219 protein-coding genes, 15 pseudogenes, 4 riboswitches and 2 other annotated features (1 of these 240 cut by a window edge) are annotated in these 230,686 nt (G+C 40.0%); of the genes and pseudogenes, 68 read left to right on the forward strand and 166 right to left on the reverse strand.

The genetic code is table 11. From position 1 onward, the window contains the following. The 5 genes from E0E32_RS06685 to E0E32_RS06705 form a co-directional block, all read right to left on the reverse strand. On the reverse strand, positions 1-737 hold the 5' portion of the coding sequence (locus E0E32_RS06685) for an ABC transporter substrate-binding protein (RefSeq protein ID WP_066188313.1). Its footprint begins 589 nt before the window's first position; 737 of the gene's 1,326 nt are visible here — the first part of the coding sequence; its start codon is at positions 735-737; its stop codon lies off the left edge, out of view. A 718-nt stretch (positions 738-1,455) separates the two neighbouring features. Continuing rightward, positions 1,456-1,725: a type II toxin-antitoxin system RelE family toxin gene (locus E0E32_RS06690; protein WP_066188314.1), complete on the reverse strand. Its 270-nt coding sequence runs from the start codon at positions 1,723-1,725 to the stop codon at positions 1,456-1,458. Next, positions 1,726-2,067: an AbrB/MazE/SpoVT family DNA-binding domain-containing protein gene (locus tag E0E32_RS06695; RefSeq protein ID WP_066188315.1), complete on the reverse strand. Its 342-nt coding sequence runs from the start codon at positions 2,065-2,067 to the stop codon at positions 1,726-1,728. 166 nt (positions 2,068-2,233) lie between these two features. Further along, on the reverse strand, positions 2,234-3,532 hold the full coding sequence (locus E0E32_RS06700) for an alpha-glucosidase/alpha-galactosidase (protein ID WP_066188317.1): 1,299 nt from the start codon (positions 3,530-3,532) through the stop codon (positions 2,234-2,236). A gap of 117 nt (positions 3,533-3,649) precedes the next feature. Further along, positions 3,650-4,534, reverse strand: coding sequence for an AraC family transcriptional regulator (locus E0E32_RS06705; protein ID WP_078059942.1), 885 nt, complete (start codon positions 4,532-4,534; stop codon positions 3,650-3,652). Between the two features lie 205 nt (positions 4,535-4,739). On the opposite strand from E0E32_RS06705, the gene E0E32_RS06710 reads away from it, so the two are divergent. Beyond that, complete coding sequence (locus E0E32_RS06710) at positions 4,740-6,359, forward strand: ABC-F family ATP-binding cassette domain-containing protein (protein WP_066188319.1); 1,620 nt, start codon at positions 4,740-4,742, stop codon at positions 6,357-6,359. A 118-nt stretch (positions 6,360-6,477) separates the two neighbouring features. Continuing rightward, positions 6,478-6,846: a DoxX family protein gene (locus E0E32_RS06715; RefSeq protein WP_066188321.1), complete on the forward strand. Its 369-nt coding sequence runs from the start codon at positions 6,478-6,480 to the stop codon at positions 6,844-6,846. A gap of 209 nt (positions 6,847-7,055) precedes the next feature. On the opposite strand, the gene E0E32_RS06720 is transcribed toward E0E32_RS06715, so the two are convergent. Next, positions 7,056-7,898, reverse strand: coding sequence for an ATP-binding protein (locus E0E32_RS06720; RefSeq protein ID WP_130859339.1), 843 nt, complete (start codon positions 7,896-7,898; stop codon positions 7,056-7,058). Between the two features lie 50 nt (positions 7,899-7,948). Then, a complete protein-coding gene (locus E0E32_RS06725; protein WP_130859340.1) occupies positions 7,949-8,695 on the reverse strand; it encodes an AlbA family DNA-binding domain-containing protein in 747 nt (248 codons plus the stop codon). A 521-nt stretch (positions 8,696-9,216) separates the two neighbouring features. On the opposite strand from E0E32_RS06725, the gene E0E32_RS06730 reads away from it, so the two are divergent. Then, on the forward strand, positions 9,217-9,675 hold the full coding sequence (locus E0E32_RS06730; RefSeq protein WP_235817459.1) for a DinB family protein: 459 nt from the start codon (positions 9,217-9,219) through the stop codon (positions 9,673-9,675). A 109-nt stretch (positions 9,676-9,784) separates the two neighbouring features. Here E0E32_RS06730 and trpA read toward each other — a convergent pair whose 3' ends face one another. From trpA to trpE, 7 genes are read right to left on the reverse strand one after another with little or no spacing between them, the layout of a single operon-like run. Then, complete coding sequence (gene trpA, locus E0E32_RS06735; protein ID WP_130859341.1) at positions 9,785-10,576, reverse strand: tryptophan synthase subunit alpha; 792 nt, start codon at positions 10,574-10,576, stop codon at positions 9,785-9,787. After that, on the reverse strand, positions 10,569-11,780 hold the full coding sequence (trpB, locus tag E0E32_RS06740) for a tryptophan synthase subunit beta (protein WP_078059943.1): 1,212 nt from the start codon (positions 11,778-11,780) through the stop codon (positions 10,569-10,571). Before trpB ends, trpA begins: the two co-directional genes overlap by 8 nt. Continuing rightward, positions 11,761-12,387: a phosphoribosylanthranilate isomerase gene (locus tag E0E32_RS22600; RefSeq protein ID WP_286171770.1), complete on the reverse strand. Its 627-nt coding sequence runs from the start codon at positions 12,385-12,387 to the stop codon at positions 11,761-11,763. The genes trpB and E0E32_RS22600 overlap by 20 nt, the downstream gene beginning before the upstream one ends. Before the next feature lie 3 nt (positions 12,388-12,390). Next, positions 12,391-13,170, reverse strand: coding sequence for an indole-3-glycerol phosphate synthase TrpC (gene trpC, locus E0E32_RS22605; RefSeq protein ID WP_066188331.1), 780 nt, complete (start codon positions 13,168-13,170; stop codon positions 12,391-12,393). Between the two features lies 1 nt (position 13,171). Further along, positions 13,172-14,197 (reverse strand): anthranilate phosphoribosyltransferase, encoded by a 1,026-nt coding sequence (gene trpD, locus E0E32_RS06750; RefSeq protein WP_066188334.1) that lies wholly within the window; start codon positions 14,195-14,197, stop codon positions 13,172-13,174. Next, a complete protein-coding gene (locus tag E0E32_RS06755) occupies positions 14,194-14,781 on the reverse strand; it encodes an anthranilate synthase component II (RefSeq protein WP_066188336.1) in 588 nt (195 codons plus the stop codon). Before E0E32_RS06755 ends, trpD begins: the two co-directional genes overlap by 4 nt. Beyond that, positions 14,778-16,157 (reverse strand): anthranilate synthase component I, encoded by a 1,380-nt coding sequence (trpE, locus tag E0E32_RS06760; protein ID WP_207302273.1) that lies wholly within the window; start codon positions 16,155-16,157, stop codon positions 14,778-14,780. The genes E0E32_RS06755 and trpE overlap by 4 nt, the downstream gene beginning before the upstream one ends. A gap of 65 nt (positions 16,158-16,222) precedes the next feature. Then, positions 16,223-16,440: a binding site (T-box leader), on the reverse strand. A gap of 187 nt (positions 16,441-16,627) precedes the next feature. Next, positions 16,628-16,867 (reverse strand) — a binding site (T-box leader). A 494-nt stretch (positions 16,868-17,361) separates the two neighbouring features. Here trpE and E0E32_RS06765 point away from each other — a divergent pair. Then, complete coding sequence (locus E0E32_RS06765) at positions 17,362-18,486, forward strand: IS4 family transposase (protein WP_130859342.1); 1,125 nt, start codon at positions 17,362-17,364, stop codon at positions 18,484-18,486. A 375-nt stretch (positions 18,487-18,861) separates the two neighbouring features. On the opposite strand, the gene E0E32_RS06770 is transcribed toward E0E32_RS06765, so the two are convergent. After that, the gene (locus tag E0E32_RS06770) at positions 18,862-19,827 is read right to left on the reverse strand and encodes a DUF3800 domain-containing protein (protein ID WP_130859343.1); all 966 of its coding nucleotides are present in this window, start codon (positions 19,825-19,827) and stop codon (positions 18,862-18,864) included. 585 nt (positions 19,828-20,412) lie between these two features. Between E0E32_RS06770 and E0E32_RS06775 the strand changes: the two genes are divergently transcribed. After that, complete coding sequence (locus tag E0E32_RS06775) at positions 20,413-20,784, forward strand: hypothetical protein (RefSeq protein WP_130859344.1); 372 nt, start codon at positions 20,413-20,415, stop codon at positions 20,782-20,784. 278 nt (positions 20,785-21,062) lie between these two features. Here E0E32_RS06775 and E0E32_RS06780 read toward each other — a convergent pair whose 3' ends face one another. The 7 genes from E0E32_RS06780 to E0E32_RS06810 form a co-directional block, all read right to left on the reverse strand. Beyond that, on the reverse strand, positions 21,063-21,611 hold the full coding sequence (locus tag E0E32_RS06780) for a 3-dehydroquinate synthase II domain-containing protein (RefSeq protein WP_066188344.1): 549 nt from the start codon (positions 21,609-21,611) through the stop codon (positions 21,063-21,065). 322 nt (positions 21,612-21,933) lie between these two features. Continuing rightward, positions 21,934-23,223: a Gfo/Idh/MocA family oxidoreductase gene (locus E0E32_RS06785; protein WP_130859345.1), complete on the reverse strand. Its 1,290-nt coding sequence runs from the start codon at positions 23,221-23,223 to the stop codon at positions 21,934-21,936. A 373-nt stretch (positions 23,224-23,596) separates the two neighbouring features. Continuing rightward, positions 23,597-24,448 (reverse strand): LysM peptidoglycan-binding domain-containing protein, encoded by an 852-nt coding sequence (locus tag E0E32_RS06790; protein ID WP_130859346.1) that lies wholly within the window; start codon positions 24,446-24,448, stop codon positions 23,597-23,599. A gap of 431 nt (positions 24,449-24,879) precedes the next feature. Continuing rightward, positions 24,880-25,059, reverse strand: coding sequence for a DUF6440 family protein (locus E0E32_RS06795; RefSeq protein ID WP_130859347.1), 180 nt, complete (start codon positions 25,057-25,059; stop codon positions 24,880-24,882). A gap of 246 nt (positions 25,060-25,305) precedes the next feature. Next, positions 25,306-25,890, reverse strand: a complete 585-nt coding sequence (locus tag E0E32_RS06800) for a hypothetical protein (protein ID WP_130859348.1) — start codon at positions 25,888-25,890, stop codon at positions 25,306-25,308. A 67-nt stretch (positions 25,891-25,957) separates the two neighbouring features. Continuing rightward, positions 25,958-26,305 (reverse strand): hypothetical protein, encoded by a 348-nt coding sequence (locus E0E32_RS06805; RefSeq protein ID WP_130859349.1) that lies wholly within the window; start codon positions 26,303-26,305, stop codon positions 25,958-25,960. Between the two features lie 691 nt (positions 26,306-26,996). Next, a complete protein-coding gene (locus E0E32_RS06810; protein ID WP_130859350.1) occupies positions 26,997-27,563 on the reverse strand; it encodes a nitroreductase family protein in 567 nt (188 codons plus the stop codon). 207 nt (positions 27,564-27,770) lie between these two features. Continuing rightward, a riboswitch (SAM riboswitch) is annotated at positions 27,771-27,876 on the forward strand. A gap of 78 nt (positions 27,877-27,954) precedes the next feature. Between E0E32_RS06810 and E0E32_RS06815 the strand changes: the two genes are divergently transcribed. Further along, positions 27,955-29,802, forward strand: coding sequence for a bifunctional homocysteine S-methyltransferase/methylenetetrahydrofolate reductase (locus E0E32_RS06815; RefSeq protein WP_066188355.1), 1,848 nt, complete (start codon positions 27,955-27,957; stop codon positions 29,800-29,802). Positions 29,803-29,832: 30 nt separating this feature from the next. After that, positions 29,833-32,106, forward strand: coding sequence for a 5-methyltetrahydropteroyltriglutamate--homocysteine S-methyltransferase (gene metE / locus E0E32_RS06820; protein WP_066188357.1), 2,274 nt, complete (start codon positions 29,833-29,835; stop codon positions 32,104-32,106). 426 nt (positions 32,107-32,532) lie between these two features. Here metE and E0E32_RS06825 read toward each other — a convergent pair whose 3' ends face one another. Beyond that, positions 32,533-33,330, reverse strand: a complete 798-nt coding sequence (locus tag E0E32_RS06825) for an RpnC/YadD family protein (RefSeq protein WP_286171771.1) — start codon at positions 33,328-33,330, stop codon at positions 32,533-32,535. A 902-nt stretch (positions 33,331-34,232) separates the two neighbouring features. Between E0E32_RS06825 and E0E32_RS06830 the strand changes: the two genes are divergently transcribed. Genes E0E32_RS06830 through E0E32_RS06845 form a run of 4 tightly spaced genes read left to right on the forward strand, consistent with a single transcriptional unit; the run spans position 34,233 to position 38,973 of the window. After that, on the forward strand, positions 34,233-35,405 hold the full coding sequence (locus tag E0E32_RS06830) for a galactokinase (RefSeq protein WP_066188364.1): 1,173 nt from the start codon (positions 34,233-34,235) through the stop codon (positions 35,403-35,405). Positions 35,406-35,417: 12 nt separating this feature from the next. Next, positions 35,418-36,413 carry a UDP-glucose 4-epimerase GalE gene (gene galE / locus E0E32_RS06835; RefSeq protein WP_066188366.1) on the forward strand — a complete coding sequence of 332 codons (996 nt, stop codon included), beginning with the start codon at positions 35,418-35,420 and terminating at the stop codon, positions 36,411-36,413. Continuing rightward, complete coding sequence (gene galT / locus E0E32_RS06840) at positions 36,414-37,904, forward strand: UDP-glucose--hexose-1-phosphate uridylyltransferase (protein WP_130859351.1); 1,491 nt, start codon at positions 36,414-36,416, stop codon at positions 37,902-37,904. A 28-nt stretch (positions 37,905-37,932) separates the two neighbouring features. Further along, on the forward strand, positions 37,933-38,973 hold the full coding sequence (locus tag E0E32_RS06845; RefSeq protein ID WP_130859352.1) for an aldose epimerase family protein: 1,041 nt from the start codon (positions 37,933-37,935) through the stop codon (positions 38,971-38,973). A gap of 60 nt (positions 38,974-39,033) precedes the next feature. Here E0E32_RS06845 and E0E32_RS06850 read toward each other — a convergent pair whose 3' ends face one another. Further along, entirely contained in the window at positions 39,034-39,261 is a 228-nt protein-coding gene (locus E0E32_RS06850) for a hypothetical protein (protein ID WP_130859353.1), read from the reverse strand. 96 nt (positions 39,262-39,357) lie between these two features. After that, a complete protein-coding gene (locus E0E32_RS06855) occupies positions 39,358-39,774 on the reverse strand; it encodes a small multi-drug export protein (protein ID WP_130859354.1) in 417 nt (138 codons plus the stop codon). Between the two features lie 400 nt (positions 39,775-40,174). Between E0E32_RS06855 and E0E32_RS06860 the strand changes: the two are divergent. Both E0E32_RS06860 and E0E32_RS06865 read left to right on the forward strand, forming a co-directional pair. After that, positions 40,175-40,969 (forward strand): annotated as a pseudogene (locus tag E0E32_RS06860) (ribonucleotide reductase barrel domain-containing protein); the annotation flags it as partial. 649 nt (positions 40,970-41,618) lie between these two features. Next, positions 41,619-43,382 (forward strand): annotated as a pseudogene (locus E0E32_RS06865) (vitamin B12-dependent ribonucleotide reductase); the annotation flags it as partial. 117 nt (positions 43,383-43,499) lie between these two features. Here E0E32_RS06865 and E0E32_RS06870 read toward each other — a convergent pair. The 6 genes from E0E32_RS06870 to E0E32_RS06895 form a co-directional block, all read right to left on the reverse strand. Beyond that, positions 43,500-44,132 (reverse strand): bifunctional 4-hydroxy-2-oxoglutarate aldolase/2-dehydro-3-deoxy-phosphogluconate aldolase, encoded by a 633-nt coding sequence (locus tag E0E32_RS06870; protein ID WP_130859356.1) that lies wholly within the window; start codon positions 44,130-44,132, stop codon positions 43,500-43,502. A 1-nt stretch (position 44,133) separates the two neighbouring features. Next, positions 44,134-45,087 (reverse strand): sugar kinase, encoded by a 954-nt coding sequence (locus E0E32_RS06875; RefSeq protein WP_130859510.1) that lies wholly within the window; start codon positions 45,085-45,087, stop codon positions 44,134-44,136. 5 nt (positions 45,088-45,092) lie between these two features. Continuing rightward, on the reverse strand, positions 45,093-46,241 hold the full coding sequence (gene dgoD / locus E0E32_RS06880) for a galactonate dehydratase (protein ID WP_130859357.1): 1,149 nt from the start codon (positions 46,239-46,241) through the stop codon (positions 45,093-45,095). Continuing rightward, positions 46,238-47,011 carry an IclR family transcriptional regulator gene (locus E0E32_RS06885; RefSeq protein ID WP_130859358.1) on the reverse strand — a complete coding sequence of 258 codons (774 nt, stop codon included), beginning with the start codon at positions 47,009-47,011 and terminating at the stop codon, positions 46,238-46,240. Before E0E32_RS06885 ends, dgoD begins: the two co-directional genes overlap by 4 nt. Before the next feature lie 138 nt (positions 47,012-47,149). Beyond that, positions 47,150-48,343 carry an ROK family transcriptional regulator gene (locus E0E32_RS06890; protein WP_130859359.1) on the reverse strand — a complete coding sequence of 398 codons (1,194 nt, stop codon included), beginning with the start codon at positions 48,341-48,343 and terminating at the stop codon, positions 47,150-47,152. A 105-nt stretch (positions 48,344-48,448) separates the two neighbouring features. Then, a complete protein-coding gene (locus E0E32_RS06895; RefSeq protein WP_130859360.1) occupies positions 48,449-49,432 on the reverse strand; it encodes an aldo/keto reductase in 984 nt (327 codons plus the stop codon). 162 nt (positions 49,433-49,594) lie between these two features. Here E0E32_RS06895 and E0E32_RS06900 point away from each other — a divergent pair, with 162 nt between their 5' ends. The 6 genes from E0E32_RS06900 (at position 49,595) to E0E32_RS06925 (ending at position 57,741) form a co-directional block, all read left to right on the forward strand. Continuing rightward, positions 49,595-51,127: a response regulator transcription factor gene (locus E0E32_RS06900; RefSeq protein ID WP_066188391.1), complete on the forward strand. Its 1,533-nt coding sequence runs from the start codon at positions 49,595-49,597 to the stop codon at positions 51,125-51,127. Between the two features lies 1 nt (position 51,128). Then, a complete protein-coding gene (locus tag E0E32_RS06905; protein WP_066188393.1) occupies positions 51,129-52,904 on the forward strand; it encodes a cache domain-containing sensor histidine kinase in 1,776 nt (591 codons plus the stop codon). A 172-nt stretch (positions 52,905-53,076) separates the two neighbouring features. Beyond that, positions 53,077-54,363, forward strand: coding sequence for an ABC transporter substrate-binding protein (locus tag E0E32_RS06910; RefSeq protein ID WP_130859361.1), 1,287 nt, complete (start codon positions 53,077-53,079; stop codon positions 54,361-54,363). Between the two features lie 65 nt (positions 54,364-54,428). Next, positions 54,429-55,331 (forward strand): carbohydrate ABC transporter permease, encoded by a 903-nt coding sequence (locus E0E32_RS06915; protein WP_066188399.1) that lies wholly within the window; start codon positions 54,429-54,431, stop codon positions 55,329-55,331. A gap of 38 nt (positions 55,332-55,369) precedes the next feature. After that, the gene (locus E0E32_RS06920) at positions 55,370-56,155 is read left to right on the forward strand and encodes a carbohydrate ABC transporter permease (RefSeq protein ID WP_078059972.1); all 786 of its coding nucleotides are present in this window, start codon (positions 55,370-55,372) and stop codon (positions 56,153-56,155) included. A gap of 941 nt (positions 56,156-57,096) precedes the next feature. Then, on the forward strand, positions 57,097-57,741 hold the full coding sequence (locus E0E32_RS06925) for a YesL family protein (protein WP_130859362.1): 645 nt from the start codon (positions 57,097-57,099) through the stop codon (positions 57,739-57,741). Between the two features lie 3 nt (positions 57,742-57,744). On the opposite strand, the gene E0E32_RS06930 is transcribed toward E0E32_RS06925, so the two are convergent. The 6 genes from E0E32_RS06930 to E0E32_RS06955 all read right to left on the reverse strand — a co-directional run bounded on the left by E0E32_RS06930 (position 57,745) and on the right by E0E32_RS06955 (position 64,156). Next, positions 57,745-59,550 carry an ABC transporter ATP-binding protein gene (locus E0E32_RS06930; RefSeq protein ID WP_165444978.1) on the reverse strand — a complete coding sequence of 602 codons (1,806 nt, stop codon included), beginning with the start codon at positions 59,548-59,550 and terminating at the stop codon, positions 57,745-57,747. 5 nt (positions 59,551-59,555) lie between these two features. After that, complete coding sequence (locus tag E0E32_RS06935; protein WP_130859364.1) at positions 59,556-60,893, reverse strand: ABC transporter ATP-binding protein; 1,338 nt, start codon at positions 60,891-60,893, stop codon at positions 59,556-59,558. Positions 60,894-61,014: 121 nt separating this feature from the next. Further along, entirely contained in the window at positions 61,015-61,380 is a 366-nt protein-coding gene (locus E0E32_RS06940; protein ID WP_165444979.1) for an ABC transporter ATP-binding protein, read from the reverse strand. A gap of 515 nt (positions 61,381-61,895) precedes the next feature. Next, positions 61,896-62,597 carry a tetratricopeptide repeat protein gene (locus E0E32_RS06945; protein WP_066188409.1) on the reverse strand — a complete coding sequence of 234 codons (702 nt, stop codon included), beginning with the start codon at positions 62,595-62,597 and terminating at the stop codon, positions 61,896-61,898. 162 nt (positions 62,598-62,759) lie between these two features. Next, positions 62,760-63,530 (reverse strand): DeoR/GlpR family DNA-binding transcription regulator, encoded by a 771-nt coding sequence (locus E0E32_RS06950; protein WP_130859366.1) that lies wholly within the window; start codon positions 63,528-63,530, stop codon positions 62,760-62,762. An 83-nt stretch (positions 63,531-63,613) separates the two neighbouring features. Next, positions 63,614-64,156, reverse strand: a complete 543-nt coding sequence (locus E0E32_RS06955; protein WP_130859367.1) for a recombinase family protein — start codon at positions 64,154-64,156, stop codon at positions 63,614-63,616. Positions 64,157-64,326: 170 nt separating this feature from the next. Here E0E32_RS06955 and E0E32_RS06960 point away from each other — a divergent pair, with 170 nt between their 5' ends. Next, positions 64,327-65,763 (forward strand): SulP family inorganic anion transporter, encoded by a 1,437-nt coding sequence (locus E0E32_RS06960; RefSeq protein ID WP_066189035.1) that lies wholly within the window; start codon positions 64,327-64,329, stop codon positions 65,761-65,763. A gap of 42 nt (positions 65,764-65,805) precedes the next feature. Further along, complete coding sequence (locus E0E32_RS06965; protein ID WP_066188415.1) at positions 65,806-66,225, forward strand: universal stress protein; 420 nt, start codon at positions 65,806-65,808, stop codon at positions 66,223-66,225. A gap of 256 nt (positions 66,226-66,481) precedes the next feature. Here E0E32_RS06965 and E0E32_RS06970 read toward each other — a convergent pair whose 3' ends face one another. The 11 genes from E0E32_RS06970 to E0E32_RS07020 all read right to left on the reverse strand — a co-directional run bounded on the left by E0E32_RS06970 (position 66,482) and on the right by E0E32_RS07020 (position 76,035). After that, positions 66,482-67,372 carry a Cof-type HAD-IIB family hydrolase gene (locus E0E32_RS06970; protein WP_130859368.1) on the reverse strand — a complete coding sequence of 297 codons (891 nt, stop codon included), beginning with the start codon at positions 67,370-67,372 and terminating at the stop codon, positions 66,482-66,484. A 104-nt stretch (positions 67,373-67,476) separates the two neighbouring features. Then, on the reverse strand, positions 67,477-68,424 hold the full coding sequence (locus E0E32_RS06975) for a ring-cleaving dioxygenase (RefSeq protein ID WP_130859369.1): 948 nt from the start codon (positions 68,422-68,424) through the stop codon (positions 67,477-67,479). Positions 68,425-68,665: 241 nt separating this feature from the next. Beyond that, positions 68,666-69,283 carry a 3-hexulose-6-phosphate synthase gene (gene hxlA / locus E0E32_RS06980; protein WP_130859370.1) on the reverse strand — a complete coding sequence of 206 codons (618 nt, stop codon included), beginning with the start codon at positions 69,281-69,283 and terminating at the stop codon, positions 68,666-68,668. Positions 69,284-69,295: 12 nt separating this feature from the next. Further along, entirely contained in the window at positions 69,296-70,246 is a 951-nt protein-coding gene (locus tag E0E32_RS06985) for a sugar kinase (protein WP_130859371.1), read from the reverse strand. Positions 70,247-70,261: 15 nt separating this feature from the next. Beyond that, on the reverse strand, positions 70,262-70,945 hold the full coding sequence (gene rpiA, locus E0E32_RS06990; RefSeq protein ID WP_130859372.1) for a ribose-5-phosphate isomerase RpiA: 684 nt from the start codon (positions 70,943-70,945) through the stop codon (positions 70,262-70,264). A 6-nt stretch (positions 70,946-70,951) separates the two neighbouring features. Beyond that, complete coding sequence (locus E0E32_RS06995) at positions 70,952-72,241, reverse strand: TRAP transporter large permease (RefSeq protein WP_130859373.1); 1,290 nt, start codon at positions 72,239-72,241, stop codon at positions 70,952-70,954. Continuing rightward, complete coding sequence (locus E0E32_RS07000; RefSeq protein WP_130859374.1) at positions 72,241-72,726, reverse strand: TRAP transporter small permease; 486 nt, start codon at positions 72,724-72,726, stop codon at positions 72,241-72,243. The genes E0E32_RS06995 and E0E32_RS07000 overlap by 1 nt, the downstream gene beginning before the upstream one ends. Positions 72,727-72,741: 15 nt before the next feature. Beyond that, positions 72,742-73,770, reverse strand: coding sequence for a TRAP transporter substrate-binding protein (locus E0E32_RS07005; protein ID WP_066188431.1), 1,029 nt, complete (start codon positions 73,768-73,770; stop codon positions 72,742-72,744). A 48-nt stretch (positions 73,771-73,818) separates the two neighbouring features. Beyond that, a complete protein-coding gene (locus E0E32_RS07010) occupies positions 73,819-74,448 on the reverse strand; it encodes a bifunctional 4-hydroxy-2-oxoglutarate aldolase/2-dehydro-3-deoxy-phosphogluconate aldolase (protein ID WP_130859375.1) in 630 nt (209 codons plus the stop codon). Positions 74,449-74,461: 13 nt separating this feature from the next. After that, positions 74,462-75,019 (reverse strand): 6-phospho-3-hexuloisomerase, encoded by a 558-nt coding sequence (gene hxlB, locus E0E32_RS07015; RefSeq protein ID WP_066188435.1) that lies wholly within the window; start codon positions 75,017-75,019, stop codon positions 74,462-74,464. 14 nt (positions 75,020-75,033) lie between these two features. Then, entirely contained in the window at positions 75,034-76,035 is a 1,002-nt protein-coding gene (locus E0E32_RS07020; protein ID WP_066188437.1) for a LacI family DNA-binding transcriptional regulator, read from the reverse strand. A 213-nt stretch (positions 76,036-76,248) separates the two neighbouring features. Beyond that, positions 76,249-76,364: riboswitch (TPP riboswitch) on the forward strand. Positions 76,365-76,433: 69 nt separating this feature from the next. On the opposite strand from E0E32_RS07020, the gene thiW reads away from it, so the two are divergent. Beyond that, positions 76,434-76,934 carry an energy coupling factor transporter S component ThiW gene (gene thiW, locus E0E32_RS07025; protein WP_130859376.1) on the forward strand — a complete coding sequence of 167 codons (501 nt, stop codon included), beginning with the start codon at positions 76,434-76,436 and terminating at the stop codon, positions 76,932-76,934. A 216-nt stretch (positions 76,935-77,150) separates the two neighbouring features. Here the strand turns inward: thiW and E0E32_RS07030 are convergent, their stop codons facing one another. The 4 genes from E0E32_RS07030 to E0E32_RS07045 all read right to left on the reverse strand — a co-directional run bounded on the left by E0E32_RS07030 (position 77,151) and on the right by E0E32_RS07045 (position 81,565). Further along, entirely contained in the window at positions 77,151-77,333 is a 183-nt protein-coding gene (locus E0E32_RS07030; RefSeq protein WP_130859377.1) for a PspC domain-containing protein, read from the reverse strand. A gap of 35 nt (positions 77,334-77,368) precedes the next feature. Then, a complete protein-coding gene (locus tag E0E32_RS07035) occupies positions 77,369-78,208 on the reverse strand; it encodes an aldo/keto reductase (RefSeq protein WP_130859378.1) in 840 nt (279 codons plus the stop codon). 113 nt (positions 78,209-78,321) lie between these two features. Beyond that, on the reverse strand, positions 78,322-80,691 hold the full coding sequence (helD, locus tag E0E32_RS07040) for an RNA polymerase recycling motor HelD (RefSeq protein ID WP_130859379.1): 2,370 nt from the start codon (positions 80,689-80,691) through the stop codon (positions 78,322-78,324). 184 nt (positions 80,692-80,875) lie between these two features. After that, complete coding sequence (locus E0E32_RS07045; RefSeq protein WP_066188450.1) at positions 80,876-81,565, reverse strand: adenine nucleotide alpha hydrolase family protein; 690 nt, start codon at positions 81,563-81,565, stop codon at positions 80,876-80,878. A 639-nt stretch (positions 81,566-82,204) separates the two neighbouring features. Here E0E32_RS07045 and E0E32_RS07050 point away from each other — a divergent pair. The 7 genes from E0E32_RS07050 to E0E32_RS07080 are packed head-to-tail and all read left to right on the forward strand — an operon-like array spanning position 82,205 to position 88,047. Further along, positions 82,205-84,613 (forward strand): Na+/H+ antiporter subunit A, encoded by a 2,409-nt coding sequence (locus E0E32_RS07050; protein WP_066188452.1) that lies wholly within the window; start codon positions 82,205-82,207, stop codon positions 84,611-84,613. After that, positions 84,606-85,052, forward strand: a complete 447-nt coding sequence (locus tag E0E32_RS07055) for a Na(+)/H(+) antiporter subunit B (RefSeq protein ID WP_066188453.1) — start codon at positions 84,606-84,608, stop codon at positions 85,050-85,052. The genes E0E32_RS07050 and E0E32_RS07055 overlap by 8 nt, the downstream gene beginning before the upstream one ends. Beyond that, positions 85,040-85,378 (forward strand): Na(+)/H(+) antiporter subunit C, encoded by a 339-nt coding sequence (locus tag E0E32_RS07060; protein WP_066188457.1) that lies wholly within the window; start codon positions 85,040-85,042, stop codon positions 85,376-85,378. The genes E0E32_RS07055 and E0E32_RS07060 overlap by 13 nt, the downstream gene beginning before the upstream one ends. Continuing rightward, positions 85,371-86,852, forward strand: coding sequence for a Na+/H+ antiporter subunit D (locus tag E0E32_RS07065; protein ID WP_130859380.1), 1,482 nt, complete (start codon positions 85,371-85,373; stop codon positions 86,850-86,852). The genes E0E32_RS07060 and E0E32_RS07065 overlap by 8 nt, the downstream gene beginning before the upstream one ends. A 16-nt stretch (positions 86,853-86,868) precedes the next feature. Beyond that, a complete protein-coding gene (locus tag E0E32_RS07070; RefSeq protein WP_066188460.1) occupies positions 86,869-87,351 on the forward strand; it encodes a Na+/H+ antiporter subunit E in 483 nt (160 codons plus the stop codon). Next, a complete protein-coding gene (locus tag E0E32_RS07075; protein ID WP_066188462.1) occupies positions 87,351-87,635 on the forward strand; it encodes a Na(+)/H(+) antiporter subunit F1 in 285 nt (94 codons plus the stop codon). Before E0E32_RS07070 ends, E0E32_RS07075 begins: the two co-directional genes overlap by 1 nt. 37 nt (positions 87,636-87,672) lie before the next feature. Next, on the forward strand, positions 87,673-88,047 hold the full coding sequence (locus E0E32_RS07080; protein ID WP_066189045.1) for a Na+/H+ antiporter subunit G: 375 nt from the start codon (positions 87,673-87,675) through the stop codon (positions 88,045-88,047). A 44-nt stretch (positions 88,048-88,091) separates the two neighbouring features. Here E0E32_RS07080 and E0E32_RS07085 read toward each other — a convergent pair whose 3' ends face one another. Next, positions 88,092-89,000 (reverse strand): DUF1002 domain-containing protein, encoded by a 909-nt coding sequence (locus tag E0E32_RS07085; protein WP_066188464.1) that lies wholly within the window; start codon positions 88,998-89,000, stop codon positions 88,092-88,094. Between the two features lie 251 nt (positions 89,001-89,251). Here E0E32_RS07085 and E0E32_RS07090 point away from each other — a divergent pair, with 251 nt between their 5' ends. After that, entirely contained in the window at positions 89,252-89,461 is a 210-nt protein-coding gene (locus E0E32_RS07090) for a hypothetical protein (protein WP_130859382.1), read from the forward strand. Between the two features lie 11 nt (positions 89,462-89,472). Next, positions 89,473-90,465, forward strand: a complete 993-nt coding sequence (locus E0E32_RS07095) for an Rpn family recombination-promoting nuclease/putative transposase (protein WP_286171784.1) — start codon at positions 89,473-89,475, stop codon at positions 90,463-90,465. A 50-nt stretch (positions 90,466-90,515) separates the two neighbouring features. On the opposite strand, the gene E0E32_RS07100 is transcribed toward E0E32_RS07095, so the two are convergent. Further along, the gene (locus tag E0E32_RS07100; RefSeq protein WP_066188466.1) at positions 90,516-90,893 is read right to left on the reverse strand and encodes a RidA family protein; all 378 of its coding nucleotides are present in this window, start codon (positions 90,891-90,893) and stop codon (positions 90,516-90,518) included. Positions 90,894-90,995: 102 nt separating this feature from the next. On the opposite strand from E0E32_RS07100, the gene E0E32_RS07105 reads away from it, so the two are divergent. Then, positions 90,996-91,397 carry a secondary thiamine-phosphate synthase enzyme YjbQ gene (locus tag E0E32_RS07105; protein WP_130859384.1) on the forward strand — a complete coding sequence of 134 codons (402 nt, stop codon included), beginning with the start codon at positions 90,996-90,998 and terminating at the stop codon, positions 91,395-91,397. A 53-nt stretch (positions 91,398-91,450) separates the two neighbouring features. On the opposite strand, the gene uxaC is transcribed toward E0E32_RS07105, so the two are convergent. Together uxaC and E0E32_RS07115 are read right to left on the reverse strand one after the other, a co-directional pair. Continuing rightward, positions 91,451-92,851, reverse strand: coding sequence for a glucuronate isomerase (gene uxaC / locus E0E32_RS07110; RefSeq protein ID WP_130859385.1), 1,401 nt, complete (start codon positions 92,849-92,851; stop codon positions 91,451-91,453). A 23-nt stretch (positions 92,852-92,874) separates the two neighbouring features. Further along, on the reverse strand, positions 92,875-94,365 hold the full coding sequence (locus E0E32_RS07115; protein ID WP_130859386.1) for a tagaturonate epimerase family protein: 1,491 nt from the start codon (positions 94,363-94,365) through the stop codon (positions 92,875-92,877). Between the two features lie 139 nt (positions 94,366-94,504). On the opposite strand from E0E32_RS07115, the gene E0E32_RS07120 reads away from it, so the two are divergent. Then, positions 94,505-95,476 (forward strand): LacI family DNA-binding transcriptional regulator, encoded by a 972-nt coding sequence (locus tag E0E32_RS07120; RefSeq protein ID WP_130859512.1) that lies wholly within the window; start codon positions 94,505-94,507, stop codon positions 95,474-95,476. Positions 95,477-95,578: 102 nt separating this feature from the next. Here E0E32_RS07120 and larC2 read toward each other — a convergent pair whose 3' ends face one another. The 3 genes from larC2 to E0E32_RS07135 form a co-directional block, all read right to left on the reverse strand. Further along, positions 95,579-96,037, reverse strand: coding sequence for a nickel pincer cofactor biosynthesis protein LarC2 (larC2, locus tag E0E32_RS07125; protein ID WP_130859387.1), 459 nt, complete (start codon positions 96,035-96,037; stop codon positions 95,579-95,581). Positions 96,038-96,214: 177 nt separating this feature from the next. After that, the gene (gene larC / locus E0E32_RS07130; RefSeq protein WP_130859388.1) at positions 96,215-97,051 is read right to left on the reverse strand and encodes a nickel pincer cofactor biosynthesis protein LarC; all 837 of its coding nucleotides are present in this window, start codon (positions 97,049-97,051) and stop codon (positions 96,215-96,217) included. Positions 97,052-97,076: 25 nt separating this feature from the next. Then, positions 97,077-97,946 (reverse strand): sugar phosphate isomerase/epimerase family protein, encoded by an 870-nt coding sequence (locus E0E32_RS07135; protein WP_066188482.1) that lies wholly within the window; start codon positions 97,944-97,946, stop codon positions 97,077-97,079. A 474-nt stretch (positions 97,947-98,420) separates the two neighbouring features. On the opposite strand from E0E32_RS07135, the gene E0E32_RS07140 reads away from it, so the two are divergent. Continuing rightward, on the forward strand, positions 98,421-98,699 hold the full coding sequence (locus E0E32_RS07140; RefSeq protein ID WP_130859389.1) for a hypothetical protein: 279 nt from the start codon (positions 98,421-98,423) through the stop codon (positions 98,697-98,699). A 63-nt stretch (positions 98,700-98,762) separates the two neighbouring features. On the opposite strand, the gene E0E32_RS07145 is transcribed toward E0E32_RS07140, so the two are convergent. From E0E32_RS07145 to E0E32_RS07215, 16 genes and pseudogenes are all read right to left on the reverse strand, one after another. Further along, complete coding sequence (locus tag E0E32_RS07145) at positions 98,763-100,241, reverse strand: alpha-N-arabinofuranosidase (protein WP_130859390.1); 1,479 nt, start codon at positions 100,239-100,241, stop codon at positions 98,763-98,765. A 20-nt stretch (positions 100,242-100,261) separates the two neighbouring features. Next, positions 100,262-101,224 (reverse strand): D-arabinono-1,4-lactone oxidase, encoded by a 963-nt coding sequence (locus tag E0E32_RS07150; protein ID WP_286171787.1) that lies wholly within the window; start codon positions 101,222-101,224, stop codon positions 100,262-100,264. Further along, complete coding sequence (locus E0E32_RS22610) at positions 101,197-101,520, reverse strand: FAD-binding oxidoreductase (RefSeq protein ID WP_286171789.1); 324 nt, start codon at positions 101,518-101,520, stop codon at positions 101,197-101,199. Before E0E32_RS22610 ends, E0E32_RS07150 begins: the two co-directional genes overlap by 28 nt. Positions 101,521-101,653: 133 nt before the next feature. Then, positions 101,654-103,168, reverse strand: a complete 1,515-nt coding sequence (gene arfA / locus E0E32_RS07155; protein ID WP_130859391.1) for an arabinosylfuranosidase ArfA — start codon at positions 103,166-103,168, stop codon at positions 101,654-101,656. Positions 103,169-103,578: 410 nt separating this feature from the next. Then, positions 103,579-103,998 carry a DUF4064 domain-containing protein gene (locus tag E0E32_RS07160; protein WP_066188491.1) on the reverse strand — a complete coding sequence of 140 codons (420 nt, stop codon included), beginning with the start codon at positions 103,996-103,998 and terminating at the stop codon, positions 103,579-103,581. Positions 103,999-104,018: 20 nt separating this feature from the next. Then, entirely contained in the window at positions 104,019-104,864 is an 846-nt protein-coding gene (locus tag E0E32_RS07165) for a carbohydrate ABC transporter permease (protein WP_066188494.1), read from the reverse strand. 38 nt (positions 104,865-104,902) lie between these two features. Continuing rightward, positions 104,903-105,784: a carbohydrate ABC transporter permease gene (locus tag E0E32_RS07170; protein ID WP_130859392.1), complete on the reverse strand. Its 882-nt coding sequence runs from the start codon at positions 105,782-105,784 to the stop codon at positions 104,903-104,905. Positions 105,785-105,852: 68 nt separating this feature from the next. Continuing rightward, positions 105,853-107,001 (reverse strand): annotated as a pseudogene (locus E0E32_RS07175) (extracellular solute-binding protein); the annotation flags it as partial. Positions 107,002-107,003: 2 nt separating this feature from the next. After that, a pseudogene (locus E0E32_RS07180) lies at positions 107,004-108,185 on the reverse strand (family 43 glycosylhydrolase); the annotation flags it as partial. A gap of 391 nt (positions 108,186-108,576) precedes the next feature. Further along, positions 108,577-109,935, reverse strand: a complete 1,359-nt coding sequence (locus tag E0E32_RS07185; RefSeq protein ID WP_130859394.1) for an MFS transporter — start codon at positions 109,933-109,935, stop codon at positions 108,577-108,579. Between the two features lie 1,054 nt (positions 109,936-110,989). Continuing rightward, complete coding sequence (locus E0E32_RS07190; RefSeq protein ID WP_130859395.1) at positions 110,990-112,066, reverse strand: alcohol dehydrogenase catalytic domain-containing protein; 1,077 nt, start codon at positions 112,064-112,066, stop codon at positions 110,990-110,992. Positions 112,067-112,129: 63 nt separating this feature from the next. Next, on the reverse strand, positions 112,130-113,242 hold the full coding sequence (locus E0E32_RS07195; protein WP_066188513.1) for a GntR family transcriptional regulator: 1,113 nt from the start codon (positions 113,240-113,242) through the stop codon (positions 112,130-112,132). Positions 113,243-113,398: 156 nt separating this feature from the next. Then, a complete protein-coding gene (araA, locus tag E0E32_RS07200; protein WP_130859396.1) occupies positions 113,399-114,889 on the reverse strand; it encodes an L-arabinose isomerase in 1,491 nt (496 codons plus the stop codon). Positions 114,890-114,904: 15 nt separating this feature from the next. Further along, complete coding sequence (gene araD, locus E0E32_RS07205) at positions 114,905-115,597, reverse strand: L-ribulose-5-phosphate 4-epimerase (protein WP_130859397.1); 693 nt, start codon at positions 115,595-115,597, stop codon at positions 114,905-114,907. Positions 115,598-115,857: 260 nt separating this feature from the next. After that, positions 115,858-117,471, reverse strand: coding sequence for an ABC transporter permease (locus E0E32_RS07210; RefSeq protein ID WP_066188526.1), 1,614 nt, complete (start codon positions 117,469-117,471; stop codon positions 115,858-115,860). Positions 117,472-117,495: 24 nt separating this feature from the next. Further along, positions 117,496-118,377, reverse strand: coding sequence for an ABC transporter ATP-binding protein (locus tag E0E32_RS07215; protein WP_066188529.1), 882 nt, complete (start codon positions 118,375-118,377; stop codon positions 117,496-117,498). Between the two features lie 266 nt (positions 118,378-118,643). Between E0E32_RS07215 and E0E32_RS07220 the strand changes: the two genes are divergently transcribed. Beyond that, the gene (locus E0E32_RS07220) at positions 118,644-119,240 is read left to right on the forward strand and encodes a TetR/AcrR family transcriptional regulator (RefSeq protein WP_066188532.1); all 597 of its coding nucleotides are present in this window, start codon (positions 118,644-118,646) and stop codon (positions 119,238-119,240) included. A gap of 62 nt (positions 119,241-119,302) precedes the next feature. Here E0E32_RS07220 and E0E32_RS07225 read toward each other — a convergent pair. From E0E32_RS07225 to E0E32_RS07250, 7 genes and pseudogenes are all read right to left on the reverse strand, one after another. Continuing rightward, positions 119,303-119,614: pseudogene (locus tag E0E32_RS07225) on the reverse strand (retropepsin-like aspartic protease); the annotation flags it as partial. A 50-nt stretch (positions 119,615-119,664) separates the two neighbouring features. Continuing rightward, positions 119,665-119,910, reverse strand: a complete 246-nt coding sequence (locus E0E32_RS07230; RefSeq protein ID WP_286171794.1) for a reverse transcriptase domain-containing protein — start codon at positions 119,908-119,910, stop codon at positions 119,665-119,667. Positions 119,911-119,972: 62 nt separating this feature from the next. After that, the gene (locus E0E32_RS07235; protein WP_165444981.1) at positions 119,973-120,272 is read right to left on the reverse strand and encodes a hypothetical protein; all 300 of its coding nucleotides are present in this window, start codon (positions 120,270-120,272) and stop codon (positions 119,973-119,975) included. Continuing rightward, the gene (locus E0E32_RS07240) at positions 120,247-120,462 is read right to left on the reverse strand and encodes a hypothetical protein (protein ID WP_066188543.1); all 216 of its coding nucleotides are present in this window, start codon (positions 120,460-120,462) and stop codon (positions 120,247-120,249) included. The genes E0E32_RS07235 and E0E32_RS07240 overlap by 26 nt, the downstream gene beginning before the upstream one ends. Positions 120,463-120,628: 166 nt before the next feature. Then, positions 120,629-121,099, reverse strand: coding sequence for an IS200/IS605 family transposase (gene tnpA / locus E0E32_RS07245; protein ID WP_066188382.1), 471 nt, complete (start codon positions 121,097-121,099; stop codon positions 120,629-120,631). Between the two features lie 240 nt (positions 121,100-121,339). Continuing rightward, positions 121,340-121,543 (reverse strand): hypothetical protein, encoded by a 204-nt coding sequence (locus tag E0E32_RS22120; RefSeq protein WP_165444982.1) that lies wholly within the window; start codon positions 121,541-121,543, stop codon positions 121,340-121,342. A gap of 205 nt (positions 121,544-121,748) precedes the next feature. Next, positions 121,749-121,997, reverse strand: coding sequence for a metallophosphoesterase (locus E0E32_RS07250; RefSeq protein ID WP_130859399.1), 249 nt, complete (start codon positions 121,995-121,997; stop codon positions 121,749-121,751). Between the two features lie 401 nt (positions 121,998-122,398). On the opposite strand from E0E32_RS07250, the gene E0E32_RS07255 reads away from it, so the two are divergent. Beyond that, positions 122,399-122,851: a hypothetical protein gene (locus E0E32_RS07255; RefSeq protein ID WP_130859400.1), complete on the forward strand. Its 453-nt coding sequence runs from the start codon at positions 122,399-122,401 to the stop codon at positions 122,849-122,851. Between the two features lie 542 nt (positions 122,852-123,393). Here E0E32_RS07255 and E0E32_RS07260 read toward each other — a convergent pair. The 7 genes and pseudogenes from E0E32_RS07260 to E0E32_RS07290 all read right to left on the reverse strand — a co-directional run. After that, positions 123,394-123,624: pseudogene (locus E0E32_RS07260) on the reverse strand (IS91 family transposase); the annotation flags it as partial. 117 nt (positions 123,625-123,741) lie between these two features. Next, positions 123,742-124,641 carry a formyltetrahydrofolate deformylase gene (gene purU / locus E0E32_RS07265; protein WP_130859401.1) on the reverse strand — a complete coding sequence of 300 codons (900 nt, stop codon included), beginning with the start codon at positions 124,639-124,641 and terminating at the stop codon, positions 123,742-123,744. A 70-nt stretch (positions 124,642-124,711) separates the two neighbouring features. Continuing rightward, positions 124,712-125,881, reverse strand: coding sequence for an acetylornithine transaminase (argD, locus tag E0E32_RS07270; protein WP_066188558.1), 1,170 nt, complete (start codon positions 125,879-125,881; stop codon positions 124,712-124,714). Further along, entirely contained in the window at positions 125,862-126,677 is an 816-nt protein-coding gene (argB, locus tag E0E32_RS07275; protein ID WP_130859402.1) for an acetylglutamate kinase, read from the reverse strand. The genes argD and argB overlap by 20 nt, the downstream gene beginning before the upstream one ends. Positions 126,678-126,689: 12 nt before the next feature. Further along, positions 126,690-127,913, reverse strand: a complete 1,224-nt coding sequence (argJ, locus tag E0E32_RS07280) for a bifunctional ornithine acetyltransferase/N-acetylglutamate synthase (protein ID WP_130859403.1) — start codon at positions 127,911-127,913, stop codon at positions 126,690-126,692. A gap of 16 nt (positions 127,914-127,929) precedes the next feature. Continuing rightward, complete coding sequence (gene argC / locus E0E32_RS07285; protein ID WP_130859404.1) at positions 127,930-128,967, reverse strand: N-acetyl-gamma-glutamyl-phosphate reductase; 1,038 nt, start codon at positions 128,965-128,967, stop codon at positions 127,930-127,932. 410 nt (positions 128,968-129,377) lie between these two features. Continuing rightward, positions 129,378-130,334: an ABC transporter substrate-binding protein gene (locus E0E32_RS07290; RefSeq protein WP_130859405.1), complete on the reverse strand. Its 957-nt coding sequence runs from the start codon at positions 130,332-130,334 to the stop codon at positions 129,378-129,380. 171 nt (positions 130,335-130,505) lie between these two features. On the opposite strand from E0E32_RS07290, the gene E0E32_RS07295 reads away from it, so the two are divergent. Both E0E32_RS07295 and E0E32_RS07300 read left to right on the forward strand, forming a co-directional pair. Next, complete coding sequence (locus tag E0E32_RS07295) at positions 130,506-131,525, forward strand: FecCD family ABC transporter permease (protein WP_066188577.1); 1,020 nt, start codon at positions 130,506-130,508, stop codon at positions 131,523-131,525. Continuing rightward, entirely contained in the window at positions 131,522-132,523 is a 1,002-nt protein-coding gene (locus tag E0E32_RS07300) for a FecCD family ABC transporter permease (RefSeq protein WP_066188580.1), read from the forward strand. Before E0E32_RS07295 ends, E0E32_RS07300 begins: the two co-directional genes overlap by 4 nt. 37 nt (positions 132,524-132,560) lie before the next feature. On the opposite strand, the gene E0E32_RS07305 is transcribed toward E0E32_RS07300, so the two are convergent. From E0E32_RS07305 to E0E32_RS07315, 3 genes are all read right to left on the reverse strand, one after another. Next, entirely contained in the window at positions 132,561-134,246 is a 1,686-nt protein-coding gene (locus tag E0E32_RS07305; RefSeq protein ID WP_165444983.1) for a methyl-accepting chemotaxis protein, read from the reverse strand. 218 nt (positions 134,247-134,464) lie between these two features. Then, entirely contained in the window at positions 134,465-135,385 is a 921-nt protein-coding gene (locus E0E32_RS07310; RefSeq protein WP_066188586.1) for a fumarylacetoacetate hydrolase family protein, read from the reverse strand. A 94-nt stretch (positions 135,386-135,479) separates the two neighbouring features. Then, entirely contained in the window at positions 135,480-136,598 is a 1,119-nt protein-coding gene (locus tag E0E32_RS07315) for an MFS transporter (RefSeq protein WP_286171838.1), read from the reverse strand. Between the two features lie 231 nt (positions 136,599-136,829). Between E0E32_RS07315 and E0E32_RS07320 the strand changes: the two genes are divergently transcribed. Continuing rightward, positions 136,830-137,675, forward strand: coding sequence for an AraC family transcriptional regulator (locus tag E0E32_RS07320; protein ID WP_286171798.1), 846 nt, complete (start codon positions 136,830-136,832; stop codon positions 137,673-137,675). Between the two features lie 88 nt (positions 137,676-137,763). Here the strand turns inward: E0E32_RS07320 and E0E32_RS07325 are convergent, their stop codons facing one another. From E0E32_RS07325 to E0E32_RS07340, 4 genes are all read right to left on the reverse strand, one after another. Continuing rightward, the gene (locus E0E32_RS07325; protein ID WP_066188595.1) at positions 137,764-139,446 is read right to left on the reverse strand and encodes a glycoside hydrolase family 2 protein; all 1,683 of its coding nucleotides are present in this window, start codon (positions 139,444-139,446) and stop codon (positions 137,764-137,766) included. Between the two features lie 330 nt (positions 139,447-139,776). Further along, positions 139,777-140,385, reverse strand: coding sequence for a CAP domain-containing protein (locus E0E32_RS07330; RefSeq protein ID WP_165444984.1), 609 nt, complete (start codon positions 140,383-140,385; stop codon positions 139,777-139,779). A gap of 55 nt (positions 140,386-140,440) precedes the next feature. Then, positions 140,441-141,424: a Gfo/Idh/MocA family protein gene (locus E0E32_RS07335; protein ID WP_066188607.1), complete on the reverse strand. Its 984-nt coding sequence runs from the start codon at positions 141,422-141,424 to the stop codon at positions 140,441-140,443. Between the two features lie 88 nt (positions 141,425-141,512). Next, positions 141,513-142,871: an MATE family efflux transporter gene (locus E0E32_RS07340; RefSeq protein ID WP_130859408.1), complete on the reverse strand. Its 1,359-nt coding sequence runs from the start codon at positions 142,869-142,871 to the stop codon at positions 141,513-141,515. Between the two features lie 473 nt (positions 142,872-143,344). Between E0E32_RS07340 and E0E32_RS07345 the strand changes: the two genes are divergently transcribed. Further along, the gene (locus E0E32_RS07345; protein ID WP_066188610.1) at positions 143,345-143,569 is read left to right on the forward strand and encodes a Fur-regulated basic protein FbpA; all 225 of its coding nucleotides are present in this window, start codon (positions 143,345-143,347) and stop codon (positions 143,567-143,569) included. A 734-nt stretch (positions 143,570-144,303) separates the two neighbouring features. Here E0E32_RS07345 and E0E32_RS07350 read toward each other — a convergent pair. Further along, entirely contained in the window at positions 144,304-144,621 is a 318-nt protein-coding gene (locus E0E32_RS07350) for a MerR family transcriptional regulator (protein ID WP_066188619.1), read from the reverse strand. A 166-nt stretch (positions 144,622-144,787) separates the two neighbouring features. Here E0E32_RS07350 and E0E32_RS07355 point away from each other — a divergent pair, with 166 nt between their 5' ends. Beyond that, positions 144,788-145,075 carry a HesB/YadR/YfhF family protein gene (locus E0E32_RS07355; protein ID WP_130859409.1) on the forward strand — a complete coding sequence of 96 codons (288 nt, stop codon included), beginning with the start codon at positions 144,788-144,790 and terminating at the stop codon, positions 145,073-145,075. A gap of 318 nt (positions 145,076-145,393) precedes the next feature. On the opposite strand, the gene E0E32_RS07360 is transcribed toward E0E32_RS07355, so the two are convergent. Both E0E32_RS07360 and E0E32_RS07365 read right to left on the reverse strand, forming a co-directional pair. Beyond that, the gene (locus E0E32_RS07360; protein WP_130859410.1) at positions 145,394-146,560 is read right to left on the reverse strand and encodes an aminotransferase; all 1,167 of its coding nucleotides are present in this window, start codon (positions 146,558-146,560) and stop codon (positions 145,394-145,396) included. Next, complete coding sequence (locus E0E32_RS07365; RefSeq protein WP_187374473.1) at positions 146,557-147,054, reverse strand: Lrp/AsnC family transcriptional regulator; 498 nt, start codon at positions 147,052-147,054, stop codon at positions 146,557-146,559. Before E0E32_RS07365 ends, E0E32_RS07360 begins: the two co-directional genes overlap by 4 nt. A gap of 142 nt (positions 147,055-147,196) precedes the next feature. On the opposite strand from E0E32_RS07365, the gene E0E32_RS07370 reads away from it, so the two are divergent. Both E0E32_RS07370 and E0E32_RS07375 read left to right on the forward strand, forming a co-directional pair. Beyond that, positions 147,197-148,012 (forward strand): DUF2268 domain-containing putative Zn-dependent protease, encoded by an 816-nt coding sequence (locus tag E0E32_RS07370; protein ID WP_130859411.1) that lies wholly within the window; start codon positions 147,197-147,199, stop codon positions 148,010-148,012. 111 nt (positions 148,013-148,123) lie between these two features. Further along, positions 148,124-148,387 carry a hypothetical protein gene (locus tag E0E32_RS07375; protein WP_066188631.1) on the forward strand — a complete coding sequence of 88 codons (264 nt, stop codon included), beginning with the start codon at positions 148,124-148,126 and terminating at the stop codon, positions 148,385-148,387. A 79-nt stretch (positions 148,388-148,466) separates the two neighbouring features. Here the strand turns inward: E0E32_RS07375 and E0E32_RS07380 are convergent, their stop codons facing one another. Further along, complete coding sequence (locus E0E32_RS07380) at positions 148,467-148,832, reverse strand: hypothetical protein (protein WP_066188635.1); 366 nt, start codon at positions 148,830-148,832, stop codon at positions 148,467-148,469. A 129-nt stretch (positions 148,833-148,961) separates the two neighbouring features. Here E0E32_RS07380 and E0E32_RS07385 point away from each other — a divergent pair, with 129 nt between their 5' ends. Further along, entirely contained in the window at positions 148,962-150,224 is a 1,263-nt protein-coding gene (locus E0E32_RS07385) for an MFS transporter (protein WP_130859413.1), read from the forward strand. Between the two features lie 161 nt (positions 150,225-150,385). Beyond that, the gene (gene gdhA / locus E0E32_RS07390; RefSeq protein ID WP_066188642.1) at positions 150,386-151,741 is read left to right on the forward strand and encodes an NADP-specific glutamate dehydrogenase; all 1,356 of its coding nucleotides are present in this window, start codon (positions 150,386-150,388) and stop codon (positions 151,739-151,741) included. Between the two features lie 229 nt (positions 151,742-151,970). Here the strand turns inward: gdhA and E0E32_RS07395 are convergent, their stop codons facing one another. From E0E32_RS07395 to E0E32_RS07415, 5 genes are all read right to left on the reverse strand, one after another. Next, the gene (locus E0E32_RS07395) at positions 151,971-153,056 is read right to left on the reverse strand and encodes an ABC transporter permease (protein ID WP_165444985.1); all 1,086 of its coding nucleotides are present in this window, start codon (positions 153,054-153,056) and stop codon (positions 151,971-151,973) included. Next, positions 153,053-154,300: an ABC transporter permease gene (locus E0E32_RS07400; RefSeq protein WP_130859415.1), complete on the reverse strand. Its 1,248-nt coding sequence runs from the start codon at positions 154,298-154,300 to the stop codon at positions 153,053-153,055. The genes E0E32_RS07395 and E0E32_RS07400 overlap by 4 nt, the downstream gene beginning before the upstream one ends. Positions 154,301-154,311: 11 nt before the next feature. Next, a complete protein-coding gene (locus E0E32_RS07405) occupies positions 154,312-155,244 on the reverse strand; it encodes an ABC transporter ATP-binding protein (RefSeq protein ID WP_130859416.1) in 933 nt (310 codons plus the stop codon). A 158-nt stretch (positions 155,245-155,402) separates the two neighbouring features. Continuing rightward, a complete protein-coding gene (locus E0E32_RS07410; RefSeq protein WP_066188653.1) occupies positions 155,403-156,041 on the reverse strand; it encodes a response regulator transcription factor in 639 nt (212 codons plus the stop codon). After that, positions 156,038-157,144, reverse strand: a complete 1,107-nt coding sequence (locus tag E0E32_RS07415) for a sensor histidine kinase (RefSeq protein ID WP_066188659.1) — start codon at positions 157,142-157,144, stop codon at positions 156,038-156,040. The genes E0E32_RS07410 and E0E32_RS07415 overlap by 4 nt, the downstream gene beginning before the upstream one ends. A 153-nt stretch (positions 157,145-157,297) precedes the next feature. Here E0E32_RS07415 and E0E32_RS07420 point away from each other — a divergent pair, with 153 nt between their 5' ends. Next, entirely contained in the window at positions 157,298-158,251 is a 954-nt protein-coding gene (locus E0E32_RS07420; protein WP_066188663.1) for an aldo/keto reductase family protein, read from the forward strand. A 300-nt stretch (positions 158,252-158,551) separates the two neighbouring features. Here the strand turns inward: E0E32_RS07420 and E0E32_RS22125 are convergent, their stop codons facing one another. Beyond that, positions 158,552-158,698 (reverse strand): hypothetical protein, encoded by a 147-nt coding sequence (locus tag E0E32_RS22125; protein ID WP_165444986.1) that lies wholly within the window; start codon positions 158,696-158,698, stop codon positions 158,552-158,554. Positions 158,699-159,110: 412 nt separating this feature from the next. Beyond that, positions 159,111-159,232, forward strand: a riboswitch (SAM riboswitch). 76 nt (positions 159,233-159,308) lie between these two features. On the opposite strand from E0E32_RS22125, the gene E0E32_RS07425 reads away from it, so the two are divergent. From E0E32_RS07425 to cysC, 5 genes are read left to right on the forward strand one after another with little or no spacing between them, the layout of a single operon-like run. Continuing rightward, positions 159,309-160,031 carry a phosphoadenylyl-sulfate reductase gene (locus E0E32_RS07425; RefSeq protein ID WP_130859417.1) on the forward strand — a complete coding sequence of 241 codons (723 nt, stop codon included), beginning with the start codon at positions 159,309-159,311 and terminating at the stop codon, positions 160,029-160,031. Positions 160,032-160,087: 56 nt separating this feature from the next. Further along, on the forward strand, positions 160,088-161,893 hold the full coding sequence (locus E0E32_RS07430) for an assimilatory sulfite reductase (NADPH) flavoprotein subunit (RefSeq protein ID WP_130859418.1): 1,806 nt from the start codon (positions 160,088-160,090) through the stop codon (positions 161,891-161,893). Between the two features lie 14 nt (positions 161,894-161,907). After that, positions 161,908-163,599, forward strand: coding sequence for an assimilatory sulfite reductase (NADPH) hemoprotein subunit (gene cysI / locus E0E32_RS07435; protein ID WP_130859419.1), 1,692 nt, complete (start codon positions 161,908-161,910; stop codon positions 163,597-163,599). 14 nt (positions 163,600-163,613) lie between these two features. Beyond that, entirely contained in the window at positions 163,614-164,798 is a 1,185-nt protein-coding gene (sat, locus tag E0E32_RS07440; RefSeq protein ID WP_392388585.1) for a sulfate adenylyltransferase, read from the forward strand. 1 nt (position 164,799) lies between these two features. Next, positions 164,800-165,414 (forward strand): adenylyl-sulfate kinase, encoded by a 615-nt coding sequence (cysC, locus tag E0E32_RS07445; protein ID WP_130859420.1) that lies wholly within the window; start codon positions 164,800-164,802, stop codon positions 165,412-165,414. 239 nt (positions 165,415-165,653) lie between these two features. Here the strand turns inward: cysC and E0E32_RS07450 are convergent, their stop codons facing one another. The 4 genes from E0E32_RS07450 to E0E32_RS07465 form a co-directional block, all read right to left on the reverse strand. Further along, positions 165,654-165,995: a HepT-like ribonuclease domain-containing protein gene (locus tag E0E32_RS07450; protein WP_066188684.1), complete on the reverse strand. Its 342-nt coding sequence runs from the start codon at positions 165,993-165,995 to the stop codon at positions 165,654-165,656. Then, positions 165,979-166,284: a nucleotidyltransferase family protein gene (locus tag E0E32_RS07455; protein ID WP_130859421.1), complete on the reverse strand. Its 306-nt coding sequence runs from the start codon at positions 166,282-166,284 to the stop codon at positions 165,979-165,981. The genes E0E32_RS07450 and E0E32_RS07455 overlap by 17 nt, the downstream gene beginning before the upstream one ends. Before the next feature lie 88 nt (positions 166,285-166,372). Next, complete coding sequence (locus E0E32_RS07460) at positions 166,373-168,148, reverse strand: sensor histidine kinase (RefSeq protein ID WP_130859422.1); 1,776 nt, start codon at positions 168,146-168,148, stop codon at positions 166,373-166,375. Beyond that, a complete protein-coding gene (locus E0E32_RS07465) occupies positions 168,145-168,861 on the reverse strand; it encodes a response regulator transcription factor (RefSeq protein ID WP_434059205.1) in 717 nt (238 codons plus the stop codon). Before E0E32_RS07465 ends, E0E32_RS07460 begins: the two co-directional genes overlap by 4 nt. A gap of 154 nt (positions 168,862-169,015) precedes the next feature. Here E0E32_RS07465 and E0E32_RS07470 point away from each other — a divergent pair, with 154 nt between their 5' ends. The 5 genes from E0E32_RS07470 to E0E32_RS07490 all read left to right on the forward strand — a co-directional run bounded on the left by E0E32_RS07470 (position 169,016) and on the right by E0E32_RS07490 (position 172,985). Continuing rightward, positions 169,016-169,408, forward strand: coding sequence for a DUF4064 domain-containing protein (locus E0E32_RS07470; protein ID WP_130859424.1), 393 nt, complete (start codon positions 169,016-169,018; stop codon positions 169,406-169,408). A gap of 5 nt (positions 169,409-169,413) precedes the next feature. Continuing rightward, positions 169,414-170,103 carry an ABC transporter permease gene (locus E0E32_RS07475; protein WP_130859425.1) on the forward strand — a complete coding sequence of 230 codons (690 nt, stop codon included), beginning with the start codon at positions 169,414-169,416 and terminating at the stop codon, positions 170,101-170,103. Next, on the forward strand, positions 170,103-171,014 hold the full coding sequence (locus E0E32_RS07480; RefSeq protein ID WP_130859426.1) for an ABC transporter ATP-binding protein: 912 nt from the start codon (positions 170,103-170,105) through the stop codon (positions 171,012-171,014). Before E0E32_RS07475 ends, E0E32_RS07480 begins: the two co-directional genes overlap by 1 nt. 158 nt (positions 171,015-171,172) lie before the next feature. After that, positions 171,173-172,354 (forward strand): sensor histidine kinase, encoded by a 1,182-nt coding sequence (locus tag E0E32_RS07485; RefSeq protein ID WP_165444987.1) that lies wholly within the window; start codon positions 171,173-171,175, stop codon positions 172,352-172,354. After that, complete coding sequence (locus E0E32_RS07490) at positions 172,320-172,985, forward strand: response regulator (protein WP_130859428.1); 666 nt, start codon at positions 172,320-172,322, stop codon at positions 172,983-172,985. The genes E0E32_RS07485 and E0E32_RS07490 overlap by 35 nt, the downstream gene beginning before the upstream one ends. Positions 172,986-173,103: 118 nt before the next feature. On the opposite strand, the gene E0E32_RS07495 is transcribed toward E0E32_RS07490, so the two are convergent. The 3 genes from E0E32_RS07495 to E0E32_RS07505 all read right to left on the reverse strand — a co-directional run bounded on the left by E0E32_RS07495 (position 173,104) and on the right by E0E32_RS07505 (position 175,220). Further along, positions 173,104-173,292, reverse strand: coding sequence for an anti-repressor SinI family protein (locus tag E0E32_RS07495; protein ID WP_066188708.1), 189 nt, complete (start codon positions 173,290-173,292; stop codon positions 173,104-173,106). Between the two features lie 293 nt (positions 173,293-173,585). Then, positions 173,586-174,152, reverse strand: a complete 567-nt coding sequence (locus tag E0E32_RS07500; protein ID WP_130859429.1) for an NADPH-dependent FMN reductase — start codon at positions 174,150-174,152, stop codon at positions 173,586-173,588. Positions 174,153-174,164: 12 nt separating this feature from the next. Continuing rightward, a complete protein-coding gene (locus E0E32_RS07505) occupies positions 174,165-175,220 on the reverse strand; it encodes an LLM class flavin-dependent oxidoreductase (protein ID WP_066188713.1) in 1,056 nt (351 codons plus the stop codon). A 336-nt stretch (positions 175,221-175,556) separates the two neighbouring features. Here E0E32_RS07505 and E0E32_RS07510 point away from each other — a divergent pair, with 336 nt between their 5' ends. After that, positions 175,557-176,423, forward strand: a complete 867-nt coding sequence (locus tag E0E32_RS07510) for a DMT family transporter (protein WP_130859430.1) — start codon at positions 175,557-175,559, stop codon at positions 176,421-176,423. A 47-nt stretch (positions 176,424-176,470) separates the two neighbouring features. On the opposite strand, the gene E0E32_RS07515 is transcribed toward E0E32_RS07510, so the two are convergent. The 17 genes from E0E32_RS07515 to E0E32_RS07595 form a co-directional block, all read right to left on the reverse strand. Next, the gene (locus tag E0E32_RS07515; protein ID WP_207302280.1) at positions 176,471-177,163 is read right to left on the reverse strand and encodes an OmpA family protein; all 693 of its coding nucleotides are present in this window, start codon (positions 177,161-177,163) and stop codon (positions 176,471-176,473) included. A gap of 37 nt (positions 177,164-177,200) precedes the next feature. Then, positions 177,201-177,935, reverse strand: coding sequence for a hypothetical protein (locus tag E0E32_RS07520; protein ID WP_130859432.1), 735 nt, complete (start codon positions 177,933-177,935; stop codon positions 177,201-177,203). Between the two features lie 138 nt (positions 177,936-178,073). Then, positions 178,074-178,610, reverse strand: coding sequence for a tubby C-terminal domain-like protein (locus E0E32_RS07525; RefSeq protein WP_130859433.1), 537 nt, complete (start codon positions 178,608-178,610; stop codon positions 178,074-178,076). A gap of 12 nt (positions 178,611-178,622) precedes the next feature. After that, complete coding sequence (locus E0E32_RS07530; protein ID WP_130859434.1) at positions 178,623-179,333, reverse strand: HAD family hydrolase; 711 nt, start codon at positions 179,331-179,333, stop codon at positions 178,623-178,625. Between the two features lie 231 nt (positions 179,334-179,564). Next, complete coding sequence (gene alsE / locus E0E32_RS07535) at positions 179,565-180,254, reverse strand: D-allulose 6-phosphate 3-epimerase (protein ID WP_130859435.1); 690 nt, start codon at positions 180,252-180,254, stop codon at positions 179,565-179,567. A gap of 89 nt (positions 180,255-180,343) precedes the next feature. After that, positions 180,344-181,444, reverse strand: a complete 1,101-nt coding sequence (locus E0E32_RS07540) for a PTS fructose transporter subunit IIC (protein ID WP_066188723.1) — start codon at positions 181,442-181,444, stop codon at positions 180,344-180,346. Positions 181,445-181,495: 51 nt separating this feature from the next. After that, the gene (locus E0E32_RS07545) at positions 181,496-181,948 is read right to left on the reverse strand and encodes a PTS sugar transporter subunit IIA (protein WP_130859436.1); all 453 of its coding nucleotides are present in this window, start codon (positions 181,946-181,948) and stop codon (positions 181,496-181,498) included. Positions 181,949-181,975: 27 nt separating this feature from the next. Beyond that, positions 181,976-182,293, reverse strand: a complete 318-nt coding sequence (locus E0E32_RS07550; protein ID WP_066188729.1) for a PTS fructose transporter subunit IIB — start codon at positions 182,291-182,293, stop codon at positions 181,976-181,978. A gap of 12 nt (positions 182,294-182,305) precedes the next feature. Continuing rightward, positions 182,306-182,743 carry a PTS sugar transporter subunit IIA gene (locus E0E32_RS07555; RefSeq protein WP_130859437.1) on the reverse strand — a complete coding sequence of 146 codons (438 nt, stop codon included), beginning with the start codon at positions 182,741-182,743 and terminating at the stop codon, positions 182,306-182,308. Continuing rightward, on the reverse strand, positions 182,733-184,223 hold the full coding sequence (locus E0E32_RS07560) for a BglG family transcription antiterminator (protein ID WP_207302274.1): 1,491 nt from the start codon (positions 184,221-184,223) through the stop codon (positions 182,733-182,735). Before E0E32_RS07560 ends, E0E32_RS07555 begins: the two co-directional genes overlap by 11 nt. Before the next feature lie 966 nt (positions 184,224-185,189). Then, the gene (locus E0E32_RS07565; protein ID WP_130859439.1) at positions 185,190-185,612 is read right to left on the reverse strand and encodes a hypothetical protein; all 423 of its coding nucleotides are present in this window, start codon (positions 185,610-185,612) and stop codon (positions 185,190-185,192) included. 219 nt (positions 185,613-185,831) lie between these two features. Continuing rightward, complete coding sequence (locus E0E32_RS07570) at positions 185,832-186,245, reverse strand: VOC family protein (protein WP_130859440.1); 414 nt, start codon at positions 186,243-186,245, stop codon at positions 185,832-185,834. Positions 186,246-186,309: 64 nt separating this feature from the next. Further along, entirely contained in the window at positions 186,310-186,930 is a 621-nt protein-coding gene (locus E0E32_RS07575) for a class I SAM-dependent methyltransferase (protein WP_130859441.1), read from the reverse strand. A gap of 1 nt (position 186,931) precedes the next feature. Then, positions 186,932-187,978 carry an alpha/beta fold hydrolase gene (locus E0E32_RS07580; RefSeq protein WP_130859442.1) on the reverse strand — a complete coding sequence of 349 codons (1,047 nt, stop codon included), beginning with the start codon at positions 187,976-187,978 and terminating at the stop codon, positions 186,932-186,934. A 140-nt stretch (positions 187,979-188,118) separates the two neighbouring features. Further along, positions 188,119-188,742 (reverse strand): TetR/AcrR family transcriptional regulator, encoded by a 624-nt coding sequence (locus tag E0E32_RS07585; protein ID WP_130859443.1) that lies wholly within the window; start codon positions 188,740-188,742, stop codon positions 188,119-188,121. Between the two features lie 482 nt (positions 188,743-189,224). Beyond that, positions 189,225-190,073 carry an intracellular short-chain-length polyhydroxyalkanoate depolymerase gene (gene phaZ, locus E0E32_RS07590; RefSeq protein ID WP_130859444.1) on the reverse strand — a complete coding sequence of 283 codons (849 nt, stop codon included), beginning with the start codon at positions 190,071-190,073 and terminating at the stop codon, positions 189,225-189,227. A 263-nt stretch (positions 190,074-190,336) separates the two neighbouring features. Continuing rightward, positions 190,337-190,930, reverse strand: coding sequence for a TetR/AcrR family transcriptional regulator (locus E0E32_RS07595; RefSeq protein WP_066188753.1), 594 nt, complete (start codon positions 190,928-190,930; stop codon positions 190,337-190,339). 163 nt (positions 190,931-191,093) lie between these two features. Here E0E32_RS07595 and E0E32_RS07600 point away from each other — a divergent pair, with 163 nt between their 5' ends. Next, positions 191,094-192,236 carry a DUF418 domain-containing protein gene (locus E0E32_RS07600; protein WP_130859445.1) on the forward strand — a complete coding sequence of 381 codons (1,143 nt, stop codon included), beginning with the start codon at positions 191,094-191,096 and terminating at the stop codon, positions 192,234-192,236. Between the two features lie 189 nt (positions 192,237-192,425). Here E0E32_RS07600 and E0E32_RS07605 read toward each other — a convergent pair whose 3' ends face one another. Continuing rightward, the gene (locus E0E32_RS07605) at positions 192,426-193,391 is read right to left on the reverse strand and encodes a helix-turn-helix transcriptional regulator (RefSeq protein ID WP_130859446.1); all 966 of its coding nucleotides are present in this window, start codon (positions 193,389-193,391) and stop codon (positions 192,426-192,428) included. A gap of 160 nt (positions 193,392-193,551) precedes the next feature. Between E0E32_RS07605 and E0E32_RS07610 the strand changes: the two genes are divergently transcribed. Next, positions 193,552-194,031, forward strand: a complete 480-nt coding sequence (locus tag E0E32_RS07610; RefSeq protein WP_130859447.1) for a GyrI-like domain-containing protein — start codon at positions 193,552-193,554, stop codon at positions 194,029-194,031. Between the two features lie 68 nt (positions 194,032-194,099). Here the strand turns inward: E0E32_RS07610 and E0E32_RS07615 are convergent, their stop codons facing one another. Then, a complete protein-coding gene (locus tag E0E32_RS07615) occupies positions 194,100-194,996 on the reverse strand; it encodes an SDR family oxidoreductase (protein ID WP_130859448.1) in 897 nt (298 codons plus the stop codon). 147 nt (positions 194,997-195,143) lie between these two features. On the opposite strand from E0E32_RS07615, the gene E0E32_RS07620 reads away from it, so the two are divergent. Then, complete coding sequence (locus tag E0E32_RS07620) at positions 195,144-195,920, forward strand: class I SAM-dependent methyltransferase (RefSeq protein WP_130859449.1); 777 nt, start codon at positions 195,144-195,146, stop codon at positions 195,918-195,920. 18 nt (positions 195,921-195,938) lie between these two features. Here E0E32_RS07620 and E0E32_RS07625 read toward each other — a convergent pair whose 3' ends face one another. Both E0E32_RS07625 and E0E32_RS22615 read right to left on the reverse strand, forming a co-directional pair. Next, entirely contained in the window at positions 195,939-196,478 is a 540-nt protein-coding gene (locus E0E32_RS07625) for a GrpB family protein (protein WP_130859450.1), read from the reverse strand. 114 nt (positions 196,479-196,592) lie between these two features. Then, positions 196,593-196,742 (reverse strand): annotated as a pseudogene (locus tag E0E32_RS22615) (5-methyltetrahydropteroyltriglutamate--homocysteine S-methyltransferase); the annotation flags it as partial. A gap of 260 nt (positions 196,743-197,002) precedes the next feature. On the opposite strand from E0E32_RS22615, the gene E0E32_RS07635 reads away from it, so the two are divergent. Together E0E32_RS07635 and E0E32_RS07640 are read left to right on the forward strand one after the other, a co-directional pair. Beyond that, positions 197,003-197,470, forward strand: coding sequence for an ASCH domain-containing protein (locus E0E32_RS07635; protein ID WP_130859451.1), 468 nt, complete (start codon positions 197,003-197,005; stop codon positions 197,468-197,470). 21 nt (positions 197,471-197,491) lie between these two features. Beyond that, positions 197,492-198,133: pseudogene (locus tag E0E32_RS07640) on the forward strand (SDR family oxidoreductase). A 140-nt stretch (positions 198,134-198,273) separates the two neighbouring features. On the opposite strand, the gene E0E32_RS07645 reads toward E0E32_RS07640, so the two are convergent. The 13 genes and pseudogenes from E0E32_RS07645 to E0E32_RS07700 all read right to left on the reverse strand — a co-directional run. After that, a complete protein-coding gene (locus E0E32_RS07645) occupies positions 198,274-198,996 on the reverse strand; it encodes a dihydrofolate reductase family protein (protein WP_130859452.1) in 723 nt (240 codons plus the stop codon). 266 nt (positions 198,997-199,262) lie between these two features. Then, positions 199,263-199,574 (reverse strand): TetR/AcrR family transcriptional regulator C-terminal domain-containing protein, encoded by a 312-nt coding sequence (locus E0E32_RS07650; RefSeq protein WP_130859453.1) that lies wholly within the window; start codon positions 199,572-199,574, stop codon positions 199,263-199,265. Further along, a complete protein-coding gene (locus tag E0E32_RS07655; RefSeq protein WP_130859454.1) occupies positions 199,562-199,858 on the reverse strand; it encodes a hypothetical protein in 297 nt (98 codons plus the stop codon). The genes E0E32_RS07650 and E0E32_RS07655 overlap by 13 nt, the downstream gene beginning before the upstream one ends. 62 nt (positions 199,859-199,920) lie before the next feature. After that, a complete protein-coding gene (locus E0E32_RS07660) occupies positions 199,921-200,430 on the reverse strand; it encodes a hypothetical protein (protein ID WP_130859455.1) in 510 nt (169 codons plus the stop codon). A 261-nt stretch (positions 200,431-200,691) separates the two neighbouring features. Further along, positions 200,692-200,856 (reverse strand): hypothetical protein, encoded by a 165-nt coding sequence (locus E0E32_RS22130; RefSeq protein WP_162840589.1) that lies wholly within the window; start codon positions 200,854-200,856, stop codon positions 200,692-200,694. 63 nt (positions 200,857-200,919) lie between these two features. Continuing rightward, a pseudogene (locus E0E32_RS07665) lies at positions 200,920-201,480 on the reverse strand (CPBP family intramembrane glutamic endopeptidase); the annotation flags it as partial. After that, positions 201,465-201,649 (reverse strand): annotated as a pseudogene (locus tag E0E32_RS07670) (MerR family transcriptional regulator); the annotation flags it as partial. The pseudogenes E0E32_RS07665 and E0E32_RS07670, both read right to left, overlap by 16 nt. Positions 201,650-201,697: 48 nt before the next feature. Then, complete coding sequence (locus E0E32_RS07675) at positions 201,698-202,228, reverse strand: DUF2812 domain-containing protein (protein ID WP_130859457.1); 531 nt, start codon at positions 202,226-202,228, stop codon at positions 201,698-201,700. 50 nt (positions 202,229-202,278) lie between these two features. Then, positions 202,279-202,677, reverse strand: a complete 399-nt coding sequence (locus E0E32_RS07680) for a PadR family transcriptional regulator (RefSeq protein WP_066188783.1) — start codon at positions 202,675-202,677, stop codon at positions 202,279-202,281. Positions 202,678-202,990: 313 nt separating this feature from the next. Beyond that, positions 202,991-203,338: a type II toxin-antitoxin system RelE/ParE family toxin gene (locus E0E32_RS07685; protein WP_207302275.1), complete on the reverse strand. Its 348-nt coding sequence runs from the start codon at positions 203,336-203,338 to the stop codon at positions 202,991-202,993. Next, positions 203,292-203,576, reverse strand: a complete 285-nt coding sequence (locus tag E0E32_RS07690; protein ID WP_066188790.1) for a prevent-host-death protein — start codon at positions 203,574-203,576, stop codon at positions 203,292-203,294. The genes E0E32_RS07685 and E0E32_RS07690 overlap by 47 nt, the downstream gene beginning before the upstream one ends. Positions 203,577-203,650: 74 nt before the next feature. Next, positions 203,651-203,902: a hypothetical protein gene (locus E0E32_RS07695; protein WP_130859458.1), complete on the reverse strand. Its 252-nt coding sequence runs from the start codon at positions 203,900-203,902 to the stop codon at positions 203,651-203,653. Between the two features lie 92 nt (positions 203,903-203,994). Next, positions 203,995-204,270, reverse strand: a pseudogene (locus E0E32_RS07700) (NUDIX hydrolase); the annotation flags it as partial. A gap of 171 nt (positions 204,271-204,441) precedes the next feature. Between E0E32_RS07700 and E0E32_RS07705 the strand changes: the two are divergent. Together E0E32_RS07705 and E0E32_RS07710 are read left to right on the forward strand one after the other, a co-directional pair. Then, positions 204,442-205,140 (forward strand): type IV toxin-antitoxin system AbiEi family antitoxin domain-containing protein, encoded by a 699-nt coding sequence (locus E0E32_RS07705; protein ID WP_165444988.1) that lies wholly within the window; start codon positions 204,442-204,444, stop codon positions 205,138-205,140. After that, positions 205,094-205,996, forward strand: coding sequence for a nucleotidyl transferase AbiEii/AbiGii toxin family protein (locus E0E32_RS07710; protein WP_066188797.1), 903 nt, complete (start codon positions 205,094-205,096; stop codon positions 205,994-205,996). Before E0E32_RS07705 ends, E0E32_RS07710 begins: the two co-directional genes overlap by 47 nt. A 201-nt stretch (positions 205,997-206,197) precedes the next feature. Here E0E32_RS07710 and E0E32_RS07715 read toward each other — a convergent pair whose 3' ends face one another. The 10 genes from E0E32_RS07715 to E0E32_RS07765 all read right to left on the reverse strand — a co-directional run bounded on the left by E0E32_RS07715 (position 206,198) and on the right by E0E32_RS07765 (position 215,555). After that, complete coding sequence (locus E0E32_RS07715) at positions 206,198-206,602, reverse strand: NUDIX hydrolase (RefSeq protein WP_130859461.1); 405 nt, start codon at positions 206,600-206,602, stop codon at positions 206,198-206,200. A gap of 60 nt (positions 206,603-206,662) precedes the next feature. Continuing rightward, positions 206,663-206,977 (reverse strand): DMT family transporter, encoded by a 315-nt coding sequence (locus tag E0E32_RS07720; RefSeq protein WP_130859462.1) that lies wholly within the window; start codon positions 206,975-206,977, stop codon positions 206,663-206,665. Continuing rightward, positions 206,977-207,321 (reverse strand): DMT family transporter, encoded by a 345-nt coding sequence (locus E0E32_RS07725; protein WP_066188810.1) that lies wholly within the window; start codon positions 207,319-207,321, stop codon positions 206,977-206,979. The genes E0E32_RS07720 and E0E32_RS07725 overlap by 1 nt, the downstream gene beginning before the upstream one ends. Positions 207,322-207,408: 87 nt before the next feature. After that, positions 207,409-207,508: riboswitch (guanidine-I (ykkC/yxkD leader) on the reverse strand. A gap of 521 nt (positions 207,509-208,029) precedes the next feature. Next, entirely contained in the window at positions 208,030-208,791 is a 762-nt protein-coding gene (locus tag E0E32_RS07735) for a hypothetical protein (RefSeq protein ID WP_130859464.1), read from the reverse strand. A gap of 17 nt (positions 208,792-208,808) precedes the next feature. Beyond that, positions 208,809-209,336, reverse strand: coding sequence for a DNA topology modulation protein (locus E0E32_RS07740; protein ID WP_130859465.1), 528 nt, complete (start codon positions 209,334-209,336; stop codon positions 208,809-208,811). A gap of 58 nt (positions 209,337-209,394) precedes the next feature. Continuing rightward, a complete protein-coding gene (locus tag E0E32_RS07745) occupies positions 209,395-209,964 on the reverse strand; it encodes a histidine phosphatase family protein (RefSeq protein WP_286171819.1) in 570 nt (189 codons plus the stop codon). Between the two features lie 41 nt (positions 209,965-210,005). Continuing rightward, positions 210,006-210,470: an NUDIX domain-containing protein gene (locus E0E32_RS07750; RefSeq protein WP_130859466.1), complete on the reverse strand. Its 465-nt coding sequence runs from the start codon at positions 210,468-210,470 to the stop codon at positions 210,006-210,008. A gap of 169 nt (positions 210,471-210,639) precedes the next feature. After that, entirely contained in the window at positions 210,640-211,140 is a 501-nt protein-coding gene (locus E0E32_RS07755; protein WP_130859467.1) for a hypothetical protein, read from the reverse strand. Positions 211,141-211,502: 362 nt separating this feature from the next. Beyond that, a complete protein-coding gene (locus tag E0E32_RS07760) occupies positions 211,503-214,184 on the reverse strand; it encodes an alpha-mannosidase (protein ID WP_130859468.1) in 2,682 nt (893 codons plus the stop codon). A gap of 78 nt (positions 214,185-214,262) precedes the next feature. Continuing rightward, the gene (locus E0E32_RS07765; RefSeq protein ID WP_130859469.1) at positions 214,263-215,555 is read right to left on the reverse strand and encodes a glycoside hydrolase family 125 protein; all 1,293 of its coding nucleotides are present in this window, start codon (positions 215,553-215,555) and stop codon (positions 214,263-214,265) included. A 153-nt stretch (positions 215,556-215,708) separates the two neighbouring features. Here E0E32_RS07765 and E0E32_RS07770 point away from each other — a divergent pair, with 153 nt between their 5' ends. Together E0E32_RS07770 and E0E32_RS07775 are read left to right on the forward strand one after the other, a co-directional pair. Further along, on the forward strand, positions 215,709-216,761 hold the full coding sequence (locus tag E0E32_RS07770) for a GntR family transcriptional regulator (RefSeq protein WP_130859470.1): 1,053 nt from the start codon (positions 215,709-215,711) through the stop codon (positions 216,759-216,761). A gap of 11 nt (positions 216,762-216,772) precedes the next feature. Then, positions 216,773-218,914, forward strand: coding sequence for a GH92 family glycosyl hydrolase (locus E0E32_RS07775; protein WP_130859471.1), 2,142 nt, complete (start codon positions 216,773-216,775; stop codon positions 218,912-218,914). Positions 218,915-219,001: 87 nt separating this feature from the next. Here the strand turns inward: E0E32_RS07775 and E0E32_RS07780 are convergent, their stop codons facing one another. Further along, positions 219,002-219,664 carry an HAD family hydrolase gene (locus tag E0E32_RS07780; RefSeq protein ID WP_130859472.1) on the reverse strand — a complete coding sequence of 221 codons (663 nt, stop codon included), beginning with the start codon at positions 219,662-219,664 and terminating at the stop codon, positions 219,002-219,004. 369 nt (positions 219,665-220,033) lie between these two features. Between E0E32_RS07780 and E0E32_RS07785 the strand changes: the two genes are divergently transcribed. Beyond that, positions 220,034-221,158, forward strand: a complete 1,125-nt coding sequence (locus tag E0E32_RS07785; protein ID WP_130859342.1) for an IS4 family transposase — start codon at positions 220,034-220,036, stop codon at positions 221,156-221,158. A gap of 284 nt (positions 221,159-221,442) precedes the next feature. On the opposite strand, the gene E0E32_RS22815 is transcribed toward E0E32_RS07785, so the two are convergent. The 4 genes and pseudogenes from E0E32_RS22815 to E0E32_RS07800 form a co-directional block, all read right to left on the reverse strand. Further along, a complete protein-coding gene (locus E0E32_RS22815; RefSeq protein WP_350308621.1) occupies positions 221,443-221,610 on the reverse strand; it encodes a hypothetical protein in 168 nt (55 codons plus the stop codon). A 38-nt stretch (positions 221,611-221,648) separates the two neighbouring features. After that, positions 221,649-221,984 (reverse strand): annotated as a pseudogene (locus E0E32_RS07790) (response regulator); the annotation flags it as partial. Positions 221,985-222,422: 438 nt separating this feature from the next. Further along, complete coding sequence (locus E0E32_RS07795; RefSeq protein WP_130859473.1) at positions 222,423-223,355, reverse strand: SDR family oxidoreductase; 933 nt, start codon at positions 223,353-223,355, stop codon at positions 222,423-222,425. A gap of 395 nt (positions 223,356-223,750) precedes the next feature. Beyond that, the gene (locus E0E32_RS07800) at positions 223,751-224,272 is read right to left on the reverse strand and encodes a TetR/AcrR family transcriptional regulator (protein ID WP_066188878.1); all 522 of its coding nucleotides are present in this window, start codon (positions 224,270-224,272) and stop codon (positions 223,751-223,753) included. A gap of 347 nt (positions 224,273-224,619) precedes the next feature. Between E0E32_RS07800 and E0E32_RS07810 the strand changes: the two are divergent. Next, a pseudogene (locus E0E32_RS07810) lies at positions 224,620-224,991 on the forward strand (glutathione-dependent formaldehyde dehydrogenase); the annotation flags it as partial. Positions 224,992-225,274: 283 nt separating this feature from the next. Here E0E32_RS07810 and E0E32_RS07815 read toward each other — a convergent pair. The 4 genes and pseudogenes from E0E32_RS07815 to glmS form a co-directional block, all read right to left on the reverse strand. Next, positions 225,275-226,255: pseudogene (locus E0E32_RS07815) on the reverse strand (SDR family oxidoreductase). Between the two features lie 419 nt (positions 226,256-226,674). Beyond that, positions 226,675-226,965: a DUF4158 domain-containing protein gene (locus tag E0E32_RS07820; RefSeq protein ID WP_130859474.1), complete on the reverse strand. Its 291-nt coding sequence runs from the start codon at positions 226,963-226,965 to the stop codon at positions 226,675-226,677. Positions 226,966-227,048: 83 nt separating this feature from the next. Next, positions 227,049-228,183, reverse strand: a pseudogene (locus tag E0E32_RS07825) (zinc-dependent alcohol dehydrogenase). A gap of 524 nt (positions 228,184-228,707) precedes the next feature. After that, positions 228,708-230,510 (reverse strand): glutamine--fructose-6-phosphate transaminase (isomerizing), encoded by a 1,803-nt coding sequence (gene glmS, locus E0E32_RS07830; RefSeq protein ID WP_130859475.1) that lies wholly within the window; start codon positions 230,508-230,510, stop codon positions 228,708-228,710. Between the last annotated feature and the right edge of the window lie 176 nt (positions 230,511-230,686).

A 230,686-nucleotide genomic window follows, 5' to 3' on the forward strand; every position in this document is an offset into this window, starting at 1 on the left:
GCCTCTTGCGCCTCTGGATTATCTGCTAAAATCATATTCGTGTCTTCATCATACATATTACCGCCATTTGTCCAAATCCAGCTAAAATTGTGCATCGCACTATTTTCAGCGACAAAACCATACTTTCCGCTCTGTGCTACCTGCTCACTCAGCTGTGAAAAATGCTCCCAATCCCAGTCTCCGGCTTCGAATAGCTTTTGCGGTTCTTCTGGATCGATACCGGCTTCCTCTAGCACGTTCTTATTATAGTAGATCAGCATTGGATTGGAATCGACGGCCGTACCATAAATACCATCATCGTTCCTCGCAGGTCCCCAAAGTCCTTCTGCAAATTCATCTGGTGCTACATAGCTGTCATCTGATTCTAGAAATTCTGTCAATTCTACAATTCTTCCTGTTTTGATTAATTGCGCCATATATTCTGCCCCTACATAGAACAAATCGGTTGCCTGACTTCCTTGTAGTTGAGTAAATAACTGCTGGCGATAGGTATCACCTGGAGCAGGGATTAGTTCGACTGACACATCTGGATTCTCCTCCATATAGGCATCCAATGCCCTTTGGTATACCTTTTGTTCTGCAGGATTTCCCCACGCTGTCATGGTCAGTTTTACATCAGCATCTGGATTCCCACCACCTGAACCACCATCCCCACTACCTGAGTCATTGGAGCATGCAGAAAGGAAGATAAACACGAAACCAAGTAACATGATCGTAACGAATCTTACTCTTTTCATTTTTTGTTTCCCCCTCTTGTTTTAGTAAACAAACCTTGTCAAACTCCTGAAGCCTAAACACAATAAACGGATAAACGTAAGCCACTAATAGGGACAATCCCTCTCGATGAATGCGTTTACAATATACATATTTTTAAAAAACTAAAACATGCACATAAATTAAGTAAATGTATTAGTTAGAATGAATGTTTGATACGCTGCCGCCTTCCTCGTGATAGGCATTATATGCACAAAACTAGGAGTCGTGATGATTTTGCATTCAGAAAACGATAAGATCATACCACATAAATTCTTAGTCTGATTACAGCTATGATGGCAAATAATCCTTGCAGCACCTCATCACTTAGCCATTCATATAAATCCTACACCTCCTAATTTACTCAAAATGTCATCCGGTTATCATTCTGATTATTCTTTTACCTATGAACAAAATATTTAGTAAATTTATGTAATATGATACTTATTAGTTTATATAATATGCTAATAAATACTAAAAGTCAATGAAAAAATTACTAATAGTTCTATTAATGTTATATAATATACCGAGAATGTAGAAGATAGAATGGTAAGATTTTTATAAAAAGAGCCGTTACGAGCCTATAAAAAAACAGCCGACAGATCCAATCATCTGCCGGCTGTTTTTATCATAGACCGATTCATTTATTATTTATACTCTGGCAACCAATTGACAAGTTTCTCTTTCAAAATCATGCACGTTTCAAGGGTTATTCAGCGTTGAATCGTGTTGGCCGCAATTACGTAATATTATTTTTTCAGGTTTTCTAATTTCAAATGTAATTCGTAGATCCATATTAACGCTTGCTTCCCAAATATCAGGATTTTGATAACCTTTCATCTTTTTAATCCTGAGTGAAGGGTGGGAGAAATTATCTGCCATTAATTCTAACGTATCTTGGATTTTTATTTGAGCTTTTGTATCCATCTTTTTGTATTTTCTAACAAAAGACTTTGTGAAATAGAGCTCCATCTATTTATCCTCGTTCACCCATGAATCCGCCTCGTCACTATCTAACCATTTTATAGCTTCTTCTGGGTTTTTAAAAGATTTCACACGTTTTGCTTTAATATCTTCATCGGCTTCACGCTCACCTTTTTGCCATTCTTCCGTCCAAAACCATGCCTGATCTCTTTCAATGGTTATGACTGGAATTAATACAATACGACCATTTTCAATCGCTACTTCAAGTTGTTCTCCTTCTTTTAATTGTAGCTGTTCGATTACATCAGTGGGGATTGTTACTTGATTCTTTCCACGTAAACGTACACTTTTTCCAGGCATAGTATCCCTGCTTTCCGTTATACTTACCATGATTATATCCAACCTCCCATTAATATATTCATAAATTCTTACTTTGTTACTTTTATTTTAGCACTTTATTTGCCCTCTGTCATCAAGTAAAACTATGCTAAACTAATATACAAAAAACAGCTGGCAGATCCAATTATCCACCAGCTGTCTTTCATATATTCGCTCATTATTTGTACGTTGGCAACCAATCCCCATGTTCCTCAATCAAATCATCACATAAGGCAACAATATCGTCTAATGATAGCTCGGCTGCTGTGTGCGGATCGAGCATAGCTGCTTGATAAATCTTTTCTTTCTTTTGCGTCAAGGCCGCTTCAATCGTTAACAATTGGGTATTAATATTGGTTCGATTTAAGGCAGCAAGCTGTTCTGGCAAATCACCTACATACGTAGGTGTTACCCCGCTTGCATCAACCAGACACGGTACTTCTACGACAGCATTTTCTGGCAGGTTACTAATCAATCTGCCCGTATTTAAGACATTTCCGCCAATCTTAAACGGTTTATTGGTCTCCATTGCTTCAATAATGTAGGAGCCGTATTCGTGCGAACGCTCATGAGTCAAATTCTGATCATTAACTAAATCATCGCGCATTTGCTTCCAGCGCTCAATCTGATTGACACAACGTCTTGGATATTCATCTAGTGGAATATTATAACGATCGATTAATTCTGGATATTGACTTTTAATAAAGTATGGATGGTATTCTGCATTATGTTCGGATGATTCTGTGACATAGTAACCGAATTTATCCATCAATTCAAAGCGCACCATATCATCATGCTTTTCTTTTTGTTTTTCTTTGGCGCGTTTTTTGATTTCTGGGTATAGATCTTCTCCATCACGAGTGATCTCTAACAGCCAAGCCATATGATTAATACCGGCAATCTTCCATTGCACGTTATCTTTCGGCATTTCTAGTGATTCAAGTAAATGACTGGCACATACCTGTACACTGTGGCATAGTCCTACAGTTTTGATCCCTTCTTGCAACATAACATTGGTCAAAACTGCCATCGGATTGGTATAGTTCAAGAACCAGGCATCTGGGCAGACCTCTTTCATATCACGAGCAAATTCTCGCATCACCGGGATGGTACGAAGATTACGGAAAATTCCTCCTATCCCCAATGTATCCGCAATCGTTTGGCGTAAACCATATTTCTTTGGCACTTCAAAATCGGTAATCGTACAAGGATCATACCCGCCAACCTGAATGGCATTAATGACATATTTTGCTCCGCGCAAAGCCTCTTTACGATCTGTGTACGCCTTCACGGTTACCGTAGCATTCATGCTTTCTTTCAAATTATTCAGCATCATTTCAGAATCATTCAAGCGCTCATGGTCAATATCAAATAAGGCAAACTCAAAATCTTGCAAGGCGTCGACCGTCATACAGTCCCCTAGCACATTTTTGGCAAACACCGTACTTCCTGCTCCTAAAAAAGTGATCTTAGACATAAAATATCCTCCTTTGAATCGTATTAAATTGCTATTGCTTATTCCCATCATAATCCGTTAATGAATTGGTTTCAATCGTAAATATTTTTGAAAAGGGTAATATATTGCTCTTTAGCCTTAGTCAATAAACAAACGATCAACAGGCATCACCGATTTATCACGGCGATAATGACTCGGTGTACTGCCAATTAATTGCTTGAACACTTTACTAAAATAATTTCCTGTTGTATAACCAACTTCTTGGGCAATTTGTTCCACTGTTTTATGGTCATCCATTAATAAATCAAGGGCATGCTGAATGCGGATTTTCGTCAAATATTGAACTGGTGTTTCCTTGACTGAATTAACAAACAGGCGGGTAAAGTGGTACTTCGACAGACCAGACACGGAAACCATATCGTCTAAGGTCAAATCCTCGGGGTAATGCCGTTCGATATATTGCTTTGCTTGTTGAATAGCAATCGGGATATCTCTGACTTGCTGTTCTCCATATTCCAAATACTCTAAGCATTCCATCAGAAAGGAATAGGCATACGATGAGGCCTCATAGCCATGGTTGATCCCCGTTGTTTCAATTTTTTCCAATGTCCGCCATATATGCCTGATCGGTCGAGCTTGCGTTGACATATGAAACAGATGCCCATGTTTTTCTGTCATTTGTTGAAACAGAGTGAGCGCCTCTCTCCCATACATCGTAAAATAAATAAACTCCCAATTTTCTGAAGTATCCGGAAGGTAATAACAATGATCACTTGGTATGTAGACAAAAAATGCCTTTCCCTTGGACAGCTTATGGACAGTATCACCAATACGGATGGCACCTTCCCCGTTTAAGGTATATTGAAAGACAATTCGTCCGTCTTCGCCCCTTTGCAAACCATTCCATTGATAACTGGAATCTGCACGATTTTCACGACCAATCGCATGTAGACCAGCTACCCGTTCTTGATACGCTCCCTTAAAGCGAAACCCATATGTATTATGTCTTGAATACGATGGCAAAACGACCCTCCTCCTTTTCTTAGTACATTTTTTCTTCATTATAACATTGATCGTCCTATAACTGGCTGGAAGACATCCACTATTTTAACGAGCCAATGACCTCTTTCAACACCGTATTGATAAAATTATCGGCCCCCTTGATTGACTTCCTATCGCAAATCCCTTAAGCTTGCTTTATATACGAAAGATGGAGGAATTGTGATATATGTTACAAGCTACCAATGTTAGTCTACGCTTTGGAGATAAAAAACTGTTTGAAGATGTGAATATTAAATTCACAGCGGGTAATTGCTATGGGTTAATCGGAGCTAATGGGGCAGGTAAATCAACCTTCCTAAAAGTGTTATCCGGTGAAGTAGAGCCTCAATCCGGGCATGTGTCCCTTGGTAAAGATGAGCGCCTGGCTGTGCTAAAGCAGGATCACTTTGCTTACGAGGAATATGAGGTATTGACTACCGTGATTATGGGTCATACGCGTTTGTATGAGGTCATGCAAGAGAAAGACGCCATCTATGCCAAAGGCGAATTCACTGAAGAAGATGGCATGCGTGCCGCTGAATTAGAGGGTGAATTTGCCGAGATGAATGGCTGGGAGGCAGAGTCAGATGCTGCCATTTTGTTAAAAGGACTAGGAATCGAAGAAGCGCTGCACACTCAGAAAATGGCCGAATTATCTGGTTCTGACAAGGTAAAAGTATTACTGGCACAAGCGTTATTTGGCAACCCGGATATCTTGCTTTTAGATGAGCCAACCAACCACTTGGATATTCAGGCAATCCAATGGCTGGAAGAATTCCTGATTAATTTTGAGAATACGGTGATTGTTGTCTCTCACGACCGTCATTTCTTAAACAAAGTATGTACCCACATTGCCGATGTCGATTACGGCAAGATTGAATTATATGTGGGGAACTATGATTTCTGGTATGAATCCAGTCAGCTTGCCCTGCAGATGGCCAAAGATCAAAATAAGAAAAAAGAAGAAAAAATGAAGGAACTGCAGAATTTCATTGCACGCTTTAGCGCGAATGCTTCCAAATCGAAACAAGCCACTTCTCGTAAGAAGATGTTGGATAATATTACACTGGATGATATCAAACCTTCTTCCCGTCGTTATCCATATGTCGCCTTTCAGCCGGGACGTGAGATTGGTAATGACTTACTTCGTGTCGAAGGGTTATCCAAAACAATCGATGGCAAAAAGGTGTTAGACAACGTAAGCTTCACCTTAAAGCCTTATGACAAGGTCGCTTTTATCGGACCAAATGAAATAGCAAAGACCGTGTTATTCGATATTTTAATGGGTGAAACCGAACCAGATGAAGGCAGTTTTACATGGGGAGTTACGACATCGCAGTCTTATTTTCCAAAGGATAACGCGAAGTTTTTTGATGGAAATGAATTGACATTAGTGGAATGGCTGCGACAATATTCACCAGATGACCAAACCGAAACCTTTTTACGTGGGTTCTTAGGACGCATGCTCTTCTCCGGTGAGCAAGCCTTGAAAAAAGCAAGTGTACTTTCCGGTGGAGAAAAGGTTAGGTGTATGTTATCGAAAATGATGTTAGCCAATGCCAACGTGTTAGTAATGGATGAACCTACGAACCACTTAGACTTGGAGTCGATTACTTCTGTCAATAACGGGTTGATCAATTTCAAAGGATCGATCTTATTTACGTCACATGATCACCAATTTATCAATAGTATCGCCAATCGTTTGATTGAAATCACGCCAAGCGGCATTATCGATAAAGAAATCAGTTATGATGAATATGTAGCCGATCAGAAATTACAAAAAGAAGTAGAAGCAATGTATGCCTAAACAGAAACCTGCACCCAACTTTCGGGTGCAGTTTTTTTATTTGAAATAATTGTTGGCATAGCTTGTCCCCTATCTAGCATATGTATAGGATAACAAGTAGTAGAAAGGAGACTATTCTATGCCAAAACCAAGGCAGCTTTCCTCTCATCAACTAATTCGCTATGTCGTCGGCTACGTATTTATTGCTTCCGCTATTATGAAGCTCGTCATCGCAGACTTTGTCGGTACATTCGCCAATATGGGGGTGCCCTATCCAGAAATGACCGTATGGCTGGTAGGAATTACGGAATTATTATGCGGCGGATTAATCATTGCCAATTATTATGTAAAAAAAGCCACTATTCCGTTGTTCGTCATTATTATTGCTGCGATTATACTTACCAAGATACCAACTCTTTCGTCAGGCTTATTTCATTTTTTATTTGAAGCAAGGTTAGATATCGTAATGTTTATCCTGCTCTATATTTTATGGAAGCAAGAGCATTAGCATCTCGCGAAAACGTTGACTGCATGAGAAGGGGCATGGTTTCTCTTGCCCCTTGTTTATCATCTTGTACACGTCTGTCGTCTGTTGGGTAATGAATCTTATCTTTTTTACTTCCGGTTGAATGTTGTCAAGCCGTATATTCACATAAATGAATTAGTTTTGCGGTCCATTTGCGGTCCATTTGCGGCCCATTGTGATAATCATTGTTGTTATTTACTAACATAATGACTACTTCTTGAATGACCTTTTAATTCAATCAATTCTTCATCTCTCAATCGTTGTAACACTCGTTTACTGGTAGTCCGAGAGAAACCACATAACCTCTCTACATCCCCCCTAGTAATTTTCTTGTTTTTTGCTAAATAATCCAAAATCATCTGTTTTGCTTGGATTTCATCAAATTCTTTATCCTTGGTATATTGAATAGTCTCACCAATATTTTCATATACTCTATGAGTAAACATGTATCTATTTCTTGCTGAACGTTGAAGTACATTTTTCTCCTGAACAAGTTTATTCAATACGTTTGATACGGACGACACCGGAATTTGGGCTACCTCTGCAGCTTTTTTTACTGTGATAGTCTTTTCTAATTTAATTTGTTTTAATATACAAATTTCTGATACTGAAAATTCACCATTAGACTCTTGTTCATTTTTTATAAAACGCAAAAAATCAGCATCTTCCAAGTTGCTTCTGAGAGTAAGACTAACTGCATCACTATGAAGATTATATTCAGGTGCGGACTTCCCTGATGACAGCATATCCTTAAATATAATATCTACCCCTTGACCAGAACGTTGCACATATTTTAATTTTTGCAAAGTCTCCGCAATCAACTTATTTCTTGGAGAAGAAGGATGAGTGATTATATTTGTGTTATCCACTCCTGCGGGGAAAGAGCCAGGATTTTCTATTATAATTTCTGTTGGATAAAACTTCATAAAAATGGATGAACTGTTTTCATAATCTCGATGCGAAATAGCATTCAGTAATGCTTCTTGAACAACATTGATAGGGTATTCTTGCACTTCTAATTTAAATAAACCCATTTGAATATTTTGAATACCATTTCTATCTTCAAAAAACTGTTGAATTCTTTCTACGCTTGAACAATGGGTATCTTCAACTCTAAACGTTTATTATATTCAATTTCGCCATCTTTATATGTCAGAAGAATTATTTCAGATTGGGGCATATATTTAGCGATAGCCTCTTTTTTTCCTACAAACAGTAGCCCAGCAACAGTTAATTTTATTTCATTGTCAACATATTCTAACAGTTGTAGATCTTTTAAAAAGCTGATATTATCTGCTTGATATAAAGTCGATTCACTATCCCTAGATTGAATCATTCGTTTTAAACGCCCTACCTCTATAAAATCAATATCATTTTCTGTAGTTGTTACAATTATTTTCGCTGAGTAATCTCCATCAAATCCTTTTATTTTATTTGAGGCATATTCGGATGGATAAAGTGGTTTAGTGTTCTTACCCAACCTTTTATAAACCACTCCTTTTGATGTCGCTACTATATCTGAAGATTTTTCAATAGTTAATTGTAAAATACACTTCCCATTTATATTCTTTATTTCGATGTCAGTAAATAAGTTCGGTATAGTTTTATCATATATATTTTCAATTATTTTCTGATCATCAAAATTTGCACAACCAGTAATTTCGCCATTATCTTCAACACCAATAAATATTTTTCCTCCATCGGTATTTGCGAAGCCTACAGCTTCATTTACTAATATATTAATCAATTCTTTTTTATTTGAAGCTTTTATCCAACTCTTAAACTCAACATATTTTGTTTCACCTTGACGAATAATCTGCTCTATATTCACTGTTACACCCCCTAAAAAGTGTGATGTTAATAACTTTAATTATTATTTTTATCATAGCATATTTCCAATAAAAAAATATATTATCCCGATTTTTCATGAACCGTAATAGAATTCCTACTCAAATCCACCATTTCCTACATAAAAAACATGAGTCAATAATTCTTCATAAGCTTATTATTGCACAAAATCTCATCTATGATATATCCCATTATTCACAAGCATGAATAGGATTATTCCTTATATTAGGTCATTTGATACAGATTTTGTCCAATGACAGCGTTTGCGGATGAACATTTCATATATTTTAGTTTTTTATCTCTATTTATAATAAAGATTGTAGTGTAGCGAAAGGAAAACCCTCTATCTTGCCTAGAAACAAGAGTAAGAAAAAAACAAGGGGCAACCTGTTAAGTGTTATTATTATAGCTACTTTTATTCTTCTCTGTTATACAACTGCTGAGATAGATTTTGACGTGCATTTCCATCATATTAAACCTGTTATAATAAAAATAAAAGGAGGGATGATACACTTGAAAACAATAATAAACATGTACGACCACCTACATTGGGCTAACCAAATCATGCTCGAAACATTGCAGAACACGGAAACAGAAAATTCCCGAGCCATCCGATTATTTTCTCATATTCTTTTTGCAGAAACCGTATGGCTGACCAGGATGCAGGAACAAGATAGTTCATCATTGCCTATCTGGCAGGAAACGACCATCGCAGACTGCAAAAAAATGGCAAGCAGAAATCAAGCAGGCTTTACCGCGTTTCTCGATAGATTAAATGAAACCGATTTAGATCGAATAATAACCTATAAAAATAGTAAAGAGGCAGCATTTCAAAACTCGATTCGAGATATTCTAACACATGTAGCACTCCACGGCCATTATCATCGAGGACAAATAAATGCAGACCTCCGTACCAATCATCACGAACCTGTTAGTATTGATTTTATTACCTTTGTCCGATAATTATTTCATAATAAAACACCTTTTCTACCTGAACAATAGGTTAAAAAGGTGTTTTGTTTTATTTTCATTTAGAGTCAGCGCTTCTCACTCATTTCCAACTACTGCATGATTATTGCTCCTTGACCGTTTTTTTCGCTGCGGCAATCAACGCACGAATCTCCTCACGCTCTCCCTTATGCAGAGCGTCTACGATTTTACTGCCGACGACCACGCCATCGCAATGCTCGGTAAGTGAGGTTACATGCTTTGGCGTAGACACACCAAATCCAGCTAATACAGGGGCATTGCTCTGTTTACGTAATCTCGCCAAATGCTCGCCTAAGTTTTCTTGAAAAGCACTGCGCACTCCCGTTGTGCCCGTTACGGTGACTGCATATAAGAAGCCTTCGGTGCGTTGAGCGATTTCCACAAGGCGCTCCTCGGTACTGGTTAAGGCAGCCAAACGAATCAAGGCAATCGCATTCTTCTGTAAGGCAGGGACGATCATGCCTTCCTCTTCCAATGGTAAATCAGGAATAATCAAGCCATCCACGCCAGCGTCTGCACAAGTCGCAGCGAATGCTTCCACCCCATAGGCATGAATCGGATTGATATAGGTCATCAACACAATTGGTAGTTGCCGCGTTTCTTTTGTTTCCTGTAATTTCTCTAACACGGCGCTTAACGAAACACCTTGCTTCAACGCCCGTAAACCTGCTTCCTGAATCGTTGGACCATCCGCAACGGGATCAGAGAAGGCAATTCCTAATTCAACGGCCGTCGCTCCCGCTTCCTCAAGAAAAGCCAATTGCTCATTCAGCTGATCTAAACCGCCATCACCCGCCATTATATATGGCACAAAGGCCTTGTCGCCTCGCTCCAATACTTCCGTAAATGCCTGATCTAGTTTTTGTTTACCCATTTGCTTCACCACCTAACGCCTCACGGACGGTTTCTACATCTTTATCACCACGACCCGATAGACAAATCACCATCACTTCATCTTCTTTCATCTCTTTTGCCAGCTTCGTTGCATAGGCAATCGCATGGGCGCTCTCTAATGCCGGGATAATACCTTCTGTTTTCGATAGTTCCTGTAATCCTTCCAATGCCTCCGCATCGGTTATATCAACATAGTTCACCCGACCCTGGTCACGCAAATAGCTATGTTCTGGCCCAACTCCTGGATAGTCCAAACCAGCTGAAATCGAATGTGCCTCTTGAATCTGGCCATTATCATCCTGCAGCAAATAGGTCATCGTACCGTGCAGGACACCTTTGCTTCCATAGTTTAATGTGACGGCATGCTTATCCGTATCCACACCCTCACCGCCAGCTTCTACACCATAGAGCTTTACCGTTTCATCTTCTACAAATGGATAAAACATCCCCATCGAATTACTGCCACCGCCGATACAAGCAACCACAGCATCCGGCAAGCAACCTTCTTTTTCCTGCAATTGTTGTTTTGTCTCTGACCCAATCATGCTTTGGAAGTCGCGAACAATCTGTGGAAATGGATGCGGACCTACGACCGAACCAATAATATAGTGAGTATCCTCGACATGGCTTACCCAGTAACGTAACGCCTCATTCACCGCGTCTTTTAACGTGCCGCTTCCTTGTTCAACACTCTCTACCTTGGCCCCTAGAAGCTCCATTCGGAAAACATTCAATTTTTGCCGGCGTACATCCTCTTTACCCATAAAAATCACACACTCTAAACCAAGCAAGGCACAGACCGTTGCCGTCGCTACACCATGCTGTCCAGCACCCGTCTCAGCTACAACCTTCTTTTTTCCCATTCGTAATGTTAACAAGGCTTGGCCCAGCGCATTATTAATCTTATGTGCGCCAGTATGGTTTAAATCTTCCCGCTTCAAATAGATCTTCGGGCCACCCAGTTTTTTCGAAAATCGTTCGGCATAGTAAAGCGGTGTCTCCCTGCCGACGTATTCCTCTAGGTAATGTTGAAATTCCTCGTTAAATGCTGGATCATCTTTTGCCTCATGATAAGCCTTCTCCAGTTCTAATACTGCGGGCATTAATGTTTCTGGTACAAACCTGCCCCCGTATTCTCCATAATGACCGGTTTGATTTGGTACGTTATATGCCACGATTGTCATCTCCTTTCCTTACCGCCTGTATAAATGCCTTGATCTTTGTAAGATCCTTTGTTCCATCTGTCTCCACACCACTGGATACGTCCACTCCAGCCGGCTGCACTTCCTTAATCGCCTCGGATACATTATCTGCACGCAAACCGCCAGCTAATAAAATCTTTTTCTCCAAAAAATCATACGACGTTGTTAAAGACCAGTCAAAGACTTGACCACTTCCGCCACGATAACGGCCAGCTGGGCTATCTAATAAATAATAGGCACAATCATAATCGGCTAGCCGCTCTAAATCTTGCTGGTTATGCACTTCAAATGCCTTGATCACAGGATAGTTCAATCTTTCGCAAAAGGCAGGAGTTTCGTCGCCGTGTAGCTGAATATAATCTAAACCTACTGTCTCAGCAATGTCATGTATTGTTGCGATGTCCTCATTAACAAAGACACCAACCTTTTTGACATGATCCGGGATGGCTGTTGCCAGTTCTGCCGCTTCCGATTTAGTCACGCGCCGCTTACTATCGGCAAACACAAATCCAATAAAATCAGCGCCTGCTTCTACTGCTGTCTGCACAGCTGCTTGACTTCGCAGTCCACATATTTTGACTTGAGTCATCACTCATTCTCCTAACGGTATTCTTAATGATTGAAAGGTTTCCTTTAAATCGCCAGAACGCATCATCGTTTCGCCGACCAGGATCGCCTTAGCACCTGCCTTTTTCACTCTTTCGACATCTGCGGTCGTTCTCATTCCGCTTTCGCTGATCAAAAGCACTTTTTCCGTGTCAATCTCGGCGGCCAATTGCTCCGTAACAGCAAGATCAACCTCAAATGTCTTTAGATTACGATTATTCACGCCGATAATTCGAGCTCCCAGCCGCTTGGCTACTTGTAATTCTTCCTGATTATGCACTTCAAATAAAATCTCTAAACCTTTATTCGCTGCATAAGCATACAATTCCGCCAGCCGTTCTTCTGATAAGGCCGCTGCAATCAACAAAATCAAGTTAGCTCCACCATCATACGCACGGTCTATTTGAATCTCATCGATAATAAAGTCCTTATTTAATACGGGTACATGAACCACTTCTCGCACATCCTGCATATCGCGAATGGACCCTTGAAAAAAAGGCGTATCGGTTAATACGGAAATGGCTCCTGCTCCGCAATCCTCATATAGACGTCCTTGCTCGGCTGGATCCACGCCATCATTAATTAGGCCTTTAGATGGCGAAGCCCGCTTCATCTCAGCAATAATACTCATTCGATCCGACTGCATAAAAGTATCGAATAAGGAAACATTCACTCGTTTGCCTTGAATAGTACCTGGCTTATAATCCTGCTTTAATACATCCACTTCTTTTCTCTTTTCCGTTAAAATCTTATCTAAGATCGTCATACTATACCCCTTGCTTTAGTTTATTGCTGATCGTAATAAGGTTTTCCAGTTTGGCCAATGCGGCTCCTGAATCAATCGACTCCCGTGCTAATTCTATCCCTTGTTTCACCGTTTCTGCTGTTCCATTGGCAAAAATACCCAATCCTGCATTTAATAAAACCGTATCACGATGCGGACCTTTCTTTCCTTCTAATACCTGACGTAATATCACGGCATTATCTTTCGCATCGCCACCTTTGATCAAGTCATTATCAATCACTGGCAATCCAGTCTCTTCGGGATGAAGGGTGAATTTTTCAATCTGACCATGGTTTAATAATACCAAATGATTTTCTCCAGCTAAAGATGCTTCATCCATATGTCCGGCACCATTCACGACTAAGGCACGCCTGCGTCCTAATTTCCCTAACACTCTTGCCATCGTCTCTAATGATTCACGATGATAAGTACCCATCAATTGAGAGGTTAACTTAACGGGATTAGTCAATGGCCCTATCACGTTAAAAATGGTTGGAACACCTAACTCTCTTCTCACTGTCATCGCCCGCTTCATAGCTGGATGTACATTAGGAGCAAATAAAAAGGCGATACCATTCTCTTTTAAGATCTCATAGGTTTCTGGTCGTGTAAACTCTAACGGCACTCCGAGGTATTCTAAGACATCGGCACTGCCTGTTTTACTGGAAATACTGCGATTTCCATGCTTGGCAACGGTAATTCCTGCACCTGCGATCACAAAGGCGGAGGTCGTACTGACATTAAAGCTTTGTGAACCGTCCCCTCCGGTACCGCAGTTATCCATCGCCTCGTCCAATTCATCCGGAAGTGCCAGAGGTGATATTTCTAACAAAACATTGACAAGACCAGTAATTTCATCAGCGGTTTCCCCTTTGGCCTTTAATGCCGTTAAAAACGCTCCGATCGTTATATCATTTGTATCCTCAGCAAAAATAAATCTCGCTGCTTCTTCCATTTCTTTCAGTGACAAATCTTCTTTTTCCAACACCTTTTTCAAATATGCCTTCATGCCTTTTGCTCCTTTCTAATCGCCTCAAAGAAATTGTTCAATATTTTCTTGCCTTTGCCTGTACCGATAGATTCAGGGTGGAATTGCAACCCATAAACGGGTAAATAGGTATGTTTGATGGCCATAATCTCCCTGTCATCCATGGCCGTTGCCGTTATGACTAATTCATTAGGCAGCGTCGCTTGATCGATTACTAGTGAATGGTAGCGCATGACCTCTAACGGCTGTTCCAGGTAATTAAAGATTTCATCATTCTGGTGCCGGATCATCGATGTCTTACCATGCTTAATCTGTCCTGCATGGATAATGTCCGCTCCGTAAGCCGCCCCAATAGCTTGGTGTCCTAAGCAAATACCTAAGATCGGGAACCTGTTGGCAAGCTGCCTTACCACCTCGATACAAATACCGGCCTGTTCCGGTGTTCCTGGTCCCGGCGAAAGAATAATAGCTTCCGGGTTCATTGTCACCATATCGTCGATCGTGATTTTATCGTTACGCACTACTTCAACCTGTTTTCCCAGTTCCGTAATATATTGATACAAGTTATAGGTAAAGGAATCATAATTATCGATTAATAATATCATTTCTGGGTCACCTCCAATAAGGATTTGGCTTTGTTAAGTGTTTCCTGGTATTCTAGTGCGGGATCGGAATCATATACAATCCCTGCTCCTGCTTGCACATATGCTAGTTGTCCTTTAATCATCATCGTGCGGATGGCCAATGCCAAGTCCAAATCCCCATTCATATTGATGTAACCAACGGCTCCAGCATAAGTGCCGCGCTTCTTATTCTCTAAATCATTGATAATCTGCATTGCCCTAATCTTCGGTGCGCCAGAGACAGTTCCAGCGGGCAACGCCGATATTAAGGCGTCTAACCCTGTATAAGCTGGGGTTAGCTGCCCATGGACCTCTGAAACGATGTGCATGACATGCTGAAAACGTTCGACTTCCATATACTTAGGAATCGTAATCGATCCCGTTTCACACACACGCCCCAAGTCATTCCGGCTTAGATCAACTAACATTTTATGTTCGGCCAATTCCTTATCGTCCGCCAATAAATCAAGGGCTAATTGCTGATCTTCTTCCACCGTTTGCCCCCGCGGTCTTGTTCCAGCAATAGGGTTGGTCACTACTTGAGTACCCGTTGTCTTGATCAAGCTCTCTGGAGAAGCTCCCAACACAATATAATCATCAAAATCAATAAAATACATATAAGGAGATGGATTAGCTACCCTTAATTTGCGATAGAAAACAAATGGATCTGCCGTAAAACTTGCCTTCATTCGTTGAGACAACACCACCTGAAAAATATCTCCATCTTTAATATGCTGTTTCGCTTCTTCCACCATCCCCATAAATTTTTCTTTAGAGATGGAAGTATTGAAGCTAATGGCTAAATCTTCATCAGGCATATAACTCTCTGGTGTTAAAATATCTTCCTGAAGCTTTTCTAATTGCTGCTCTAGCTGTTGATTCTCCCTAGTTCCATCTAGGTTCACGGTCATTAATGTCAACTGTTGTTTCATATGATCGAAGACAATCACATCTTGATAAAACATCATGTGTACATCCGGCATATGGATCTCGTCGTCCAACAGCTCGCCAATGTCTTCATATTGTCGAATGGTGTCATAGCCAATATAGCCAATCGCTCCGCTGTAAAAGGCATATGGTAAGGGCAGTTCCTCTTTCGGGATATGCGCCTTGACAACCTCCAGTGGTTTCTCCTGCACCTTCTCCTCTGTGCCAGTCGTATGATTCTTCACAACGGTTTCAGCTGCTGCACCAATAATTTCTTTGTATGGATTCAAGCCAAGAAACGAATACCGTCCTTTATCACTATGACTACCAGAAGACTCTAATAAAAATTTTTTCTTCCCTTTCAGTCGATGAAAAATGGTGATTGGTGTGATCGTATCACCATTTAATGTAACACTCTTATATGAGATCATTGCTGTCACTCCTCTATCATTTTTTCATTAAAAAAACCGTCCTTATACATACCGATTGCAGTATGCATAAGGACGGTTTCTCACCGTGGTGCCACCTATATTGAAGGCAAAAAAGCTACCTTCCACTCATGATCCGTTAACGAGGATGAATCGTTGCCTTGTACTCTGATTTCTAAGGCACTCTCAAAGGTCCATTCCAACATTCATGTATGCCAGGTTCCCAGCCACCCCGGCTCTCTTTGATACAGTGGATTGCTGTACTCTTCCTTCTCACTGATTTTATTTATAATGCTAGTTCAAAAAGTTCGATAAAAAGGACCAAGAAGTTCAAGGCGGCGCAGCTCAGAGGAACGGATCGTATGCCTTTCATACGTGAGTACCGGAAGAGCAAGCTAACGCAGAAATTCGATGCGTCATTTTTATTGGACTTTTTGAACAACCTCTTGTATACAAAAAGGGTCTCCCCATCCGCAAAGGACGAGGAAACCCGTGGTACCACCTTTATTAGCTGCCAAAAAGCAACTCACTTATCATGTCTATGCAACATGTTCCCTTTATAACGAGTGGGATTCTCGCCAAAGCCTACTAGAAAATCGTTCGGTTTGGTAGCTCAAAAGTCCATTCACTTATCCCATACGCTGATTCACACCAACCATCAGCTCTCTTATTGTATGAGGAATCAAGCTACTACTCTTCGTCTGCGCCATTGATTTAGAATGTTGTTACTATCATAGTACGGTCGTCAGCATTTGTCAATCATTTTTGATCAAAATGGTCAGAAAATTTGGATAGTTTGATGTTGATTATGGGATGGGAATATTCGGGTAGTTGAGCAAACACTTGATTCAGTAACCGCTTTAAAAAGACTTTCATGCACCCCTCCTAAAACTTCTATTTGTAACAAACCAACATAACTATTCTTCTGTTGCTACTACTTGCTTACTTTAAAGGATTGCCTCACTGATATTCTCTTCTCCTTTGATAAATTATAACTATGTTACTTTAAACAAAGGAGCCTACACGCTCTAGCTTGGTTACCATTGTATATTATTATATTCATCCAATTTCACTAGTGTCGCATTAAAATAATTCAGTCCAGCATTAAAATCAGAATATTCTGAAAAATATGTTCAACCGTAAAAAAATCCTTTATAATGGTTGGGTGGTAGTAAACCGATCCAAATCCAAAATAAAGGACTAACACATGGATAAGTTTACTCGAAAAACATCATTTGAACAATGGTTTTCTCTTCTTTCATCAGATTTTTTGCAGGAACAAGTGGAAAACTATCATTTAGATTACTATACCAAAAAGCTTTATATGACATCTTTCATGAAATTATTACTGTATGCGCAACTCCATGAGACAGAAAGTTTGCGTGCTGTTAGCGATAGTGTTTTTTCAGAAGAATTACAACAGGCAACCAATCTTGATTCTATTAGCTTTTCCCAATTAGGGAGACGTTTGAATCACATTCCTACAGAATTCTTTCAGGCCATTTTTCTGCATTTAGTGACGCAAATTCATGAAAAATCGGATTATCAAACGAGACGAAAAACGACAACGCCATTAAAAATCATTGATTCCAGTACCCTGCCACTATGCTTGAATAACCACAATTGGGCAAAGTTCCGCAAAACAAAAGCTGGCGTCAAGCTTCATCTACGTTTGGTTTATATGGAGAAGGGTTGTTCCTATCCAGATCAAGCAGTGCTTACTAACGCGAAAGTACACGATCGAGGCCAACTCGAAGTCTTAGTCGATGATAAAGCCTGCATGTACGTGTTTGATCGAGGATATTTAGACTACGAACGATTTGATCGCATGACAGACGAAGGGTATTTCTTCGTCTCACGCGTACGTAAAAATGCCGTCACTCGTACATTGGAAACGTTCAGCTTACCAGAAAATTCAGATGTTTTATCTGATGAAATGGTCGTGATTGGAACTACGCAAAATCGATCAGAGAACGTATTTCGACTTTTGAAAGTCATCGATTCAAAAGGTAATGAGCTGAAAATTCTGACAAATCGCTTTGATTTAGATGCGGATGAAATCGCTGAGTTGTATAAATCACGCTGGGCCATTGAATTATTTTTCAAATGGATGAAACAGCACTTAAACATTAAAAAGTTTTATGGTCAGAGCGAACAAGCCGTCCATAATCAAGTGTACATCGCCATGATCGTCTACTGTTTAAACGTGTTGATCCAACTCGAAACCAAAAGTAAGCGTACCTATTTACAAATCAGTCGATATTTAAAAGCTGCCTTGTGGAAATCGGCTCATATCTGGATTCGCAAAATTCAAGGGAAAAGTGTTCCCTAAAGCATTTCTTGTCGTTGTTGCTTAGGTCAATAGCTATAGTAAAAAAATGGATGTTTACTACCTTTGCTTGGTTGTCTTTCTTTTTCATCAAAAAAGCAGAAAATAATAGTCAGAAAATTCAGAATATATTTATGCGACGCTAGTGATCCAATTTCTATCAATTAGGTAATTTTATCAATTTTTATATTTTTTTGTTATATTGTTAATTTATTTACAAACATTTATTTGATAAAGTAAAGCTTTATTAAGTGGAAATTGATAGGGTGTAAGAAAGAGAAGAGAAGCTGTATAGTAGGTAATGATCTAATCAACGAGCGCGATGTTTTAAATCATTTAGGAGAGCTAGAATTATTAAATCAGTCAAATCAAGTTTCCTTAGTTCAAAAGAAAAGAGTTCCTTCCAATACCTTCAATATGGTTTTTATATCCTAATAATTGGTTCCTTCTCGTATTAGGATATCCCATTATATTACGTAAATCTTTAGTCTTAATTGAAGGATTAGTCAGCAAAATATCTTTCATTTTTGTTATTTCTTCTATATCATAGTTTGATTTATAAACGATAAAAGAGGAGAGGTAGTCACCTATATTTATTTCTTTTAATTCTTCACTACCCGTCCATTCAAATAATTTAATTTGCTTTTGGAAGCGATAAATATTGGCTTTTTCTATAAGAACTCTATAAATTAAATCGCTTTTTATAATAGTTGAATTCGTATTATCCATATAACTTTTTTCGATGAGAAATACTACTATCCCCATAAAGGTATCAATTATTTGTAATGGAATTGATTTTTTTGAATCAAGTGTAATTGATTTCATTACACGATAGTTTTTATTTCTATAGGCAGCATGTGCATTCATTTGCTCAACTAATTTTTCATTTAGATTAAGTTTTTCATACTCTTCATTATTGTCGATTTTTAATTTTACAGAAACTAGTTTGTCGTCTTTTGTTAAATCAGATAAATCTCTTGTTAAGCCATAAAATAGTCGTTCAGGTATTTTAATATAGAACAAATTTCTCAATTCTTCTGTGTTTAAACCCAATCTAGCTGCTGAAGATAACGCATCTTCATTATTTACGATTAGAATATTTATTCTAAGCTCACTTGTTATAACGGCATTTAAAGTTTTAAAATACTTTTTTATGTTTGTATCTTTTGTATATTTTGTAAAATGAAGCTCACTTTTTGAATGATTGTCTATATATATTTTTCTTATTATTTTCACTATCTCTGCTAAAGATTTATCTGAAGCACCATAAGCGCCGTAATATGAAAACCTTTCATTAAATTGGTCTATTTTGTTTGACTCGTCGAAATAAATTAGATAGTTCATTTTAACCTCCTTGTTTGCTAAATTATAATATTGACTTTCAATGAATAATAGTGTAATCTAAAGGTAATCTAGTGTTATTCCTTTGCTACCATTTCAGGCAGAGTTGTAACACAAGTGCACGTTGAATAGCTTTACCCCGCTACCGATTATTGCAGGGTTGAGCTATTTTTATTTTAATAGGACATTTTTATCAAGAACCGGAACTTGCTTCTAGTTCTTTTTAATTATATCAAACTACTGAATCTTTCACAAAACTTTGTTCATTTAATGGTCTTTTAAGGTTGGCACAAATTCACTGATTTTCACGGCTGGTAGATTTGATTTATGAGTATAACTTGTGGATAGATGTCATATGTACTGACCGTAGAGGACTGGATTGCTAACTAGTTGTAAAATTCTTCACAAAAGGAGTTTTAGCTTGTTGGTATAACATGCAAGAAAAACCGGCCTCCATGCCACAACCCGGTCCTCGTTTTGCACGTCTCGGTTCATATAGGGTCTGTTTGCTGTCCATACAACGATAGGATCACCAACAACTGACGATATGGGCTTGCACAAAGATGACAGTTCACCGAGTGGAGTTACATGCTGAAGATCCATTTAATGAAGTTCAGCAGATTTCCAATCGCCTTGCAAAGGGTCTTGCGTCTGGGATTCTGTTACTTTACATTTACAAATGAAACAAGCGAGGTGAAACTCATTAAGAAGTGGAGTATCTACCAAATCATTAGTATCTTCGTCTTGGCCTTATTTTTTATTTTTATAGAAATCAAAGGTCATGATCTTTTTTCTGCCTTTATATCATCCAGCCAAAGCGGCGCTATACAATTAAGTATCTCGCTGTTTATTTTGGTGATTTTAGGATTTAATTATCTCATCGTTTATTTCCAAATCCAGAAGCATGAAGATTTCTTTCAACATCGTTTTTGGAAAAAAGTCCCGGTTATTTTACGATAACTGAAGTATTACTTATATGCCTGTTTATCTTTTTAGGCATTACCGGAGAGCTTCAGATCGGCGCTGAACAGAATGGATGGTTGATTTTTCTTTTTGCATCCTTGTTGATATCAGGTTTATATTGGATACTCGTATCATTCCTGTCGAAATCGAATAGCTCCGCAAAATCGGTTGTAACGCTGAGCTTTTTAGCTACGTTTGCGCTTATCTTTCTTTCCATTTTTTTAATTTAATAAGATAGGTGAAATCTCTTGCAGTGGAGATTTCACCATGGCACTTCAAAACTCAACAATCTCCTCGTCTATTTTCTCTCCTAAATGTCTTCCGGGCTGGTCAACACAGATCATGATTTGATCGCCCACTTCTAAAGATAGGATCTGCTTCTCCTCCTGATTAGGTCCTAATACATGGACACTATCTGCTTCCTGTAATGTAGCGGATATCTCCGTTTCTCCTATCTTAGTAACCACCCTTAGTAATGGACGTTTTTCGATCTTGATTCTTCCAATGGCTAGAGAGCGCGTCTCTCCTTTCTCGTTAATCAGTGAAAGTCGATTTCCTGGCTGCAATTCCGCCAGATAAGCCGACTGCTCTCCTTCTTTGATCAAATAATGATGAATAGCTCCAACATTAATACGAAAAGGTCTTGCCGGGTAGGTATCCGTTGTGCGATTCTCTGCTAACACGACCAAGTAACCATGACCTGTGTTGCCGACTAACAGCCCTTCTGTTGGTGCTAACTGATCGACAAAATCCAGACAGACGCGTGCCCCTTCGCCAATGCTTTCTATTTGCACCACTTCCGCTTCTTGTAATGAATGACCCATGAAGTCTCCCCCTCTTTTTTTTTGAAATATTTCCACAAAATTTCTATAGTTTTTATGCTCTCTATGATATACAATATAGTTTGGATTGACAAATGGAGGGATGGCTCATGAGAAAATTATTGATTGTGTTATTTCTTCTATTAATCACTGGCTTCAGCGTGTTGGGTTTCTCGATGGAAAGCCAGACCATCAATAATGACTCGGTCGAATTGGAGCAAGAGGAATAGAGGATATAGCAGAAAAAAGGTGATAGATCTTGACCTTTGTTAAAAATAAAGAAGCTGGCTCTCTCATGGAACCAGCTTCTTCGTTTCTATCTTTATTAACGCTTTAAATCAACCAAACTATCTACCTTTACAGCCTGCCCTGTTGCCAATGACTGATTCCCTGCAATTCCCGTCAAGATAGAGATAGCACCATCCACATGAGAAGCAGCACGATGGAAGGCATCTTCTTTTGGATCGCCAAATAGATCATGTAATAATTCTGGATCACCGCCGCCGTGACCTCCTGCTTTTTCTTCAATTTCTACTTCATAAGGCTCACCAAACATCGGAATAACACGGAGTGACTTTTGTTTTAATTTACCCTCGTCACTTTTTTCACCGCCTGAGTTAATATAAGACTGTTCTCCAACAGATAGTTCAATGCGCCCTTTTGTTCCGTTAAAGGCAATTTGGAATCCTTCCCATGGCAGATAAGCATTTAAGGAATAGGTTAGAATTGCTTTGTTTTTATAGGTCACGTTGACACCAAGGGTATCTTCTATATTAATACCATCACCAAAGACACTTTGATCGCGATGGTAACCATCTTCATGCTCTGCATCCAGATACATCCCTCTTAAATGCGGATTGCTTTCCATATCAATCGCAAATGGATCTTCTTTCGCCACCTCACTGCCATAAGCACGTTCATAAAACTTGGTCACACCACGCTCTTCAGCATTTTCCTTTCCATAGAAACGCAGACCGCCTGTCGCATAGACTATATCAGGCTCGGTATCCAGCCAAAAATTAACCAGATCAAAATGATGGGTTGATTTATGCACAAGCAGGCCGCCGCTATTACGTTTATCACGATGCCACCTGCGGAAATAATCCGCGCCATGTTGCGTATCCAGCGCCCATTCAAAATGGACAGAATTTACCCTGCCGATCACCTGATCACGTATTAATTCACGTACTTTTGTGTTATGTGGAGCATAACGATAGTTAAAGGTAACTCGCACCTGCTGACCAGTACGCTCTACCGCATCAATAATTGCTTGTGTTTTCTCCACATCGACGGTCATTGGTTTTTCGGTAATGACATCACACCCTAGCTCCAATGCCTTGATAATATAACGATGATGCGTACGGTCCATGGAGGTAACAATCACAATATCCGGCTGCTCCTCCTTGATCATCTCCTCAAATCGCGAAGCTAAATAAGTACGGACTTTCGCTGCTCCATAAGATGCTTCCAACAAATGGTTGGCATAGTCCATCCGCGTCTGATTCACATCACAAAAAGCCATTAGCTCACAAGTTTGCTGAAAATCTCGAACCATCGACCCATAAAAAAATTCCGCACGTCCACCTGTCCCTACCAGTACATACTTTTTCTTCACTTTTTGCACCTCTCATTTTTTGTAATCGCTTAAATAACAACGTTGTTATTTTAGTTTAAAGGACATCACAAAAAATAGCAAGTGCTTTTTTATCTTTAAAAATTCAAGAAATAGTTATCGATACTTTAGCTGGAGGGATTGTTTTAATCTCTCTCAATTAATTATCAAACATCTATTATCGTGCTTAACCTGTACTTTTCGCCCATAAAATAACTGCTTATTATTCTAAAATAAGTTTATATTATCTTAATTTTGGGAATTTACATAATACATAAACAGTGAATCATTGATTATTTACAGCTGTGGGATTTGCGTCAAAAATAAAAACTCCCCCACATGGCGGTGTGAGAGAGTTAAGTAATAAATGTGGTTATTAATCTAAAATAGTAACTTCTACAGAGCGAACGCCCCAGCTGTATGCCTCATCTTTTGTTGGCACATGCACATCAATTTTGTTTCCATTGATCGCACCGCCAGTATCGCCTGCAATTGCTTCACCGTAACCTTCTACATGTACTCTAGAACCTAATGGAATCACGTTCGGATCTACTGCAATCACCTTTTCGTTTGGATTGGCATTCAAGTCAATACCTGTTGCAGTAATTCCAGAACATCCATCACATTGTCCAGTATAGGCAGTAGCCGTTACGTTGATAGTTTCTCCACTTTGCTGAGAAGAATCGGATTCTGTTGATTGTGTTTCGGCCGTTTGTTCTTCAGCAGGAGCACTAGTTGGTTCCGCTGTAACTTCTTCTTCCTTAGGTTGTTCTTGCTCAACTGGTTCTTGCTGAGGTTCTTCTTGTTGAGGTTCCTCTGCAGTTTCTTGTTGAGGTTGTTCTTGCTTCGGTTCAGTGGAAGGAGCTGCTTCCTTGTTAGACTCTTCAATCGTTAATTCTTGTCCAATTTGGATAATATGTGAGTCAAGGTTGTTCCAATCTTTGAGGTCTTTTACTTTCACCCCATGTTCTTTAGCAATCTCACCTAGGGTTTCTCCTTTTTCTACCACATGTATTTCTTCTTTATCTATCTGTAAGATTTGGTTTGGATGAATGATGGTTGAATCTAGTTGATTAAGATCCTTCAATTCCGCAACTGATGTGTTATTTTCATCAGCAATGGACCACAAGTTATCACCTTGTTCCACCTCATATTCTGCTGCAGAGATTGGTAAAGCAATACAAAAACTAGTTGCTACAACGCCCATTGACATTAAAACTTTTTTCATCAATGTTGCCTCCTTTCATGTTGACAAGCCCCAATATAACACACAAAAATAGCTCTGTGGTTACACTGAGATTAAGAGTTTGTAACAAAGATTACGATGTTACAAAAGCTTGTCACACTCGTCATTATTGGGCAACATTGCTAGATTTTATACATGGTTTCGCAATATTTTTTTCATTTTATGTTATTTTTGCAAGCTGACTGGCTTTTTATTTGGCTGCAAAGGACATATCCTAAATTTACAAAAACTTAACCTGTGCTTAACTACTGCTTTGCAATCCTTTGCTATACTATAGTTGTTCCAAGTTATCATGCTTTACATTTTCCTCGCAAAACAGTGTCCCTTTTTGACCAACAGTTTTAGAAGGCTGTGGGTCTTTTTTTGTTCAAGTTAATCGTTTTTCACATTTCTTTATAATTGGCGGGTCCTCTTTACTTTTTAAAATGATTATCCACTAGAGGCTTACCGTCTTGATCAACCATAACAGTCAATCCAGCCCCATAGCCTTCTTGATGCAGCATATACAAAACACCTGTCTCATTATCACGAATAACCTTAGTAACCTTCCATTTTCCTTGAGTATAAACTTCTTCAAAACGATTATCTGACATTATTACACTCCTCATTTGTTTTTTTGATTCAAGTTTCACACAACTAGTTGCACTCACTTATCTGCCACTTTTTCACATTGTTTCATTGTCTAAAAACTCCAGCTAATTGATAGAATGATAAACCATGCAATCATAGATAGCAGAATATACAATCCATCATCATTTGGAAATAAATAAGGCAACACCATTGCAACGATTAATATCATACAATGGTTTCTCTTAGCAACGAATAACAACCTCCCCATTTCAAGGATTAGAACGATCGATATGGCTATCATAAAACGTATTAAAATGCTCTAAGCTTGTGTCAAAATGTATATGCAGTTCATCTAACACTTGATCCCATTCTTCTCTCGAATAGGTATCGGAAGTAAGTGCTATTTTTTGCAATCTGCTTTCCATATAGATCAGGTGGCTCAACAACACCCATAAATAGTTTTTGGTAGTTTCGTCATACTCCTCACTAGTAGCCAGATCCAGCATCCATTTTCTCGTTTCCACCACTTCTTGTTGGATAGAAAGAAGGGTATCCTTGTTAAACACAACCGACTCCTCACTGGTTAATAAATCTTGAAAATAAACATCCCCTAAACCTTGTTGAACTCTAATAACCGTTAAATCATTTGTTTTCATTTCACTGCGATTCCCTTTTAGGTGGTCTAATGATTGTTCGTATTGATCCGTTATCACGGGTTCAGGTGTGAACTCATATTGTTGATTGATACTAAGAAATGACAATGGATAGTAGTATGATAGTAATAAAAACAAACACAGCAGGGTGATAATCGGAATAAGTATCCACCACCAGTATTTTTTTCTAAAAAGACGCATGATGTGTCCTCCCTCACTAGAGCAACCTGATTCTCCAATGAAACGGCCGCACCTTAATCAACTTGATCTATTGCGGACGGCTCCGCAGTTTCTTTCTGAAAAGATAACCTACTAAAAGGCCAACACCAGCGACGATCCCATAAAGAACAAAGTAAACAAGGGCCGATTCATTCCAAATGGTATAACAAGACAATAAGTATAGAAGCGCTATGATAAGCAAATTCACCCAATCAAAACCATACTTGTAAGTGATGTAACAAACACCCAAAAAGACAGCAATGGAATTAAGTAGAAATAAATCAATGATAGCAAGTGCTAATCCATCCTCTACTTGCTCCATCATAAAGTAAGGGACAATGAGAAAAGTCAGCAGGTAAATCAATACAGGTAGCCAATATTTACGTAAGACATCCATATTCATGCTCCTTCCTAATGTTAACTAAGAATGATTTTATGAACGCCATTTAACCTCTTACGTTCACACCTGACTAATTATCTTGTCTATATATTCATTGTAATACGAGGAATACAGTAAAACAATGCACAAAATGAATGCCTTTTCTATTCATTACAATCGTTATTGCACCTAGAAGTTTACATAGAGAACGCTTGTTAATCATGGTATAATACTATTTTTTAATTAGGAGGTACCATACCTGAGACAAGTCAAATACTACATGTCCATTGCCCTATTTTTATTTATTTTAACTGGACGTACAAGTCAAACTTCTGAAACGTCTGAAGCAGACATAAAAACGCTGCTGAATTAATATCTCGAAGCTCTGGAGGAGAATGACACGGAAGTATTACTTCAATCTAGCAGAGATGTCAGATTTCCCAATAAAGAAGATCAAAAAGAGGTCTATCATACTATTAGTCAAGACATAACAGACACAAACATAGTAAACATACAGCAAGTAAATGATCAGGAATATGAAGCAACGGTAGAAATCGAAGAAGATGGAAAATCAATAGAGACAACATTCCCTATTCGCCGTGCATATAACGAATGGAACATCATTGCGGGACAAGATTATTAGGAAAAAGGCTCACCTTATACCAAAATCCCCCTTCTATATAAAAAAAAGGGGGACCAAGCATCTTACTTATTCCACTACCGTAATCCTATCTTTTGCCGCAAATCTAGGAGTTGGGGTTGGGGACTTGGCTGGATAGCCAACTTGAATCTGGCCTACGACTCTCTCGTTCTCTGTCAAACCAATCAATTCCGCCGTTTCTGCACAGGTCGCCAATTTACCCGTTTTCCAAAAAGTACTTAACCCTTCCTCCCATGCCAACAGACTGAAATTTTGAATCAGACAGCTGCTAGCAGCGTAGTCTTCTTCTCTTAATTTCGCATCGGTGTGCAGGGTGTTAATCACAAAAAAGAGGAACGGTACGCGGTTTATTTTGTCAAAGGCATTATCGCTGATCACTTGTAAATCTTCTTTGTTATCGGTGTTACTTTTGGCCATTGCCACTTCCCGGTTGATCTCCGCCAGGTTTCGTTTGGCTTCTCCTTGCACAAATACGAATCGCCACGGTTCGGTCAATTTATGATTGGGTACCCAAATCGCCGTTTCCAATAATTCTTCTACTAATGCTGCCGATACTTCCTTATCTTGATAAGCCGATATGGAGCGGCGTTCTCTGATGGTTTGTTTTAACGTCATAGCAACCACTCTCCCTTAATTGATAATCATTTTCAACTATTATTATCTTATGTTATTTCCTCTCTGCAAGTCAAGTATGGAACTAGAAAAAGCCTCACTCTATCTCCAAACACTTTGACCACTTCTTAATTTTTTTCAAAAAAAGGGTTGCGCTCTGTTAAAAAATGCTGTAACATACTTACAAATGTTACTGAAAATTAAATATCTTTCTTATCCAGAGAGGTGGAGGGACTGGCCCTTTGATACCTCAGCAACCGTCTATTACAGACAAGGTGCTACTTCCAGCAAGCAATGAATGCTTGAAAGATGAGATGCTATGGCAGAATCAAATCCCCGTCTTTTAAGCAGACGGGGATTTTTTTATATTTTTTGAAAAGAGGTGAAGCAAAATATGACAACCATTTTGGAAAAACTGAAAAATCAACTAGTAGTAGCGGATGGAGCAATGGGAACCTTACTGTATGCGCATGGAGGCAACCGCTGTTTTGAGTCATACAATACTACGCACCCTGAACAAATCTTAAGTGTACACCGATCCTATATCGAGGCCGGCGCAGAGCTTATTCAAACCAATACATATGGCGCTAACTATATTAAACTATCGCGTTATGGCTTGGAGAATGATGTGCATGAATTGAACACCAAGGCAGTACAGCTTGCCAAACAAGCGGCAGGGAATCAGGCAAATGTGGTTGGCACGATTGGTGGAATCAGAGGAGTACAGAAATTGGACACCTCCGAGTCGGATATTATTCGTGGTTTTAAAGAGCAGCTCTTTTCCCTTCTTTTAGAGGGTGTCGATGGCATACTGCTGGAAACCTATTACGACTTTGAGGAAATAAAACAGGTGTTACAGATTGCCAGAAAAGAAACCGATCTACCGATTATCGCCAATGTATCCATGCATGAGCCAGGAGTAATGGAAAATGGTATGGCTCTGTCAACGGCATTACAAACATTAGAAGATATCGGTGCCGATGTCGTCGGTGTGAATTGCCATTTGGGACCACACTTTATGATCAAGGCATTAGAATCGGTACCGCTTCTGGAGAAAGCCTATTTGGCTGCTTATCCGAACGCTAGTCTGCCATCCTATCAAAATGGCAAACTAGTTTACAATCAGTTTAGTAACTACTTTGAACAGTGCGCTAAAGATTTCCGTGACCAAGGAGTGCATTTGATCGGGGGCTGCTGTGGTACTACTCCTGAACATATTCGCGCCTTAAAGAATGGCGTCACTGGACTGAAACCGATAGAAAGCAAGGAGGTCATTCCGCTCCATTTCCCAGCTGAAAAGCAAACAGAATCTCCACCACCAGAAGAAACACTAGCAGGGAAAGCAGCTAAACAGACAACCGTGATTGTGGAGCTCGATGCACCAAAACATTTGGATACGGAAGATTTTATCAAAGGAGCATTTGCCTTAGAAAAAGCGGGAGTAGACGCAATTACACTGGCAGACAATTCTCTCGCCACACCACGCATCAGTAATGTAGCTATGGCAATCAAGATGAAGCAAGCAGGCTGCAAGGTTACACCGCTTATTCACTTGACTTGTCGAGATCGCAATCTGATTGGTTTACAATCTCACTTAATGGGTTTACACACACTCGGATTACATGAAATCCTAGCGATTACAGGCGATCCTACTCGCATTGGCGGGTTCCCTGGGGCTTCTTCGGTGTTTGATGTCACATCCTTTGAGCTGACCCGCTTAATCAAACAAAGCAATGAAGGATTATCCTTCTCCGGCAGTTCTTTAAAAACAAAAAGCCATTTCCAAGTGGCAGCTGCCTTTAATCCGAATGTTGCTAATCTGGATAAGGCCGTTAAACGAATGGAGCGAAAAATAAAGCATGGTGCCGATTATTTTCTTACCCAGCCCATCTTTAATCATGAACAAATCATCGCTCTCCACCGGGCAACCAAACATATTGACAAACCGATTTTTGTCGGGGTTATGCCACTTACCTCTCATCGCAATGCCGAATTTCTGCATTATGAGGTACCAGGGATGAAACTTTCTGATGAGGTAAGAGCTAGAATGCAGCAGCACGATAACCGCACCGACAGTCTGCAAGAAGGTGTTGAAATTGCCAAAGAATTGATCGACACCGTACTAAGCTATTTTCATGGCGTCTATATCATTACCCCGTTTATGCACTATCCATTAACCGTTGAGTTAACTAAGTATGTGCATAAGCAAGTCAATCAAAAACAAGAAGAGAGCATCCGTTAAAAAAACTAATCAAATAAAGGAGTTTTTTAAATGACAACTATCTTAAGTAATAACCTAGGCTACCCTCGTATTGGCGAAAAAAGAGAATGGAAAAGAGCAATCGAGGCATTTTGGCAAGGAAATCTCAACGAAGAAGAGCTAAAGTCAAAAACGAAACAATTACGCCTGCACAGCCTTAAAAAGCAACAGGAACAAGGGATTGATCTGATTCCAGTAGGAGATTTCTCCTTTTATGACCATATCTTGGATACAGCGATTGCCTTTAATCTGATCCCTAAGCGTTTTCAGCATCATGATCCAACCGAGTTATCTACTTATTTTGCGATTGCTCGCGGCGAGACCAATGCCGTGGCAGCAGAAATGACGAAATGGTTCAACACCAACTATCATTATATTGTACCGGAATTAGAGGGAACGACACCAAAACTAAATGAGAACCGGGCGCTTACTTATTATCAAGAGGCTAAAGAAGAACTAGGGATTCATGGTAAACCTGTTCTTGTCGGTCCGGTCACATTAATTAAATTAGCTAAAAAATATCAAACGAAGGACTTTGATCATTGGATTGACCAGTTACTTCCGCTTTATCAACAGGTGTTACAAGAACTAGCGGAAGCCGGCGCAGAATGGGTACAGATTGATGAACCGATCTTAGGCACAAATTTATCAGAAAAAGAAATCAGCACCGTAGAACGGGTATATCAGGCTTTTGCCACAGAAATACCGAACATTAACATTTTACTGCAGACTTATTTCGAAACCGTACAGCACTATGAGCGAGTGATCGCTTTACCAGTGGCTGGAATTGGGCTTGATTTTGTGCATGGAGATAGTCTTACACTTATTCAGAAATTCGGTTTTCCACAAGACAAGGTATTAGGGGCCGGCGTGATCAATGGTCGAAATGTCTGGCGCGCCAATCTGGAAACAAAATATCAATTATTACAAGACATTCTAGAAGCTACTTCAGTAGATACCCTTTTGGTACAGCCGTCTTCTTCCCTATTACATGTACCGGTGACAAAAACATTAGAGGAAAAGCTGGATGATATCGTAAAAGAAGGACTTAGTTTTGCTGATGAGAAGTTAACGGAAATTTCCGTATTAACAAAGGCATTAACAGAAGGAAAAGAAACCGTACAAACAGCAATCAGTGCAAGTCAAACGGCAATTCAACAGCTCGATCAATCGGATTATCGTAACCAAACACCTGAAGCAGCGGATCAACAAGCTGTGCGCAGTTTGCCTTTTAGTGAGAGAAAGAAACTACAGCATGCAGAACTGAACCTGCCGCTTTTGCCAACAACTACGATCGGCAGTCTTCCCCAGACGCCAGAGGTGAAACGCACCCGTACCAAGTGGCGTCGAGGAGAGATTACCAATGCACAATATGAAGAATTCGTGCAATCAGAAACACAAAGATGGATCAAAATACAAGAGGATCTGGATTTGGATGTGCTCGTGCATGGTGAATTCGAGCGTAACGATATGGTCGAATACTTTGGAGAACAATTAAAAGGCTTTGCCGTTACCGAGTTTGGCTGGGTACAATCCTATGGTTCCCGCTGCGTCAAGCCACCATTATTAGCTGGTAATGTGGAATGGGATCGTCCGATTACCGTTAAAGAGATCGCCTATGCCCAGTCACTGACTAAACGTCCAGTAAAAGGGATGCTTACAGGACCGGTCACCATTTTTAACTGGTCTTTTGTCCATGAAGAATTACCTCGCTTTACTGTACAAGATCAAATCGGGTTGGCATTGGAGAAAGAAGTGTTGGCATTGGAAGAAGCAGGCATTCAAATCATCCAAGTCGACGAACCGGCATTACGTGAAGGACTTCCGCTGGATAAATTAAAATGGCCTGCCTATTTCGACGCTGCTGTTCATGCCTTTAGTTTAGCTACTACATCGGTGAAAGCTGAAACGCAAATTCACACTCATATGTGCTATTCAGATTTCGGTTCCATTTACGAAGCGATCGACGGATTAGACGTCGACGTGATTTCTATCGAGACCTCACGTAGTCACGGGCAAATGGTCGAAACCTTTGAAAAAAATGATTATCAAAAGGAAATTGGGCTCGGCGTTTATGATATCCACAGTCCACGTATTCCATCTGTGGAAGAATTGCTAACCAATATTGATCGGGCCTTAGAAACCATTGATGTGGAACAATTCTGGATCAACCCAGACTGCGGCCTCAAGACAAGGAAAGAAACAGAAACGGTCGCCGCTTTGGAGAAGATGGTCGAAGCAGCTAAGATCGCACGTAAGCAGTATACGACTGCTAAGCAACAGTAGATTATAACGGGTTAGCAAGGGATAACATAGGTTTTTACCGCTATGTTATCCCTTTTTTATACTATGCAATGATAGGTGGGATTCATGAAATACATATGAAACATCATAATTTGTTTGTTCGTTATTATGAACAATTAGCACCGCTTTACTTTACAAAAAAAATTAAAGCTATCATGAAAAGGGCATTTCCACGTTTATATGAATACGCAAAGGATTCCATAAAAATATACACACTTTGGATTTATCTTTTTATAATCATTTAACGAGTCTTTGTGTCCTCATACCTTCACAACTGTTACAATGTCTAATGCTTTCGGTTGATCAGTAGTGAAAAAGGGTTCAGAATAAGAACAAGAGAAAAGAACAACGGCAAATATTGTTAGACCTATCCCAAGACCAATATGGACTTCGAGATCGGAATATGATTTAGAGGTCCTCTTTTAACGCCTCGATTACGTCTTTTTCCAAACCGGTAATTCTTGAAATTAGATCTAAAGAAAATCCTTCCTCCAACATTTCTATGGCGACTTCTTTTTTCCCTATTTCCTTTCCTTTCTCCTCATACGAAATAGGAAGCTCCAAAATCTTTTCGGCATCGTCCGATCGTTTGATTTCCTCCATTAGTTCTTCCTCCTTTTCTTCATTTAGGGTTAAATAGCTTTCAAAAAAGCCATAAATCAAGCGTTCTTTGGCTGGATCCAGTTTCATGCGTACCAGCATACGCAGAAATTCTTTCTTCACCTCTATCTTCTCTTCTTCAGAATAGCCCATTTTACTCAGAAGGGCAGCCGCTGCTGGGTTGTCCGACTGAATGTAGTCGCGCCAATCTTTTTTGCGCAAATGAAGGATCATATAATTAAACGTTAACACATGATGAAAAGGGAAAGCCATCGTATATTGATCATATTCCCAATCCTCTTCGTAACTAAAAACGGCAATCGGCACAATTGGTTTTCTATACCTATTATACAGCATGCTAAAATAAAGAAACATGCGTTCATGGAAATTCGATTGCTGGTAACTTTGTGGTTCGACATGGATAATCAGAACGGCATCGCTTTCCTTCAACTTGGCTTCTACGACAATATCCAGGCGACGGGCGTCTCCATCATGCAAGTCGGAAAATACTTCTTCCGAGAGGGGCTTGATGGTTGCAAAATCTAAATAAGCATAGACATCAGGGAAAAAGACCTCCAGAAATTCTTCAAAAAAGTGGTGGATCAATTATTTGAATAGTTGGTCATGTTTGGTGTAGGTCTGAGGTGCTTCGCGAACAAGTGATAGTACGGTCATTATAGCACGTCCTTTGCGAGGTTATAGGAGAATGGATCGTGGTGAAGTTCTAAAACTAGTATAGCATCTATCACCAAAAAGAACAAGTGTTTGTATTTATTTTTTATTTCATCAAACTATAGTCTTGTTAAAATCGTAGTAAGCACGTCTTCCAAATCCTAAAAACATCTTGTACGTTCTGATGAAGATTTGACTTTTAAAATGCCACTCGTTGTTCCAAATTACAGACTAAAATCGATCTAAACCTTTTAACTTATTTTAGCCAAGAAGTCTCCATCCTCAAGAAATGTCAACCTTCTTTTTTGGCTTATAGAGCAACATTATTAGTAGAATTATTGTAATAATTGTTCCTGTAACGCCAGTATATAAAGAATCTAGTTGTTCTCCAAAGTAAATATATATAACCGAAAATCAAAGCTAATGCTACTGCCATGATATTAATAGGATGGAAGCCATCTGATGTGTAAATTGCGAGTATACAAAGAACGGTCAGAATGAGCATTGTTGCTAAATCAGATAATAACTCTGGGTATATCGCTCTTATAACGAATAGTAAGGCTATACATAGAGCTACCATAATATTTATCATTCTACTATTTTTCATACAAAATCATCCCTAAATTTATTTTCCATTTCACCTTCCTCACATAAATCTTACAGCCTCAACGTAACACACATTTTGTTTTAAGTGAATTCTTCCAAAGTAATTTTTGGCTGTAAAAAACCACAATAAATTAATTTACTTCATACACCTTGTATCTCCATCGATAATCGCTTACAATATAGTTAATAAATTAAATTAATTAAGTTAAAAATGAAAGGAGAAGAACGACATGAATATTTCTGAATTAACCACTAAGTTTCAAGAGACATTCGCTACGTCCGCACAACCACGCACCTTTTTTGCGCCAGGCCGTATTAATCTGATCGGAGAGCATACCGACTATAATGGTGGGCACGTCTTCCCTGCTGCGATCTCGTTTGGCACGTATGCACTTGCTATTCCTAGAGAGGATAGAACATTACGCTTCTATTCTGATAATTTCCCGGAAAAAGGGATCATCGAGGTTTCTCTGAATGAGCTAGCCTATCAAAAGGCAGATGATTGGACCAATTTCCCTAAAGGGATGGTGCTTTATTTAAAGAAAGCAGGCTATTCGATTGAAACCGGTTTTGATGTGTTATTCTATGGTAATATTCCGAATGCAGCCGGTTTATCCTCTTCTGCTTCGCTAGAGCTTGTTACCGGTGTGTTACTGGAAAACCTCTATTCTTTTACCATTGATCGTCTGCAATTGGTTCAGCTCGGTCAAAAGGTAGAAAATCATTACATCGGTGTAAACAGTGGAATCATGGATCAATTTGCGGTAGGAATGGGCAAGAAAGATCATGCCATGCTCTTAAATTGTGATACATTAGATTATCAATATGCCCCCATTCAATTAGAAAATCATGATATCATTATTATTAACACGAATAAGCGACGTGAGCTTGCGGAATCAAAATACAATGAACGTCGCAGTCAGTGTGAAACAGCCCTAGCCGATTTACAAAGCGAATTATCAATCAACAGCCTCGGTGAGCTAACACCAGAACAATTTGAACAAAATCGTCAACTAATTAAAGACAGCACTAACCAACAACGTGCCAAGCATGCCGTCTATGAAAATGCCAGAACCATTGAAGCCTTACAACAATTAAAGGCCGGCGAGCTGGACACCTTTGGTCAGCTGATAAACCAGTCCCATGTTTCCTTACGTGATGACTATGAAGTTACTGGACTTGAGCTGGATACCATTGCCGAAACCGCCTGGCAGCAAAAGGGTGTCTTAGGAGCGCGAATGACAGGAGCAGGATTTGGCGGATGTGCTATTGCTATCGTTGAAAAAAACCAAGTAGACACGGTACAGCAGGCTATTACTGAAGCCTATCAAGCAAAGGTAGGTTACGCCCCAACGTTTTATATTGCGGCAATCGGCGATGGTGCCAAAGAAATCGAACTTTAGGAGGAATATTAGATGCGTACACTCGTATTAGGAGGAGCCGGCTATATCGGCTCCCATGCAGTCTATCAATTAATCGAACAAGGGCATGATGTGGTGGTTATCGATAATCTACTGACCGGACATCAGGATGCTGTTCATCCAAAAGCTACATTCTATCAAGGAGATATGCGTGATTTGGATTTTTTACGAGATGTCTTCTCTCGAGAATCCATTGATGGCGTTCTCCATTTTGCTGCCCATTCTCTGGTCGGGGAATCGATGGAAAAACCATTGATGTATTTCGATAACAATGTCTATGGCACACAAACCTTATTACAGGCCATGACGGAATTTGATATGAAACATATCGTCTTCTCTTCCACAGCAGCCACCTATGGAGAGCCAGAACAAGTACCGATCACGGAAGAAATGCCGACCCAGCCGACAAATACGTACGGAGAAACAAAATTAACGATGGAGAAAATGATGCACTGGACTGAGCAGGCCCATGACATCCATTTTGTCTCGTTACGTTATTTTAATGTAGCCGGTTCGCGCAGCACTGGTGAAATCGGTGAAGATCATAATCCTGAGACACATCTGATTCCAATTGTATTGCAAGTAGCACTAGGACAACGCGAGCATATCTCTATTTTTGGAGATGATTATGATACACCAGATGGCACCTGTATCCGCGACTATATTCATATCGAGGATTTAATCGAGGCACATCTACTTGCCCTTACTTATTTACAAAAAGGCGGAGAAAGTACCGTCTTTAATCTCGGAAGCAGCCAAGGGTTTTCGGTTAAAGAAATCATCGATGCCGCCAGGAATGTAACGCAGCACCCGATCCCTGCACAAGTTGCGCCAAGAAGAGCAGGGGATCCGAGTACCTTAATCGCCGCTTCTGATAAAGCACGATCAATCTTGGGCTGGAATCCATCGCGCACCGATATTAAACGGATTATTACAGATGCTTGGAACTGGCATCAGGCTAATCCACAAGGCTATAAGGAGGATCAATAAATGGCATCCCTTTCTGCCCTTATTCACACCCTAGTAACCAAAGCAACGGAAAAAGACTTGATCACCAACCGCGACCGGTTCTATGCCCGTAATCAAATCTTAGGCCTACTGCAAGAAGCAAGTTATCAAGAAACAGATGAACTGCTTTCTATGGATATACCTGATGTATTAGAAGAATTGGCGGATGTTGCACAAGAAAAAGGGATGATAGAAGGATTACTAGATGAACGGGAACAACTAACCGCTAAAATCATGGATGTCTTCCTTTCTAAACCATCTGCCATTAATGATACCTTTTATCAAAAATATGAAATCGCGCCAGAACAGGCGACAGCTTACTTTTATCAGTTAAGCAAAGACAGTAACTATATTCAAACCAAGCGAATTGCTAATAATATTCATTTTAAATCCGCTTCTGACTATGGGGATCTGGATATTACGATCAACCTGTCCAAACCAGAAAAGGATCCTGAACAGATCAGACGGGAGAAAGAAATGGTTCAGAATGTAGCTTATCCGCAATGTCTATTATGTGCCGAAAATGAAGGTTATGTTGGGCGGATTGGACACCCCGCCCGATCTAACCACCGGATTATTGAGGTGCCATTAGAGGGAGAAGAATGGTTCATACAGTATTCGCCGTATGTATATTACAATGAGCACAGTATTGTTTTTGCCAGGGAGCACCGGCCGATGAAGATTAACCGTGATTCTTTCGCACGGTTAACGGCCTTTATCGAGAAATTCCCTCACTATTTTATTGGTTCGAATGCTGATTTACCAATTGTAGGCGGCAGCATCCTCTCCCATGACCATTATCAAGGGGGAAACTATACCTTTGCCATGACCAATGCGGAAGATGAATTCTCTTTTCAGGTAGATGCTTATCCGGAGATCGAGGCAGCAGTGGTTAAATGGCCATTATCCGTGATTCGTTTGCGTCATGCCGATCGTCAACAGTTGATCAACGCTTCTGATGATATTCTGCAGAAATGGCGTGAATACAGTGATCTGGAGGCGAATATCTATGCCTTTAGCGATAATACACCACATAATACGATCACGCCGATTGCCCGCAAACGAGATGGCATGTTTGAAATAGATTTGGTCTTGCGTAATAATCGTACATCAGAGGAGCATCCAATGGGCATTTTTCATCCACACGCAGATGTCCATCACATTAAAAAGGAAAATATCGGTTTAATTGAAGTCATGGGCTTGGCGGTTTTGCCTCCACGATTGAAACAAGAACTAGCCGCGATTAAGCGGTACTTATTAGGGGAAGAAGTAAATGTTGCCGATTATCACCAGAATTGGGTACAATCGATACAAGAGGAGCATAAAGCGATCACGACAGCAAATGTCGATCAAATCGTTGAAGACGCATTAGGCGCGAAATTTGCCCGTGTGCTAGAAGATGCCGGTGTTTACAAAACCGATCAAGCTGGACGAGAGGCATTCCGTCGTTTTCTTGCCTTCTTAAATCAATAATAGAATCCTATTAGGAGGAATCCGTTGAATGGACATTCAAACACATGCAATTGATGTAAAAGATCAACAATGGAAAGAATTTACCTTAGTCAATGACAACGATATGAGCGTGTCTATCCTAGACTTTGGGGGAATTATCACCCAAATCCTCACACCGGATCAAGACGGAAATATAGAAAATATCGTGCTTGGTTTTGAACATTATGAGGATTACTTAGACAATCCCGGTAATTTTGGTGCCTTGATTGGCCGTGTGGCTGGCAGGATCGAGAAGGCACAGTTTGAGATAGATGGTAAAACCTATCAGCTGCCAGCCAATGAAGGAGAAAACCATCTGCATGGTGGTGAGCCTGGTTTTCACAAAACAACTTGGAAGGTTACTCCTTTTCAAAATAATGAAGAAGTCGGCCTCACCCTCACCCATTCCAGCCCAGATGGAGAAAATGGTTATCCGGGCAACCTGGAAATGACAGTGGTCTATACACTAGATAATGATAATGCTTTAACGATTACGTATGAAGGATTTGTCGATCACAAGTCCGTACTAACGAGCACCAATCATACCTATTTCAACTTGAGCGGTGATCTAAAAACAGACATTCAAGATCATGAAATCACCTTGGACAGCAGTCAGTTTGTTGAATTAGACGAGGCACTAATCCCGACTGGACAGATCCTCGACACAGCCAATACGATGTTTGATTTCCGTCAAGGTCGACCGATGAAAGACGGTGTCTCTTCTGATTTCAAACAAAATCTCGTGGCTAATCATGGCTATGATCATTACTTTATCTTTGATCATTCGCAAGAGGCAAGCGCCATCGTACGTGATCCCAAAAGCGGGCGGCAACTGAAGGTTATCACTGATCAACCGGGTGTTGTCATGTATACCTCGAACAACCTCGACAAAGGTATGGCATTACGCGAACGAGAATCGGATCAATATTTAGGTTTATGCTTAGAAACCCAGGCCTCCCCTGCTTCCATCCATCATGAGGGATTCCCATCTGTTTGGATTGATAAAGGCGAGCGCTATTTTGGGAAGACGCAATTTATTTTTTCTTCTTAATAAGTACGGTTCGCACAAATAGACGCTCGTTTGGAGCGTCTATTTGTTATATGATGCTTCTCACTTTTCAACGTCCCTCTTATCCTTCATCGCTAATGCTAGCATAAAAATCAACACGATACAGACAAATCCGACTGGAATAAACCAGTCTGGAGCTTCAAAATGAGGTAATTCCGGCAAATTAGCGGCCACTCCTTCATAAATGGTTAAGGCCGGAATAACTGCTAACAATATCATGAACGGCGGAATGATTTGCTTTGGAATAATTTTACGTATTAATCCTATCATTTGGAACAACCTCCTTTCTTATGAGAATGGATTAAGGTTTGGCAAATATTCTAAAAGGTTCACACCATAATGAAAGGCAACACCTAAGGCAAGCGACTATGCTCCAATACCAATAGCTTGCCAAATACTCACATAAGCCTTTTTAGCTCCCGATGCAATGGAAATGGCGGCACATACATGGAAACAAATAATCGGTCCTGCAAACGATATTCCGGCAACACCATATTTATTGAATATCTTTTGCGCTCGATTTTTTCTCTTATTATCTTTATTTTTCACCACTTTCTTGCGCAGGCCAGATAACAGCCAAATAAAGACCATCACGGACAGCCAATTCCCTACAGCAGCAATAGCAACAACTTGAATGCTCGGAAAGCCGAAGACAATCCCAATTGGTATGGCTACATACGATTCAAAAAACGGGATAACCGAAATGAGGAATGTACCCAAATACTGCACCCACGTCTCTGACTGTGCTAATGTAACGACAAAATCTTGGAACCATTCGATCATAAAAATTCCTCCTTTTTATTTGCTGGCTCTATCATAAGGAAGAAAAATACCTATTGCATTAGATTGTAGATGAAAAGGGGGAATCAAAATGTGAGTGGTCACTTTATCAAGATGAATGAGATGGTTTTTGAAAGAAGACTACTATAACAGCAATGGAACAGTGTTCAAGCGGATGAATGGGGTAAAAATAAGAATGAGCGGGTTCTGTTGCAGAGGGAATGAAGATAATAGAGTGAACTTTGTAAGAAATGATGACACTTATAAAGTTCATAATAGGGCATCATTTTCACTTTTCATTCAATATATAGTACTTATTTTGACACAAACACTCAATATATTGAATGATGATGTTATTTCTGATAAGCTTGAATTGATTTTGTTATAAAGAGGAGGCTCTGAGATGTCAGCAACAAAAAACGATACGATGGAAATAAATGTAGAACAATTAAACCAAGATATTGCCCAATTTCCGCAAGTTCACTCGATTACCTCAGACATGCATACCACCCATAAGGGGGTATCGCGACTGGTCATGTTGGATCGATATGCCTTCAAGGATACGCAAAAAGAGACCTTGAAACCAGGTGACTTTGTCGTATTAACCATCAAGGAAGATCCGAAGTTTCCTGCTAGAGGAACGGGATTTATACTAGAGATTAATCCCAACTCAGCGAAGGCCAAAATACAAATAGAATCCGATTATCTTCATGTATTGGAAAAACCAGAAGAACAAGAAACAGGCATTATTGAACGGCCATTAACGATTATTGACAAACCTTTAGAGGTTTACTATGAACAGATAGCCAAACGAAATGCAACTGGGCTGGCAGCAGTTGAAACAACAAAGGTTAAACAAGGGGAATGGTTTGACCATTTTTATCAAGAATTAGTTGACCTCAACTTTGTACCAGCTGGACGTGTGCTTTACGGGGCTGGCTCTGATACCGATGTCACTTACTTTAATTGTTATGTGATGCCCTTTGTTGAGGATTCGCGGGAAGGCATCAGCGATCATCGCAAACAGGTGATGGAGATTATGTCCCGTGGCGGTGGTGTCGGAACAAATGGTTCCACCTTACGACCGCGAAATGCACTAGCCAGAGGGGTAAATGGCAAATCATCAGGCTCTGTCTCATGGCTGGATGACATCGCTAAGTTAACGCATTTAGTCGAACAAGGCGGATCAAGACGTGGTAAAATCGAGTGCCTCGTCTCTAAATAAACCTCGTGAATTGCTGGAAACTCTTTTTGAATACATGATTATCTCCTAAAAATTAAATAATTTTGGAGTGAAAAATCAGGTCTTTCTATAATGCTAAAGAATCCCAATTATGTAAGTTATGTAATTTTGAAATCAATCATAATAAACAAGGAAGATTTACTTCTCACTTAAAGATACAACATGGATTATCCTTAAATGATTATCTAATTCGATATTTTTATGCAGAAAATGACTTAAAATGTTCATACAGTCTATGTGAAAATACAAATATAGCTAACCGAAATGGATATATTATTTTAAGATTTTGGGAATTTGATATCATTCATCATTTTGAAGATATCAAAAGCATTATAAATAATTTGTTAGCTACAACAGAATCGGAAACGATAGATGTGAATGCTGAAAAATAACAAATGGTTAAAGACAACCAGCAGCCAAGCTCCTTTTAAATGGAGAAGGTTCAACGACCATCGAAATCACACTTTTTAGTGGAAGAGAGTAGAGTAGGGAGCAAGTGCTCCCGAAGCGCGAGGATATCTGTTTTACTCAGATGGATATAAGATATGGTCTGACCTCTAAGGTGACTTAGAGAGTTGATGTAACGAATCAACGCAACAAACTGGCTCAAATGATTATGTTAAGCGACTGGCATCCAGATGTCATCGAATTTATTATTTCTAAGATGCAAAATCCGCGTATTTTACGTTATTTAATTGAAAGTAGTCAAGATGAGACTATTGTTCAACTGGCAGAGGAAAAGCTAGCATTTACACCGCTTCCAGCTGATGACGTTCAGTTATACCAAGGTATTGTTAATTATAAAGATATGCCGGGACAAGGCGGATTTACCGACGCCAATATAGAAAAGGCAGAAGCAGAATTACGCGATGGCGGTTCTTACTCTGTTCACAATACAGATTTCCTAACAGGGGCCAATATCTCTGTCTGTATTACCGATGAGTTTATGCAAGCTGTAGAAAATGACAGTGAGTATAGCTTACGTTTTCCTGATGTAGAAAATTATACAGCGGAAGAAATGGCCTATTATAATGAACACTGGCATCAGGTTGGTGATGTTCGGGAATGGGCAGAACGCGGGCTTGGTATAAAAGTATATCGAACTATAAAGGCGAAAGACTTATGGAATCTCATCAATATTTGTGCAACTTATTCAGCAGAACCTGGCATTTTCTTCATTGACAATGCCAATAATAAAACAAACGCAACAGCTTATGGTCAAAAGGTCGTTGCGACTAACCCATGTGGGGAACAGCCCCTCGCTCCTTATAGTGTCTGCAACTTGGCGGCAGTCAATCTCGCTAATATGGCAGATAAAAAACAGAAGAAACCTGATTTTGACCAGCTGAAACAAACGGTCGAAATTGGTGTTAGAATGCAGGATAATGTGATTGATTCCACCCCTTATTTCTTGGAGAAAAACCGGCAGCAAGCATTAGGCGAACGCCGAATTGGCTTAGGGGTAATGGGACTGCATGATTTGTTGATCTATTGTGAGTCAGCCTATGGATCAAAAGAAGGTAACCAACTAGTGGATCAGATTTTTGAAACGATCGCTACCACGGCCTATCGCACGTCGATAGAGCTGGCTAAGGAAAAAGGAAGCTTTCCATTTTTAATCGGAGAAACAGAGGAAGAAACACAACAACTGCGACAAAACTTTATCAACACAGGCTATATGAAAGATATGCCTGAGGATGTTCGAGAAGGCGTGCTGCAGCATGGCATTCGCAATTCTCACTTGTTGACGGTTGCTCCAACTGGTTCTACTGGTACGATGGTTGGCGTCTCCACTGGGCTGGAGCCTTACTTCTCCTTCACCTATTATCGCAGTGGACGATTAGGCAAGTTTATCGAGGTCAAGGCCGATATTGTTCAGGAATATCTAGATGCCCATCCAGAGCAAGACGAAAATGATTTACCGGAATGGTTTGTGACTGCGATGAGCTTATCACCAGAGGCTCATGCCGACACCCAATGCGTAATTCAGCGCTGGGTAGACAGCTCGATTTCGAAAACCGTCAACGCACCGAGAGGCTACAAGGTCGAGCAAGTCGAACAGGTTTACCAGCGATTATATCGAGGCGGCGCCAAAGGTGGTACCGTCTATGTCGATGGCAGCCGTGACAGCCAAGTCCTCACACTCAAGGCAGAAGAGAATGATTTATCGGAGCAGACAGAACTCTTTGCCGATGAAGAGAAAAAAGTGGTACTGATGGATACGATCAATGAATTAGATAAAACCAATATGTCGGTCGGCTCCGAAGTTGGCGACACCTGCCCCGTCTGCCGTCAAGGAAGTATAGAAGATATCGGCGGTTGTAATACCTGTACCAATTGCGGCGCACAGTTGAAGTGTGGACTATAGCAGGTGTGCTTTTCCGGACGGTTTTGGCTGTTTGCCGGACGGTTCTGGGATCTTTCCGGACGATTCGAGACTTTTTCCGGACAATCTCGCATTATGTCAACAAACAACTCCGTAACCTTATACGGAGTTGTTTGTTTGCGAAAAGGCCTTGGCACGATCGGTTAATGCCTGCAAATCTTGTGTGGAATAACTTGATTGCTTCTTTACTAGCGAGCTGCCGATTCCTGCTGCTACTGCCCCAACTGCAAAATAGTCGGCTATATTATCTAGATTGACCCCTCCCGTTGGCATAAGAGGAATCTGCGGTAATGGACTTTGAATGTCTTTGAGATAACTCGGTCCTAACACGGTAGCAGGAAAAACCTTGATGATATCCGCGCCGCTCTCGTAAGCCGTCAATATCTCGGTTGGTGTCATCGCCCCCGGAATACTTACTATGCCATAACGTTTGGCCATTACAATCGTTTCCTTATCAACCGTTGGGGAAAAAATAAACTGTGCACCTGCCATGATCGCCGACCGAGCCGTTTCTGCATCTAAGACAGTGCCCGCTCCTGCAATCACCTCTCCTTGATATCTTTCTCGTACCTTTTCAATCCAATGAAAGGCGTTGGGCGTATCTACCGTAATTTCCAGTATTCGAATACCACCTGCATACAACGATTCTACGACATTCATCACTTCAGAGCTTGGTACACCACGTATGATCGCAACCAGTCTATGTTTGTATATTTCCTGTAAGATGTTCATCTTATCGATCCACATCTCCTTTCTTTACTTGGGTAAAGCGCGCTAATTCGTCCGCATCCGGCAAACCTTCTACATCGCCATTCACGGTGGTCACGATCGCACCAATCGCATTTCCCTTAGCGACCCGCTCTTCCAATGGTAACCCTTCCAATAGCCCAGCGATCAAGCCTGCCGCAAAGCCATCTCCTGCACCAATAGGGTCAACAACCCGTTCCACCGGATAACTTGGCACAAACCCATGCGAATCTTTCGTAAAAAAATGGGCGCCCTTACTCCCTTCTTTTAAGATTACCGTACTGGCTCCCTTTTCCATGAAACGCTGGGCATATTGTTCCAAGGAAGCATCGCCAAATAAATAACGGGCTTCGCTGACACCTGGCAAGATGATGTCGGCTTGTTTGGCAATCTGCCCTAAACGTTCTCTTGCCTGCTGCTTAGAGTCCCATAGCTTCTCGCGAATATTAGGATCAAACACGACCGGTACACGATATTTTTCAGCAAATCGCAAGGCCTGCATAACGGCTTGAAAACAGCTTTCACTTAATGCGGGTGTTATACCAGTAATATGCAAATATTTGGTCTGCGCAATATATGTTTCTTGGATATCATCTGCACTCATTCTGCTTGCGGCAGATCCGGCGCGATAGTAGTAAACATACACATCCTGCTCATGACGAATCTCTTTAAAATATAATCCTGTCGGCGCCCTACTGTCTGCTTGAACCTGAGAAACATCCACTCCTTCTCCTCGAACAAAATGGATTAATCCTTTGCCAAACTCATCATCACCAACTCTGCTGATCCAGCCCGTCTGAAAACCCAAACGCTGTAAACCAATCGCCACATTTGTCTCTGCTCCGGCAAATTTACGGGAATACTGGGAAGCATAGCGCATCTTCCCCATGGTATCAGGGCTGAACATCGCCATTGTCTCTCCCAGCGTGATAACATCCATTTTCTTTACCATTCTGCCACCGTGCCATCCTGATGACGCCAAACCGGATTTCGCCAGCTATGCCCCGTTTTTGCCAGTTCTCTTACCTTTTCTTCATTCATTTCAATACCCAAACCAGGACCTTGTGGCAGTTTGACATGACCCTCTTGATAATCAAACACCGAAGTATCTGTCAGATAGTCCAATAAATCATTGCCTTGGTTATAATGAATACCGAGGCTCTGTTCTTGAATAAACGCATTATGAGCCGTGGCGTCCACTTGGAGACAGGCTGCCAAGGCAATCGGACCTAACGGACAATGTGGAGCAACTGCGATATCATAGGCTTCTGCCATCGAAGCAATTTTCTTCACTTCCGTGATGCCGCCTGCATGAGATAAATCGGGTTGAATAATATCGGCATAACCGGCTTCAAACAATGGTTTAAAATCCCATCTAGAATACATACGTTCACCGGTCGCAATCGGAATCGGAGTATATTTGCTGATCTCAGCCAGCGCTTCGTTATTCTCCGGCAGTACCGGCTCCTCTATAAACATCGGGCGAAACGCTTCCAATTCTTTCGCTAATACTTTGGCCATCGGTTTATGAACCCTGCCGTGAAAATCAATGCCGATGCCAATATAGTCACCAACTGCTTCACGGACAGAGGCAATTCGTTCGACGACACGGTCGATCTTTTCATAACTGTCGATATATTGCAGTTCTTCCGTAGCATTCATCTTCACCGCCGTAAAACCAGCGTCGACAACTGCCTGAGCTGCTTCTCCCACATCACTGGGGCGATCTCCGCCAATCCAGGAATACACCCGAATAGACTCGCGGCAAGCGCCACCCAATAATTGATAAATAGGGGCATTAAAAAATTTTCCTTTAATATCCCATAGTGCCTGATCAAGCCCTGCAATCGCGCTCATCAGAATCGGACCCCCGCGATAAAAGCCAGAGCGATACATCACATTCCAATGATCCTCGATGTTTAATGGGTCTTTCCCCATTAAGTATTCCGCTAATTCCTGTACAGCGGTTTCAACCGTAGCTGCCCTGCCTTCAACGACAGGTTCTCCCCAGCCAGTGATCCCTTCGTCTGTCTCCACTTTCACGAAGCACCATCTTGGCGGCACAACAAATGTTTCGATAGAAGTAATCTTCATTTTTCCACACCTTTCCGATATCCTAATTTTTGCGAGATAAGTTGACTTTGCTTGCGGATAACAGGAACCAAATCTGTTTGAACACGACTTTTGGTCATGCGTTCGATCGGTCCTGCAATACTGATGGCCGCTACTACCTTGCCTTCAGCATCTAGAATGGGGGCAGCTATACAGCGGATTCCTTTCTCATGCTCCTGTTCATCGATAGCATAACCCTGAGCTTGTATGTTACCGATCTCCTCCTTCAACTGCTCCAAATTGGTGATCGTCGTATCGGTAAACTTCGGAAACCCTTTATTTTCCGCTAATTGCTCCCATTGCGACGCCTCATACCCTATTAACAGCGCCTTACCTACGCCGGTACAATGCAGCATCGCACGCTTTCCAACCTGGGAATACATCCTCAATGTTTGTTTGCTTTCCACTTTATCGATGTAAACGGCTTCATCTTGATCCAAAATGCATAAATGAACCACTTCCTCAGCGTCTTGTGACAGTTGCTTTAGGTTTTCTTTTGCCACCGACCGTATATCGAGCTGACCTAGAAAATGGCTAGCTAAAGTGAGGCACTGTACTCCTAATTGATAATAACCCGTTTGTTCGTCTTGTTGAATATAACCTCTTACCATCAGCGTTTGCAACAATCGATGAATCGTGCTTTTCGCCAGCCCCATTTCCGCTGATAGCTGAGCAATACTCGCTCCATTTGGCTCGTCAGCCAGATACTCCAAAATCGATAAACTGCGCTCAACAGATTGAACTTGTACCATAGCCTCCTCCTTTCATTCCATAATACGGAATGATGTTTTGTATTTTGGAATACTTTTATCTTATCGTAAAAAGGGCTGGACGTCAAAAAGCCCCTAAGAATGTTTTTTCTTAGAGGTTTCATGACGGAAACTACTATATCAATTACCGACCTCCGGCTGAAACAACTCACTCAATACCAAGGCAACCGCCCCAAGCGAAGAGCCGTATTCGCCCAGTTTCGATAATTGAACAACCGTATCTTGAGCCCGATCGTATATGACACGCGATTGAATCGTTTCCCGAACAGGATCGAGAATGTAAGCACCTGCTTTAGCCACTCCACCCCCGATAATCACTGATCCAGGATTAAACGTGTGAATAAGGTTGGTTAAGGCAATCCCTAAGTAAATACCGGCTTCATGAAGAACCGCTCCTGCCAAGTCATCACCAGCAACTGCCGCTTGATGAATGGTTTCTGCTGTAATTTCATCAGCGTGCTCCAACAACATCGATGCATTTCCTGCCGCCAGTAATTCTTCAGCCCTTTCTGCAATAGCCGGTCCCGACGCAATCGTTTGTAAACAGCCATGGTTACCACAGCTGCATTTTTTTCCACGTAAATCAATCATCATATGACCAATCTCACCAGCAATGCCATGTTCGCCATTATAGAGCTTGCCATCTATCACCATACCTGCACCAATACCTCGTCCCACGTTAATGGCAACCATACTTCTACCAGTTATTTCGCCATGGAACCAGGACTCGCCAAGTGCCAAGGCCTTGGCATCATTCTCAACCTTCACCGTCATCGCAAAGTATGCTTCTAACCGTTCTTTGATCGGGACATCACGTAAATCTAAATTAGGCGCGAAGATAGCCCGTCCCTGCTCAGCGTCCACAATACCATGCATAGCCACACCGATTCCGATAAATTGTAAGCTGTCGTGCCGCTCCATTAATTGTTGAATGCCTTTCTTCAGCCTGTCCAACAGGTTCTCGCTATCTACTTTATCGCGAATGATCTCCCTTAATTCATCCCGTCTTTCTCCCGACAAATCAGAAATAATAAAACGAATTTGACTTGGACCAACATCTACCCCAACAATATGAAAGGCCTGCACATTCAATACAAGCATAGTTGGCTTTCTTCCGCCCTGAGAAATTCCTAGTTGACTTTCCCTAATAAGCCCTTGCACTAACAGCTCCTTCACAATTGTTCCTACGGTAGGTGGGGTTAGTTCTGTTTCTTTCGCAATTTGAGCGCGCGAGATCGATCCAGCTTTACGAATTTTATTTAAAATAATCGATTTATTTAATGACTTCATCCATTGAAAACTGCCTCTTTGCATACACGTACCCACTTTCTTAAAGCTCTTAATTAAGTATATCATACTACATGACTAGGACAAAAAAACACACAAACATTGCATGGCAACATTTGTGTGTAGCTGTACTTAATAAGGACCACGTATCCAATCGTGTACTTCCTTCTGATAAAAGGTATGCAATTCCTCTAGCTCTTCTTCTGTAAAGGCAGGTGCTTCTACGGCACCCAAGTTATCCTCAATTTGTTTAACGGTCTTGAACCCAGGAATAACCGAGGATATCGCGTCATAACTAAGAATCCACTGCAAGGCAGCGCGGGTTAAATTACCTCTGCCTGATGTGATCCAATCCAGCTTCTCACTCAACTCTACCCCTTTGGAAAATGGCAGACCTGCAAAGGTTTCACCAACATTAAAGGCCTCCCCATTTTGATTAAATTGACGATGGTCACTACCTTCAAACTGATGGTCTTTGCTAAACTTGCCGGTCAATAAACCACTTGCCAATGGAACACGAGCGAGTAAGCCCACCTGCTTTTCCTTGGCTGTTGGGAATAACTCAAAAATAGGTTTCTGCCGGAATAGATTGAAAATAACCTGCAGGGCAGCCACGTTAGGATTTTCCATTGCAAGCAGTCCCTCTTCCACCGTTTCCACACTCACACCATAATAACGGACTTTCCCTTGTCGCTGCAATTTATCCAGCACCTCAAACACCCTGCCATCTCGCAATATGTCGATCGGCGGGCAGTGAATCTGGATCAAATCGAGCCGTTCCCGTTGCAAGCGGCGTAAACTATTTTCCACATATTGCGTAACAGCAGCTTCCGAATAATTGGTTGGATCATGGATGTCACCGGCCCGACAAAACTTGCTAGCGATATAGATGTGATTTTCCTTCCCTTTGGTCGCTTTTGCTAACAGCTCTTCACTATGGCCATCGCCATACACATCGGCGGTATCAAAGAAGTTAACACCTTGATCCATGGCACGAGCAAGACCGTCTAAGGCCTCCTTATCGTCGGTCTTCCCCCATGAACCACCTATAGCCCAAGTACCAAAGCTTAGTTCACTAATTTTCATATCTGTTTTACCCAATTGGCGATATTGCATACTTCACGTCCTCCCTTTTTCCTACACTCAATGATCACATCTAGTATATCGAATAAACCTCTTCTATGAAAGTATGCGGTTTCAAACTTAACTAAACTACCGTTCCTTCCTGTACACAATTCTGTTAAAGTAATAATACGACATAATGAATGAGGTGTTGACATGGATTCATTTTATAAAGTATTGATTGTCGACGATGAATTACTGATACGCAGAGGTATTATGAACTATCTCGACTGGGAATACGAAGGCTTTACCATTATTGGAGAAGCTTCCAATGGAAAAGAGGCGATGAAACAAATTACCGAACAACAACCGCATATCTTGATAACCGATATTGTGATGCCCGAACTCAATGGTGTGGAATTGGTCAAATATATCAAAGAACACCATCCTCATATCGACATTATTGTATTAAGCAGCTTTGAAGACTTTGAATACGTGAAACAGGCATTCCAATATGGCGTGGTCGATTATATCTTAAAACCGAAGTTGCAATCCGATGATTTACTACAAACGCTGCATAGAATTACAAAAAAACAACCAGATCGAGAAGAAAAGCATCCAACCAGATCGATCCAAAACATGCTGCGTAAAATAATCGATGGGTACCATACCGTCCGTGAAATGGAAGAAATAAAAACACACTTCACCTTCCAGCAATATCTCTTAGTCAAGACCTTCTGGAAAAAGAAAAAGGATCAACACACACATGATCAGACTTTTCAACATATCTTGACGACTACCTTTCCACGCTGTGAGATAGTCGATATCAGTCAGGACGATGATCACTGTTTAACGCTTATCAATTTCACAACAGAGGAATTACCAGCAATGGAACGCTCCTTGCTACAAGCCATTACAGAGGCGGATGCCAACCATCAGCAAAAATGGATGATTAGCACCCCTTTTTTTCCATTAGAGAAACTGGCCGACATTAATCAAGAACAGTTTGCTGAAATGGAAAAGGATCATTTTTATTTGCCCGAACAGCATTGGATACAATACGGACAATTACCGGACAGAGAAATAATCCAAGAGGATTTTGATTTACAACGTTTGATCGACCATTTTAAGCATCAGCAATTTGAAAAGGGATTCCACTATCTGCATAGACATATTCAGTTATTACAACAGCAGCGAGAGATGGAAATCTTCGCGTTTAAATCCTGGTTAGAGAACGTTATTTTTAATATCGTTGTAGCTCTAAACAATATCGGTTTAACAAGTAAAGCGTTTGAAGATCAAAAATATCAATACTTGCATTGGATCACCCATTCTTTTCATATCCAAGAGGCGATGGATATCGTGGAGGCTTTTCAGACTGATGTGGAACAGCTTCAAACACAAATAACAACAAGGGGTTCTTCCTTCCAAACTATCTTGGACTATATCGAGGAACATTACCAAGAGCGATTGACCTTGCAAACATTAGCGAATCAGTTTCACTTTAACCCCTCTTACTTATCGAGTTATTTTACTAAACATCATCAAGAGGGATTTAGCGAATATTTAAACAAGGTGAGAATAACATACGCCAAAGAAAAATTAATAGAAACGAATCAATCCATCACCACTGTCAGCGAGGAAGTTGGCTTCTCAGATCCTAGTTATTTCACCAAGGTGTTTAAAAGAGTAGAAAAGCAGTCTCCCAGAAGCTATCGCAGCATGATGAGAAAAACAAGAGGTTCCTAAGATGAAGCGATTAAAAAAGATCCTATACCGGAATGCTTTATTGTTCAAGATTTTCTGCGTGATGCTAATTAGTATTGGGATGGTGGCGATATTCATTACCTTTAGCAATATTCGGATGTCGAGTCAGCTGTTTATGGACACCTTTAGCATGACCAGCACCAAAAGCATTGGCCATATATCAAGACAATTGAATTCTTTTAGTGATTCATTGGTAATGGCCTCTAAAGAAGTGGAAACCAATGCTGTACTCAAACAGTATTTAAACACCAAAACTATTTCAGCAAAGGATACGTCTCGTGCCTATTATCGAATACAAGAGGAGATAGAGCGTATCCATAATACCTTAGAACCGCGCGAAACAAATATTGTACTGCTCTCCAATTATTTGGATACCTTTACCACCAATTATGTGAACTGGGAAGTTACTGGCACGGAATTGTTAGAGCATGAATTGACGACAAGGGCAGAGGCCAATGAACATGATATCGTGTATCAATTTGAATCATCAGAAATTACGAACCATATTCCGATGTTCATTGCCTCTAAAGCCCTTCGTTATCAAACAAGCGATGATATTTTTGGCTATCTTTTTTTATCTATTCGGGAAAGTGATCTGCGCAGTATCTACGAGGGGTACACATCCGATGGTAACGATTTATTACTGCTAGATGGGGATGGCACGATTATTTCCAGCAGCCAGACGAATTGGCTAGGCGAATCTTCTCCCAGTCTATTGGCAGGTATCAATGATCTGTCTAGCCAGCAAGAAAACTATCAGGCCGTGGATGTCTTTGATCAAAATTATTTATTCTTTGCTGAGTATATTCCGAATCTGGATCTCTATCTTGTGAATTTAATTGACCATGAACAGATTACCAGTAACCTAATCAGCACAAAGGAAATTCTACTGATTAGCGTTTCAATTGCTGTCTTTGCATTAATTTTTTCATTTCTGATTTTACGAAAGATGACCATTTCGCTTAGTCAAATTGTGCATAATATTTCTGATATGGCTCGTTATCAATTTACCAGATCCCTACCCGTCAAAGGAGGATATGAATCAAGAAAAATCGCCACTGCCTTTAACTATATGCTAAATGAGCTACGTGATTATGTGAATATATTGCTAAATACCCAGGAAAAACAACGCAAAGCAGAATTAACGGCCTTACAGCACCAAATCAATCCACATTTTATCTATAACACCCTAACCTCGATCAAATTTATGATTAAACAGCAGCAAAATGATAAGGCCATGGTCACCATGGACTCCTTTATCTCCATTTTACAAGCTTCATTAAAAACGATCGAAAAGACGACTACAGTAGAAGAAGAAGTGGAAATTCTGCGTCATTATGTACAGATCAACCATGCCAGATATGGGGATCAAATCCAAGTCAGCTTTTTAGTCGCACCTGACTGTTTGTCTTTGCAAATACCAAGACTGATTATCCAGCCTTTTATCGAAAATGCCTTTTTCCATGGTTTTGTACAAAAGAAGCGTGGGTTTATTAAAATATTAATTGCTCAAAAAGAAGGCATGCTCGTTTGCGAAATCATGGATAACGGAGATGGGATGAAACAAACAAAGGATCTGTCTCGTTTAAAAAATAAAAAACAGCTATTCAACGGCATTGGCATTAAAAACGTACACGAGCGGATCCAGTTACTATACGGCCATCATTATGGAGTGGATGTCATTAGTGAACCGCATCAGGGTACCACAGTTACCATGACGCTCCCCATCCTTGAAGAAGGAATTCAAAAAAATAACTAAAGATAATACCATTTCAAAAGATTTTACCATTTAGTACGAGACATCTAAAAATAGTCTTATTTTTTGCTAAAAATCTTCCTAGAGGTTTTTAGCTTTTCTTTGCTAAGATAAACTCACCAATAAAGAAAACGCATTCAATGTTGGTGATAAAAAATAAAAAGGGGTGGAAAACATGAGAAAAAAGCTACTTTGGACGACACTTATTGCTAGTTTGATGGTATTACTACTGGCGGCATGCTCTGGCGGTGATGACGAGACAGAAGGAAATGAAAACGAAGGATCCGACAGCATTGTTGCTTGGGCGTGGGATCCCAATTTTAATATCGCTGCCTTAAACCTAGCTAATGAGCACTACGACAAGGAAGGATTCGAGTTAGAGATCCAAGAAAATGCCCAAGATGATATTGTACAACGCTTAAATACGGGATTAAGTTCGGGCACAATGAATGGTATGCCTAACATTGTCCTGATTGAAGACCAGCGTGCTCAAAGCTTTTTACAATCTTATCCGGATGCCTTTTACCCGCTTGGTGATTACTTTGATACAGAAGATTTTGCCGAGTATAAGATTCCACCAACTAGTTTAGACGGCGAACAATATGGACTACCTTTCGATACCGGGGTAACAGGACTCTTTTACCGTGCCGACTATCTAGAAGAGGCAGGCTACAGTCATGAAGATCTGGTGGATATTACTTGGGAGGAATTTATTGAAATTGGCAAAACCGTCAGAGAAGAAACTGGACACCCGATTTTTTCCTTTGATCCAAGTGACTTTGGTATTATTCGTATGATGATTCAATCCGCTGGCAGTTGGTTTACCACGGAAGAAGGCGAGATTAATTTAGAAAATAATGAAGCACTTAAGGAAAGTTTAAATGTATTATACCAATTAATCGATCAGGATGTCGTTGATTTGCATAATGACTGGAGCGGTTTTCTTGCTTCCTTTAACAGTGGAGAAGCAGCGTCCGTTCCTACTGGTAACTGGATTGTTCCTAGTATTGAGGCAGAAGAATCACAATCTGGACAATGGCGAATGGCACCTATTCCTCGTCTGGAAATAGAAGGATCGGTGAACGCGACTAACAATGGCGGCAGTTCCTTTTATGTATTAAATATCGATGGAAAAGAAGCAGCCGCAGAATTCTTGGCAGAAACTTTCGGATCGAACACGGAATTCTATGAAGCACTAGTACAAGAGGTAGGGGCATTAGGAACTTATATCCCCGCTGCAGAAAGTGAAGGCTATCAGTTTGAAAATGAATTTTTCGGTAATCAACAACTCATTTCGGAGCTATCAGGATGGATGGAAGAGGTGCCTGCCGTTAATTATGGATTAAACACTTACGGCTTATCCGATATATTAATTGAACAATTTCAACAAATGCTAAATGGAAAAGATGTTGACGCTGTGCTGTCTGATGCACAGACACAAGCGGAAAATCAGTTCAAATAATAGATTGGGTTCCCTTATAGTGCGTGTTCTATTTGGGAATCCGCTTTTTCAAGGAGGTGCTTACATTGGATTCGATCAATCATCCAACCAAGATCAAATCCCGGCGGCGCAAGGTTAACCAAATCGGATGGGCGTTTATTCTATTATCCGTATTAGGGATAGGTATATTCTACTTTTATCCAATGGTGCAGGCCTTGATCCTTTCCTTACAATCTGGCATGGGAGCAAACCTGGAATTTGTAGGACTGGATAATTACATTCGGTTGTTTAATGACCCTACTTTTATTGCTGCTTTAACCAATACTTTTATCTATCTGCTAGTACAGGTACCGGTCATGATTTTACTTGCCCTTTTCTTTTCAGTGTTGCTGAATGATCCTACACTGAAATTTAGAGGCTTTTTCCGGACAGCAATCTTTTTACCGGCCGTAACCTCTTTGGTTGCTTATGCCGTTGTCTTTAAATATTTATTTACTACCGATGGGCTCGCGAATCGATTTTTATTAAATATGAACCTTATCGATCAGCCGTTGCAATGGCTGAATGACCCAACATTGGCGAAAATCACGATTATCATTGCGATCACCTGGCGCTGGACGGGTTATAATATGATTTTTTATTTGTCGGCCTTGCAGAATGTGGATAAGGCGATGTACGAAGCTGCCCGAATTGACGGTGCTTCTGCACTGCAGCAATTCTTCTTCATCACGATCCCGTTATTAAAACCGATTATCTTGTTCACATCGATTATTTCAACGATTGGGACCCTGCAGTTGTTTGACGAGGTTATGAATATCACAAGCGGCGGTCCTGGTAATGCTACATTATCCATATCGATGTACATTTATAACCTATCGTTTGAGTATACACCAGACTTCGGGTATGCAGCTACCGTTTCTTATGTGATTGTATTTTTGGTGGTTATCTTATCTATTATTCAATTCAGAGTGGCAGGTGATCGAGATTGAAAAAAACAAAAAGGATTCTCACCTATGCATTTCTTAGTATGGCATCATTTATCAGTATTTTCCCGTTTCTTTGGATGATCGTCAGCACTACAAATCTATCGGTCGATGTTACGCAGGGGAGATTACTACCTGGTACGCATTTTCTGGATAATATTCAGAAATTGTTTGAGACAGTGAATATTGGTACTGCGTTGTGGAATTCCTTGATTATTGCCGTTATCACTACCTTTCTTACGCTATTAATTGGCTCACTAGCTGGATATGGTTTTGAAATTTATCGCAGTAAAGGAAAAGACATGGTATTTAATTTCTTGCTTTTGTCGATGATGATTCCTTTTGCGGCGATTATGATTCCACTGTATCGTTTGTTTGGTCAAGTCTCTGACCATGCACCGCTTATCGGACTTGATACCTTGGCAGCGGCGCTATTGCCAACGATCATTACGGCCTTTTTCATCTTTCTTTTCAGACAGAATACAAAAATGTTTGCCAAGGAATTAGTGGAAGCCGGGCGAATCGATGGTTTAGGAGAACTCGGTATCTTCTTCCGCATTTATGTACCAACGATGAAAACCACGTATGCGGCAGCAGCAATTATTGCCTTTATGAACAGCTGGAATAATTATTTATGGCCGTTGGTTGTCTTACAATCACCGAATAAGCAAACGATTCCGTTATTGATTTCCAACCTAGGCTCTGGCTACACACCTGACTATGGTGTGATTATGACAGCGATTGTAATTGCCACTTTGCCGACAGCGCTTATCTTTTTCCTTATGCAACGTCACTTTGTTGCTGGGATGATGGGATCGGTCAAGGGATAATGAAGGAAACACTTGGTGAGGTCACCAGGTGTTTTTTTGTTATATGATAGGAAAAGATTGAATTCTGAGTAATAAAATAGGAGAAGGTTTTAAACCAGGGTGTCGATAAGATGGATGATGTAAATTAGCGGTCCATGTAGTAAAGTTGATTGTTTGTTTGTGCTAATAGGCGCTGCGGAAATAGATTCCGCTTTCACCCACGGGGCATAAGTCAACAAGCGACTCGAGCAAAGATCACTCTCGCCGTGTTTCCTATACCATGGGGCCGGCTTCAGCTAACTAAAAAGAAGAGCACTTTTTAGTGGATCTTCAGCTCGTCCTGTCCCATAGGAGTCTACACCTATTTCCTCCGCTGGGAGTAGTACAACAATGGTTATTACTGCAAGGATGAAGAGTGCTAGGTTCTAAAAAATATTCCCACTGTGTGATTTTTTAATTGAAAGTACTGGAGTATGCATAAATGTGTTCCTCCTACCATAAGAAAAAAGCTAACTTATCAAATCATTCTTGCGACGAGACAGTCTATGATGAAAGGAGGTTTTTTACTTAGCTTCAGCAAAAATCAAGCATAAAAACGGACTTTCGTGTCAGAGCACCATCATGCTATTTCTTGCTAGAAGTGTAGAGTTAGCTGAAGCCGTGCCAGAGGATAGGAAACACGATGAAGGCGTCTTTTGCCTGAATCGATGGTTGTACTTATGCCCCGCGAGTAAAAACGAAGGGTTTGACTGGAGCGTTGTTATGCACACCTTTTCTCTCAACATAACAACTCGAATGTCTTTACATAATCCATCTTATCGGTAGTAAGCATCTTCTTTTGATTAGTAATAAAAGATCGGTTAGTTTCTGTCCGATTTTTTGATTCCACATATGATAGCGTTTTAATATAAGCGTAAGTGTGCTAAAATAAATATATAAACTGTTATCTAGGAGAGAAAATCATGCGAAATAAATTATTTGGACTGACAGAATGGATAACCAGACTGGCTTATATTAATATGCTTTGGATCGGCTTCACCTTATTAGGCTTGATCATTTTTGGACTATTTCCGGCTACTATTGCTATGTTTTCCCTGACGAGGCAATGGATTATGGGCAATACCGATATCCCGGTATTTTCCACCTTTTGGAAAACCTATAAAAAGGAATTTCTTAAAGGAAATCTATTAGGTTTGATTTTCTATGCGATTGGATTTGTCTTCTTTGTCAACACATCGTTTCTACTAAATGTAGATGCAGGCAGTTTCTTTAATACGATTAAGATTCCTTTATATGTTGCGATGATTGCCTTAGCCTTAATTATGATCTATGTGATTCCAACCTATGTGCATTATGATTTGAAATTCCTGCAGATGTGGAAGAATGCCTTTCTGATTATGTTGATTCACCCGCTTCATAATATCGCTCTACTAGTTGGATCTGCCGCCGCCATTTTTATTATGTTTCGTTTCCCGGCGACATTGGTCTTCTTTTCGGGCAGTGCCGTCGCCTTGATTATTATGAGCACCTGTTATCAGGCCTTTAAACGCGTGGCGATGAAACAGGAGCAATGGGCTGAAAAAGAAGCGGAAACGACGGCACAGTAGAACTTACTCCTCTTGATAGCTACTTGACTGTAAATGAAATACCTCTGCATACTTCCCACCTAGTTTTAGCAAATCTAGGTGGGTTCCTTGTTCAACTACTCTCCCTTTCTCTAAAAATATAATATTATCTGCCATACTAACCGTTGTCAGACGATGAGATATTAATATCACGGTTTTTCCTACCGCAAGTTTTTCCATCTTCGTGTATATCTCTCGCTCCATTTTCGCATCTAATGCGGAAGTCGGTTCATCCAAAATAACAATTTCTGCTTGCTTTAGCCTTGTGAATGCTCTAGCAAGGGCAATCCTTTGCCATTGACCTTGTGATATTTCTTGACCGCCAAACAATTTCCCAAGCGGAGTATCTATATCACCATTAAAATGTTGGACAATACTATCTGCCCCACTAGCTTTGATTGCCTCTTGGATCACTTGATCATCTGCAAAATCCGTATTACCTAATACAATATTTTCTTTTAGTGATAATTCATATCGATTAAAATTTTGAAACACAGCAGTGAATTTTTTTCTTAATTCTACGGTATCATAGTCTTCCAGTTTGACTCCGTTTAAAAAAATGGCTCCGTGATCAGGCTTATAAAATTTACATAACAAATGAACCAGTGACGTCTTCCCTGCTCCATTTTCTCCTACCAAGGCAGTAATCTTTCCTTTAGGAATTTTCATATTTTTAATATCGAGTACTTGTAACGCCTGATTATAGGAGAATTGCAGATTTTTTATCTCAAACCCTTCCTTCCATGAATCTGTTGTTGGCTGTTTTGAGAGTTTACTATGATCCGCTTGATGTTGAAGAAATAAAATAAGCTGTTTCATCTGCAGCAATTCTCTTACGCCAATAGCAAATACACCAAACATATTATTGATACCACCGTTCAAATGAAATAAGGCAGTGATGAATAAGGCAACATCTCCTGGCGTTATCTCGTTGGTATCAACGCTCCTATACAGTAAAAATAGTAATAATAAGCCAATGACAGCTGCTTCTGCGATTCCCCAAATCAGGCGGTGATTTGCCCATTTTTTCTGATCGGTCGCCAATAAACGAATTAAATTATGAGAAGCTTTGTAGTATCTCCTTTGAAAAAAGGGTGTTAAATGGAATAATTTCATTTCATGAGCAAGGCTAGGGTTTAATGGTTGATCCATTAGATACTCTGCCTTTCTCCTTTTCTCCTGCACCTCTTCCCTCCCCTCATAAAGAACATTATTTAATTTCGCTTCTATAAATAACTTAGGGAGGCTAATAATAACTAATACTGCAGGTATCCAAGGGATAATATTCCATATCAAAAGACTAATGGTGATAATGGAAATGACAGAGCTAAATATTTGAATAATCAAGTCCATCCACAAAGAAGTAGAACTAGCATGATTTCTAAACACCTTCAATTGGGAATGAAAACGCGACTGCTCAAATGGTTCAATGGTAGTCAATTCATTTGCTTTTTGCATTAATAATTGATCTATATATCCAGTGAAATTAGCAGTCAACAACTTAGTCTGCATCTCCAAGAGCGGCTTAAACGTTTCAATTAATAGGTTTAAAAAAACAAACAGGATCGCCACCATCAAGATATAAAATAAATCATTTGTGGCATTTTGACCGGATAAGGTTAATTCATCTATAATTACCTTACTAATGACCAATAGTGCAGGCGCCATCAGTGCTTCACATAAACTAATAAAGAAAACCAGGAGAAACCTTTTCTTATCTGCTTTCCACAATAACGTGAGACCGCTGATGATATATTTTATGTTATAGGCTTTTTTCCAGGTATGCTTCATTTTGCTCATTCCTTTTGATTTCTAAATAGAGAAGCCTGTAACTGATACATGTGTGCATATTCTCCATTGTGATTTAGCAATTCTATATGGCTTCCTGATTCAATAATTTTTCCATGCTTTAATACAAGTATTCGATCTGCCATTTTTACTGTACTAAAGCGATGGGAGATAATAATTGTCGTTTTGTTATGGGTATACTCAGAAAAACGACTATATATGCCATACTCTGAAAGAATATCCAAAGAAGCAGTAGGTTCGTCTAAAATTAAAATTCCAGATGGTTTATAATGGGATCTGCTTATCGCCAGCTTTTGCCATTGCCCACCAGATAGCTCCACCCCATCCCATTCTCTCCCTAGCAGTGTATCAAGCCCTTTAGGCAGCTGTTTCATGTCTTGCTGTAATCCAGCAAATGTAATTGCTTTTTCTACCTTTTCGTTGTCCGGATTTTCTCCATCATAGCCAAGGGCTACATTGGTTTTGATATCAAAAGCATACTTTCCAAAGTCTTGAAAAACCACTGATATATTATCTCTTTCTTCTTTCGTTAACTGCATCTCTTCTCCATTTAACTTAACGGTTCCGTTCGTTGGTCGGTAAAAACCACAAATTAATTTGACTAAAGTGGTCTTCCCTGAGCCATTCTCTCCTACGATTGCTATCTTCTCTCCAGGCTTAATCGAAAAGCTAATATTTTCAATAATGCTTTTTTCATAGGTAGGATAGGAAAAGGAAACTTGCTCAAAATCAATGGCCATCGGTTCTTCTTCTATTTTTGTTGAGGCAGCATAAGGAGCCTCCCCGCTCACCGGATCTGAGATAAATTTCGTGAAATCGCTCCCCATTCTCCACACATCGAAAGCCAATACGCTCTCTATCGATGTTTCTCTTAGGTAGTGTGACAATTGAAAAACACCCGTCAGAAATAAGGCAATATCCCCCGCAGATAGCGTCCCTATCCCAGCTTGATAGACAATCCAAAGATAACCTCCACCTGTTAGGATTGCAGCAAGAAGTCCCGTCATGGCAGTCGATATAGCACCCTGTTTTTGTATATGATACACCTTCTGAAATAACTCTCGAAAAGCAGTAAGGTACTGTTGTTCAAAGTATTCCCCATTCTGAAACAACTTTACCTCTTTGACGGTTGTAACTGAAAGAACTAGTTGTTTAAAATAATTGATTCGCCTTCTAAGCGGTGACAGTTGGTATTGTTCATCCCAATCTAACTGCTTAAACTGATTATATTTATAAATAAAAGGGATATAACTAATGGTTATTGCTAATGCCAGTATGATAGAAAGATTAGCTATGACAACAAAAATACCGATAACTGATATCAAACGGGAAAGAGAATTGGCTGTAAAATTAATTAATTGTAGCGGTAACCATCCCGTACTATCTCTTAATGTTTCTAAACTACTTCGGTAAGAGGGGTATTCATAGAATTTCAGTGTCGCTTCCTTATCGATTGCTTCTAATAATTCTATATTGATTAATGTTTTTGATTTCTCGGCTAGTGATTGTTTGCACCATTCCCCCCAAAGAACTAGTCATAGAATCGACAAGCATAAGTAATACAAATATGCCAATCCACATATAAATTTGGTTATTAGTTGTTTCTTGAAATTGGACCATTCCATCAATCAAATATTTTATAACAACTAATTGGAACACTGGTACAAAAGCGCTCAATAATTTTACCATCCCGAAGAATATAAGTAGCCATGGACTTGATATCCATAATAACTTACCTAACACCTTAACAGGAGTGATCATATCTTTACTTGTTCTCCATGCTTTGTCTACAAACTGTGGTATCATTTTCATCACCAATTTAACTGTTTTTTTGAGGTTAATATTTATGAATATATCTTACCATCCGCTTAATCATTGGAGGTGTTCATTCCATAGAACGATGCTTACAGACTAGCGCATCAGGTTGATAATATTTTTATATAAGCTGGCAAACACCTCGTATACTGCGAATAAAATTTTTTTAAAACAATAAGAAATCGCTTTCATAATAATTTTTAATGAAGGAAGTAAGACTGCCTTCATTAAAGGTTTTCTTCATTCTCGATCATGATAATCCTATAATAAACTTATTTTACATCACAAATTTAAACGTTTCAATATTTTGTGTGCTGTAGTAAACGGAGACTTCTTATAGAAATAATCATCCCCCTCTATTAGCATAAGCAGCCGTAATTCTTTTTTACGTCCAAATAGAGATATGTTTCAAGTATGCCTCCACTTGATTAACAATAGAGTAATAAAATAGATACTAAACAACCTGATATTAATACAGAATATCAGGTTGTTTAATATACCTAGGCTTCACCCTAATTCAATCCTCGAACCAAATATTTTCCCCATTCGCGCATCGCTACTTTTTCACCGGCATCTGCTGCTTTTTTCAGCCAATACTCACCGTCTTCCACATTTTTCTCCAGATATTCTCCTTTGATAAGAAAAATCCCCAGACAACGCATCGCTACTAACTCTCCAAGTTCTTCAGCTGCTTGACGCAGGAAACGTTCCCCTTCTGCTGCATCTTGTTCCATGCCCATTCCTGTTACTAAGCGATAACCCAGAATCCGCACTGCGATGGCATCATTTCTTTGCACTGCCATCTCTAGCCAGTGCAAACCTTCCTGTGGATTCTTGTCGAGCACTTCCCCATCTAATAAACGGACAGCTAAATCAACAATCGCCCACAGATCATTGGCTTCCGCTGATCTACGCAACCATTTTTCGCCCTCTTCTTTATTGATTGGAAGGCCGTTTCCAGTCAAATAACTATATGCTAACTCATTCATTGATCCCGTATCGCCCATTTCCGCAGCTTTGCGAAGCCAAACCTCTCCTTCATTCGAGCGATTTTTCTCCTTCTCTGCGGCAAAATCTATCACTTTCGCTTCCTCATGCTCGTCTTTGGGAGGCGCTTCTTGTTCTGTTGATTCTTTATCATTTGCAGGGCGGGCAAACGATTTAAAAAGTTTCTGAAGCCCTGATTGTTTCTTTTTATCCTTATCTCCCGTCAATGAAAAAACCTCCTATGTCACATTGCTGTCTTGTTGTCTACTATTATAGCATGATTTACTATTGATGGAAGAATCCTGGACAAGAACAGGTGATAAGTACTAGTTAACCCAGCTTGTAGTTTGTTTTATCTACTACACAAAAAAACACAAGCAAACTCCTATTTATTGCATGGCCTTGATTACTTCCACCCCTTTTTCTTGCAGATGCTCCATATCTATCGCTGCCGCCTGACGATCTGTAATCACACGGTCAATGTTTTCCAGTGGTGCCACATAAGCAAATGCCTGTTGATGAAATTTGTGATGATCTGTCAGCAAATACGTCATATCTGCTATTTCCATCATTTTCTGCTTCACCCTTGCCTGTTGCTCATTGGATTCACTGATACCACGTTCCATATGGAGCCCTTTACATGATAAAAATGCCTTATTCACATGGAAAAGGTCCAATGCCCGTTCTGTCAGTGGTCCGACATAGGATAATGATCGACCAAGCAATGTACCTCCTGTAGAGATAACGGTCACCTTGTCCTTTCTGCTTAATTCCAGTTCAACATTTAATGAGTTCGTCAATACAGTAATCGAGTGGTTCGGTAAGTTTTTTGCGACATACCATGCCGTTGTACTGGCGTCTAATAATATCTTATCCGCTACCACAATATGTTTGACCGCTTCCTGAGCGATTTCTTTTTTTTCTTCTACATACATCACTTCACGCTCCTGCACAGGAGGTTCTGGTTCTTGATGAGCTGGAGTAATACTAACCGCTCCACCATGACTGCGAGCAAGTTTCTTTTCTTTCTCCAGTTTTTCCAAATCTCGTCTAATTGTTTCATCGGTCACCGAAAAATGCTTAGCCAATTCCGTAACCCTTACGCTCTTTCTTTGATTAACCATTTCTAACAAGCGTTGTTGTCGTTCTGCCACTAGCATAAGCCTTCCTACCTTCCTGATCTAGTTACTTTTCTTTATTATCGTGTTTATTTTATCACAAAGCAACCGAAAGAAGTTAATCCTCATTGTTCTAAATAGCGATATAAGGTCGATTTACTAATGCCTGTTTCCGCCTTTATTTCAGCAAGCGTATATTGTTTACTTTCATACATTACGATCGCTTGTTGGACATTTTCATCGGGTTTTCTTGGTCGTCCTGTGGTAACACCTTTTTGTTTCGCTTTATATAACCCCCTTTTGGTATTTTCACTAATGACATCACGCTGAAATGCAGCAAGTGTTTCAACCATATCATGAAATGGATATCCATGAGGGCTGCTAGTATCAATCTCCTCTTGCAATGATTGAAAAAAAGCGCCCTTCCTTTTAATCGCATCTAACACTTCTACTAAGTGTAACGTTGAATCTGCTAGTATGTATAGTTTGGTTACGATAAGTTTGTCACCTTGTTTAAGATTATTTATCAAATGCTCTAGTTCCGTTCTCTTTTTGGCAGAGGAATGTTCCTCCACAAACACCTTTTCACAATGTTTTTCGGTTAGTTGCTGTAATTGGACCTCGCAATTTACATCACTTTGATATGGTCTCATATATCCTATCAACATGTTATTCTCCCTTTGGTTTTTATAATATCTACCTATTATTATATCATAATTTATTTGAAAAAGTTTTCCCAAAATGGTTCCCTTTTAGTTCGAATGATGATAAGATACGTTTATTGCATTTCGCATCGGACTTTTAAAAAGGAACTATATAAAGGAGTAGAAGTAAAGTGATGGAAAGAATAAAAAGAGATTGGTTTTCCAATATTCGGGGGGATATTCTAGCTGGAATTGTGGTAGCCTTGGCACTAATTCCAGAAGCAATTGCCTTCTCAATCATAGCGGGAGTAGACCCTATGGTTGGGTTATATGCATCCTTTTGTATTGCTGTTATTATCGCGTTTGTAGGTGGCCGTCCTGGTATGATTTCAGCTGCAACCGGAGCAATGGCATTATTGATGGCACCCTTAGTGAAAGATTATGGTCTCCATTATTTATTGGCTGCAACCATTTTAACAGGAATTATACAACTACTATTTGGTGTCTTCAAGATTGCCAAACTGATGAAATTTATTCCAAGAGCCGTGATGATTGGTTTTGTTAATGCCTTAGCGATCTTAATATTTATGGCTCAAGTGCCACATTTTTTAGGAATCTCCAATGCAACCTATATTTTTGTAGCGATAACGCTGATTATTGTTTATACACTTCCGAGATTTTTAAAGTCGATTCCAGCACCATTGATTGCAATTATCGTATTAACCACCATCGCGATTTATTCAGACATGGATTTACGAACAGTCGGCGATTTAGGTGAAATCACGAGAACACTACCGGAATTTTTATTACCGAACATACCACTTAACTGGGAGACATTACAAATTATCTTCCCTTATTCATTAGCCTTGGCTATTGTAGGGCTGTTAGAATCTTTATTAACATCCTCCATTGTAGATGATATGACAGGAACAGAAAGCAATAAAAACAAAGAAGCCAGAGGACAAGGAATGGCAAATATTATAACCGGCTTCTTTGGCGGAATGGCTGGTTGTGCCATGATTGGCCAATCTGTCATAAACGTCAAATCAGGGGGACGAGGAAGATTATCGACACTCGTTGCTGGTGTGTTTCTTATCTTTTTGATTATTGTTCTAGGTGGTTTAGTAGTACAGATACCAATGCCTGTTCTAGTAGGTATCATGATCATGGTATCCATCGGAACATTCGACTGGTCATCATTCAGCTATTTAAAAAATGCACCCAAAAGCGATGCAGTAGTTATGCTGGTTACCGTTGCTATTGTCGTTGCAACACATGACTTATCCAAAGGAGTGATAGCTGGGGTTATATTAAGTGCGATCTTCTTTGTTGCTAAAATATCAAAAATAAAGATTAGGAAGCAGCAAAGGGATGATGATATAATCTATCGTATAGAGGGGCAGTTATTCTTTGCGTCCACCGATAGCTTTTTAAATGATTTTGATTATAGCGTCAAAAATGCAGCCATTGTCATTGATTTCACGGATGCTCATGTCTGGGATGATTCAGCTGTAGGAGCCGTTGATAAGGTTGTGTTTAAATTTCGCGAAAATCAAAATGAGGTTACCATAGAAGGACTAAATGCCTCCAGTAAAAAGATGGTTGATAAGTTGGCAGCACATCACATATAGTGATCTTCATTATATAATGATTGGAAAAGGAGAGGTGTTACCATGTATAAACAGATTATCCTGGCAGTTGACGGATCGGACCATTCGATACGGGCGACAGAAGAGACCGTTAAAATCGCTTCCTTGGTAAAAGACAGCCATATTGAAGTGGTATCTGTAGCGGAATTTTCAAAAGCAAAGAATGAAGTGTTACACAGTGGCGGGAAAGAAGAATTGGAAATTTCCAGACGAAAAGCACTCCTTCCCGCGACAGAACTATTGGACGCGCATCACTTATCTTATGAAATTAAAATCCTACATGGCGAACCCGGTCCCACCATTGTGGAATACACCAATAAAGGAGATTATGAATTATTGGTGATAGGCAGCCGCGGCCTTAATGCATTTCAGGAAATGGTGTTAGGTAGCGTCAGCCATAAAGTAGTGAAAAGAGTGGATTGTCCCGTCCTTATTGTCAAATAATTAGGATTTCCAGCAGTAGAGCGTTCCAGGGATGATTAGATTAGTGAGATTTTCGCACCCGTTGTTCCATGATTTGCTCTCCTCAGTCCGCGAGATGCATTCTTACGGAAAGAAATTTGCGATTGGCCGTTTTTTTGTCTGTTATTCGTGGATCTCCTGGCAGTTTGCAGTGGGATTTACGCACGGTTACGCAGTGATAAATGAGCGTGAATAAATGCCATACCCTGCATCAATATGTATAAGGGTATGGCAAGTTTTATTCTCGTACAGTATTGACTCCTTGTCCCTTTTCCGTGCCATGCAACAACTGCTGCAAATAATGATAGACGCCCTCTTCATCATTTGTGGCGGTTGTTATTTCTTTGGAAATCCGTTTTATTTCCTCGGTGGCATTCTTCATCGCTACTGGATGGCCGACATAATGCATCATCGGAATATCATTATTACTATCTCCCATGGCTAAGGTGTGTTCCGGACTTATTTGGTAATGCTCCAATAGTACCTGTACCCCTGTCGCCTTATTAATTCCTTCAGCCATCACTTCCACGTTATGTGGCGAAGAAGAAGAGGTAGTGAAATCGGCGGTTTGCTTTAATTGCTGTAATCTTTGGATCCATGCCTGCATTTTCTCCTGTTCATTGGTAAAACAATATAATTTTGCTACCTTATAAGGCGGATAGGTTTCCGGCCAGTTGATATCGCCAGCCATTGCCGCTTCTCGATCAAGCCATTCATGAATACCAACTTCTTCCGGTTTGTCCCGATCAATCATCTGCTTCATAAAGGCATAGTCTTCTTGCAATGTCCAACGATGATGATCATTCGGGTGAACCTCATAATAAATCTGATCCTCTCGTGCCAATTCGATCACATCCTCGACAATCGCACGGTCTAGCTCGTATTCTGCCACCTTTTCTTTGTTAATATAACTAATCATCCCATTCGACGTAACGAAGCCATCCAGTTCAATATCTGCTGGTGCGGCATCATATAATTCTTTCAGGGAGCGGCCGGTAACAATAAACACCCGTACCCCTTGTTGTCTCCATGCTTGAATCATGCGCAAAGTCTGATCAGAAATCGTATTATCATGTCGTAAGATGGTCCCATCCATATCTAAACAAATGGCTCGTAGTTTATCGATCATTTTCATGTTCCCCCTTTTTCGAATATCCTTTTATTATAGCAAAAAAAGAAGATGGATTATACGTAAATACAGCCCTTACGATTTTTCACGTAAAGGCTGTATGCTTATTTGAGTTGAATTGGCTTCAAATGTTGTTCAATTTCTTGTCGTCTATCTTCCAAAAATGGGGGCAAGGCTATACTCTCGCCGAGATGCTCCTCCGATTCATCTGTCGCAAAACCGGGTCCATCCGTTGCTAGTTCAATCAAAATCCCATTTGGTTCACGGAAATAGAGAGAATGAAAATAATAACGATCGACCAACCCTGAATTCGGCAGGCGTTCTGCTCGGATTTTATCACGCCATTGTTCCAGTTCCTGTTGGTTGTCTACCCGCAAGGCAACATGGTGCACGCTGCCTCTTCCTGGTCTTTCCTTATCTGCTTTTGGATCTACCTCGACCTGAATCTCTGCACCGGTACCACCAGCCCCGACAGTATACAAGTGCAGGGAGCCTTGCTCATCTATTTTACGAAAACCGAGCAAATTCACTAGGATTGCTTCCGTAGGCGTCAAGTTTGGCACAGTAATATAAACAGGCCCTAAACCGGTGATACTGAATTCTTGCGGTACAGGGCTCTTATGCCACGGTACACCTGCTGCTATCCCTTGGTTATGCTGGTCGGAAACAAATATCAATCGCTGCCCTTCATGATCCTGAAAGGGAAGCACTTTCCTGCCCCATCGCTCCGATATCCCATCATGGATAACATCATATTGATCAAGACGTTGTTCCCAATAAGATAATGCCTCATCAGAAGGAACCCGTAATGATGTACCAGAAATACTGTTGTTCCCTGGATACGTATGGCCAGCGTTACTTATCTCAAAAAAAGTTAGATCAGTACCTGGTCTTCCTATCTCATCGGCATAAAACAAATGATACATACTTGGATCATCCTGATTAACGGTTTTCTTCACCAGCCGCATTCCCAATATTTTCGTATAAAAATTGACATTCCGCTGAGCATCGGCGGTAATAGCGGACACATGATGTATACCTTTTAACTCCATGGTGAAGCCTCCTTTCTCGTTAACGTCTATTGTATCGTTCTTTGATCATAATGGGAAGCAAGCAACTCTATGGCTGTGCAGGTGCTAGAGCATCGGGCAGTATCCCAGACAGTTTCGCCTTCTTTCCGGACGGTTTTGCGCGTATTCCGGACGGTTTCATCTGCTTTCCGGACGGTTTACACCCTTTTCCGGACGGTCTCGCATTATGTCAACTAAATCAAGCGAGTTGTCACTCCAATGTCTATGACATCTGCCTCTTTAATTGCTTTGCTGCTTGAGCCACGTCAGCGTTACCAGTTATCGCACTGCCCACGATCACAATATCGGGCTGATGTGTGACAATCCCCGGTAGTGTCTTTTGATCAATACCGCCAGCCACTGCTACTTCTAAGTCTGTGCCAGCAGTTAGAGAAAACAACTTGCTGTCAAAACGCTCACTCGTTTGTTGATCTTTACCTACATGAAGACAAACCAGCTCTACTCCAAGGTGTTCAAGCTGTTTTACCCTATCTGGCGTTTGTATTTCTAATAAGTCTACCATGATGATACCGTCCATTCCTTTGGCAACCTCCAAGGTATCCTGAATCGTTTGATCTGCGGAGAACGCCATCACTGTAGTGATATCTGCACCTGCTGCAAAGGCTTGTTTTGCTTCATGTTTACCGGCATCGCATGTCTTCATATCGGCTAAAATCGTGCGACTAGGGAACAATTCCCTTATTTCTCGAATAATAGAGACACCGTATTCCTTGATCACCCCTGTGCCAATCTCAATAATATCCACTATATCTTTCGTTGCGCCAACTATTTCTATACATCGATCACGTGCGAGACGATCTAATGCCAATTGTAATCTCATTTTGGTACCCTCCTAACGCTCTACTCGCTCTACTTCCCCTAGCCTTTCTTGCACGTCCTCATAGTACGGTAACCCTTCGTTGTCTCCAATAACCCCAACCACCATTGAGCCTATCGTATTAGCAAAGTGTAATGTCCGTTCTAATGACCAGTCACGCAGATAGCCATATAAAAAACCAGCATTAAAGCCATCCCCTGCCCCCACAGTGTCTACTACTTTGGTTGCCTTCACTACTTCGGAATGAACGATCTTCCCTTGATAGCAGCCCACAGAGCCATGCTCTCCTTGCTTAACAGCTATGCAAGACACACCCATAGCCCTTATCTTTTCAATAATACGTGCTGGATCTTTTTCACCAATAATAATTTCCATTTCTTCATCGCCCGCTAGCAAAATATCCACATAGGGCAGGATCTCCAACAATGTCTTCCTTGCTTCCTCTTTCGACCACATTTTCAGCCGTATATTGGGATCAAAGGAAACTTTCACACCATGCTGTTTAGCTATTTCCAATGCTCGCAACAAAACATTCATGTTCTGGCCACCAATCGCTGGAAATATTCCCGTTACGTGCAGTACCTTTGCCTGCTTAATATACGCTTCATTCAATCCATCTGGCGTCATCGTTAAGGTTGGTGATTTATCCCGGTAATAAAAGGTTTTGACACTGCCATCCTCCATGATTTCCTTAAAATTCAGTGAGGTTGGATATCTATCTACCAGTTTAATTTCGGTTGCGTCAATACCCTCGCCTTTAATAAAGGTGCGAATCGACTTACCGAACTCATCATTCCCTAAATGAGTGATATAGCCTGTCTCTAACCCTAATCGAGCGCAGCCAGTTACTAAGTTAAGCTCAGCACCTGCAATATGCTTATGAAATCCATTAACAAACTTCATCGGACCTGTGGCATTGGGATTAAAAACAATCATTGCCTCTCCTATCGTGATAACATCCTTCATCTATGCTCCCCCTCGTTATTGCTTACGTTTGCGGATATGCAGCTTACCATGTTCTGCAGCAATCACTTCATCGGCCATGTTCAGAAAAAGACCGGTATCCACGACCCCTGTCAATGTTTTTAATTGTTGATGCAATTCGGAAGGCTCTGTAATCTGTTCAAATGAACAATCGATAATATAATTGCCATTATCCGAAACAAATACATGATCTCCTTGATAGCGTCTGCTTGTGCGACAGCCTAATTGTTGGATGTGCTGTTCGGTGACTTTCCAAGCAAATGGAACCACCTCAACCGGAAGAGGAAAGGCACCTAACTGTCTCACCAGTTTGGATTGATCGACAATCACAACAAAATAATCGGCGGCAGCAGCAATTAGCTTTTCCCTTACCAAGGAACCGCCTCCTCCTTTTAACAGTTGAAAATCAGAATCGACCTCATCGGCGCCATCAATGGCAATATCCACTCTTTTATATTCTGAAAAAGAAGTAAGCGGAACGCCCAGTTCGGTTGCTAATTGTTCGGATTTCTTCGAGGCTGGAATGGTTTGAATTGATAGTCCTTCCCTTTGGATACGCTCCGCCAGCGCTTCTATCATATAATTAACAGTAGATCCCGATCCAAGTCCTACAATCATGCCATCCTTTATATAATCTATGGCTGCCTCTGCAGCCGTTTGCTTATCATTTTTCACTATCATTCACTCCTAACCAAATAATTCCGGACTAAATAATTGTGGAATGTAAAAGGCAATGTCCGGGAAAAAGGCAATAAACAAAAGGACCACCAATACAATCCCAATATAGGGGAGCACTGCCACAAAGGACCGTTCAGTTGACATATTCCCTATTTTTGCAGCAAGTAACAAACATAACCCATATGGTGGTGTAATCAGCCCTACTGCTAAGGTCATGACTACCATTATCCCTAAATGTACGGGATCTATTCCAAATTCTAAAGCCGTCGGTAAAATAATTGGTACAAATAAAATCATCGCTGGAATCGCGTCCATGAACGTACCAATGAAAAGGAAAAAGGCAATAATAATCAAAATAAACAACCATTTTGCCCCAATATTATTTTCAAAAAAAGTCTGAGCAATAGAACCTAGCTGATAATAACTCATTAATTCACCTAACGCACTGGCAGCAGCTAAAGCAAACAAGGATAAAGAACTCAATGCCAAGGTATCAAATAATATTTTTGGAAAATCCTTTAGCTGTAAGGTTTTATAGTAAAACATGCAAATCAGCGTGGTATAAATACAAGCCACCGCTGCTGCCTCCGTTGCGGTAAAGAGCCCGCTGATAATGCCACCAATAATAATAATTGGTGTAAGCAATGCCGGAAATGCTTCACGAAACAGCTTAAATATCGCGCTTGCTTCTACCCGTTGATCCTTCGGGTACTTTCGTTTAACGGCGACTACATAAATCAAGATCATCATCGCCAAACCGACTAAAAGCCCTGGAACGATTCCACCTAGAAACAAAGCCCCGATCGATACGTTGGATAGTCCTGCAAAGATAATCATCGGGATACTTGGTGGAATGACCACACCAACGGTAGAAGAGGCAGCGGTTACACCAACAGCCGTCTCTTTATCATAGCCTTTACGCAACATGCTTGGTATCAGGATTTTTCCAACTCCGGCTGTATCTGCTTGTGAAGCGCCAGATACACCTGCGAACATCATCGATACAAGCACATTCGCATGCGCTAGCCCGCCACGAATCGAACCAACAATCGCTAAGGCAAATTCGATCATCTTTTCTGATATTTTACCTGAATTCATTAAATTCGCTGCCAAAATAAATAAAGGCACGGCCAATAGCACAAATGAGTCTAACCCATTCACCATTTTCATTGGCACCGTGGCTTCTGGTGTATACGGCATACCAGCTATTCCGATCAAGGCCACAATCCCAATTACAAAAGCTATCGGTACCCCAACGAACATCAATACAAGGAACAAACCAAGCAGTAAAAATCCCATTATTCATGCACCTCCTGCCCTCGTAGGGATTGGATATGACTAGCCATATGCACTAGCGTATAGATCAGCATCGTGCCTGCCATAATGGGAATGGCTATCCATACATAGCCCATCTTCATTTCCGGAATGGAAGACCAGGTATAACTCCAAAATTCTTGTACCACTTGAATCCCCAGTACAAAAATACATAGGTTGAACAAGACTAACACCGTATCGTTAAACAATTGAAGGTATATCTTTTTCTTCCCTTGTAGTTTTTGCACCAAAAAATCGAAGTTAAAATGTTCCCGACGATTCACCATCACTGCCGCACCCATAAACACCGCCCATATAAACGAATAATTCGCTGCTTCTTCGGTCCAAATCACCGATACTCCTAAATATCTGGTGATAATTTGCAGAACAATCACTCCGAAAAAGATAAAGAGAAAGGCTATGCCTATGGAAATCTGTATTTTTTCTAAGGTGCCTACCCACTTTCTCATCCAATTACCTCCTTGTTATTCCTCTAATGAACGGATTTTCTGCAATAATTCTTCTACTTCAATCTCTTTGGCAAATGCCTCAATGATTGGGGTCGCAATCTCGATAAACGGTTCACGATCAATCTCGTTTACTTCAGCCCCTTCCTCTATCGCCTTCTCTTTATATTCTTCATCCTGCTGCAAGGTCACTTCCCGTTCGGTTTCCACAGAGGCCTCGGCCGCTTGCAGAATAATCTCCTGCTGCTTGGACGTATAGTTATCAAACTTCTCTCCATTGATCAGTAAAAATCGTGTCGTAAAATCATGCGCCGTTTCCGTGATATATTTCCCGTTAGGCGTTGTATGGTGAGATTGCTGGACAAAAAATGGATAAGCATTCTCCGATGAATCGACTACATCCTGTTGTAACCCTTGGTATAGTTCGCCCCAAGCAATACCAGATGGTACTACACCAAGCTCCTTCCAGAAATCAGAGATAACCCCTGATGTTTGGGTACGTAATGATAACCCTTTCAAATCTTCTATTGATTCAATCGGTTTTTTGCCATAGTAATGCCGTACACCAGCTGACCAGTAGCCTAAGAGCTTAAACGAATTATTCGATTTATCATTAATGACTTGTGCCATCTCTTTGCCTACTTCACCATCTACAGCTGCTAACCAATGATCATACGTATTGAACAAATATGGTGCAGAAAACAAGTCCACTTCCCGTATTCCTGTTTGCGTCATCAGACCAGGTGAGGCCACGACAACATCTGCTGCCCCTAATTGTAGCTTCTCAATTAACTCTGACTCCTCTGTCCCAATTGTACCAGCATGCACTTCTACTTCCATTTGTCCGCCTGATTTTTCTTCGACTATTTCTTTAAATTTTAACAACCCTGCCTGATAAGGATTATCTGGTGATGTCTGATTATGCGCGGCAATAATTTTTATCTTTCCTTCTTCGTTAACCTCTACTTCATCCGTATTGCATCCCGTAAAAAGTAGGGTAATAATCCCTGCCAATAGGGAAAGGAACACCATTTTATTTTTTGACATGCGGCTACCTCCCTTATGCATGTTGATCCTTATTTGAGGCTTATCGACTTATGAATTCGCTCGTCGAATATAGTTTTCCGCTCGTTTCGTCAGCTCCTGATAGTCGGCTTCTGATTTCAACTGGACAGCATTTACTAAGTTGCTTCCTATCCCCACAGCGGTACTTCCTGCTTGTAAATAGTCATTCATATTGTTGAGTGTGATTCCGCCGGTAACCATTGCCGATACGTGCGGCAGAGGCCCACGGATATTTTTGATATAGGACGGGCCTACAGAATCAGCTGGAAATATCTTCACCATACGTGCCCCATGTTCATAGGCAACAGAAATTTCTGTAGGTGTCAGCACCCCTGGAATATGTTCGATTCCATAACGCTGACATAATCGTAGTGTATCGACATTCCACGTCGGGGAGACAACAAAAGCCGCCCCTGCCATGATGACAGATCTGGCTGTTTCCGGGTCTAGTACGGTTCCTGCCCCAACTTTCATGGCTGGATCTGCTTCTCGTACTGCCTTTTCAATAATTTGGTTTACTTGCGGGGTTTCTGCCGTAATTTCCACATGATGTACGCCACCTTCTGCCAACGCTTCCAAAATAGGTACTATATTTTCTTTCGTTGCCTTTCTAATGACGGCAACCACCTTCTCTTGCTTAATTCCTTCGATAATAGACATAATTTTCTCTCCTCTACTCTAAATTGGTGTGCTGCTGACGTAAGCTTGCCTCATCACGAGCAGCTGGATAGGTTTCTAATAAATAGACGATAATCGCATCTAATAACAGATGAGCGGACTGATCGAATGAACTGCCTAATGGTTGAATAGTTTCAGGTTCTGACGCCAAGCGTTTCTTCGTTGCCGCTGGGATCTGTACCGTTACATCGCTTCGTTGTCCAATCGTTGAATCTGGATTGGTGGTGACCAAGGCTACTTTGGCGTCAATCTCTTTTGCTTTTTGTGCATATTGGAGTAAACTAGCGGTACCACCCGAACCGGAAATAACCAACAACAAGTCTTGGGAACCTAAGCTCGGCGTAATCGTTTCTCCTACAATAAATACCGGATATTCACTATGCATTAAACGCATGCCGAACATTTTTCCCACTAACCCTGATCGACCTGTTCCGGCAATAAAGATTCGTTTGGCAGACTGGATGGCCTCTGCTAATTGGATCATCTCTGTTTCCTTGACATGATCAAGCACCTCTCGCACTTCGTTTACAATGGTAGTTGATATATTTTTCATGGTAACACCCTTTCTCAACAGGATTCTCGTTTATTTAAGGTTGGTGGAAAACGATAAACTTGCAGCTTTTCCTCCTTTTGATCAACCATACATTCAAACAGTATTTCTGCCGCTTTCTTCCCCATGTCAAAGGCAGGCTGAGAAATCGTGGTTAACGGTGGGTTATAGAAATTGGCAAAGGACACGTCGTCAATACTTATCACCGCTACCTCCTCTGGTATCCTTAATCCTTGCTGTTTAATGAACGTTAATACCTCATGTAGCACACGGTCATTAATCGCAAACAAAACATCTGGCGGTTGTTCATTTTGAAACAGTTCAGCTAACTTGTTGGTTAAATCCACCATTTTTCCACTTACCTTGTAAGAAGGTAATAGCTCCAATCCATGTTCCTGTAAGCTCCGCTGGAAAGACTCTACCCTCTCTATTCGAGGAGTAATTGCGGCTGTAAGTGGTGAACTGACAACTGCTGGCCGTTGAAAGCCCTGCTGAACGATTTCAGCGACAGCCAACTGGGCAGCTGTTCGATTGTCCAATAAAATCGATGGAATATCCAGAGATGGAATAATTCGATCCATTAAAACAACGGGATAATCTTCTTCCAGCAGTTTTTGATAAAGCTCCACGTTATCGCCAGTTGGGAAGGCAATCACACCGTCCACTTGCTTTGCCCGCAGCATCTCGATATATTTCTTCTCTTTCTCTGGCTGATCGTCGGCATTACAGACAATCACATGAAAACCTTTCTCCTGACAGAAATCTTCAATCGCCCGAATCACCTGAGTAGAAAATACATGGAGGATATTAGCCACAATCACCCCAATTGTCGTAGAAGATTTTTGTTTCAAACTACGTGCGACCATATTCGGTTTATAGTTTAATTGCTGGATCGCTTTTTCTATTTTTTGTTTAGTATCCGCTCCCATATAATCAAAACGGTGATTAAGATATTGGGAGACAGTACTTTTTGATACCCCGGCTAATTTAGCTACATCTGCAATGGTTATCCTTTTCATACGCATACCCCTCTAACTAGCTTTTAACTACTAAATCGGTTTAGTAAATCGATTTAGTGAAAGTATAAATCATTAGAAAGCGTTTTACAACCCTTTTATATAAATTTATTTTTGCGATAATGAAAAGGAATGTTGCTATATACATGGACAATAACTTTGTGAAAAATTGACTTTTGCGCTATCTTTGGTACAATGACATACAATTACATATGCATGCACTACTAGGGGTGCCTATCAGTATAGGCTGAGAGAAAGGCGCGATCAAGCCTTTTAACTCTATGAACCTGATCTGGTTGATAACCAGCGGAGGGAAGTAGGTTATTTAGCCAGGTTCTTTTTATCATAAGAATCTGGCTTTTTTCCTTCCTTGCGTGCAAAAAAACAAAGGAGGAAAAGAAATGAATCGAACACATTTACTCACGATAATGGCGGTGCTCATTGCAATTGGCACACTGGGGTCGCAATTTCTCTGGTTCCCAACAGGGGTGGCAAAAGCCTATCCAGTACAGCATGCCGTTAATGTCATTGCAGCCGTCATGCTTGGTCCTATACCAGCTGTTGTCATTGCCTTTACGATTGGATTATTACGAAATCTATTAGGTATTGGTACATTATTGGCATTTCCAGGAGGAATGGTTGGCGCCTTATTAGCGGGCTATCTTTATCGATGGGGACATAAGAAGTGGCTTGCTGGAGGGGGTGAAATGTTCGGAACAGGCATTATTGGCTCGCTATTATGCGTCCCTTTTGCCAAGCTTGTGATGGGAACTTCAGTGGGAGTACTGGCCTTTCTGCCCGGCTTTCTTGTCAGCAGTATTACCGGGGCATTGATTGGTCTGTTACTACTGTCACGTGTGAAGCACACCTCACTTGTCAATCAAACACTTCCATCTAAATAAGAAAAACTGACAAATTCCACCTGCTCCCTTATTACTAACCGAAACTAGATACGAACTACTGATAAGATGGATGATGTTAAACATCCATCTTATCAGCACCCCGATTCATTCAAGGTCGAGATCTATCCTAATCCTTTTATACCAAAGATTTTTTTCTTTACTTTTCAAGAAAAAAATTGATGACTGCTAAGATACAAGCAGTCATCAACCTTATGATCACAAGGTAGGAGCATCGTCCAAAACATAGGCCAATACGACATAAACCCAGAAAGACCCTCCTAAAGTAAGAAGGAAAATAATGCGAACGGGTAAAGGAGTGATGCCGAAAAAATCGGCAATCCCTCCACAAACGCCAAGTAGGACACGGTCATTCACCGATTTATTTAATTTCCTGTTCATCACGAAATCCCTCCTGAAGAGTCTTGCCTCCCTATTTATCGATTGTTCATTTCATCTGGGTCCGCCCCAACCCGATCGTCTTTATTCATGTCGGCAATCAATTTCATTTCAGCATTGGTTAACTCAAAATCAAATACATCCGCATTATCATGAATACGCTGTTGTTTCACCGACTTCGGAATCGTAATTACTTCTTGCTGTAAGTCCCAACGTAAAATAATTTGTGCCGTGGATTTCCCATGTCGTTCTGCAATCTCCATCAATGTTTCATCCGTTAATAGTTCCCCTTGTTTTAACGGAGACCACGCCTCTAACTGAATGTTATGCTTCTTACAATAGTCATACAGGCTTTTTTGCTGTAAATGTGGATGATACTCCACTTGATTAACCATTGGTGTAATTTCTGCTTTTTCCAACAGTCTATCAAGATGGTGTTCCTTAAAATTACTTACACCGATCGCTCTTATTTTCCCATCATTATATAGTTCCTCCATCGCCTGCCATGATTCTCTATACTTGTCTTGTTCTGGTACTGGCCAGTGAATAAGGTATAAGTCCAGATAATCTAATCCTAATCGATCTAAACTCGCTTGATAAGCTTGGAATGTTTCCTCATAGCCTTGATCTCCATTCCACAGCTTTGAGGTAATAAACAACTCTTCTCTTGGGATACCCGAATCTTTGATTGCCTTACCTACCCCTTCTTCATTTCTATAAATAGCCGCCGTATCAATACTTTTATAGCCATGCTCCAGCGCCCATTTCACAGAATTGTAAACCTCTTCGCCATCTTGCACTTTAAACACGCCTAAACCAAACCATGGCATGTTCACACCATTATGCAAAGTAGTTGTCGATTGTAAATTCAAAGCCAAAACGCCTTCCTCCTTTTTTATCATCTCTTATGTACCACCTGGGGAAAACACCTCACAGGTGGAATACTACTACCACACCATTCCCTTTTTCCTATTTGATCAAACATTGATGATTAACGATCCGCCTTTGCGCCAATTTGATGAATTTTATAGTGACTGTACAATCTGTGCGATACATCCTTGAGGAATTTGGTTGGCTCCTTGATAGTAAACAAAGCTAACTGGTGCATTGCCCTTGTACAAGCCGTATAAAATAGATGACGTTCTAATTCATCTTGATAATTGTCATTTGAGGCGTCCGCTATAATGACGGCATCAAATTCGATTCCTTTCGCTAAATAGGTTGGAATAATCACAATACCCTTTTCAAAAGTATGTGCCGTTTGTGTCATCAAATGCACATTTATCAAACGATGATAACGTTGGTACAACTTCTCACACTCTGCCATCGTCTTGCCGATAATGGCAATAGTCTCATGACCTTCTGCTTGATATGTTTCGATTTGCTCGATTAACTTCTGATCCAGCATTTTTTGCTGCTCTACTTCGATAAAAATAGGTTTGTCACCATCTCGTTCAAAAGGCTCGATTAAATCCCCGTTCTCTACGAAAGATTTGGTAAACTCAACAATGGGTGCCGTTGAGCGATAGCTACGTGTTAACACAATTCTCTCATGCTTCTCCTGCCATCTCTCCGACAAAAGTGTTTCTTCCCGCAGTGCATGTGCATAAATCGCTTGGTTAATATCACCAAGCAAAGTCATCCGGCTGACCGGAAACATCTTCTTCATTAAAGCAAATTGAAATGGCGTGTAGTCTTGTGCTTCATCAATAAACAAGTGTTGAATCGTTCGCTGCGCGTCAAACCCTAATATACTTTTTTGAAAATAAATAAAAGCAGGGGCGTCCTCCCAAGTGAGATATTTCCTCTGCAAATATTGATCAGTTAAGACACAAATATCCTTCCAATCAGGAGGCAGCACCAAGCCGGCTTCCTCGGCCCACTCTCCATTAGTGAACAATTGGCGGAAAGTTTGCAAGGTATCCACAAAAGCAAGCTGTTTTATTTTCTTACGTAAAGGACGTAACTTGTCAGCTACCACTCGTTTTCTCAACAATGCTTCTTCTCGGTCATAATCATCAAAACTATTTTCCGAGAAACTGTTCTCTTCTTGCAGAGTCTGATGGACATCCATATAATCTTCTTTTTCTAGTAGTTCCGTTTCTTCTAAGACCCAATCTTTCTCCCGTTCTTGCTGTTCAACTTTCTTCAACTGTACAAGAATCCAATGAGCGACCTTTTCCATTCGTTCGGAAATAGATAGTGTGTCTTCCGTCTTATAAAAATATTTGGCAAGCAGCGACTTTGGAATAATGGTCTCACCACGAAAGGAAATATTGCGGAATTTCAAACCATGGTGAGAAAGCCGTTCCAGAAAAATATCGATTAAACGTTTGTAATCCATACTTGCCTTATAATGCATAGCCTCCACACGTGCTTGGTAATAATCCCTGTTTTTCTGTAAATAAAACTCCATTTGTTCAAAAGGGGTTTCTAAGGTAAAGCGATTATCTAACTGACGATGCAGATATTGATAGAACGTCATTTGCTGCATATTGTCCTCACCAAGCTCCGGTAAAACCGTGGCCACATAGCTATTAAATAAAGGATTGGGTGAAAATAAAACAATTTGCTCCGATGTAAGTGTCTCCCGATAACGATATAACAAATAGGCTACTCGTTGCAGGGCAGCGGATGTCTTACCACTCCCAGCCACTCCTTGCACTATCAGCACTCTTGCCTTCTCATTTCGAATAATCTGATTTTGTTCTCGTTGAATAGTGGAGACAATGCTTTTCATTTTGGTGTTGGCTTGGTCCCCAAGAACGGATTGTAATAAGTGATCACCAATTGTTAATCCTGTATCAAACATTCCCTTTAGTTTTCCTTGTTGGATCATATATTGTCGTTTTAGAGTTATTTCCCCGGAAATATTATCATCTATTGTGTCATAATTTGCCGGCCCAGGTGGAAAATCATAGTACATACTCGAAATCGGAGCACGCCAATCATACACTAGGAAATGATTCTCTTCTTTATCAAGCACGGAGGCCAAACCAATATAGATTGGTTCTCCCTCTTCTTGACCAGATTCTTTAAAATCAATACGGCCAAAGTATGGTTTGTTTTTCAATCGTTCTAATATATCCAGGCGTTCACTAACCTGTCCATGGCTGCGCTCTCGCTCTGACAAAAATTCAGCCTGTTGTTTGATACTCGCTTCTGTTTCGATTTTATCATCCATTTCTTCGATATTCACCGTGACATCTTCCCAGAAATCGCGTCTAATATCAATGACATCTTCTTTAAGGTCTTTTTTTCTTTCTTCTAATTCCGTTATCTTTCTTGAAATTTCACGAACTACTTCACTTACTCGCTGTTCTTCCTGCTGCCGATCCTGTTGATTGCTTTCCTCTGCCATTGATTCCACCTCCATGGCTCTTTACAGATGTTGTGATCTTATATTTCCTAACAAGCATCAAGCTTACTCCTTATTTTCTCTTGTTTGCCCACTAGATTAGCACAAAATGACTTCTTTTTCATTTATTAAACCCTAACGAATTTATTGGACAAGCAAGGCTCCCGCTTTTCAAAAGGGGAGCCTGCTATCGTATATTTTTTACATTAGGAGGGGCATCTGGTTTCCCCGTACATATATCCTCTGTCACGTGTACTTTCTTCATTTTACCATGATCATCAATAAACTTAAATATACCATTATTGAAATCGGTGCCGACTTCCTTATAAAAAATTCCTTCATAAAGGTTATGTTTAGAACGGGTGAAGCTCAAAAGGTATCTCCCTGTCTCTTCCTCTTCTCGTAAGAAACCTCGCACCCCTTTTTCATATGGTATGTTATCCACTCCCTTTAAAGACCTTTCTAAGGAGACAATATGCAGATCGATAAACGTCAATTCTTTCAACAATACATTTACAAAAGACCCCTTAGTAATCTCTTCCCAACGCCTTTGCGGGCTTTGTCCTAATATAATCTGGGTAATGTTATACTGATGGGCTACTTCTTTGATTACTTTTACTGAGGAACGTTTTTCGTTGTCACGGATAATAAACGCATCTACATCTAACTCATCGCAAAGCTCTTTCCACTTATCAACATACTCTGACTTATCTGGATCAAAGGCATCGTATGGCAGGTTGTCTACCGTTAATACATATAAAGGACAATCCATAATTTGTGCTAGTTTGTGACCACGCTTAATCAAACGTTCTCCATTAGGACCATAGTATACACAGACCAATATGCTTTCATCCATACAGCTTTTTACCTTTTTCATATCCACAACTCACCTTTCTATTCCGATCATTTCACCCACCAATAATGAAACCTCACCAAAAAAATTCTTCTGTTTATATACAAAAGACAGTAACCCCTCATCTTATCTGAGCGATGCCGAGGTATTTTCGACTGTCTAGTAAACCAATTTCATTTATGCTGAAAACTGTATTATTCTAACACGTATTTTATATTAAGTATAGTACCTTTTTGCAAATTGTTGCAACCCTTTCCCTTCACCGAATTGAAATCGCCTACATTTGATAAAATTCGTTCCATATCGTTGCGTCATACATGCATTGATATCTTTTTTCTTGTATAATAAACCATGGTAAGCTATTCTCCATATCTACCTTTGTCTGAGCTACGAACAGTTACGATGAGATGAAAAATGTTGTTGAAAAGTAATGTTGTTTTTCCACTATATAAAAAGGGTTTCCATTCATGTTTCCTTTAAGTGCGTGTTCAAACTTCGCCAGCGAATTATTCCATTGTCGAACTTCTTGAACATCCTCTTTAGATACACTTAAGCACGTAATCCTTACACTAACTGTGTACCATTCATCCGAAAATTTCAAATTAAAAGATCGATTTTATTATGCTACCATTTGCAGTTTTTTTGATTGGAGGTTCTCCTATATTGTCTATCTTATTATTGGCGATATTTATTCCTTTTATTACAGCCGTTCTATTACCTTTTCTCTCGCGTTATGTAAGACGCATTCATACAGGCTGGTTTGCTATTATTGCACCTATTTGCTTGTTTATCTTTTTTATTCTACTCGTTCCTGATATTGCCAATGGTGCTATACTAGAAGCCACTCTTACATGGATTCCTAGTTATGGGATTAATATAACGGCATATATAGATGGGTTAAGCTTGACCTTTGCCCTGTTGATATCGGGAGTTGGAGCATTAGTTATTCTGTACTCTATCTATTATTTATCTCCGAAAGAGTCACTAGGGCATTTCTATACGTATCTCATGCTTTTTATGGGAGCGATGCTTGGTGTCGTTGTATCTGATAATATTCTTGGCCTCTATGTTTTTTGGGAATTAACCAGTATCTCCTCCTTCCTGCTGATTGCCTTCTGGTATCAACGTAAACGCTCAAGAGATGGAGCAAGGAAGTCACTGCTGATTACCGTGACCGGTGGTATTTCCATGTTAGTAGGGTTCTTAATGCTTGGTTTTATCGCAGAAACCTGGCGCATTCGTGAAATGATCGATATGGCTCCTATATTGAATGAGCAACCTTTATTTATCCCGGCCATGCTCCTTATTCTCTTAGGAGCCTTTACCAAATCTGCTCAATTCCCCTTTCATATTTGGCTCCCGGATGCGATGGAAGCACCAACACCTGTCAGTGCCTATCTCCATTCCGCGACAATGGTCAAGGCAGGAATTTACTTAGTAGCTCGTTTTACGCCACTATTTGGAGGTGAAGCAATTTGGTTTTGGATGGTTACCTCAGTAGGGCTGTTCACACTATTCTGGGGTTCGTTCAATGCCGTTAGACAGACCGATCTCAAGGCATTACTTGCTTATTCAACCATCAGTCAGCTCGGGATGATTATGAGCATGTTTGGAATCGGCTCAGCTGCTCTCTATTTGGGTTTTGGAACAGAGTCTGTTGTTTATACCAGTGCTTCTTTTGCTGCTCTGTTTCATTTAGTCAACCATTCCACCTTCAAAGGAGCCTTGTTTATGATGGTGGGCATTGTAGACCACAGTGTTGGCACACGTGATATTCGTCGATTAGGTGGGCTGATGCCCCTCATGCCCATTACCTTTACGATTGCCCTAATCGGAAGCTTATCGATGGCTGGACTGCCACCGTTTAACGGCTTCTTAAGTAAAGAGATGTTTTTCACTGCTGTGTTAGATATTCAGGACGCTTCATTCTTTTCTTTAGACACATGGGGGATTTGGCTGCCGATTATCGCCTGGATCGCTAGTATATTTACGTTTATTTATTCAGCGATTTTGATTACGAAGACATTCTGCGGGCCATATCGAGAAGAACGATTGGAAAACCCTGCCCACGAACCAAAAATGGGTATGCTTCTTTCGCCACTTCTATTGGTAAGCCTTGTGATTGCCATCTTCTTCTTCCCTAACGTGCTGGGAGAATATTTATTAACCCCTGCTATGCACGGGCTTTTTCCTAATTTAGCCATTCAAGGAGAGCCACTAGGGGAGGAAATTTCGGCTTGGCATGGATTTGGAACAGAGCTCTGGATGACAATCGGTGTGATCGTGTTGGGGCTGCTACTATTTTCCACTAAAAAACATTGGGCTGGTATATACAACTTACTACCCAAACATCTATCCTTGAGTGTGCTGTATGGAAAACTTTTAGAACAGGCGGAAAACACCTCGACTTCGCTAACCAATTTGTATATGACTCGATATTTACGTGATTATTTGCTATACATTTTCTTATTTTTTGTGTTGGCGATTGGGGGAACGATGATCTATACAGGGGCTTATAGCTTTACTTTGCCTGCCAACGCCCCTATTTCGACTTTTGAATGGATTGTCTCCTTGGCAATGATGGCCGCTGCTGTGTCGATTTTGTTTGCTAAATCACGCTTAACCGCTATCGCTTTAAACAGCACGCTCGGTTTCGGTGTTGTCATCCTGTTCGTTCTGTTTCGCGCACCTGATTTGGCATTGACGCAAACGGTAGTAGAAACCATCACTACAGTCTTGTTTTTAGTAGCTTACTTCTTTTTGCCCGAATGGGAGAAAGAGAACAATAAACGGCGTACAAACATAGCTCACCTGATCATTTCTATCGGTGTCGGCGCCGTATTTACTGTGGTTGCCTTAGCCGTTCAAGGAAATGCTTCATTTGCTTCGATATCTACCTACTTCGAGGATGCTTATGAGCTCGCTGGTGCCAACAATATTGTCAATGCCATCCTAGGAGACTTTCGAGCCTTAGATACGATGCTGGAAATCATTGTATTACTTATCGCAGGCATTGGTGTATACGTATTTATTCAATTAAAACAAAAGAAGGAGAGTGAGGATAATGACTAGATACCGCATTAATAATGTTATTTTGCGTACTGTTACCAAGCTGGTCACCTTTATTATCCTTACCTTGTCAGTTTACTTATTCTTAGCCGGACACCATAATCCTGGTGGAGGATTTGTTGGGGGACTCGTGCTGGCCTCCGCCTTTGTCCTCATGTTTATTTCATTTGATATCGAAACCATTCGCAAAGCGATCCCCGTTGATTTTAAACTGGTAGCAGCCTTTGGTGCTCTGCTTTCGGTTGGGACAGGGTTTGGTTCCTTATTATTTGGCAAAAACTTTCTTAGTCAAACCTTTGGTTATTTTCAACTCCCTTTTTTCGGAGAAACGGAACTTTCAACAGTGATGCTGTTTGAAGCAGGCGTTGCCCTCGTCGTAGTCGGTGTTGTTGTTACGATTATATTAAACATTAGTAAGGATGAACAATCATGGAAACATTAGTAACCATCCTCGCAGGCGTCTTAGTCACCGTCGCCACCTATTTATTATTATCGAAAAGTTTGATACGGGTTATTATCGGTACTGCTATGCTTACCCATGCAGCGCACTTACTGATTATTTCTGTATCAGGGTTAAAAAATGGCAGTATTCCTATACTTGGTGAAGGAGAAGGAAGCCCTGTAGATGCTCTGCCGCAAGCACTGATTCTAACCTCGATCGTGATTGGCTTTGCCGTCACAGCAGTCGCACTCGTATTAGCTTATCGAACTTATCAAGAGAATGGAACGGACAAACTAGATGAGTTACGGGGGGACCCTAATGAATAATTTAATTGCAATGCCAATGATGCTCCCCATCTTGGCAGCGATCATCTTTCTATTTGTACGTCGATATATTCGCCTGCAACGCGGAATTAGCTTGCTAATCATGGCAGCAAATATCGGCATCAGCCTGTACTTATTACAACAAATTCAAGATCAAGGTATTCTGCGGCTTGATTTTGGCGGCTGGGAACCTCCCTTTGGTATTTTATTTGTTGCTGATTCCTTTTCTATGATATTGGTGTTAACAGCCAGTATCGTTACAGTGGTCTGTCTTATTTATGCCTTTTCTTCAATAGAGCCAGCGTTTGAACGCATGTTTTTCTATTCCTTTATCCAATTACTTACAGCTGGAATTAATGGGTCTTTTTTAACTGGCGACTTATTTAATTTATTTGTCTGTTTTGAAATTATGCTGTTAGCCTCCTATGTATTGATAGCCTTTGGTGGTAGAAAAGGACAATTAAGGGAGTCGATGAAATATGTGATCATTAACGTGATTTCCTCTTGGATTTTCTTAATAGCGATTGGTTATCTCTATGGAAGCATGGGGACACTCAACTTTGCACATCTATCAGAGCGTATAGCAGAGCAGGGACAAACACCTATTATTACGGTGATTGCCACAGTATTTCTTACGGTGTTTGCCCTTAAGGCTGGATTATTTCTTTATTTCTGGTTACCCGGCTCTTATGCCGTCCCGTCTCCTGCTATCGCTGCCTTATTCGGGGCATTGTTAACAAAAGTCGGTATCTACGCCATGTTCCGTACGTTTACATTATTATTTTATCATGAGCCAGCGATCACCCATACTATCATCGGCGTATTAGCTGCTCTTACATTGATCGGTGGCAGCGTTGGGGCAATTGCTTATAAGGACATCCGCCTTATTGCTTCCTATAACGTGGTCATTGCGGTTGGATTTATTCTCGTCGGTTTATCTATCTCAACTCAAGTGGCAATCGAGGGAGCATTGTACTATTTGGTACACGATATGCTGGTCAAGGCTTTATTATTTCTTTTAGCTGGGATGATGATTGCCGTTACCAAAGAAACCAAGATCGATCAAATGAGTGGCTTGATCAGAAACTACCCCGTGATGGGCTGGATGTTCTTCATTGTTACTCTGTCTCTTGCCGGAATCCCCCCGTTAAGTGGTTTTATCGGGAAAGTATTAATTGGCGAAGGGACATTACAAGCAGAATCTTACATTTTACTAGCTCTAGCCTTCCTTTCCAGTATTTTCGTCTTGTATTCACTAATGCGAGTGTTCCTCACCAGTTTTTGGGGAGAAACCATGATCAGTACCGACGAAGAAATACCCATGAAAAAAGGGTGGCTGATTCCTTGTGCAATCCTGACGGTTGGTACGATTGCCCTTGGATTAGGCAGTGAGAGTATATCGCTATATATTCAGGATGCCGCAGAAGTGTTAACAGAACCGCAACGGTACATCGACGCTATTTTAACGGACAAGTAAAGGATGTGAATAACCTATGCCTGCTCAATTTCTAATCAATATGTTTATCGCCTTATTATGGACTTTAATTAGCGATGAAGAAGAATTACGTTTTACTACCTTCGTTGCAGGGTACCTAGTAGGGATTGTGATTGTTTTTTTAATGCATCGCTTTTTTGGCCAACGTTTTTATTTAGCAAAATTCTTTGCTCTTGTGAAGCTGCTTCTCATTTATAGTCGTGAATTAATACTGTCAACAAAACTGGTAGTTGGTCATATTTTACGCCCGAAAATTAATATCAAACCTGGACTGTTCAAATACGAAACAGACTTAAGAGGAGACTGGGAAATAACGGCCTTGGCCCTGCTCCTGATGCTGACACCAGGTTCTGTAGTAGTAGAGGTAACCCATGAGGGGGATGGTTTTTATATTCATGCCATGGACGTGGAACAATCAAAAGAAATGTTGATTCGCTCGCTAAAAAACTTTGAAAAAGCGATTCTGGAGGTGACAAGATAATGATCGAATGGATGCTTACTGCTGCTCTTACCATCTATGGATTGGCTATTGCTATCAGTACAGTCCGCATTATTATCGGCCCCAGCCTGCCTGATCGGATTGTGGCCTTGGATATGATTGGTGTGATGCTTGTCTCTTGTATTGCGATTGTGTCCGTTATGTACGGAACAACCGCCTTCCTTGAGGTCATTCTGATATTGGCTATTCTGGCATTTATTAGTACGATTGCCTTCTCCAAATATATTGAGAGGGGGACGATCATTGACTATCGGAGGAACGATTGAGTTTATTGCTGCCTTTCTTATTTTAGCTGGTGCGATCATGGCTCTGATTAGTGCTATTGGGATTATTCGTTTTCCGGACGTTTACACCAGATCCCATGCTGGAACCAAAAGTTCTACTTTAGCAGTATTACTCACATTGCTTGGAGCATTTATTCATATTGCAGCGGAACAAGGTTTCTATAGTGTGAGACTGTTACTAGGAATCGTCTTTGTTTTCTTAACCGCTCCTGTCGCAGGTCATGTTATTATTCGTGCAGCTTATCGTGCCCAAGTAAAGATGTCGGATACAACGGTAGAAGATGAGTTAAAACAAGAGGTAGAACGAATGAAGAAGAATGCCGAAGCGGATCGGAATGAACGAGGAGAGATTATAAATGAGGAACAAAAAGAAGAAAAAGAACAACAACAATAGCGAAGGACCCATCAGCGTAACATTGACGGGTCCTTCCAGCTAAATTAGTTAAACAGTCCCTTAATCGAATCCAATAATCCCTCAAAGAAATTCTTTACTTCTTGCCAGAATCCTTCTGTATCAGTTCCTGTCACTTCATCCAGCTTGCCTTTTATGTCACCAATAATACCTTCTAGTTGTTCGCTAACCTTTCCGAAATCAATATCCAGATTACGCATTTTTTCAAAAAGATTGGTCAACATCTCGCGGTCTTCCGGACTCAATTCGATATTTAGTTGTTCCAACTGTTCACTTACGATTCGCTCCACATCTTCTTTTGTCGCTGGGTTTTGTTCCGCTATTTGCTGCTTAATCTCACTTAATAGCTGGGTGACCTTTTCTTGGTCGATGCCCGACTCTTCTGACAAATCGGTTGCCACATCTAATTCTTCATTGGCCACTTCCATGCGCTCTTCATCTAATGCTTCCCCTTCCACATTAAATGCCTTATAAATACCTGTAAGTGCGGAATGACCTGTCACCCTAAGCGGTGAAGCTACCTCGACAAGGGCATTCTCCACTCCAGCGGTTAATAAAGCATTGGCATACATTTCATTGGTCACCTGAGTGATATTATCTGGTGTGACGATATTAACCACTACTCCATGCCCTTCATTTTTCCGAGTAATCAGGGCAGAGGAATACATATTAGAGCTTGGATCTCCACCAATAAAGTTCACTAAGTCTTGCGCTGTTACGATATATTCATCCACTTGTTCTGGATCAGTTGCATTTAAGGTTGTTCTGACCTTGTCCTTATCCTGATCTGATAAAGCTTCACCAAGAACCAGCTTCGGTTTACCATTTTTCTCATCAATTACATCCCCATTGTTTCCTGTACTTGCTAACACAGCTGGGGAGAAGACTAGTCCAATAAACATTATGGCAATAAGCATCCATGTTATTTTCTTCATTGTTTTTCTCCTTTTCGTCATGATACTTACAGATACATTATGCTTGATTTTATGTTCAAAGGAAAGGATTATTCGTTATTTTCTTTAGTTTTTCCACATATTTATTTGGTAAAGAAGCGCTTGGATTGAGTAAAGCAGATTATTTCATATTTTTCTGTTAATATACTTGTTTTAAGAACGAACGTTTGGTGTGATCTAATTAGAATCTCACCTCGGTAACTAGCCTCATTACAATACAAGGATGTGTCTCTATGCTTTCCGTCACAGAAACGACTTCTTATGCTTTATTCCCAGCCACCAATCAAATGATTGTCGAAGACCTCGACAACTATGAAGAAAGGCAAGATTATCAATCACTCTATCAGATGGGTGAACATGAATTAATGGATTTAAAGGTTGATTACGCCTTCAAGCAACTTTTTGGCAGCGAGAAAATAAAGAAAGCCCTCGCAGTTTTTTGAATGGTTTTTTGTTGAAATCAGGTAAAGGCCCGATTCAAAGTCTAACATTTAAAAACGTAGAAATTTCCCGAGAATATGAAAATGATAAAGCAGCACGCCTCGATTTATTGATTGAAACAGCGAATAATGAGAAGATTAATGTAGAAATACAGTTCGCTAATCAGTATAATATGGTTAAACGTACGTTATATTATTGGGCTCGAATCTACGAACAACCTCTAACGAAAGCGCAGGAATATGATGTATTGCAACCAGTCCTCACCATTAACATTATGAATTTCAACTTATTTGAAGATGTACCTGATTATCACACTGTATATCAGCTACTCGAACGTCGCATGCACATACCATTAACCGATTTAATCGAATGTCATTTTGTTGAAATGCCGAAATTAATCAAAGCTTGGGAAGAAAAAGCACTGGACCCGAAAGAAGATCCCCTAACACGGTGGCTGTTATTGCTTGGGTCCGTAGATAAGCGGCGTAATAAATTTCATGAAGATATCTTTCAAGAATTGGAGGAATTGGCAATGAATGATCAAACATTACAAGAGGCCATGGACAACTGGAATGAGTTAAGCCAAACGGAGGAGCAAAGGCTAAGGTATGAAGCCCGATTGAAGAACATCCTCGATGAGCAGTCACGCCAACGCAGTATGGAGCGAAAAGCCGAACAGATCCGCCAAAGAGAAGAGCAGATTAAACAAAGAGAAAAGAAGGTCGTGCAAAGAGAAGATAGGATCGAACAAAGAGAAGACCGGCTTAAACAAAAGCAAGAAGCATTAAAACAGAAGCAAGAATTGATAGATCAGAAACAAGAGACGGTAACTGACCAAAGAAACAAACTGGAGCAACAAACACAAAAAGCTACTGTCTCTGAAATTGCCCGCCAATTGCTTCGACAAGGTCTAGAAATCGGCCTCATTTCCGAAAGCACAGGGTTATCTATTACCGAGATTAGCATGCTCCAACAAGAACTAGATAATGAGCGAAACAAAAACTAGCCCTTCAACCATCCATCAACTGGCAAGGGCTAGTACACACAATGGATCTATTATTTTTTCACAATGGCATCCATTTCCACGCCCACACCTTTTGGCAGCTGGCTTACTTCTACAGTCGCACGAGCTGGGTATGGTTCTTGCAGAAATTTGGCATACGCCTCATTAATAGTTGCAAAATCCGCCATATTGGTGATATAAATCGTGAACTTCACCACTTGTGAGAAAGAAGCTCCCGCCTCGGTTAAGATGGCTTCTAAGTTTTTCATCACTTGATCGGTTTGAGTCGCAATATCACCCTCCACTACTTCCATCGTTTCGGGATCGAGCGGAATCTGTCCAGAAACAAATAACAAATCTCCCGCGTCTATTGCCTGTGAATAAGGACCAATTGCTTGCGGTGCCCTATCTGTATGAATTGCCTTTACCATATCTATCGCATCCTCTCTTAAAAAGTACTCCATAAAATTTTAACATACTTTTGATTTCTAGTAGAATAATAATAACACTACTTTTTACAAAGGATGATAGATATGGAACAAACTTTTCCGTTACGCACCAAACATCATGATGAGATGATTGATATCACAGCAGAAGTGCAACGTTATGTACGTGAGCAAGAGATCAATGATGGGATAGTGATTGTCTCTTCCCTTCACACCACTGCTGGAATCACCGTTAATGAAAATGCCGATCCCGATGTCAAAACCGATTTTCTCAGACGATTGCGTGAAGTCTATCCATGGGAGCATCCAGAAGATTTACACATGGAAGGCAATACAGCAGCCCATTTAAAAGTAAGCACAGTGGGACATAACCAAACCATCATCATAACTGATGGACAGTTATTGCTAGGCACTTGGCAAGGAATCTACTTTTGTGAATTTGATGGACCACGCCAGCGTAAGTTTCATCTTAAAGTTATCGAAGGGTAAAACTTAAAAGCTGTCCTAGCCACAATGAGGCTAGGACAGCTTCTCACCAAATTTTAAAAAGGAAAATATTCTTTTGCGTTATAATACGAAATATCCCTGACAATCTTGGCCAATGTCTCCTCATCATTCGGATATTCACCATTTTCCACCCATTCACCGACCAAATTACACATAATCCGGCGGAAATATTCATGGCGTGTATACGATAAAAAGCTTCTGGAATCAGTCAGCATTCCAACAAACTGACTAAACACACCGATATCAGCCAACGTCTCCATTTGGTTTATCATCCCTAGTCTAGTGTCGTTAAACCACCAAGCAGTACCTAGCTGTATTTTCCCTGGTATTCCGCCGCCTTGGAAACTACCAATAATCGTAGCAATCGTCACATTATCCCGAGGGTTTAAGGAATATAGAATGGTTTTTGGTAACGAATCAGACCGTTCTAGTGAATCTAGTAATCTTACTAACGGCTGGGCCAATAACTGATCATTCATCGAATCGAAGCCTGTATCCGGACCAATCTTTTCAAACATACGCTGGTTATTATTCCGGTGAGCATTCATATGATATTGCATTACCCAGCCTTTTTCATGGTATGCTTTGCCTAAAAAGGTGAGCAAATACGACTTATATTGTTTTTCCTCTTGCTCGGAAACTTTTTCACCATTCCATGCTTTAGCAAAAATAACCGCTACTTCCTCTTCTGTTGCCTCTTCGTATACGACGGTATTTAAGGCATGGTCCGAGACACGTCCGCCGTGTTCATGGAAGAAATCAATCCGTTGTTGCAACGCCTGGAGCAAGTCAGTGAATTGTGTAATCGATAAGTCTGCTGCTTCTTCCAGCTCTTTCACCCAATCTTGGAATCCATCCTGGTTGATCTCTAAACCTTTATCCGGACGATAACTTGGTAATACCTTGACTTGGAACGACGGATCATCGGCAATCTTCTGGTGATACGCTAAAGAATCCGTGGGGTCATCGGTTGTACAAACTACTTCTACCCCTGAATTCACGATAAAATCGCGGACATTCCAGTCTCCGCTGGTTAGTTGTTCATTCACTTTCTTCCAAATACTCGGCGCCGTGCTTTCATTTAAAGACTCCTCCACGCCAAAGTAACGCTTCAACTCCAAGTGGGTCCAATGATAAAGTGGGTTACCTATTAATTGTGGCACCGTCCTAGCCCAAGCTAGAAATTTATCATAATCCGAAGCGTCACCCGTCACATATTTTTCTTCCACACCATTGGCACGCATCGCCCGCCATTTATAATGATCGCCATATAACCAAACCTGAGTGATATTCTCAAATTGGGTATTTTCATATATTTCTTGCGGACTCAAATGACAATGATAGTCAATAATCGGTAAATCTTTTGCGTATTGATGATATAGGTGCTCTGCGGTTGCGTTGTGCAATACAAAATTTTCGTCCATAAATGCCTTCATTGTATCCCTGCTTTCTATAAAAATTATATATTTAACAAATCAAGATGTCGTCCAATGTGACGAACTAATCCTTGACGATAGGCATCTTCATTTCTCATTAACGTCGTAAAAAATTCTTCGCGAAACAGATCCTCTCCTGAGTGGTCTTTGGCTGTTAACAGGATGCCATATGTCACATGAAACAACTGTCTGGCGGCATCGTGATCCATATAGGCAGACAGATCTTGATCTGACGTACTATCTAAATCTGCGATGCTGCTTAAGTCTGGTGTGACATGGTAGTATTGCAATGTTTCTTCAAAATGGTCTTCTGCATAACGGTGCATACGACGGTATAACTCAGGATTCAACTGTGCAATGACTCTTACCGCCTCTAACCAGTTCGTTCCTGCCGTCTTGATATGCAACAAGCCTTCGGTATACTTGCCAATGATCGGGAACGCGCTGAATTTGTCGCTGCCAGAATGAATACTCAACTTGTAACCGAAATGTTTCGCAATCGCTGCATGCTCTTGCAATTCTTTCTCAAACTGCTCTAAATCTCCAATATAATCGATACCTTTTTGGAATTCTCCACAAAATCTTGGTGCCAGACTTTGCACGGTGACCCCTCGTCTACGTAATTCTTCGGCGACAAAAAAGTGAGCTTCTGGTGACGTAACAGTTTCTGTCTCATCAATCGAAATCTCAAAGTCAATCGTCTGATCTGCCGTAGCTATGTATTGATGAAATACATGCTCCATAAAATCAATGGCTGCACCGTATACTAACATATTCTTATACAAACGATCTTCATCAAAGGAAATGTCTATCCCTTGTACCGCAAACGATTTATTTAAATAGTGGCTGGTAAAATACTCTTTGCGATCAACGGGCAGATTGGCAAATTCCTTATGAATATCTTCTAAAACCATGTCTTCCACGTCATTACGGATTTGTTCGGAACAATCCAAGGTAAGGAAAGAGAACCCTAATTCCAAAGCATAGGTAATATCCTCTTCTTTTTTAATATGGTCGGCATCAGCTCCATATCCGTTTTTATAGCCCTCTTGAAACACAGCAAATGTCGCTGCATCTAAAATGTCTGCCATTGTACGGTGTAATAAGGTTAATTCTCGAATACTCTGCTGGGCCAAAATCGGTTTCACCTGATGTCCTTGTACCGTCTCGATATGACCAGGCGAAGCTACTCCTAAACGGTCACCTAACCCCATCGTAGCAACCTCCGTACCAAATGCCTGTGGTTTAGTATAAGTGAAAAATTGATTTAATACCTGTGCATTTTCATGGGTTAACGGGCATACTTTCCCCTCTCCAACAGAGTCTCCTTGCAATGCCTTCAATAAATCACCACTCCCAGCAGCCACCAAATACTTCTCAATGTCTTTTTTTACCATAACGACTGAGGTGTTCCCTACCTTTTCCAGTGATCGTTCGTATACTTGCACTTCTTCCGTAGTAGCTGGGCGTTTGCCTGCTGTTAATAACTCAACAATAAATTGAAAGTTTTCCATCTTACTCCCCTTTCTTGTTACCGTTTTCAATTACGTTGTACTTTTTTTATAACAACGTTGTTATTTTTATGATATACTATTTATCAATAGAACTCAACCATAAAATGATAACGGAAATGAAAGCTAAAGGTGATGTATGATGAATGTAACAATCAAAGATATTGCCAAACAGGCGAATGTGAGTTATTCCACAGTATCCAAGGCGTTGAATGACAGTCCGCTGGTAAAGGAAATAACCAAACAAAAAATTTTGCGCACTGCTGAACAAATGGGATATAAACCAAATCTGGCTGCCAAACAATTGGTGCGCAAAAAAACAGATGTGGTAGGATTAATCTGGCCAACGATTGAACGAATCGTCCTTGCTACATTAGTAACCAATATTAGTCAGGCATTTGCAGCTACTCGCTACTCGATGATCCTTTCCGTCGATCCACTTGAAGTGGCCAAAGAAACCTTTAAAAAATTTCAAGTGGATGGGATGATCTTATTTGCAGAATCGGAGCATACCATCCCTGAGGATGACATTCCGCTTGTCGCCTATGGCGTGGAAAAGAAAAACAGTGTCAGCTATCCTGTCATTGATGCTAATCACGAACAAGCTATGCAAGAAGCTGTTCATTACTTGTACCAATTAGGGCATCGTGATATTGCCTATATCGGACATGTCAAAACCAGTGATACCTTACAGTTAGAAAAGTCAGCTGGTTATCGCAAAGCTATGACATCCATGCAACTTCAACCGACCTGCATAGATACCCAAGGATTGGATTGGGTAAACGGTTATACAGCCGTTAATCGTTTTGAAAAATGGAAACAACCCCCTACTGCTATTATAGGAGGTAGTTATGATATCAGTGGTGGTATTTTACGTGCCCTGCAGGAAAAAGATATGCAGGTTCCCGAAAAAGTTTCCTTAATTAGTTATGATAATATCCCACAGATGGAAACGATGGAGGTGCCTATGACTTGCATTGGTGTACCTGTCGACGTATTAGCAGAAGAAATCGTCGAGGCGATCATTCAACGAATAGAGTCTGATCAGCCTATTAAAACTCCTGTACTCCACCCTGAATTAGTGGAACGTAACAGTACAGCTGCTGTCAGATAAAGCGAATCAACATGCAGTGCAAGATTCTTTCTCACTGCATGTTGCATGAAGCAAGCTAGTCGATTACACTGTCATTACTACTCGAACAATGTAATATCCTTTTCAATTAAGCTGTTTCCATACAGCTTGATAGACCATTTTTAATGGAATTTGATTTGCTTCTGCCAATCTGCGGCAATCTTCATATTCAGGGGATTCCTTTAATAATTCCCCATTATACAGCCCTTGTTTGACACGGACCCTTCCCCACTTTGTCTCTACCTGCCTTGTCTCTCTCTCCATACGATATACACTTAGCGGGTAATAACGAATACCTAAAGTAGTTGTCTCTTTCAGTAATATTTCTTTCATCGTCTCTAGTAATTTCTTATCGCAGAGCAGTTGTAATTGTACAGCAGGTCGATTTTTTTTCATATAGATTGGCGTGTAATACACGTCATTTGCCCCAGACGCAAACAGCCTGTCCATTACATAACCAAGCCACTCTCCAGGTGTATCATCTAAGTTTACTTCTATTTTCATCATATCCGTATCGGTATGTTCGTAATTAGGCGGTTGCATGTTGGTCACCTCATTGTTTTTCTTTGTCAATCACTACCTTTAATTCAAATGACATACATCGGTTCTAACCTAGCTTAACTAGCATTCATTTTTTATTAAAGAGGAAACTGCTGTAACTCTTTATCCATATATTTTACCTTTAGCTGTTTGACCATTTCTCAGACATAACTCGTGATATTAATTTTCTTCTCCTATCAACACCCGTAACACGTTCGGGTGATCCTTAAATGTCTTCGTGCCTGCCCCATAACCAATCTTCTCTACTTTCATAACAGGTGTCGCAGCAAATTCGCTGGCTAAGGCTTGGACAATCGCTGCCCCAGTAGGTGTCGTTAATTCGCCCTTAACCGAAGATTCCGCTAACGGCACTCCTTTCAATACTTCTAATGTTGCTGGTGCAGGCACAGGATAAACACCATGATCAATATGGATATGGCCAAATCCTACTGGTATTGGAGAGAAAATAACTTGATCCACCTCCAAGGCATCAACAATAATCGAGGTTCCGACAATATCGATAATCGAATCGATCGCACCCACTTCATGGAAATGGACTGTATCTAAACTCACGCCATGAATTTTTGCCTCTGCCTCACCAATCAGGCGAAACATTTCCAACGATAAGGCTTTGACGTTATCATTTAGTTCACTTTCCTTTATCAATTTAACAATGTCTTTGTATGTACGATGATGGTGGCCGTGATGATGATGTGTATGGCTGTGTCCATCTGCATGAGTATGTGAGTGATGATCGTGTTCATGATCGTGCGCATGCGAGTGCTGTTCCGTATGATCGTGTGCATGCGAGTGATCATGATAATGCACCTCAAACTTCTTACTGCTGATCCCATTCTTGACTACGGTTTCCAGCGTCAATTGGTACTCTCCATCTAAGGAAAGGGCCTGTAATTGCTCTTCCAGCCACTCCAACGACCAGCCAGTATCTAATAGGGCAGCAATCGTCATGTCCCCACTGATACCAGAAAAGCAATCAAAATATATAATCTTTTTCATGTTTCCACCTCGTTTATTCACTTTGTTATTTCCAGGTTACCCCCGTATATTTTTGAAAAGCCTTCATACTCTTCTGAATCGATTCGATCTCATCCAGACTGGTATGATCTTGCTCCAACAAAATATAATCAAGGTTTGGCGCTGTATTAGCCGTATCAATAATAGCTTGAATGGGAAGCACACCTGTCCCGATCTCGGTAAAACATTGCGGATCCACCGTTTCATCGAATAGGCCAAAGTTAATTTCCTGATTAGGATCTATCACCCCATCATACATATTGAGCGGTTGTGAAGCACGTTCAGGGAAATCTTTTTGATGTAAAAGCACCAAACGATCCTTATACTTCTGAATGAGCTCCAATGGATCTTGTCCTGCCCTAGCAATCCAGTAGGTATCCATTTCCGCAAAAACCAGTTCCGGATTGGTATTTTCCATAATGATATCATAGACGGTCTGATCACCAAACTGTTGAAATTCTTGATAATGATTATGGTAATAATAACGCATACCTCGTTGCTTACACATCTCGCCAACCTTATTGAACAATTCACAGCGGCGGAGCACATAATCCTTATCCTGATAAGGGAAGAACTCAATATCACAGCCGATCTGTGTATTTCCTAATTCCTGATGGTAATCCAATACCGCCGGCAGCCTGTCTAAGTCCAGCGGGTTCACATGACAGCCGACGATTTCTAAACCAAACTGATCCAACGCCTGCCTCATTTCCTTTGCCGTTAAATTAAAACCGACCCCATCATCCGTTTGGGCATTATGATTCGCAGCCTCGATATACTTATAGCCTGCCTTCGCAATGTCTTCTAACGTTTGTAATGGGGATTCTTGCAGCGACTGACGCACAGAGAATAATTGAACGCCTACTTTTAATGACATTGTAATCGCTTCCTTTCGTGATCCGATTTAATCTTATCATACTACATTTTCTGACGGTGTTACAAAAATAGAGACTATGATAATGGCAGAAAGATCCTGACCATGCAATAGTTGCGTACTACCAATTTCTTAAATATGGTGACTTTAGTCTACAAGCGTTCTTTTTGAACAACAATATTCTTTATTTTTTAAAGCCAAATATTCGAGTCAATGGTCTAATACATGAAATAAATAATGAGGAGAGGAGCTGCAAAATTCAAAACGATGAAAGTGATGAAGAAAATACGATTGTCGATATCTTGAAATTGAAATTCCATATGGTCTAGCTGATTTAACGACTTATACATTGGAAGAAGCTCAGGCGATGGTTGATTATCCCCTTCATCATCCCACATATGTACCAGAAGGTTATGAGTTGATACGAGAAGAGATCTATACAGAGGAAGCACACTTTGACGAGATCCTACCGTATTTTTGGATTATTTACAAACAGATGGAGAAATGGGATTTTATACACGTACAGAGAAGACCGATCCAAAGAAAGAAGATGAACTAACATGGTATGAACATATAGATATCTATGTGCTTCATGGCTACACATTCACTCATGGATATGATGACCAAGAAATGGACACCGGAAATGTACAGGGAATGAAAGTAGTTATTCCAGAACCAAAGTACGAAGTGATCATTCATGCTGGTATCTTAACGAAGGAAGAAATGGAAAAGATATTATTGTCTATGGTGGAATAATACGATGCAAAAAGGATAGAAGCCCTGCATGTCCAGCCTCTATCCTTTTTTATTTATATATCTCTAGCTAACCGTCAACGCCACGACTGATTTAGCTGGCAGTACAAGCGAGAGTTTATTTTCCTTTAACTCCACCTGCTCAAACATCTTCGGCTTCACCTTATCCGGCTGATCAAAGGTATTATGAGCATCCATTTCATCTGCCGTAATAATTCGACCTGACACATCTGACAACATTTCTCCGCGTAAATCAAGTACGATATCTGCTGGCTCACGCTTATCCAAGTTACAAAGGGTGATTGTAATGGTCCCATCCTCTGCCTTAGAAGCAGACGCTGACAATTGCGGTATGTTCTGATCCCCTAACGAAATAGAATCAGACTCCAAATGGAGATCTAAACGCTCGGCATCCTGATGCGCCTTATACATTTCAAAGACATGATACGTCGGTGTCAAGAGCAATTTCTCTTTATCCGTTAAAATTACGGACTGAATTACATTGATCGTTTGGGCAATATTCGTCATTTGCACACGATCGCTATGCTGATTAAAAATATTCAAGTGCACCCCTGCTACCAGCGCATCGCGAATCGTATTCTGCTGATAAAGGAATCCAGGATTAGTGCCAGGCTCGACATCATACCAAGCTCCCCATTCATCAATAATCATGGCAATTCGTTGTTCCGGATCATATTTATCCATAATCGTACTATGCTTTTCAATCAATTCTTCCATAAATAAGGTCTTCTGCATCGTAATATCCCAAGCATCTTCATCAAAACCTGTTGCTGGCCCTTTACCCCAGAATCCACCCGGGTGAACATAATAGTGTAAGCTAAGACCATCCATCATATGGGACGCCTCACGCATCAATACTTCGGTCCAGTGGTAATCGTCCACATTAGCTCCTCCGGCTATCCGGAAGATACGATTGTCTCCATAATTCCTAACATACGTTTGAAACTGGCGGTATAAATCGGCGTAATACTCTGGACGCATATTTCCGCCACAACCCCAATTCTCATTACCAACACCAAAATATTTTACCTGCCATGCATCATCTCTGCCATTTTCCCGGCGAAGATTGGCCATTGGTGAGTCACCATCAAAGGTTAAATATTCGACCCACTCCGACATCTCCTGTACAGTGCCACTACCAATATTTCCATTGATGTAGGGCTCGGCACCAAGCATATCACACAACATCATAAACTCATGGGTACCGAAATGATTATTTTCCGTGACACCACCCCAATGCGTGTTCACCATCTTTTTTCTATTCTCGCGAGGGCCGATACCATCTTTCCAATGATATTCGTCGGCAAAACAGCCCCCTGGCCAGCGTAGAACAGGAATATGCAATTGACGCAGTGCCTCTACCACATCATTCCGAATCCCGTTTGTATTCGGAATATCCGAATCTTCACCTACCCAGAACCCTTCATAGATACAGCGTCCTAAGTGCTCGGCAAAATGACCATAAATATTTTTATTAATCTTTCCTTTCGCTGCGTCTGTATTAATGATAACTTTGTTAGACATATTTAGCCTCCTATGCTTCATTAAAAAATATAGGTGTTTATAAATGCATTTCTGAATTTTCCTTTTGGATCATACGCTTGCAATAATTGTCTAAATGCTGGTAACTTTTCATAAAAAGACTGCACTCGCTCTTTTGGCATCGTAAATAACTTACCCCAGTGCGGTCGTGCCTGAAAAGGTTTCAACACTGCTTCGATTTGTGGAAGAACTTGCTGTACGTCTTCCCATTTGTCTTTCCAAGTCAGATGAATCCCCATTACATCTTGTTGATAACTCGGGCTTAACCATAGATCATCCTTAGCCACAGTCCGAAACTCATTCGTATGTAGCAAAGGGGCAATCTCATGCCGCATGGTACGAAGCGCTTGTATGGCTTCTAACGCATATTCTCGCGGAATCAAATATTCCGACTGTAGCTCACTCCCACTGCTCGGCATAAAATCAAGACGAAAATGTGGAAGCCGATCAAACCAAGGTCCTGGCACCCCCATTTGCTCGGTGCAATTAACAGCATTTACCCCCATAATTGGATGAGAATTCTTTTTTGCAGAGGAAGCGCCATATAAATCTGTACGTACATCTGAAGATTCGTCTTCGCTGCATATTTGTTTAAGCCACACCTGGTTGATCTCATCCTCTTGCCAAGTAGTAAACAAACTCACACTGTAAGCGCTTGAAAATATATCATCAACATGCTGCTCTAATTCAGAAAAAGACAAATGCTCAAATACATACTGACTGACTTGATAACTTGGAACAATATCCAGTGTCAATTCCGTAACTACGCCAAGAGCTCCAAGGCTGACAACAACACCATTCCATTCCTCTTTATGCTTATCTCTGAAGAAGTTCACCAATTCACCATCCGCCGTAATCACACTCATCGCCTTCACACTACTAGACAAACACTGATTCCGATCACCTGATCCATGCGTAGCCGTTGCACACGCTCCGACTACAGAAATATGCGGCAGTGAAGCCATATTAGATAAGGCAAACCCTGATCCTGCAAAAAGGCGCTTAACTCGCCATATCTGACTCCACCTTCTATCGTGACCGTTTGTTGTTGTCTATCCAAGGAAAGTATGCGGTTGAATCGAACCAATGAAATAATGGCGTCCTCAGAATCGGCAATCTCATTAAAGGAATGACGCGATCCGACTACTCTAACTTTATTTGCTTGACGAACAATTGCTTGTATTTCTTCTATACTAGCAGGCTCATGCCATTGCCTTGCTTGATAGATAAGGTTTCCTGCCCAGTTCTTCTGTTTTTCCAAGGTTTGAACTCCTCCTACTCATAAATTTGACTAGCTAATTATTATCATGCCTTTTATTAAGGAGGAATTCAATCATTAATTATAAGGCAGATGGAGAAATATATAAGTATTTCTCCATCTAAGTACATAGATTCTATTTTTTCTGCAAGCGTACCATGTTCCAAGAGCATTTCGGGAAAATAGATACGAGGTTGCCATTGTCCATTTTGGATTCTCCATTAGCATGCGGCTTCACATTTTCTTGCCCAGCGATATTGACTGCCTTGACATCTTCATTTTCCAATACGACATGCTCTACTACCTCATATCCTTCAAAGGAACGAGCATCGATATTTACTTCAAGAGGAAGGCTTAGATGCCGGTTGGTCGCAAATACAACCACTTCTTCTTTCTCTTCGTTGTGCACTACTGCTGTGTCTAGGTAAGGTACGTCCGTAAAATCTTTACTATCATACTTTGGAGAACTTACCAGCGGTTGAAGCGCAACGCCACGGCCATATACCGACGTATAATAGTATGGATAAAAGATAGTTTGCTTCCATACTGCGCCACCATTTTCCGTCATGATTGGAGCAATTACGTTTACTAATTGCGCCATACAAGCAACCTTGACACGATCTGAATGACGAAGCATAGTGTTCAACATACTACCAACTAGAAGGGCATCCTCAAAGGTGTATACATCTTCCAGTTGAGGTGGTGCAACTGTCCATGGCTCAATTTCTTTATCTTGTTCATTCGAGTGAAACCAAACATTCCATTCGTCAAAACTTAAGTGCATTTTCTTCTTACTACGTTTTTTTGCCTTGATATAATCACAAGTCGCAACAACCGTTTCAATAAAGTTTTCCATATCCATTGATTTCGCTAAATAATTAGCGGTGTCTCCACTACGGTTACCATAATACTGGTGCAATGAAATATAATCCGCTACTTCATAAGTATGTTCCAATGTTTCTGCTTCCCAGCTTGGGAACGTTGGCATATCTGAATTTGAACTACCACATGTCACCAATTCAATCTCTGGATCCACTAATCGCATGGCTTTCGCCGTTTCATAAGCCAAACGTCCATATTCATGAGCCGTTTTCTGTCCGACTTGCCAAGGACCATCCATTTCATTTCCTAGACACCATGTCTTAATTTGGTGTGGCTGCTCATAACCATGCGATTTTCGCAGATCACTCCAATAAGTTCCACCTGGATGATTACAATACTCTAATAAATTACGGGCAGCGTCTATCCCTCTTGTCCCCAAGTTGACAGCCATCATCACATCCGAATTTGCTGCTTTTGCCCAATCCACAAACTCATTAGTTCCCATTTGATTGGTCTCCGTTACACGCCAAGCCAATTCCAAACGACTTGGACGCTCTTCTCTAGGTCCTACCCCATCTTCCCAGTTATAAGCAGATACCATATTTCCACCTGGATATCGAACAATCGGCACTTGTAATTCTTTAACTAAATCTAGTACATCCTGACGAAATCCGTTTTCATCAGCGCTAGGATGTTCTGGTTCATAGATACCACCATAAACCGCCCTGCCTAAGTGTTCAATAAAGGAGCCATAGATTCGTTTGTCAATTTCTGAGATTTGAGATTCCTTATCCACTACTATTTTTGCTTTTACGGTTTCTTTTACCATTTGATGCACCCTTTCATTTACTTATACATACATCACATAAAAAATTCATTAATTTGTCCGTATAAGTTTAGTGTTTGAATTCATTATATCGAATGAAATAATGTTTTTCAATATATTATTGTTTATTTTAATTTAATTTAATATACATATTCATTAACCAAAATCGATAAATATAATTTTTTGAAAATAATATATAGTTATTCTGTCATCTTAAAATAGATCTTGCAGAACAGATTGATAAATAGTTTTATCCCACTCAATTCTACATGGTCCCTTTTTCATATTTATAGATGTTAGTCACCATCTATTTTGAATGTTCATTCATTTTACAATTCATGGAGGGAATTGCTTTATTCAATCATGCATTGGAAAACCCTTATATCATAAACAATTTTTAATTGACTATTGCCTTATGCACTTTTAAGTTCTTTGTTTGTTAATTTAATAGCTTTATTTTTTGATATATAAATAACAAAGGCTATCATATATATTAAGAAACCAAGAACATCCATCGACAAAAGTTGAATAGCTGACCAAATGCCAATCCAAGACATTAGCTTATATTGAATTTCATTATCTTTTAATTTGACCGCTATTATAAAATTTACCAATGCTCCAATTAACACGAATAATCCAAAAAGAAAGATAATACTGGAAATATTATTAACCATTTGAGATCCCGCAATCATCGTATTCGAATCTGAATTTAATAAAACTTTTTCCCCTTCTCTATTAAACCAAGAATTGTAACTAAAGATAGTTAACAAAGCTGTTACCAGATTCCAAATAGATCCTGCAATTAATAGTTTACGCTCTATACCTCTTTTCATAGAATTCACCTCGTTTCTTTTTACCCTTTTATTCCTGAGTTTAAATTAATCGCTGAAACGAAATACTTCTGTGCAAAAAAGAATAACAGTAAAGTTGGAATAATTGCTAAAATAGCTGAACCCATTAATTGTCCTATCATACGATAGTTTCCATATACATCTTGCAGAAGCAACAAACCAGCTGTTACTGGCATTTTTTCAACATCTGTATATACAATGACAGGCCATAAAAAGTCATTCCAAGACCCTACAAAAGAGAATAAACCACAGACAATTAATACTGGTTTAATTAAAGGTAATATGATTTTAGAAAATATTTTAAAGTCACTTGCCCCATCAACCCTTGCTGACTCATCTAACTCCATGGGAATTCCTTTCATAAACTGCCGTACCAGAAAAATATTTCCCATCCCAGCGAGCCCAGGAACGATCATAGCCCACGGAGTATTCACCCAGCCTAATACATCAATTATTCTATAAGAAGGGATCAAATTCACAACATTAGGAAAGAAAGAAATTCCTAATAACGTAAAGAATAATAAATCTCGCCCTTTGAATTTCATCCGTGAATAGCCATAACCTGTTATTGATATTACAACAACTACTAAAAGTGTATGCATAACAGCAATAAAAACAGAATTCCATAACCACTGTAAAATTGGAGCTGTAGATGTATTTTCTAGTATATTGACATAATTTTCGATAATCCAATTAACAGGTAACAATCTAAACCCCTCGTTCACTACATCTGTTTGTGATCGAAATGATGTACTGATACCAAACAATACCGGAATGGTCCAAATAGCACTTACCAAAATTAAGAATATATAGGCTATATATTTAGAAAAGTGGATCTTTTTTTTCATCATTTCACCCCTACCATTATATTTCCATTTATTTTATATTACGTAGTTGCATTTCGATTCATAATATAATATTGGATGGCTGAGATAACTAGAATAACTAAACCAAGCATGACCGCCATTGCTGATGCTAGCCCTGCTATAGACTCACCATGACTAAATGCTAAGTCACGAATATACATCATTAGGACGGTTGTACTTTGGCGAGGACCTCCATCTGTCATCATTAATGGTTGAGCGAACACATTAAATGCTCCAGCTGTCGTCATAACCATTGTATAGATTAAAGGAAATTTAATCGATGGTAATGTAATACTCCAAAATTTCCTTACTGGACCAGCACCATCTATCTCAGCTGATTCATATAAATCTTGTGATACTCCATTAATTCCAGCTCGATAAATGATCATGTTCCCTCCGATTCCTGCCCAAACGGTTATGATAATGATGATTATCCAAGCGTATGGTTGATTTGCAGACCACACAACTTCGGACCCTAATAAATTATTAGCAACACCTAATTGCTTATTAAAAATTAACGACCAGATTAAAGCTGCGGCTGAAATGGAAACAAGTCCAGGTATATAAACTAACGTTTGAAATAAGCTTGCAAATTTTAATTCTTTATGCTCTAAAGCCACTGCAATCGCCAAAGGAATGATAATAAGTAATGGCACGCTCAGCGCTACAAATATTAGTGTGTTTTTCATCCCATTAAAAAACTGATTATAAAAAGTAGAATCACTATCCGCCAAAATAGTTCTATAATTATCTAATCCAATCCATTGGGGATCACTTACTAAATTCCAACTTGTAAAAGAAGCATAGATACCAAATACAGATGGTATCAAAATAAACACCAGAAATAATATAATATGTGGTCCAACGAAATAAATAGGAGTTAAATTACCTCTGTCTTTCATTTAGCTGACCTCCTCTTTTAAAAGGTAATGTACTAAGTAACAAGATATTAATGCATTACCTTTTATATTTATTCTTCTTCCTCTTCTTCAGCGTTTTCAATATCTAACGAACCTTCCGCCACTTTATCCTCTACAAAACTTTGCATTTCTGAAAGACCTTCATCAATATCCATTTCACCGTGCACCAAATCTGCTACATAGGAATCCATTGCTTCTTGTATATATGGATAATGTTCATATGTGTAAATATAAAGCGACTCTTCTTCCTCTGGGGTAGAAGTAAAGAAAGCTTGCATAAATTCATCATATTCTGGTTCTTCTATCACATCTGTACTCGCTACAATCTGACCAGCTTCTGCCCACTCTATAGAGTTTTCACGAATATACTCTAGAAAACTTGCAATTCCAGATTCTTTCTCATCTGTTCTTTCTTCATTTGTTAACATAGAAAATAAATGCGCTGATGCTCTATTATGGAAAGAATTTGGTTCAAATGCATAAATGTTAGTAACACCAAAATTCAAATTTTCTACTTGAGCATGTCCTGTAGAACTCCATGTACCATCTGTTGAGAACAGAACATTTCCTGATTGAAACATCAAATACCCATCCTCACCATATGGCGTCATCAATCCGGCATCGTTAAGCTCCTTCACCGCTTCTATAGATTGTTTCATTACATCTGTATTCACTGCTGGTTCGCCATTTTCCTGAATGTCTCCACTCAAGTTTTGAATTTGCGCTAATAAAACCCAACTTAATAAAGCATCGTTTAATACATAGTCACCTTCATCTAGTTCACCTTGTAAAGAAAGCATTTCATCAAATGTAACAACATTATCATCTAACCAATGCTCAACACCATACTTTGCTAATAAATCTTCGTTATAATACATGGCACTCCCATGAATATCTAGTGGAACAGTGTATTGTGTATCGTCAACAACCCCTGCTGTCCAAGCCTCTTCAAGATAATTCTCTGCCGTTAATCCAGATTCTTGCTCCATTACGTTTGTCATCGGTTCTAATAAATCTTGATTCACAAAACTTGGTACACGATCAGCATGAATAATAGATAGATCAGGAATACCACTTCCAGAGTTTAAAACCGTATACATTTTGGTATACATATCAGAAGTAACAACATGTTTCACCGGAAATTCCGGATCAGTATCATTATAATCATCCACCAACTGATCCATGTATGCGCCATCATCTTATGACCTGGCGCCATATAACCTGTACCTATTCCTAAACCTGCTTCTCCTAAATCTCTTTTAAACAGGAAGTTGCCCATCATTTTATTACCAATTTCTTTATGGTCATCATTACCTGGAAAATTACCTACCCCCATATCAAAGTTTTCAGGAAAAACAGCTTCATTTCCAGCCGCATCAACATAAGGGCCTTCGATACTTTCCGATCGAAACTGTCGCATTTGGTAACCTCCATCAGAGGCTAGACCGCCATACGTTATATAAAGATAATAATAACCAGTATCATCATCATAAACTGCATATGTTCCTTCGCCTGATCGTCCATAACCGCCTGCAATTTTTGTACCGTAATACCGATCAATCATTCTGCCGTCAGAGGTTTCTCCGTCTTCACCGGGATAAATGGGAATACCTGTCTCTTTATCTAACGGTAAAATAAATGTTCCACCGGACCAAGAGCCATATGTCATCCATAAATCCCCATTCTCATCATAAAGAATATTTGGGTCAATCGCGTTAGTGTATTGCGCATTATTAAAGTTCCCTTCACTTGTAAACCAATCCGGGTTAGGCTCATCAAACACACCATCATCTATAAGATCTGGAATCTTGGTGTTCTCCCAATACTTGTTTACGTCACTGTTATTGTCATAAATTTCATAATTTGTAAAACCAGAGTACATAATGGTGTCCGTATATCCATACGGTCCCTCGATATCTTTTGATACTGCAATGCCTATGGCAGAACGTATATAAGTTGATGAGACACTGTAGTACTGCATATAAGCACCTGTTGATCCATCTTCCCATTGATAGTCTTTATTCCAGAAAATATCTGGCGCCCACACGGCAAATCCTCCGGTACTGTCTGCATCGTCTTCGCCTGCCCATTCAAAAGATTCGGCAAGATTTTCAGACAAATTACCATATATCGGATTGTTCTCTGGGGTTTGATACTCTCCTTCCACAATAGAATGCCAATTAATTAAATCAAAAGATTTGGCTGCCGCTATATGAGTTCCAAATACATAATAAGAACCGTCATCCATTTTAATGATGGACGGATCATGTACAGAAGCTCGTTCAAACGCTATTTTTTCTTCACTGTTCTTCTCTTCTCCAAGTACTGTACTCACTGGTATGGCTAAAACCAACAGAAAGCCAATCACCGAGACTTTCTTCATTAAATGAATCATTGATTTATTTCTCCTCTCGCTTTTATTGAAGGCGCTATCATTCTTTAACAAAAACACGTAAAATACCCTTACAAGATACACAATCTACCTTTTAGGAAACGGATAATATTAAACGCTTCCAACACCTTCTTCACAAGATTACTATAAAAGTATATTTTAATCAATATTTTTTCATAATAGTTAATGTTTAAATTAATAATAGGTATTATTTCTAAATTAATTATCTTTTTTGTTAATTTAATTCGCGTCGTTTCACAAAAAAAATCATCAAAGCCATGATAAACTTTGATGATCCCATTGAATACCTACCCAACAGGCATATGATTTGCGCGAATAAAACAACAACCTCCCCTGAAGAAAGGGGCCTGAACAATTGACCTTAAGACTGTTTACGCACTTCCAAATCGCTAGCAACTTTATGATAAAATTTATCAAGTTTATAAAAATACATTAGGATAATTTGAAGCAAATAAACCACAATTGGTAAATAGACAAAAACAGCGTATATAGAATCAATTGCTGAATCTGGTTGTACATCTAGCACACCATTATATCCTCCAATAGCTAGCACCCAGCCCACACTGGCTGTCCCTATACCTATACCAATTTTTTGACCCATGCTTCCACCACTGTATAAAACTCCTTCATTTCGAATCCCGGTTTTCCATTCACCATATTCAATAGTATCCGGCAATAGAGCCCATAAAGCACCGATTAGTGGTACGCTTCCAATTCCTCTGATTATTTGCGAAATAACCACTACCCAAACACTGCCTGGTTCAATTAACACAAATAAACATCCTAATATACTAATAAAGGAACCAGCAATGATTGCATTCCGTTTCCCAAATTTACTAAAAATAACGGGAAGTGCAAAAAAACCTACAATTACTGGCACTGTGAAAGCTATCGTTAACGCCCCAACTAAACCAGGCATATCAAGAATATTATCAGCATAGTAAACCGTACTTCCTTGACGTAAGCCATCGCCTATACTGAAAACGATAAAATAACCAAATACAATAACCCAATACTTATTCTTCGATAATGTTTTTAAACTATCTTTTAGTTTTATTTTTTTATTTTGCTCTACTTTTACAGGTTTGACTCTTTCTTTTGTTGTTTTAAAGGTCGTAAAGAATAACAATGCAGCAATAGTAGCAAAAATGGCATAAGTTAAAACCCAGCCAGATTGTCCACCACCGAATTGATCTACCAGAGGCATTGTTAAATTAGTGACAATCAATACCCCAATTTGCGCAAAAAACATTCTGTAAAGGTTTAACACTTCACGCTGCGGTTTATCCTGTGTAATGAGTGTGTTTAATGTTCCATAAGGAATGACCACGGAAGTAAATGATAGTACTAATAAGTTATAAGATACAATCACATAAACAATTTTCCACGTATAACTGATATCTGGTACTGCGAATAAAGCTACTGTTAACACAGAAAATGGGATGGCTAACCATAAAATCCATGGTCGAGCTTTTCCATATTTAGTGTTGGTTTTATCAACAACAGCACCCATAGCAATATCTGAAAATCCATCTAAAACCCGCGAGAAAAGCATAATAGTACCTACAATGCCCGCTCCTAATCCTATTACATCTGTATAGAAGTAGACAATAAACATCCCTAAAGATGCCCAGGAAAAATTAACTGCTAAATCTCCAAAACCAAATCCCATTTTCTCTTTAAAACTTATTTTTTCATTACCTTTTGTATGCGTATTCATGATCCCTGCTTTCGTGAATAATTAGATTTATTCTTAGAGAATATACTTATCTTAGGTGCTGAATACATCCTTTTACCTGAAGCTCGCTGTTATTATCCTGTGGAACAAGCAGAAAGGTCATTATATACAAAACGGTTGTCTTTTCTATAACAAACCTATACAAATAGCCTTAGAGTTATTTACATCATAGATTATGCTGGACTGGACACGATAGATCTTTAACATAAATCCAAGAATACTTTCTTCTTTTTTGGTTGAGTGGTTACAATCATTCCAAACACCGTCATATTATATTCCTACAAATTTGATAAATCAGTATTTAAAATGTCTTTGTTAATTACGTTTTCACTATAATTATGTAGTTTAACTGGTTAATAAATTGTCGCATTTACAACGCTTACTTTGTTTCTTGGATTACTAGTCAAAATAATATTATTGTTAAACGTTTATATTCTAAAATACAGTTGGGTTCTTGTTTTCATCCTAATTACAACGCTATCATTTTGTATCTAAACTGGTAACTATCACAACGTTAGTCATTACTTTACTTGACCATTCTATACATTCGCTCATTCCTATTTGATTCGCTTTCATAGCTCTCCAAACTAACTCTCTATACGATTTGATCTTTTCTACTTGGACCTATTTTATCTTTCAATAAATAATAATTTTCCTTTCACCCCCTCAACTCATACATATATCTATTAATTAATTTACATCTTATACGAATAAGTTAATTCACATTTATTATAACGAATGATTTCAAAATTTTCAATATATTAATGTTTACTATGAATAAAAATAATATCATTTTATAAATTAATTAGTTAATCAATAGGATGTTTATACTAATATAATTAATATGTTAAAACGTAAAACGAGTACATGCTATCATTCTGTTGCTATCAAGTTACTTGAAATAACATGACAATTGTCGTCCTCTATATACTTGTTTATACACAATAAAAAATCCGAACTCCAGTGAAATTCTCAAAAAAGAACTTCAAACCATAGTTCGGATTTTTCTTAAGCATATATTATTTCTCGAGCGATATTACGGTCTTACCGAAACCTTAATCGCCTCTGCATTTTGAGCCATTTCCATCGCCTCATGGAAATCTTCCAGTTTATACGTGTGAGTCACAATACCTTCTGCCGTTATCAATCCTCGTTCAAAATGATCAATGACAATCGGATAGGTGTATGGGCCAAGGTGAGAGCCTCTAATATCTAACTCTTTCTTATCTCCAATGACACTCCAATCAGTAGTCGTTTCTTGACCAAACACACTGAACTCTACAAACCTACCAAGTTTACGTGTCATTTCTAAACCTTGTGTAACGCCTTTAGGATTTCCAGTCGCTTCAATATAAACATCACAGCCGTAGCCATTTGTTAGTGATTTAACCTTCTCGATAGCATCTTCTTTGGCTGGATTAATACATATGTCCGCACCAAATTGTTTGGCCAGCTCAAGCCTCTTATCATTGGCATCCAGTACAACCAATTTCTTTGGTGTCTTTAATTTTATAAATTGAAGCATGCATAACCCAAGTGTTCCTGCACCTGCCAAGACAACAAAATCTTCAAACTCAATCGTTGCTCTTTGTACAGCATGGACTGCGCAAGCCATAGGTTCGATCAGGCTTGCCTCTGTGTCTGTTACTCCTTCGGTCACTTTATAAATAGTCGATTGATTGCTGAACTTCATGTATTCAGCCATCGCGCCTTCTGCGACACCCTGCTGAAAACCATACATATTATGCACTTGGCACATCCAATACTTTCCGGTTCTGCAATACCAGCACTTACCGCATGGATTAATTTGGTCGGTTGTTACTTTATCGCCTATTTCTATTCCATGAAGTTCTCCCGCTCCTTCTCCTAACTGAACAACTGTTCCATAAAATTCGTGTCCAGGGATTACCGGTGCCTTCAGCCAAGGATCATCTCCTGCCCAATACATATCTGCTCCATGAGCTACTTTGATATCACTTCCACATATCCCACATGCTTCTACTTTAATAATAACTTCCCCTGCACCTGGTAAGGGAGTAACTACTTCCTCTACTCTATAATCTTCCGGTCCATAACAAACTACTGCCTTCATTGTCTTAGGAACTGCATTCATCTTACACATTCCTTCCTGTTAGAAATTAGAATTTTAACATGCATTACGGAGGATGCTTATTGCTTAATTCACCTTCGCCGTTGAAGATCGCTCCACCAGCTTCGGTTCAAAGCGAATCATATCATTTTCCATATAAGATTGTCTTTTCGACCCATTCATTTGTTTAATCATATCCAACATTACTTTTGCTGCCATCTCACCCATTTCACTTTTAGGATGGGAAACAGTGGTTAACTTTACCTCGGTTAATTCCGCCATAAAGGAATCATCAAAGCCGACCATGGATATATCCTCTGGCACACGCAAAGAAGCTTGACGCAATATATCTAACAGCTTAACCGCCAGTTCATCATTATAACAGACAATAGCCGTTGGTCTGGTATCCAGCGGTTCCTGCAACACCTCTTCCAACGCCTGCAGCGGTTTAGTAGCTTTCTCTTCTGTACTATATGTCACCATATTATTTGGCTGTATCTCAATTTGATGTTTACGATGTGCCTTCAAATAACCTTTCATCCGCTTCGTTCCTTGATTATCATCGGTTTTAAACAACCCCAAAATATTACGGTGTCCCAACTCTATCAAATGCTCTGTTTGGATAAATCCACCTTTTTCATCATCCACTACTAAATGAAAAGGCTCTAGCTCATCATAATAGGAATTAATCATTAAATATGGGATATGCTGACGCTCTAAATTCAAGTAATAATTAATGTTCGGATTGCTGATCGCACTCTTGGTAGGTTCAATAATCACCCCATCGAATTGCTGAGAAAGAATATTTTCTAAAAACATCCGCTCCTTCTCATGATCATTATTCGTACTGAACAGGCTGACTTGGTATCCATTCTGACTCAAATAGGATTCCGCACCTCTAATAATCGATGGAAAAATATAATCCGATACATACGTTGTGATCAGGGCAATCCGTTTCTGACTACCACTTGTTTGGTTCTGCTCTCTCGAACGATCTGCACAAAAAGTGCCAGCGCCTTGTTCTCGATACAACCAGCCCTGGCTGACCAAATCGCCAATCGCTAATCGTACGGTGTGCCTGCTTACACCAAACTGCTTCATTAATTCGCTTTCGGAGTGGATTTTTTGATGGGCTTGAAAGGTTCCGTCTAATATTTGCGATTTTATAGAATCTTTTACAATGCTATATTTTGTCTGCATATTTACACCTCATTTTTTTCCTCATATACTTACAAGATAACATTAGCCGGATCACTTGTATATAACCATGTAGCAGAAGCCTTCCATAAAAGAGACTTCTGCCGCATGATTGAGATTATTTACTTATAATGATAGAGGCAGACTCTCTAGCCATTTTTAACGATTCCGATAAAATAGGTCATTCCATTTCAACTCATTGCGGAATTGGCGCAGTTGTAAATCCTCGTCAATGATGACACACTCGATATCGGTCATATCAGCGAAATCATACAATTGCTCCGTACTTACTTCCAATGAGAAAACGGTATGATGCGCACCACCAGCATAAATCCACGCCTCAGTTGCTTCGCTCAAGTTTGGCTGTGGCTTCCATAATACCTTGGCTACTGGAAGGTTTGGTGTTTCTTTTTCTGGCTGTTCTGCCTTCACCTCATTAATAATCAAACGATAACGGCCACCCATTTCTACAAGAGAGGCATTGACCGCATCACCGCCGTCTCCATCAAACACAAGTCGAGCAGGATCTTCTTTACCGCCTATACCTAATGGATGAACTTCGATTCTAGGCTTAGTAGCGGAAACCGTTGGACAAACCTCTAACATATGAGAACCTAAAATCATTTCATTGCCTGGTTCTAAATGGTACGTATAGTCTTCCATAAAAGAAGTTCTTTGATTGTTCGCCATGATTTTCATCAGACGAGTCAAGGCAGCAGTACGCCAGTCTCCTTCCCCAGCAAAACCATAGCCTTCCGCCATTAATCGCTGAGCTGCAAGCCCAGGCAATTGTTTCATACCATGCAAGTCTTCAAAGTTAGTGGTGAAGGCCGTATAATTGCCTTTTTCCAAGAAGGATTTCAAGCCTAACTCGATGCGCCCTTGATATAGAATGGAATCTCGAACCGCTCCAGGTTCACTCGCTTCTGCTGGTAGATCGTATAATTGCTCGTATTCTGCATAGAGGTCTGCTAGTTCTTGTTCCGTAACTTTGTCCATTTCCTCTACCAAATCACCAATACCGTAATAATCCACGGTCCAGCCAAACTTCATTTGCGCCTCAATCTTATCTCCATCGGTAACGGCTACGTGGCGCATATTATCACCAAAGCGAGCTACACGAATTTGACGACCTTCTGCCACAGCTACCGCCGTTTGCATCCAATCTGCCAGCTTATTGGTTACGTCTTCACTTTGCCAATGCCCTACGATTACTTTACGAGGAATATCCATTCGAGTCACCATAAATCCGTACTCTCTATCCCCATGCGCTGATTGATTCAGGTTCATAAAATCCATGTCAATCGAATCCCATGGGATATCGCGATTATATTGCGTATGGAAATGCAGCAATGGCTTTTGCAGAGCCTTTAGACCAGCAATCCAATTTTTTGCTGGAGAAAAGGTATGCATCCAAGTAATAATACCGGCACAATTCTCATCTGTATTCGCCGCTTGTACTAAATCATGGATATTTGTGGAGGTGGTGACCACTTCTTTGAATACAACTTCAAATGGAAGGTGACCTTGTTGATTCAGTCCAGCTACGATCTCCTTCGAATGATCTGCAACTCCTCTTAATGTCTCTTCTCCATAAAGTGGCTGACTTCCTGCCACAAACCAAAAAGTATAAGGCTTAACTGTTAACATATTTACTCCTCCTTGTTATTTATCCTGCCCATAATAGGCATTTTTTCCATGTTTTCTTAAATAGTGTTTATCAAGCAAAAAGGAATCCATTACTTCTGTGTCTGGATTGATTTGATAGGTGTGCAAGGCCATTTTTGCTACTTCTTCCAGCACGACGGCATTATGAATGGCTTCATGCGGACCTTTCCCCCATGTGAACGGGGCATGGCTATGAACTAATACCCCAGGAATTTGTAAAGGATCACGTTCCTGGAAGGTCTTCGCAATCACTTCACCCGTCTCCCATTCATATTCCCCTTGAACCTCTGCTTCGGTCATTCTTCTCGTACAAGGAATTTCTCCATAAAAATAATCGGCTTGGGTAGTACCCAATGCAGGAATTCCTTTACCAGCCTGAGCCCAGCTGGTAGCCCATGGTGAATGGGTATGTACAACGCCTCCAATACCAGGAAAACGTTGGTATAACAACCGATGCGTTGGTGTATCAGAGGAAGGTCGCAGGTCCCCTTCGACAATATTACCGTCTAAATCAAGGACAACTAAATCGGATGCTTTCAGTTCGTCATAGTCCACTCCGCTTGGTTTGATTGCCATTAGTCCTGACTCAGGGTCAAAACCGCTTACATTCCCCCACGTGAAGGTGACTAAACCATGCTTTGGCAATGCCGCATTTGCCTCAAGTACTTGTTGCTTCAATTTTTCCAGCATTCCTAATCCACCTTTCTTCATTCATCTTGTACGCATATATAATGCTCATAACCCTATAATAATACAAATTGTACGTACAATCAATGGAAAGTGATTAGAATATGAGTTAATTTTAAAATGTAGATCTGTAAAAAGAGAGGATTTTTGCAGATCATTTTCAAGGTATAGAAAAAGGAAAAAGCAGTTTTGCCTTTTCCTTTTTTAGTAAAATTATAAAGTTGTCTCTTTTATAATCCCTACCATTCTCTTCACCTGTGGGCTTAAGCTCCTTCCACCATATCTCTCCGCTTATAACCAAGAAAACCAAGAACTAACAAGGCCACGCTGATAACAGTAACAGTCGTAAACACCACCCCATCAAATTCTTCCATTGGCATTTGCGGTATCCAACTTTGAACGGCAGTCTTGGCAAACCAGTCCGGCAAATCCAAAATACCACCAAAATAATTTAATAGAAAAGAATAAGCCAGGTAGGCATAGGCCACTTTACCAAGTTTGGGCGCCCAACCGAGAGCTAAAGCGGACAAGCCGGTAAAGAATAATACCGATGGGAAGAAATTATATCCAGCAGCAAAGAAATCCATCATTTCCATCGTTGCGCTATCTCCCATCGCTGCTATAGCCGTACCGCCTAGTCCTGCTACGGCCACCAGAATCCCTGCTACACTAGCAAAAATAGCTAGGCCAATACTAGTCCAATACAGTTTACCTCGTGTCACTTTGGTTGCGTAAATCTGACTGAGGTGAAGGCGGCTCTCCTCTGTAAATAACTTATTTACAAGTGCAATAGGCAAAATCGACACCAAGCCAATCATGACCATCATAATCGTACTTGTAAAGGATTCTTCAATGGAAATACCCGTCTGTGTAAACATTTGCTGCACCATCTCGTTAGTCTCTATAAAGGATTGCATATCACCATATATCGATCCATAAGCTGCGCCCATAATTACAAAAGCAATCAACCAACTGATGATAACCCCTTTGTTAATCTTAACCAGTAAGCCCCGCACGGATAATAAGGACTTTTTAGCATGTGCTCTGCCTCCACGTTCTGGTAGATATCCCGCTCCCATATCACGTCCTCCTTCTAACGTAAAGGCGACAATTACCAAGATAACGGTAAAAAGTAAACCGAACAGAAGCGGCAATACATTATTTTCCGTGAAAGGATAAGTTAAATACGTCCACCCCATCGGATTGAACATCGATAAATCCACATTAGAAACATCTGTCCCAGCCCGGATAATATAAAGCAGACCGACGATACTAAGTGATGATCCTGTCGCCGCAGAAGAATTCGGCATGACTTGTGCCGCGACAAGGGCAATACCCGCACCGATAATCCCTGCAAGACCAACGGAAGCAGCGAACAACAAGGATCCTTCCCATGTAATCGTATCGACTCCAAAACTCGTCATCACCACAGTAATAAAGAGCACTAACAGCGCATGAATAAACACAATCTCTACCATTGTTGCAAGAGAATTAGCTTGGCGCCCAATACGAAAAGAACGAACGATTTCCGTCAAACCAAGATCCTCTTCTTTTCGTGTATGACCAACGACATGTAAAATACTCATGACCATCGCAAACAGTCCCGTAAATAACAACATCTCATGACCATACATCGCACCCACGGTATAGTCTGCACCTGTTTCAACAGGGGTAGGCCCTACCATTGAGATCATCGCTGGGTTTTGCAAAGTCTCATACATGCCAGCTGCGCCATCATCTTCTGCAATTTCTTCAAAAAAAGGGATGAAGGCGGAAGCGAACAATCCGATTCCCAATACCCAAAACAAGATTTTTTTCCAGTCTCTTTTCCCATATTGTACACACAGCACACCCCAGTGTGAGAATTTTTCCTTCATCGTTTATTCCCTCCGTTTCCACGCTTAGCCTTCATAATGACGCATAAATAAGTCTTCTAGAGTTGGTGGTGTAGCCTCAAACTTTTTCACACCTAACTTGGTTGCTTCTACCAAGATATCATTCAGATGTTGATGATCAGCAGAAAATGTTGCCTGCTCTCCTTCTTGGTTAAAGTCATGCACCCCATCCACATTAGCCATGGCTGTCACATCTGCTTCTGTCGCTATCGTGACCGTTGAGCGCGTTAAATGGCGTAATTCATCAAGACTTCCCTCTTCTACAATCTCCCCTTGACGTATAATCACGACCTTATCCGCCAGTCGCTCCACTTCACTCAATATATGGGAGGATAGTAAAATGGACTTGCCAGCTTTCTTGATTTTTTCTACTTCATCTTGAAAAACGGCTTCCATCAAAGGATCCAGTCCAGAAGTTGGCTCATCAAATATATATAAATCCGATTCCACCGATAAAGCCGCAATTAATCCAACCTTTTGCCGGTTCCCTTTGGAATAACCTTTGGCTTTTTTCTTCGGATCCAGTTCAAAACGTCGGATTAAGTCGTCACGTTTTTGTCGACTGCCACCGCCGTGCAGTTTCATAAATAGATCAATAATCTCGCCACCCGTAAGGCTTCCCCATAACGCCACATCACCAGGTACATAAGAAATGCGTTTATGGATCTCCAGACTGTCTGCCCACACATCCTTGCCAAAAATAGTGGCATTTCCGCCATCTCGTTTAATAATCCCCAACAAGGCACGGATGGTGGTAGACTTGCCAGCTCCATTGGGACCAATAAAACCAACAACTTCGCCGGATTTTACATCAAAAGTCACATCACGCAAGGCCTGAAATTTACCAAAGTTTTTTTGCAGCCCTTGTACTTTCACAATCTCTGTCATTACAACCAAACTCCCTTCTCGTTACCTCCATTAATTAAACTATTCACTTTTTCATCATTCGAATCACAGCTGATTCATTCCTAATTTTAAACTATAACTATTAACATAGTTCAATAATATACCTGATATTTGTAAAAGTCAATATAATATAGGCGAAATTAACACTGTATTATCTTTGATAGTTCATAAATATTCATATATAATAAAGATATGAACTAAAACTTTCGTTATGAAAATAATTTCCCGATAGAAAGCAGGTATATAAAATGGACGGTTTTACTAAGCGAACCAAGGAAAAGCGGACTCAAGTATTAAAAGCCGCCTTTGAATTGATGAATACAGACGATCAGAAAAGAAATGTAACGATGGAGGAAATCGCTGCCCATGCCGGCGTTGCCAAAACCACCATTTTTAAATATTTCGGTACAAAAGAAAAGCTATTCCAGGAGGTTTATCAGCATGTGATGCATACGATGAAGGAATCAGCGAAGACGATTATGGAAGAAGATAAATCATTTGAGAAAACCCTGCTGGCGATGAGTCAAAATAAAATCCGTTTTCTGAATGAAATGACGCATGCCTTTTATTTGGACATGATGGCTTATCTCACGGATAAAGAGGAAGGTGGAGCTTCACCGATGATGCAAGAATTCGCTCAGGACGGCCTCCACATGTTATTAGATGTTTTTCACCGAGGACGGAAGGAAGGCAAAATTGACTTGAAGTATTCTGATGAGTTTTTAATACTTTATTTCCAGACCATTGTAGAAGGGATGTCCAATCGACAAATATATGAAAAAATTGCTCCGTACACCGCAGAATGGACGGAGATATTTATTAAAGGGTTGGCGCCGAATAAATAATATAAAAAGTCAAGTGTACTACTTGGCTTTTAGTGTTTTTTATCTATAAGTACACACACCCATTAGCTATTATAATATAATAATAATTGTTCTATATTTAGAGTCGCTTTTAATTGCTGTAACAAATCAAGTCCGATGATACCATCCAAATCAAAACCATCATTCATTGCACCAATTTCTAAATCAAACGTTTTGACCTGCATATCTCCAATAGTAACTGAACCAACCGTTTTTGAATATACAAACACAGATCCTCCAACACCACTAATACGATAGATCCCTGCTACTATTCCTATTGACTTAGCTAGGTCTGCTGATACAACGGTACTTCCTGAGCCAGTATCAATTAACACACGTGGTAAATGAGGCAATTGCCCGTTAAATGTTCAATCCATATCTGTAAGCAACAAATACATCTTTTTTTTCACGATCCCAGCAATCTTGTGACATTTCTTCTTACTCTTTCCGCACCCTTCTGACTTTTACACAAGATGATAAAATCATCCGCAAAGCGAACGATTCGATGGCCTCGAGCTACCATCAACTCATCTAATTGGTGAAGATAAATATTAGAAATTAATGGACTGATGACACCACCTTGTGGCGCTCCTTGCTTACCGGCTGTTCGGCGCATTCGGGACTTCCACCCTTTAGTGGTATGTGCTGCCACTCGCGAAAAAGAACCAACACCTGCGTGAGGTATTGGTTAACAATAAGATACGCCATTATTTATTACATGCATTCTCTATTGTCACTTACTTGAGAAGCAAAATGAGCGATGAGTTCAGATAGGGTTTTATTCATATAGACCGAATCGGCCGTGTAAAACGCACCTTGTTTCTTTTCCGCAAAGATATGCGTATACGTACGCTCTCCTGATTGATCAATAAGATAAATTTTAAACTCATGAGCCTCATAATCGATCACTTCAAAATCAATACGCAATGGACAGCTTAGAGCGCTTTTTGCAATTTGATAGACCACAAGTAGCGTTTGAGATCGGCCGTTATGGTACAAGGTTTTCTCGTGCAAGTACGGTAGAATAGAACACTCCATCGGTACTGTGTGTATCTTTTGGTAATTGTGAGATGTCCAAAAAATCCTCTCGAGCAAACGTAGAAAACAATTGAAGACCGATCTTGTATAGATTAGTCTCTTCTGGATTTATATTTTTTATTTTCGGTTCTTGGTTTGTCACCATGTGTTTGATTTCATGATTCATAAAAATCGCTCCCCTTTGATGAATGTATGAACACAATCAAAACCACCAGTGTGAACTGGTGGTTTGCTCTGCGGCTGAAAGCCTATGTTACCGGCCTCGGCCTAAAAGGCCCACTGAATGGTTTCCCTTTTGCACCACACTCACTCACTGATTCTAAAAGAATCTCTTATTTCCTCTTATTTTTCTCTCCAGTGAACGGATCAAATTCTTCAAATAATGTTAACTGATCACTCATGTAGTCCTCTTTAAGCTGATTTCTAATATATTCTTGAATTTGATTTTTATTTCTGCCCACTGTATCTACAAAGTAGCCTCGACACCAAAATTTACGATTACCATATCTGTACTTTAAATTAGCGTGGCGATCGAATATCATTAAACTACTTTTGCCCTTTAGGTAGCCCATGAACTGAGATACACTTAGTTTTGGTGGAATACTTACTAACATATGAATGTGATCTTTACATGCATTTGCCTCGTGTATCTCAATCCCTTTCCTTTCACAAAGCTCTCTTACTATTTCTCCGATGCTTTTTTTATATTTCCCATAAATAATTTGTCTTCTATATTTTGGTGCAAAAACGATGTGGAACTTACATCTCCATTGTGTATGTGCTAAACTATTCTTGTCCTGCATTGGACATGCCTCCTTCTTTGATGAGATTTGGTGGTCGGGAAACCAACCTTATCTTATCATGAAGAGAGGCTTTTTTTGCCCCCGCGCTAGAAGCTCTATGGAACCCCCGGCATAGCCAGGGGTTTTCAAAGACCATAATAAAAGACCCTCATCATCGGATGAAGGTCTCTGTCTCATACGCTTTATTTGCGTTTTTTCCGAACGCTATCCATAAATTTTTTCGCTGCTGCTTCTAATTCCTCATCTTTCTTGATCGACCGTATACGCCGCCAGAGGATCATCATTGGGATATTCGATGACAAAATAAAGGTTCTTCAAGCCGTCCCCTATTTCGATAAAAAACACATTACGTTGATGGTTCAAAAAGGCGTCATGAATCGAAGGGTTTTGAGGAACCCGATCGTTTTTTCCTTCTGTGAAATGTTTTAGTTTTATACCGGACAAGGTTAAATAAAGTACCGAGAAACCAAGGGATTCGAACAGTTCTCGTTTTTCTTGGTAAGATACTTGATCGATATAAGAAGCTAAATTGGGATACTGCTGTTCGTTAAGCCTTGTTTAATGGTTTCGATTAAACCGTTGTAGGTGAATGTCATGTGTCTCTCTCCTTTTTTATTACCGTTTTCATTCGATCGCTTGGGAGGTGTGTCTAAACGTCACGTTCCGTTCGGTATTCAGAAGGGGTATAGTGGATGATGTACCCATATATCCCACTCGTTTCTTCTTTACGAATCGTTTTTTTGATCAGCTGGAATAACAATCGTTTGGACGATTCATCGTGATTTCCTTTTAAGATGATGACACGGTCTGGATAATGGGTTTGTAGATCCATCAGAGTATGAATCACGTGTAAAGAATCCGGTCCACGGTCAATTAAACCTCCTAAAACAATTAACATTTCTGTTTTTTATTCCAATGAGAAAGAGCTACCATCATTTCTCGATGGCAGCCATGAATGTCACTCAAGATATAAAACATGCATGTCTCCTCCCTTTTTCCCACCTTTTATTAAAAATGTTACAAAAATTATAGAAAGTTATTTTGAAAACTTATTACTTGCTAAATAGGCTGATAGACTAATTATGAATATAATAAATATAATCAATAGATCCGTATTTTCGAAAACAAACAATGCTTTATTATAATAAATAATACTAACAGTCCTAAAACCTAGTACTATAGTACAACAAATGAATATTGTAAAAAATGATTTTTTTAAAAAATTTAGATTTTTCATTTGAAACCCTTTCCTTTTTGTTACAATAATATTGAATCATATTTTAGAGAGGAGATGTTGAGTTGAAACTTAAAAAAGTGTTTTTATCATTGTTAACTGTCATTTTAATTTTTAATGTGAGTGCGTTGTCTATTAATGCAAAGTCAGATGAAGAAGCCAAAAATAACGTGTCTGAAGTTCAGCCAATGGCCGTTACGATTGAATTTGATAAACCTATTGCATATACCCAGTATGTATCAAATTATAAGTTAGGTCAAATGATAGAAGAATATGAACGAGGTTCAACATGGTTGAGTATTGCGAATGCCATCTTATTTGCGGGCATAACGGCACCAGCGGGAGTTGCTAATTCAATAGCAGCGGATTTAGTTGGTGATATTTCCCATTTAAGAGAAGCTTATTATGATGGTTTAGACATGCATTGGGTAGCATTATATGCTAGTGGGGTGGAACCTAGTTTATCTAAAGAAGCTCATGTTTTTTATACAGCTCATCCCCTGATATTTACTGATTAATAATTAATAATGTCTATCAAGAATTTTGAAATGATAAATGAAGGGGTGGTTAAATATAGTTATTTCACGACCACTCCTTTAATTTATAATTTTAAGAAGTTGTATTATATCCTGCGTTCCTAGAATATATACAATGAGCTTATAAACTCGAAATTTCTATTGTATCAGTGTTTCTTGTTATAAAATAGTGTTTTCTTCCGGGGATCCAGGATTATATACAATAATACATATATACGGCTATACTTATATTGTAATTATGATAAGATCGGATGTATTTTCATCATCGTTACGATATAAATTTAGAAAAAACGGGCAAAAACCACCCGGTCCTTTAGCACGAAACCAAGAGTAGATCGTTTCTTTTCAAATGTAGTAATTCTCCATGGAACGGAATGACGACCATTTTTCACGAATTTCGCGGATTTTTGGGCGTCATATCAAAAATGTCGGGCAACATCGGGGGATTATTGCGCAACTTTGTTTATCCTCCCCCCCATCTCTGGATGGAAGCCGTTCTATTACTTATAGTAGCGTCGATTCTATATTTTCTGATGGTTTAAAAAAATAGCTCGTAAATCTTCATCGATCGTCAAAAGAACATGCCGATGGTTTACTTGGCGCATATCTTCGCTCAACAGACTGCTCCACTCTTCACTCTCTCTGAATTTTTCTACCTCCTTGATCACGTTGGGGCGGATTCTTTCTCCATAGGTTCGTTTGAAAGTTTCCCAATGTTGGTGATGATCAAACAAAATTTCTTTTAATGTATTCATCTTCCTATTTTTAGTTTAACATCGTTCAAAATACGATTGTACCAAGTATTACATCCTTTCTTTACTTATAAAAAAGCCCGACCATCACATCCATGGCCGAACTTCTCTAAACCCCTATTAAAACACAATCGTCTTATTACCGTACACCAATATACGATCTTCTAAATGCCATTTAACCGCCCGAGCTAACACGCTTCTTTCGACGGATTGACCAATCTTTTTCATCGCAGCAGCATTGTCGCGATGGTCCACGCGACTGATATCCTGTTCAATAATCGGTCCTTCATCTAAATCATTCGTCACATAATGAGAAGTCGCTCCGATTAATTTCACGCCGCGATGATAGGCGCGCTCATACGGCTTGGCACCAATAAATGCCGGTAAAAAGGAATGGTGAATATTAATGATTTGTTGATTAAAGGTACCTACAAAAGTTGGCGTCAGTATTTGCATATATCGTGCTAATACGATCACATCAATATCATGTTCCTTCAGCAGCTTGATTTGCTGTTCTTCCACTTGCTTACGGACATCCTTATTTGCCGGGATATAATAAAAAGGGATTCCTAAGCGTTCCACAAATTCACGAGAAGTCTCATGATTACTGATCACCATGCTAATATCGGCAACCAAATCACCACTTTGCCATTCCCAAAGCAATTCGAGTAAACAATGTGGTTCTTTGGAGACAAAGATCGCCATCTTCTTAATCTGATTCACATATTGAAAAGAGACCTCCATCTGAAACTGATCCTTCACTTGCTGGAAATCCGCTTCTAGCTGCTCCGCCTTGTTGGAAAGGTCATCCAATTCGAATACAATTCGAGTAAAAAATTCACCGCCATGAGGATCAGTTGAGTACTGATTCGATTCAATAATATTCGCTTGATAACCCGATAAAAATTGCGAAATAGCCGCAACAATGCCGGGCTGATCGGGACAGCTGATTAACAAACGCGCCCTATTCTTATGCTCTTGTTTGAAGGCTTCGATCTTATCGGTATTATAATTCTTCATTTTCCATCCCTCTTCACATAAAATCATTCTCTAATAGGATACCACGTTCTCTGAGAGCATCAAGTCATTGCTAAAAAATCTGATCCATTTTTGCCAAAAATAGATCAACTTCTGCTTTTGACGTAGTAAGAGGTGGTAAAATTCTCACAATCTGCGGACCTGCCACAACAATCAGCAATTGTTCTTCTTCCCGTGCTTTATGGACATAATCCATCGCTGAACCAGTTACCTCCAAGCCGATTAATAACCCTTTTCCCCTAATAGATAAAATGGTCTCTTTCGCTTGGACAAGCTGTTTCAAGCCTTGCCAAATATAATCCGCCACCTCTTGGGCATGTGCCAGTACATCTGGTTTGGTCAGCTGTTGGATGGTCGCTAACCCGGCAGTGGCGGCGATCGGATTTCCTCCGAACGTACTGCCATGTGTACCCGGTGTGAACACTTTCGCCACTTTTTCCTTGGCAATCATGGCACCAATCGGAATGCCTGAACCTAACCCTTTGGCTACGGTAATTACATCTGGTTCAATTTGATAATGCTCATAAGCAAACAGTTTGCCCGTTCGTCCCATTCCTGTTTGAATTTCATCGACGATAACTAGGATACCTAGTTCCTCACATACATCTACCAGCTGCTGCACCCAGACCTTATCTGCAGGTAAGACACCGCCTTCGCCTTGCACTAATTCCAACATCACGGCTACGGGCTGCCATTCCTTCAATTGTTCTAACGCGCCCGAATCGTTAAAAGGTAAGTAAGCAAAGCCCGGAGTTAAAGGCGCAAAGCCTTGCTGAATCTTCTCTTGCGCAGTTGCTGATAAAGTGGCCATCGTTCGTCCATGAAACGAGTTTTGAAAGGTAACAATAAGGGGTTCATCCTGTTCTTGTACATCATGACCATACTTTTTGGCAAGTTTAATAGCCGCTTCATTCGCCTCAGCCCCACTGTTACAGAAAAAAACCTGATCCCCACATGAGTGAGCCACGATCGCCTCCGCCAATTGCTCTTGGGCAGGAATGTGATAAAGATTCGTACAATGCCATAGCTTGGTTAACTGTTGCTGTACAGCTTGCTCAACTGCCTCCGGAACATGTCCCAGGTTACAGGTAGCTAGTCCCGAGCTATAATCTAAATACTTCGTCCCTTGGTCATCCCATACATAACTCCCTTTTCCTTCCACAATCGAAATCGGAAAACGGCCATAAGTAGACATGACCGCATTACTTGTTTGACTCGACATAGGGCACCTCCTCTGTTAATGCGATTCTTGTACCAATTGGTTTTCCTTGCATAAATTCAATTAATCCGTGATCGGCTGTTCCATCCACAATCGAGACCTCGACAACCTCTTGTTTTAAGGCAGCAATGGCTGATTCTACTTTGGGAATCATGCCACCAACAATCACTTCATCTGCAATTAATGTCTTAATCTTTTGTTCATCTAACTGGTGGAAGACTTGTTGTTCTCCCTCTATTTCTTGATAGATCCCCGGTATATCACTAATAAAGCATAACTTCGCCTTTAATGCCTGAGCAACAGCAGAAGCCGCCATATCGGCATTAATATTATAACGCTGGCCATTCTCATCAATACCAATTGGTGAAACAACCGGAATTAATTCTTGTTCGCTGAACCGTTCCAATAAATCCGTGTTTACTTCGGTCACTTTTCCTACATAGCCCAAGGTCATCTGCTCGTCGATCGGCTCGGCTTTAAGCAGGCTTCCATCTACACCGCTAACTCCAATGGATTGCCCGCCTGCCTCAGTTAATTCCCTTACTACTCCTTTATTAATCGAACCACTGAGCGCCATCTCTACCACATCTAATACCTCATTAGTGGTGACTCGCAAACCATGAACAAATTCGGTTTTCACTCCTGTTTGGTCTAACAACTGGGAAATAAGAGGACCACCGCCATGCACAATAATTGGCTGGTAATCCCCTTGTTTTTTTAGTGTCACAATATCTTGATAAAAAGAAGGAGGCAATTGTTCAAAAACACTGCCGCCACATTTGATTACGACATAATTCATTCGATGACCCCCTTAGGTCCGATAAGAAGCATTAATTCTTACATATTCATAGGATAAATCGCAGCCCCAGGCAACTGAACTACCATCTCCGTTTCCAACTTGGGCATGGATAATGATTTCTTCTTCGAGCAAATATTCCTTTGCCTTATCTTCATCAAACACGTGAGGAACCCCGTTCTCCACTACTAAAATCTCGCCTAGATAAACACTAACCTGATCAGGATCGAGGGATTCACCGCTATAACCAATAGCCGTAACAATACGTCCCCAATTAGCGTCTGCACCGTGTATAGCTGTTTTTACAAGGTTGGAAGAAATAATCGACTTCGCAATCTTTGCTGCAGCATCATCGGAAGATGCACCTTGCACTTGTACCTCTACTAATCTGGTAGCACCCTCTCCATCACGGGCAATTTCCTTGGCTAGATATTCGCAGACAAAGGTCAATGCCTCAAAGAAAACCTGCCACTCTGAATGATGGGGCGTTAAAGATTGATTACCAGCTCGACCATTCGCCAAGACTAGCACCATATCGTTAGTACTGGTATCTCCATCTACGGTAATCATATTAAACGATTGGTTGGTAATGGCCTTTAAAGCTCCCGATAAATGAGACGCTTCAATATGAGCATCGGTTGTAATAAAGCTTAACATCGTTGCCATATTTGGATGGATCATTCCCGATCCTTTTGCTGCCCCGCCAATCGTTATCTTCTGTCCATCTATTTCCAATTCAACGGCAATTCCTTTTTCTTTGGTATCTGTAGTGAGGATCGCTGTTTCGAATTTATCTGCCCCTAAGTGATTGCCATCAGCTATCTGACTAATCCCTTTACTCAATTTATCCATTGGGAGTAAATCACCAATCACTCCGGTGGAAGCAACAGCAGCCAAATGCTCTTCTACACCAATGGTCTCTGCAAATAGTTTACGCATATCATAAGCATCTTGAAGCCCTTGTTCACCTGTGCAGGCATTGGCAATCGCCGAATTAACTACTACCCCTTGTAATTGCTGTGCTGCTGCGACACTTTCCTGTGTTACTTTTAATGGGGCCGCTTGAAAAATGTTGGTGGTATATACGCCAGCCGCTTGCGCCGGAACATCCGAATAAAACCAACCTAAATCCAACTTCTTTTTTCTTAAACCACAATGTAATCCGCCTGCTTGAAACCCTTTGGCAGATGCTATATTTCCATCCTTGATGATGGTAAACGATCCTTCTTGACCTTGCATAACTATGTTTCACTCCTTATGGATAAATAGGTAACTGATCCAATCCTGTTTTTTCTTCCCAACCGTACATGATATTCATATTTTGAATCGCCTGCCCAGCAGCTCCTTTTACTAGATTATCAATAACCGACACGATAATCAGCTTGCCTGTTCGTTCATCTGCATACAGTCCAATATCACAATAATTGCTACCATAGACTTCTTTTGTCGACGGGAACACACCCTCTTTACGCACACGGACAAAAGGGTCCTCCTGATAGTAGGCTTGATACATATCCACCACGTATTTGGTCGTATAGCTGTCCTTTAAATCAACATAAATCGTACTCATAATCCCTCTGGTCATCGGCACAATATGCGGTGTGAACACTATTTGCACCGGTTCATTTGCTGTTTCTGTCAACGTCTGTTCCATTTCAGGAATATGCTTGTGTTCACCGATTTTGTAGGCCCTAAAGTTCTCATTCATTTCCGAAAAGTGGACATTTTGCGATAACCCGCGACCTGCACCAGACACTCCTGTTTTGGCATCAATAATAATCGATGAACGGTCGACTAAGTCCTTCTCCATCGCTGGAATCAAACCTAATGTTGTCGCTGTTGGATAACAACCTGGATTGGCGAGGATATCAGCATCTTTTATTTGACTCCTGTTTATTTCAGCTAATCCATATACGGCCTTTTCGATATAATCCGCTGATGCTATTTCTTCTCCATAATAGCTGTAATACTGCTCGCCATCGCGCAAACGAAAGTCTCCCGATAAATCGATACATCGTACACCTTTATCTACTAAACTAGGAATATGATGTTTACTCACATTGGATGGTGTAGCAAAAAAGACGAGCTCTACCTCTTGAGCTAATCGATCGGTATCCAATGTAGACATCTCCATATCGATCACTTCCGTAAGGTGCGGATAAAAATCTGCCAATGCTGTGCCGCTATTTGAATGTGATATGATTCTTTTTACCTGTACATGAGGGTGGTTATGCAAAAAACGTAATAATTCTACTGCACCATACCCCGTTCCTCCTATAATAGCTACCTCCACAATTCTTCCCCCTACATTCCGTATCTTGATAATTTATAATTATACTTCATTTTGTATTTTCATGCAATAGTGTTATCAATAAAAATGAGTCCAATCTGAATTTTAGGCAGAAGAAGGTCTGGTTTTCTTTTTGTTTTATTCATTAAATGACTAACGTGGCATTGCATATAATGCGGGACTTATCAGAAAATTTAGCGCCCACCTCCTCTACTTAGCTCGATTTATATTATGAAATCTTGAAGTGGGAACTTACGAACAATGGCCATGAAATAAGTGAACCGAATACTGTACATAATCCATCTTATCGCTACTCCGATTCGTTTAAGTTCAAAATCGTTCGAAATTCTATTATGTCACGTACTTATCTATAAAAAACCCAACGTCCGATAGATGAACGTTGGGTTTTCGATTTATTCAGCTAATGCTTCGAGCACCTCATCAATTGTCTGCTCAAAGGCAATAATTCCTTTGTTTGTCCAATTACTTGGGTCAGTTATATGGTAAACTTGATCATTTTGGACAACATCTAGGTTTTGATAAACAGAACTATCCTGCAGTGTTGCTAATCCGGTTGTATCCTCTTTAGATATTAAAAATAAATGATCTGTTTCTAGTTCAGAAAGCTTTTCCAACGAGATAGCATTCCAAGCTTCGCCTGCCTCCCCTAGTTCTTCTGTCAAAGCAGACGGTGTTAATCCCAAATCTTCGTATACCACTCTGCCAGCATGGCGATCTTGTTCAAACATGAAATACTCATCACCTATGATCCAAAGGACAGCGACAGTCTCATCCCCTACACTGTCTGCCAGTGTTTGTTTCGCTTCTTCTGCCTTCTGATCGTACGCCGCTAGCCGATCTTCCGCTTCTTGGCTCTTACCTAGGATCTCACCTACCTTGGTTAGTTGCTTTCTGGTATCTTCAAAATCCTCCTGTTTAAATAAATAAGTCGGCGCAATGCCTTCGTAATCTTCCAATTGTCCTTCCATAGAATCAATCGAGTTCAACATTAACAAATCTGGTTCAAAACTTAAGACTTGTTCTAATGGCATATTCCATTCAACTTTCTCCACGTCCTGTAAGTCATCCTGTAGATAATCCAGAACGGAATCCCCAATGGACCATTGTGCCGACGGTGTCACACCTAATGCCAGCAATGAATCTTCTAAGTATGGTGCCACGATCGTTTCAGGGTTTTCTGGAATGGTAACTTCGCCATTCTCTCCTTCGACTGTATGCGAATCCCCTGATTGTTCTTCACTGTTGCTCTCCTCTGATGATTGCTCTCCACCGTCTTGACTGCCACATGCGGCTAGCACAACAGATAGAAATACTATAAAACCAAGCAAGTATAGCTTTGTATGTTTCATCTTCTTATCCCCTTTTTTATTTAAGTGTCATCATTGCACATGATAATCATTTTCAATTAAAAAGTCAATCCTTTTGCTATAATGAGTAAGCGCTAGTATACTAATGAATGGATCCTGACATCCAAACAAGTAAATTCAACATTTTTCATAGTATATAAAGAAGGGGCTATCATGACATCAAAATCGATTATTATACATAAGAAAACAAGCATTGCTTTCATTTTTATCGGTATGCTGGTCTTAATGGCCTCTATGATTGCGTCAGCCGTCTATGGGGCATCTGATATTCACTTCACGACTGTATGGGAAAGTCTTATTCAGTTTGATAGCGGAAATTCGCAGCATCTCGTCATACGTGACATACGCTTACCTAGAAGTGTCGGCTCCGCTTTCGTGGGGGCTTTTCTAGCAGTGGCAGGGGCGATTATGCAAGGAATGACCAGAAACCCACTAGCATCACCTTCTATTATGGGGGTGACCGATGGGGCAGCACTTGGTCTAGTAGTGGTGATGGCCTTTTTTCCTGCTGTTTCTTTACTCGGACAAACCTTTGCCGCCTTTGTTGGTGCAGGAATCACGGTTATTATCGTATTTTTAATTGGAAATCTATCCAAAACAGGTTTAACCCCAGTCAAATTAGCCTTAGCTGGTGTAGCAATAGGAACGTTTGTCCAATCGATCTCTTCCATTATTTCTTTGCATTTTCAATTGGAAAAAGAAATTAGTTTTTGGATCGCCGGGGGGCTCGCCAATGTATCATGGTCTTCTGTAGTTGTCCTCATCTGCACTGGGATGATTGGTCTAGTTATTGCTTTTTTTATCTCTAACTCACTGACACTGCTCAGTTTGGGAGATGATGTCGCTACGGGTCTGGGGCAACGGAACATTCTTATTAAAGCATTTGCTATTATTGCTGTATTTATGCTAACAGGAGCTGCGGTTACCACAGCCGGCGCGGTTGGTTTCATTGGATTAATCGTACCTCACATCGTCCGTTTTTTGGTGGGTACAGCTTATAAATGGATTATTCCTGCTTCCGCTATTTTTGGTGCCGTGTTGCTTGTTGTCGCTGATATCCTGGCACGAATGGTAAATGCGCCATTCGAGACGCCAGTTGGAGCGATCACCTCGATTATCGGGGTACCATTCTTCCTCTATTTAGCCAGAGGCAAAGGAGGGAAACAGCTATGACAAGAAATAAATACATGCTGCTGATTATCGGTCTAATTATTGCTATTATCGCTAGTGGGTTAGTCAGCTTAAACCTAGGCGTTATTTCGATTTCTCCACTGGAAGTATGGAACACGATCACTGGTCATGGCACCAGCCAGCAGGAGCTAGTGCTCTTCCGTTTTCGCTTACCTGGGATTATCTTGGCTGTTTTGATCGGCATGGGGCTAGCCGTTTCTGGAGCAGTATTGCAATCTATTACCCAAAATGAGCTAGCCGAACCTGGAATTATTGGCATCAATGCTGGAGCTGGGTTATCGATTGTCCTATTCATCTTCTTTTTCCAACAAAATATTAGCTTGGAATCAAGTCTTTCGATATTTATCATGCCTGCCTCCGCGTTAATTGGGGCCTTTATTGCTGCTTTGATCATTTATTTATTATCATGGCGTAACGGGATTAGTCCAATCCGTCTGATACTGGTTGGAATTGGGGTTAACGCTGGATTTCATGCCGCTTTAATTATTTTTCAATTAAAGATGAATCCACAGGATTTTAGACAGGTAACTGTTTGGCTAACTGGAGATATCTGGAGTGCAAATTGGACCTTTGTCTATGCCTTAATTCCCTGGATATTACTATTGATTCCAATTGTTATTTGGAAATCACGCACACTCAATGTAATGAACTTAACGGATCCTGTTGCCTCTAGCTTAGGTACAAGTGTAGAACGAGAACGATTATTGCTATTATTACTTGCTGTCGGACTTGCCGGCGCGTCGGTGGCTGCAGGAGGAGGTATTGCCTTTCTTGGATTAATCGCACCACACATTGCTCGTAAGTTGGTTGGCCCGTTACATCAGTTTATGATTCCCGTTTCTGCCTTACTGGGAGCATTTATTGTAGTCACTGCAGATATCCTCGCTCAGAATCTATTTGCACCGACTGCTTTACCTGTGGGAATTATTATCGCATTGATGAGTGCGCCTTATTTTATCTATTTACTGTTGAAAACATAATAAATAGCCTCCTCCTAAAAAGGAGGGGGCTGTTTGATTAGGATAGTTTAAACTTCTTCATCTCTACCTCTAATTGGTTTGCTAATTTGGACAAATGATCAGCGCTATTAGATATTTCCTCCATTGTACCAAGCGATTGTTCCGCAGAAGCAGCCGTCTCCTCGACCCCAGCCGCAGATTCCTCCGAGACAGAAGCAATTTCCTGGATCGCACCGTTCATGGTCCCACTTTGATCAATCATTTGTTTTAAATCGACAGCAACTTGTTGTATCTGTGTGACCATATCTTTAATCGATTGGTTAATGGCCTCAAACGATTGATTCGTTTCTTCCACCTGTTTGGATCCTTTTTCCACTTCTTGATAACCGATTTCCAAGGCATCGGCTACCCTGTTAGAGCCTGCTTGGATTCGTTTTGTAATCGTCGTTACCTTCTCAATTGATCGGGTAACCTGCTCGGCAAGTTTACGAACCTCATCAGCAACTACAGCAAAGCCCCTGCCTTCTTCACCAGCTCTGGCAGCTTCTATTGCCGCATTGAGCGCCAACAAATTGGTCTGTTCAGCAACTCTTTCAATCACTCCAACTAACGAAGTAATTTCCTTAGAGTCTTTATCCAGTTCACGAACCTGATCGACGGCTTCTTTCACCATCAAATGAATCATGTTCATTTGATCTAGCGAATTTTTCATCGATGTCTGTCCCTCTTCAGCATAACCTAATACTTGTTCTGATAATTGCACTGCCTCATCCGAACTATCCTCCGAATGCTGAATCGTCTGCAGAAAGGTTTCCATTTTTTCCGAAAGCTCACTTGCACTATTAGCTTGCGCCTCCGCACCATCGGCAAGCTCTTCCATCGTTGTGGCGATTTGACTGCTTCCCTCTCTTACTTCATTAGCCGATTGATCAAGTCCAGCACTTTGTTTGCTAACTTGTGAGGTAACCGACTGTGCATTTTGCAACAAGGAACCCAGTCTTTGTTTCATTTGATTAGTGCTCTTTGTTAATTGACCGATCTCATCTTTTCGCTTCGTTTGTAAGTCCTGGCCGGTTAAGTCGCCCTCAGCGAATTGATTTAAGCTTGTGGTAATACGTTTTAAAGGGAGTCCAATATGGCGTCCCATCAATATACCAATCACAATTGCTATGACCTCAGCAGCAATCAGCACCACTGATAATTGATTTCTACTAGTTGTAAAATGGTCATTGTTTTCTTGATTTGCTGCTTCTACTTCCACCCTCATTTGATCGGATAAAGCCGTTAAATCTTCACTGGCAGGATGAAAATATTGCCCGCCCGCTTGCAGCCCCTCTTGTGCCTCTTCGTACTGTCCATTACCAACTAGCGTGATATTATTTCGTACGATTTCGGCAAAACGGCTCCAATTCTCGTCAAAATTTTGATAATACTCGCTTGATTGATTACTAAACGCAATCTGTTCAAATCCTTCTAGTAATTGATCAATTTCTTGCAAATTCTCTTCCACTACTTCTGTTGCAGCCGGGTCCTCATTCAATACCGATGTTAGCATATTCACTCTGGTATTCTCTGTCAATTTGACGATTCGGTTTAAGTCATTTAGCGGGACCACTTGTTCATTATACATATCTGTTGCATTGTTATTAATCGTAGTCAACGCCAAATAGGAACTAACACCCGCTACTATTAATATAGCTAAAATCGCTATGTATGAAACCATTAATTTACCAGTGATTTTCATCATTATCCCTCTTTATCCATCGATAGATCCTTCACCACCAAGACCTACCTATTTCACTCTCATGGAGGAATATGTGAAATCATCGTTCATTGCTAGTAAAAGGTAGCTATATAGTAACACTTTTTTTGCTTATTTTCTATCTTTTTTGATAATAAATGACTATGTTTTCATAATAGATAAGAAAACCAACAGTCCGCCAACTGCTGGTTCTATCGTTACTATGGTTTATCTACTACAATATTCTCCAATTGGCCAATTCCTTCAATCTCCATCGTTACCACGTCACCATCTTCTAATAACTTCGGTGGATCCATGGCCAGCCCTACCCCATCTGGCGTACCGGTCATAATCATATCCCCCGGCTCCAACGTGATCAAATGACTGATAAATTCAATTAAATAAGGTATATCGAAAATAAAGTGCTTCGTATTCGAAGATTGCCGCTTCACCCCGTTGACAAACGATTCGATCTTAACATTGCATGGGTCGGGCACGTCATCTTTCGTAACCAGCCACGGCCCAAAGGGAGTCGTATGATCCAAAGATTTTCCTTGTAACCATTGCGGTGTTCGTTTCTGTAAATCTCTTGCCGTCACATCATTACCGATTGTGTATCCAGCAATATGTTCTAATGCTTCTTCTTTGGAAACCTTGCTCGCCTTTTTCCCCATTACGACAGTTAATTCTACTTCATAGTCTAGCTGCTTCGTTTCTGACGACTTATGAATGGAGTCTTCTGGCCCAATGATAGCATTAGTAAATTTGGAGAAAAGCACGGGATGACTCGGAAGTTCTCTTCCCATTTCTGCCACATGATCTGCATAATTAACCCCAACACAAATGACCTTGCCAGGATTAGGGACTGGAGTCATTAGCTTCACTTCGGAGCGATTAAACATGCACGGCGTTTTATGGTGTTCAAGTTGTGCAATGATCTCTTGCGCCAATGTAATATGCAGAGCTGCATTTGCATAAAACACATCTGGTTCTGCGGCAATCGGAAAGGTATTCGAATCAATGACACCTAACTCTTTTAGTTCAGCTTGAGCAGTAGCCAGGTCAGCAACTTGTCCACCTGTCATCACGCCCATTCGACTGGTTGCAAACGGATGCTTTAAGCAATAATGCACTATTTTCATAACGATATTCCTCCTTTTTCCTTATATTAACACGACAAGGTTCGCATTACTATGAATACTATCGCCCTATACCTCCATCTGGATGACGAGCAGGTCAAGACCGACGAGTCCTAAGCCCATGATAGATGATAAGCAACACTACCCCTATGGTTGTTAGACCGCCCATTAATAGATATAACGTACTCCCGCCAAGGTGATCGATAACCCAGCCTCCTGCCAATGAGCCAATAATGCCAGATACTCCAATAAATACCGATGCGAAAATTAGATGACCAGTTCCTTGAAGCATAGCTGGAATCAAACGAGTAATATAATAAAACGCCGTCACATAAAACACGCCGAAAGTAAACCCATGTAAAAATTGTAAGGAGACAATCCATAAAGGATCCTCTACCAGACCATATACATACCAGCGCAAGGAAAAGAGCATCGCTGCACCGATAATGAAAACTAATGGATGATACTTCCTAAACCACCACCCTGCTGTAGCAAAAACAATCGCCTCACTGGTCACACCAGCAAACCAAGCGAACCCCACCATATCTTCTGAACCACCTAATGAGGCAATATAAATACCAATAAAGCTATCATTCGTCCGATGGGAGATGGTAATAAACATAATCAAGAGGAGAAAAATCACATATGGTTTGGTTTTCAATAATAGGCCGACATCTTTAAGCTGGATAGGTGGTGTCTCTACTTTTACATCCACAATACGTGTACTAACGATAAAAGCTGCCGCTGCCACAATCAAATATGGCCATACAATGTACTGAATACCTGTCCTTGCTAACACCTCTCCTACCACCAGCGAGGAAGTAGCAAAACCAATCGATCCCCATGTTCGTATCGAACCAAAAGAAACACCCAACTGATCCGCACGCCGTTGAGCCAAACTGTCACTTAAGGCTCCAACTGGTGACGAAAAGAAGAAGAAAACTGCCGCTAAAGGCAAGAGTAATGATAACGCATTCATCTGTAAAAAGAAAAAGCTGCTAACTAATACCCCGATTAAGCAAAGCATTAAAATCTTCTTAACCGTTTGATGTTTATCACTCATATAGCCCCAATAAGGCTGTGAAAATATAGCGGCTAAGGGTCCAATCGCCATGACCCAGCCAATTTCTGTACCGGAAAGCCCCTCTGCTTGCAAATACAAGGGCAAGAAACTCACGATAATCGTATTGGCACCATGAAAGCAAAATAATAGCATTCTCAAAGGTATGGTTGACTCTCCATGCGCCAAGTAATCCGCCCCTTTCTTTAATATGTACTAATAACTTTCTATTATAGGGTTTATTATGGATAAAGGGAAGGGGGAATAGCTAGAAAGAGCGAACAATCGTGTGAACGCGGGAGTTTGGAATGGCTTATTTTTATCCCATTCTTCAACTAAAAAACTCGCTTGTGATATACTTATAGATATCAATATGCAGGTATGGGGTTGATTAAATTAATGGATAAGTTAAGTATATTCGATGAACTTTCAGAACTTGTCATACTTCAAATAAATTCTTGTAACGAAGTCGTACAGCCGAATAGCTGGATCGAACGAAGACAACATAAAGATTACGACTTATGGTGTATTCAAGAAGGTCAGGTAGAAATAAATATTCACGAAAACGTATATACCGCTTCTGCAGGAGACGTTATTCTTTTTAGTCCTAAAATAGCCTATACAGCCACCACCCAAAGCAACCAGTGCCGATTTATCTATACGCACTTTCACCTTAGCTTAGGCAACCAACAACAAATATTAGACCATTTTCAATTAGCAGGTATTTTTGATCATAGCCTTGCTGTGGAGGAAATCCGTCTTTTTACAGAGACATACAATCAATATAAACAACATATACCTATGTCCGAAATGCGATTAAAAGGGTTTTTAACCATACTACTCTCCAAAATGATGGAACAACACGCCCGTCAGAACTATCAAGGTAATTTTATACAACAGACTGCCCATCAGAAGCAAACCAAATATTTGGATAAGCTTCAATCCGTATTTCACTTTGTTCATAAACACCTTCACCTGCCAATCAGAGTGAAAGAATTAGCGGCCATTGCAGGAATGTCGGAAAAATACTTTATTATTTATTTTAAACAAACACTTGGTGTAACACCGGGACACTACATTTATCAATTGAAAATGAACCGTGCCAGAGAGTTGCTATATACTAAGTGTTATTCTATTCAACAAATTGCAAATATGCTCGGATATCCTGATCCATATAGCTTCTCTAAAGCTTTTAAAAAATATTATAATGTGCCACCATCAGAGTTTGTTTAGCCTAACTATTTTAGTAGTCTATTTGATCAACCAAAACCCCCAATCGTTCGGTCAGTTATCAAACGATTGGGGGGCCTTCTCTCATTTATTAAAACGAATCTGGATAGGCATGGAATATATCTTTTACCGTATGATATGCAAGCTTTTCTCTCCGGTACGTATCCACTAACCCTTTATTATTTTGCGATTTTGGCCTTACATGAAACCAACCCGGATCCACTCTGCAGTCTGCATATTGCCACATAATCACACCGCTCATGTCTGCATCCGACAAAATGGCATTCAATTGTTCTGTCAGTGCATATTGCTGGTATTCTTCTGTCCATTTCTCTTGATGATTACTCCGATTCCCATAGATGGCACCAGCTCCGATTTCACTAATCAATAGTGGTTTACCAGCCCCATCCGAACTGTCCACAAAACGTTTCAAATGGGCTAATGCTTCAGTGACTGGCGTATCGTGATACCAGCGTGGGTATATGTTAAAAGATACAATATCAACAAGATCCAGACATAAATCAGAACCAATGTGACCTTCCAAACTAGCAAAAGATACCGGACGGCTGGAATCAAGACTTTTAATACATTCAAATTGCTTTTTATAACAATATCTACCAAACTCTGTATTACTCACACATTCGTTTAAAATTCCCCACACATAGATCGAGGGATGGTTGATGTGATGTTCAATCATTTCATGAATACAATCCAAACTTTGCCTTTCGAAGTTTTTGTGTCTCATTTGTTCTTCATTTAAACCTCTTGCATGCGCCTCCTCCCACACTAATATCCCGTTCTCATCACACAAATCCAGGAATCGTTCGTCATTTGGATAATGGCTCGTGCGAATACAATTGGCACCTAATGACTTAATTAATTCGATATCTCGATACATGGCTTCCATAGGTACTGCATTCCCAAATTCTGCATAATCTTCGTGGCGGTTTACTCCTTTGATGACCACTTTTTCACCGTTAAATAGAATATCTTTTCCGCTTACGGTTATTTCTCGAAAGCCGACTCGGTCGATTTTATCGTCGATCACCTGATCATTATAGGAAAGCTCCGCAACCATTGCATACAACTTAGGGTCTTCTAACGTGTAAGAAAGGGCACGAGGAAAAACAACATCCCTTTCTAACAATGTGTCAACATTAGAGCGAAACACTTGATCGACAAAGGAAAGCTGTTCATCACCAATCTTTACGTTTAATGTACCCTCCTTTTGTTCCTTAGAAAGATTAGATACGGTCGCACTTATCGTTGCATGCCACTGATCATCCTTCCAATATGGAATGAAATGAACATGTTTAATAAATAGCTCGTCTAACGCTTCCAACACGATTGGTCGGGTGATTCCCCCATATGAATAATAATCGTTACTTACATGTAAAGCAGACTCCTCGTGAAAAGAATTATCTACTTTTATCTCCAGTGTATGCTCTCCGTAAGGTATATCCTGTAAATTAACGCTAAATTCCGTATACGCATTATAATGGTAGGCAACCTCTTCCTGATCTAAATAAATATGTGCGGTGTGACTAATCCCTTTACATACCAAACGTACATTACCACCAAAGGTTATTTTCTTCGAATACAGAGCCTTCCCTTTGTAAGAAGACAGGTTGGGGTTACTTTCCCAACAACTAGGAACAAGCATTTGACACGCTTCTTGTTTTTCCTCATCCGCATTCAAAGTGTGGAAATCCCATATAGGGTCAAGTTGGATTTCTTTACGTACCACATGATCTTGAAATAATCTCGTATTCATATTTCCCCTCCGCTTTATTGCTGCTAGTCATACACCTTTGATAACTATTAGGATGCTTATGTTCTCCTGCCATTTAAATAGCTTTTTCCAATCAAAGGATATATCAACGATTATACAAGCGTTTTTCACACATCAACATGCCAATAAGTATGATTAACATGTCAAATAGTTTGAATGAAGGGAGATAAACAGCAAAGAAGTTACCGGTAAAGGGTGAAAGGAATAGCTTTATCCAATAAAAATAAGCATAAGCGCCTCTAAAAAAAATAAAGTGATTCATCTACCATGTTAAATAAGGAGATAAATCACTTGTATACCAAAACAACCTTCCTATCGCTGGATAAACCATTGCGTCCAATAATTCCCATCCGATTGGTATCCAACACCCAAATGCGTGAGCTCTGCGTCTAGGATATGACGGCGGTGTCCTTCACTGTTTAGCCAGCTCTCTACTACTTCTTCCGCCGATGTTTGGCCAGCTGCAATGTTTTCTGCTGACTTCACAGCCGGCACACCAAATTGTTCCAGCATATCCTGCGCCGAGCCGTACGTTGGAGAAGTATGGGAAAAATATTGGTGAGCTGCCATATCATCTGCCTTTTCCTGCGCTACACTGGCTAAAAACGAATCCATTTGTAAAGGAGAAATCCCTTGCTCTTCTCTGGCTTGGTTGGTCAGTTGCAAAACTTTTGCAGCCTGATCATTCTCTCTGGCATCCCCCATCGGACTCGTGGATGGCTGATTTGATTCATCAAAAATATTTTGCTCTCGCCCCGGTTGCACGGGAATTTCTCCTCGATCAGGTTGCCTGTCTTGTTGATAGCTAATATGTTGAGGCTGAACACCTTCGTCTTCCGGACCTAGTGAAGACTCACCACATCCCATCGCTATCACAGCGACAGCCAACAACATCAAAACGAATAAAATGGTTCTTTTCATTATCATCACCTCTAGGAATTTCCTACAGGTTTACTATGTGCGTGAGCATCCCATCTTATTCATGCCATTCTGCTAATTCTATTGCTCGTTTTTCTAATAAAGATTTTCTTGCTGCCAAGGCAACGGCAAAGCTATGCCAGCCATCCTCATAGGAGGACAAGATTTTCGAACGATCACCGGTAGCTACTGCATGTAAAAAAGCCTCACTTTCCCTGCGATACGGATTTTGTTTGGTGAGATATTTTTCTAATTTATTTGACGTTCGCTTTTCCAAATGACCTGTTTGCCAATCGATAATCCCTTGGTCGGTATATGCCTTCACCCCTACTTCGCCTACACCATCTGGCAACACCGCCGTATTACTTATTTGAACGATTACTCCATTTTCCATCGTTAATGTAAATAAGCCCACATCAGCCACCGTAACCGATGCATCCTTTTCTTTTGTGACCGCATTAGCCTCTTGGGCATAAATCGATTTCACCTCACCAAACAAGAAGCGAATCAAGTCTACAATATGTGTCGTCTGTTCATTGAATTGTCCACCTGATTGCGCTTGGTTCTTCCACCAGTATACATCAGGCATGGAGCCCATCCATTTACCGGTAACCGTACCCACCTGTACACCGGGGAGCATATCTCGGAATAATTGGATCGTATCCATATAACGAAAATGATAGCCTACCGAGGTTAGATGATTCGTTTCCTTAACTCTGTCTCTTACCTTCCTTACTTGCGCCTCTTCCACTCCCAAAGGCTTTTCCACTAAAAAGGGAATACCGTGGTCAATCAATAATTCTTCATAATTTTCGTGCCCCATCGGCGGTACACAGATATACACAGCATCCAGTTGCTCCTGTGCAATCATCGACTCCAGTGTGGCATAACCAGTCGTATCATCATATCGAGCAGCGAAATTAGCTGCCTTTTCCTCAGAAGAACCGACAAAACCGACAACTTTTACATTTTCAAACTCCTTCAAAAAAGAAATATGATGTCTCGTAAATCCACCTGTACCAACAAAACCAACTCTAATCATCGCATTTCACTCCCCTTTACTTATGATATACGTTACACAAACCCTACACTAAAGCGATTACAAAGACAAGTTTTCTCGTCGACAAGCGCTACGAGAAAATCTGCTTATTCTTCCATTTCCCGAATCGATAATAAAGAAACGCCAATAAGCTGCTAATCACAAAACTCATACCAATCCCATAGGCAATTCCTGTTTCCCCTAACCACTCGGACATCAGATAAGAAAGTGGATAACGCAAGATCCAGAAGGATAACAGATTCAAAATCATCACTTGGTACATGGCGCCAGAAGCCCTTACAATACCATTCAAGACAAAATTCACGCCAAGGAATGGATAAAAGAAGGCAATCACCATTAAATAATGAGTACCGAATTGTACGGCTCCTATTTCTTGAATAAACATGCGAATGGCCTGGTCTGCAAATAGCACCAATAAACCGGCAAACACCAGCATAATCACTGTATTATAAGCCACTCCCAATAAGGCGATCTTCCTTACACGATCCCATTTTCCCACACCGATATTCTGACCAGCCATACTGTTGACCGTCGCCCCTAAGGCTTGAGCAGGAAGCAAGATCACACTGTCTAAACGTTGCGCCGCGCTATAACCAGCAACAGCCGCTTCACCATGTGAGGTGACCACACTCATAATGGCAGCTGCCCCTGCCGAAATAATCGCCATTTGTAAACCAGATGGGATACCTAAATTCAGAATAAGCTTCACTTCTGTCCAAGCAGGTAAGTGCGGTCGCTGCCATTCGATCAGCTGGTGTCTTATCACATACCATCCACCATAGATCATCGAAAAACCTTGTGACATAATCGTAGCCACCGCTGCCCCTTGCACTCCCCAATCAAAACCAGCAATAAAAAGTGGATCTAGCACAATATTTAATAGCACCGCCAGACCAACGATGCGCAGCGGTGTCTTACTGTCACCCACCGCTCGTAACACTGTACTAATAAAATTGTAACCAACCAAAAACAAAATACCGACTGCATGGATCTGTAAATAAGTAGTTGAATCATCCAGCATGGCACTTGGTGTGCCTAAAAGCTGTAAAATAGGTTCAGCAAAAATAACACCTACTAATCCCATCAATACACCAATGCAGGTTAAGGTTACGACAAAGGCATTGATATACCTAGCCACTCCTGCTTCATTACCCTTTCCTTTTTGCTGGGAAAGAATCGTCAAGGTTGAATTATTAATACCAATCACAAAGGAAAGCACGGTAAAAATGACTACTCCAGCTATATTAACCGCACCTAGGGCATTTGCGCCGATTAAATTGCCAATCCATAAGCTGTCTACTAACTGATAAGAAACCTGCAGCAGCTGGGCTAATATAATCGGTCCCGAAAAATAAATCAAAGCTCCCATAAGATTTCCTTGTGTAAAATCCCGCTGCTTACTCAAATGATTCCCCTCCTGTTTATACAACCTGAGCCTAAGCAATAGACACCATTAGCTGAAATATGTTATGCTCCTCTGCCAGAAGAATTTTTCAGTTGATCCATTTATTTATATCAGATTTATCGTTTTCAGTTATGTTCACTATGTCATTACATGAACCGTCACATATAGTAATAATGGATCTTTTCTGCATAACAATTTCCAGTATACAATAAACCCCAGCACTTGCTACACACTTTTGCTTGGTGTTGCAAAAACAGCCTAGAAGACCCTTTACCAGATCTCCATCCCGTGATTTTTTACTTTCTTCTTTTTTTCACAGAATCTTAATCTCCTGGTAATACCATATACACAATTTTAGGGTATATTTAGTAATATGAGGGGTATAACATTTATCAAAGAAGGAAATACTTTTCTTAGAGAAGCAAAATAAACAGTAATATAAACCGTCGTTTCCACATACAATGATTATTTATGAAACAAAACAGGAGGTGAATGCAGTGGCTTTTTTGCGAGAAGCAGTAGAAATGCAGAAACTGTACCTGATTGAACAATTAATGGCAAATGGTATTGTTGAACAAAATAACAACGATTTGTATCACAAATCCATTAGTGAGATTGTACATGACTATGAACGATTTTGTTTAGAGTTCGATAAGGACCTTACACTCAAACTCTTGCGATATGACCCCAGTCAAAAAGACGAGAAGCTTAGTTTCCAATAAGCTTCTCGTCTTTTCTTATAAGCAAGGAAAGCATAATACTTAGTATAATAGGACTTGGAATGATTTTGACCTTGAACGAATGGTGGTTGGATTATGTTAAGTAGTCCACTTTTGTAGGCAGTTGACTTTGACTGTTTTTTTGTGCTGGGCAAGCCGCTCCGGGAATATGCTACGCTTTCCGTGGGGCCGGCTTCAGCTAACTAAAAAGAAGAGCACTTTTAGTGGATCTTCAGCTCGTCCTAGTCCCACAGGAGTCTCCGCATATTCCCTCCGCTAGGTAAAAGTACAACAATGCTTATCACTGTAAAGGAGGAAGCGTTCTACGTACATAGACGGTATGGTAACAAAAGAAGAAAATCGTCTACTGATTTTTTTGGCTGTGTCATGGATCATGCTACAAAATGGTCCTTTCATTTATAAAAGTCATAATGTATGACCTAATCATTCTCTGAACAAGTTTATCTAGCATGATGATGGTGCCTAGAATTCTACATCCTCGCAGTCATTCGATTGTAGTGCCACTATCCAGCGGAGGAAATAGGCGGAGAATCCTGTAAGAAAAGAGGAAAGCGGAACCTATTTTCGAAGCGCCATCTAGCACAGACAAACAATCAACTTTACTATATGAATTAGATGGACTCGTTACTTAACATAATCCAACTTATCGGCAGTTCAGTGACTTCTTTGAATGGTCTATAGAACTGGGCGTTTTGTTATTTATGGATATTTTCTTTTTACCTGTCCTTTTGAATACCAAAACGCGCATTTATTTCTCCTCTGAGCAGCGCCTTCCTTTCTTGTTTTTTCTTGGCCCGGATCATATCCTGACGAATTTCGAAGGTCTGCACACCCTCTTCGCGTTTATTGGCAATATCAATCAATAATTCCACATCTGCAAACGAGTATTTACGGTTTCCTTTTGGCGAACGCTCGGGGAATACTAGCTTCCTTTCCTCATAGTAACGGATTTGTCTTTCCGATAAACCCGTTAACTCACTCACAATCCCTATTGTTATTACCTTTCGATGTTTATAAGAAGGACTTTCAGCCATTACTAGCACCACCTGATATCATGAAATGTTAGGTAACTTTCTATATATTATATAACATCTCTGCTTATATTCCTAATTATATGTCAAGTTTCCTTACATTGTTTCTATAGGTAGCTTTCCAATCATTATTTCGTTAATATTATTAGTATAAGGAGGATTTATAATCATGAAGATGTCAATCACGAAACCAGCAGCAAAATGGTTTATTAGAGAATTAAACCTAGAAGAAGGAGAAGCCGTGCGTTTCTTTGCCCGTTATGGTGGGTTTGGTGGTGTCCATAAAGGTTTTTCGCTTGCCCTTGATAAGGCGAACCCGCATAATATTGGAGCAGAAGTAACGGAGGAAGGTATCTTATTCTTCGTGGAGGATTCCGATCTCTGGTATTTTGATCAGATGGATTTCCATATCAAATACTCACGAAAATTCGATGAGATCGAATATGTTATCGAGTAAACATTCAAAGCGTGAGATGCCGTTAGATAGTGCGTTGTCCTTGTCACTAACGGCATCCCAAGTCTTTTAACGTGCTTAATAATTTGTTCTGTTTTTATTGATATACGTGAGTACGGCACCAACAACACTCAAAGAAAGTACAAACCATAACAATATTAGGGGCAGATACTCTAGCGGGATGATGTCAAAACTATTCACCATCGAAGTTAACAAGATAATGCCTAACGTAAATAAGAGCTACCAATGATTAGGCAGCTCTTATGTCTTGCTCACTCACTAAGAAAACACGCCCCTTAGAAAGCATGTTTTCTTTAGCTATTATCCCTGATATTGCTCCACAAATCGTTTCATACGTCCCATTGCTTCGCGTAATTGTTTGATAGAAGCAGCATAGGAACAACGAATATGACCTTCACCACTCTCTCCAAATACATGCCCTGGGACCACGGCTACACGTTGTTCTTCCAAGAGTTTTTGAGCGAATTCTTCAGAATGCAGTCCCGTCGATTTAATCGATGGGAAGACATAGAATGCTCCTCCCGGCAAATGGCAATCAAGCCCCATTTCATTCAATTCTTTTACTACGAAATTACGACGCTGGCGATAACTTTCCCGCATTTCCAATACACTATCGTTTCCGCTTCGCAGCGCTTCAAGAGCACCATATTGTGCCATCGTTGGCGCTGACATGATCGTATACTGATGAATTTTCGTCATCGCAGCAATCAAATCAGTAGGTGCCGCTACATAACCTAGCCGCCAGCCCGTCATCGCAAATGATTTGGAAAAACCTGAGATAACAATCGAATGTGCTTCCATTCCATCTACAGATGCAATACTGGCCGCCTTCTCATCATAGGATAATTCCGCATAAATTTCATCAGATAACACCATGATGTTACGTTCCTTAACAACTCCTGCAATGCCTTGTAACTCCTCTTTGCTTAAAACGGCACCTGTAGGATTATTAGGACTACAGAGAATAACCGCCTTTGTTTGCGGTGTAATAGCCGCTTCGATCTGCTCTGGAGTAACCTTGAATTCATTTTCCGGTAAGGCACTAACCGTAATCGGCACGCCGCCAGCTAAGGATACAGCTGGGCCATACGATACAAAGCATGGTTCGACGACAATCACTTCTTCACCTGGGTTTAAAATAGCCCGCAAGGCCAAATCAATCGCCTGGCTTGCCCCAACCGTCACCAAAAGCTGGTTCTCTGGATCATACTGGATAGAAAAGGTCTCCTGCAGATACTTGCTGATCTCTTCTCTTAATTCAATTAACCCAGCATTTGCGGTGTAAGCAGTGTATCCTTGTTCTAAAGAATGATAACTTGCCTCAATCACATTCCAAGGTGTGACAAAATCTGGTTCCCCTACCCCTAAAGAAATCACATTCTCCATTTTCGAAGCAAGGTCAAAGAATTTACGAATACCTGATGGCTTTAACGACTCCACATGATCGGCTAAAAATTGGGAACTCATGGGCTCACCATGATTCGTTTATCCGTATCTTCCCCATCATCGAAAATAATTCCATCATGTTTATATTTCTTCAAAATAAAATGAGTGGTAGTGGATAATACCGTATCTAGGGTGGATAATTTATCAGAAACAAACCGGCTCACTTCCATCATTGTTTTCCCTTCAACGGAGACACTTAAATCGTAAGCACCTGACATCAAGTAGACGGCCTTCACTTCAGGGAAACGATAAATACGCGAGGCAATTTTATCAAAACCCAACCCGCGCACTGGCGTGACCTTCACATCAATCAAGGCAGCCACTCCTTCGTCATCATAAACGTTAGACCAATCAACAAGGGTAGAGTATCCTACAATCACGTTTTCTTTTTCTAATCGCTCAATTATCTCCTCCACTTCGGAAACTTCGATATCAAGCATTTTACTGATCGTATCATTATCAATTCGTCCATTTTTCTCTAATAACTTCAATAACTCAATCTCTTTTTCTTTCAATTTACTCACCTTCTTTAGCTGATGTGTATACCTTAAATACAACGATTAAAAACTTTACTTGCTAATAGTTAATCATACTACAATTTGACGGCAATTTAAACCACTATTATTCACGCCTTCTAACGAAAAGAGGGAAATAATTATGTTGATTCATCCGACAGATAAGTGGCTAAGGGAATGGCTAGACCAACGCCAAACCTCCAATCAGGTGTCTTCATCATCCAAAAATACAATAGGTAACAAGCTATCACCTTACTTTTCTTCTTTCTCCGCTTCCTCTATCCAGTCTCATTTACTACAGCATGGCATGTTCGATCCAGATACAGAGGAAAAACAAATAGAAGAATGGTTATCACAGCCTTTTCACCGCAAAGCAGGAAAGGCACTTAAAAAATGTCAAGAGATGTGGAATGGCCCTGATACCAATGTATTTATTCTGCCATCCAATGAAAATATTTCAGAGTTCAAACGATGGTACAACAGCAATGCTGGCTTAAGCTTTCCTGATAAGCTGTTATTATTCTTACAAAAAAGGGCCACCAACACAGAAATACTGGCTCTCGTCATTCATGAATATAGCCACATCTGCCGCTTACACCATTTTTCAAAACCTGAAAATGAATACACGGTATTGGACGCTATTATGCTGGAAGGAACTGCCGAATGGCTTGTTCGGAAACACGTAGGTGAGAAGGCGGGAAACAAGCGGATTAACTGGCTATCCGACACAGAACTACAACAGCTTTGGGAACGCTGGGTGACACCATACATTTCCATTACTAGAGATCATCCACGACACGACACCATTATGTATGGGGCACCAGGAACACCTAAAAACATTGGCTACCTGATTGGGTTTAATATCGTTGCTCGTTTTATGAAGCAAAAGAAGTTATCTGGTCAAGCATTATTAAAAATGAAAAAGGAAGACATCTTGTCTGCCGCCCAGCTAAAATAGGCCATCTTGCTATTATGACCTTACTCAGCACAAATGACTAAGCAGATCTTTTTCTATGCACATATACTTATATAGCAAGACTTCTATTGTTAATGAAAGGAGTTATCTAACATGTCTCATTATGACTTCTGTAAAAGAAATATCGGAAGCCCAGTCAAGATAGTCACACGTAACGGTGAGATACATCGAGGGGTTATCAGGCATGTCAACCAATCGCAGGTATTTATTGACTCTCGAAGAAGACCATCAGGCATAGGTGGTTATGGTATAGGATTTTTCGGACCCTATTCAGGCGGCTATGGCAGCGGGTTAGGTTTGGGCATTGCACTTGGGGCGATTGCTTCGATAGCCTTCTTGCCATTTTTCTTCTGGTAGTACGTTTGAGAGAACATCCCCTTCCCAAAAGTAATGACAGTCGTCTCTTTTGTTCAAAGAAACGACTGTCATTACACTTTTATTCTTCAAATGTATCCTTATCTACATAACCATCATTATCCATCATGATTTTTAAGGCTGTTTGGTAATCTTCCTCATCTACTTCGCACTCCACCGTATGATCTCTCTGTGTATCATCTCTTTCCTGGCCTTCACTAGATCGGGCAAATATAGGGAAAATACCTCCACCACTTGATCCTGCACTAGAGGCTCCCATTCCCCCAGCAGAACCACCGCCATATCCCAGCGGACTTAAAAAAAGTGTTTGATGAGCATCTTCCAACTTATCTACTCGAATATCATTTACCTTAAGTCTGTTTAATTCTGCTTTCACTCTCTCTGCATCGTTTTCTGTTTTAAAAAAGGCTTGAATAGGTTTATACATCACTTCTCACCCTCTCCTCACAAAGGATTTATTTAACTCTAATGTACCCGATTTCAAAAAAAATAAACTTTATCTATTTTTTTCTGCTGTTTCTAGTAAAATAGGAGTATAAAGAGGAGGAGGAGACCGATGAAATCATTTACGAAACCCGAAAAAAGTTGGATGTTTTATGATTGGGGAAGCTCTGCATTCTCTGTCATCATTACTACTGCCATCTTTCCCATTTATTATAAAGCTCAAGCTGCGGAAGCAGGAGTTGCAGGCGCTGACTCCACCGCTTACCTCGGTTATACGATTGCTATTTTCACCTTTATCTTGGCATTACTTGGTCCTATTCTAGGGACGATCGCTGATTACCAAGGGTTAAAAAAGAAATTTTTTATTAGTTTTATGGGATTGGGGCTCTTTTCGACTTTTGCTCTCGTTTTTGTACCAGAAGGAGAATGGCTGTTGCTACTCGTCTTCTATACATTGGCATCCCTAGGCTCAACAGGTTCCAATTTGTTTTATGACGCCTTTCTTGTTGATGTAGCTAGTAATGACCGTATGAATGAGGTATCCTCCAGAGGATTTGGTCTGGGGTATATCGGAAGTGCTATTCCTTTTGTGCTGGGCATTTCCGTTATCTTATTGGCACAACAGGAAATCCTGCCTATCAGTAGTACAATGGCAAGTAAAATTGCCTTTCTGATTACGTGTTTATGGTGGGGAATCTTTGCTATACCGATGCTTCGCCATGTCAAACAGATTCATTATATCACACGTGATCCCAAGCCTATCCGAAAAAGCTTTCAGCGTTTATGGAATACCATCAAGCATATCAAACAATATAAATATGTAAGCATCTTTTTGCTCGCCTACTTCTTTTATATCGATGGGGTAGGAACGATTATTTCCATGTCCACCGCTTATGGTACCGATGTTGGTCTAAGCTCCACCGTACTCTTAGTAGTGCTATTGGTTACACAAATAGTAGCCGCTCCCTTTGCCATACTTTATGGAAAATTAGCGGAACGTTATTCAGCAAAAGCGATGTTAAATATCGGGATTGTCGTTTATATGCTGGTCTGCATCTATGGCTATTTTCTGGAAACAGCCCTTGATTTTTGGATTCTTGCCATGATGGTCGCTTCTTCTCAAGGAGGGATACAAGCACTAAGCAGATCCTATTTTGCCAAATTGATACCTAAACAGAAATCCAATGAATTCTTTGGTTTTTATAATATTTTTGGAAAGTTTGCTTCGGTTAGTGGCCCACTTCTTTTAGCTGTCACTGCACAAATTACAGGGCAATCTAACGCAGGGATCCTGAGCTTGCTCGTATTATTTATCGTAGGTATCGTGATTCTTCGTTATGTTCCCTCTGACAAACAGCTGCCAGAAACCTCATAACCTATCTCGATTATAGATCAATAGTATCTAATATAAGCATTGTTACGATCAATTAAATGCTTTACCATTAAAAATAGCGGGTTATTTTCAGAAATTTATATTTTTTGTGTCACGTATAGGCTATACCTAAAATAATACTACAAGGGGAGAAAAATGACAATATGACAAACCAAACAGCGAAACAATATGTAGACAATGTATTTGAAATAGTCAAACAACGTAATCCCGGCGAAAATGAATTTCATCAAGCCGTAAAAGAAATTTTCGACTCATTAGTACCGGTATTTGAACAAGATCCCATTTATATGGAACAAAATATCCTGGCAAGAATCGTAGAGCCAGAAAGAATGGTTTCCTTCCGTGTTCCTTGGGTAGATGATCAAGGAAACGTCCAAGTGAATCGTGGTTTCCGTGTGCAATTCAATAGTGCCATCGGTCCTTACAAAGGTGGTCTGCGTTTCCATCCATCTGTTAATGCCAGCATTATCAAATTTTTAGGATTCGAACAGATTTTCAAAAACTCACTTACAGGACAGCCAATTGGCGGCGGTAAAGGTGGTTCTGACTTTGATCCGAAAGAGAAATCAGATAATGAAATTATGCGATTTTGTCAAAGTTTTATGAGCGAGCTTTCTAAACATATCGGCCCTGACACCGACGTTCCTGCCGGAGATATCGGTGTAGGTGGACGTGAGGTAGGCTACTTATTTGGTCAATACAAGAAAATGCGCGGCGGTTATCAGGCTGGTATTTTAACTGGAAAAGGCGTTGACTTTGGCGGCAGTTTAGCTCGTACAGAAGCAACAGGTTACGGCACCGTATACTTTGTCAACGAAATGCTAAAAGCGGATAATGACAGCTTTTCAGATAAAACAGTTGTAGTCTCTGGTTCCGGCAACGTGTCTATCTATGCAATGGCCAAGGCTGCTGAACTTGGAGCAAAAGTGGTTGCCTGCAGTGATTCCAATGGCTATATCTATGATGAAAAAGGCATCAACATAGAAACCGTGAAGCGATTAAAAGAAGTGGAGCGTAAACGTATCAAGGAATATCTCAATGAACATCCTCATGCAGAATACAAAGAAGACTTTGGCGGCATTTGGAATATCCCTTGTGATATTGCCTTACCATGTGCCACCCAAAATGAGATTGACACAGACGCCGCTAAGACATTAGTAGCAAATGGCGTAAAAGCCGTTGGTGAGGGAGCTAACATGCCTTCTACCCTGGAAGCGATTGATGTCTTCTTAGAAAACAGCGTCCTATTCGGTCCAGCCAAGGCAGCTAATGCAGGTGGTGTCGCCGTTTCTGCGTTAGAAATGGCACAAAACAGCGCCCGTCTTTCTTGGACTTTTGAGGAAGTGGACACAAAATTACAAGAAATCATGACGGATATCTACAAAAACAGTGCTGAAGCAGCAGAGACATATGGTCATACAGGAAACCTCGTAGTAGGTGCCAATATTGCTGGCTTCCGCAAAGTAGCTGACGCTATGGTTGCTCAAGGGGTCATTTAATTTAATCTAATGTAAAGGTAAAGAACACCAAAATGGATTTGGTGTTCTTTTTATGCTAAAAAAATGATGTGAAGCAGCTACTTTTATAAGTGATGAGTTTGACTGTTATTTTGCGTTTAATAAGCACTGCGGAAATAGATGGACCAGCTACCTTATCATCATTCATCCTTTCGGCAACGCCCTATCCAGCTTTGTTTTGATAATGGGCCAGGCGGACTTTCTTCACACTTTATCTTCTCTCCATCAAGTTGATCCCAACCCCCATAAACAAAGCACTCATTAACAATAAAATCGCCAAAGGCTGTGTAACATCCCACAAGTGCTCTCCATACATGGCAACACCCTTGAGCGCCTCCATCGCATGCTTCACAGGAATCAACTCGGCAATAACCAGCACGATGTGATTGTTAACTACTTCTAATGGCCAATAAGCTCCACCAAGCATTGCCATACTAACAGCCACAACGGGGACTACCGCACCTAATTGTGAAGACTTTTGTACAAGTCCCATCAGCAGCATACCTAATGACACAATCGCCAAGGTATAACAAGCTGCAATCAACAGTACAGCTGGCCAGGACGTACCAATTGTAAAATCAAAGACAAATTCAAACATCAGAAATACTGAGCAAATTTGCAGGTAACCGATGATAAACGCAAAGCTTAAATGACCTAAATATAATTGCCACTTACGCACAGGAGATAGAATCAGGCGATCCCAGCTACCGCGCTGTTTTTCCTCTGCCACTTCGCCTAGGCTAAAGACGATCGTATAAATGGCAAAGAAAAGGGTCATCCCAAATAACACGTGCAATTGATTATTCAAAGACAAACCTGGTTGTCCCTCTGTCTCACTGATCACCTCTATTGGTGGGTTCTCCAGTTCAACAGCAAACGCCTCTTGGTCTGCTTCATCTGGCAGCTGATCCATTAGTAATTTCTCTTGATAGATCGTGCGCAAATGATTGTCTACTAAGCTCTGCAACTCATTTTCTGCACTAACCAGGAAGGTATAATGATTCTCAGCTAATTGAACACCAAAGGCCACATCCCCCAATGCAACCTCTTCTTTCATATTGGTCCACTCGTCTAAATAAAAATCAAATCCCTCTAGCGTCTGCACTTCCTCCATTAATGTCTCTCGGGTGGAGTCGTCAACTTCTTCACTGAAATAAACGGGTATGGATGACTGTGTATCTCCTGTATTTGAGCCCCCGATAAAAAAGATGAAGACAGCGGTCATCGCAATCATAGCAAGCACCATAAAAGGACGTCGCCTTAAACGCTGCCATTGCAATAAAAAGATATCTATCATGCCTGCACCCTCCTTTTCGGAAAGATCATAACGCTGACGAGGAAGATAATGAGAGCAAATAAACATAACCTTCCTAAATAAGGGACTATTTCATCCATTGGCAACCCTTGATTCGTTAGCATAAACGCCTTCATCGTAGCACCATTTGGTGTCCAACTCCCTATCATCTTCACAAAATCGGGTAAACCAGCCGTTGGAAAGAAGCTCCCCCCTAACATAGCCAAGATCGTTACTACACCGATAGAAAATATGTCTTGTAACGACTGTGCCTCAAATCGGACTGTTAAGGCAATCATCAGACTGCCTAGCGCGCCTACTGTTAAGGCATACAATAATAAGATCAACACCATTTTCATTATAATATCTCCCTCATATGGTCGAAATGCTTGGAGACCCAGGGATGATAGCGAAATAATTAAACTGACCTGGACAAACGCCATCACGATCATTGCCATTACCTTTCCCATCAAATAAGATAAAGGATGTTGTCCGGTTAATAAAATCCGATTAATTACCTTTTCTTCCAACTCATTTTTACTCTTTGCTGACATGGTTGAAGCAACAAAAAAACCAAACATTACAGCCATCCCAATCGCATAGTATTCCATAGAGGATATCGGATCCCGTTCTGTCACCGTCTCTTGTCTGCTCACCTCTTCCATGGTCAACTCAGGCTCTTCTCCCATCGCAACGTTAGCGTAAGACGATTGCAAATTCATCGTATGCGTAAATTGTTCCAGCATATTTTGAAAAATATCACCCGACAACTGACTTTCGGCTGCCTTCGTAATAGAAAGGGTGGTTTGAACCGATTCGCCTAATATCATATTGCGTAAGTTATCATAGCTGAATGCCTCAGGGATAGTCAAAACCGCTTCCACCTCGCCCTCTTCCAGGGCACGGACTGCTTCTTCCTCTGTCATAGCTGTTATCGTCAATACATCACTTAAATCCTCTTCCAATGTTTGTTGCAAAATCGACTTCGGTGCAATGGTTTTCGCTATTTCACCTAGTTCCTCGGGCAAAGATGCCGATTCGATGTCATGTTGAAGTCGCTCCATACCTGCCGCTTCATCATCTTGATCTACCACAGCGACATTCAGTTCAATGGATGGATTATTCATTACTCCTCCTAAAGCAAACCCTAAAATCACAATTAACACAAACGGCATCGCTAATAACACAAGCAGTTCCGTGGGATCTCGCCACATTAACTTGACATCTTTCCAGAAAAAATCAAACATGTCTATCCCTCCTAGTCCCGCAGCTTGCGTCCTGTTAAATGAAGAAAAACGTCTTCTAATGAAGGTACTGCGATATTCACCCCATTAACAACGACTTGTTGTTCTTCTGCCATTCGGAAAATAGCTGCTAACGGCCTGCTATTTTTTGTAACAATTAAGGTAAGACCTTTCTCTGTTTTTGTTACCTTTAAAATAGGTTCATGTGCCTCTAACTGTTTGATGAATGGTTCGGATAACTGTTCCAACTCTAATTGAATGGTTTCCTCCGTTGCCAATATACTCACCAATTCCTGCTTAGAACCAGTAGCAATCACTTTGCCATGATCCATAATATAAATACGATCACAGAGTCGCTCTACCTCTTCCATGTAATGAGAGGTATAGAGCACCGTCATACCTCGCTCTTCTTTTAACTTTTTCACCATTTCCAGGATATAGCTTCTGGACTGAGGATCAATGCCAACAGTTGGCTCATCCATAATGATAATCTCCGGTTCATGTAGCAACGCAACTGCAATGTTAATCCGTCGCTGCATCCCGCCTGAGTAATTTTTCACTTGTTCTTTCTGCCGGCTGGCCAGACCAACTAATTCCAATACTTCTTGGGCACGCGTCTCTAGTTTTTTTCCGCGAATACCATAGATCTTCCCAAAGAATTTCACATTTTCATAGGCTGATAATTCCTTGTATAAGGCAATCTCTTGCGGTACGACGCCAAGTATCGGGCGGATAATGTTCGGTGACTTCAGTATATCTTCCCCATTCCACATCACCGTGCCCGATGTTGGTTTAAGCAAGGTCGAAATCATCGAAATCAATGTCGATTTACCAGCGCCGTTCGGACCAAGCAAACCTACTGATTCCCCTTCTTGCAAATAAAAATTGACATCATCCACCGCCGTATTTTTCTTATATACCTTACGCAATGAAGCAGTTTCTAACATCGCTGCGCCCTCCTTTTCTTAACCATTCTTTTTTTAGTATAAGCGAAAAAGGACAGTGCGAACACTGCCCTTCGTCATTACTTTTGGAAAAAACCATGACCTCCGTCATATTTTAAATAGAGTCGTTACCTATTCTGCCTATCGAACGCGAAATGCTTTTAGACATATCCTTGATGAATTGCATAAATCGCCAGCTGCGTCCGATCACGCAGATCTAATTTATCAAGTAACTGACTAATATGATTCTTCACTGTGCCCACAGAAAGTGCCAGTGTATCAGCGATTTCTTTATTGCTTTTGCCTTCGCCCAGCAAACACAAAATGTCGGCTTCACGCTTGGTTAAATGAATGAAATCCTTCTGTTGTTTCGGTTTTTTCTTTTCCAGCAAGTGAGGGACTACCTTGCTTGCTACATCACCTGGTAATTGCAGGCCTCCTGCCAAACAGCCTTTAATCGATTGAATCAACTGATGCGCTTCGGCATCTTTCAACAAATAACCACTCACACCAATCTGCAAGGCCTCGATCGCATACTCTTCATCATTAAATGTCGTCAACATTAACACTTTTGTTGCTGGAAAACGTCGCAGCATTTCCTTGGCCGCTTGTAAGCCATCCATCTCCGGCATACGAATATCTAATAGGGCTACGTCAAAATGGGCGGACTCCCGTAGTTGAAGGGCCTCTTTACCATTTCGCGCTTCCCCTTTTACATGAAAACTGGATTCTGTCTCCAGCATTAATTGGATCCCTTGTCGTACAATTGCTTGATCCTCGGCAATCAGAATATCCGTCATGCTGTATCCTCCTTTAGTGGAAACGATCCTCTAACAATAAATTGCTGCTGATAGGTTTGCACCTCTAAATAGCCACTCAACTGAACTAATCGCTCGCGCATCGACTGCAAGCCAAACCCTTCTTTTACCTCCATTTGTTGTTCGATGGGATTACTCACTTCAAAGCGAAAATGTGTCTGTCCAGGGGCTTCTAGCACGATCATCGCTTCCTTTCCCGGACTATGGCGCATCACATTCGTCATTGCCTCTTGAATAGCCCGGTAGGTGATGCTCGCTTGCTCCGGCGTTAATAGAACAGATAATGCATTTTTTCTCAATGAAAACTGAATAGACATATATTGCTCCGCCTCTAATTTACGAATCAAATGAATAATGGCAGCGAGACCTGTAGTGTTATCCTCCCGCAATGCCCTGACCGCTCTTCTTGTTTCTGATAAACTTTCCTGGGCCAGGCTTTTTAGATCACCCATCTCCTTACTATCACCCTGCATACGCAAGATTTCAATCTTCATTAATAAGTTCGTTAAGGTATGCCCCACCCGATCATGGATTTCTCTGCCTATCGACACACGTTCTTCTTGGCGGGCATGCTGATCTCGCGTCACCGATTCACGTTTGATACTGCGGTACCGTTGTAATAAAGCTTGATATCTCACTTCTATATCTTCCAATCGCGTGCTGTTACGACGATAATAATAGGTACCCAAATAAGCAGATAGGACAATCAATAGGCATACAGGGATGGGCATAGAACCGATCGTCGTGACGATAAAGGATAATAGCAGTAAGCTAATCAGCAGATAAACCATCTTGGAACTTATCCGTTCAATAATAGCAATAAAGGTGTATGTATACATCATCAATGCGAATGGATTCATGACCGCTTCTCTGGGCCAGCCAGCACTAAAAGTAATAATAATAATTAAAAGCAACCATAGAAACGGATAGCTTTTTCTCGCAATAGAGGTAAAAAAGAAGGTAGCGAAAAAGATCGCAGCCATCAGTAACAAATAAGTTACATCCAACATCTGCAGCTGTATCTCATACCAAATAGCACCAGTCCAAGCAAACAGCCACAACCCTAACCAAATCCAGAAATGCATCCTTCTCCCCCCTCTTCACTCCTACCTATAATATACCATATATCGCTGCTATTACGAAAAAACATCGGAACAGATCACTCGCTTCTCTACTATAAATCTTTTATACTTGATGAAAGCGTTTGATTTCATTCGTCAAACAAGGAGGATAAATAGATGAAATATCGTCGTTTAGGAAATACAGGATTGAAAGTAAGTGAGATTAGCTTAGGAAGCTGGCTTACTTATGGAGGATATGTTGAACAGCAACAGGCACAGAAAGCGATTGATACGGCATATGATCTAGGCATCAATTTTTTTGATACAGCCAATGTCTATATGCGTGGGGAGGCAGAGAAGATTGTTGGCAAGGCACTTCGTAACTATCCGCGACATTCCTATGTCCTAGCCACTAAGGTTTTCGGCAAAATGGGGGATGGTCCTAATGATCAAGGTCTTTCGCGCAAGCATATTATGGAACAATGTGAAGCCAGCCTAACTCGACTAGGACTTGATTATGTCGATATCTATTACTGTCATCGTTATCATGCAGATACGCCATTAGAAGAAACTTTACGTGCTTTAGATGATTTAGTCAGACAAGGCAAGGTGCTATACATCGGGGTAAGTGAATGGTCCGCCGCACAAATTGCCGAGGCAGTACATATTGCCGACAAGCGATTATTGGATCGCATTGTCGTCCATCAGCCCAATTACAGTATGCTTCACCGACAGATTGAGGATGAGATTATCCCTATTAGTGAAAAACATGGAATCGGCCAAGTAGTTTACTCACCATTAGCGCAAGGGGTGCTCACTGGCAAGTATAAAAAAGGGCAAGATATCCCTGCTGACAGTCGAGCAGCTCAAGACAATTTAGATTTATCCAAATTACTAACAGCTAAGAATCTGGACCGCGTCGAGGCGTTAAATAATGAAGCGGCCAATGAAGGGATCTCCTTGTCCCAGCTTGCCCTTGCCTGGATCCTGCGCCAATCCAATGTGTCTAGCGCATTAATTGGGGCGAGTAAGCCCGAACAAATCGAAGAAAATGTTCAAGCTTCCGGTGCCAAATTGTCACCAGAAACCATGGCCAAGGTGGAAGGGATTTTGAGTAATCCTTATCACTAATTCCATTCCAATGTGGTAAATCAATAAATGAGTCCGATGGTTTATCATCTCCACACAATGTTAGCTGAACCAATCGGGTCGTTACCTAGTTATAAGCATCCCACTTAAAATCATTATGCTTTTCCTGGTGGGACGCTTATAGCCTGTTACACTACGTTAAACAAAATCGATTTCTTGAAGCGGAAGTCGAACATAATATGGTAAGAAAATACATGAGTCTGTTTTTCTTGTAGTGGATCAAGATGAAATGAGGATAGAGATACCCATTTTTATTTTCGATTATTAAGTGCGGAAGGAATATTAATGATCCTTACACCTTTCGCCAACAATCCCTGAATAGCAGCCATTGTTAGGTTTATTTAGACCTTTTTCTACCATAATACCCACACTAGCTAGCTTCTTCATGATATATTCTTGTTCTTCCGCAAAAGTTTTTTTCCGCATCATGCAACACCTCTTCCACCAACATTCCCTTTTTATGTTACTATATCATCCTATTTTAACAAGAGGTAGATGATTTAAAATGGACATATTAAATACTTTATACATTTATAAGCAAGTCTTCTTTCACATTATCTCCTGATAATACCTCGTTTGATCCATTCGTGTAAATGGATCAAGAGCACTTATCCAATAAATGAGAAATTATTTAATTCAACTTATATATCCTATGATAAATAAACTTAAATACCTAATATTAGACCGAGTATTATTTTACATGATTCTTTTTAAAAGCCTCCTTTCTTAAACCAACCTTCTCACTAGTCATTATGTATGAAATTAACATAAATCCGACAAAACCTATTGACATTAAGGGTTAATGTGTATAAGATATAGAATAACAATTATTACACTAATTTTCTTATCAAGAGAGGTGGAGGGGCAGGCCCAGCGAAACCTCGGCAACAGGTTAACCATATACACTGTGCCAATTCCTGCGGGACAGCATATATTTTAGTAATGGAACCCGAGAGATAAGAAGGAATGATAACAAGATTATCTACCTTCTTAATCGATCATGATTGAGAAGGTTTTTATTATATGAGGAGGAGTTTACATGATTACGTTTGATAACTTTCACGACAGTGATTTCCATCATGAAACTTACGACGATAATGATCCGACTAAAGGTGCTCAAAGTCTTTTAGAATGGGCGTACCAGACATATGATGATTCGCTTGTTTATGCCTGCAGCTTCGGTGCCGAAAGCATGGTTTTGATTGATCTTATTGCCCAAACGAAGCCTGATGCTAAACTCGCTTTTCTAGATACAGGACTGCATTTTCAAGAAACCTATGATTTGATTGAGGAAGTCAAACAGCGTTACCCATCGCTTCAGATCACCTTTAAAAAGCCAGAGTTAACGGTGGATGAGCAACGAGAGAAGCACGGAGCGGCCTTATGGTCCCGAAACCCTGATCAATGCTGTTATATCCGCAAAGTGAAGCCATTAGAAGAAGTACTAAGTGGTGCCACTGCTTGGATATCCGGTCTAAGAAGAGAGCAATCGCCTACAAGGGCGAACACGAATTACATCAACAAGGATGAACGGTTTCAATCCGTAAAAGTATGTCCTTTGATTCATTGGACTTGGGATGATGTTTGGGGATATATTGAAGAACATCAGCTACCCTATAATGCCTTGCATGATCAAAATTATCCGAGTATCGGTTGTATCCCTTGTACCTCACCAGTAACTGGCGAAGGTGATGAACGTTCAGGAAGATGGAGTAATTCTCAAAAGACGGAATGCGGCTTACACATCGCTCCATCGTCTTAATTTTTTTCGGCATACCCCAGTAAATCGATCGTATTAATAAAAATGAGGTGACGACATTGACTTTACAAGTGGCAAATTCCCCATTTGATCAAAAGCAAACAGAAATCTTAAACCAGCTCTTACCAAGCTTAACTGAATCTCAAAAAACTTGGCTTTCTGGTTACTTAGCAGCTTCTCAAGGCAGCGAACCTGCACCGGCTGCCGCTTCCACACCGGAGGCGACACAGGAAGAAGTCATTGCCACACGAACCGCTACTATTCTTTACGGTTCTGAAACTGGCAATAGCCAGACACTAGCTGAACAGCTATCCGACAAATTGAAAGGGATGCAGCGTGAGGTACATGTTTCAAGTATGGATGACTTTAAGGCTAAGAAACTCAAAGAAGTAGAAGATTTATTTATTATCACCGCCACACATGGAGAGGGAGATCCACCCGATAATGCGATTGAATTCCATGAATTTCTTCACAGTCGCAAAGCACCGAAATTACAAGGCGCTAAGTTCTCTGTCCTGTCATTGGGCGATGAATCATATGAACATTTTTGTCAGACAGGGCTAGATTTCGATAAGCGCTTAGAAGAATTAGGCGCGGAACGCATTCATCCCCGAGTGGATTGCGATGTCGATTTTGAGGAATTGGCAGAGGAATGGATCACTGGTCTATTAGGTGTATTAGAGGAACAAACGGAGAAAAGTGTAAAAACGAATGCAGCCGTCCCTACCCCTGCAGAGCAGCCGATTTTTTCTAAAAGCAACCCTTACAGCGCAGAGGTGCTTGATAACATCGTGTTAAGTGGCAACACATCCAAGAAGGAGACTCGTCATATCGAAGTTTCCTTAGAGGGATCCAATCTTCAATTTGAACCAGGAGACTGCTTGGCCATTTTTCCGAAAAACGAACCACTGCTAGTCAAGCAAGTGATCGAGACTTTAGAATGGAATCCGGAACAAACAATTCCGATCAATAAGCAAGGAGAAATCCGCTCGATCCAAGAGGCATTATCATCGATCTTTGAGATTTCCAGACTGACAAAAGGACTGTTAGAAAAAGCAGCAAACCATTTTGACAACGAAGCATTACAGCAGCTTATTACTGACAAAGCAAAAGTGAAAGCCTATCTCGACGGACGTGACTTACTCGATCTCATCATCGATTATCCGCCGAACGCACTGGATCCAGCCAATATTATGCATATATTGCGCAAAATACCTGCCCGGCAATACTCGATTGCCAGCAGCTATAAGGCGAATCCTGACGAAGTCCATTTAACCATTACTACCGTAAGATACCAGACATGGGGGCGCGAACGTAATGGGGTTTGCTCCGGGGAAATCGCAGACCGTATTGAGCCCGGTGATCAATTAAGTATTTATGTTCATAAAAATCCGAACTTCAAGTTCCCATTTGATGAACAAACACCAGTGATTATGATCGGACCTGGAACAGGAGTTGCTCCATTTAGAGGCTATATTGAGGAACGAGAAGAACTGGAACTCAAAGGAAAGACCTGGCTGTTCTTCGGTGATCAGCACTTCCGCTCCGATTTCCTTTACCAGGTGGATTGGCAAAAATGGTTGAAACAAGGCTATCTAACCAATATGGATGTTGCCTTTTCTCGTGATCAAGCAGAGAAGATATATGTCCAACAGCGCATGCAGGAAAAGGCCAAAGAATTGTATACATGGCTGGAAGAAGGTGCCCATATTTTCGTCTGTGGTGATGAAAAATACATGGCTAAAGATGTCCATCAAACACTAGAAACGATTGTCGCTCAAGAGGGAAATAAAACAGAAGAAGAAGCAAAGGCTTATGTTAACCAGCTAAAAAAAGAGAAAAGATATCAGCGCGATGTTTACTAAGGGGGAAATATATCATGGCAGATCAGCCCAAACTCGATCCAACGGAGAAACTGAAAGAAAACAGCAATTATTTACGCGGGACGATTAAAGAAGGGTTATCCGACCCAATCACCGCCTCTATCTCCGAGGATGATACAAAACTATTAAAATTTCATGGCAGCTACCAGCAGGATGATCGCGATATTCGAGATGAGCGACGCAAACAGAAATTGGAGCCTGCCTATCAGTTTATGCTCCGCATTGCCATCCCAGGCGGTGTTTCTACTGCGAAACAGTGGCTGGCAGTCGATGAGTTGTCTCGAAAATACGGCGACAACACGATCAAGCTAACCACTCGTCAGGCTTACCAGCTTCATGGTGTACTAAAATGGGACTTGAAAGACACGATCCAAACGATTAATGAAGAAGCCATGACCACGATCGCAGCCTGTGGTGATGTGAACCGTAATGTGATGTGCAATCCTAACCCTTACCAATCCGATATTCATCAGGAAGTACAGGATTGGGCACAGCAAATCAGTGATCACCTTTCCCCAAAAACAAGTGCCTACCATGAGCTTTGGTTAGATGGTGAGAAGGTGATTGATTCCAAAGAAGACACCGAACCGATTTACGGTAAAACCTATTTACCACGAAAATTCAAGATCGGTATCGCTGTTCCACCATCGAATGATGTCGATATCTTTTCCCAGGATATCGGATTGATTGCAATCGTAGAAGACGAGGAATTACAAGGCTTTAATGTCGTAGTCGGTGGCGGAATGGGATCGACACATGGCGATACTAACACCTATCCGCAGTTAGGTAGAATAGCAGGATATATGTCAAAAGAACATATTGTTGACACCGTTGAAAAAATCGTCACGATTCAGCGTGATTATGGAAATCGGTCGAATCGGAAAAATGCACGCTTTAAATATACCATTGATCGCCACGGCTTAGACTGGTTCAAAGAAGAGCTCGCCAGCCGACTTGGATACTCTTTAGATGAGGTAAAGCCTTATCACTTTGATCATAATGGCGATCGCTACGGCTGGACAAAAGGAAACCGAAGATGGCACTTTACCCTATTTGTTCAAAATGGCCGTGTACGAGATACGGAGGACTATCAACTAATGACGGCCTTGCGTGAGGTTGCCCAGATCCATACCGGTGATTTCCGTTTGACGCCTAATCAGAACCTAGTCATCGCTAATGTTACCGCCCAAAAGAAGAAAAAAATCGACGAAATCATTACGTCGTATGGTTTAACAGACGGGAAGCATTACTCTGGTTTACGCCGCAACTCGATGGCATGCGTTGCCTTTCCAACTTGTGGCTTGGCCATGGCAGAATCCGAACGCTACCTTCCATCATTAATTGATAAAATCGAAGAACTGTTAGAGGCAGAAGGATTAAGTGAAGAAGAAATCGTTATCCGTATGACCGGCTGCCCCAACGGCTGTGCCCGACCAGCCTTAGCAGAGATTGCCTTTATCGGGAAAGCACCCGGTAAATACAACTTCTATTTAGGTGGCAGCTTTACAGGGGATCGTCTCAACCAACTATACCGCGAGAACATTGGTGAAGCAGATATCCTTGCCCATTTAAAAGAAATTCTGCATGACTATGCCAGTCATCGTGAAGAAACAGAAAAATTTGGCGATTTTGTCGTTCGAAAAGGTTATATCGATGAAGTATACGACGGAAGGAAATTCCATAAATAAGAGGAAGGGGATAGATGATGACCACTATTCAAGAGAAAAGACGAGAGTCGATCGCCGCACATGGCGGTGTACTCATTAATCAGGAACTCACTGGAGAAGAGCGTACCACCCAATTGGAAAAGGCAGCCTTTTTTCCTAAACTAACGATTGATGATTGGAGCGTATCCGATTTAGAATTGATTGGGATTGGTGGTTTTAGTCCCTTAACTGGCTTTTTAGGCGAGGAAGATTACCACGCCGTCGTCAATGATTTACATTTGGTAGATGGAACGATTTGGAGTATTCCGATTAACTTAGCCGTGACAGAAGCAGAGGCCAATAACCTAACCATTGGTGATCAAGTGGCACTATACGGCAAGGACAATGTCTTATATGGCACCTTACAGCTAGAAGAGAAATATTATTATGATAAATTAAAAGAAGCACAAGCGGTCTACGGTACGACCGAGGACGACCACCCAGGTGTAAAGAAGTTATATGAAAAGGGTAATGTCTATTTAGCAGGACCGATCACCCTATTAAATAGACCAGATCACAGTCAGTTTGAGGAATTCTATTTAGACCCTAAGGAAACAAGGCAGCTATTCCAGGATCTTGGCTGGAAAACGATCGTCGGTTTCCAAACAAGAAATCCGGTCCACCGCGCCCATGAATATATCCAAAAAATCGCCTTAGAATCGGTCGACGGACTGTTGCTTAACCCACTAGTCGGCGAAACAAAGTCTGACGACATTCCTGCCGATATTCGCATGGAAAGCTATCAGGTGATTTTAAAACACTATTTTCCAGCAGACCGTGCTAGGCTTGTCATCTATCCTGCAGCGATGCGCTATGCCGGTCCTCGTGAGGCGATCCTGCATGCCCTTGTTCGCAAAAACTATGGATGTACCCATTTTATTGTCGGAAGAGATCATGCTGGGGTAGGCGACTATTATGGTACCTATGAAGCACAGGAGCTGATTAGTGAATATGAGGCAGAATTAGGCATTCATATCTTCAAATTCGAGCATGCCTTCTACTGCAAAAAATGCGAAAATATGACCACGCAAAAAACATGCCCGCACGACAAGTCAGAGCATGTCCACTTAAGTGGTACCAAGGTAAGAGAATTGCTCCGAGCCGGGAAATCATTACCAAAAGAATTCTCCCGCCCGGAAGTAGCAGAAGTCCTGATGAAAGGATTAAAAAGGAGTAATTAGTATGACAGCAACGAATCATATTATTTGGCATGATTCCATCGTGACGAAACAGCACCGACTTGATCAAAATAACCATCACAGTCCTGTATTATGGTTCACAGGGCTGTCTGGTTCCGGTAAATCCACGCTCACCGTAGCATTAGAAAAGGCTCTGCATGAACGTGGTGTTCGATCTTACCGTTTGGATGGCGACAATATCCGTCATGGATTAAATAACAATCTTGGCTTCAGTCCCGAGGATCGCAAAGAAAACATCCGTCGCATCGGCGAAGTTGCCAAATTATTAAACGATGCCGGACTGATTACCTTGACTGCCTTTATTTCACCTTACAAGGAAGATCGCGATAATGTACGAAGCCTGCTAAACGGTCAAGAATTTATTGAGATATATGTCAAATGCAGCCTCGACGGCTGTGAGGCACGCGACCCTAAAGGACTGTATCAAAAAGCACGAGCCGGAGAAATCAAGGGCTTCACTGGGATTGATGCCCCTTATGAGGAACCAGAAAACCCAGAGTTAATCATCGACACCGAGCAGCAATCGGTTGAGGAAGGCGTCGCCACCATTTTACAGTTCCTTGAAAAGCAAGGGTGGATTACGAGGAATTCCTATTAATTTTTTTACGCAAACAAAATGACCATCTATCATAAGATGTATGCTTTATATGGGATCATACATTTATGATAGAGGTCTTTTTCTTTTAAAAACAATCCTGCCATCATACACAAAAACGATAATATAACACTTAAAAATGGTCCTAATTTTTATCATATGGTTTGGAGTTACTACACCAAGGTCATCAATCAAAGTGATCTAGTATCACTTTGAACGAAACCTTGACCAATATCCTTTAATTACTCCATTTCTATTAATAGTTGCTCTACTTGCTGTTTTAATTCAGGAATTTTATTTTGCACCACATCCCAGACAATTTGATAATTAATCGAAAAATAGCCATGAATCATCATATCTCTCATCCCAGCCATCTTTCTCCACTCCATTTCGGGATGCTGCCTTCGCATTTCTAACGGAATGTTTTTAGCAGCTTCTCCAATAACTAAAATATTCTTAATCACCGCATCTACAACCAAATCATTATCTAAAAATTCATCATAGGATTCTCCTCTTGTAAATTCCTCTATTTTTATTGCAGCATTTAAAATATCTTCAAAAAATACCTTAGGCTCCCTCTGCATAAATAGCCTCCCTCATTATACTAGGTTTTAACGCTGGTTTAATATCATTTACTATGACAAGGTCGACTGACTTTTGAAAATGATCCTCCAGTTGAAATTTCAAATCCATATAATTATCAAAAGACAAAGATGTTACATGAAATTCCACTATGATATCAATATCACTTGATTCATTTTGTTCCCCGCGACTATACGAACCAAACAAGCCAATCCGTTTCACACCATATTTTTCTTTCCAGATATTTAGTTTTTTAGACAATTCATCAAGAATTTCTTGTTGTGATAACATGACCTCACCGCCTTTTTCAATACTTGTTTTTTTATTATACCACTATTTCACGAATCCTATCATCACATACAGCGTATCTATGCTTTAATCATGATTTCAAAGCAGAATTGGATACATACGGCAAATAAACGGCAACCGTTGTCCCTTTATCCTTTTGTGATGTCACCGTGATATCGCCATGATGGACTTTGGCAATTTGCAAGGCAATATTCATACCAAGTCCGCTCCCCTCTTTTTTCTCGTCTGTATTGGTGCCACGGTAATAGCGGCTGAACAAGTGCTGCTGCATGTCTTCATCAATCCCTACCCCATTATCTTCAATGGTGATTTTCAATCCTTTCTCATTCACTGCTTCCTTTACCTCCATATGAATCGCCGTGCCAGAAGGATTGTGTTTCCACGCATTATAGATCAGATTATCTATCATTCTTTCCAATAATCGCTTATTAATCGCTATTTCCAGATCCGGTCTCGTAGAATCCACCGTAATCGGATAGTCCCTAAACGATATATCTGTCTGGAACTTTGCGAGAATCTGCTCCAGATAGGCAGGGAGATTTACCTGATAAAATGGAATATTCATCGCATCATTTTTCAATTGAAAACTAAGCATAAAATCCTCCATTAAATCCACCATGTAATCACTCTTTTCAGAGATGGTTTTTCCAATGGCTTGGAGTTCCTGCTTCGACCAGTCATAATCCTCATTCTCCAGCATTCTCCCATACCCTTCCATCGTAGTCAGCGGGGTACGCAGGTCATGAGAAATCCCAGCTACCCATTCCTCCCTGCTTTTCTCCAGCTGCTCCCTTTCTTTGCGGGAAGCATCCAGTTGCTCCGCCATATCATAGAAGGCAGCGAATACTTCTTTATACAATTTATATCTCCGCTTGACTTTACCATTCTTTCGATACACCTGTTTCTTCTCACGATCGGTTAAAACTTCTTCATAATTACCGCTCCCCATCCGATTGAGCCAATTGGTGAAAATGAACAACGGTTTACCATAACGAAAGCTATTCCAAAAGGAAATAAGCAACGTGATCAATAAAATAATTCCGGCAATCACCACAATCCCGATGACAATGTCTCGATAGGTCGTTAACGGCATCTCCATCTTTTCCTGATTAGGAGCAGAAAGAATCCACGCATGACCCGACGGCCTATCTAAAAAAGTATATTGCTTCACCGCATAATTATCTGGTGAAACGTCTTTCTCCATTACTTCCAATGGCTGAGACTGCGTTTCTTCCCTCTCGCCAAACTGCTGCAGCCTATCCCCTTCTTCGTCATAAATCTCAAGACTTGCCTCCAACTCATTTAATTTCGCTTCTATTTCCGGCTGATCGGCTTCATCAATCATACCTTGATGATTGTTATTCTCGGTTAGCTCGTTCATCAATAAAGCCGCTTGTTCCTTATAGCCCAGCACATACAGATACGGCTCTGCAGGCTCATTTTCCAGCGGCACCGTATATTCCATCGTATATTTCAGGGTATAGCCCCCGATCTGTTCTCTCTCTTTTATTTGCAATATATCCATGCTGCTATAGCGCTCTTGCCAACCAGGTGGTGTATTTTCTGATTCAACCACTTCCCCCTCTTGATTAATCACTTGCAGCCATGTACCTTCCGGCAGTATTTCCGTTATACTTCTTCCAGAGTTCTCGTATTCGGCTGGCTCGTACAATTCAATTGCTAATTCATCTAATTTCGCTTGATAATAATCGGCTTCTCTATCCACGTTAGCAATATACAATAAGCCAATAAAAAACGTAAGAGTAACCACACAAATCATCAACAATGAAATAAAACCAAACTGGATCGAAAAGTTGACAAACAAACGTCCGCGCAGCTTTTTCATATGCTCTGACCTTTTACCAGTTTATAGCCTAACCCCCGCGCGGTAAGCAATAGTTCCGGTTTACTCGGATTTTCTTCGATCCGTTCTCTGATTCTTCGGATATGCACCGCCACCGTATTTTCATCAGCATAATGATCAAAGCCCCAAACCGCCTCTAACAAATCGGCTTTGGAGAAAACGTGGTTAGGATGTTTGCAGAGGAAGAGCAGCAGTAAATAGACCTGTGTTGGACACGGAACGATGTGACCATCCACCGTTAGCTCACCCGCACTTTCATCCAAGCTAAACCGACCAAAATCATAGACGGTCGATTTTGCATAGGTATAACCGGCTTCACTTTGGCTGGATCTTCTCAAATAAGCTTTGATTCTTGCCGCGACTTCCAACGGGTTAAATGGCTTCGTCACATAATCATCCCCACCTGTCGCAAAGCCAGTTAGCACATCCAAGTCCGATACTTTCGCTGTCAGAAAGAGAATATACGCATTCGTCAGCTCGCGAATCTTTGGACAAAAATCAAATCCACTCCCATCTGGCAGCATTACATCCAAGATAATAATATCCGTCTGATGTTCTTTTATCCTATCCATGGCCTCTTGGCCAGTATATGCCTTATGAACATTCTGAAATCCTTCTTTTTTTAGCATCATTTCTAACATGCTCACAATGGCTGTTTCATCATCGACAATCAATATGTTCGTTTGACTCTCCACTTCTGACACCTCCATAGGTATCGTAACATAGCAAGTTTACCAACAGTTGAACAAATCAAGGTTTTTTAATCGATTGGTTAGGTGCTGTTCAAGCCAAGGACAACTGTATTTAGTAAAGTGGAACCAGCAAAGAAGAAGGAGAGGAGAGAAGAAAATGAAACATCAAACAGAAATAATGGTATCGATCATCGGTGTGCTACTATTTGTCGCCTTACTCGCAAGCAGTATCTGGATGTTTAGTCTGGAAGGAAGTCCAGAAAGATTAGCATTTGCCGATACATTTAGCCAGTCTCACCATTTATCCAATCACTTTTTTATTTATTTGTCTGCCATATCAGGGGTTTGGGTACTCTGTGGCATTGCTGCTGTTCTACTACTAAAAAAGGCATACAGGGTACAAACAGCGGGATGCTTGCTCGTGATAGCTGCCATATTTGGTACCTTATCAACAGTAGGATTCGGCATTTTCAGCAGCCTTATTTATTTAATCGCTGGTGTGAGGGTTGTGATGCACCAGCGTTCGTACATAACAGGAGAAGGAGTGTAATCTTTATGTTTACTGTAGGATTTAGAGAATTCAAAAGCTTAATGACGAGTATTCGCTCGATTGTGATTATCGCCGTATTATTTGGTGTAACGGTTGGTGCTGCCAGTTTGGTTCGCCAATTCGAGGCACAACTTCAGGAATTAGGACTAGGACAAGACGCCTATCTGATGGGGTTAATGCTCGTATTAATCCTGGTTTCCCCTTTATTTGTCACCAGTCTATCGCATAACGCAATTAATAAAGAAATCGATACCAGAACGATCCGGTTTTTGGCGACCAAAACAAGCCGTGATCAGATTATCTTAGGAAAATTCATTGGAATTTTATTGTTTTGGAGTGTGTGCATAGCCGTTGCTTTATTACTGATTATCCCATTTTCGAAGACATTCTCGTTCTTAGGTCTGATCCAATCGATTATCTTTGTGGCTTATTTTATTGGCTGGTCATTATTACTCTCGACAGTGATCTCCAAACCAGCCTTAACGATGTTTTTAGGTATTGTCCTAGCCATTGCTTTCCCAGTGCTCGGCTTATGGAGTACAGGAACAGACAAGTTCTATATTGAAGTGATTGGCTACATCACTCCTTATTTTTATTACACACAGGAAGAAACCTATTACAGTTATTTCGTGGTGATCTTTCCTATTTTATTTATGCTGTTCAGTTTATTTATTTTTAGAAAGAGGGATTTATAATGCAAGCATTGCAAACAGATCAATTAACCAAAAAATATGGCAAGACAACGGTCGTCGATTCGGTTGATTTACAAATCCTCCAAGGAAGTATCTTTGGTTTCTTAGGTAAAAACGGAGCAGGCAAATCCACCTTGATTAATATGGTAACCGGTCTGATAAATCCTAGCTCTGGCTCCTTTGAAATGCTGGGGCATTCGGCAAAAAAACTAAAAGCGATACAAAACGAGATCGGTGTCTTACCAGATTACTCGACATTTTATGACGATTTAACTGCATTGGGACATTTAAACTACTTTCAAAAATTATTTAAATTATCACTTTCCAAGGAAGATCTCCTGCGCATTTTGGAACGGGTCGGATTAGCAGACGCCGCCCATATCAAAGTCAAAAACTTCTCGTTTGGTATGAAAAAGAAATTAGGAATTGCCCAAAGTATTATCAATCAGCCAAAACTGCTTTTTCTTGATGAGCCTACTTCCGGTGTCGATGCCAATGCCGTTTTAAACATTCATTCCTTGATTCGAGAAATTGCTGCCAACGGGACGACCATTTTCTTAACTTCCCACAATTTAAATGAAGTAGAAAAGCTGTGTGATGAAATCGCCATCATGAATAAAGGTAAGATTCAAACACAAGGTACGATGAAACAGCTGCAGGAGCAATATCAACAGGAGATCATTATTTATATACGACATCGCCGAATCACGGAACCGGAGCAAGCATCATTACAGACGGCTTTAGCTCCATTAGCTGCAAACGTGCAGATTAGGGGAACCAGTTCAGAAATTACTGTTCAGGAGCAAGAATCCATTCCCCAGGTCAATAAATGGTTTGTCGAGCAGGATGTGGATGTGTTTCGATTGGAAGTAGAAGAACCATCGCTGGAAGATATTTTTCTTCAACTGGAGTAAATTGATTGGGCTTTGTATATCCCGAGACAAATGTAGCTATGATATGTCATTTTTGGTTGATCATTCATTATTATCTTGATAAATGTGGTATCATTATAGTCATAAAGTCTTTTAACCCACCAAGAAACTACCACATTTATCAGGAGGTAGGGGATATAGTGACATTTCAGAGCAAATGGGGCATATACTTCATCAGTTTAATGCCAATCGCCATTATCCCATTTCTTATATACGAAAATGGATGGTCGATGGAAATAATAGGAGCGAGCTGTTTATTTATCTTGTTCGATTTTTTCAGAATGCTAGTCGTGAATAAGGACAATCAGCCTACTTTACATTTGATGTTTATGTGGTTGCATTTAGGGATTGCTTTTCTTATAACTTGTTTTGATTTGTCTTTCCTGTCTTCTATTTTTTTATATTTTTTAATTGCTGAAATGGCCTTGACCTATCGTATGCGACAAAGCTTGCTGTACACGACTGCAGCGTATCTTTTATATGCACTTAGCAGGCTGATTGTACTGGATTTCCCAACGTTTCATGAATGGAGCTTTATTATTCCACGTATGCTTGAATTTGCAGTAATTTATATTGCTTTCTACTTTGTCAAGATAACCAAAGATCAGAAAGAAGAATTGTCACAAGCCTATCAGAAACTCGATGAATCCTCTAAAGAAGTAGATCGGTTATTGATTGAAAATGAACGCATTCGCATCTCCAAAGACATTCATGACTCTGTGGGCCATACCTTGACCAGTACCATCATCGGCATCGAAACAGCCAAAAAAGTGTTCCATAAAAATTCCAAAAATGCCTTCGTGCTTTTGGATTCCATCCAAGCCTCCGCCCAACACAGCTTGGAAGAAGTCCGCAGTATTGTACATAAAATGAAACATCAGGACACATTTACAAACTATCGTCAAGCAATTATTCATTTGCTTGTAAGCACAGAAGAAAAAACAGGAATTCAGATCCACAAGGATATCCCCTCTTCCATCCCGATACAGTCACCTGACGCAAAAATGGCCGTTTACCACATGCTGCAAGAAGGATTAACAAATGGCTTGCGGCATGGCAAAGCAGATCATTTCCATTGCGTCATCATGACAGATAACCAAACGGTAGTGATTCGTCTTGAAGATAATGGGGGCGGTTTTGAAGCAGGGAGAGAGGAAGGTTTTGGACTGCATGCAATGAAGGAAAGAATTGAAGCAAGTGGAGGGGACTTGCACATTGAATCGATTCCTTCAGAAGGGACATCACTTATTTGCAAGCTACCGGTAGAAAAGGAAAGGGGGAAAACAGATGGAAGGCAACATAAAAGTAGCCGTAGTGGATGATCAGTCGATTATTAGGGAGGGACTGGCTACCATGATTGATCTCGATGAGGCATTCGAGGTAGTTGTTCGAGCGCGTCATGGGTTGGACCTGATCGAGTATGTCGATTCTTTTCCCGTTGATTTTATTTTATTAGATATTGATATGCCTAAAATGAACGGCCTGCAAACATTAAAAGAACTGAAAAACATGGAAATCACAGCACCAGTACTGATGTTGACTATTTTTTCTGATGATCACTACATTTTAGAAGCGATGCGCCTAGGTGCATCAGGCTACGTATTAAAAGACATGGAGATAGAAAGGCTATTATCGGAAATGAAAAAGGTGTTAAATGGCTATATGGTATTTCCCGAATCTGTCAAACAAAAATTAATAGATGTGTTAAGTCAACAGCAGAATACTAACATCCGTTTGAAAGAGAAATTATTAGAAAAACAGATAACGATTACTGACAGAGAAGAAGAAATTTTATCTTTGTTAGCATTGGGCTATACGAATCAGCGGATAGCGGATACCATTTATCTATCCGTTGGTACGGTCAAGAATTATTGCAGTAGACTTTATGATAAATTAGAGATGAACAATCGGGCAGAATTGGTTTCCTACCTCCATCAATTGTTGAAAGTATGAGTAGCAGAACAGGCAAAAGGGAAGCCTAACAAGCTAAAGAGCACCAATATGTCACATTAAGCAGGCTTGTAAGTTGGACACGTTAGATCACCCTTCTCCACTGTTTGTCGGAAAATCACTATTCAACCTTTGATTGTTTATTAGCATGGTTCAAAAACTGGCGAACATCCTTTAACGACAACCCTTGTTTTTTGGCCTCTTTTATTAATCCGATCCATTCGTGATCCAACAAAACATTTTCCAATCTCTTTTCCACCATTTCGCCTCCATTATCAGTCATAATATAGTACGTAATGTGAAATGCCATGAAATTAAGCCCTTTCATTCTACCAAGACTAATTCACATTTGGAACCTATTTAACGGAAGAAGTGACCATAGGAGAAAAGAAAGTTACTTTCGTCATGTCGCTGCTTTCCTTTGCACATGCAGATTTACAAAATAACGAATACATAACAGAATAGGGAACAAAAGGGTGAATGAAGAATTTACAACAAGACAAATTATATCCAAAATAACTCGATGCTCTCTCCTCAATAAAAGAAGCCTGCCATAAGGAAAGCAGGCCCTCAAAAATGTCTAGCAACCGATTCTATTCCCTTTCAAAAACCATACTCTGCATCTTTCTCCTGTTGCATCTGTTGGTATGTCTTTGCCAGCGTCATCGTATCATCGACCAATCGTTCCATGCGATATAGCACATCATCATTGGTAATTTCCTGACGATAGAAATCGACATCTTCGATAAACAGATATTGCTGTAACACTTGTGCCTTCATATATGTCAGAATCGGCTTTAGCTGCTGCTCTGGAATAAGGTAATGACGCTGCGATCCTGCCGTTACCACCATACTGGCCACCTTGCCCTCGAAGGCACTTGTCGGCAGTAGATCAAATAAATTCTTTAATGTGCCGGGAATGGACGCCTGAAAAATCGGTGTGCCAATCATTAACACATCCGCTTTCATGATTTGTTCGGTCACATATTTGGCATCCCCTTGGTAATCCAAATAATTTCTGCCGTCACTAAAAGGGATATCATATGCGGCCAGATCTAATAGCAACACCTCATGATCAGGATATTTTTGCCCTAGTATTTTCACCGTTTGTTGGATCGCTGTTTTTGTTTTCGATCCTACCACGGAACCTGCGATGGCTACAATATTCATCCAATCACCTCCCTACTTTGATGTGTGTTTACGAATGGCTGGCAATACTTCATTACCTATTAATTCAATGTTTTTACGTAACTGTTCAAAAGGCATCCCACCAAAATCCATTTGAGCAATATAACGCTGATGACCATACATTTCATGTTGATAAAGGATCTTCTCGATAACTTCTTGCGGACTGCCAATATTCATCACATCACGCGGACTTGCTCCCTGTGCAAAGTGCTGCTTCGGATAACCTCGCCCATTGGTTTTCTGCATCCCTTCATTGATCGAGGGATAGATTTCCCGCTGTGCTTGTTGTGTCGTTTCTGCCAAGTAGAAAAAGCCTGCAATAGCAACCGGGAATTGAGCGGGGTTATGTCCGGCTTCTTCCAACGCACCTCGATAGGCATCCACCGTTCGTTTAAAAATCGACACAGGTCCGCCTAACGTGGCTAAAAACATCGGAACACCGGCATAGCCTGCTTTTATCGCGCTAGACGGATGTCCGCCAACCGCACGCCAGATCGGCAGCGAACCATGATACGGTCTGGGTAACACATGAGCATCACGGAGCGGGGCACGATAATTTCCTTCCCAGTTTACATACTCCTCCCGATTAATTTGTAAGAGCAGATCAAATTTCTCTTCATATAATTCCTCATAGTCTTGTAAATCATAGCCTAATAATTCAAAATTCCCTACACGAGAGGCTCGTCCGGCTACCAGTTCTGTTCTTCCTTTCGATAGGAGATCAATCGTGGCAAAGTCCTCAAATACCCTGACTGGATCCAACGTACTAATAATTGTAGAAGAGCTAGCTATCTTGATTTTCTCCGTCGCTTGGGCGATGGCTGCTAAAACCACCGAATGTGCTTGGGTCGTGAAATAATCTTGGTGGCTCTCTCCTACACTAAAGAAATCAATGTCAGCCTCTTCTGCCAGCTTGGCCAGCTCGACAATCTCTTCCAATCGCTGCGCCGCGGATATCCTCCCTCCCGTTGCGGGGTTTGGTAAGTGATCACCTAATGTATAGATACCAAATTCTAATCCTTTTTTTGGATCGATGCGGTATTGCTCCATATTCTGCACCCTTTCATTGCGTTTATCTGCTATTTGAATCATAACAGAATACTTAGTAAGTACGCACCTAATCCGTTTTAAAAGTGAAAATACATAGTTATGGATAAAACAGACAAATTCCTCCTGGTCCTTTAGTACTATTTGGAGCTAGATACAGACTGCTGATAAGGTGAAATATAATTCGTTCAACGCTTATACTATCACATAAAAAAACACCACTTGCCATATAATAAGCAAATAATCAACTTTCCGACCAATAATCCTCTTTATTTACATTCCTCTCTCCTTTGTATTAAGATAATAGAAGTGTGGAATAACTAGAAAAAAGGTGACTTCATGAGTGACAGAAATAAAGGAATATTATTATTATTACTATCTGCATTAGGATTCTCCTTGATGGCTGTGTTTGTCAAGCTGTCAGGCGATGTACCTACCATACAAAAAACATTATTTCGCAATGCCGTATCGATGGTTATTGCGTTCGGATTTGTCGTTTATCACAAGGAACGCCTTTTTGGTAAAAAAGAAAACCAAAAACATTTACTGCTGCGCTCGGCACTAGGCATGATGGGTGTATTATTGAATTATTATGCGATTGATCACCTTGTCCTTTCCGATGCGGACATGCTAAATAAGATGAGCCCATTTATCACGATCATTTTCGCTGCCATTTTCTTAAAAGAATATGTGCTGCGTTTTCAGATCGTTTCGGTGATTATTGCCTTTTTGGGAACCTTATTTATTATCAAACCTGTCTTTGATCTTGATATGATTCCCTATATAGCAGGGATTTTATCCGCTGTTTTTGCCGGTGGTGCCTACACAGTTCTACGTGTATTAGGCAATAAGGAACAGTTTTATACAGTCGTATTTTACTTTTCGACCTTTTCCACCGTGATTTTATTACCAATTGTGCTCTTTCTCTATCAGCCGATGACGCCACAGCAATGGATTTATTTACTGGCAGCAGGGGTGTTTGCCACCGTCGGACAATTCGGCATTACCGTTGCCTATAAGTTTGCACCGGCAAAAGAAATATCCATCTTTTTCTACTCTACCGTCGTATACTCTGGCATTTTTAGTATCGTACTGTTTGGACAAATCCCGGACTTTTGGAGTATTCTGGGGTATATCGCCATCTTCGGCGCCTCACTTTATATGTTCTTAAGAAACAATCGGGAGTTCAAAGAGGTAAAGGAATGAACACAGAAAACCCCGCGCCTTGCATAAGGTGCGGAGTTTTCTACTTTTTATTCATTAAAACCATGGACCGTCACTTCTACCCGACGATTTTGCTGTCTGCCTTCCGGGTTATCCGAGCCATCGCTATTGGTGTTATCGGCAACTGGTTCCGAAGCCCCTTTTCCTTCAGCGGTTAAGCGATCCTCTTCCACACCTGCATCAACTAATGCGTCCAGAACCGCTTCTGCCCGTTCTTCAGACAGTTCCTGATTATAACTATCTTCCCCTTCACTATCCGTATGTCCCACGATAGTGACATCATCATCCGTCGTGTCGATCACCTGGACAAGTTGCTCCATGACTTCAGTCGATTCCGAACGCAATTCACTCGAATCAAAATCAAACAAAATATCTTCCGGTAACGTTAACTTGGTACCATCCTCTGTACCAACAGCATCATACTCCGTCAACGTCTCCACCACTTCTTTTTGAAAATCAGAATCTATATCCATGCTGCTTTTGTAAAAAACGGAACTTATCGAGGTTTGTGTGATATGAAAGGTCGAATTCGGCACTGGCTCATCGGGATCCATATCTATTTCACTGTTCTCTACGTTATCCGTCGTTTCCGTCTCGCTTTCATCGGAGACTGGTTCCTGTTCATTGGTTGATTCCTCTTCCTTTTCTCCGGCGCTCGTACAAGCCGAAAAAAAGAGCAAACATACGATCAACATCACCAATGTATAGCTGTTCTTTAACATAAAATGCAATGAGGGTACTCCTCTCCACCTGTAGTTCCTACCATTCTATCTCAATATCTTCAAAATCAAACTGAGGTTCTACATTATTAGGATTAAATATTAACGTCAATGATTGGGCATCCTCTTGAATTCTTCCTGCAAAACTAATCGTTCCCGTTACTTTTTCCTGATCCTCAAGCTGGATACGATCAGAATCGTCATCGGCAACGTAACGATAGTCATACCCGGTATCATCCTGTAACGTGATACCACCTAAATTAGAACCTTTAGCCCTGCCTGCACTCGCTAACGTCTGATCAAAACCAGACTGATTTTCGGCATTGAAATCTACGGTAATATGATCTTCTTCAAAGGCGATTTGCTCCAGCGTAAGCGTAATACCATCCTCATGCTGAACTTGTTCATTGATTTCAATAGTCGCAGGTAACTCATTGCTATTGGAAGAAGAGTTACTATTGGAAGTACTAGCTGAGGCATTGTCGTCATCATCTGCACCTTGATTTTCTTCTGATGAAGCGTCCGTCCCGCTATCATTTTGACCATTGGAACCTTGACTCGCATCTGACAAAGAATCCACTTCGTTATCATTCTGTGTGTCATCTTCATTGGATTCATCCGCTTGATTATTCTCATCGCTTTCATCTTCTTGAGAGGAAGCAGCCTCTTCTCCATCCCCTTGCGAACCGCTCTCATCTTCTTGATTGCCACAAGCGACAGCTATCATTCCTGTCAACAGCACGATAAAACATAAAAGAAACATTCGTTTTGGCATAAAAAAATCCCCCAACCCTTTTTTGATTTACGATTGTATAGTAAACTTGTCCCAAACCGTAACGTACTTGACACTTCGTTGTCAAGAAAAAACAAAGAACCATGATAACAGGCCCGCAAAAAAATGGTCACCAGCTATTTAGTAACCAATAAAATATAGCATATGTCCTAATACAGCGTAGAACAACGGATCTTGAATGGAGGCATTCTCATTCATTTCCATATGCGTTTTGAATTTTTCACTTATCCGAGCATGCCATTTAGCTATCTCTTGATTCCCTTCATAAAAACGAACCCAATCAAACATATCCGTTTGCGTCGTGATTTTGCATTGCTCGTTTTCAATAGAAAATTCGGCATTTACCGTTGTATGATTGGTCTGTTTTGCATGGAAGCTTAAGGTTGGTCGATCTCCATCAAATACATGGATGTAATAGTCCGGTTTCTTTATCCAGGCAATCTTTACATAACCGTCAACTTTGATTTTTTCATGTGAATCGAACGCCTTTACTCTCACCATTAAATTGTTTTTCCCAACCAGAGAATCAATCACTCGGTGTAGTGGGGAGGAGAAATATCGTTGGATACTCCCGATCTGCTCCCCCTTTTCATCAAAAATCTCGCAGCTTTTCGTCGAACTCTTCACCACGGGCGCTTGATAAGAATAATAATGCATCTAATCCTCCTGTTACACAATTGTCAATTGCTCAAGACTCGTAATCTCCGTGTACCCTTCCGTTTGACGATGCGGTTCTCGTTTACGATGGTTAAACCAAATCGGATGCCAATTCGTAGGCAGGGCCCCTTCCACATCCAGATTCCAAGAGTCACCGATATAATAACACTGATAATCGTTCAATTGACTTTGTTCATACACAAAATCAAAAATATCGGCATTCGGCTTAGCCCGACCAATTTCATCGGAGATAAACATGCGATCCGTCGCAAAATACCGATCTAATTGCAATGTTGCTATCTTACTTTTTTGACCTGCTGTGGTCCCATTAGTGATGAGCCCCTTGCAAATTTGCTTATCACTCAATTCACCTAAAAATGCTTCTACAACAGCTGGAAGGGAAATGTTCCCTTGTTCCACCTCATATTGCTCTTGCAAACGCTGGCCTTCATCCGTGGAAATCATTAACTGAAAATCCCGGGCAGCTAGTTGATATCTCTCGATTCTGATTGCTTCGAGCGCCTTTTCTCCTCTGAGATACGCTTTCCACAGCCCGTCAATATAATGCCGAGTAGCCGAAAAGAAACGGTCTACATCACTGCCAAGTGCGTTCGCTACATGAGGCAGTTCTTTTTGCAATGCGCTTGTAAATGGTGCCATTAAATCATATAACGTATCATCTAAATCAAAAAAAATGGCAGACGTCTTGGAATCTATTTTCATGTGTATCCATACCTCCAGTTAAAAGCAGTCAGATCAAGTGAAACTTTGTTCAATAGGGGTTTTCAATGTTAGTTGAACCATGTGGCCATTATTAGCTGTTTAATCTATAAAATCTTCATGCCTTAGCTACTCTTAAAGAGAGAATCCAACATACTGCAATAAACTCATCTTACAAGAAAAGAGGCCTTCAGACAACCTGCGATGAGATCCCCGTATCGGCCTCTTTCCATGTTACGTTATTTCTTTCCCAGTCATATCCTTATAATCTTTCTTCATGATTTCCCATGATTTCTCGATGTCTTCATCTAATCCAAATAACCCGCTACGACCTACGATATAAATATCGGGACCGGCTGCGTCGATTTTCTTGAATGATTTTCGATTAGATGATCCGTCCATTTCAATAACGTATTGGTAACCTTTTTCTTCGCGTAGTTCTCTTAATTCGACAATCTTATCCAGGGTGCCATCAATAAAACGCTGGCCTGCGAAGCCTGGATCAACGGTCATAATCGTGATTTTATCGACTAAATCAATATAAGGGAATATCGTTTCAATCGGTGTTTCAGGATTTAAGACAACTCCCGCTTTGAGACCTGCATCATGGATCTGATCAATCAAACGAAACGCCAAACCATCCAGCACCTCGGCATGTATGCAAATCCATTCACACTTCATATCCACTAATTGCTGCACCCAAAAACTTGGCTCCGTTACCATCAGGTGAACAGACATAGGTAAATCACTTATTTTCCGTACTTCCTCGATAAACCATGGGGATAAGGTAATATTCGGAACATAATGTCCATCCATAATATCAATATGATAAGAATCGACATGATCGTTTAAAAACGTAATCTGTTCCTTAAATTTATCCAAGTCCATCGTCATCAAGGATGGGGAGAATTCTACTTTTTTCATGACTCGATTGACTCTCCTTCTATTTAAAATATATTGTGTCCGGCCCATCGACTGCCTAGACATGCCAGGCTAGCCGTGTTCATTCCTATTTAATAAATCTTAATGTCATCTAAATCAATATCGTCCTCTTCTGCTTCGGTTTGCTCATCCATTTGTTCTGGTTCCTTATGCTTCTTGATTAAGGCCAAAGCTAGTCCTGTTACTATAATATTGACGACAAGTGCTGCTACGCCTGTCCATGGATTCGTCATCGTCGGTAACATCAATACCCCACCAAACGGTACGGTCGCATCTGCGCCTAATACCATGGATACGGCACCACCGGCAGCGCCACCAATAGCTACGGCCACTACACAGCGAATAATATCATTCATGACGATAGGGATAACACCTTCCACAATATTAATAACACCCATCGGCACTGCTGATTTTAATGTCTCTCTTTCCATCGTATTGTAAATGTTTTTCCCAAACAATTTCGCGATGAAATAGGCTAAACCAAAGGCAACTGGTGTTGCCGTATTGACGAGTTGTAATGCCGTAATTGGTCCGTTGATACCTTCTGCTTGCATGGTTAAAACAAAGGCAAATACCGTCTTATTAATCGGACCGCCAAAGTCCACACCACTTAATAAACCAACTACTCCACCAAATACTAATAAGGAAGAAGACCCTAAACTGTTTAATGCATCGGTTAATAGTGAAGTAAGGGCTGCAATAGGAGAACCAATAATGTAAACCATGATTAACCCACCAATAATGGAAGTGAAAAATGGAATAATTAAGGTTGGCATTAAACCTTTCGCCCACTGAGGAATTTTCAAATATTTCAACACAGCTACGGCAAGATAACCTGAAATGAAACCACCTAAAATACCACCGATGAACCCAGCCTCAATAGCATTCGCTGTTAAACCAATAATAAAACCTGGAGCAATCCCTGGTTTCCCTGCAATCGAATAAGAAATACCTGTCGATATCACAACTGGTAATAAACCTAAACCAGCGCCACCCATGGTAGCCAATGCATCCCAAAAAGAAAACTCACCTTGGGTTAAGATATCTTGACTTTCACCGCCAAAGCCCATTCCAATCGCAATAAGAAAACCAGCACCACAGACAATTGGAATGAGATAGGAAATCGCCGTCAATAAATGACCCTTCAGGTTTAACTCTTTTAAAAATTTCATTATTTTTCCCTCCTCTAGACACGTTCTCGTTTATTTTGTTTCCTTATTTCTTTATTGAACAAAAGCCGCTTTTACCTCTTCTTCATTTTTCGACTGTAACAATTGCTCTACGACTTCATCATTGCCTAATTTTCTTGCAAACAAGGATAATAATTTCAAATGATTTTGCGCGCCCTCATTATCATTACCTACTGCAAAAAGGATAATGCCTTTTACGCCATTTCCATCTAGTGTTTCCCACGGGATTTCTTCGTCCATAATCCCGATGGCAACCCCAATTTTATTAACGAAATCACTTTTTCCATGAGGGATCGCAATGTAATTACCAATTCCAGTCTGTCCCTCTGCCTCACGGGCATAAATATCCTTCATAAAGCCATCGATCTCACTAATATAGCCATTTTGCAATAATAGTTCAGCTAACTCTGATAATGCCTCCTCTTTATTTTTTGCTTGCAAATCGGTTGTGATTGTTTCTAAATCTATAATGTTACTTATTTCCATGCTGTATCTCTCCCCTCGTTTTGCACGTTATTTATTCTGGTTGAGAACTTCTTCCGCTTTTTGAATCAATTTATTAGGTGACTTAACCGCGATTTCGGTTGGGACTTCGATAATGCGTTTGCCTTCAAAACGTTCCCGGTCCGATATTTTTACATCGATCGCTAAAATAACAATATCAGCTTCCTTGATTTGCTCTTCCGTTAAATCATTCTCTGTTCCAATCGTCCCTTGTGTTTCCATCGCAATCTCATGTCCCGCTTTTTTTGCGGCATTCTCCAATTTTTCCTGTGCAATGTATGTGTGGGCAATTCCTACGGTACACGCTGCTACTCCTACAATTTTCATAACTAATTCCTCCTAGATTTTTATGATTTTTTGTTCAAATGTTTCTTTTTCCTGTGCCTCCAACAATCCATTTAAATACTCCTCATCTGCCAATGTTCTGGTAAATAGAGAAATCTGTTTCTTGGTTTGCTCTGACTCATTTTCCTTTAATAAAATCACAATCAATAAGCGAATATCTTGCGCCTGATCATCCCATGACAGGATCGGATCGGCTAAACGGATAAAAATAATTTGACTTTGCTTGATTTGACTGCTTTCAATATGAGGCAGCATCACATGTTCCGCGATTAGGGTGCTGCCTGCTTGCTCTCTTTTATTCAGCCGTTGAACGATTTTATCTTGCTGAGAAGCGTCATTCGGGCTTACCATCTCAGAAATAAAGGCATGTACCTCTTCTTTTGTCGCTAATTCACAATGGAAATAAACGTGATAGGATAACTTACTGTCCATGATAAACCTCCTCTATCTTGCGCTGAAGTCTCTTCTGATCATCAACGGTAAACATCGCACTCACTAATAAAAAATGAATCGGCATTTGCTCTTCTATCTGAACCGTACTCAGAATCAATTCCACATCGGGATATTTCTCTTGAATCATCCGCATATTTCGGGTAGCAATCACATCAACAATTTCTAATTCGGGAAATTTTTTTGATATTTTTGCCCTGAGAAGCTCGGAAGTTCCTACCCCAGTTGTACACATAATCAATGTTTTGATCGGTCGTTGATGTTGGTTTGTTTCTATGATTTTTGCAAAATAGAGGGTGATAAAGCCATTTTCATCGTCGTTTATCACCGGCAAGTTGAATGTTTCACTTACCAATTTAGATACATTGGCTACACCCATAAATATATCTTCATACGTGATCTTAATTTGACTTAATAAGCTGTTTTTTATGCGAATTTTGTGCTCTAATCGATTTAGCATTGGTTTAATATGGGTAGCAAGATCCATAAAAATAGACTGGTTTTCTATATCGATTCCTAACTTACTACTCATTTCTTCAATATACACTTTCGTCACCTGGATCACTTCGGATGAAAAAGTATTTGACTTTGCAAAAGAACCCTGCATCCTCGATGAAACCAAATACTGATAAAGAAAATAAACCTCGATATCTGGCAATGAACTATGCAAATATTTTTCTATATTATTCACAACTACTTTTGCCACTTGATATAATGCAGAGTCCCTTTTCATATTTGTCATTTCTTCATTAGAAATGGTATCGGTAAAGAGGGCGGCAGAGATTTTCCTTGAACGGCTTAACAGTATATAAAGATGCGAGAAAATGTTTACATTGTATGGATAGGGAATCGTGATATCCAAGTCTTTTTCAATATGTCGTAATTGATCCAATATAAACAGGACATCATATTTATTGAAATTCAGTTCTGTATTGCTTTTTAAATCATCAATATCAATGATGTTGAATATTTCAATGATGTCTTTGATCGCCTTCCTAATATTTATCTCTTCTCCTAAGATAGCTAGTGTGCGGTTTTTCCGCTCTAAAACCAGGTCATACTTTTTTAACTCTTCCCCCATGATCTGTTCATCGTTAAAAATAACCGAGTCTCCAACAAAATAGCTGCTAAATAAGTGATAGATATTGATCGGTTTAGGCGAAGACAGCAATAATTCCTCCATAATACGTTTCCGTCTTTCGTGAGGAGAAAAGCCGTTTTCTTTATCGAGCTTATGACTTTTTTGATAGTTAATAAATTTTTCGTAATCTAGCTTGTACCCTCTCCCTTTTTCCGATAAAATAAGTGGACTATCCTCGTATTCATCGTTTATTTTCTTGATTAAACGATATACTGTTTTTTGTGAAGCATGCAGTATCTCGGTTAGATCCTCAGAAGTTACGTAATCTTGATTTTTGGAAAGAAACAGTAACAGTTTTTGTTCACGATCTTGGGAACTCACAGCCACCCCTCCTTGTTATTTTTATTGTAACGCCAATTAGCGAAAACGTTTCACTGATATGTGACCGTTGCAGTGGTCATTTTTTTGTACTAGCTCATAAGAAAAACTGGGCAAAATTCGTCCGGTCCTTTACGAATAACTAAAAGTAGCCACTGAACTGCCGATAAGATGGATGATGTAAAGTAGTTTGCTTTCTTTAGTGGTGAGTTTGCCCGTTTTTTTTATGCTAGGCGAGCGCTCCGGGAATATGCTGCGCTTTCCGTGGGGCCGGCTTCAGCTAACTTGCAAAAGAAGAGCACTTTTACAAGTGGATCTTCAGCTCGTCCTGGTCCCACAGGAGTCTCCGCATATTCCCTCCGCTAGATTGGCGTACAACAATGGTTATCACTGCAAGGATGAAGCATTCTAGGTACCTAGACACTGTTGAGCCAAAAGGAGAAAATCGTCAGCTGATTCTTCGTCTACGTAATGGATCATGTGGTACAAATATAAAATCATAACGTAGGATCAAACCGTTCTCAGAAAAAGGTTATGCGGTTTGCTTATTGGCAGAAATATAGTGTCTAGAACACTTCATCTTCGCAGCCATTCGATTGTAGTGCTACTACCCAGCGGAGGAAATAGGTGGAGACTCCTGCGAGAATAGCGCAGTGTGAAGACCCCGCAGGAAGCGGTTTTTGCTGACGAGGAGGCTGAGCCAAGCTCGCGGAAAGCGGAACCTATTTCCGGAGCGCTGTCTAGCACTGACAAACAATCAACTTTACTACATGGAATAAATGGTTTGGCTACTTAACATCATCTATCTTATCGGTACCACCATTCGTTCAAGATCAAAATCGGTCCACATCCTATCATACTCAGAATTCTATACTTTTTTATTTTTAAAAAATGACACACAAAAACACTTATAAACAGCGTATACCCAATATACGTTGTTTATAAGTGTTGAAATTTGGATGCTTTTATCTACTTTCGCTTATACATCATTAAACCTGCCATCAGAAAAGGTACACCGGACAGATCGAAAACTATATTCTTATAGCCCATTGCTAAGATAAACATACACCAGGCCGATTGGGGGTTTTTCCTGATTACAAAATAGGCTATAATCTCCAGAATAATAAAAACAGCCGTAGGTATAAGATACAATAAACAAGCTACAATGGCAGCAAAAACAATGTAGTTAAACGGAACACCAGAATAAATCATCGACTGTAACCAATCGATAAAAGAGAAAGACGTCATCGTACCATTCGTCACATTCGGATTAAGAATGGTGTACCCATCAAATTGAGCCAGGATTTTTTGGAATAGGATGAATATAGCGATCCATTGGACCATATTCAAACCGATCCCCAGCAAAATGAGGCGATTAGCGATTTTGCTCATACAGATATGCTCCTTCGTTAATGATGAACGTTGTTTGTTCACTAAAAAATAATAACATATTTTCCCGTGTTTTTAATATCTATTTGTTTAAATCTAATGTCGACTTCATCTTTTTTGTTTACATTTATAACCTAATCTATGAGAGAGGCATTCATTCCAATTATATCATTTGGACCAACAAAGGGTGCTATCCTCTCGGATCTGCACCCTTTGTTTATATCAACCTTCCCTTTCCGTATCAATAAGAAAAGTAACACCAAATTTATCTATTAAGCTCCCACAAGCAGCACTAAATGAAGTTTCTTGGAAAGGCATCTTCACTTTACCTTCCTTTTCTAAAGCTTCGAAAAATCTTCTAGACTGTGAGACATCCTTTGTTGAAATACAAATCGTGACTTGATTGCCCTGTACAACAGGCAACGTACTTGGGCTATCGGAAATCATCAGCTCCGAAGCACCAATTCTCAACTTCGCATGTGCCACTAGATGTTTCAATTCGTCAGAGGGAAGATCTGGTACTTCCTCGTATGATATGTTCGTGACAACTTGGGCCTCTAAGGTTTCTTCATAAAACTGAATGGCTTCTTGCGCATTGCCATCCATCATGAGATAAGGGATAACTTTTGCTGTCATTCTTTTTCCTCCTTTATGTTGGACTTCTTTTATATTATCATGGTTATCCCTGTAGTATTTCTTCTCAATTGCTGTCTTTTTGACTACCTTTTTTCGCCCATATCATGTACAACAAACCGGACAAATAACGCTCTTCTCTCATCAATTTCAGTTCCGATTGCTTTATCATAGCCGAAATATTTCTGTTCTGATGACACCCCACAACCCTTACGGCCAATGGATCAATCATTTTTTGCATCCCTGCCCAAAACTTGTTGGTACAAATGCCATGTTCCAACAGCAGTATTTTTCCTTCTGGCTTACACCACTTTTGAAAACTGTTGAGCACATCGACAGGCTTTTGATAGGCGTACAAGCTAGTAGAAGATATAATCGTGTCAAAGCTATTCTCATCAAATACCATGGTTTCGACATCTTTTTGGAGCAAAGTCGTTGAAAAAGGATAATCTTTTGCGGCACGCTCTGCCTTTTTCAACATTTCTTGACTAAAATCTAACCCAATTAATTCAATATCACTACGGTAACAGGGAAAATTAAGTCCTGAACCAATAGCAACCTCTAACACCTTCCCTCTTGCTTCTGGAAAAATTCGTTGACGAAACTTATATAATGGATCACTGTCTCGTCGCTTATCGTACTTTGCTGCCTGCTTATCAAATTTTTTTATTAATGATGGACGATTCATTTCATCCCTCGCTTTCTGGGTCGCGAAAGTCATCTTCATTTAACGGAAATGGTTTATTATTTTTGAGCACGTTTGTCTTTCTTTTTACTCCATTATCTATTTCATTATGTGTCTTGCTTAAATCAAGTACATGCAAGATAGCTTCCACTACTTCATTCGGACAGTCGATATGAATCGTGGCATGGCCGGCATTTTCCAGTATTCGATGTTCTCCATTTGGAACGGAATTGGCTAAATTATGATAAATGGTGGCTTTCATTTGATTGAATGGCTCTGTTATCTCTCGCAGAAATGATGGACTTGTCAGCAAAGATGTGATAGAGTCAACTCCCATCGCTGTAAATACAATCAACGGAATATCCGGCATATCTCCTCCTGTACGGACCTCGGGATAAAGTTGGTTATTCAAATTATTCTTTTCCGTATACATGTTCAAAAGGTTTCTGAGGTGATATTCAATCAATGGTTCGCGTATTGAATCTGGCCACATGGAAAACATTTGCTCATATATACTACGAAAAGATTGTTTATAGGTTAGCAGCGCCCGAATTACCGTAAAACTTTGCGAGAGCAGGTAACGTTTCTTTAACTTTGGCGCATAAGTATGGAAGTCTTCATGAGCCGGTTCTAACAAAAGCGTTCCAGCTACCTCGCTTGGAAACCGTTGAGCATATCGACGGGCGTATATTCCTCCCAATGAATGACCGACGAACAGATAAGGAGCTGGTACATCTGCTGTATGCAACAGACTCCGCAATTCATCTGTAACCTCTTCCGCACTTCTAGGCAGCTTCACCTGACTACTCCAACCCGTTCCAGATCGGTCGTAGATGACAGAAGTTGTATGCTTACTGATACAGTGGTGGATATTTAGATAATCAAGCCCCACCATACCCGCAGCAGGCAAAAATACAACAGTCGGACCACCAGAACCAGACTTGTATAAAAACAAAGAAGTTCCATCCACATTGTAAAGGTTTTTAAATAAATGTTCACTGTCTTGAGACTGGCTGCTTTGGTATTCCTTTTTGTGATCTTTTATTATCATATCAACACCTCCAATCACTTATTTTTGTTTAGCTCACACCTCCGCTGATGTTTAGCGTCCGTTTCCGTCACTTATCTCCTTTGATCTGCTGGCATCTTAAAGTGGGGCTTACGAACGGTTAACGCCCTAACAATAGGAGATCATTTATAAAAAACTTTCCTGAGTTCATTCAGATACCCATTCAGCTCCGCAATAATCTGGTCATAATCTAACGTAGCGGCGTTCGTATCCCTAATCCCCTCAATTATTTGATTGGTAAAGCCAATATTGGACCAAAGAATAAGCTGTTTACATTTTTCAACATCCAAGCCCTCTTTAAATTTAGATATATCAATCGATTCAAACATGGTTTCCTGACACCAGGATAATTTTTCACTCACCCTCTTTTCCAGTTCTCTATTTACCTCATCTGACTCCACTTCAGAAGAAATTTGAATAAATTCAAAAATCCAAGGATACTTTTGGATCAAATCGAGCTGAAGAAGATAGGAATGTCGCAGTTTTTCAAGAATATCAGATTGATAAAAATTCATTACATCTAGATATTCTTCATCAATCAGCTTCGTACAATAATCATACAAAAATAAAAAAAGATCCTGTTTGCTATTTACATAGTGAAACATTAACCCCTTTGAAATACCCGCCTCTTTTGCAATGATATTTGTTGAGGCACGCCGAAAACCTTTTGCAGCGAATTCCTTTAATGCAGCGTTTAAAATAGGATCCCTTCTTTCGGGTTCCAGCTTCAAAATTTTTAGTTCCATCGTAACCACCTTTATACATTTTCCTATTAGGTCAATATTAGTTTATCTTCTTTTACCTAAAAGGTCAATATATATTAAGAAAAAACGTGTGACAAGCAAGTCTTTGCTTGCATTATTTTCTGATAATACCTCGTTTGATCCATTCGTGTGAATGGATCAAGAGCACCTATCCGATTAATGAGAAATGGTTTCATTCAACTTATATCGTCAAAAGAAAATGCTGACTACCTATAAGGAGGGATGTGTTAAGTAGATCCTCTTTACCGAGTGGTGAGCTTGATCGTTTTATCTGCGCTATCTAGCACGGACAAACAATCGACTTTAACACATGGATAAACAGATTGGCTACTTCACGTAACCTATCTTATCAACACCCCGGTTCATTACCCTTCCATGTCTTATTACCTCATATTCTATGCTTTTCTAGCATATTAAAAACGTCTGATGCGGATCATAGCATCAGACGATGACAAAAAATAATTTTATTTCACTTCTGAAAATCTGTATATTTCTTCAAGAACGACGGTTATATTATCCACTAGTAAGGCGTGACCCGCGTGAATGGGGCTATAAACAAAATCGATGGCAGCATGCTGGAAATCCTCGATGATTTCCATGGTCATCTCGTTAGTTGTAATACGATCCCGTTCTCCCCATAGTACAAGAACAGGGACGGAGATATGTCTTACTTCACCAGTACCATTAACCATACTGATATTAAACTTATTTGCTGCATAGGCTGCATCTAACATATTTCGTTGCTGCGTTGCACTTGTTAAATACTTCTGATAACGCTCTTCCGATGGAGCATTAGCGGAATATAGCACTTGGTCCATCGCAGTTCTGAAAAAATCAACATTTTTCATTTGCTGTGCTTCCAACATCCTATTAAAACCCGGATCAGCCGCTAGTTGATCTCGTGATTGAATTCTTTTACCGTCGATGTCCATAGCTGGGAATCCTCTTGTAGAGATGGAAGAGAGTAAAATCATTTTGTGGATATACTCTGGATAATTTGCAGCAAACTGCATAGCCACACCGCCACCATTTGACCATCCTATCAACATAAAATTCTGCAAAGCCAGCTGATCCACCAATTGTTTCACATCTTCAGAAAAGTCACGGATCGAATGGACCGGCTGATGATAAGACGATTCTCCATATCCTCGTAAATCCACTGCATAGACGGTAAATGCTGGATCCAATTGCTCCATTAATAAATCCCATTGAGCAGAAGAGGCCATATTTCCGTGGATTAACAAAATAACATGTTCTCCACCTTCCCTCTTCTCATAATAGAGATTCTCACCATTGTTCAATGTAATATTCATACATGTCCTCCTTTTAGACACAAAAAACTCCTAATCTAGTGGGATAGGAGAAATCTACATGACTAATAAAACGGCCATCCTTATACCAAGATGCCAAAAAATCACATAATCCTATCCAGAAGAAAATAAGACAACTCCATTTTCACACAGAATAGCATTATTTGATCATTGGCATGAACACCCTTTCATTTCGATGTAATATTATTTTAGCAAATCTTTCGAAAAAATAAAACATTAAAGAAAACAGTCTTATCATTTACAGATCATTGTTCATCTATGTCAACCATTGACATAAGATGGTTTTCAATAATGCTTCGGATATAGGACGGGCTATAGCGCTCTGGATGAAACAAGGCGTGGATAGCTAACCCATCGATCACACTATACAATTTCTCTAATTCCATATCTCTTGAAACCTCTTGTCTCAATAAATCATTCTCTTCTAGCATCGTTAAAGCTAGTTCAATAACTTTGATAACATCATCGTAACTAAGGTCAAACCCCTCCTCTTTCCGACAATGTGTAATAAAAGCAAACCAAACTTCCATTTCCTTTCTTGAAATTTCACTATAAGGGGTTATCTCCATAAGCAGTTGAACCACCTTCTCTAAAACAGGAATATCCTTCTCCCATATTATTTTCAGCCGGCTCTCCACCTTATCCTTTAATAAATCCATCGCAAAAGTAAGCAATTCTTTGCGTGTAGGAAAATAATACCTAAGAGCAGATTGAGAGATCCCCGTTTCTTCTGCTATTCTTCGTGTCGTCGCCTGTTCAATTCCCTTTTGAGAGATAATGTCCCATGTAGATTTTGCTATCAATTCCCGACGTTTGTGATGATCAACTATTTTTGGCATAGGACGATTATAACAGAGAAATAAGAAAAAATAAATTTTATCACTCGCATGAGCAGAAAAAGGTTGCGCACTACTAAACGCTATGATAAAATCTTTTTTAACTCAGTTGAACTAAAAAGATCGAATATAGAACCTATTTAGAAAAGCAAAAGGAGTATATGCCATGAAGCAGAATCGGATAAGGTTATTAGATGTATTAAGAGGTTTTGCTATTATTGGCACTTTAGGAACGAATATTTGGTTATTTGCTCAACCTGGAAATATTATGGGTGTTTTTTCAAATGAGAATTGGTGGGAAAGCTTCGCCTCTTTCCTAACAGCTTTCCTATCCGTATTTGTTAATGGCAAGTTTTTAAGCTTATTGACCATCCTGTTTGGGATTGGTCTGGAATTAAAATACCGTAAAGCTATGAGAGAAGGCCTGCCGTGGATTCGTATGTATCTTTGGACGATGCTTTTATTACTTTTAGATGGGTTATTACATTTTATTTTCGTATTTGAATACGACATATTAATGAGTTATGCCCTAACAGGAATGATCGTTGCATTCATCATTCGCTACCGTGAAGAGATAATCAAGCGATCAATGATCGTATCAGCAATAATTCATTTTACGGGAATCATACTAGTTTCTATCGGATGGGTCTTCTTAATAAAAGACGAAGTATTTCTATCTGAAATGACAAGAATGTCTCATGAAACAACACAATTATACGCTAACCAAAGTTACTGGCAGCAAATACAATTTAGAATGAATGACTTTTGGGGGTTGAGAATAGAAGCGATTCTGATCATCTTTATGAATATAACCTTATATATTTTAGGCATTCGTCTTTTTCGTGCCGGCGCTTTTTCAAATAATGACAAGGCACAACGCATTAGAAAAAAATTAATGATATACGGTCTCGGGATAGGAATACCATTAAATTTACTGACATTAGTTCCTGGCGGATTTTTCGATATTGCATCTCGCTATGTATTTGCTCCGATTTTGGCATTAGGCTATATTGGCTTATTCGCTTGGGTACTGCAAAAAGCATGGGCTCCTTGGCTAATCAAGCGATTTGAATCCATCGGAAAAACGGCATTAAGTTGTTATATCTTACAAAACATCCTGGCATCTATTATCTTTTACGGCTGGGGACTCAGTATGGCTCCCTTGTCTTCTGCTTATGTTGTCATACTACTTTGGATCCTCCTAACCATAGTGATGATGGGCGCTGCTGAACTTTTTGTGAAGTATATAGGTACTGGACCGCTCGAGTACTTGTGGAGGAAGTTATCCTACTCACCATTTAAAAAATAAAGCGAGATGGTTAGCGCCCATTGTCCCGTACTTGGGCGTTTGACACTGTCTTAAACAACGATTTCAGTCATTGAATTCTCTAACTAATTTAAAACGGGATTATTTGCTGCTTGTTGTCATGATACATCACAATGATAAGGAACTACTTGCTTGTGAAAAACGTAAGAGACAGGAGCTCTTGAACATCCTCTACTCATTGCTCCACATGTCTACTCTCTCTTGTATTCCCGTAAACATCTGCTCTGGCATCTGTTTGATTTCGACATCCTCTCCCAGAAAAAGCAGCCAATTTATCATCTCCTGTAATGCTTCTTTGTGATTCAAATCCACAAACGTTTGTAGTATAGCAGTCGTTTGATATGGATTCGTATAAGATAGCGAAACCGTTAATGGGTGGTACTTCTTAAATTGAACAATGGCCTTTGGTCCCAATTCAAGGACAAGATTATCCACCTCTTGTTGCTGTTTCTTTTTTTCTAACAGTTGTTTTTCACTCATTCGTTTTTGTACAGCGTAGGTTTTTACATCGATAAGATGATCGACTGGAATCAGCTGTATCTTTTCTTCTTCCAAATGAAAACCTTCAATCAGCCAAAGACTTTTTTCACGATAAAGATGGAGCAGGTAGATGGGATAAGACTTGCTTTTTCCATCTTCCAGAACCTCCATTGATAAATAGCGATCTAACAACAAGGTTTGGATCAACTGCTCCAACATGGGATGGGGCAGATCGGACAGATCAAGCAAATCGGGATTGTGCGGATTGGTACCTTCAAAAAGCAAGATTTGATTCAAAAACACCAGGTCATCCTGTTGATTTTCGGGGATAAGACCGAGCAATTTTTCTGCTAAAGACTGACGACTCTTCAAAAATGGAAGCTGCTGATTCCTGGTAGCCATAAAGGCAACAAAAAGGGCTTTAATCTCTGTAGCAGTGAAACGAATGGCGGGTAGAACAGCGTTATTCATGACAAAATAACCTCCATCTCTCCCAACCTCAGCGACAAGCGGCATCCCCATCGCCTCCATTTCTTTAATATCCCTTATGGCTGTCGAACGAGAGATATTAAATTCCTGCATAATCTCCGAGATCGTAAAACGAGAACGATTATTGATATATCGCATGATAATATTAATTCGCTCCACCTTTTTCATAAAAACCTCCTAAATTATACTTAAACAGTGTCATTTTTTGACATGATTTAAAGTTAGTATAAATGTATCAAATGAAAAGGTAAAGCAAGACTATCACCTGCGGGGAGGTGAGGTTCCCTGGCATCATTTGGTACTATTATAGAAAAGGATGGTGTTCACTATGACAAACTACACCCTAGAAACAAAAGACAGCTTTGTTGTGTTAGGCTTCGGAACGGAGATGAAGAGTAGTTATACAGATCAAGCCGGTCTCACCAAAGAAAAATCAGATTTTTGGGAGGCGGTCCAACAGGATGGCAGACTTGACAGCTTAAAATCCCTTGCAGCAAATGATTATATTTTCGCTGTGAATGAAGCGGTCAATAACAAGATGATGCATTATGCCGGGGTGATGACAGCGGAAACCTTACCGGAAGCGACAAGAGTCATCCAATTTCCACAAAGGGAATACCTTATTGTGAGGGCAGAAGAGGAGACACCAGAAGCATTGCGCGAGACATTAACCGGCATTGCCTTTGGTCAAGCTCTTCCAGAAGCAAAAGAGGTGGCCTATGTCGGCGGCCCCAATGCAACCGTGGAAATGGGACAGAAAAATGGCAGGGTATATGGGGAAATGTGGATTCCAGTTGTAAGACAATAGACATAAGAAAGCACCCATCATTCTCCAGATGGGTGCTAATTTCTGACAAACAGACAGCCTCCACTATACTATCGTGTGATTTCATTATGCTCTTCCTCCATCATCTCTTTAAAAAAAGCACGAATCCGATGATCACCATAACTTGGTGCCGTCAAATCATGGGTCATCACATTAAAAAAGAAACGGAATAAACCATAATTGTGATTGCCAGACCACTTCAACAGCTTGGAAATCAGGTTAAAAAGGGCCGTTGGAATACGTGTCGCACGCTTCCTTTTGTTCAGCAAATCAAAAGCGAGCTGAGCCATTTGCTGATAACTAAAGGTCTCAGGTCCACCGACATCAAGGGTTTGATTTGATTTAGCAAAAGATCGGATACAGTATTGGGCTAAATCTTCCCCATGGATTGGATTCATCCTTGCTCTTCCATCCCCAATCAAGAACACTCTGCCATTTTGCGCCATCCCCAACAATGAAGCTATATCTGAAAAATAGCCAGTCGGTCTAATGATCATATGATCGATACTTGACGCTGTTAAAACCTCCACGAATTTTTCTTTCGCTTCAATTAAAGGTCCCGGTTCCTTCCAATCATCCGTACGATACACGTGTACATAGATAAATTTGGCAGCATGACTGCGCTCTGCCTCTTTCAACAAATTCAGATTCCCTTGGTAATCCACATCATGAAAAGTAAGGCCATTTCTCTCTCTTGTCATGCCAACGGTTGAGAAAACATAATCAATATGATCACATATATTTGTTACTGTTTCCGGCTTGGTGATATCGCCGATGACAACTTCATCTACATCTTCGGCAATCGAAGGAGCAAAAGCATTCCCGATTTGGTCCAACTTGTCCGGATCTCTCACTAATACCTTGGTATAAAACCCTTGCTTCTTTAGCTCTTTTACCACATATCTTCCTAAATACCCTGTAGCCCCAGCAACTAACACATGTTTCATACTACCTTTCCTCCTATCAACCTCAAATATTTCCTTTTAAGTATTTTTTAGAACAAAAAAGCTAATTCTCATTAAAATACAACCGTCCATGATAGAATAACCTTAACCTGCAAATTTCTTTGTTGGTTGTACCATCTATTATAGAGAATGGCGGTGCATATGAAAATGAATAATACGCATAAATTTAATGGAAAAGCAATGACCTATTCGAAATATCGCCCTAGTTATCCTGATCAACTTATTCTGGATATGATAACAGAACATCACCTGAAGAAGGACTCTCGCATTGCTGACATTGGTTCTGGCACCGGTAATTTCGCCAAAAAAATGTTAGATGTAAACCTTCACGTATTGGCTGTAGAACCAAATAAGGAAATGCGTCATATCGCCGAACAGCAGCTGCAAAACAAGAACTTGTTTACTTCTATTGACGGGACAGCAGAGCAAACTACCTTATCAGCCAGCAGCGTTGATTTAATTACGGTTGCTCAAGCCTTTCACTGGTTTCACACAACAGCGTTCAGAAAAGAATGTCATCGCATCTTAAAGCCATCTGGAAAGGTCCTGCTTATTTCCAACAGCCGTGTCCTAGAAGCACCGATCATTCAAGATACCATCACTATTTATACAAAATATTGCCCTGATTTTCGCGGTTTTTCCAATGGCATAGAGGAGTCTTCAGACATTTATCAGGATTTTTTCAACAATGGAAAATATCAGCTGCACACTTACAGCTTTCCACTCACTTATGATAAAACAAGCTTTATCGGAAGACATTTATCTGCTTCTTATGCACTAAACAAGGCGAACAAAGACTTTCCCTTTTTTGTGGAAGCATTTAGTGAACTGTTTGAGAGATATCAGCAATCTGGGATTATCACCCTGCCTAATCAAACCGTCACTCGCTGTGGATCGGTATTCTGAGTCATTCAACCACCCTTTTCACCTGGGAACAGCGAGAGTTTGCGACATTTCGTTTTTTGCTTTTTCAATTACTTCCTTAATGAATGGTTCCTTTTGTTGTGTGTACATGGGTCTATCATATTTATACGCAACAGCAAGTTGACTTTTCAGTGAAGCATACTTTTCCGCAGCATCTGGATGTTCCCTAAGATAATCACGAAATAATAATTTTTCATTCCATTCTTTACGATCCATTTCACAAAGATGTAAATGACAAGTCCCTTGCCCCCTTGCTTCTTTCCTAAAGAACCTTCTATCGATTAATTCGGCTTTTGGAACATACTGATATTCTATTTCTTTTAACGGGGCAATCAAAGTAGATACGATATTTACATCCTCTACCGCTACCATTATGTCAATGATTGGCTTGGCCTTTAGTCCTTTTATAGCTGTGCTTCCAATATGTTCAATTCCTTTCACTCGATTCCCCAAAGCAGTTACAATAAGCTTTCTCTCCTCAGCAAATTGGATTTTCCATTCTTGATTATACTCACTCAAGTTTACTGTCGGTTTTGTCATTATGCTTCCCACCTATCCATTAAATGAGGTAATTAAAAATCTAGCAATATATCTATTAGCTTACTGCTGAATCCGCTGTTCACTCAGCCTCAATCAGACCTGCTACAAAATTTTTTATTTCTCCCATATAGCATTAGCTATAGTAACCACTTGTTTTAGCTTGTCCCATTGCTCTTCTTCTGTTAACGCATTTCCTTCTTCCGTACTGGCAAATCCACATTGAGGACTTAACGCTAGTTTGTTGAGATCCGCATATTTAGAGGCATAGTGCTTGTGTTCTAAGAAGACTGCCTACATGGTCTGCTCGTAATGGTTTATTGATCATCCATATTTCCCCCTCGTATACTAGTTGTTTTATCCTTATGTATCGCTAAATTAACTCTCACACTCTACAGTTAGAATATCAAACGCGACAAACTATTACAATATATTCCAAAATGATAGATGATATAACCTTTCAATTATCTCCCCTTTCTTGACATTGATGGAATCATGGTCTATTTTTGTTAAAAGGATGATAATGTATGAATAACAAGGTACAACTATTTTGGGATGATTTTTGCGCAGTCACTCACCAAGAAGGGCTTGAATTTACCGATGCCTTTTCATTCGGTACTTCTGCTGATTGGCTAGCGGATTTAGTTATGGAAGGAAAGGAAATAGCGACATCTTCCGGTTTTGTGTTTTATGAATTAGAAAAAGAAGTCTTACCTAAACCTGATGAATATTACATCATTTTAGATGGACAGGAAGAACCAGCAGCTATTATTCAAATCCAATCCGTTGAAGTAGTTCCTATGAATGAAGTATCCGAGGAATTTGCTCTAGCAGAGGGCGAAGGGGACTATTCGTATTGGTGGCAAGCACACGAAACTTTTTTCACTGCATCATTAGCGGAATACAATATGGAATTTTCACCTGACATGTTAGTGGTGTGTGAACGGTTTAAGAAAGTGTATCCTAATGAAAAAGGAACACCTATTAATCAATAACGACAAAAGGAGAGATTATCATTGAGTAATGTTCTAATTTTAGGAGCAAATGGTCAAATTGCCCGAAACGCCATTGATTTATTTCTTGACACAACGGATGCAAACTTAACGCTTTTCCTTCGTAATGCAAGCAGACTAAACATCAGCAATCCAGATCGAGAACACGTCATTGAAGGAGACGTAACAGACATTGAAAAATTGAAAGAAGCGATGGTAGGTCAAGATGTAATCTACGCAAATCTAGGTGGTTCAGATTTTGTACAACAAGCTGAAAGCATTGTGGAAGCGATGCATGCAGCCAATAAGAAGCGAATTATTTTCATTAGCAGTCTGGGCATTTACGATGAAGTACCCGGAAAATTCGGTGAGTGGCATAAGAACACACTGGGAGAAATATTAGTAATAGATCGAAAAGCCGCGGACGTTATAGAAGCCTCTGATTTGGATTATACGATTTTAAGACCAGCTTGACTAACGAATAACGATGAAATCGACTATGAAACCACCCAAAAAGAAGAAGTTTTTAAAGGAACTGAGGTTTCACGCAAGAGTGTCGCTGCCTTAGTTGTCAAACTAGCTGAATCACCGGAAATGGAAATCCACCGTAGTTTGGGTGTCAATAAGCCCAACACGGAGGGAGATAAGCCTGCTTTTGTCAAATAAGTGTACAAACCTTATTTCTAGAAGTGAACATTCCACTGCAAATAAAATGAACGCATCGAACAATTGGTTCGATGCGTTTTATGATACTTAAAAATACTTGTTGAACACTTCTGTCGCCTCACGAATTCTCCATCACTGCTTTATTTCTCTTTTATAGAATAGCGAATCCATAATGTATCGTGTTCCAATTCCTTAACGGATTCAAGTTGAAAAGCTGTTTCTTTAATGTTGGAATAGGGTTCTTTTGCGGCAAAGAATCGGTGACCAGCTGGATCAGCATTCGCGATAGGAGTCAAAATGACACTGATTTCATCCGCCAATCCGTTTTGAACGAAGGACCAGTTCATGGTTCCGCCTCCGCCCACCATCATTCGTTCGACATGGAAGAGATTATAGAATTTATCCAACATCACTTCATAATCAATTTGTTCTTGGCCCGCAATAATATAGGAGATTTCTTTTCTTCTGAGAAAATCTTTATAAGCATTGGAGGCTTGCTCCGTTAAGACTTCTACAATATGAGAAGAGATACTACCGTAACCAAAAGTGTTTTCTTCAAAGCCTAATTCTCCACGTGGATCGATAGAAAAATAATACATAGCAGCATCCGTATTCGCTATATAATCACCCTCCGGTACAGGAGCTGCTTTCTCGTCTAGCTCTGGTTCTTTGTAGTGAGTAATATTATCTTGTGTCGTCGTTTTACCGTTCAGATAACCTTGTATGCCAAACTGTTGTTTTTCAGGATCTAAAGAAAGTTCTTGATATTGTCGACTTGCTTCTTCAAATTCCCGCAAATTCATTATATCCAAGTTACCGTCTATCGATGTATGTGTGTGTATAATAACATAAGGTTTATTCATGTTCATCCTCCTCTTTCTTAATGCATTGCAGTTTATGGTCTAATTTCTTCTTATGCTCCCAGCATTTCTTTTCCATACCTCCCATTTAAACCCCCTTTCCCATATTTCTCCCCAGTATATAAGTTAGAGTTGACTTTAAGGCAACCTTTTACTTCAACATTTAGATTACCATTCATTTTTTTAAAAAAATCAATCGATTGTCTAAATATTTCACACAGAAAGGCACTCCCTCTTATTCTGTTCCAACCTCCTATATTTCAACAAAATTATCTAAAATAGTTAAACCGGCTTATTTCTTCAAAAGCTTTAAGTAAATCATCATAAGAGTATGTAAAGTCACTATCTATCCATTTCATCAGAATATTCCATATTCCACCAGCATTAAAAGCTGAAGCAAATTCCATGTTTTCTTCGCTTATAGAATAGGTGAATTTGTCTTTAGTCATGCGATGAATAGAAGGCAAATGTTTATTAAACGTTTTCAAAAGCAAACTGTCTAAATCATTTTTCCGAATCATGGTGATAAAGTCGATATGCTCTATCCAAAATGCAATAAAGATTTTCGCTACTTTCCCCATGTCCATATTTTCTCCAGGCCTACCTTCCCTTTACTAGATACCAGTTTCACTTCATGAAAAAAAGGCGCTAATTCCGTTTTAACTTGTTCTAAAATAACTTCATCAGTAATTGGTATATCCATAAGCCCGTTTATTTGATTTTTTGTCATACGCAAGAAAAAATGGGTGACGTTTGTTTCTTTTGGTTCATTACATAGGGTTAGTTTGTTTATCGAAAAATCAAGCCCAAAATAATTCCCATTTTTTTCACCCTTAATCTTCGGCACTTCTTGTAACCATTGCATACAAAATCTCCTTATCTTTTTTAATTTGTCCATTCATTTTAAAAGTAGTTTGTAAATCGTTATCAATAGGTTGAAATAGCGCTAATCCTTTTGCGTTTTGTAACAACAAGATAAACTGTTAACAGGATACAAACTAATAATAACAAGTGAAACATCGTATGGAGTGTATTCGGTACGATTCCGTTTATAACCGGTAAAAAAGCATGGGTATTGCCAAACATCGCGGTATATCCTTCTACTTTTTCCTCTGCACCAATACCAAATAAATACGGAATCCACCACGACATAACCGCTCCTAGCAAGATACATGAGGGATGAACGATCAGCCAAATTCTCGCCCAAATAGGATATTTTTTCCCTGCAAAAAAGAGGAGGCCTGCCATTAAAAGCACAATTTGAACAACACCAATCAGGGTAACGATTAATATTTCATTCATGGATCGCTCCGAAGTAATAGCTGCCACATCATTTAACCGCCCTAAAGGCACCAAGTCCTGAACAATCATAAATAACAATATTGCGGTATATCCTCCAATCAGTAATTTCTCTGCAAAAAGCAATTCCTTTTGCATGCAACTCCTCCCATTCTCTTACTGCAATTAGTTGGTCTCCAACACCTTATAGCTATCATATCGTATGCGTGACTAATTAATAATGGACTTCAGCAGTATTGTAGGCTAGGCCTTGAGGCTTATTTAGTAAGATATGGAAGGCATGTGGTATTATACGAGTATCAAATACCCCATACCATAACAAGATATTTCAAATCGGCTACAAAACCTAGATAATTGCAGGAAATATTAAAAATCTATAACTTTCCTTAACACACCATTCTATTCCTGCCCTCTCTTCTCCACAAATAACAAGATAAATGTGGCGACAGGGCCTAATACAAGAGATAATAAAAACCAGTTTAATCCTGTCCTGTTTTTCCCTTGTGCAAGTGCCGCATTGATCAGCGACAGAGTGCCCCAGCCCACAAAAAATTGATTATCCATTAATGTTCCTCCTCCTTCAGCAGATACATAACCTATTGATCTTCTGCAGTCACTAACTCTCTTTCATACAAAACATGCCTTCGGATTAATAAGCATGAGGACAACGGCGGTTACCGCATAAAAAATCGCATTATACATCATGATATCAATCACGGCCCAATTTATGATACCAGCAAAGAAATTAAACAACTGATGGATCATAATGGGGACCATTAAATTCTGATTTAAGTTATAGAAGGCGGTCATGACGATCTTAGTCGCTATAATCGCCACCATAAAACATAGAATATATTGAATCAACTCCACACCCATAAATCCGGTAGTAAACCAGATAGGCAGATGCCACATTCCCCACCAGAATCCTATGATGATGGATGCCATTAAGGACGAATATTTCTTTTGAAGCTCGATTTGGGCAAAGCCTCTCCAGCCTAGTTTTTCTCCTAGTGGTCCTGCCAGAAGGTTTGTCATAAAGAAATAAAACAACATTCCCCCTGAAGAAATAGTAAAAACAGAGTGGGCTTCACTATCCCTAGATACCAGCAGCAAAACCAGCAAGCATAGAATAATTTGAATCACTATGGCTATAACAATCACAGAGAATTTGATTTTATGTTTAAATTTAGCTCTCGATAGAAATTTACGGTGATCACATCATATATATCGAAATGACTGTATTTTCTATAGCCATTTTCCTCCTCCTGCTTCAGATTTACTAATTCCTTTTCTTCGTAAAACTTCAATGTATCTCGAGATACACCTAAAAATGTAGTGACTTGCCAATGGTATACATGGTATCCTCCTCGCGTCACTGCTTGCTTTTGTAGCCTTCATTTCTCTTTTAGGCTAGCTCCCTCAGTTTTTTACGATAGGCAAAGTAAGGCATGCTGGTAAACACTAGAGGAATAAGCGTCATTCCAAAAATAACAGCTAATATCACACTAATAAAATGAGGTAGCGCAAAATATTCTGCCAAGGCAAGTAGTAACACACTTCCCAGGACAATGGTAAGGAAATGCACGGCATACTTGCCACAAAATCGTTTATCCTGTTCAAAACGTTCACGCAAACTATCCTTATCTGAGTAAATTGGTTTTGTACCTGAAGGCGCGGAGAAATAATGGATATCCCCCATGGAATAAAGATGAGTCCAGCCTGCCTCTTTGAAAATCAAAAAGTAGTCTTCATCCGCATCTTGCTGCGTATCAACCGAATAGATAAGGTCTTGAGGTTCCCCTTTTCTCAAGCGGTACCCTAAAAACTGATTCCCTGTTAAAATCCATCCTTGCTTCGCATAATCACTCAATCGTTCCATATCTTTTTCTTCGCCAAAGGCCAATCCTTCACTTGGCATATATTTATATTTTGTCATGTCTTTACGCACCCTTGTTAGCTTGCTGTATATTCGTTCCTTCTAACGGCTTACTCCGGCTTATAAGCAGGATCAAACGAAGAAGTCGCAGGAGTATCCATTTTGTATTCACGCTTTTTCTCTTTCCTTTGACTTAAAACCTCTTCACCGTGTGCTACCATCTGGCGCCTATGCTCGATCGCTTTTTCCAGTAAGGCAACACCTGATTCTGTCGCTATATATGTCTTGCGCTGGGGAGTGGAATCCTCTGATTGCACAATCAATCTTGCTTTTTCGAGTTTCTTTAGTGTGGTATACATCGAAGCTGGGCCTACAGTAAATTGATTATCTGTTAATGTTTCAATATTCTTCATAATCAGATAGCCATGCTTCGCTTCCAACACAGATAATAAAATGTAAAAGGCTGTATCCGTTAATTCACCTGATTCCAAAGCATCTGAACGAGCCATGTCTTTCCTCCTTCACTATATCATTTAATGATATGTCATTAAATGTACTATATCATTTATTGATACATAAGGCAAGTAGCTTTTCTAACATTGTCAGTTAACTATAAAAATAACCACCGCTAGCTTTATTAAGCCTAGCAGTGGTTCCTTTTGTTCATTATAAATTTTGTGTTGTGATCTTTGAAAAGGTTATTGCACTGGCGTTAATCATGACGAATAATCTAACTAATGACATTACACTTCTATTTTTCTATAAAAAATAGAAGTGTAATGTAATTTATTTTTATGTATAAATATGGTATAGCTAAAACTATTAAAGCAAATTGTGGTATTCTCTTCTTCCGTCAACTATGGCATAAATAATAATGGTCTGTTCTGTATCATTAATCTTATAAAAGACAAGAGGCCGCTCTACAATTACTACTCTATACCCATGCTTTTTTAAAACCGAATACCTCGGCTCACTACCCGACTTAGGAAATTTTCGAAGGCAATGAATAGCGCCTTCGATTTTATCCAAATATGCTAGTGCGATATCTTCATTTCCAGAATCATCAGCAATATAAAAGATAATATCACGGAGTTGATCTTCTGCCTTATCCGTTCTTAGTATTTTATACTCCATTTGTTTTCCTTTCCAATAAAGATGTACGAAGATCATCAAATGAATGCTGCATTGGTGCTACACGTTCATTTTTCACATCTTCTTCAGCATCTGCAAGTGTTCGAAGTAGTTCTAACTCCGCTTTCATTTGATAATAATCCTGCAAACCTAGAACTGCTGTATCACCTCTTCCTTTTACGATCATAATTACGGCATTTCTAGAATTTTTGCAATAATTAGATATCTTATTATAATGATTTCTAAGATCTGCTGACGGCCTAATATCTTCACCCATGGTATCACCTCTTCTCAAAGTGTTAATCATATGATAATATGACTAGGAAGTGCAATAAGCATGAACAACTATCTCTATGACCAGCAGACTTCCTTGATCTCATAGTCTTCCGAGGAATCTGCCTCCCCTGTTAAACACGCAAAACAGCTTTGGTAGGCAACCGCACTACCAATCGCCCAGATTTCCTGACCACATCTCCTGCATTTTTCTCCGTTTTTCTTATCTTGAACTGCCTGTTTCAAGCTTTTTCTTAATTGTTTTGGATCTGTATCAGGATTTCCTTTGCAATGTTTTTTTACATAATCTTCCATCGATATTGGTTGCATTACTGTTGCTCCCCTCTCCATGTTCCTCTTTATTTTATCGCAATTCTTTAATGATGAAAAATATTTCTTATGCAAGAACAGCCTCCGTTAAATCAGCCCTGAAATGTATATGGAGAAGACGCTTCAAGTATACTTTCTACCCCATCAGGATGGTAAGGCATGAACTTATTTGCGGTTTGCACATCCACCCATCGGATCTCCGATATTTCCTCTTCATCTTGAATCAAAGGAGTTCCACCTATTATTTTGGCTGTAAACGTAAAAAAGATGGCATGATGGCCCTTTTCTATAAAAACAGCTTCATTCACTGCAGCAATTTTCTCAACTCGCACGGTTAAACCTGTCTCCTCTTTTACTTCTCGAATAACCGCTTGCCTTGATGTTTTTGCAACAAATTATCACGAAGATTTTTTCTCCTAAGATCTGATAAAGAAAAACCTTGTGTGTCAAGGGTCTCCGTTATGTCCTTGTAATAATTATTCAAGAATGCAGGATATAAAGATGCTTATTGCACATATTAAAAGAAAAATCCAAGAATGATGAAAAATTCTGCTATCGAATGTTGTATTGAACGTGAATTATGGTATAATGATATTGAGGTGAGTCGCATGATTCAACAAAGATTAAAAAGTGTATTTGAAGTTAATAACGGCATCTTAACTACGCAGATGGCAAAAGATTATGGCATCAATGATTCCACTCTTAGAAAAGCAATTGAGCGAAAAGATATCCAAAAGCATTCAAGAGGTATTTATTTGTTGGACAACGTTTATTTTGATGATTTGTACATTCTCCAATTGCAATACCCTGGAGCTGTATACTCACATGAAACAGCTGTTATGTTGCATACATTGTCTTCTTATTCACCATTTGTGTATCATGTGTCCTTTTTAAGAGGTTACCATTTAACCACTGCGGAAGAGCAACATATCAAACCCTACTACGTTTCAAAAAAAGAATGGAACGATGAATATGTTGAACTAATGGATAGTTGGGATTCCAACCCATTAAGAGTAACAAATTTAGAAAAAACAGTTGTGGATATGCTACGACATAAAAAGCCGATGCCAGGTATTATTGATGAAATGATTAACGATTATATTACTAGAAATGATAAGGATTTGGAAAAGTTGATTGATTACGGCGTTCGTTTTAATGTTTTAAATATTATAAGAGAGAGGATTTTGCCGTTTGTTAAGCCAACAAAAAATGAAAAATTTAATAAGGCAAAAATCTAAAGAATCAAAACTGCCTGTACAACAGTTATATGGATTATATGCAATGGATCGATTAATTCTGAAATTGAGCAAGTCTTCCTACGCTGATCATTTAATTGTTAAAGGTGGTTTTCTTTTAACTACAGATCTTGGTATTTGCATGAGAGCAACTAGGGATTTAGATTTTACACTTAGGGATGCTATCCTTTCCAAAGATACATTGAACGAATTAATTGATGTGATTAATTTTACAGAAGACAATAGTAATGAATATTTTAAAGTTAGTAGTATGAGTGAAACAAGAGAAGACTTTGAGTATAATGGATATAATTTAAAGATTGATTATTACAATGGAAGTACAAAGATCCCAATAAATATCGATCTTACAACAGGGGAGGATTTAATTGGTGTAACTGATAAGAAAAACTTTAAATCAATTTTTTCTGATGAAGAGTACATCTTAAGTAGTTATTCTCCAGAACAAATAATTATTGATAAATTCTATACTTTATTAGCTTATGGTGAACTTGATGATACCAACTCCAGGATGAAAGATTACTATGATTTATATATGTTAACAAAAAGGAATGATGAGATCGATTCAGGAAAGGTTTTATCTGGACTTAACAAAACGATGAAGCAGCGTAAAACCTTCATTGAAATCGGAAATTATGATGAGATTATTGACTATTTAAGAGAGTCGAATAATCAAAAAGCATTATGGGCAACTTTTGTCGAGAGTAATCCTTATATTGAAAGCATTAGTTTTGCTGAAGTGATGAATCAAATTGAATGGTTCTCAAATAAGCTTGAGCACACTTATCAAAAAGGGATTATTCATAAAAAGAATAACGATCCTGAAAGACATGGATTTTAAGACTTTTGCTTCTAAGCACTTTTACTATTACGTAATTAACTTTTAATGATAGAAAACCACATAAAAAACCTTCTATATCAAAAATAGAGAGTTTTTTCTAGCCGAAGACGACCGTTTAATTTTTTATAACGCTTAAATATCTTTAATCAATAAAAAGGGGTTACTTGTACCCCTGCTTATACAAGAACAGCCTCCGTTAAATCAGCCCTGAAATGTATATGGAGAAGACGCTTCAAGTAAACTTTCTACCCCATCAGGATGGTAAGGCATGAACTTATTTGCGGTTTGCACATCCACCCATCGGATTTCCGATATTTCCTCTTCATCTTGAATCAAAGGAATTCCATCTATTATTTTTGCTGTAAACGTAAAAAAGATGGCATGATGGCCTTTTTCCATAAACACAGCTTCATTCACTGCAGCAATTTTCTCAACTCGCACGGTTAAACCGGTCTCCTCTTTTACTTCTCGAATAGCTGCCTGCTCTAATGTCTCTCCCTGTTCGACTGCCCCGCCGGGAAGAGACCAGTCTCCACCATGATTATAAACCATTAGAATCTCATTCCCTTTACGAAGCAACACATAAACTACATCTATTCTTTTCATATTCGATCTCCTTTGCACTATTTTAGTCAACATGCAGTTATAAGCAGATTAACAATGTTATCAAGTGATCATTTTAAGTCCAATCACGGAACCTAAAACAATGGCTATACACACCATCCGCTTCCAATCTTTTGATTCACCATAGAATATCATACCTGTTAATGCGCCGCCAACAACTCCAATTCCTGTCCAAATCGCATAACCTGTTCCCATCGGAATGAATTGCAAGGCATAACTCAGTAAAGCAAGACTGGATCCCAATCCCAAAACCAGCAATACGGCCGTCTGCCAATTCTTCTTTACAGCGAGTTGATTAATCATAGCTACACCAAAAGTTTCCAATAATCCAGCTAAAATTAGAATAAACCAAGCCATTAGGATTCAGCCCCTTCCTCTGTTTGATGATCTGGTGTGACTAGCTTCAAACCAATTACTCCGCATAATAAGGTTGTTATAAGAATGATTTTCTCCCATTTGAATGCTTCTCCAAAGAAAATAATTCCGGCAATCACCGTACCAGCCGTCCCCAAGCCGACAAAGACCGCATAGACCGTTCCAGCTGGAAGTTCTTGTGCCGCTGAAATCATTAAATAATTACTAACGATGATGGCAATCACGGTGCCAATCCATGTCCAGATATCATAGGCGTGTGTCAGTCCAATCACCCAAAAAATTTCCAAAAAAGCTGCAATAAATACTCGCATCCAGTGTCGATTCATTGAAAATACCTCCTATTTTCTTCACTGCATCCCATTTTTGATTATAAAGCAAAATAAAAAGCCCAGAGAGATAACTGTAAATACAGTTTCTCCCGGGCTTTTATCCCTCCGTGGCACAGCCATTCACTGTGTGTTTTCTCTCGGTCCAGTCCAACATTTGGGTTGCGGAACCCTAGAAAACCTTTACTTCGTCTAATGTGATATCCATTATACACAAATTTAGATATAATTCAAGTTGAGATGTTCCAAAGCAGCTCTGAGGAATAAAAATTCGTTACTATTCACAGCCAGCTTACTTTACGCATGCCACAACTTCTTCGTGAGTTCAGGATGAATCACAAAAGTTTTTTGGCTTGCCTTTTTCACAAAGACATGAACATGTTTTTTTATTAAAAATAGGGTATAATAATGATGGAAAGAACACATGTTATAAACGCTCGGTGATGGCACACCGAACGCTAGTGCAATAGCCCTTCAAGGAGGCAAACACAAACTTTACAATTTAAAAAGAAATAACCACTGTTTGCTTGCTAGGCTTTGGGTGGTTATTTTTTTCTAGATCACTTAAGTTCGCAAAAAGATGGAAAGATATGAACAAATAAGATATCTACAAAATCCTCAAAGGAGAACTTAAATATCAGCCAAGTTCTCCTTTTAATAACTTGGTTTCTTCATTACTTGTTTCGTCATGAAAACTCAAATATTCATTTACTGTGAGAATTCTTTATAACGCTCCAATACGTTCATCAAAAAATGAATATCGTACTGGGTAACTTCATTTATTTTAATCGCCCACTTTTCTATGGTATCGAATGTTGGTTCATCAAATAACCCTTCATTTGTGCTCAAAAAACTCTCCCAATTACAAAATTCCCAATGAGCTATCTCATTCTTATAAGGTATTCTACATTCTAATAAGGGTTTTGGATTTATCAAATGCTGAGAATATTCAGCTGCCTTCATGAAATAGTCAACATCAATTGGACTAGTATTATATATTTGTTTAGATTGCTTACCATTTGACCTATAATAAAGAATCTCTATATTTTGCTCTTTTGACATTACCTTTACTTCTGCACCAGGGAAAAAGCCACTAAGTCTTTCATCTGTAAAGTTCTCACTATTTCTATCGATGAGAATCGGATGTATCCATTGATCACCTAAATCACACAAATAACGGTTTCCTGACTCATCCAAAGCAATAACAGCAACATGGGCAGCTTCACTATTCAAATCACGTCCAATAGGGTATGCTGTTATTCTATTTTGTTGTAATTCATCGAGCAACCAGATTGCAAGGTCAAAACAGTTTCCCGTTATACCATACTGATTTCGATGTTCCTTCATTAGCGCAACATATCGTTGCTTTTTAAGACTATTCTGATGATAAAACCAACATTTCGTTAATCTTTCCATTGGGAATTCATCAAATTTCCTCCATACGCTAAGTATGCTCCGAGGTGCAAACATATACCAAACACCTACTTTCAAGTTTTTTGGAAAATCGAAGTCTTTATTCGCTCCAAGAATTGCCTCACTTCTTTTGGAGACGTTAAGATAATAACCTCTTTTTCGTTTGAAAGCGAATTCAATTTTTCCAAAATAATAGGTCTCTTTGTGCTTGGATATTTCCATACCCATTGTAGAAACTCCAGCGAAATCCTTTCTTCACACCCTTCCCCCATATCAGGTCGGGTCTTATTTCTATATTGAATCCACCGCTTGATGATGCGATAAGTACAAATAGCACGCGAGATATCGAGAAAAATAATCGTGTCTGCTTTATGCAAGCGAATTTCCATTGTTCCACCGTAATTCCCGTCGATAATCCAGCTTTCTTGTTCCACCAATTCCTGTTGAACCGATGTCTGTTTCTCCCTGGGAACACCAACCCAGCCAGGCTTCCAGAATAGCGCATCCAAATGGTATACTTGCTTATCTAATATTTCACCTAATTCCCGTGATAAAGTAGACTTTCCTGAACCGCCAGAACCAATAATGGCAATCTTGTTCACTAAGTGCATCCTCCCTTTTCATGTTGAAGTTAAAGATATACGTTTTTACTATGAAATCTTACCATATTCTTTGAACAGCTAGGAGTTTCTTTTTCTTAAAGGATAATTTATAGATATCTGGCATGTCGAGTTTCTTCCAAAAATCAAATCCATATTGTGGGTCGAAATAATTCATGATTAATACCATGATATTGCCATGCGTGCCGATCACTACATTTCTTCCCATATTGTTTTCTAATACTTGTAAAACAGCATGAACACCTCTTTTTTGAGCAGCCCTGTTGGACTCGCCACCTTTCCATGCAAAATCATCATCTTGCCAAACCTTTATAATAGCTTGCTGAAAATCTTCCACCGTTTTTTCCGCCAATGTACGTTCTTTCAGTCCCTCTACTAGCTTCATTTCTTTATCTATGTATTCTGCAATCCCTTCCACAGTTTGAATAGCGCGTTTGTATGGACTGGCATATACCTCATCAATAGCTTCTTTTTTTAGCAATGCCGTTACCATACTTGCATCAGCAAATCCTTGTTCCGACAAAGGTCTGCCTAACTCATCTGGTGTATATGTCGAATGGGCATGTCGAACAAAATATAAATGGGTTTGCAAACGAATCCAACCTTCCATACCTATTTATTCTCGTTATTCTTTTATCGCAAATAATGGCATTAATTGATATCCCCCAAATAAACTGGCAACACCTTCCCAGCAACATGCTCCATGATACACTCCCGCATTGTCTGAGGATACAACCGATAGCTCAATAATTCTGATAACGGCAACCATTCCACACCAATTTGTCCCTCATCTGGAACGGTTCCATTACCTATATCGCTGCTTCCCTCCTTCATTTTACATAAAAACATATACTCTGTTTGGTGTACTTCTGCATCGAATGCAACATGCTCATGATTTTTCCCAATGTATTCCCGAATAAAGAGGAGGTCACCAATTTCTACACTCGCATTTATTTCTTCTATACATTCTCTCTTCAAGGTTTGATGAAGATTTTCTCCGTGCTCTTGACCGCCACCAGGTAAAAGATAATAGTAGCTGTCTTCATCCTGCTTCTTAATTGCTAACAATCGGTCATCCTGAATAATGATCGCTTTTGCCGAATTTCTGATTGGCATGTTCATCTCCCATTTCTTTTAGCAGGTATTTGCCTGCTACCCTTTTGTACTCATTTCGTGAACTTTCGTTATCAGTCACTCATTTAAAAACATCTCAGAAATTTGCAAAATATTGATTAGCGTCTGATCGTTCACTTTTTTATGAGTTGCCACTCTAAAAGTTAACATTTCATTCCAAAAAATAATCAATGGATTTTATTAAAATTTTCTTACTATCATCTATCGTTCTACATCCTTTTGGCGGGGTGTCAAATACAACAAAAACCTGACGTGCTACTTCCTCTTTCATTTTATGGTCAACTATCCGATGACTAATAGTCCCCCAAAATAGCGCTTCTAGTAAATACTGATTACCTCTTGGTGCTTGATGAAACCACCAAGATTCAAAATACTGAAATAATCTATTCAATTGTTTATTATTATCATATTCATAAAAGAGACTTCTTAGATGTTTTTTATAATATTCCCATCCCCTTTGTATGTGGTTACCATCTATAAACATTTCTTCTAAACAAGCATTCCATACCTGAACTATACGCGTTTCAAACTCAGGATGAAAATAATCAACAGGGAAAAAATCAATGTGTGGGAATCTCTTTTGCTGTTGGACATTATTCAAAAAAACCAAGAGATTCAATTCATCCGGAACATCAATTATATAATTTCTCATGACTTTAACAATCCTCCTCCGATATATGTTATCTTATCATTGTATATAAAGGGAAAAAGCTATTCAAATAATGATAGAAGGTAAGACGATTGATTCCATCTAATTATTTTCTTCTAAGTACGGTATTAAGGTATAGGTTCTTTTTAATACGTATAAATGTAGCAAAAACCTGTGACAAGCAAGCCTTCGCTCGAATGATTTCCTGATAATACTTCGTTTGCTCCATTCGTGTAAATGAAGCAAGAGCACCTAATTCACTTATAAAAACACCCAACACATCGGTTAACCTTCCTTAAAGATAGTTTATCCGAGTGTTGGGTATTTTTCCATATCTATTTAGTTAGAGAACATATGACATCCTCTTAATCATTAACAAATCCGACCGTCCTAATCTCATAACCAGCTAGCTTGGTAGTATAGGTTTCATCCATTGGTTCTTCTAACAAGTTTAATAACACAGGTGTTTCTTCTGCTTTTTCTAATACAAGCTCCTGCTCATTCTCATCCATATTATAACCACGTAGTACGAGAGCTTTATCATGCTTACGTCGCTTTAAGGCAGTTGGAACAAACGTATTACCGGTTACTTCAACAAATTGTTTCGTCACCGGTAATTTGCCTTCTTGAACCGGAACTTGTGCCACGGTAAATGGTACTTGTGCGGTATAAGCATGTTTGTATGTTTCATAGCGAGTTTCTGGTGCACCGTGAACTTCTACGCTATAGTTGAAGGTATGCTCACCCAAACACTGTGCTTCTGGTGTTGGGAAATAACCCCAATCCCCCATTTCCCTCACACAGCGCAATAAGGTGACCGCAATGGTTTCACTATCAACAATTTCGTATTCGTTTAAGCCATAGTTACCAACCGTCACACCGCGAATATCATCATGTAAATTAGCGAATGCATGTTGATGCTGTGGGTTGGTTGGGTTTTTCCAGCTTGCAGAAACTGTGTTAGGACGTTTGACCACTTCATAAATGCTGTCCGCTTCATGTGCTTCCACTTTTAATCCGGTTGGGAACAAAACGCGCAGGCGGTGGTCTTTCATTTGGTTGTCCAACGTTGTTTCAAGGTCCACTTTTTTACTATTTTTCGCGAGAGCAACCGTTGTTTCGATCGTTAATGGTGCTGTTTCCTGTGAACGTCCTGCTTTACGCGCCCTGAATTCAATCACCATTTGTTGCTCTTCATCTAATAAATCGTCTGCAGAAACAGGAATATCTATGCTATGGGTTAGTTTTACCACGGCTTTTTCTGCATGGTTTTCCAGCAATTCTACGGTAGCTTTTGTATCACTGGATAAAATGGCTTGATCACCTTCTGGTTGCTTGTAGATATATTCGTTGGCAATGTCACCAGTGTCTTCGAAGTTCAACAAGCCATCTACCGTTGTCTGGTTCTCTTTATCCGTGATGGCTAATGTGCCGTTCTCCGCGATTTCCACCTTCACTAAGTCATTCTCTAAAACCGTACCATCTGCATTTGCCAACCCATCTTGCTCAATCGGCGCCGTCCCAGGTACCAAAGCAAAACTTTGCCATGAGAAGGCTGCTAAATCACGTAAGGTTAAGCGAATGGTGACATAACGTTTCATATGAGGCACACGAAAACCATCTTTAGGTAAATCATAATCATAATGAACCGCTTCTGCAGAAATCTGAGCAGGGATAACTCGACCATTTTCATCTACCACGTGATAGCTTCCTGCTTCTTTTGCTGCTAAATCGCGATATAAAGAGGCCGGAGAGCCTTCCGCAAACGTTTTTCTTTCTAATTCCACATCGATGACTGCTTCACCGCTTTTTGCCAAACCATTTGTATTGAAGACGACAAACGGAAAGCTATCTTCTGGGAAAATTTTGGTATTCATCTCTGTCTTCAACGCATTCACGGACTCTTCTGCAACATAACGCCCCACTTCATTAGCTCTCTCAAAACGAGATATCATACCACGATGAACATCATCGATGGAACAGCCGCAAATACTATCATGAGGATGATTTTGCATTAATGTTTTCCAGGCATAATCGAGTGTATCATGTGGATATTTTCCAGTGATATCATACGCCATGCTTGCTAGAGGTTCTGCAATATTTTCTAATTGACGTTGCACACGTGTATTCCACTGCTTTAAGTAGACACGGGCAGATGACGTATTCGCTAATGTATACCAGCCATCTGTCTCTTGACTCGTTAATTCACCCTCAACGGTACCTATATCTTCTGGCAAATCATTTTGCACGGCAGCTAAATAATCGGTAAAGTTGGAGTGGATGAATTCATAATCTGGATACAGCTCATTCGCTAAGGCAATGGCTTTTGTCACATCTTTTTGCACTGGTTGATGATCACAACCATTCATAAATAACAGATGATCGGTAGAAGCAAACTGTTCCACATCTGCTAATTTCTGGTCCCAGAATTTGATTGCTGCTTCTTTTTCTGCCGGAATTTCATTTCCGTTACTGTACCAATTAGCAAATAATAGACCGAAGATTTCCGATTGATCTGGTCCTTTCCATTTCATTTCCGAATAAGGAGAAGAGTAGGTTTCCGCTTCTAATACTTGGTTATCGAAACCGATTGGCTTCACACCACGACCAAAGGCAGCAGCTTCTAGACCTGCTTTTTGCATCATTTGTGGTGCTTGCCCCATGTTACCAAATGTATCTGGGAAGTAACCTAATTTAACTGGACTTCCCCATTTCTTACTTTCTTCCATTCCGATTAACATATTACGAACGTTTGATTCAGAGCTAATGAGAAAATCGTCCTGCAGGATATAAAACGGACCGATATGTAATTTGCCATCCGTAATTGCCTGTTGTAGAGCTTCTTTTTTTTCTGGACGTACTTGTAAATAATCATCCAATAAAATGGTCTGGCCATCTAAATGAAAACTATTAAAATCCGGATCTGACGCAAAGATTTCTAATAAATCATCGATTAATTCCACTAACAGCATGTGATGTCTCTCAAACGGGATATACCATTCACGATCCCAGTGGCTGTGCGAAATAATATAAACTTTTTTCTTCATTCGTAACTCCTCCTTGTATATTTTATTTAATACGCTTTATACGGGTTCAAAAAGTTCGGTGGACTTTTTGAACAACCTCTATTTTTCTACACGAATATCAAAATAATCCATCACCAATTCACAGAACATCATATTCGCCCATGAGAACCATTCACGTGTGTATTGGTTCGGATCATCGACATGAAAACCTTCGTGCATCAAATGGGTGCCTGCATCTGTTGCCACCAATTGATTCAAAATACGTTCTTTTTCTGCTTTATCTTCTGTGGTCATGCCTTCCATCGCCATTGCGATTGGCCAGACATAGTTTTCTGGTGTATGAGAAGAACCGATTCCTTTCGCAAACTTGCCTTCATAGAAGTAAGGATTTTCATTACTTAGTAGTGTTTGTCTTGTACGCAAGTATCGTTCGTCATTCATCGATCCATAGCCTAAATAAGGAGCAGAAATCAAGTTTGGCACATTACTATCATCCATTAACGAGGCGTTACCTAAACCGTCTACTTCATAGGCATACACATCTTCACCGGCCTCATTTTTGGTGCGACCATGTTTTTCAATGCCTGCTTGAATGTCTTCGCGTAATTGTTTCGCTTTTGCGACAATGGAGGCATCATCGAGGGTAGTACGAAATATTTCTTCAAGGTAACCCAGGATAACGACTGCAAACATATTGGAAGGAACTAAATAACCGCCACCTTCACATGCGTCATCGCTTGGACGGAAACCTGACCAAGTCATTCCGGTTGGCGCTACCTCCACACCTCGACCGTTATTTACTAACGTATCTTCTTTGCGACTTGTATCCCGTACAAAGTGATAAGCTGATTGGTTATGATCTTGCTCCACTTCAAAGACATGTAAGATTTTCTTCACACCATTAATGAAATCTTCGTTAAATTGATCGGTACGGCCTGTATTTTTATATAACAAGTAAGCGAGTTGAACCGGGTAAGCCAATGAATCAATTTCATATTTACGTTCCCAAATCCAATCGTTCATTTCGGTATGGTCATCCTGATGCCCTGCCCCATTTGCCTCTTCGTTAAATGCGTTTGCATAAGGATCAATATTAATATAGAAGAATTGTTTTTTGACCAAACCACTGATCATTGCTGCCAGGTCTTCGTCTTCTTTTGCAACTACTAGATAAGGACGTACTTGTGCGGTTGAATCACGCAACCACATGGCAGGTATATCACCGGTTAATAAGAACGTTGTACCATCTTCATGGCGGTTCACCGTCGTTAATAACGTATTAGCAAAAGCTGCATTAAAATTCTTCGCCCAATCTGGATGCTTTTCTCCACACTTTTCGGTGATCTCATTCATAAACTTCTGAATTGAATTTGGTATATCATTATAAACCATTCGTCTGTACCTCCGATTATTTGATATATCTTATACACTGGTTATTATACTTACTTCTCACTTAAATGTCTATATTTTTCAAGAAAACGATTTATCTTTTTGTTTTCTTATGATATCATCAAAATATGATATATCATTTCAAGGAGGTACACATTGAAAGAACCACTATATAAAAAAATATTGGATGATTTAAAAAAGCAAATTTTTTCAGGTAATTTACCGCTAAATAGCCAGTTACCAACGGAAAAAGAATTGTCGGAGATATATAAAGTAAGTCGAATCACATCCAAACGTGCACTTAGTGAATTAGAACGTTTAGATTTGATATATCGTGTTCGTGGGAAAGGAAGTTTCGTTAAGGAAGTGCCCTCTCCAAACATCAAAAAGGATGCAACAAAAACGTCGCGAATTTTATTCCTCCTCCCATTTTTACATGATTTATCTCTTGGCAACTTTACCGACGGTTTATTACCCGTCATGCAAAAGCACCAAATGGAAGTGGTAATGGGAACACTTGAGGTCTTTACACAAAAACAACCACATGAATTGATGGAGGAATACGATGGTTTAATTTATTATGCGGAGGATACGGATCAATACCTCAGTTCCTTAGTGGAATTATCATTAAAAGGACACCCTGTCATTTCTTTGGATAAAAAAAACTATGAATTACATTTTCCAACTATCCTATCCGATAACTTTGCTGGCGGGCAGCTAGCCACTCAATTTCTTATGGACAACGGACATACACGCATTGCCTATTTATATAATCATTCCCATCTACCGCAATCTGTTCGCAATCGTTATATCGGTTATTTGACGACATTACATCGCGCGGATCTAACGGATTATACGGCTGCAATAGATGTTAAGAACGAGGACGGCGCTCTCTTGCGTTACATCAAGGAGCATCAAGTGACCGGATTCATTTGTGAAAATGATTTAATCGCCATGGAAGCTATGCGTTCGTTGAAACATGCTGGCTATACTATCCCTGAAGATCTTTCTATTATTGGTTTTGATAATATTCAAGCTTCTAGTTTTGTCGATCCACCATTAACAACCGTCGCACAAGATTTTAAAAAAATTGGTCAGATTGCTGGTCAAACCTTGATTGAATGGATTGAAAATGACCAAATGCCATCGGATATCAAAGTACCTGTCACTTTTATCAAACGTGAATCTACAAAAAACGTGAAACAGTAAGGAGAAGACATATGCTTACACAAACCATTGACACACGCCATGGAACGGCCAATCAACATAGCTTTTCTAATGGAAACTGCTTACCCTATACCGGGGTTCCTTTTGGAATGAACTATTTTGCTGCTCAAACTACTGATCAAAAAGGAAGCTGGTGGTTTCATCCCGAAGATCGGATATTCCAAGGCTATCGGATTACCCATCAACCAAGTCCTTGGATGGGAGACTTTAGTTACCTTACGCTGACACCTGTCAGTGGAAATATAACGGAAACCAGCTTGTTTCACACGCAAAGTGGCTATCGGCCAGAAGATAGTGAATTCCGTCCAACGCATCTTTCTATTAACCAATTACGCTATCAAATACAATCCAAATTGGTGCCCAGTATGTATGGTGGGATCATGGACATTGATTATCAACAAACGAATAACGGTTTTTTAGTGACTTTACCAGGGAGGTACAGCTACAAAGCCTTGGATGAACATACGTTAGCACTTGAAATAATTAATTTCGCTGATTGCGAAGATCCTGACTTTACTTTCTATGTCGTTCTATCCTTTGATTCGGCTTTTGAATTAGCAGAAAAAAATGGATCCGGTGAACATGGTGCTATATTGCTTTCTTTTCACACGCAAAAGCAGATCGTGCGTATGGGCACTTCCTTTATAAGTCCCGCACAAGCTTTATTAAACTTGGAACGAGAAAAAACGCAAACCTATGACGATTATTTAGAAAACAGCCGCCAATTATGGCATGAATTACTGACGCGAATTGAAATTGAACACCATGACCAAGAACAAATAGCGACGTTTTATCATAATTTTTATCGATTATTTTTATTCCCACAGACGTTCTATGAACGAGATGAAAATGATCAAGCGATCCATTATGATACATTAAATAAGAAGGTACGTCCTGGTGTGCTGTATACCAATAATGGTTTTTGGGATACGTACAAAACCGTTTACCCATTGTTTTCATTGATTGCTCAAGATAAATACGAAGAAATGTTAGAAGGATTCTTGAATAGCTATCACGAAACAGGCTTCTTGCCAAAATGGTTGTCTCCAGATGAACGAAATCTAATGCCAGGAACATTGATTGATGCCGTCATTGCCGATGCAGCCGTTAAAAATATTCGTCCTGATTTAATGCCTCCATTTCTGGAAGCCATGAAAACAGCAGCAACGACACAAAGCGAGGATCCGAATTATGGTCGCCAGGGTACACTAGACTATCTCAAGTATGGCTATGTACCAAGCAACTACCATGAATCTGTCAATCATACATTGGACTATGCATACAGCGACTTTTGCATCAGTCAAGTAGCGAAAACGCTTGGCAAAGACGATGATCAAGCATACTATAGCAAACAAGCATTAAATTATCGTTCGATTTTCAACCCAGAGTTCGGCTTTATGGTCGCCAAAGATAAAGATGGTCAGTTCATTAATGATTTCTTGGATATTCGCTGGGGAAGGGATTACGCAGAAGGCAGTGCTTGGCAAAGTAGTTTTGCTGTATATCAAGACTTTCGCGGCCTTATCCAGCAATTTGGTGGAGCAAATGCCTTTGAAAGCAAGTTAATTGAATTATGTAATCAAAAACCGATATTTGATGTTGGTGGTTATGGTTTTGAAATTCATGAAATGACGGAAATGGCCGCGGTGGAGTTTGGTCAGCTTGCCATTTCCAACCAACCAAGCTTTCACTATCCATTCTTGTTCAGCTATATCGGTAAGCCTGAAATGGCACAGCCCTTATTAAAACAATTAATGACACAAACCTTTCATGCAAGTACAATGGGATACCCCGGCGATGAAGATAATGGAAGTATGTCGGGGTGGTATCTATTCAATAGCCTAGGTTTTTATCCTGTGACACCTGGTACCGAGGAATATGTGTTAGGGATTCCCCTCTTTGATAAAGCAGCGTTGCATTTGTCGAATGGGGAAACACTGACATTAACGAGCAGCCCTAATCATCCGCAACAACAATTTGTCGAACAAATTTACCGGAATGAAGAAGCGTATACCAAGCTTTTCCTCAAGCATTCCGATATCATGAAAGGTGGCACGCTTCACTTTGATTTAGGTATTGTGCCGCATCCAAGAACCTACGCCAAAGAAGATTATCCATTTTCTTTAAGTAATTAACGTGTTTTTGATAAGACGGATAAAGCTGTTGTCTGTATAATCAGGCAGCAGCTTCTTTCCATGGTAGGCTGCATGAATACGAAATGCTCAATTTATGGCTTGAATAATAAAAGGTAGTTCTTGCAAATCTTCGATAATGAAATCTGCTTCCACCTGGCTCCATTGTGCATCTTTTTTCCACACCCCAAACATGCCTATATCCCTCGCAGCTTGGACATCATTTTCAGGATGATCCCCTACGTACATACTCTCCTCTGCGGAAACCTGCAGCTGACTTAAGGTCTTTTTGAAAATGTCAGGATCTGGTTTTTTCATGCCTTCCCATTCCGACACAAGAATGGTATCAAAAAAATGTTCAATCCCTAAAGCCCTGATATTATTCATTTGGAACGAACCTTTCCCGTTGGTGATCATGCCTAATCGAATCTTATGAGCTTTCAAACTTTCCAAGGTGTGGATTAGATGAGGAAAAGGAATACAACGATGGTGAAACTCTGCTATGTAATCCTGCAGCAACCGCTCCCAAGAGGGTTCACTAATGTGGAATTCCTTAACCATTTGTTGGTACACTTTATCCTTCCAGACATAACCTCGGGCATCTAGCTCAATAAACCTTGATATGTAGTGTTCTTTCGGGATAAAGCCGAGTACATCCTTCCACCTATCATATTGATTTCCTATGAACTGTTGTACCGAAGCATCTCTGTTTAGTAACGTGCCATCTAAGTCGAAGATAACTGTTTTGAGCAAATGGAGTACGCCTCCTTTTTTAAAAACCCTTGACAACAACCTAATTATTCCCATGCAATCTTTGTTAACAAGTAATATACTATACACATGTTTCTCAAGATCCAAAGTAAATGAAAATGGTAAAAGCTACATAACATCCCTTACAATAAAAGAAATCAAAAGTTTAGGTATTCTTAGTACGAAACATTCCGTGTCTCCACACTGATCACCAAAAAATTAATATAAAACACATCACTAGTGTCGCATTAAAATAATTCAGTCCAGCATTAAAATCAGAATATTCTGAAAAATATGTTCAACCGTAAAAAAATCCTTTATAATGGTTGGGTGGTAGTAAACCGATCCAAATCCAAAATAAAGGACTAACACATGGATAAGTTTACTCGAAAAACATCATTTGAACAATGGTTTTCTCTTCTTTCATCAGATTTTTTGCAGGAACAAGTGGAAAACTATCATTTAGATTACTATACCAAAAAGCTTTATATGACATCTTTCATGAAATTATTACTGTATGCGCAACTCCATGAGACAGAAAGTTTGCGTGCTGTTAGCGATAGTGTTTTTTCAGAAGAATTACAACAGGCAACCAATCTTGATTCTATTAGCTTTTCCCAATTAGGGAGACGTTTGAATCACATTCCTACAGAATTCTTTCAGGCCATTTTTCTGCATTTAGTGACGCAAATTCATGAAAAATCGGATTATCAAACGAGACGAAAAACGACAACGCCATTAAAAATCATTGATTCCAGTACCCTGCCACTATGCTTGAATAACCACAATTGGGCAAAGTTCCGCAAAACAAAAGCTGGCGTCAAGCTTCATCTACGTTTGGTTTATATGGAGAAGGGTTGTTCCTATCCAGATCAAGCAGTGCTTACTAACGCGAAAGTACACGATCGAGGCCAACTCGAAGTCTTAGTCGATGATAAAGCCTGCATGTACGTGTTTGATCGAGGATATTTAGACTACGAACGATTTGATCGCATGACAGACGAAGGGTATTTCTTCGTCTCACGCGTACGTAAAAATGCCGTCACTCGTACATTGGAAACGTTCAGCTTACCAGAAAATTCAGATGTTTTATCTGATGAAATGGTCGTGATTGGAACTACGCAAAATCGATCAGAGAACGTATTTCGACTTTTGAAAGTCATCGATTCAAAAGGTAATGAGCTGAAAATTCTGACAAATCGCTTTGATTTAGATGCGGATGAAATCGCTGAGTTGTATAAATCACGCTGGGCCATTGAATTATTTTTCAAATGGATGAAACAGCACTTAAACATTAAAAAGTTTTATGGTCAGAGCGAACAAGCCGTCCATAATCAAGTGTACATCGCCATGATCGTCTACTGTTTAAACGTGTTGATCCAACTCGAAACCAAAAGTAAGCGTACCTATTTACAAATCAGTCGATATTTAAAAGCTGCCTTGTGGAAATCGGCTCATATCTGGATTCGCAAAATTCAAGGGAAAAGTGTTCCCTAAAGCATTTCTTGTCGTTGTTGCTTAGGTCAATAGCTATAGTAAAAAAATGGATGTTTACTACCTTTGCTTGGTTGTCTTTCTTTTTCATCAAAAAAGCAGAAAATAATAGTCAGAAAATTCAGAATATATTTATGCGACGCTAGTGAAAACACATGTGATAAAGATTTCCTCTACCATTCAAAAGAAATTTCGAAAAATTATATAATAAAAGGAATCCATATAAACCACCTTACTTGAAAATAAGCAAGGTGATTTACATGGTAACGATCGTATTTGTGCATCCCTCACGACTCAATAAATAATTGAACCTCATACCCTTCTACTTGGAAGCTGGTCATATCGGCTTTATTTGCAAAATACATGTTACGAAGGATTAGATTTTTTTGCACGAAATCATCAAATGTCGTCAATATTTTTTGAAGCTGCGTATCCGTATAAACAAACAGATCCACGCGTGATTCAACTGGAAGATTTAATTCCTTCCGATAGGTCTAGCTGTTAATTCAATAACGGAAAACGGCTTGCTTATATAATCATCCGCACCAAAACCGAGACCTAACGTTTTATCCACATCACTTTCTTTTGCTGAAATGATAATGATAGGTACAAAGCTTGTTTCTCAGATTCTCTTTAAAAACTCCATTCCATTTAGCTTGGGAAGCATTAAATCGAGTAACACCAAGTCCATTGGTTCATCTTCAAAACGTTGCAATGCTTCTTCACCGTCAAAAGCGGTGCGTACGATGAAATGCTCTTGTTCCAAATGACTAGTAACGATTTCACTTATTTCTTTGTCATCTTCGACAATCAATATCTTTTTTGACATAAGCAAACGTCCATTCCTTTACGATTATAAGTCCATTAATCATCCGATACGCTCAATGCTCATTACTTTTGTCTCTAAAAAATACGCGTTCGATTAACTTCAGTATAATCGAACGCGCAGCATTTTTAAATAGCCTTATTTGTCATTAAACGTTTTATTGTCAATCGACAACTTCTGTAGCTATGAATAGAGCTTGATCAAATAAACTCGGATCTTATCTGCGTCATATAAAACCGTTGTTTACTTTATAGTTGAGACTATCCCGCCTATAGAGATCTCAGCCTCTAGTGCCGTTTGAATAACGCCGCATATCAAAAAGTGTGTGATCTTTGCTAGATGAAGTGGAGCTTCTATATGGGCAATTGTCCACATAGAAGCTCTTGATTTCCTTCCAGTCATTCTGAAAATAACTCAGTGCCATTACTCTACATGTCTCAATTATTTTAATGTTTCTTCCAGTCCTTTTTTGAAAGATGTTTTTGGAATGGGTCCGATTCGTTTTTCATATTTTTCGCCACTCAAAATAAAACCTTCTTTAGTGAGGTACATAATTTCGATAATTTCTCTCATAAACAGATCGAACAATCCCATAAAACGAATAGCATTTTTAGTCAGTGGAATAACAAACTTTCGATTTCCTGTTACTTGACGAGCAATTCTGATAATTTCTTTACCAGAAATTAATCCTGCGCCTGGTATATTCCAATTTTCCCCATAAGCGTCATCTTTCAAAGCTATATTTACGATCATTTTAGCGGCATCTGGCAAATAGACATATTCCCTAGGTTTTTTCAGGTTTCCAATAAAAATCGAAATTTTATTGGCTGCTATTCCTTCTAAAGTGGGCTGTAGATAAGAATTTTGTGATGTAGGACCATAATAATCCGGTAATCTAACAATTAATGAGTTTGCTCTTTTCCATTCGGGACTGAATATCAATTGCTCGAATTCCACTCTAATTTTACCTTTCTTGGTATGTGGTTGATGCGGATGACTTTCGTCTCCCTTTGCAACCTGATGTCCATATACATAAATTCCGTCTACAATAACGATCTTCTTCCCGAGAGTATCTGCTGCTTTCATCACACTTTCTCCAAGTAATAGGAGCTTATCCTTCATCTCCTGGTATTTTACATTTGCACATTGAAAAATGACTTCCACATCTTCAGCAGCTTTTATAATTGTATGATAATCGAATATATTCCCCAGTTTGTATGTTAATTTGGAATTATAATCATGTTCTACCATTAGTGCATCCAATTTACTTTGGGACCGTCCGAAAGCAATAACTTCTATTCCTCTGCTCAATAATTCTGAAACAATAACTTGGCCTGTTCCACCAGTTGCTCCTAACACCATTGCTGTTTTCATTCACAACATCTCCTTTATTTAGTGATCAATCAATAACAAAATGCGCAAACATATTTGATGTTTCCTTTCTATTTAACACAAAACATTAAATTTTCCTAACAGTTAACCATTTTATCTTAATCCCAAAATGTGAATAATGTGACCACAATGGCTATAATACCTAATACAAAGGAAAATGGGGCAATAGAATTTTCGTTATTGCTTCTATTCATCTATAACACCTCCTTCAAGAGGATTGATCATTTGATTTAATCCAACCAACTAATGACACAAAAGACAATTATCCCGATTGAAACATAGTCTATTTTAGCTAATTTCATATTTTTCCCCCCTTTTATTATTTAGTGATTGATCAATAAATAATGATTGAAAAATAAATAACCTACTAAACCCGATTATTCATTTCTTTGACCATCCATCAACTCCGGAAGATCTATAAAATAAGAAATATTACATAACATCCCCCTTGCTAGAAATGTAGTAACTTCATTTTCTACATTCTTAATCCCTGCTGCTTTAAAACGATCTATGGTATAGTTTTGGATACTCGACAATCCTTTTTGCGCTGCTTTTCGTACAGCATTTTCTGTTACGGATATTCCTATCACCTGTAATGCAATTTCATTGGGATATAATTCAGAAAGCTCTTCATATGCAGCAATCATTTCTCCAACAAGTTGTTCAGGAGCAGCATCCACCTGTTTAAAAGTATGAAGAATCCTTTCAAATGCTCGATCTAAAGCTGCAATAAACAGCTCTTCTTTTGTTTTAAAAAATCGAAAGACATAAGGTTGTGATATACCTGCTTTTTCTGCAATGTGTGCGGTAGTTGTATTGTAGTAACCTTTTTTTGCGAATACTTCTAATCCAGCTTCAAGAATTTCCTCTTTGCGATTTTCCTTACTAGACCTTACCATGTCAGACACCCACTTATAGTTATTTATTGATCAATTACATTATAATCAAATTTACATAGAAGGTCAACAGAGGAAAATGTAACTTTAAAATAAAGTTTGATCAAAAACGTTCGACAAATCCATATTTTACGGTAAAAGAAAAGAATCCATTTTGAAAAAAGATTGATCAAAATGGATTCTTTTCTTTTTGAATGAACATTCCTTTTTATAAAAAAGTTTAATTAAAACTCACTTAGAATCCTTTAATCGAAAAGGAATAAAACGGTGCAACTTTTTTGTAAACGGTATAACTTTCTTTAAAACGGTACATCTTTTTTATAAACGGTACGACTTTATTTCAAATCCACAATTGTGTAGGTATTGACGGGAATAAATCATCTTTGGAGATTCTTGAACAAAAATTAAAGTTGCCAAGGTGGAACCCTTGGACCTATTCAAATTTCTACAAAAGCTGTGCAAAAATATGGAACGGTCCAATTAATAGATGTTTATGGGGGCAACTATAATGTGTTTCCATTGGGTTGAGTTAGGAATATCAATCTGAGAATGGGACTGGCATCAGTCATACATTTTATGCCTGAATTTTTTGAAAAAATAACGAATAACGAGTTTGACCCACATACAAAGTGGCCCTTGGATAAGCAAGTCATGGTTATCAAATGTTTAATAATCGTGAGGACGACTGTATAAAAGTCGTTTTAAAACCGTTATCCTATTAGTTTAAATGGATGAATTGAAAGTTAGCATAATTGCGAACCCTAAGCGAAATGTTGAATGGACTTCCACACTGTGTATAGAAGTCTTTTTGTCTGTTATTATTTAGATTATTGGATAATTCAGCTCGTAACTTGGGTAGCAATAATATGGTGGTCTCAGTCCTATTTTTGGCATGGGCCAGGAATCCTCCATATAGACCATCCTTACTTTTTCATTTGAATGGTTTACTAGCAATAGCTTTACTTCTGGATTAAATTCATATCTCAAAATGGTAACCCCCTTCCATTAGGAATGTGTGGATTCTCCCCCATCAACATGAAGAACTTGACCAGTAACAAAACGAGAATCATCAGAAGCAAGATAGACAAAGGTTGGTGCGAGTTCAAATGGATGGGCAACTCGTTCCATTGGATTAAATGCTCCATATACAGCGACTTGGTCTGACGAGAAACTTGCTGAAATAAGTGGGGTCCAAATTCGGCCGGGGGCGACGGCATTGACTCGGATCCCTTGTTTCACGACATTTTTAGCCAAGGCACGTGTCCAACCAACTATTGCGCCTTTTGTGGCCGTATAATCAATCATTTGCTGCTCACCTACATACGTCACCACTGAAGAAGTGCCAATGATTGAGCTGCCTGGTTTTAAATGAGGAAGCGCTGCCCTTGTTGTGTAAAAATGAGAGTATATATTAACTTTGAAGGTGTCATCGAATTGCTCATCTGTAATGTCAAGCAGACTTAGTTGTTGGAATTGGATACCAACGTGGTTACAAAGAATATCGAGACGCCCAAACGTATTTACTGTTTGTTCTACAATGGAGATACACTGTTGTTTGTCTCGCAAGTCCCCAGGCATTAGAAAACAACGTTGTCCGAGTTGTTCAATCCTCGTTTTTGTTCTATTTGCATCCTCATGTTCATCTAAGTATGAAATAGCAACATCTGCGCCTTCTTTAGCAAACGCAATTGCTACTGCTGCACCAATACCACTGTCACCCCCTGTAATAAGTGCTACTTTTCCTGTTAACTTTTCACTCCCTTTATAGTTCGGGTTTTCGATAATTGGAAGGGGTACCATAAATTTTTACACTCCGGGATGGCGCAGCTGGCGCTGTTCAGGTAAACTTATCGGAATTTCTTCGTAACGTGTGATTTTCCCATAGTTAGGGTACATGGGATAAGGTTGAGTTTTCATGTTCGCTTTAAACATTTGTTGCATTTGCTTTATTTGGTCTAATTGACGACTTTGATCCTTTTGATCCATGGAAACCTCCTATAGAAATAATTTTCTTCTATAGAATGTTTATGTTGTTCACTACAAATAAATTAAAAAAGTTTGAAAAAAGTGGTTTACTTTCAACACAGAAGCTTATTCTTCCTCAAAAGAGACACCTTTTTTCTTTATTGAACTGACCTTTAGGACAAGGAGCTTTACTCAATATTCTACCCCTTTAACGGATCAACTTATTTTTACTTAACAGTTCTTTAATCCCGGCTACCTCAAGAATAGTACCTAAAAAAATAGGTCAACCAGAAAAAACCGGCTAACCACATAATACGATTTGACCCTATTGCTGAATAACAAAAAATACGTTTTGTTGTTCCACAAATTCTTAATATCATGAAGTAATTCTGTAGAGATGTTCAGTTTCCATTAACCAATCTCGGCGAGCAACGAGAGTTCTAAATGTGATAAAGTCGCTCTTTTTCATCCTCTTTCAATTGATTGCATGGACTGTTTGTAGAACCTTCTGATACCTCGAAAAGTTGATTCACGCTCTCTTTTTGATTTTCATTAAGTAAGTTATGATAAATCATACGATAAGGCCTTTTTCGAACATCATTGGCTGCATCTTTTAAAGCATTGTAGATGGGAAGTTCATATTTTTGATGTATTAGCTCTTCAATTGCTACATTGACTAGGTCAGCAGGTTCGTTTTTACTGTATGCGAGTTTATTCATTGTATCTATCAATTACTTTTTGACCTTCTTGGCTAAATGGTCGAATAAAAAGACTTCTATACAAAGTATGAAGTCTTTTTGGAAAGAGAAGAGGATTACGGTTTTAAAACGACTTTTATACATTCATCCTCACGATTATTAAAAATTCGATAACCATGACTTGCTTCTTCAAGGGACATCTTGTGTGTGATAATATCTCTTGGGTCAAATTCGTTATTTGTTATTTTTTTAAACAATTCTGGCATAAAATGAATGACTGGAGCCTGTCCCATTTTAAGATTAATATTTCTAATCCAAAATGCACCTAATGGAAATAGATTATAGTTACCCCCGTAAACACCAGTCATTTGCACTGTCCCATACTTTCGGACAGCTTTAGTAGAAATTTGAATAGGTCCAAGGGTTCCGCCCTGCAGTTTGAATTTTTGTTCCAGAAACTCTAGGGGTGATTTCTTTCCGTCCATACCTACACAATCGATGACGACATCTGCCCCACCATGTGTGATCTCTTTTAAATGTTCGCCCATATCAGGGTATTTTGTGAACTCAAATACCTCAACATTGTTCATCTTTTTCGCATGATTGATCCGGTAATCCAAGTAATCAACTGCTATTACACGTTTTGCACCTTCCATCCAGGCAAATTTTTGTACCATCAACCCAACAGGTCCACATCCAAGAACAATAACTGTATCGCCTGATTTTACACCTGCATTTATTACACTCCAATAAGCTGTTGGCAGAACATCCGATAAAAAGAGCAGTGACTCATCCTCCAATTCGCATGACTCCGGGATAACAAAGGGAGTGAAGTTTCCAAAAGGGACTTTTAAATATTCAGCCTGACCACCCGGATGGTTACCGAACTTCTCAGTATAACCAAAGTATCCGCCAGAATCATAATGAGGGTTTGAGTTATCGCATTGGCTTTCCATTTCATGTTGGCAATAAAAGCAATGTCCACATGAAACATTAAAGGGAACGACAACACGGTCTCCCTTTTTTACTTTTGTGACTTCAGGTCCAACTTCTTCCACAATACCCATTGGTTCGTGGCCAATAATATATCCTGGGGGTAATGGCATGTTACCTTGATATAAATGCAAATCAGATCCGCAAATAGCAGTAGAAGTAATCTTAACTATAATATCGTCTTTTTTTTTCTAATTTTGCATCCTCTACTTGATTAACCTGTACATGATTTGGTCCTTGATAAGTTACAGCCTTCATAAATGCAGGGCCCTCCTATTTCTAATACTGTTAACACTCTTAACTATTGTTAACAAAGAAAGTAAATAATATACTTGTCCCCCACAATTAATCTCTTTCCCTCCCCAAATTACCCTCAATCCCATACCACACCTAACTCCAACACACTTTTACAAATAATGGTGCGTAATTAATGTTTTTCCGTAAAACAGCCGATCTTGACCCGATTCACTCGTTGCGAAATTTGTCGAACGGTAACTTTGTTTTTCCTTAACAGAGCCAAGGCTGAAAGGAAATAGAAAAAAGAACAGAAGATAAAGGATACCCTTAACTTCTGCTCTAAACCTTTATATATCAAGTTTTATTCGATGCTGAACCACTTCAATTTCACTTCATCTTTCTCTCATATCTTCTTCAAGAGTCTCTCTCAAATGCTCTTTCCTTTCCCATTCACGGAAAAACATTAATACTTACGGAAAGAGATTAAGACTTATGGAAAAACATTAATTGTGGGTGACAATATTCATCTCAAAATCAACCCTACTCTACTCCACTGTCACACTCTTCGCCAAATTTCTTGGTTTATCCACATCACAATCACGGTGCAAGGCGGCGTAATAGGCAAACAACTGCATTGGAATCACGCTGGCTAGTGGTGTCAGTAGTTCGTGTACAGTAGGAACAACGAACGTATCACTATCTTTCTCTAATCCTTTCATGCTCACCATACATGTATTGGCACCGCGAGCGGCTACTTCTTGCACGTTACCGCGGATGGAAAGATTGACATTTGCTTGTGTGGCCAGGGCAATCACTGGCGTACCTTCTTCAATCAAGGCAATGGTTCCGTGCTTTAATTCTCCTCCGGCAAAGCCTTCTGCCTGAATATAAGAAATTTCTTTCAGCTTCAGGGCTGCTTCTAATACGACATAGTAGTCGACACCACGACCGATAAAGAAAGCGTTGCGGGTTGTTGCGAAAAATGCTTTGGCAATACGCTCGAACTCTTCTTTTTGATCGGTCAAGGTTTCCATTGCACTGGCGACAATACCTAGTTCTTGCAATGGATTAAACGATAAGTTCATACCTTTTGCCCTAGCGCTATCTACCGCTAAAATAGCCAATACGGCAATTTGAGCAGTATAAGCCTTGGTTGAGGCAACGGCAATTTCGGGACCTGCATATAATGACAGGGTATAGTCTGCTTCACGAGAAAGGGTAGAACCTGGCACATTGGTAATCGTTAATGCCGGGTGTCCTAATTCTTTAATTTGTACTAAAACCGAGCGACTGTCTGCCGTTTCCCCACTTTGGGAAATAAATACAAACAGTGGTTTTTCCGAAAGAAGTGGTATATTATAAGAAAATTCACTCGCAATATGCACTTCTACTGGAATATTAGCCAATTTTTCAAGGAATTGCTTACCCACAAGGCCGGCATGATAACTAGTGCCAGCTGCGATAATGTATAAGCGGTCTGCCTTTTTCATGGCTTTGCGAATATCACTGTCTAACTTAATATCATCCTCTTTATCTTGATATTCCTGAATAATTTTGCGGATAACAAATGGCTGTTCATCAATTTCCTTCAACATAAAATGCGGATAGGTGCCTTTTTCTGTGTCTGCTGCATCGATTTCTGCTGTATAAGCATCACGTTTTACCACAGAGCCGTCTAACTTTTGAATTTCTACATTGTCTCGACGGACTAACACGATTTCTTTGTCCTCAATTTCTACATAACGGTCGGTTTCCCTTAATGTAGCCATCGCATCACTTGCTACTACATTAAAGCCTTCGCCCAAACCGATCAGTAAGGGGCTCTTATTTTTTGCCACATATAATTGATCAGGATTTTGATTGTCTACTAAAGCGATCGCGTAAGAACCTTTTAAGACTGATAATGCCTGACGGAACCCTGTCAGTACATCCTCTTCCCATTCAGCAAAACGTTCGATCAACTGTACAACAATCTCGGTATCTGTTTCACTTTGGAAGGTAACATCACTTAAAAATTGACCACGTACTTCGGCATAATTCTCAATCACACCATTGTGAACTAACGTAAATCGACCAGAACTGCTTTGATGTGGATGGGCATTGTCTTCACTTGGCTCCCCATGTGTGGCCCAACGTGTATGACCAATACCAACCGTAGCTGTCTTGTCTGCATCTACTTTTTCCTTTAATGTTGCGATTCTTCCCTTGACCTTGGTTACGTCAACATCACCTTTATCTAATAGGGCAATTCCCGCTGAATCATACCCGCGATACTCTAGTTTCTCTAATCCTGTTAACAAAATATCCTTTGCATCATTTGCTCCAATATAACCTACAATTCCGCACATCGTCTTGTTTCCTCCTCTGGAAAGGGGCAAACAAACGACCACCTTTAAAGACGGCAAGCTCCTGCTCAGGCAGAGATATCCTTTAGAAAAAAAGGGTATCCCCTGTAGCGTTGCTTCTGCCTATTATTCGACTTTAGCTAACAAGGGGCGATTGTCTGCCCCTTTCTCGTGTAGTC

The sequence above is a fragment of the Gracilibacillus phocaeensis genome, assembly GCF_900626275.1.
Lineage (GTDB): Bacteria > Bacillota > Bacilli > Bacillales > Amphibacillaceae > Gracilibacillus > Gracilibacillus timonensis.

Coding starts and splice junctions, on each gene's coding strand:
- E0E32_RS06690 (WP_066188314.1), bottom strand. CDS start 1,725: ATGGAGCTCTATTTCACAAAGTCTTTTGTTAGAAAATACAAAAAGATG.
- E0E32_RS06695 (WP_066188315.1), bottom strand. CDS start 2,067: ATGGTAAGTATAACGGAAAGCAGGGATACTATGCCTGGAAAAAGTGTA.
- E0E32_RS06700 (WP_066188317.1), bottom strand. CDS start 3,532: ATGTCTAAGATCACTTTTTTAGGAGCAGGAAGTACGGTGTTTGCCAAA.
- E0E32_RS06710 (WP_066188319.1), top strand. CDS start 4,740: ATGTTACAAGCTACCAATGTTAGTCTACGCTTTGGAGATAAAAAACTG.
- E0E32_RS06715 (WP_066188321.1), top strand. CDS start 6,478: ATGCCAAAACCAAGGCAGCTTTCCTCTCATCAACTAATTCGCTATGTC.
- E0E32_RS06720 (WP_130859339.1), bottom strand. CDS start 7,898: ATGGGTTTATTTAAATTAGAAGTGCAAGAATACCCTATCAATGTTGTT.
- E0E32_RS06730 (WP_235817459.1), top strand. CDS start 9,217: ATGATACACTTGAAAACAATAATAAACATGTACGACCACCTACATTGG.
- trpA (WP_130859341.1), bottom strand. CDS start 10,576: ATGGGTAAACAAAAACTAGATCAGGCATTTACGGAAGTATTGGAGCGA.
- trpB (WP_078059943.1), bottom strand. CDS start 11,780: ATGACAATCGTGGCATATAACGTACCAAATCAAACCGGTCATTATGGA.
- E0E32_RS22600 (WP_286171770.1), bottom strand. CDS start 12,387: ATGACTCAAGTCAAAATATGTGGACTGCGAAGTCAAGCAGCTGTGCAG.
- trpC (WP_066188331.1), bottom strand. CDS start 13,170: ATGACGATCTTAGATAAGATTTTAACGGAAAAGAGAAAAGAAGTGGAT.
- trpD (WP_066188334.1), bottom strand. CDS start 14,197: ATGAAGGCATATTTGAAAAAGGTGTTGGAAAAAGAAGATTTGTCACTG.
- E0E32_RS06755 (WP_066188336.1), bottom strand. CDS start 14,781: ATGATATTATTAATCGATAATTATGATTCCTTTACCTATAACTTGTAT.
- trpE (WP_207302273.1), bottom strand. CDS start 16,157: ATGATCTCATATAAGAGTGTTACATTAAATGGTGATACGATCACACCA.
- E0E32_RS06765 (WP_130859342.1), top strand. CDS start 17,362: ATGGATAAGTTTACTCGAAAAACATCATTTGAACAATGGTTTTCTCTT.
- E0E32_RS06770 (WP_130859343.1), bottom strand. CDS start 19,827: ATGAACTATCTAATTTATTTCGACGAGTCAAACAAAATAGACCAATTT.
- E0E32_RS06775 (WP_130859344.1), top strand. CDS start 20,413: ATGCTGAAGATCCATTTAATGAAGTTCAGCAGATTTCCAATCGCCTTG.
- E0E32_RS06780 (WP_066188344.1), bottom strand. CDS start 21,611: ATGGGTCATTCATTACAAGAAGCGGAAGTGGTGCAAATAGAAAGCATT.
- E0E32_RS06790 (WP_130859346.1), bottom strand. CDS start 24,448: ATGAAAAAAGTTTTAATGTCAATGGGCGTTGTAGCAACTAGTTTTTGT.
- E0E32_RS06795 (WP_130859347.1), bottom strand. CDS start 25,059: ATGTCAGATAATCGTTTTGAAGAAGTTTATACTCAAGGAAAATGGAAG.
- E0E32_RS06800 (WP_130859348.1), bottom strand. CDS start 25,890: ATGCGTCTTTTTAGAAAAAAATACTGGTGGTGGATACTTATTCCGATT.
- E0E32_RS06805 (WP_130859349.1), bottom strand. CDS start 26,305: ATGGATGTCTTACGTAAATATTGGCTACCTGTATTGATTTACCTGCTG.
- E0E32_RS06810 (WP_130859350.1), bottom strand. CDS start 27,563: ATGACGTTAAAACAAACCATCAGAGAACGCCGCTCCATATCGGCTTAT.
- E0E32_RS06815 (WP_066188355.1), top strand. CDS start 27,955: ATGACAACCATTTTGGAAAAACTGAAAAATCAACTAGTAGTAGCGGAT.
- metE (WP_066188357.1), top strand. CDS start 29,833: ATGACAACTATCTTAAGTAATAACCTAGGCTACCCTCGTATTGGCGAA.
- E0E32_RS06830 (WP_066188364.1), top strand. CDS start 34,233: ATGAATATTTCTGAATTAACCACTAAGTTTCAAGAGACATTCGCTACG.
- galE (WP_066188366.1), top strand. CDS start 35,418: ATGCGTACACTCGTATTAGGAGGAGCCGGCTATATCGGCTCCCATGCA.
- galT (WP_130859351.1), top strand. CDS start 36,414: ATGGCATCCCTTTCTGCCCTTATTCACACCCTAGTAACCAAAGCAACG.
- E0E32_RS06845 (WP_130859352.1), top strand. CDS start 37,933: ATGGACATTCAAACACATGCAATTGATGTAAAAGATCAACAATGGAAA.
- E0E32_RS06850 (WP_130859353.1), bottom strand. CDS start 39,261: ATGATAGGATTAATACGTAAAATTATTCCAAAGCAAATCATTCCGCCG.
- E0E32_RS06855 (WP_130859354.1), bottom strand. CDS start 39,774: ATGATCGAATGGTTCCAAGATTTTGTCGTTACATTAGCACAGTCAGAG.
- E0E32_RS06870 (WP_130859356.1), bottom strand. CDS start 44,132: ATGAACATCTTACAGGAAATATACAAACATAGACTGGTTGCGATCATA.
- E0E32_RS06875 (WP_130859510.1), bottom strand. CDS start 45,087: ATGGATGTTATCACGCTGGGAGAGACAATGGCGATGTTCAGCCCTGAT.
- dgoD (WP_130859357.1), bottom strand. CDS start 46,241: ATGAAGATTACTTCTATCGAAACATTTGTTGTGCCGCCAAGATGGTGC.
- E0E32_RS06885 (WP_130859358.1), bottom strand. CDS start 47,011: ATGGTACAAGTTCAATCTGTTGAGCGCAGTTTATCGATTTTGGAGTAT.
- E0E32_RS06890 (WP_130859359.1), bottom strand. CDS start 48,343: ATGCAAAGAGGCAGTTTTCAATGGATGAAGTCATTAAATAAATCGATT.
- E0E32_RS06895 (WP_130859360.1), bottom strand. CDS start 49,432: ATGCAATATCGCCAATTGGGTAAAACAGATATGAAAATTAGTGAACTA.
- E0E32_RS06900 (WP_066188391.1), top strand. CDS start 49,595: ATGGATTCATTTTATAAAGTATTGATTGTCGACGATGAATTACTGATA.
- E0E32_RS06905 (WP_066188393.1), top strand. CDS start 51,129: ATGAAGCGATTAAAAAAGATCCTATACCGGAATGCTTTATTGTTCAAG.
- E0E32_RS06910 (WP_130859361.1), top strand. CDS start 53,077: ATGAGAAAAAAGCTACTTTGGACGACACTTATTGCTAGTTTGATGGTA.
- E0E32_RS06920 (WP_078059972.1), top strand. CDS start 55,370: ATGGCATCATTTATCAGTATTTTCCCGTTTCTTTGGATGATCGTCAGC.
- E0E32_RS06925 (WP_130859362.1), top strand. CDS start 57,097: ATGCGAAATAAATTATTTGGACTGACAGAATGGATAACCAGACTGGCT.
- E0E32_RS06930 (WP_165444978.1), bottom strand. CDS start 59,550: ATGAAGCATACCTGGAAAAAAGCCTATAACATAAAATATATCATCAGC.
- E0E32_RS06940 (WP_165444979.1), bottom strand. CDS start 61,380: ATGAAAATGATACCACAGTTTGTAGACAAAGCATGGAGAACAAGTAAA.
- E0E32_RS06950 (WP_130859366.1), bottom strand. CDS start 63,530: ATGCTAGTGGCAGAACGACAACAACGCTTGTTAGAAATGGTTAATCAA.
- E0E32_RS06955 (WP_130859367.1), bottom strand. CDS start 64,156: ATGTTGATAGGATATATGAGACCATATCAAAGTGATGTAAATTGCGAG.
- E0E32_RS06960 (WP_066189035.1), top strand. CDS start 64,327: ATGGAAAGAATAAAAAGAGATTGGTTTTCCAATATTCGGGGGGATATT.
- E0E32_RS06965 (WP_066188415.1), top strand. CDS start 65,806: ATGTATAAACAGATTATCCTGGCAGTTGACGGATCGGACCATTCGATA.
- E0E32_RS06970 (WP_130859368.1), bottom strand. CDS start 67,372: ATGATCGATAAACTACGAGCCATTTGTTTAGATATGGATGGGACCATC.
- E0E32_RS06975 (WP_130859369.1), bottom strand. CDS start 68,424: ATGGAGTTAAAAGGTATACATCATGTGTCCGCTATTACCGCCGATGCT.
- hxlA (WP_130859370.1), bottom strand. CDS start 69,283: ATGAGATTACAATTGGCATTAGATCGTCTCGCACGTGATCGATGTATA.
- E0E32_RS06985 (WP_130859371.1), bottom strand. CDS start 70,246: ATGAAGGATGTTATCACGATAGGAGAGGCAATGATTGTTTTTAATCCC.
- rpiA (WP_130859372.1), bottom strand. CDS start 70,945: ATGATAGTGAAAAATGATAAGCAAACGGCTGCAGAGGCAGCCATAGAT.
- E0E32_RS06995 (WP_130859373.1), bottom strand. CDS start 72,241: ATGGGATTTTTACTGCTTGGTTTGTTCCTTGTATTGATGTTCGTTGGG.
- E0E32_RS07000 (WP_130859374.1), bottom strand. CDS start 72,726: ATGAGAAAGTGGGTAGGCACCTTAGAAAAAATACAGATTTCCATAGGC.
- E0E32_RS07005 (WP_066188431.1), bottom strand. CDS start 73,770: ATGTCAAAAAATAAAATGGTGTTCCTTTCCCTATTGGCAGGGATTATT.
- E0E32_RS07010 (WP_130859375.1), bottom strand. CDS start 74,448: ATGTCTATTATCGAAGGAATTAAGCAAGAGAAGGTGGTTGCCGTCATT.
- hxlB (WP_066188435.1), bottom strand. CDS start 75,019: ATGAAAAATATATCAACTACCATTGTAAACGAAGTGCGAGAGGTGCTT.
- E0E32_RS07020 (WP_066188437.1), bottom strand. CDS start 76,035: ATGAAAAGGATAACCATTGCAGATGTAGCTAAATTAGCCGGGGTATCA.
- thiW (WP_130859376.1), top strand. CDS start 76,434: ATGAATCGAACACATTTACTCACGATAATGGCGGTGCTCATTGCAATT.
- E0E32_RS07030 (WP_130859377.1), bottom strand. CDS start 77,333: ATGAACAGGAAATTAAATAAATCGGTGAATGACCGTGTCCTACTTGGC.
- helD (WP_130859379.1), bottom strand. CDS start 80,691: ATGGCAGAGGAAAGCAATCAACAGGATCGGCAGCAGGAAGAACAGCGA.
- E0E32_RS07045 (WP_066188450.1), bottom strand. CDS start 81,565: ATGAAAAAGGTAAAAAGCTGTATGGATGAAAGCATATTGGTCTGTGTA.
- E0E32_RS07055 (WP_066188453.1), top strand. CDS start 84,606: ATGACTAGATACCGCATTAATAATGTTATTTTGCGTACTGTTACCAAG.
- E0E32_RS07060 (WP_066188457.1), top strand. CDS start 85,040: ATGGAAACATTAGTAACCATCCTCGCAGGCGTCTTAGTCACCGTCGCC.
- E0E32_RS07065 (WP_130859380.1), top strand. CDS start 85,371: ATGAATAATTTAATTGCAATGCCAATGATGCTCCCCATCTTGGCAGCG.
- E0E32_RS07070 (WP_066188460.1), top strand. CDS start 86,869: ATGCCTGCTCAATTTCTAATCAATATGTTTATCGCCTTATTATGGACT.
- E0E32_RS07075 (WP_066188462.1), top strand. CDS start 87,351: ATGATCGAATGGATGCTTACTGCTGCTCTTACCATCTATGGATTGGCT.
- E0E32_RS07080 (WP_066189045.1), top strand. CDS start 87,673: ATGGCTCTGATTAGTGCTATTGGGATTATTCGTTTTCCGGACGTTTAC.
- E0E32_RS07085 (WP_066188464.1), bottom strand. CDS start 89,000: ATGAAGAAAATAACATGGATGCTTATTGCCATAATGTTTATTGGACTA.
- E0E32_RS07090 (WP_130859382.1), top strand. CDS start 89,252: ATGCTTTCCGTCACAGAAACGACTTCTTATGCTTTATTCCCAGCCACC.
- E0E32_RS07100 (WP_066188466.1), bottom strand. CDS start 90,893: ATGGTAAAGGCAATTCATACAGATAGGGCACCGCAAGCAATTGGTCCT.
- E0E32_RS07105 (WP_130859384.1), top strand. CDS start 90,996: ATGGAACAAACTTTTCCGTTACGCACCAAACATCATGATGAGATGATT.
- uxaC (WP_130859385.1), bottom strand. CDS start 92,851: ATGAAGGCATTTATGGACGAAAATTTTGTATTGCACAACGCAACCGCA.
- E0E32_RS07115 (WP_130859386.1), bottom strand. CDS start 94,365: ATGGAAAACTTTCAATTTATTGTTGAGTTATTAACAGCAGGCAAACGC.
- E0E32_RS07120 (WP_130859512.1), top strand. CDS start 94,505: ATGAATGTAACAATCAAAGATATTGCCAAACAGGCGAATGTGAGTTAT.
- larC2 (WP_130859387.1), bottom strand. CDS start 96,037: ATGCAACCGCCTAATTACGAACATACCGATACGGATATGATGAAAATA.
- larC (WP_130859388.1), bottom strand. CDS start 97,051: ATGAAAAAGATTATATATTTTGATTGCTTTTCTGGTATCAGTGGGGAC.
- E0E32_RS07135 (WP_066188482.1), bottom strand. CDS start 97,946: ATGTCATTAAAAGTAGGCGTTCAATTATTCTCTGTGCGTCAGTCGCTG.
- E0E32_RS07145 (WP_130859390.1), bottom strand. CDS start 100,241: ATGTCTAACAAAGTTATCATTAATACAGACGCAGCGAAAGGAAAGATT.
- E0E32_RS07150 (WP_286171787.1), bottom strand. CDS start 101,224: ATGGCTTCACTGCCGCATATTTCTGTAGTCGGAGCGTGTGCAACGGCT.
- arfA (WP_130859391.1), bottom strand. CDS start 103,168: ATGGTAAAAGAAACCGTAAAAGCAAAAATAGTAGTGGATAAGGAATCT.
- E0E32_RS07160 (WP_066188491.1), bottom strand. CDS start 103,998: ATGAAAAGAGGTATAGAGCGTAAACTATTAATTGCAGGATCTATTTGG.
- E0E32_RS07165 (WP_066188494.1), bottom strand. CDS start 104,864: ATGAAAAAAAAGATCCACTTTTCTAAATATATAGCCTATATATTCTTA.
- E0E32_RS07170 (WP_130859392.1), bottom strand. CDS start 105,784: ATGAAAGACAGAGGTAATTTAACTCCTATTTATTTCGTTGGACCACAT.
- E0E32_RS07185 (WP_130859394.1), bottom strand. CDS start 109,935: ATGAATACGCATACAAAAGGTAATGAAAAAATAAGTTTTAAAGAGAAA.
- E0E32_RS07190 (WP_130859395.1), bottom strand. CDS start 112,066: ATGAATGCAGTTCCTAAGACAATGAAGGCAGTAGTTTGTTATGGACCG.
- E0E32_RS07195 (WP_066188513.1), bottom strand. CDS start 113,242: ATGCAGACAAAATATAGCATTGTAAAAGATTCTATAAAATCGCAAATA.
- araA (WP_130859396.1), bottom strand. CDS start 114,889: ATGTTAACAGTTAAGCCTTATACTTTTTGGTTTGTGGCAGGAAGTCAG.
- araD (WP_130859397.1), bottom strand. CDS start 115,597: ATGCTGGAAAAATTGAAGCAACAAGTACTTGAGGCAAATGCGGCATTG.
- E0E32_RS07210 (WP_066188526.1), bottom strand. CDS start 117,471: ATGAAGGAAAAATTCTCACACTGGGGTGTGCTGTGTGTACAATATGGG.
- E0E32_RS07215 (WP_066188529.1), bottom strand. CDS start 118,377: ATGACAGAGATTGTGAAAGTACAAGGGCTGCAAAAAAACTTTGGTAAA.
- E0E32_RS07220 (WP_066188532.1), top strand. CDS start 118,644: ATGGACGGTTTTACTAAGCGAACCAAGGAAAAGCGGACTCAAGTATTA.
- E0E32_RS07240 (WP_066188543.1), bottom strand. CDS start 120,462: ATGAATCATGAAATCAAACACATGGTGACAAACCAAGAACCGAAAATA.
- tnpA (WP_066188382.1), bottom strand. CDS start 121,099: ATGCAGGACAAGAATAGTTTAGCACATACACAATGGAGATGTAAGTTC.
- E0E32_RS07250 (WP_130859399.1), bottom strand. CDS start 121,997: ATGTTAATTGTTTTAGGAGGTTTAATTGACCGTGGACCGGATTCTTTA.
- purU (WP_130859401.1), bottom strand. CDS start 124,641: ATGAAGAATTATAATACCGATAAGATCGAAGCCTTCAAACAAGAGCAT.
- argD (WP_066188558.1), bottom strand. CDS start 125,881: ATGTCGAGTCAAACAAGTAATGCGGTCATGTCTACTTATGGCCGTTTT.
- argB (WP_130859402.1), bottom strand. CDS start 126,677: ATGAATTATGTCGTAATCAAATGTGGCGGCAGTGTTTTTGAACAATTG.
- argJ (WP_130859403.1), bottom strand. CDS start 127,913: ATGCAAGGTCAAGAAGGATCGTTTACCATCATCAAGGATGGAAATATA.
- E0E32_RS07290 (WP_130859405.1), bottom strand. CDS start 130,334: ATGAAACATACAAAGCTATACTTGCTTGGTTTTATAGTATTTCTATCT.
- E0E32_RS07295 (WP_066188577.1), top strand. CDS start 130,506: ATGACATCAAAATCGATTATTATACATAAGAAAACAAGCATTGCTTTC.
- E0E32_RS07300 (WP_066188580.1), top strand. CDS start 131,522: ATGACAAGAAATAAATACATGCTGCTGATTATCGGTCTAATTATTGCT.
- E0E32_RS07305 (WP_165444983.1), bottom strand. CDS start 134,246: ATGAAAATCACTGGTAAATTAATGGTTTCATACATAGCGATTTTAGCT.
- E0E32_RS07310 (WP_066188586.1), bottom strand. CDS start 135,385: ATGAAAATAGTGCATTATTGCTTAAAGCATCCGTTTGCAACCAGTCGA.
- E0E32_RS07315 (WP_286171838.1), bottom strand. CDS start 136,598: ATGCTATTATTTTGCTTTCATGGTGCCAATACGATTATCGTGAGTTTC.
- E0E32_RS07325 (WP_066188595.1), bottom strand. CDS start 139,446: ATGAATACGAGATTATTTCAAGATCATGTGGTACGTAAAGAAATCCAA.
- E0E32_RS07330 (WP_165444984.1), bottom strand. CDS start 140,385: ATGAAAAGAACCATTTTATTCGTTTTGATGTTGTTGGCTGTCGCTGTG.
- E0E32_RS07335 (WP_066188607.1), bottom strand. CDS start 141,424: ATGATTAGAGTTGGTTTTGTTGGTACAGGTGGATTTACGAGACATCAT.
- E0E32_RS07350 (WP_066188619.1), bottom strand. CDS start 144,621: ATGGCTGAAAGTCCTTCTTATAAACATCGAAAGGTAATAACAATAGGG.
- E0E32_RS07355 (WP_130859409.1), top strand. CDS start 144,788: ATGAAGATGTCAATCACGAAACCAGCAGCAAAATGGTTTATTAGAGAA.
- E0E32_RS07360 (WP_130859410.1), bottom strand. CDS start 146,560: ATGAGTTCCCAATTTTTAGCCGATCATGTGGAGTCGTTAAAGCCATCA.
- E0E32_RS07370 (WP_130859411.1), top strand. CDS start 147,197: ATGTTGATTCATCCGACAGATAAGTGGCTAAGGGAATGGCTAGACCAA.
- E0E32_RS07375 (WP_066188631.1), top strand. CDS start 148,124: ATGTCTCATTATGACTTCTGTAAAAGAAATATCGGAAGCCCAGTCAAG.
- E0E32_RS07380 (WP_066188635.1), bottom strand. CDS start 148,832: ATGTATAAACCTATTCAAGCCTTTTTTAAAACAGAAAACGATGCAGAG.
- E0E32_RS07385 (WP_130859413.1), top strand. CDS start 148,962: ATGAAATCATTTACGAAACCCGAAAAAAGTTGGATGTTTTATGATTGG.
- gdhA (WP_066188642.1), top strand. CDS start 150,386: ATGACAAACCAAACAGCGAAACAATATGTAGACAATGTATTTGAAATA.
- E0E32_RS07395 (WP_165444985.1), bottom strand. CDS start 153,056: ATGATAGATATCTTTTTATTGCAATGGCAGCGTTTAAGGCGACGTCCT.
- E0E32_RS07400 (WP_130859415.1), bottom strand. CDS start 154,300: ATGTTTGATTTTTTCTGGAAAGATGTCAAGTTAATGTGGCGAGATCCC.
- E0E32_RS07405 (WP_130859416.1), bottom strand. CDS start 155,244: ATGTTAGAAACTGCTTCATTGCGTAAGGTATATAAGAAAAATACGGCG.
- E0E32_RS07410 (WP_066188653.1), bottom strand. CDS start 156,041: ATGACGGATATTCTGATTGCCGAGGATCAAGCAATTGTACGACAAGGG.
- E0E32_RS07415 (WP_066188659.1), bottom strand. CDS start 157,144: ATGCATTTCTGGATTTGGTTAGGGTTGTGGCTGTTTGCTTGGACTGGT.
- E0E32_RS07420 (WP_066188663.1), top strand. CDS start 157,298: ATGAAATATCGTCGTTTAGGAAATACAGGATTGAAAGTAAGTGAGATT.
- E0E32_RS22125 (WP_165444986.1), bottom strand. CDS start 158,698: ATGATGCGGAAAAAAACTTTTGCGGAAGAACAAGAATATATCATGAAG.
- E0E32_RS07425 (WP_130859417.1), top strand. CDS start 159,309: ATGATTACGTTTGATAACTTTCACGACAGTGATTTCCATCATGAAACT.
- cysI (WP_130859419.1), top strand. CDS start 161,908: ATGGCAGATCAGCCCAAACTCGATCCAACGGAGAAACTGAAAGAAAAC.
- sat (WP_392388585.1), top strand. CDS start 163,614: ATGATGACCACTATTCAAGAGAAAAGACGAGAGTCGATCGCCGCACAT.
- cysC (WP_130859420.1), top strand. CDS start 164,800: ATGACAGCAACGAATCATATTATTTGGCATGATTCCATCGTGACGAAA.
- E0E32_RS07450 (WP_066188684.1), bottom strand. CDS start 165,995: ATGCAGAGGGAGCCTAAGGTATTTTTTGAAGATATTTTAAATGCTGCA.
- E0E32_RS07455 (WP_130859421.1), bottom strand. CDS start 166,284: ATGTTATCACAACAAGAAATTCTTGATGAATTGTCTAAAAAACTAAAT.
- E0E32_RS07460 (WP_130859422.1), bottom strand. CDS start 168,148: ATGAAAAAGCTGCGCGGACGTTTGTTTGTCAACTTTTCGATCCAGTTT.
- E0E32_RS07470 (WP_130859424.1), top strand. CDS start 169,016: ATGAAACATCAAACAGAAATAATGGTATCGATCATCGGTGTGCTACTA.
- E0E32_RS07475 (WP_130859425.1), top strand. CDS start 169,414: ATGTTTACTGTAGGATTTAGAGAATTCAAAAGCTTAATGACGAGTATT.
- E0E32_RS07480 (WP_130859426.1), top strand. CDS start 170,103: ATGCAAGCATTGCAAACAGATCAATTAACCAAAAAATATGGCAAGACA.
- E0E32_RS07490 (WP_130859428.1), top strand. CDS start 172,320: ATGGAAGGCAACATAAAAGTAGCCGTAGTGGATGATCAGTCGATTATT.
- E0E32_RS07495 (WP_066188708.1), bottom strand. CDS start 173,292: ATGGCATTTCACATTACGTACTATATTATGACTGATAATGGAGGCGAA.
- E0E32_RS07500 (WP_130859429.1), bottom strand. CDS start 174,152: ATGAATATTGTAGCCATCGCAGGTTCCGTGGTAGGATCGAAAACAAAA.
- E0E32_RS07505 (WP_066188713.1), bottom strand. CDS start 175,220: ATGGAGCAATACCGCATCGATCCAAAAAAAGGATTAGAATTTGGTATC.
- E0E32_RS07510 (WP_130859430.1), top strand. CDS start 175,557: ATGAGTGACAGAAATAAAGGAATATTATTATTATTACTATCTGCATTA.
- E0E32_RS07515 (WP_207302280.1), bottom strand. CDS start 177,163: ATGTTAAAGAACAGCTATACATTGGTGATGTTGATCGTATGTTTGCTC.
- E0E32_RS07520 (WP_130859432.1), bottom strand. CDS start 177,935: ATGCCAAAACGAATGTTTCTTTTATGTTTTATCGTGCTGTTGACAGGA.
- E0E32_RS07525 (WP_130859433.1), bottom strand. CDS start 178,610: ATGCATTATTATTCTTATCAAGCGCCCGTGGTGAAGAGTTCGACGAAA.
- E0E32_RS07530 (WP_130859434.1), bottom strand. CDS start 179,333: ATGAAAATAGATTCCAAGACGTCTGCCATTTTTTTTGATTTAGATGAT.
- alsE (WP_130859435.1), bottom strand. CDS start 180,254: ATGAAAAAAGTAGAATTCTCCCCATCCTTGATGACGATGGACTTGGAT.
- E0E32_RS07540 (WP_066188723.1), bottom strand. CDS start 181,444: ATGAAATTTTTAAAAGAGTTAAACCTGAAGGGTCATTTATTGACGGCG.
- E0E32_RS07545 (WP_130859436.1), bottom strand. CDS start 181,948: ATGGAAATAAGTAACATTATAGATTTAGAAACAATCACAACCGATTTG.
- E0E32_RS07550 (WP_066188729.1), bottom strand. CDS start 182,293: ATGAAAATTGTAGGAGTAGCAGCGTGTACCGTAGGAATTGCCCACACA.
- E0E32_RS07555 (WP_130859437.1), bottom strand. CDS start 182,743: ATGGACAGTAAGTTATCCTATCACGTTTATTTCCATTGTGAATTAGCG.
- E0E32_RS07565 (WP_130859439.1), bottom strand. CDS start 185,612: ATGAGCAAAATCGCTAATCGCCTCATTTTGCTGGGGATCGGTTTGAAT.
- E0E32_RS07570 (WP_130859440.1), bottom strand. CDS start 186,245: ATGACAGCAAAAGTTATCCCTTATCTCATGATGGATGGCAATGCGCAA.
- E0E32_RS07575 (WP_130859441.1), bottom strand. CDS start 186,930: ATGAATCGTCCATCATTAATAAAAAAATTTGATAAGCAGGCAGCAAAG.
- E0E32_RS07580 (WP_130859442.1), bottom strand. CDS start 187,978: ATGATAATAAAAGATCACAAAAAGGAATACCAAAGCAGCCAGTCTCAA.
- E0E32_RS07585 (WP_130859443.1), bottom strand. CDS start 188,742: ATGGAACTAAAAATTTTGAAGCTGGAACCCGAAAGAAGGGATCCTATT.
- phaZ (WP_130859444.1), bottom strand. CDS start 190,073: ATGAATATTACATTGAACAATGGTGAGAATCTCTATTATGAGAAGAGG.
- E0E32_RS07595 (WP_066188753.1), bottom strand. CDS start 190,930: ATGCCAAAAATAGTTGATCATCACAAACGTCGGGAATTGATAGCAAAA.
- E0E32_RS07600 (WP_130859445.1), top strand. CDS start 191,094: ATGAAGCAGAATCGGATAAGGTTATTAGATGTATTAAGAGGTTTTGCT.
- E0E32_RS07605 (WP_130859446.1), bottom strand. CDS start 193,391: ATGAAAAAGGTGGAGCGAATTAATATTATCATGCGATATATCAATAAT.
- E0E32_RS07610 (WP_130859447.1), top strand. CDS start 193,552: ATGACAAACTACACCCTAGAAACAAAAGACAGCTTTGTTGTGTTAGGC.
- E0E32_RS07615 (WP_130859448.1), bottom strand. CDS start 194,996: ATGAAACATGTGTTAGTTGCTGGGGCTACAGGGTATTTAGGAAGATAT.
- E0E32_RS07620 (WP_130859449.1), top strand. CDS start 195,144: ATGGCGGTGCATATGAAAATGAATAATACGCATAAATTTAATGGAAAA.
- E0E32_RS07625 (WP_130859450.1), bottom strand. CDS start 196,478: ATGACAAAACCGACAGTAAACTTGAGTGAGTATAATCAAGAATGGAAA.
- E0E32_RS07635 (WP_130859451.1), top strand. CDS start 197,003: ATGAATAACAAGGTACAACTATTTTGGGATGATTTTTGCGCAGTCACT.
- E0E32_RS07645 (WP_130859452.1), bottom strand. CDS start 198,996: ATGAATAAACCTTATGTTATTATACACACACATACATCGATAGACGGT.
- E0E32_RS07650 (WP_130859453.1), bottom strand. CDS start 199,574: ATGGGGAAAGTAGCGAAAATCTTTATTGCATTTTGGATAGAGCATATC.
- E0E32_RS07655 (WP_130859454.1), bottom strand. CDS start 199,858: ATGCAATGGTTACAAGAAGTGCCGAAGATTAAGGGTGAAAAAAATGGG.
- E0E32_RS07660 (WP_130859455.1), bottom strand. CDS start 200,430: ATGCAAAAGGAATTGCTTTTTGCAGAGAAATTACTGATTGGAGGATAT.
- E0E32_RS22130 (WP_162840589.1), bottom strand. CDS start 200,856: ATGGATAATCAATTTTTTGTGGGCTGGGGCACTCTGTCGCTGATCAAT.
- E0E32_RS07675 (WP_130859457.1), bottom strand. CDS start 202,228: ATGACAAAATATAAATATATGCCAAGTGAAGGATTGGCCTTTGGCGAA.
- E0E32_RS07680 (WP_066188783.1), bottom strand. CDS start 202,677: ATGGCTCGTTCAGATGCTTTGGAATCAGGTGAATTAACGGATACAGCC.
- E0E32_RS07685 (WP_207302275.1), bottom strand. CDS start 203,338: ATGATCTTCGTACATCTTTATTGGAAAGGAAAACAAATGGAGTATAAA.
- E0E32_RS07690 (WP_066188790.1), bottom strand. CDS start 203,576: ATGGGTGAAGATATTAGGCCGTCAGCAGATCTTAGAAATCATTATAAT.
- E0E32_RS07695 (WP_130859458.1), bottom strand. CDS start 203,902: ATGCAACCAATATCGATGGAAGATTATGTAAAAAAACATTGCAAAGGA.
- E0E32_RS07705 (WP_165444988.1), top strand. CDS start 204,442: ATGAAAAATTCTGCTATCGAATGTTGTATTGAACGTGAATTATGGTAT.
- E0E32_RS07715 (WP_130859461.1), bottom strand. CDS start 206,602: ATGAAAAGAATAGATGTAGTTTATGTGTTGCTTCGTAAAGGGAATGAG.
- E0E32_RS07720 (WP_130859462.1), bottom strand. CDS start 206,977: ATGGCTTGGTTTATTCTAATTTTAGCTGGATTATTGGAAACTTTTGGT.
- E0E32_RS07725 (WP_066188810.1), bottom strand. CDS start 207,321: ATGAATCGACACTGGATGCGAGTATTTATTGCAGCTTTTTTGGAAATT.
- E0E32_RS07735 (WP_130859464.1), bottom strand. CDS start 208,791: ATGTTTGCACCTCGGAGCATACTTAGCGTATGGAGGAAATTTGATGAA.
- E0E32_RS07745 (WP_286171819.1), bottom strand. CDS start 209,964: ATGGAAGGTTGGATTCGTTTGCAAACCCATTTATATTTTGTTCGACAT.
- E0E32_RS07750 (WP_130859466.1), bottom strand. CDS start 210,470: ATGCCAATCAGAAATTCGGCAAAAGCGATCATTATTCAGGATGACCGA.
- E0E32_RS07755 (WP_130859467.1), bottom strand. CDS start 211,140: ATGAGAAATTATATAATTGATGTTCCGGATGAATTGAATCTCTTGGTT.
- E0E32_RS07760 (WP_130859468.1), bottom strand. CDS start 214,184: ATGAAGAAAAAAGTTTATATTATTTCGCACAGCCACTGGGATCGTGAA.
- E0E32_RS07765 (WP_130859469.1), bottom strand. CDS start 215,555: ATGGTTTATAATGATATACCAAATTCAATTCAGAAGTTTATGAATGAG.
- E0E32_RS07775 (WP_130859471.1), top strand. CDS start 216,773: ATGCTTACACAAACCATTGACACACGCCATGGAACGGCCAATCAACAT.
- E0E32_RS07785 (WP_130859342.1), top strand. CDS start 220,034: ATGGATAAGTTTACTCGAAAAACATCATTTGAACAATGGTTTTCTCTT.
- E0E32_RS07795 (WP_130859473.1), bottom strand. CDS start 223,355: ATGAAAACAGCAATGGTGTTAGGAGCAACTGGTGGAACAGGCCAAGTT.
- E0E32_RS07800 (WP_066188878.1), bottom strand. CDS start 224,272: ATGGTAAGGTCTAGTAAGGAAAATCGCAAAGAGGAAATTCTTGAAGCT.
- glmS (WP_130859475.1), bottom strand. CDS start 230,510: ATGTGCGGAATTGTAGGTTATATTGGAGCAAATGATGCAAAGGATATT.